This is a genomic window from Robertkochia marina (assembly GCF_004799345.1).
Classification (GTDB): domain Bacteria; phylum Bacteroidota; class Bacteroidia; order Flavobacteriales; family Flavobacteriaceae; genus Robertkochia; species Robertkochia marina.
The window spans coordinates 230,685-461,370 of sequence record NZ_SSMC01000001.1 but is presented as its reverse complement, the minus strand read 5'-3'; the positions used below and the strand labels follow the sequence as shown (position 1 = coordinate 461,370).

The window sequence follows — 230,686 nt, the reverse complement described above, 5'->3', positions numbered from 1 at the left end:
GACTATACTGTCGTCTATGATAACCAGGTTGTCTGAGGGTTTTACTGAACCGTAAGTAATGTCATATACGTGGGCAACCAGGTCGTCTCTGCTGCTGTCTTCTGTAATAAAGGTTCTCAGTTTAGCATCTTTAATGGCGACCTTTTCAATTCGGGGTCGCATATTGAGAATTTTATTCAGTTCTTCAGGTGTGAGCGTTTCTTTTCCGGCCAGAATTTTTTCTTCCTTTCTCTTATTGAGGTAGGTTTGAGCCTCCTGTACCATCCCGTAGAAAGACGTTTCTGCTGTATTTGGAATATAAGAGAATACCGTATTCTCAAGGTTCTGATCTACGCTTTCCAGGATCTTCGGGAAAAGTAATTTCCCCAGGTCTTTACGTTCCTGGTAGATCTCAGCATCTGACCCTCTTGAAAAATATATTCTTTCAAAAGAACAGGCCTTGCGCTCAAGAGGTTCAAGGATTCTCTTGGTTTTTACACTGCCGTCTTTTTTAATGATAATGGCCTTTCCGGGGTCCAATTCTTTAACGGTGTCAAATTCTACATCAAATACCGTTTGAATTACGGGTCGTTCTGATGCAACCACCACTACTTCTTCATCCTGGTAGTAATACGCCGGACGAATACCGGCTGGGTCTCTTAAAACAAAGGCATCTCCATGACCAATTAGTCCGGCCATGGCATAGCCGCCATCCCAGTTTTTCGCTGCTCTCCTTAAAATTTTCGCAACGTTCAGGCGGTCGGCAATGATAGGGGAGGCTTCCATTTTAGAATACCCTTCTTTTTTAACTTCCTTGTAAAGCTTGGCAACGGCATCGTCTAAAAAATGACCGATCTTCTCCATTACCGTGATGGTGTCAGCCTTTTCTTTTGGATGCTGCCCAAGTCTGATCAGGTTGTCGAAAAGCTCATTAACATTGGTCATGTTAAAGTTTCCGGCAACGATAAGATTACGGTGCATCCAATTGTTCTGTCTAAGGAATGGGTGAACGCTTTCAATGCTGTTTTTTCCAAAAGTACCGTACCTCACGTGTCCAAGCATCAATTCGCCCAGGTAAGGCATGTTTTTCTTTAAAACCTCCACATCGTCTTTGTATTCGGGATGCTCCAGTAAAACCTCATTGATTCTGGAGTTGATCTGCTGGAAAATGTCCTGGATGGGTTGGGCTTGATTAGAGCGTACACGGCTCATATAGCGCTCACCGGGAAGCATATTCATTTTGATGCTGGCAAAACCGGCACCGTCCTGACCACGATTGTGCTGTTTCTCCATCATCAGGTACATCTTATTGATGCCGTAAAATGCGGTTCCGTACTTTTCCTGGTAATACTCTAAAGGTTTACGTAATCTTACTAGTGCGATCCCGCATTCATGTTTAATAGCGTCACTCATGGGTTTCTTGTTAATTGAAGCCTTTGGCGTATGCCGATCAGGCTAGCTTTATATCGAATTGTGTAAGGTCTTTAAATTGCTGCAATCTGCGGTTGATCTCGGTTTTTTTAAGGGTCTCCATACGTTCAGTTCCAAATTTTTCTACCGAAAAAGAGGCCAGGTTAGAACCGTGAATAACTGCATTTTTCATGTTCTCGAAAGAATAATCTTTTGATGCAGCAAGATAGCCTGCAAAACCACCGGCAAAGGTGTCTCCTGCTCCGGTAGGGTCAAAGATCTCTTTTAACGGCAGAGCCGGAGCAAAAAATATGTTTTCATTGTGGAATAATAATGCCCCGTGTTCTCCTTTTTTGATCACCACATATTTAGGTCCCATTTCATGAATTTTTGCCGCGGCATTTACCAGAGAGTACTCTCCGGAAAGCTGTCTGGCTTCTTCATCATTAATGGTGATCACGTCAACCTTTCTGATTACCTCCTTCAACTCCTCCGGGGTATTATCCATCCAGAAGTTCATAGTGTCAAGTATGGTAAGAGCAGGTTTGGTTTCCATTTGATCAATCACGCCTAGTTGGACGTTGGGATGCAGGTTTCCTAACATAAGGATCTCCGATTCGGTGTATTGGGCAGGAACCACAGGTTTGAAATCTGCCAGTACATTGAGTTGTGTGTCCAGGGTCTCTCTTACATTAAGGTCGTTCATGTACTTCCCTTTCCAGAAAAAGGTCTTCCCTCCTTCAACAATTTCCACTGCAGAGATATCTATCTTGCGGTCTGTTAACAGTTTGAGGTGTTTGTCGGGAAAATCATCGCCCACTACAGACACTATGGCCGAATCAATTTCAAAATTTGAGGCGGCGAGCCCTATAAAAGTGGCTGCACCTCCCAGTATTTTATCGGTTTTTCCAAATGGTGTTTCAATAGCGTCAAAGGCAACGGTACCAACAATAAGTAATTTTCCCATGCATTAAATTTTTTGCAAATATAAGGCTAGTTTTCCAGTATTACTTTCAGATTTTCAAAAGAATGAAAGGGCACATTGGTGATGATGGAGTTCAGTAACCATGCGGGAATTATCCCGTTCGGATCGCCGTAAAGTTGCTGGGTAACCTCTACCATTCCGTTGCGCAGTGCACGTATTTTCCAATGTCCTTTAAACCTTGTGGTTCGAATAACATCTTCCGGGGTTTTTCTTAGGCTGTTATCTGCCGGGCTGATGTCAACATAGTAGTTCCCGGGGCGGGGTTCGCTGACTTTGATGAGGGAGAGATTTTCACGGTCCCTGAGTGGCCAGGGAAGATCGTTTAACATCCAGATCACAAAAGTGCTGTCATTGTACGACAACACCTCTTCGCTCTTAGCGGTTTTGTGATTCCACTCCCATAAACGGTCGCCATCACAGATCACTTTCAAGGCTTTTTCCGGGGTGGTTTTTGCGGTCAGTACAGCCTTGTATTCATTAAATTGTGTCGAGTCGAGTTGGCGGGTGTAGACCTTAATATGGTCTGATTTTTTTTGAAGCTGCCATTCCTGAGCCTGGAGCAGGCCGAAGGATAAAAGGCATATGCATAAAATCCGACGCTGTATCATATAAGGGCAATTTTTGCCAAAAATACAATATTGATCTGAAATCCAGGGTCTTGCTTTAGTCCTGGGAGTCGAACCCGGAGTCGGGAGGGAGGTTATCGCCCTGGGAAGCTTTTACGGCGAGGGCATCACAGCGCTCATTCTGGGGGTGGTCATTGTGGCCTTTTACCCACTGCATGGCAACCTTATGTTTGCGGTACTCTTTTAAAAATTTTATCCACAGATCAGGGTTTTTTTTGTCTTTAAACCCTTTACGTTCCCAGTTAAATACCCATCCTTTGTTTACAGCATCGACCACATATTTCGAGTCGCTGAAAACGGTAACCCGGGTATTGGGGTATTTCAATTTTTTTAAGGCTTCGATAACCGCTAAAAGCTCCATACGGTTGTTAGTGGTCTTTTTGAACCCTTCCGAAAATTCCTTTTTGTAAGGCTTTCCAACCCATTCCATCACAATGCCATAACCTCCTGGTCCGGGATTACCTCTTGAAGCTCCGTCTGTATATATATGTACCTGACTGTTATTTTTCATCCAATAGGTTTTCGATGATCCTGGGGTAATGGGTGTATTCGAGCTGATGTATCTTCCCGGCCAGGCACTCTGCATCATCCTTTGTTTCTATGGCAGTTCTGGCCTGGAAAATAATGCCGCCTTCATCGTAATGCTCATTGACGTAATGTATGGTGATACCACTCTCCTTCTGTCGATCCTCGATCACGGCCTTGTGAACGTTCATGCCATACATGCCCTTTCCTCCGTAAGCAGGTAAAAGGGCGGGGTGGATATTTATTATCCGACCCTCAAATTCATGGATCAGGCTTTCAGGGATCTTCCAGAGGTAACCGGCAAGAACGATCAGGTCAGGCTGCAGGGCGCTTAGTAAAGCCGTAACCACACCGTTGCTCATGGCCTCGCGGTTAAAGCTCATGGCACTAACATGAAGTTCTCTGGCGCGGTCAAGTACTTTTGCCTCCTTTTTATTAGATAACACCAGGCTAACCCGTGCTTTTTCAGAATCCTGGAAATAACGAATAATGTTTTCTGCATTGGTGCCTGAACCGGAGGCGAAGATGACGATACTTTTCATGAGAATTCGGTGGATATATGCTAAGGCAAAAAAAAGAATAATATTCCATAAAGAGAAGCTCAGGGTCCTAAATCATTGGTGTAAAAATTATTATCTTTAAAGGTAACTTTTATTGATAAAACCTTTTTTATAACCAAAGTTTTTTATTTTTGCCAACAATTAAATTTTAAAACAAACAAATTATGTCAGACATTGCATCAAGAGTAAAAGCGATCATCGTAGACAAATTAGGTGTTGATGAGAATGAAGTAGTTGCAGAAGCAAGCTTCACCAACGATCTCGGAGCAGATTCTCTGGATACTGTTGAGCTTATTATGGAATTTGAAAAGGAATTTGATATCCAGATTCCGGATGATCAGGCGGAAAACATTGCCACTGTTGGTCAAGCGATCAAATATATCGAAGAAGCAAAATAAGAACTACCTATAAGGCTTACTACCAAAAATTTATTCATGCTTTTTGCATGAATAAATTTTTTTGGTAGTTTTTCAATTGTTTTAGAACAATAAATTCTTTTCTATGGAACTTAAGCGAGTTGTTGTAACCGGATTAGGAGCATTAACCCCCATCGGTAATAATATTGAAGAATATTGGGAGGGATTAAAAAGCGGTAAAAGCGGGGCTGCCCCTGTTACCCACTTTGATGCTTCGAATTTTAAAACCCAATTCGCATGTGAGATCAAGAACTTTGACCCGACCGATTTTATAGATCGTAAAGAGGTTCGCAGAATGGATCGTTTCGCCCAGTATGCCATGGTTACGGCCAAAGAGGCTATGGATGATTCTCAGCTGGATCTTGAAAAGATCGATAAATATCGTGTAGGAGTGATCTGGGGAGCAGGGATCGGAGGTCTGGAGACCTTCCAGGAAGAGGTGATGAACTACGCCAAAGGCGATGGAACTCCTCGGTTTAATCCTTTCTTTATCCCAAAAATGATCGCTGATATAGCGCCGGGTCTGATCTCCATAAAGTACGGTTTCATGGGGCCAAACTATACGACTGTATCGGCATGTGCATCTTCGGCAAATGCCATTATCGATGCCCTTAATTCTATTCGCTTAGGGCATACCGATGTGGTGATCACCGGAGGTTCTGAAGCTGCAGTTACGGCTGCGGGAATGGGAGGTTTTAACGCCATGCATGCCATGAGTACCCGTAATGATGACCCTCAAACCGCCTCAAGACCTTTTGACGCCAACCGTGACGGATTTGTACTTGGTGAAGGGTCTGGAGCGCTGGTGCTTGAAGAATACGAGCACGCAAAGGCCAGGGGCGCCAAGATCTACGCAGAAGTTGTAGGCGGTGGGCTGTCTTCTGATGCCTACCATATGACCGCACCGCATCCTGAAGGGATCGGAGTGGTTGCTGTAATGCAGAACTGTTTGAGAAATGCCGGAATGAAGCCGGAAGACGTGGATGCTATTAATACCCACGGTACATCGACCCCTCTGGGAGATGTAGCTGAATTGAAAGCGATCGGAAAGGTGTTTGGTGATCATGCCAAAAACCTGAATATCAACTCTACCAAGTCAATGACCGGACACCTGCTGGGTGCGGCTGGTGCAGTTGAGGCTATTGCTTCCATTCTTTCTTTAGAGCACGGTGTTGTGCCTCCTACGATCAATCATGAGACCGTAGATGAGAACATCGATCCGGAACTCAATTTAACCCTGAATAAGGCTCAAAAACGCGATATGAAGGTTGCTATGAGTAATACGTTCGGGTTTGGAGGGCATAATGCTTGTGTCCTGTTTAAGAAATTGGACTAGTCGTCAATCCAACTGAATGAAATTCATTCGTAAAATATTAAATTCCCGGTCTACTCAAGGCGGGGATTTTTTTTTGGAACTCACAAATATCCTGGGATTTAAGCCCAGGGAGATTCGTTATTACAAAAAAGCATTCACCCATCGATCCATGAATCGTAAGGATGCTAAAGGTAATTCAGTGAATTATGAACGCTTGGAGTTTCTGGGCGACGCCATGTTGAGTTCTATCATTTCACATTTTCTATTTAATGAAGTGCCTTCAGGAGATGAAGGGTATCTAACCAAAATGCGTTCCAAGGTGGTTAGTCGTGAGCATCTGAACGAACTTGGAAAGGACCTCAGGCTATTGGATTTTGTAGAGAGCAAGATCAATAAAGATAACTTCGGCGATAATATTCATGGCAATGTTTTCGAAGCCCTGGTCGGGGCGATCTACCTGGACAGAGGGTATGAATTTTGCCAGCGTTTTATTGAAAGTCGGGTGATAGAGCCCTATGTGGATATCGAGCAACTGGAAGGTAAGATCATAAGTTATAAAAGTCTGATCATTGAGTATTGCCAGAAGGAAAAGAAGTCATTCCTCTTTGACGTCTTTGAAGATGATGGGAATGACGATCAGAAGCATTTCGGGGTAAAGCTCTTTATTGATAAGAAATTGGTAGCCAAAGGCCGGGCAACTTCTAAAAAGAAAGCCGAGGAAAGTGCGGCAAGAAGAGCTTACTACGCCTTGCAATCTAAGATCGATCGAGTGCTGTAACTCCAACGATTTCGTAGATTTTTCACCTCCCTTACAATATTAAAAGTTGCTAAGTAGTTGAAGTAGCAGTATCTTTATACGAGATTGTATGATCATTTATGACCGTCTACAAGTTAACGGATGATTTTTTTGACGACAGCTATGCCTTGATCGCCATCCACAGTTCCCTCGATTCTTATCGATTAGCCTATTTTTTAAATGGGTTGTTGGGTCTTCAGCTTCACAGGCCGAGAAAAGACCTGGTGTTGTATGATCGGGTGACTTTTGAGACGTATCAAGCCTATGAAAAAAGGTCCGATCTGCAATGGCACCTGGTGGCCAATAAGGCCAGTGTGGTGCAAAAAAGCCGGGAGGTGGTTCCGGATATGTTCGGAGGCCCTGTGGCTGAGAGAACCTATTACGTGCTGCCGGAATATCCCAAAGTAGATCATCTTCTAAAAATTGATGATGGCGAAGGAGGTATGCCGCCGGTTCTTGATATTTTAAAAAAGATAAAGCATTTGCCGGGACTGATCACGGCGTATGAGGTCGATACTGACCGATTGAAATCTAAGGATAATTTAATTTTTTTAGCGAATGCCTAAAAGGAAGAAAACGAAAATAGTAGCAACATTAGGGCCGTCAACCAGTACCAGGGAAACCCTGAAAGAAATGATGGAGGCCGGTGTAAATGTGTTTAGGATTAACTTTTCTCACGCCGATTACAGCGATGTGGAAGAAAGAATACGTCTTATTCGCGAATTAAATGAGGAATTCAATTTTAATACGGCGATTCTTGCCGACCTGCAGGGGCCGAAACTCCGTGTAGGGGTGATGAAGGAAGATGTGATCGTGAATCCCGGAGATGAGATCATTTTTGAAACAGGAGAGCCCTTTGAAGGTACAGCCGAAAGGGTGTATATGAACTACAAGGAGTTTCCGAGAGATGTGAACCCCGGTGAGCGTATTCTCCTTGATGACGGGAAGCTCATCTTTGAGGTTACCGGTACCGATAAGGTGAAACAAGTTAAGGCCAAAGTAATTCAGGGTGGCCCGCTCAGATCCAAAAAAGGGGTCAACCTGCCAAATACGAATATTTCTCTCCCTGCGCTTACAAAAAAGGATATTAAGGACGCTAAATTTGCCTGCGCTCAGGAGGTCGATTGGATCGCCCTTTCTTTTGTAAGGCATTCTGCAGATCTGATGGACCTGCAGAAGCTCATAGAGGAGCACTCCAAATACAAGATCCCTATTGTTGCAAAAATAGAAAAGCCCGAAGCCGTTGAGAATATAGATAAGATCGTTGCTTATTGCGATGGTCTTATGGTGGCTCGGGGTGATCTGGGGGTAGAGATCCCGGCACACGAAGTTCCTTTGGTACAAAAGCAATTAGTACTGCGTGCCAAAAAGGCCAGGATTCCTGTGATCATTGCCACACAGATGATGGAGACCATGATCTCCAGCCTGACACCTACCAGGGCCGAGGTGAATGATGTGGCTAATTCAGTAATGGATGGAGCCGATGCGGTGATGCTTTCAGGAGAGACTTCTGTGGGGTCGTATCCGGTACAGGTGATCGAGAAAATGTCAAGTATCATATCCAGCGTAGAGCATTCTCCCCTGATCAAAGTGCCTCAGGAACCGCCGCATATTAAGACCAAAAGATATATTACAAAAGCCATATGTTACCATGCTGCAACCATGGCTAATGAGATCAATGCTAAAGTGATTTCTACCCTGACCAATAGTGGGTACACAGCCTTTCAGATCTCGGCCTGGAGACCAAAATCGCATATTTTGGTGTTTACCTCTAATAAACGGATCTTAACCCAACTCAGTTTACTTTGGGGGGTGAATGCCTTTTATTACGATAAATTCGTAAGTACCGATCAGACCATTGAAGATGTGAACATTATGGCTAAAGATCGCGGATTTCTTGAGAAGGGCGATATGATCGTTAGTCTCGCAGCCATGCCGATCAAAGCGAAGGGGATGGTAAATACCCTGAGAGTTACTGAGATTTAAATAATTCTTATAAAGGATAAAAAAAGATCGGCACCGAAAGGTGCCGATCTTTTTATTTTAAAAGGGGATGTTACAATTCCCTTACCCAGATGTTTCGGTAACTCACCCCGCTGTTGTCATTGTGATCCTGCAGCATAAGAGGTGCTTTGCCGTGTGGGTTGTTTTTCGGCCAGCCTATATACTCCGTAGTGCCTTCTATGGTAACATGGTCTTGTATCAAGACTCCGTTGTGAAGTACGGTTACAGTTGCAGAACTCACCTTGTTGCCCTCTCCGTCCCACTCCGGCGCATGATAAATAATGTCATATACCTGCCATTGCCCCGATGGTTTGCTGGCATTTACAAGGGGAGGATGTTGTTTGTAAACAGCACCGGCTTGCCCGTTCACATAGGTGGGGTTGTCATAACTGTCTAAAACCTGAACCTCGTATAAGCTCTGTAAAAAGATCCCGCTGTTCCCGCGGTTTTGTCCGTCCGCTCTTGGGCTTTCCGGATTTTTCCATTCAATGTGCAATTGAATATCACCAAATTCCTGTTTGGTTCTTATATTTCCTGATCCATCAGCAACGGTCATGCTGCCGTCGGGATTCAGGGTCCATGCTACAGGAGTGTCCGGGTCGTCAGCGCTTTCCCAGGCATCCACATCCTCACCGTTAAAAAGAATAATGGCATCAGCCGGGGGTTCCGGATAACTTCCTGGGCTTACCTTTTCCGGAACAGGCTCCCAAATTTCGGTAGCTTCCGGTTCTGTAGGTTCTTGTTCAGTTGTTGTGGTCTGTTGCGTTTCGGGGGTGGTTGCTGTTTCCGAAGCCGCCTGTTCCTGTTTGCACGAAAACAGCAAAAGGGCACAGGCTATGATTGTTGGTGCTTTCAAAAAGTTATAGTTTTTTAATTTTAATATTTCGGTACGATACCTTATCAGAGTGATCCTGGAGGGCGATCTTTCCTTTTGGAAATTGGCCGAAGTCTTTCCAGTTTGCAAATTTAGAGTCTTTCACCATGGTGTTCCAGGCTTCCCCATGAACGGGAAATTCTGTTATGAGCACCCCATTGTGTATTACGCTACCCTGGTTAGCCTTATGGTCTATTCTGATCACAAAAGTATTCCATTCTCCAACCGGGGAGGTTACATCTTCTGAGGGCTCTACCATATCGTACAGTGCTCCTGCCTGATGGGTTTTACCTTTGATCTTGGCGTCAGGATGCCTGAGGTTGTCAAGTACCTGTATTTCAGGACCCGTAAAATAGGGTTCGTTGTACTGCTCCATTTCCTGTACCCCCCACATGATGCCACTGTTGCCACCTTCAGAGATCTTCCATTCAATATGGAGTTCAAAAGATTCAAATTCCTGGTCAGTAACTATATTATGCTTTTCCCCTTCTGCAGGGTAAAAGGTCAATGCGTTGTCTTCGATCTTCCAGCTTTCCGGAAAACTGTCCTTGTCTTTTCCGTATTCGTGCCAGGCATCTGTAGATGTTCCGTCAAAGAGAACGATCCAGTCCTCCTTCATTTGACTTTCCTTATGAGGGTTGACTTCCTCTGCGGCAGTTAGTTCAGGATTGGTGTCTTTTTTTTCTTCCTTGCAGGCATTAAGCAGGGTTAAGGCCATGAAGGTCAGGGCTAATTTTCTCATTTTAAGTTCAGAATTTTTTTGAGGTGTTCCTTGTCGATGTCGGCCCCGGCAAAATCGTCGAAGGCCTTTTGGGTAGCTTCTATAATATGGCTTTGAATAAAGGGGGCGCCTTCCCGGGCGCCTTGCTCCGGACTCTTTATGCAACACTCCCATTCCATAACCGCCCAGACATCACATCCGTACTGGGTGAGTTTAGAAAATATAGTCTTGAAATCAATTTGACCATCTCCCGGAGAACGATATCTTCCGGCTCTGTCGCCCCAGTTGTTATAGCCGCCAAAGGCACCTTTCTTACCGGTAGGGTTGAATTCAGAATCTTTTACATGGAATGATTTGATGAACTCGTGGTAGTGATCAATGTATTCTATATAATCTAGTTGCTGAAGTACAAAATGAGATGGATCGTAAAGGATATTAACCCTTTTATGGTTTCCGGTAGCTTCCAGAAACCGCTCAAAGGTATCTCCGTCATGAATATCCTCTCCCGGATGCACCTCGTAACACACATCAACACCTTGTTCATCAAAGGTGTTTAAGATGGGCATCCAGCGCTTGGCAAGTTCTTCAAACCCCATCTCCACCAAACCGGGTGGTCGCTGCGGCCATGGGTGCCAGGTGTGCCATAATAATGCTCCTGAAAAAGTAGCATGAACATCAAGGCCCAGGTTTCTCGAGGCCCTGGCTGCTTTTTTAACCGTTTCAACAGCCCATTCAGTTCTGGCTTTGGGATTATTCTTTAAATGATCGGGTGCGAAATTGTCGAACATAATATCATAGGCCGGATGCACTGCCACAAGCTGTCCCTGTAAATGGGTAGAGAGTTCTGTGATCTCAAGTCCGTAGCTGTTGATCTTTCCTTTGAGTTCGTCGCAATAGGTTTTGCTTTCTGCGGCCTTATCCAGGTCAATAAGAAACTTTTCCCAGGTGGGTATTTGTATCCCCTTATAACCGAGGTCAGCAGCCCATTTACACATCCCATCCAGGGAGTTGAACGGGGCTTTGCTGTCTACAAATTGCGCCAGGAATATGGCCGGTCCTTTAATCGTTTTCATATGATCTTTTCTTAAAGTTTGGTCCAGGCTGCATTGTTTTTATCACTCTCAACAGCCGCGTGAATAAATTTTACACCCCTTAGGCCGTCTTCCACTCTTGGATAGTCCTGTGCGGGCACGGTATTGCCTTCAAGTCGTGCCATGAGTTCCTTACCGAAGTTGCGGTAAACCGTTGCAAAGGCTTCCAGGTATCCCTCCGGGTGCCCTGAAGGTATACGAGAGCTGGAGGCGGCTGCTTCGTAAAGGCTGTTGCCCCCGGGGGTGAATACCTTAAATGGTTCATCCAGCCAACGGGTATACAGTTTGTTGGGTTCTTCCTGATGCCATTCCAGGCTGCCTTTTTCTCCATAGATCCTGATCGCGAGGTTGTTTTCTTCTCCGGTGGCGATCTGTGAAAAAGAGATAGTGCCTTTGGCGCCGTTGCTAAGACGTACTAACATATTACCATCGTCATCAAGAGTTCTTCCCTGACCGAATCTTCCCAGGTCTGCAGCCATTTCGCTGATCGATAACCCGGTAATGAATTCAAGAAGGTTTTCGGCATGAGTGCCAATGTCGCCAAGGGCTCCGCCAACCCCCGATTTACTGGGGTCGGTTCGCCAGGCGGCCTGTTTGTTGTCTGTTTTTTCTACCTCTGTAGCCAACCAGCCCTGTAAGTATTGTACCTGTACCTTTCTGATGGTTCCCAGATCTCCGTTAGCGATCATGTCTCGGGCCTGTTTTACCATGGGGTAGCCTGTGTAATTATGCGTCAGGGCAAAGAGAAGTCCGGTTTTTTTAACAAGGTTAACAAGGGTTTCAGACTCTTCTACAGTAAGGGTCATAGGTTTGTCGCATACCACATGAAATCCATTTTCGAGGGCCATTTTAGCAGGTTCAAAATGCATGTGGTTGGGGGTTACGATGGCCACAAAGTCCATCCGTTCTCCCTCGGGAAGTTGTTTTTCTTTTTCTATCATCTCCTGGAAACTTCCGTAACAACGTTCTTCCGGTAAAAACAAGGCTTTTCCTGATTTTTTCGAACGTTCGTCATTGCTGCTGAAAGCGCCGCAAACCAGGTCGATCATCCCGTCAATAGAAGATGCTTTTCGGTGAACATCACCTATAAAGGAGCCGATGCCCCCGCCGATCATTCCCATTCTTAATTTTCTCATAGCTTATTCTTTATATTCTACCTCTTCGTTCTTGAATAAAATAGCAAATAATAACAGGACTAAAAAGGCAAATCCTGCCGGATATATCCAGATGGTCTCCCAAACGTGGGTGTTGTCAGGTCTTGCGAATTCATCTGTGATCATTCCTGCTACCCAGAACCCAATGAGCATTCCCACACCGTAGGTAGCCAGGGTAATAAGTCCCTGGGCAGCACTTTTGTATTTAGCCCCGGCTTTTGAATCTGTATAGATCTGGCCTGATACAAAGAAAAAGTCATAACAGATTCCATGAAGGGCTATTCCGATGAGGAGCATAAATGCAAGTTCACCGGCATTACCGTAGGCAAAAAGAAGGTATCGAACGGTCCAGGCTAGCATGCCAAACAGAATTGTTCTTTTAAATCCGAATTTTTTAAAGAAAACAGGTAAGAGCAGCATAAATAACACTTCAGAAACCTGTCCTATGGTCATTTTAGCAGCCGGATTCGCTATACCTATCTCTCCGAGGAATTGGCCGGCATGTTGGTAGTAAAATGCCAGGGGAATACAAATAAGCACGGAGGCTGTAAAAAAGATGAAAAAGTTTCTGTCTTTCAATAATTTAAGAGCTTCCAGTCCAAGTACATCTGAGATGCGAACCTTTTCACTTTTATCAACCTTAGGCGGAGTTTTTGGCAGGGTAAAACTAAAGAGTCCCAGTAGTAAAGAGGCTCCCGAGGTCATCAGGAAGGTGTTTCGCAATAAACCGGAAGCAATTCCTTCTTCAGTATCCCATTGCAGAAAACTGATCAGAAGTCCTGCAACGATCCATCCTATGGTACCGAACACCCTTACAAAAGAGAATTGTTTGGCCGGATCGGTCATTTGATTAAAAGAAACTGAGTTCACCAGAGCCAGGGTAGGCATGTATAAGATCATATAACCCAGAACATAGGGGTAGAACTGGGAAAAATCGGTGCTTTGTGCCATTTGATACATAAGAACAGCGCCCACCAGATGCAGAAATCCAAGAATTCGCTCAGCATTAAAATAGCGGTCGGCGATCATCCCGATTATAAAAGGGGCAATGATAGCGCCCCAGGATTGGGTAGAATAGGCCAGGGCAGTTTCGGCTCCGGTCGTACTTAAGCTGTTTGGCAGGTAAATGCCCATGGTGACAAACCATCCTCCCCAGATGAAGAATTCGAGAAACATCATCAGGGAAAGTTGAAATTGTATCTTTTTAGTCATAATAATAGTAGTGTTAGATGGGTGAGTAAGGGATTTCACAGGGTTTTAACGGTATTCTCGATCAGGTTTTTGGTGGCAAGTATACCGGCTTCTTCGCTAATATCACCTTCGTATTCTACACCAATAAAGCCTGTATATCCGGATTCTTTTACGATTCGTAACATTTTTGCATAGTCAATGGTGGTTTCTTCTCCACGCTCATTAAAAGCATAAGCTTTTGCACTTACGCCCTTAGCGAAGGGCATCAATTCTTTGATTCCCTGATAGCGGTCGTATTCTTTGGTGCAAGCTCCGCCCCAGTTGCCTTCGCCGTCTCGTTCTATACAGAAATTTCCGAAATCAGGCAGGGTACCGCAATTATCCATATTAACCTGGGTCATTACCTCGGCCAGCAAGGCAGCATCTGAAGAAAGCCATCCGTGGTTTTCCACAATAACATTTACCTCTTGTGTTTTTGCATATTCACATAAAGAGGATAGTGATTCAATGGCATATTCTTTCCAGGGCTCCCGCTCTCTGGAGCCAAAAAGGTTGATCCTTGTTGAATGACAGCCCATTCCTGCTGCTGCATCGATCCATTTATGGTGGTTTTCTACCGCCGACTGTCTTACTTTTTGATCAGCATCGCAAAGTGATGCCGGCCCATTAACGATATCGACCATAAGAATGAGGTTTTCAAGGCCGTGCTTTTGGCTTTCCTCATTAGAACGTTTAACCATAGCTTCGATGCCGGCAAGTTCACTGTCATAGGTTGACAGGTAGTCTGTATAGAGTTGAGAAACATATTCGAGGCCTTCGAATCCCCATGATTTAGCCTTGGCTGCAAATTCAAACGGGTCCAGCTGTTCGTTCTGGATCATTTTATGTATAGACCACTGGGCCAGGGAGTATTTGAACAGGGGTGTGGCATTGTCAGTCATTATTTTCGACTCAGCTGATTTAGCTTCTTTATTATTTTCTTTACAGGAGGCTATTCCTAATAAAGCAAGTGCCAGGCTGGCCTTACTGCTGTTCTTTACAAAATGTCTTCTGTTCATGAGATGGGTCGTGTGCGTGTTTTTGTGTATTTAATAATTTTAATATGGTTTGAATGAAATATTGTCAGTATTTATGACCCCCTAATGTAGAAAATTAATTTCTATATTTGAAGAATTACGATTCAAACGGGAAAATATAGATGAGCATATTTTATTACAATAAACCTCAGGAATCTTACGATGCAATAGTTGTTGGAACCGGAATTTCAGGAGGTTGGGCTGCGAAAGAACTCTGCGAGAAAGGACTTAAGACCCTGGTGCTTGAACGGGGCCGAATGGTGAAACATATCGAAGATTACCCTACGGCAAACCTGGATCCCTGGGATCTGCCGAATGCAGGGCGACCTACGAAAGAAGTGAGAGAAAGGAAATTCAAGCAAATGCGAACCGGGTATACCACCAATATGGCTACCGAGCATTTCTTTGTAGATGATATTAAACACCCTTACAATGAAGACCGTCGATTTGACTGGATGAGGGGGTATCATGTTGGAGGGCGTTCCCTGATGTGGGGTCGGCAAAGTTATCGGATGGGAGATGTTGATTTTGAAGCCAATGCCAAGGACGGTATCGCCGTAGACTGGCCGGTGCGCTACGCCGAGTTAAAGCCCTGGTATGACTATGTAGAAAACTTTATAGGAGTAAGTGGCACCAACCTGGGATTGCCACAGTTGCCTGATGGTAATTTTCTGCCTCCGATGGAGCTGAACTGTGTGGAAAAGCATGTGCAGTCAACGCTCGAAGAGAAATTTAAAGACAGGGTGTTAACCATAGGTCGTACGGCCCATATCACTGAAGGAACGAAACCCGGAGCGGGAAGGAGTAATTGTCAGTACAGAAACCGCTGCGCCAGAGGTTGTCCTTTTGGGGCTTATTTCAGCAGTAACTCTTCAACCCTGCCGGTTGCAGAAGCTACGGGTAATATGACCTTGCGTCCTAATTCTATTGTGCATGAGGTTCTTTATGACGAGGAAACAAAAAGAGCTACCGGGGTTCGCGTGATCGATGCGGAAACCAAGGAGACCTTTGAGTTTAAAGCAAAAGTGATCTTCCTATGTGCTTCGGCTATTGCTTCTACCTCGATCCTGATGCAATCAAAATCTGATCGCTTTCCAAATGGTATGGGGAACGACAGTGGAGAATTGGGTCATAACCTGATGGATCACCACTTCAGGGTAGGAGCTTCCGGAACCTATGACGGATTCGAAGATATGTACTACCGAGGCCGAAGAGCAAACGGGATTTATATTCCTCGTTTCAGAAACATGGGAGGTGATACCGATAGTAAAGACTTTATCAGAGGGTATGGTTACCAGGGTGGAGGAAGCCGTGGATCAAACTGGACGGAAAATGTAAAAGAACTCGCCTTCGGTAAAGAGTTTAAAGATGAGATCCTAAAACCCGGTCCATGGAGTATGGGGCTTACAGGATTTGGTGAAACTCTTCCGGATCACAATAATCGCATGTATCTTGATTATGAGAAAAAGGATGCGTGGGGACTGCCAACAGTAACCTTCGATGCCGATTTTGGGGCCAATGAACTGGCAATGAGAGAGGATATGAAGAACCAGGCTGCCGAAATGCTTGAGGCTGCCGGATTCCGGGATGTTCATACTTACGACGATATTGGAGGTATGGGACTTGGTATCCATGAAATGGGTACGGCAAGAATGGGTAGAGATCCGAAAACCTCTGTCTTGAATAAGCACAATCAATTGCACGCAGTGCCTAATGTTTATGTGACAGATGGGTCGTTTATGACCTCGTCGGCCTGCCAGAATCCTTCCTTGAGCTATATGGCATTTACCGCAAGAGCGGCCAACCATGCCGTGGAAGAATTGAAAAAGATGAACCTCTAAAAATGTACTCATGGATAGAAGAAAAGCATTAAGAAATATTGGGTTGTCGGCCGGTTTTATGGCGGCGTCCCCGGGGTTGTTAAGTATACTGCAAAGTTGTACCACCGATCAGAATACATGGGTTCCTCAAACACTTACCCCTGAACAAGGAGCGGTGTTAAGAGGGGTTGTTGATGTGATCCTTCCGAAATCGGATACCCCTTCGGCCTCAGAGGTGAATGTGCCGGAGTTCATTGATAAGTTTGTGGGTAGTGCTATGACCATCGATGAACAGAAGTTGTTTATTTTTTCCTTAGATGGCCTGGTGGGCAATCTGAAAAGTGAATACGGCAACATAGAAAAGATAAGTTCTGAAGAGTACGAAGCCTATCTTACAAAACATTTACGGGAGGCGGCAAAAAATGAAGAAACGCATAATGCAGCTATAAACTCCTATTCGGAAGCTATTAAAAATGGTGAGCCTGTAGTGGGTGATCCTGCTGCCATTAGTTTTTCTTCCCTGGCAAAGATCCGGGAAATGGCAGTTTTTGCATACAAAAATAGCGAAATGGTAGGTGAGCAGGTGTTACCTTACTTGCCTGTTCCGGGTGGCTATACCGGGTGCGGTTCTTTGGAAGAACTCACCGGCGGTAAGGCCTGGTCGCTATAGTTTTATTAATAAATTTTGCACCATTACCTCTTACGCTCTTCAGGGTGTGCCCCGCAGATAGAAGTTCTGTCTCAGACCGCCCCGGGAACGTAAGGGGTTTTTTATGTTGAATTATCCAGCATCAGCTGCCGCGGAGTTTCAGCTCCCTGGTGGATTCTGAGCCCTTACTTCCGGGGTGGCTATGCGATGTGATCTACCTGACAATTTCACAATTCCGCACTTCCTCGATTTAGCATTAAAAAACATCAATTCCACATGTGCTCCATCGAATACTGCACGGGTTTTTACTTTTACCTTTCCCTCAATAAACGTATTTTTGCCCCATTATTAAAAGCAATGATAGCAAGGGTTTGCCCTGCATTAGAAATACGTATACAGAAGTAATGAAGTACAATTTTAACGAGATCGAAGCCAAATGGCAAAAGTACTGGGCCGATAACCGTACCTTTAAAGCGGCCAATCATTCTGATAAACCCAAATTTTATGCGCTTGACATGTTCCCCTATCCCTCCGGAGCAGGATTGCATGTGGGGCACCCCCTGGGTTATATCGCTTCTGACATCTATGCCCGCTATAAGCGTCATAAAGGGTTTAACGTATTGCACCCAATGGGGTATGATAGTTTTGGATTGCCTGCAGAACAGTATGCTATCCAAACCGGGCAGCATCCTGCCCTTACAACCGAAGCCAATATTTCAAGATACCGGGAGCAGTTAGATAAGATCGGTTTTTCTTTTGACTGGACCCGTGAGGTGAGAACCTCAGATCCTTCCTTCTATAAATGGACCCAATGGATATTCATTCAATTGTTCAATGCCTGGTACGATCTCGATGCCGATAAGAGCAGACCGGTGCAGGAGTTGATCAATATTTTCGAAAGTGAAGGTAATGTAAATGTCAATGCGGCATGTGATGATGATACTCAAGAATTCAGTGCTGACCAATGGAATAAATTCAGCAATAAGGAGCAACAGAAGATACTGTTAAAGTACAGGCTTACTTACCTGGCTGATACCGAGGTAAACTGGTGTCCGGCTTTGGGGACGGTACTGGCCAACGATGAGATCGTAAATGGTGTTTCTGAGCGTGGTGGTCACCCGGTGGTTCGCAAAAAAATGACCCAGTGGAGTATGCGCATCTCGGCCTTTGCCGAGCGCTTGCTTGAAGGTCTTGAAAGGGTAGATTGGCCGGAGGCTTTAAAAGATATACAACGTAACTGGATCGGTAAATCTGTCGGGGCACAGGTGAGCTTTAAAGTAAAGGGGCACGATGCGCAGATCGATGTGTTTACCACCAGGCCTGATACCATTTTTGGGGTGTCGTTCATGACCCTGGCTCCGGAGCATGAGCTGGTGGCAAGAATCACTACTGAAGAACAGAAAAAGGCTGTAGAAGATTATGTAGAAGCCACATCCCGAAGAAGTGAAAGGGAGCGTATGGCCGATGTAAAGAATATATCCGGGGTATTTACCGGAGCCTATGCAGAGCACCCGTTTACCGGAAAGGATGTTCCTGTCTGGATAGGAGATTATGTGCTTGCGGGGTATGGTACCGGGGCTGTTATGGCAGTGCCTTGCGGAGATCAAAGAGATCACGACTTTGCTAATCATTTTGGGTTGCCGATCCCTAACATTTTTGAAGGGGTTGACGTGAGCGTAGAGGCCTTTGCTGATAAAGAAAATACAGTGATTGCCAACTCAGATTTCATTAACGGAATGGGGTATAAAAAAGCTACCCAATGTGTTATCGAAGAACTGGAAAAGATCGGTCAGGGGTATGGTAAGATCAACTACCGCCTACGTGATGCTGTATTTTCCCGTCAACGATATTGGGGAGAACCATTCCCGGTGTACTATGTAGACGGCATGCCGCAAATGATCGCGACAGAACACCTGCCGATTGAGCTGCCGGAAGTAGAGAAATACCTGCCCACAGAAACAGGCGAGCCGCCTCTCGGAAATGCTTCCCAATGGGCCTGGGATACTGAGACGAATACCGTGGTTGAAAATGATAAGATCGACCATAAAAAGATATTTCCCCTCGAATTAAATACCATGCCCGGTTGGGCCGGAAGCTCCTGGTATTTTAACAGATATATGGACGCCGGAAATACAAAAGAGTTCGCTTCTAAAGAGGCGCTTAACTACTGGCAGGATGTTGATCTCTATATTGGAGGAAGTGAACATGCCACAGGTCACCTGCTTTACAGCAGATTCTGGCAAAAATTCCTATATGATCTCGGACTGATTAGCGTTGATGAGTACGCCCGAAAGCTGATCAATCAGGGTATGATACTGGGTACGAGTGCTTTTGTTTACCGATTGGAAAACTCAAACACTTTTGTTTCTGCTAACCTCAAAGGAGATCGGGAGGTGCAGCCTATTCATGTGGATGTGAATATGGTCAATGCCTCTGATGAATTGAACCTGGAAGCCTTTAAAGCCTGGAGACCTGAGTTTGCTGATGCCAAGTTTGAATTGGAGGAAGGGAAATACATCGTTGGACGAGAGGTTGAAAAAATGTCCAAGTCAAAATACAATGTGGTTAGTCCTGATGATATTTGCAGTGATTATGGTGCCGATACTTTGAGGATGTACGAAATGTTCCTGGGGCCTTTGGAGCAGGCAAAACCATGGAACACGGCCGGTATTACCGGAGTTCATAATTTTCTGAAGAAACTTTGGAAACTCTACTTTGATAAGGAAGCACTATGTGTTACCGATAACGAGCCAACAGCAGACAATTTAAAAACACTACATAAGACCATTAAAAAGGTAGAGGAGGATATTGAGAATTTCTCTTTCAATACCAGTGTGTCTACCTTTATGATCTGTGTAAACGAATTGAGTGCCCAGAAATGTCACAGTCGTGCTATTTTAGAGCCGCTTGTGGTTTTGATAGCGCCTTATGCCCCTCATATCGCAGAAGAATTATGGAGTCAATTAGGGCATCAGGAATCGGTAGCCTATGCTGCTTTCCCGGTTTTTGAAGAGAAGCATCTGGTAGAAAGTACTAAAGAGTACCCGGTATCTTTTAACGGTAAGATGAGGTTCACAAAAGAACTTTCGCTTGACCTAAGTAAAGATCAGATCGAAGAAGCCGTACTTTCAGATGAACGTACTATTAAGCAGCTTGATGGAAGAACGCCTAAAAAAGTTATTGTTGTGCCCGGGAAGATCGTAAATATTGTAGGATAGATGGAGTTTAACGGGATAGAAGTGATCGGTTTAGTAGCGGCTGTCCTCACAACCCTTTCCTTTGTGCCGCAATGTTGGCAGATTTTTAAAACCCGCAAGGTTGCTGATATCTCCCTGACCATGTATCTGATCTTCTTTATCGGGGTCATTCTTTGGTTGGTCTATGGTCTGATGATCGGGAGCCTGGCAGTTACCCTGGCAAATAGTGTTACTGCAATTCTGGTGGCTATTATTTTAGGGTTAAAAGTAAAATATAGCAACAAATAAAATATAACACCCCTAAAAAAATAGGGGTGTTATTGCTTAATCATCTAATTTTTTCGATTTACCCCTCTTTTATTTTTTTATTCAAACAGAAAGCAGGATTTTTAATTATAACTTTTAAATACTGCTATCATGGTTATAGGTGTACCCAAAGAAATTAAAAACAATGAAAGTCGGGTGGGGATGACCCCTGCCGGTGTTTTCGAATTGGTGAAGAACGGTCACCGGGTTTTTGTGCAATCAACTGCCGGGATCGGAAGCGGATTTTCTGATCAGGACTATAAAATGGTAGGAGCAGAAATTGCGGCCTCCCTGGAGGAGGTGTATCAGAAAGCTGAAATGATCGTGAAGGTTAAAGAACCGATCGAGCAGGAGTACCCCCTCGTAAAACCCAACCAGGTAGTATTTACATATTTCCATTTTGCCTCCAGTGAGGCTCTCACACGTGCCATGTTAGATAGCGGATCGGTTTGTATCGCCTATGAAACGGTTGAAGATAAAGACGGAAGCCTCCCTTTGCTGACCCCTATGTCTGAGGTGGCCGGAAGGATGGCTATTCAGCAAGGTGCCAAATACCTGGAAAAACCTATCAAGGGCCGGGGTGTGTTGCTTGGGGGTGTTCCCGGGGTGGCACCCGGAAAGGTCCTGGTGCTTGGTGCCGGTGTTGTGGGTGTTCAGGCGGCAAAAATGGCAGCAGGTTTAGGGGCACATGTTACTATTCTCGATGTTAATATGAAGCGATTACGCTATGTGAATGATGTGATGCCTCCGCATGTTGTTACAGAATATTCTAATGAATACAATATCAGGAAACATATAAAGACCCATGATCTGATTGTGGGCGGAGTGCTCATTAGGGGCGGTAAGGCACCCAACCTGATCACTCGTGATATGCTTAAAGATATGCATCCCGGAGCAGTGATCGTTGACGTGGCTGTTGATCAGGGAGGATGTGTTGAAACCTCCAGGCCGACAACCCATCAGGATCCGATCTATATTATAGACGATGTGGTGCATTACTGTGTAGCCAATATGCCGGGGGCTGTGCCCTATACATCAACGGTGGCGCTTACCAATGTGACCCTGCCTTATGTACTCAAGCTGGCTGATCAAGGTTGGGAAAAAGCCTGTGCAGAAGATGCCGGCCTGGCAAAAGGTCTTAATGTATTGCACGGAGAGCTTACTTATCAGGGTATCAGTGAGGCCTTTGGTTGGAATGAAACCATGGTATAACGGGTATCAGGAAGCTGTCAAAGCGACCTGTCAGTAAATATTGGCTGGATTTTTGCTGAGGTATTACTACTTTTAACGTCTAAAAATAGTTGATTATGACCTATTGGATCTTAATTGGAGTGATCTCTCTGGTTAGTATGCTGGTTAGCTCTACCCTGAAGAATAAGTTTAAGCATTACTCTAAAGTTCACCTTCAAAATGGAATGAGTGGCGCTGAAATAGCCAGAAAAATGCTAAGCGATCATGGTATTCATGATGTTCAGGTGGTGTCTACCCCGGGAATGCTTTCCGACCATTATAACCCTGCAAAGAAAACAGTTAATCTAAGTGAAGGCGTATATAGTCAGCGTAATGCTGCTGCTGCAGCTGTAGCGGCTCACGAATGCGGTCACGCGGTTCAGCATGCAAAAGGCTATGAGTGGTTGCAGATGAGGTCTAAACTGGTTCCTGTGGTTAGTGTAGCCTCCGGAATGTCTGTTTGGGTGATCTTTGGTGGGCTCGTTTTGGCAGCCTCCACTTCTTTAGGATATACCATTGCCGTTATTGGCCTTATAATGTTTGCCATGGGTACCCTGTTTAGTTTTATCACCCTTCCGGTGGAATACGATGCCAGTAACAGAGCCTTGGCATGGCTTAAGAACAGGAACATGGTAACTCAAACCGAATTGAAAGGAGCTGAAGACTCTCTTAAGTGGGCGGCGAGAACCTACGTGGTTGCTGCAGTAGGGTCGTTAGCCACCCTGGCTTATTTTGCCTTGCAGGTCTTTGGCGGAAGAGATTAAAGAAACACAGTGTAATAAAAAAGACAGCTTAGGCTGTCTTTTTTTCGTTATACGGTTATACAGTTTGAAACGGCCGGAACAGGAGATCGCCACTGACCTGCAAAGCAGGTCATCGCGAAGACGATTCGAACTCAAGCCTGTCTATCGAAAGGCAGGGTTGTTTGCTGCGAGTTAAGCTCGACGCTCAAACTCGCCCCTCAAACTAGTTCCTCAAACTCGTCCCTCAAACTCCCGACCTACATCCCTCATAAACTAATCTGCCGATCGATCTGTTGGTTCAACGAGATAAAGGTTTCCGTTCTGCTGACACCCTCAATGGCCTGGATTTCGGCATTCAGTAACTGCATTAAATGCTCGTTGTCCCGGCAAAGCAGTTTGATGAGTATCGACCAGTTTCCTGTGGTGTAATGACACTCCAGAACTTCGGGTATCTTTCGTAATTGATTGACGGCATCAGGATTTCTCATGGCTTTGTCAAGGTAAATGCCAACAAAGGCCATGGTGGTGTATCCCAGGATTCTCGGGTTGATCACAAATTTTGATCCTGTGATAAGTCCGCTGGCTTCCAACTTACGTAGTCGCTGATGGATGGCAGCTCCCGAAATGCCCAGTTTTCTCCCGATCTCCAGGATGGGCTTCCGGGCGTCCTCCATTAAATGCCTTAATATCTCCTTGTCTATACCATCTATAGCTACCTTGTCTTCATGTATTTTCATAAGTGCTGTTCACATGGTTTCTCTTTGGTAAATATAGGGTATAAAGGAGATTTTTATAAAAAAATGAAAACCTTATCCGGCTACAACATCCGGATTGTAACCTAAATAGGGCTTTTCTATTTCATTAAATAAGATATCGTATGATTCCAGTTCTTTTAGAATGGGGTCATAGATCTCCTTATGGATCGGAATGCGGACTCCGGTAAGTTTAAAGTTGCCTTTCAATATGTTTAAGGCTGCCATTCCCACCGGAAGTCCTACGGTTTTTGACATGGCTGTGTATCGTTGATCCTGTCCTGTAACCACCATATGGGCATCAAGTTGCTTTTTTACCCCGTTGAGTTCATAGCCGAATTTATGATACATGACGATCATATCCTTATCTTCAGGGCTCAGGGTCCAGGCCTCCTCCAGGATCTTTTGTAAGGCCTGGGCCGGAGTGGCATTGGGTATTCCGATCACTTTAGTGGCGCTGAACAGATCGAGGTCTACAACTTTCTCCCACATGATGTCATCCTGGTCGATCTTCAGGTAATGACGAAGTTTGAGCTCTATGCTGTCGGTAGGTGAGTAGGGTAGAAAGGCGTTGACGAACTCCCTGTAGGTCATGTTCTCAGATCCTTCAAGTATAAAGCTGTCGTCTGTCATTCCCAGTTGTACGAACATATTCCAGGCACGAGAAAAGCCTACACGACGCATGGTACCACGGTAAAGGGTGAGTACATCGTTCAGTCCGTAAGCATTTCTGTATTTAAGAGAATCCCGGTTGGCATAGCCTTCAAACCTACCGTAGTTCTCGATGTCCATGAATTCGGTTCTTCTGAAGAGTTTGTGGTAGGGTATGTACTTGTACTTGCCTTCCTGTATGAATTTAGCAACTCCCCCCTGCCCGGCTACTACTACGTTTCTGGGGTTCCAGGTAAACTTGTAATTCCAAAGGTTGTTGTCGCTTTCCGGGGCTACAAGACCTCCTGTAAATGATTCAAACATGAGTATTTTTCCACCCTGCTCCCGAATGCCGTCCAGCACTTGCATGGCGCTCATATGGTCAATGCCCGGGTCTACGCCAATTTCATTCATAAACAAGAGTCCTTTGTCTTTGACCTCCTGGTCCAGGGCCTCCATTTCATTGCTTACGTAAGAGGCGGTAACCATATGTTTACCCAGTGATAAGCAATCTCTGGCAATATTGATATGCATGCTGGCCGGAAGCATGGAAATGATCAGGTCATGCTTGCTGATGATGTCGGTTCGTTCTTCCTGCTTAAAAATATCTAATTTTACTGCGGTACATTTGTGGTGTCCTGAACAGGCTTGCTGAGCATTGTTGAGGTTGATGTCTGCAATAGTAATGTGCAGGTCAATATCGTTGCTCTTTTCAAGCAAGTAAGGGATAAGATAGGAGGTTGACTTTCCGGCGCCAACAATTAAGATTTTGCTCATGGTGTTTGGTTAATTTAACACGAATGTATTAAAATGTTAATTCTATAACAATTCAAAACACTATTTAATATGGTCAAAACAATGTTAATAACCGGAGCCTTATTTGGCGGTCTGGCTGTTATTCTGGGTGCCTTTGGGGCTCATGCGCTTAAAAACCTGTTGGAGGCAGAGGCCTTGAAAACATTTGAAACAGGGGTTAAATATCAGATCTATCACGCACTATTCTTAATGGTGGTGGCCAATCTTTCGCAATTGTCAATTTCGGCAAAAACAACCATTTTCTATCTGGTTCTTATTGGGGTGATATTGTTTTCAGGGTCGATTTACCTGCTGGCATCCAATAGTCTTACGGCTTTTGATTTTCGAAAGATCGGTTTTGTGACCCCTCTCGGAGGAACCCTTTTGATCGTTGCCTGGGGCTTACTTGTATTTTATCTTTTTAATTGGGAAAAATAACAGCCTCAAACGTTGTAGTACTGGAGATTTTCATATTTTTGACCCATCAATAATCCATTAAACTAATAGTACTATGGTTGACAAGGCCTTGGTTACGAAGACGATTTCCTTGAAGGAATACGGAATTAATAATGCGAAAGTGAATTACCAGTTGGATCCTGGTAAATTACATGAGATCACACTGGAAAAGAGGATGGGGAAGGAGGCTTCTTCAGGGGCGCTGGCTATAAATACCGGCGAGTTTACCGGACGATCTCCAAAAGACCGTTTTATTGTAAAAGATGAGATCACCAAAGACCGCGTATGGTGGGGTAATATTAATATCCCTTTTGAGGCTGATAAATTTGATGCCTTATATAACAAGGTGATTTCTTATTTAGATGATAAGGAGATCTATGTGCGTGACTGCTTTGCCTGTGCAGATGAAAATTATAAGACAGGGATCAGGGTGATCAATGAATACCCCTGGAGCAACCTGTTTGCTTACAATATGTTTATTCGACCTGAAGCTGATGAGCTTAAAGACTTTGCTCCCGACTGGACAGTGATCAACGCTCCGGGCTTTATGGCCGACCCTGAGATCGATGGGACACGACAGCACAATTTTGCCATCCTGAACTTTAAGAAAAAGATTGCCTTGGTGGGTGGTACCGGATATACCGGAGAGATTAAAAAAGGAATTTTTTCAGCTTTGAATTTTGAATTGCCGGTGTTTAAGGATGCGCTTCCAATGCACTGTAGTGCCAATGTAGGGGAAGAGGGTGATACTTCTATCTTTTTCGGGCTATCCGGTACGGGGAAAACCACCTTATCAGCAGATCCGAACAGAAAATTGATCGGTGATGATGAGCACGGGTGGACCAGTGAGAACACGGTCTTTAATTTTGAGGGCGGATGTTATGCCAAGGTAATTAATCTGAGTGCAGAAAGTGAGCCCGAGATCTTCGGAGCTATTAAGAAGGGGGCTATCCTCGAGAATGTGATCATGGATGAGGCGGGGAATGTAGACTTTTCCGATACCAGTATTACCCAGAATACAAGGGTGAGTTATCCGATCTATCATATTGATAACATTCAGCAGCCATCGATCGGGAAGAATCCTAAAAATATCTTCTTTTTGACAGCTGATGCTTTTGGTGTACTTCCTCCTATTTCCAAGTTGACTCCCGGACAGGCAGCCTATCATTTTATAAGTGGTTATACAGCCAAGGTAGCCGGAACAGAAGCCGGTGTTGATGAGCCATTGCCATCATTCTCTGCTTGTTTCGGTGCTCCGTTCATGCCATTGCACCCAACCCGTTATGCCGAAATGCTCAGCGCTAAAATGCGGGAGGCCGGTGTAAATGTCTGGTTGATCAATACAGGATGGACCGGCGGACCTTATGGTGTTGGAAGTCGTATGAAGCTGAAGTATACACGTGCAATGATCACAGCCGCTATGAAAGGTGCTCTTGGTAATGAGATTACCAAAGAAGAGTATCATATTCACTCTGTGTTCGGAGTGGCTCAGCCAAGAACCTGCCCCGGTGTTCCTACAGAAGTACTGAGTCCAAGGCAGACCTGGAATAATGATGAAGCTTATTATAAAAAAGCCCATGAATTGGCCAATGCCTTTAAAGAAAACTTTAAAAAGTTTGAGGAATTTGCCAACGATGAGATCAAAGCAGGAGGACCTTTGGTTTAAGTGTCGGACTGTGATAATACATGAAGGCGGGTAATATACCCGCCTTTTCTTTTTAATTAAGTTCATAAAAAAAATCCTCCGGAACATCTCCGGAGGATTTTTAGTTTTTATAGATCCTGATCTCTTATTTTCTGTTTGCCTTTTCGATATATTTTTCCAAAGCCATGGTCATGGAAGGAGACTCAGGGGTTGGAGCTTCTATATCAATACGGAGTCCGGCTTCGTTAGCTGCCTTTTGAGTGGTGTTTCCAAATACAGCGATCCGGGTGTCATTTTGTTCAAAATCAGGGAAATTCTTCAATAGTGATTCAATTCCTGAAGGACTGAAAAATACAAGAATATCATAATAAACATTGCGCAGATCAGACAGGTCGCTGATCACGGTCTTGTATAAGATAGCTCTTTTCCAGTTTACTTTCAGATCGTCCAGGGTGTCCGGAACGACAGGCTTTAGTACGTCTGATGAAGGAAGAAGGAACTTCTCATCCTTATACTTCTTAATGATCGGTGCCAGTTCCTGGAAAGTACGCTTACCTACATAGATCTTACGCTTACGGTATACCACATATTTTTGCAGGTAATAAGCAACAGCCTCTGACTGACAGAAGTACTTCATGGTGTCTGGTACCTTAAAACGCATCTCTTCAGCAATTCTGAAAAAATGGTCTACGGCATTTCTACTGGTTAGAATGATAGCCGTATAGTCGTTAAGGTCGATTTTTTGTTGGCGCACTTCCTTAGCCTGAACTCCTTCTACATGGATAAAGGGTCTGAAATCCACCTTTATCTTTTGCTTTTCTACAAGCCTTGAATAAGGAGAGTTTTCTACTTTAGGTTCGGGCTGGGAAACTAAGATCGTCTTAACTTTCATAGGTTTTAATTAGTTTAAGCCTTATCTAAGATCAAAAGGTTTGTCAGGATTAAATAAGGGGCTATTTCTAGCGCGCAAAGATACAAAATAAAATAAAACAAATGCCGGGCTATTGAATTTTGATGATTTATCAATGTAAGGGCCAAACACATAATATTCAGCAATATAAAGAGCCCGGTAATGACGATTATTAAAATATCCTGAGGGAGTCCTGAGAAAATATAATAGGCAACAAAAGGCAGTAAGATCATAGCGCTGTAATTGCGGTAAGTGAGCTTGTGAAACTGAAAGCTCTCTGTAAATTCAGTGATTTCAAAAATGGTTGAAATGATCTTCTCTACATAGTATTTGAACAGTATGAACAGGAATAAAAAGCAAATGATCACATAAATATTACTACCCGGAGCCAGATTGAAATAAATGGCTGCCTCCCTGATAATCAGAGAAAAAATAATGAGTTGGGGTATGAAAAGCACAATATTGAACCAGTGTTGGGTCTGATTCTTCTCCTTGCTGTAGAGTTTCAGGTAACGGTAGTTGAATATGATAGAGAGAAAGGACTGAAAACGTTGTTCATCAAAAACCTTGGCAAGGGTAATACACAGCAAGCCGGTAAATAGCAGAAGGGTTTCTGCAGTGAGAAGTTGGGTATTTCTAAGGATTTCGTTCAACGGGGCTAACATTTACCATATTTCCTTCAAAACCGGGCTGGAAACCATAGTGTCCAAGACCGATCTGAAAATAGGAAGCCTTCTTCTCGTTAATTTCCCGGGTTGAACGGAGTTGGAGTTCCACGATCTCTCCGGGAGGTAACATTAAGTCGGGATCCTCTGCCTTTAGCGCAAATGTATCTATAATTTTTCGGTTGTCATCATAAGTGATGCCTTCAATCCGCAATTTGTTAAGGGGTACCTGCTCCTGGTAAGGGTTGTGTAATCGGGTGGTGATTTTCTCCGGAAAATGGCCGTTAAATTGTTCCTTGTCTGTTTGAAATCGGAGTTTACTGTAGGTATTAAACGAATCCAGCACGACCCCATGCCAGGTTCGCTCATTGAATGGCCTGGTAACACTTATGGTTGCATTCGTAAGAGGGTGCTGACTTACAAGCACTACAGGCCTGTTCCTCAACCGGGCCTCAGACTGGTCTATGTCAAACTGATTTCTTCTAAAACTTACATCGTTGAGTGAATGTACTTCTGCGCCTGTGTAATAAGCATAGGTGGCAGCATCCCGGTAGGAATTATGAAAAACTACAGGAAGACCGTTGCTTTTTTCATAGAGTTCATGAGTCCATTGTCGGTTACCATGGGCCTCGTAGGTGATGGGCGATAATTCCGGAAAAACCAGGGCAAACCTCACATAGATCAAAAGAATTACGGCCACAGCACTTAACCGGTACAACCACTTTCTGAAATTCAGGTGGTCCAGGGCATAGCGGAATCCGAACAGGATAAAAGGGATATTGATAAGGTTGATCCATTGTATCTGGGTCTTTCTGTTAAAGCTTGAGAAAAGGAAGAAGATAAAAAAGCCATAGAATACCGTTTTTAAAGCACGGTCAAAAGGCGATTTGATCTCTGATCTTATCACAGCAAAATATAGAAGGGGAAATGCCAGTCCGCCAAGTGCCATGGCGTTCAGGAGATAGTGCAGGGTAAATTTAAGCTTGTAAGCACTGTTTGCACGCTCGATCAAATGGTAGGAAACAGAAACGAAATCATGTTCGTACAACCAGTATAAATGAGGGAGGTAGAACAGCAGCGCCAGGAGAATGGATCCCCAAATTTTCAGGTCTTTCAGGTTGGCGGGACGTGAAAGTATGACAAAGAGGATGAATAAAGCGCCCTGGTATTTACTGTACATAATGGCTGCCATACAAACAGCGAGGCCTACCACCGAAATTGCTCCCGGGGCTTTTAAATGATGCTTGTAGGCTTTCAGCATTAATACCGAAAAGAATAACAAGGGGGTGTCGGGTACCATAAAGAAACCAAAGGCCGCCATGAGCCCCAGGCTGCCGGTAAGCCAGAAAAACAGCCAGGGATGGTATTTTTTTAAAGGATGATCGGTCAGGTCCCATAGCGTGATCAGGGTAAGGGTGAATAATAACGGGGCAAAGAGACGCAAACCGGCCTCGCCTTCCAGAAGGTGTTGCCCTATATCTATCAAGAAAGCCACCATGGGAGGATGGTCAAAATAACCCCATTCAAGATCGCGTGCAAAATACCAGTAATAGGCCTCATCCATGATGAGTTCCGTAAAAACGATCTGCAGAAAATTGATGCCGGTAACGGCGATCATTAAAAGTAAAAGGATGTTCGAGCTCTTTCTAAAGGCGCTCATTGTGTGGTTGCTTTCTGATAAAATTAAACAAACCTTTCCTTGATAGGCACTTCCTTCAGGTTTAAAATCCGAAAAATTAGTCTATTTACCTTCTATAAATGTTATTTTTGTTCAAGAAAATTCCAATAGGATGCTTGCAAAAGGTCTGGTGATTATCCCGACATATAATGAGATCGAAAATGTGACTGCGATAACGTCGGCAGTTTTCGAGCTTTCAGAACCCTTCGATGTTCTTATTGTAGATGACAATTCTCCCGACGGGACAGCAGACAAGGTTCTGGAACTTCAGGAAAAGTACCCGGACCGGCTTCATCTCTTACTGCGAAAAGAAAAGCAAGGTTTGGGGAAGGCTTATATTAATGGTTTTCAATGGGCGCTCCAGAGGGATTATCCGTTTGTGTTTGAGATGGATGCCGATTTCTCTCATGACCCAAAAGACCTGGTCAGACTCTATAAAGCCTGCAAAAAACCCGGTGTTGATGTGGCTATCGGTTCACGCTATGTAACCGGGGTAAACGTAGTGAACTGGCCGCTTAAAAGGGTACTGCTCTCTTACGGAGCTTCCTTTTATGTAAAGTTCGTTACAGGGATGCGTATCCACGACCCCACAGCGGGGTTTATTTGTTACCGTAGAAAGGTCATCGAATCGATCAACCTGGAGGCCATACAATTTGTAGGCTATGCCTTCCAGATCGAAATGAAATTCAGGGCGCATACCAGGGGATTTAAATTGGTAGAGGTACCCATTATCTTTAAAGACCGGGAACTCGGGCAGTCTAAAATGAGTGGAGCCATCATTCATGAGGCCGTTTGGGGCGTGCTGAGTATGAAATGGAAAAGTCTTTTTAACAGAAAAAGAAAAACGTATGAGCAAAATACTTATCAAGAATGCGAACATCGTAAATGAGCAAAAGATCACCAAGGGTGATCTGCTTATTGAGAATGAATACATCGTTGAGATCGCCTCAGAGATCAGCGCAGATAAAGCCGATGAGGTTATTGATGCCGAAGGTAAATACCTGCTTCCCGGGATCATTGACGATCAGGTGCACTTTCGCGAACCCGGACTTACCCATAAGGGGAATATTGCTACCGAAAGCCGTGCAGCCATTGCCGGAGGGGTAACCACCTTTATAGAGCAACCCAATACCAACCCTCAGACCGTTAGTATTGAACGCCTGGAAGAGAAGATGGAGATCGCAAGAAATACCTCTTTTGCCAACTATTCGTTTATGTTCGGAGGTACCAACGATAACCTGGAAGAACTGAAGAAACTCGATCCTCGAGCCTGTGCCGGAATCAAACTGTTTCTTGGTTCCTCAACGGGAAATATGCTGGTTGATGATGAACAGGTTCTTGAGAACATCTTTAAGAGTACCGATCTGGTGATCTCGACCCACTGCGAAGATGAAGCAACCATTCGGGAAAATCTCCGGATATACCAAGAGCGGTTCGGCGATGATATCCCTATTGAAAATCATCCCCTGATCAGAAGCGAAGAGGCTTGTTACCTTTCTTCTTCCAGGGCTATAGCATTGGCGAAGAAAACCGGGGCCCGCCTGCATGTGTTCCACGTCTCTACCGGAAAAGAGACGGAGTTGTTCAGAAATGACATTCCGCTGGAAGAGAAAAAGATCACCGCCGAGGTATGTACACATCACCTCTGGTTCTCTGATGCCGATTACGCTAAAAAAGGAACTTTTATCAAGTGGAATCCGGCCGTAAAAACTGCTGCCGACCGGGATGCCCTTTGGGATGCCCTGCTTGATGATCGCATTGATATTATTGCTACCGATCACGCACCTCATACCTTAGAAGAAAAAGAAAATGTCTATACCCAGGCGCCCTCAGGTGGCCCCCTGGTACAGCATACCCTTGCCGCTTTGCTTGAAAAACATAAGGAAGGCAGGATAAGTATGGAGAAACTGGTGCAGAAAATGAGCCACAACCCGGCCATTCTCTTCGATATAGAGAAGCGCGGTTATATTCGGGAAGGGTATTTTGCCGATCTTATCCTGGTAGACCTCAATGAAAGCTGGACGGTAGATAAAAGCAATATTCTTTATAAATGTCAGTGGTCACCGTTTGAAGGAACCCGCTTTAGCAGCAGGGTTACCCATACCTTCCTTAATGGAAACCTGGCCTATAATAACGGTCAATTCTCAAAAGAACGACGCGTTAAGCGACTTACATTTAACCGATAATGATCCTGAAAATGAAATGTTTTTATCTGCTTTTATTGGTGATGATGGTATCAGGGTGTACCGAAAAGGTGATTGAAAAGCCGGAAAACCTGATCTCAGAGAAAGAAATGGTAGACATCTATTTTGATGTGGCCCTTTTCAATGCCTCTAAAAACTCAGGTTACGATAAATTTCGGGAACATGCTATTAATTCTCGCGACTATATATATACCAAATACGGGATAGACAGTTTGCAGCTTGCCAATAGCGGTACGTACTATGCGGCAAAACCCGTGGTGTATGAAAAGATCTATGAGAGGGTTGAAGAACGTCTGGATAGTTTGAAGCGGGTTTTTGATAAGGAGATCGGTGGCGAAGATGTACCCGATAGCAGGGAGGATATTCGTATTGACAGTCTAAACCTGGGGGATGAAGCCCGGGAACAAATTTCAGAGCAGGCTAAAGACAGTCTCTGATCAATGAAATCGGGAGATACGCTCAATAGTTTCCTCTAACGGCGTAAAGGTGAAGTCAAGTGTTTGCTTCACCTTTTTATTTTCATAAAAAGTAGTTTCTCCAGACGACCTTGCATTCGCTTTGGTAAGTTTTCTTGGTTGTCTGAAAAGGTTTGCAAAGAGCCAGTCAAGTCTCCAGAGCACCTCCAGGATCCAGGGATTCACTTCTTTCATTGGGGGCTTTTTACCGCGATAGGCTGCAATGATGCTAAAAAGGTCTTTAAAGGTTTTGTTTTCTCCCACCAGGATGAACTTCTCATTGACAATGTCTTTCTCCATTGCGGAGATCATAGCCTTCACCACATCCTTTACGTCAACAAATCCGGTAGTTCCTTTTGTGTAATAGCTGAGCCCGTTGTCGACAGCCTTAAAAAATTTTTCCGTGCTATGCTCCCATAACCCTTCTCCTAAAACGACCCCTGGATTCACAATGATACTGGGCAGCCCTTCCTGATTGCCTCTCCATACTTCCAATTCTGCCCCGTATTTGGTGATGGCGTATACATTATTGTTCTGTTGAGGATTCCAGGACTGTTCTTCAGTGACCCATTTGTTGTTTGAAGGTTTGCCGAGGGCTGCAATACTGCTCACATAACAGAGTTTTGATATACCGTGGTGCAGGCAGGTGTTTACGACATTGGCGGTACCTTCAATGTTTATTTTTCGTAATCGTTTATAATCTCTTGTGTCAAAAGAGATGAGGGCGGCGCAATGATATACCTCCTGAGTGCCTTCTACCGCCTTATTAAGTAAGGTTAGATCAAGAATATCACCCTTGATCCATTCTAAAGAAGACAGTCGGGAAGCAGAAATACCCTTTTGTTCGAGAAACCGAAGGGTCTGTTCTTTTTTGGCTTCGCTGCGGTATAGAATCCGAAGCGAGGATTTTTTCTCTAAAAGCTGTAAAATAAGATGAGAACCCACAAGGCCGGTTCCGCCGGTAATTAGAATCATGGCCGAAAAATACGAATTTAATACGGCTCTTTATCGTTTTGGAATTTGCAGTTTGCCTCAACATTCCAAATCGATGGAATCCTGTATCTTTGCCGGAGTAAAAAAATAAATAAATATGCCTGCGAATTTAGTAGAAGAATTGAAATGGCGCGGATTGGTACATGATATCATGCCCGGCACAGAAGAACATATGAGCAAAGGGATGACAACAGCCTATATTGGTTTTGACCCAACCTCAGACTCCTTGCATATCGGGAGCCTGGTTCCTATCATTCTCCTTGTTCATCTGTATCGTTCGGGGCATAAACCGGTTGCCTTAGTAGGAGGGGCCACCGGGATGATCGGAGATCCCAGCGGGAAGTCAGACGAAAGAAATCTTTTAGATGAGGCCACCCTTGCAGGTAATGTAAAAGGTATTAAGGCGGTATTGTCGCGTTTCCTGGATTTCGATGCATCAGAGGCGAATGCTCCTGTTTTGGTGAACAATTATGATTGGATGAAGGACTTCACCTTTATTGAATTTGCTCGTGATGTTGGAAAACGTATTACCGTAAACTATATGATGGCAAAAGACTCGGTTAAAAAGCGCCTTAGCTCTGATTCGGGGGTTGGTATGTCTTTTACAGAGTTTACCTATCAGCTTATTCAGGGGTACGATTTCTACCACCTGCATAAAACAATGGGCTGTACCCTTCAGATGGGAGGTAGCGACCAGTGGGGTAATATTACCACCGGTACCGAGCTTATCCGAAGAATGAACGTGGGTCAGGATGGCGAAGAGACAGCAAAGGCTTATGCCATGACCTGTCCGTTGATCACCAAGGCCGATGGTTCTAAATTTGGAAAAAGTGAAGGAGGAAATGTATGGCTGGATGCCGATAAAACCTCTGTATATAAATTTTACCAGTTTTGGCTCAATACCTCCGACGAGGATGCAGAAAAATATATCAGGATCTTCACCTTCCTCGATAAGGAAACGATAGAAAAACTCATAGAAGAGCATAGAGAGGCACCGCATCAGCGTATGCTTCAGAAGACCCTGGCCAAGGAAGTGACTTCGTTTGTGCATTCTGAAGAAGAATACGAAAAAGCCGTAAAGGCATCTTCCATTCTTTTTGGTACGTCTACTTCTGACGACCTTAAAGGTCTTGATGAAACTACCTTCCTTGAAGTATTTGACGGTGTTCCTCAGGCTGAGATCAGTTTTTCAGAAGTGGAAGAAGGTCTTGATATGATCGCGGCCCTTTCTGCAAAATCTGGATTTTTGAAATCAAATGGAGAAGCCAGAAGGGCACTTAAAGAGAATTCCATCTCTGTGAACCAGGAAAAAGTGAAGGAAGATTATACCATTGGAAAGGAAGACCTGATCAATGGGCAATTTGTCCTTTTACAAAGGGGTAAAAAGAATTATTTTATTCTGAAGGCCGTATAATTTCTGCTTACACAATACCCATTTTATCCAGGAGGAACGATGCATTCATGTTAGTGCATATTCCCGGTCGAAGGATGTAATCAAAGCGTAAAGCATTGTTTTCTATATAAGCGTCAAAAAAGTAATTTTTGACGCTTTTTATTTCTTCAGCAACCTCACACAGGCTCAGATCATGGGTGGCAATGATACCGGTGGATCCGGATCCTGCAAGCCGCTCTACAAATTTCCGGGAGCCCATGGCCTTATCCTTGCTGTTGGTGCCTTTGAGTATCTCATCAAGAATAATGAAATACTCTTTTTCTTTAAGCTCATCAACAATGAATCGAAGCCTTTTGAGTTCGGCATAAAAATAAGAGGCCTCCTCATTCAGCGAGTCAGCAGTTCGCATGCTGGTAATAAGACAGATGGGTTTGTATACCGCCTTATCTGCACACACAGGGAGTCCGCAGTTGCTCATAACAATGAACAGAGCGGTAGTGCGCAAAAACGTACTTTTACCGGCCATATTGGCACCGGTTACCACCATGAATTCCCGGGGTTCCATGGAGAAATTATTACGTATGAGCTTTTCTTCGGGAATTAACGGATGCCCAAGGGCGTTGGCTTGAATAACTCCTGCATCCTTTTTATCGGTGATCTCAGGAAAACAATAATCGGGGTGGTTAAAATGAAAGTTGGCTTTGGTGATCGTGGCGTCAAAAAAAGCGATCATTCTAAACCAGTTTGGAATGTCTTCCCTGTGTTCCAGAACCCATTTTTCTATACGCATACCATTGTACAGGTCTGCTAATCCTAAGGGATTAATAAGCACGGCCACCAACAGGTTATTTCGCTGATCGAGGGCATCGATCATCCTGGCAAGTTTCTTCAGATGGGCAGAAGGATTTTGCCCATTGCTAAAGGCACATTCTTTTTGTTCATTCAGAAATTCCGATTTGAATTCTGTTGCTTCAATAGCTTCCAGCAGTTTTTGGTATTGTTTGAAGGTGTCTTGCGATTTGCTTATAAACAGGCTTAATTTACTCACCTTCGCCAGGAAAATACCACTTAGTAAGAGTCCGGCAATAAACCAGTATACGAACAGATGAACAGGAAGGACCTCTGTGATGGTCATAATAAGTAGGGCAATACTGGAAAGGGTCCATGCCAACGGAAGCCATTTTAGCCGGTGGGGAAGGGCCGGAGAAAAATTATGGATCCAATGAAGGATATCATTCTCTGAAGTTTCTGTTTTTATAAGGGCGGCATTGGCCATGAATTCCTGTCGCCAATCCGGCAGCTTCGACAATTCTGCTGCAGCTTCTTGCTGGTGTACAATATGTTCGGTTTGGTTTGCTGTTAACTCATTGGCATAATACGAGCGCCCCATGGCGGTTACCGTTCTGTTGCTGTAATGAAAGAACGAACCCTCACCAAAAAGATCGATGTCATGACTGTAGGCATGGGTCGGGTCTTTAAAGTCGTCACCCGTGTCAAGACCATTTAGATCTCCCTTAAGAACATCGAGTTCTGTCTGGTTAATTCTTATGAGCTCCCGGAATTTATTTCGTTGGTATTTCAGGCGTGCCGTATAAGTAACCAGCAGAAGAAATAAGGTAGTGCCTGGCACAGATATTACAGCTACTTCGCCGAGAGAATCGTGATAGTAATAAAGTAAGAGGGTAACACATAAAAAAACAAGCAGTCTCAGTACACTGATCCGGGTCAGTTGTGCTTTGACTGCTTTGTGCTTTTCAAGGAATAATTTTAATTGTTCCCTGTAATATATGTTGGGCTGTGGCATGCATTGGTTCTTTAGCGTAAATCTAAAGAATTATTGGTTGCCATCAGAATAAGAAGATCAGGCTTTATTCTTCGAGATTTCTCAAATACTCTGCCTTATAGGCGGCTTTTTGCTTGATCATTCTACGCTCTTCAGAGGGTTTTGTGAACTGCTGTCGTTCTCTCAACTCCTTCAGCACCTTTGTTTTTTTGTACTTTCTTTTAAATCTTTTCAGGGCTCTTTCAATGCTTTCCCCTTCTTTTACTACTGTTTTTAACATAGATCTGTTTTATCGTTAACTTCTTAATTATAAAAAAAATCACGAATCAAACTGTTAAAAAAGAGTAAAATGGCTGAGCGTCATCATTGAGCCCATGTACTACATGCCCCTAATTAGTGCCCTGGGTCATGGTTGCTTTTGAAAGGTCGTGAATATAGGTGTAGAGCATATCCTTATGATGGCCCAGAAAGTATTTGCCCATTTTTTCGCCCATGGCCTTTCTTTGAGCCTCCTCGGGTAAGCCTTCGTTCCACAGTTCTTCCATGCGGTCACCGGCTTTCTCTACATCGGCCATGGAATCGTAGAGCCAGGCGTCAACCATCTCTCTGCGATCGGTACCCCAGGCATGGATATGCGGATAATAGGCTTTAGCGATCTCATTTTTGTTTACCATGTTTTCTATAAACCAGTTATACCCTTCCATGAATTCTTCCTGGCTTCCATCTTCCGGATAGGCCATATAGTTGATACGTACATAGAGCACCATATCTTTTTCTGCAGGTTGGGCCAGATATTTTGCCCCCGGCATCATGCGGTAGATCTGGTCAGAATGCCACTCGCTGTAATGTGAATTCAGCTTGTCAAAGAATGCATTTCGTTCGGCTTCATCAGGCCAGGACTCCTGTGCCAGTTCTCCGTTCCTTTCCTGAGCCTTTTCAATATCCTCCCAGGAGTCATAGACCTGTACAAATACAACTTCCCGGCTGTCTTCGGTGTACAGGTGGGTGTACACAGCTGTTCCTCTGATCAGGTCATTCTTGTTAATCACCTTTTCCCGGTACTCTTGTTCGGCAGCCTTCCAGGTGCCGTAGTTATTGCCTTCGTCGCTGAAGTCAAAATGCATGGTAGTAACAGTTACATAGGGTTGGTTTTCCATTTGTGCCGTAAGAAGGGTGGGGAATAACAGAAGAACGATGATCAGTCCTCCCATTGCAGATAAATAACGTTTCATTGTACTGTGGTTTTGGTTAGTATTACCGCAGGAACCTCATGAAAGACCAGGCCACATAGAATGAAGTTGTGAAGTTAAAGAGTGCTTTCGGGGGAAATATTGTAAGTCTTGTAAAGATACGAAATTAAAGGATGCGTTGATGAAGTTGGGGGTGAAGATGCAAAGGAGTAAAGGGGTAAAGGAGCAAAGTGGCGAAGGGGCAAAGAAGCAAAGGGGCAAAGAAGCAAAGGGGTAAAGGAGTGAAGAAGTAATTAGGCGACGATGCGAATTAGTCATCTTCACAGGACCGAACGTTAATAAAACAGCCAATGGCTGTTTTTAGTGAAGGGGCCAGCTGGCGCGCTAGCTGTTCGGGATGTGGTGATCTCCCGAATCTTCCTCAATGCCTTCCGGTGGAAATCTTTGAATTTCGGATTTCTTATTTGGAGGGGATGACCATTATAAATTATATTATTAATGGGCTCCTTCCCCTGGTCAGGGGAAGGTACTCTTGCTGCAAGCAAGAGGGGAAGGGGTTGTATGTGAAGATAACCCGAATCAACCCACCCCGTCTCGAGACTTTGTCTCGATCCACCCCTCCCTGACCAGGGTGGGGAGCCACATTTTATAAACATATTTAATGGAGAGTTTAAGTTCGTTGGTAGTATGAGCTCAATGTGCGATGAAGGGACCATTCCATCCAAACAAAAAAAGCCAGGCGCTGTAAATGACTTTACCATTTACAAAACCCGGCTTTGGTTGGTGATTAGAATATACTAGTTGCTAGCCTGAAGGTTCATCTTAGCCTTGTTAAGTTCAGGATGATGGGTGTAGATATAATCTGAGTGCCCCGGATTAAAATACTTCATCCACTTATCTTCTAATTCATTTAGTTCCTCTTCCGTTTTATTGGCTCTCATGATCTCATTCGTTCTTTTACCTGCCTTCCCCATGTCTTCCATAGAATCGTACACCCAGATCTCTAGATACTCTGTTCCTGACGATCCCCATGCATGGGAGAATGGGGTATACGCTTTTACGAACTCGTTCTCTGCGAGGATCTCTTGCGTATACCATTCGTTCAAGGCCATAAACTCTTCCATATTGGAGGCCGGGCCGAGAGGTCTTTTGGTATGGTGTACTCTCATATTGACCACCGTGGCATCATTAACAAGGTCTTTACTGACACCGGGCAACATATAATAGATCTCATCAGAATGTTCCCAAGTGTAAAAACTGTTCAATTCCCGAAAGAAAGCGCGGCGTTCTTCCTGGTCAGGCCAGGCTTTTCGTCTGAGCTCCCCTTCCACTTCCTGCATTTTCCTGATGTTGTCCCAGCCCTGAACCAGGAATAAATGAAGAACCTCGGAGCTGTCGTCGGTAAGGTTATGTGTATAGGTTCCAAAATTACGGATGTATTCGTTATTGTTAACGACCTTGGTTCGGTACTCTTTTTCAAGCTCCAGCCAGCGATTCATATCAAAATCTTCCTTCTCAAGATTGAAATTATTGTAAGATACGATCAGGTAATATTGGTTGTCTTCCTCCTGTACCTGTGCAAAGGAGAATCCAGTGAAGGTGAAGGCTGTTACTAAAAGTAACAAGGTGTTGATAGTTTTCATAGTTTCTGGTGTTTATATAAATGGTTAGCCTTTCAGGATGGAGGAACCAGAAACCGTCGAATCAGGAAGTTAAGTTGCTTTGAATTAAAAGTTTAGGAAGTATTAATTTAAGGGTTTTATTTAATACAATGTAAGTTTTTGTTGAATTAAAATTTCCGTCCCGGATCAAAAGGGGTCAGATCCATAGAGGTTTTTCGTCCGTCAATGAGCTCAGAAATGAGCTTGCCCGTGGCAGGGCCCAAACTCCATCCCATCATGGCATGACCGGTAGCTACTGCCATGTTTGAATAATTTCCAAGCCACCCGATGTAGGGGAGACCATCCGGGGATACCGGACGCAGACCGCATTGGGCTTCTGCTTTCGCTTTTTCTCCGATCTTCAGGTTACTGTAGTATTCCCTGGCCCTGGCGGCAATGGCTTCTACCCGTTCCTTCCTGATGTGTTGATTAATGCCCGAGAATTCCATAGTTCCCGCAAATCGGGTGAATCCACGCATGGGGGTTACAGCCACTTTGCCTTCGCAGAGTACAGCGGGGTAATTAATACCGGTAGGCTCTGCCACATTGATGCGGTATCCTTTTCCGGCCTGAAGCGACAAGGATACTCCCAACTCCTTTACAAGGTTTGAACTCCAGGATCCGGCACTCATTACAAAGAAATCTGCTTCCAGAGTCTCATTTCCACAGGCAATGCTTACCACTTTGTTGTTTTTCTTATGAATCCCGGTAACGGGGGTATTGGTAAGAATGGTTGCCCCATTTTTTTTCAGGTATTCGAGCATGAGCTTCATGACTTCTCCGGGTGTGGTGTGGGCATCGCATTCATAGTGCACCGCTCCCAGTACAGAGGCATCAACCCCGGGTTCGAGGGCATTCAATTCACTTTTATTAAGCACCTTCACTTCCAGGCCTTTTTCTGCTGCAATTCTAGCCGTTTCTTCTTCTCCCTTGGCGGCCTTTTCTGTTTTGTATAGCATCAGCAGTCCTCTTTTATCCAGCTGGAAATCTCCCAATATCCTGCTGTCATGCAGGTCGGTATACAGGTCCTTACTTAAGAGATTGATGTCCCGTATCACAGGAATGGCAGCCTTAACCTTTGCCGCAGTACTCGACCGGTTAAAATACCAGGCCCACTTTAAAAAGTCAGGGTCCAGTCGCGGTTTCATATAGAACGGACTGGAGCTGTTGAACATCCACTTAAGGCCTTTGGCCATCATACCCGGGGCAGCCAGAGGGATCACATGGCTGGGGGTGAGATACCCGGCATTTACAAAAGAAGCCCCACTGTTAATGTCTCCTTTGTCGACCACAATTACTTCATGCCCTTCTTTGAGAAGGTAATACGCTGTGCTGAGGCCTACGATGCCTCCCCCTATAACGATAATTTTTTTTCCCATACGATTAAATTACCTGGAACCCTTCCACATAGGGGTCCTCAGGATCGAGAATGATATGATTATAGCCATAAACTCTTGCCCATCCTTTAATTTCCGGATGGATGGCAGGGAATGATCCTACCCTGGTTTCTTCTGCAATAGTGCCTTCAAAAACAGAGCCTATGAAACTCTCATGGATAAATGTATCACCTTTTTTTAAAAATTCTTTTTGATGCCATTGGGCCATTCGTGCTGAAGTACCTGTACCGCAGGGAGAGCGGTCTATGGCCTTATCGCCATAGAACACGGCATTTCTGCCTGTAGCCTCTGGAGAGATGGTTTTTCCTGTCCACAGTAAATGGGAAACCTTGTTGATGGTGGGGTTCTCCGGATGAATAAACCGGTCAGGGTAACGCTCGTTGATCAGCGCTCTTAGTTCCTGGCTGTAGGCGATCAGTTCAGAGGCCGAATAATGTTCGATACCTTTAAAGTTTTTCTGGGGGTCGAATATGGCATAAAAATTCCCTCCGTAGGCAACATCAAAGTGCAGCTCTCCCAGTACTTGAGAAGTCACCGTAAGATTGGTCGCTATGACAAAGGAGGCTACATTTTTCAGGGCTACCCAGGTCACCTTTCCATCCACCATCTCATAGTCGATCTCTACCAGTCCGGCAGGAGCTTCCATACGAATCTTTCCAGGGGTCTTCGGTGTAACCAGACCTTCTTCAATGACGACCGTTATGGTACCAATAGTACCGTGGCCGCACATGGGCAAAGAACCGCTGGTTTCGATAAAGATGATGCTGAAATCATTTTCCGGGTCCAGGGGAGGATAGATGATACTTCCGCTCATCTGGTCGTGCCCACGAGGTTCATACATGAGCCCTTTCCGTATCCAGTCGTATTCCCTGATGAAGTGCTGTCTGCGTTCACTCATGGTATCTCCTTCCAATACAGGAGCTCCTGATGCGACTACCCTTACCGGATTCCCGCAGGTATGGGCGTCAATACAAAAGAATTTCTTTTTTGTGATCACTTTTATGGGGTGGTATTAGCAGATTTTTCCTGATGGATGTAGGCCTTTATACGTTCTTCCAGGATAGGCAGGGTAACCGTTCCCTGCTCCAGAATTCGTTCATGGAATTCCCGGATGTCAAAATTTTCACCCAATTCTTTTTCGGCCAGGGCACGTAGTTCCCTGATCTTTAACTCTCCCATTTTGTAAGAGATCGCCTGTCCGGGCCATGCGATATAACGGTCGGTTTCGGTATTGATCTCGTGAATGGAAAGGGCGGTGTTTTCAGTCATAAAATCAACGACTTCCTGACGGCTCCAACCAAAGGCATGGATCCCGGTATCGACCACCAGCCTGCAGGCACGCCACATCTCATAGGTGAGCTTGCCGAAACGTTCATAAGGAGTGGTGTATATACCCATCTCTCCGGCCAGGGTCTCGGTATACAAGGCCCAGCCTTCACCATAGGCCGATAAATAAAGGTTCTTTCTGAAGCCTGGGATGCTGTCGCCAAGCTCGCTGTTGAGAGCCATCTGAAGGTGGTGCCCAGGCACAGCCTCATGGGCCGTTAAGGAGGGCAGAACATATAGAGGGCGACTGTTAAGTTTATAGGTGTTCACCAAATAATACCCGGGTTGGGTAGGAGCAGATGGCGGATTATACCTTCCTCCCGTATAAATAGGAGCTATGGCATCAGGAACTTTTTTGACTCCGTAGGGTCTGCGAGGCAGCGTTTTAAAATAGGCAGGCAGTTGGGCGTCGATCCGTTTTGCAATATCCCTTGCTTCTTTAAGGAGTTCTTCTCCTGTGGTGGCATAAAACTGCGGGTCTGTTCGTAGAAATTCCATAAATTCAGCTAGGGAACCTTCAAACCCGGTTTCCTCAAGAATTTTCATCATTTCTGCTTTGATCCTTGCCACTTCCTCCATACCCAGTTCGTGAATGTCTTCTGCAGTATACTCCTCGGTAGTAGTGAAGAAATTGATGCGGTTCTGATAGTATTCTTTTCCCCCGGGAGTGTCAGACACCCCAATGGCATCACGGGTATTTGGTATGTATTCTTCTTCGAAGAACTTCTTTATCTTTTTAAAAGAAGGGATCACACTATCGCGAACCAGGATACGACCTGCAATTATGATCGAGTCTTTCAGCTCGTCCGGAATGACTCCGGGAAGTTGCGCCAGGGGCGAAAAGAAATCACTGGAATCAATCACCCCCACAATATGCTGATCGTAGGTGGAAGCGTAATTCTTAAAGATAACCTTGGGCTGTGAAATGCCTTCCTCCAGACCTTTTTGTAACAGCGCGATATGCTGGCGGGTGTACTCGGGGATGGCCCCCAGCATGTACAGGTATCTTCTGGCATCCTTTGCAGAACTGAGAGGTCGGATGCGGTAATTCAGGCTGAGGTGAAAACCCTGGTCGGCCTGTATAGGGTTGTGATGGGTTTTCAATCGGTAGGCATCAACATCATCCTGAAGGACGAACTTTAATAGTTCGAGTGAGATCCTTTCGGTTTCCGTAAGTCCGCTTTCATTGATGCTGTTCAGGGCACGTAGTCGGGAATCAGCAAATTCAGCTGATGCTTTAAAGCGCTCATCAGTAAAATTACCGAGAGGGTACTGCTTACGGTCGTAGGGTTCAAAGTTTTCTACTTCCTCTATCACCTGTTCCAGTTTTTTAGAGGCTTCTGTCGTTGTTTCCTGGCCATAAACAAAGGCAGAGGTGGTTGTCAGCAGGGTCAGGGTGAAGATCAATCGTTTCATGAATGTACAGGGTCTTTGGTTGGTGTTCCGTTCACGGTTCGAAGAATTCCCAACGGATTGTTACTTTTTAAGGCATCCGGTAAAATACTTTCCGGAAAATTCTGAAAGGCCACCGGTCGTACCCATCGGTGAATCGCTCCTGTGCCCACAGAAGTAAAACGGCTGTCGGTAGTAGCAGGCCACGGACCTCCATGATGCATACTGGTGCAGACCTCCACACCGGTAGGAACTCCGTTTATAACCAGGCGACCGGCCTTTTCTCTTGCAATGGCAACAAGGTTCTTTTCGGTATCTAATTCATCTGCTTCGCCAAGGATGCTGATAGTTAACTGTCCTTTCAGGCGTTTTATGATCTCATCTCTTTCAGTATTGTTCTTGCAGCGAACCAGGATGGAGAAGGGGCCGAATACCTCTTCCATAAGTTCTTCATCTTCCAAAAGATCTTTTGCCTGTACTGACGCCAGGGTAAGATTGCCGTAATTGGGTTGGCTGGCGCTTTCCTGTTCAGCAGCCAGAGATACCGAGGTCTTGTCGAGCAATCGCCTGAATCCGTTTTTAAAATTCTTGTAAATGTCGGGGTGCAGCATACACTGGGCGGGTTGTTGTACGGAGGCGTTTTTAAGGAGCTCGCAAAAATTGTCAAGGGCTTCTCCTTCGGTAGCGATCAGGATCCCGGGGTTGGTGCAGAATTGTCCGGCCCCGAGGTTGATAGAAGCAGCGATCTGATCTGCCCAAAATTCTCCTTTGTTTTTTAAGGCAGTTGGCAACAGGATCATTGGATTTACACTTCCCATTTCTGCAAACACCGGAATGGGTTCTTTCCGTTCCCTGGCCAGATTTTGGAGGGCTGAACCACCGCTAAAACTGCCTGTAAAACCAACAGCCTTGATACCCGGATGTTGTACCAGGGTTTCTCCAACCCTGTGGTCTTTGCTGTTGAGGTTGGCAAACACTCCTGACGGTATACCTTCTTTTTCCATGGCTTTTTTGATGGCCGTGGCCACCAATTCTCCGGTACCGGCATGCAGGGGGTGGCTCTTTACGATCACCGGGCAGCCGGCGGCCAGGGCACTGGCAGTATCGCCTCCGGCGGTAGAAAATGCCAACGGAAAGTTGCTGGCCCCAAATACCACTACCGGACCCAGGGGGACCTTCATTTTACGGATATCAGGTTTTGGCACAGGGCTTCGTTCGGGTAGGGCAGTGTCAATACTTGCCTCTACCCAGGAACCTTCCTTTACCAGGTTGGCAAACAGCAGCAACTGGTTAATGGTTCTGCCCAATTCGCCATTAGCGCGACCTTCAGGTAAACCCGATTCCAGGCAATAGGCATGAACGATCTCCTGGCGCAAAACCTCCAGTTCCTCTGCAATAGCCTCCAGGAAAGCCGATCGTTGAGCACCGGATGAATGCTTGTAGGTTTCAAAGGCCTCTGAAGCAGCCATAACTGCCTGCCCGATCTCTTCCGGGGTGGCTTCGTAGAAGATCCACTCATTGGCATCATTCATTCCCGGATTAAACGTTTTGAATACTGATTTGCCTGTTGCAGACCATTGCCCGTCCACAAGATTTTTGCCATGCATCATAGTGCCGCTGTTTTAAGTTTAAATTTAGACAAGTCAGGCCGGGTTTCAAGTCCCTTTTTAATAATATTTTCTACGCGTTGCCGTTCTTTCCCTTCCAAGGGCAAACGGGGAGCGCGAACAAACTCACTGCCAATGCCGGTGGCTTTTTCGGCCATTTTGATGTTTTGCACCAATTGCGGATTGATATCCAGTTCCAGTAGCGGAAGGAACCAGCGGTAGATCTCAATGGCCTCAGCAATACGACCCTGTTGCACCAGCTCGTAAATGGCAACGGTTTCTGCAGGAAAGGCACAGACCAGCCCGGCCACCCAGCCCTCAGCACCCATCACCATACTCTCTAAGGCCAGGGTGTCAACCCCCGATAAGATCTTCAATCGATCTCCGAAGCGATTCTTGATTCGGGTAATATTAGAGATGTCTCTTGTCGATTCTTTAACCGCCTGAATGTTGTCGAGCTTCAACAATTCTTCGAACATATCAAGGGTCACTTCGATCTGGTAGTCTACCGGGTTGTTGTAAACCATAATAGGGAGGGAGGTACTTTGGGCAACCGCCTTAAAGTACACCATGGTTTCTCTTGAGGTGGCCTTATAACGCATGGGGGGGAGCATCATGAGACCGGAGGCGCCGAGCGATTCAGCTTTTTTGGCACTCTCTATCGCCCCGGCAGTGCTTTGTTCTGCGATATTGATGATCACCGGAACCTTTTGATTGCAAATATCGATGGTTTCCCGGAGTAAGCATTCCTTTTCCTTAGAGGTTAAGGTGCTAGCCTCCCCGAGGGTGCCTCCCAGGATAATACCGTGAACCCCGGCTTCTAGTTGTGCATTGATATTGACTGCAAACAGATCCATGTCTAGTTGATCGTCGGCAGTGAACTTGGTGGTAACAGCGGGCATAACTCCCTTCCATTGAAAATTCATAATTCTTAGTTTTTGGTAACACAAAATTAAGGGGAGTCGCCATGATAGGTTTCTATCATTTTAGCCTATAATGACTGTATTTTAACCTATATAGTATAATTTAGTGTTTTAAAAGAATAAAATAAGATAGTTTTAAATGAAAGTATTCCCATTTAAAATACCCAAGCCCGCCAATGAAAATCTGGTGATACAGGTAGACCGGGAACGTATCTTCTACGATAAGCTTCACCAGCATGAGGAGATTCAGGTGAGTTATATGGTGGAGGGGTATGGGAAGCTCCTGGTGAATGATAATGTTTTCAGTTATCATCCGGGTGATCTTTTTATACTTGGTGGTGAAATGCCTCACCTGTTTCGCTCAGAACCCAGGGGTGAGGAGGTGTCTCATATGATCTCCTTTTTTCTCACCGAGGATGCTTTTGGAGAAGAATTCTTCAGGAAGAAAGAATTAAGTTCGTTGATGCCGTTTTTTAGAAAGAGCCAACAGGGGTTGTTGTTAAGGGCAGATCAGCATGACCTGTCTGCTCAATTTTTAAGACTCCCCGGGCAGGATCAGTTTGCCCGGTTCATGGAGGTTTTGAATATCATGCATGCTTTGTCGGGAATGCAGGGGGAGGTGCTAAGTAGTTTCCGCTACAATAAAGGCATCACAGATGCTGATGGAGAGCGGTTGCAGGTAGTTTTTGACCAGGTGATACGTAATTTCAGAGATCCTATTGCTCTCGAGGAGATCGCTGCTATGGTGCATATGACCCCTAATGCCTTTTGCAGGTATTTCAAAACCCGCACCAACAAAACCTTTTTCGAATATCTAATCGCAATACGTGTTGAGCATGCCTGTGAATTACTCAGTGCCCATCCGGATTTACAGGTAGCTGAGGTGGCCTATGCCTGCGGATTTAAAACCTTATCCCACTTTAATAAGAAATTCAAGGAATTGAAGGGAGTTTCACCACGAAGCTACAGACTGAATGTCCATTCAGCTTAGAGCATCGTAGGCTTCTTTAAGTTTTTTAGGAAACTTGGCTACAACAAGCTCGTAAGAGTGATCGGAGAGCTCCAGGATCAAGCTTGGAGGCACATCAACATCGCATCGTACCGTATTCCAGTGAAGCTTGTCCATATGAAACCCCGGACTTACCCCGGCATAGGTCTCGCGAAGCTCTATGCTTCGTTCGGGATCACATTTTAAGTTGACGCTTTGTTCTCCGGCCTCCCATTTTTCCAGGGGTATCAGGGCAAACATCTTTCCCATCACTTTAAATACCAGGGTGTGTTCATCAAACGGAAAAGATTCGGTAACCCCTTTTTTATTCAGGCAATGATCTCTGAGCTGGTCAATATACATGGGTCAGGATTTTACGGATGACTTTTTTGGTTTTGACCCTGAAAGTTTTAACTCCCGCGAATCCCCCTCGATCTCCAGGGCCGTATAATCCAGTTTCCAGCCGATGGCCTGCACCATGTTCTCGATCATTAAGACCGCATCAAGCGCTTCTTTTTTGGCGGCATCCAGCAACCCGCTTTCCGGAACCTTGCTGAGAATGTGTTCCCGGGCTTCCCGGTTTACCTTCGAGAGGTCTTCTGTTCTGAACCAATTAAACAGTCCTTCTTTGATATCGTAGTACCGTACATCGGGTTCGATACTTAAAACCTCAGGTTCTGGAAAGGCTTTCATGATGATCTTCTTCCCGGCCTCATCGGCTTTTAGTTCTATCTTTTTCAGGTCGAACCCTACCTGTACCTTGGCGTTGATCACCAACAATGCTTTTTTCTTGCTGGTAATGAGTCGCAGGAACCGCTCTTTGACATTCTCGTATTGGTAGATCTCAGCAAACTCCCCTTCAACAGTAACCAGTTTACACACATTGTGAATTTTTTCAAGCAGGACGATGCCCTGGGAATGGGTGATCTCCCTCGATTTTTTTGAACGGTAGATGGAAAAGAGCCAGAACATGCCGAGCCCGCCCAGGAAAAATCCGATGAGTATTTCGATAATATCGCTCATTTGTTACTTTGATTGATGGGTGTGCAAAGTCTTATAAACCTACGAAAAAATAGGGATATGGGGATGTAGGGATATGGGGAAGTAGGGTGTCTTCGCGAGGGAATAAAATGACTGAAGCGATCTTTTTATTTATTGCTAGGTTTCCAAGGAAGCAAAGGAGCTAAGAAGTAAAGGAGTAAAGTCGAGAAGGGGCAAATAGGCTAATAAGCGAATTGGTCGTCTTCGTGAGGATTTTGAAATCCAGCTTTCTTGTGGAGGATAATGACTAATTAGTTATATTAATATTGGGCTCCTTCCCCTGGTCAGGGGAAGGTACTCTTGCTGAAAGCAAGAGGGGAAGGGGTTGTATGTGAAGATTACCTGAATCAACCCGCCCCGTCTCAAGGTTTCACCTTGATCCACCCCGCCCTGTCCAGGGTGGGGAGCCACATTTTATAATTTTTTTCAACAGAGAATCTAAATCCTTCAGTGGTAGGACCGAACGTTAAAAAAACAGCCGGTGGCTGTTTTTAGTGAAGGGGCCAGATGGGGCCATGGCGATAAGGGTGAAATTCTGAGCCCTAGATATGATCGTAAATCTATCATTCATAATCCATAAATTCTCGTGACTCCGTACCCACGTACCTCCGTACCCTCGTCTCCTTCTACAACTCAAACTCGCTTGCCAAGCCGCAGGCATGGTCTCTCAAACTGATCCTCATCCTTTTTAAATAGTGGGCAGTTTACAGTCTGCAGTTATCCCGACCTTGTTTTCAGGAGATTGCCACGTCGGGCTTTGCCCTCCTCGCAATGACGTCATCAATTCCAACTCAAACTCGTTCCTCGAACTCTACCCTGTACAAAACGGGTTTGCTGGGCGAAGCATCATTTTCAAAAGAGGCGATCTGCAGGTTGAGCAGGTACAACCCGTCTTCAACCGAGTCAGGAACATAAATAAATTCGGTGATGGTGGTTTCCTTTCGTGGGGCCTCAGGATAGTTCCAAAATGCTTTATGTGCCAAAAGCTTTCCATCGTCTTTTTCCTTATCAACTGAGGGCAGGTCTATCAATAGGTGTTTGATACCCTTTTCAGCCATCCATTTGGCAGCTGCTTCTTCGAGATAGGGCGGATTGGTATGGGAGTACTGTTTTGTCTTTTTGGAGGTGTCATTCGGAAGGGTTCTGATAATAATGGCTTCGGCGAAGTCGTTGCCCCATGCTGCCGCCAGGTAATCTTTACTGATCACCAGGTCTTCTCCACGTGCTTCAGGTGCTACGGTGATTACCCTGCCAAGGAAGAAAAAGGTTTTTAATTCCCGGTTCACGGAATGGAATTCCTTACTGATATGGCCTACGCATTCGGTATGGGTGCCGTGGGCGTGCGGATTAAAAAAGACATTGTTGAAGTTGGTCGATGATCCTGCGGCCACACTCCCTGTAAAATCCCCGTCTTTTACCGGGCTGATCTCCGGAGGTGGAACATACCAGGCGTTCGGATTTTCAGCTCCGTTCTTTAGGGGCAGAGAAATATCAATGGGTTTAGACAGATCGGTCCTTAGATTTCCCTGGGGATGTTCAATAAGCGTTTTCAAAATGGAGAGATTTATTACTCTTGTAAATTTAGCAGAAAAAGGTCAGCTGCCAGTCCATCGGCCAGGAACTTTCCTTGGGTAGTCGTTTTCAACACCTGTTCCTCAGGTTGTTCTTCCAGGACCAGGAAACCGTCGCGGATATGGCCGGCGCTTTGTTCTAATAAATAACGACTGTATTGATCTCCAAACTCTTTTCGGATCCGGTCTACCGATACCCCCCAGATGGTACGCAGGCCGGTCATCAGGTATTCGTTATACCGGTCTTTAGTGGTCAGGGTTTCCCGTTCGAGGGGTAGTTGACCCTGTTGCAGCGACTTCATGTATTTGGGGTTGTTGGCAATGTTCCAGGAACGTTGCTCCCCGTCGTAACTATGAGCCGACGGACCAATACCCAGGTAGTGTTTTCCCAGCCAGTAGGCTGAATTATTGACACTGAAAAATCCTTTCTTCCCGAAATTGGATAATTCATAGTGGATGAAGCCTGCGTCTTCGAGAGTTTTCACCAGGATCTGAAATTGCTCGGCGGCCTGTTCATCACTGGGCGCTTCGATCACCCCTTTATGAATAAAATGTTCCAGGGCGGTTTTGGGCTCTACGGTAAGGGCGTAGCTGGAAATATGAGGTATGTCAAAAGACAGGGCAGTATGGATGTTCTGTTCCCAGGCTTCATGGCTGAGTCCAGGTATTCCATAGATCAGATCAACAGAGATATTGTCAAAATACTTTCGGGCCAGTTCCAGGCTTTTTAAGGCTTCTCCTGCATTATGCGCCCGGTTCATCAGTTTCAGGTCCTCCTCCCGGAATGATTGTATCCCCATACTCAGTCGGTTCACACCGATATCCCTGTAGGCTTTTAGTAAGAACTCGGTATCGGTTTCCACCAGGTCGTCGGGATTGACCTCTATGGTGAGCTCGATCTGTTCTGCCACTTTGAAATTCCGGTACACGCCACCGACCAGATATTTCAACTCTTCAGGCGTTAACCGGCTGGGGGTTCCCCCGCCGAAGTAGATGGTTTCTATAACCTCTTTACCCACCTCCTCTTTGCGCAACTTCATTTCGGTAAGCATGGCGGCCAGCATTTCATCCTTATGTTTCATGGAAGTCGAAAAGTGAAAGTCGCAATAGTGGCATGCCTGCTTACAGAAGGGGATATGGATATAGATTCCGGCCATGGATTGAGTTACGGGTTACGAGAATATTGTGATATACATGAATTATCCCCCCTCCTTCTTAAGGAGGGGTGCCTGTCCCGATAACTATCGGGAGGCGGGGTGGTTTTTACGAAGGTACGAAGATTGGGGTAGTTAATGGTTAGTCGTTAGTGGGGAGTAGTTTGATCCTGCTCTGCAGGAAGGATTATAGATGATAAATATGAATTATTGCCCTTATGAAGGTTTGAAACCCGGATTTCTTGTGGAGGATGATAACTGATTGAAAATTAAAACAAAAACGGGTACCTTCCCCTGGTTAGGCGGGGAGATACATTTTATATATTCATCTTAGTGTAATTATTAAATCTGTAGGTGATATTCCCGAAATTTCAAGATAAAGCAATCTATCTGTTTCCCTCAATAATTCAAAATCGCTGTACATAGTTTACTGTTGGTCCAACTTCCAAACTCGTACCTCAAGCTCGTTCCTTATTATCATCCGAAGCTTTAGCAAAGGATGACAAACTATATCCCGCTAATTCCCAGTCGGCAATACCTGTACCCGAACCTCTTCAGCATATCGTGTCCATTCGTTTAAAAGCTCCCGGTATTTTTCAGGGTGCTCAGTCTTCAGGTTGTGTTGCTCCTGCATGTCCTTGGACAGATCGAAGAGCTCGAAATTAGCGGTGTCTAGCGGACGGATGCTGTTTACCAGTTTCCAATTGCCTTTTCTTACCATGGCATTATTGATATGTTCCATGGAGAACACATAGTTCTCGTCATGGATCTGATCAGAATTACCCGAGATAAAAGGTAGAATAGAAGCCCCCCGAAGAGGATAGACCGGGTGACCGTTGTAAGTATCCGGATAGGTAACGCCTGCGATCTCGTAAAAAGTAGGAGCCAGGTCCTGCAGGGAAAGGAAATTGTGATGCAACTCGCCTTGTCGTTTTACGGATGGCCCTGAAATGATCATGGTGGTATTGATACCACCCTGGGTGGTAAAATCCTTGAAATATCTGAAGGGCGCAGAGCCGGCTTCTGCCCATTGTGGGCCGTAGGAGACATAGGAGTTCTCTTGGCCCATATGCTCATACTCTTCGTTGTAGTATTCCTGTAAAACCTTAGCAAGGGTCCCCCGGTTGTAAAAATCGCGATGGCCGGCGCCGTTGTCTGACATAAAAACGAATACGGTGTTGTCAAACGCTCCTGTTTCTTTTAAATACGAGATCAATCTGCCAATGTTGTGATCGAGGTTGTCTACCATTCCGGCATAGAGCTCCATTTTACGGGCCTCCTTTTTTTGAGCTGATGGAGAGAGCGAATCCCATGGAGTAATGAGCTTAGCAAACCGGGGGTGAATTTCAGGGAGCACGGCATCCTGCGGAATGATGCCTGCCTTCTTAAGCGATTGAAGCCTGCTTTTGGGTAATTGTTCATAACCCTCATCATAGCGGCCTTCATATTTTTTCCAATATTTCTCATCTACCTGCAGGGGCCAGTGGGGCGAGGTATAGGCGGCAAAGGCAAAAAAGGGCTTGCCATCTTCTTTATTGCTGCCAATATATTCGATAAGCTTATCGGTATAGAAATCTGTGGAATACTTTCCGTCGGTCCACCTTACCACCTCCCCATCTTCTGTGTAAGTTGAAAGCCCATCACTCAAAGCGCTTTGATTGGAATAATGATTTCCGGCGCCGGGCAGTAAAACGTAGGAGTGCTCAAATCCTTTTTGATGCGGATTGTCTTCCGGTTTCATGCCCAGATGCCACTTTCCGGCCATATAGGTGTGGTAGCCTGCATCTCCCAGTAATTGAGGGATGGTGGCCACCCGATTGGTTAAATGACCCTCATACCCGAATGTATCAAGCACTACGCCCTGAATCCCCATGCCGGCTATATGGTTGTCGTTCCCGGTTAGGAGCATGGCCCGGGTTGGGGCGCACATAGGAGCCGTGGTAAACTGGCTGAACCGAATCCCGGTTTTGGCCAGGGCATCAATATTGGGGGTTTCAATATCGCCCCCATAACATCCAATATCCCCGAAACCCAGGTCATCGGCCACGATGAGCACGATGTTTGGTTTTTGATTTACTACCTGTTTTGGTTGTGTTTGGCAGGAACTCAAAAAAATGAGCAGTACGATCAGAGATATTTTTGTTTTCATCTTTTGGATACTGTGGGGTTAATTGCTTTTATAAGCCATACACTCGATCTCTACCCGCGTTTCTATGGACTTGGCTTTTGAGGCGAGGTTGGAAGGAGGTTAATCTGCATCTAGAAATTCCTGCACCACGGGATGATCTTTTGAATCCATCTGCACCATCCAGCTGTCAATGAACCACCTGCCATTTTCAAAATGAAGTTGAACACTGTTCAAACCTCTGACCTCCGAAGGTTCTTCCGGGTTGGTCCGTACTTCAAAGGCGGTCCACACCAGGGCTAAATGGCCAAACTTGCTGACCTTGCGTTTTAATTCTATTTCGTACGCTGCCTTTCTCGGTTGTAGTAATAATGGAATGTAGAGTGATTCCAGGGAGTGGTTACTGGCATTCCCTTCCTCGTCGACATAGGTGATAAGGGCATTCTCTGAATGCAGGAATTTATCACGTTCATATTGCCAGGGGTCTTCAGCACCTCCTGAAAATGCGTCATACCAGGCATTGATGATCGCATCGATCGATTCAACATCCTTGCTGTATTTTTCTTCCGGAGATTGAGCAAAAACGGTCAATGAAATTAGTAGGCAAAAGCACGCAGACACTTTGTGTTTAAATGGGATCATAACTGTAAGCGGATATTGGTATTACTCTGTAATTCTTCTTAGGTCGAGGTCGTGAAAATCAAAACTGAAATCGATCTCAGGAGAGATGCCCTTCATAGAAATAGCCGAAGCTTTTCCGGTCTCATCCAACTGAAAGGTGGCAAAGGCATCACAATTCATATCGTGGTAATCCCATGCTATGGCGAAGGTATTTGCCTGGTAATAGCTCATCTTTCCGTGAAGTTTGGGTGAGCGCAGGGATCTGAACCACAGGATCCCATCTTTTTCATAGATCTCGACTTTTCCAAACCACGGGTCTTTGTAAGTTCCGGTAAATTTGGAGGGATCCAATTCAACAGACCCGGACTTTTCTACCTGTTCCCATACTGCGTTTACCACAGCTTCTGCCTCGGAGGAGGAGCGATTAAGTTGCTCCTCAGTAAATGCGATCCAATCCATTGTATCCACCCCCGTTAACTTTTCTATAATTTCAAAGGATAAGGTTCTGTAATTATACCCTCCCGGATCGCAATTGGTAAGTACGATGATCCCAGCATTGAGTTCCGGGAGCATTGTGACCATGGAGAGCATACCCGGCAATCCTCCGGTGTGATTGACCACTGTATATCCATTCATATCCTGGAGGAAGAATCCGAGGCCGTACCCTCTGTAATGTTGTTTAAACGGGTTATCTCCAAAAGGATCGTAAAAGATATTAGTATGTATTTTCCACAATTCCATCTGATTGACTTCGGAGATCAGCGTATCCATTTTTGACTCGCCATAAGCCCCCCTGTTCAAATGCATTTTAACCCAGTTACTCAGATCAGAAACGCTGGAATAAATACCTCCGGCAGCTCCTAGGCTCCCGTCATTTTTAGTATAGGTGGGAATTTCGATCACCTCACCATTTTCTGTTTTATGCGGATAGGCTATATTGGTATAACCAGAGATATTCTGAAAAATACCCACAGAGTGCGCCATCCCAAGATTGGCCATGATTTCGTCCTGCACAAATTGATCCCAGGGTTTCCCACTTACCCGGTGTACAACTTCCCCGGCCACCACATACAACAGGTTGTCGTAATCGTACTTGGTACGGAAGTCAGAAACCGGAGTTTGGTATTGAAAGCTTTTGATAACATCGTCTACGGTAAAATCCGCCCCGTCCGGAAAGAACATCAGGTCTCCGGCGCCAAGGCCTAATCCGCTTCGGTGGGTTAACAGGTCGACGAGGGTGAAATTAGCGGTCACATAAGGGGCATACATCCTGAACTCCGGAATGTGATCGGTCACCTTATCGGTCCACGAAAGTTCTCCTCGATCAACCAATATTCCCAGAGCAGTTGCTGTAAAAGCCTTGCTGTTGGAGGCGATAGCAAACAGGGTGTTTTCGTCTACCGGCGTGTTCTTGTTTTTGGAGGCCACTCCATAGCCTTTCAAATGGGTAACCTCCCCATTTTGTATGACCCCAATAGCTACTCCCGCCTGGGGAAATTTGGCCATGGATACTTCTGCCAGGGAGTCAATATAGGCTGAGGTTACCTTCTCCTGTGAAAAGCATAAGACCGGGAGGATTAGTAACAGGAGGAGCAATCGTTTAATAAGATTCATGATGTTGATTTAGGCATTAACAAATCATGTCCGGGGGAAGTAAGAAGTGGCATCATTTGAAAAGCAGGTTGATTAATTCGCTTGTTATCTGAAATATAGGAATTTATTTGTTAAAATATTTTAATGAGAACTGTCGCTCTTTTTATCAGCTGTATCGCGATTAAAAAGAAAGTCACTATACTTCAATGCAGGTAAATTGCAAACTGGTCCCTTGTTATCATCCTAGATGTACACCAAAGCTTTAGCGAAGGATGGCAAACTCTTCCCTTATAGTGATCCTCACCCTCGTCCCTGAAACTCGTCCCTCGAACTCTACTCTCCACTCACCAACAAAACTTCCTCCGGGGTCACAGCAAACACCTTATCCTCCTTAGTGGGGGTCATTACGTATTTCCCGGTGAATTCGCCAAAGGCAGGAAGGATGAGCTGGTGTTCTTTTTGGAAGAAACAGGGCAATTTCAGGGTTTGCTTTGCAGGGCCTTTCAATCGAATACCCGGATGAATATGACCGCAGAGATTGAATAATTCCGGGTGATCGGTGGGTTCATGGGTAAGCAGAAATTCTTCGAGCTCCCATTCATCTTTGATCTCGATATTCAGTTTTTCCAGCTTGTGTTCCGGAATGATGTCGTGGTTCCCTGTGATCAGTACAAGGTTGGTTTTGGCTGTACGCACCCACGACTGAAACAGCTTCCACTCATTATTGATATAACTGTGAAAGAGGTCGCCCAGAAAGCAGAGGGTTTCCGGCTCGTAGTGTGCACACAGCTCATCCAGTTTTTCATAAGCCTTGTACATGGCCTGCTCCGGTACGGCCATGCCATTTTTTCTGAAGTGGGCCGTTTTTCCCAAGTGAACATCCGCTACCAGCAACATCGACCGGTCTTTCCAGAACGCGGCACCATAGGGGTGAAGCTCAAAGGTGTGTTCGCGAAATACAGCCGTGGTGGGGGTCATCTCAGGAAATTTTATGGATACGGACTTTTACTGATTTACTGATCGGGGTATTGCTCTTATCAGCAAAATGATTATAGGGCACCAATACGTTGGTTTCCGGGAAATAGGAGGCTATATTGCCACGCGGGATATCATAGGGAACAACAATAAATTTTTCAGCCTTCCTCACTACCCCGTCATAAGTACTGCTGAGGTTCACCACCTCCTCTTTTTGCAATTGATGTGAACGCATATCTTCTTCATTCATCAGGATCACCCGGCGTTCGTTGTAGATACCCCGGTAGCGGTCATGGAGTCCGTAGATGGTGGTATTGAACTGGTCGTGAGACCGGATGGTCATCATCAGTAGTTCATCCTCCGCCAGGTCGTGTTCGGGCAAACCGCAGATACTGAGTTGGGCTTTGCCTTCCGGGAGCTTGCTGAAATCAAGGGTTCTCACATTGTTCGGAAGATAGTATCCACTTCCTTCACTGCGTTTGCCCAGCCCTTCAAAGCCTTTGACGACCTCGCCTAATTTGCCTCGGGTCAATTCGTAGTCATATCCCATCTCCAGCCATGGTACCTGATGGTCTTCTCCAAAATAGGCATGGGCGATACCGGTAACGATCTCGGGCTCACTCTTGAGGTTGTCTGAGGCAGGCGGCAGGAGTCCTTTGGTACGATGCACCTTCCCCATACTGTTCTCCACGGTCAGAAATCGCTGTTCGCCATCCTTCAGGTCCTTTTCCGAGCGCCCCAGGGTGGGCAGAATAAGAGCAGTCTTTCCTGTAACCAGGTGAGATCGGTTGAGCTTGGTACTGATCTGCACGGTAAGGTCGCAATTTTGAAGTGCCTCTGCCGTGTACCGGGTGTCGGAGGCTGCTGAGAGGAAATTACCTCCCAGGGCAATAAAGACCTTCGCTTTTTTGTCGTGCATGGCTTTTATGGCATGTACAGTATCGAGTCCTTCCTTGTCGGGCGGACTAAAACCAAATACAGCTTCGATGGCTTTGTTTAACCGGGGGCTTACATGATGCATAATACCCACGCTGCGATCGCCCTGTACATTACTGTGTCCTCGTACGGGACAGGTTCCTGCTCCGGGTTTTCCAAGGCTGCCTTTCAGCAAAAGGAGGTTCACACATTCTTTGATATTTTCTACGCCATTCTTATGTTGGGTAAGCCCCATGGCCCAGCAAATAATGATCTTTTTCTTAACGGCTAACAGGGAAACTACCTGGTCGATCAGGGTCTCACTTACCCCGCATCGTTCCAACAGGTCGGTCTCGTCGTATTTTTCCAGGTCCTGCATAAGAGGTACATACCCAGCCACGTATTTTTTAATAAAATCATGATCAAACACCTTTCCTTTTTCCCGGTCGAGCGCAGCAAGCTTTTTGAGGATGAGTTTCATCAGGGGTACGTCCTGGTTGATCTTGACGGGTAAATGAATGTCGGCAATGGGGGTGCCGTCAAGAAGCAAGCCTTTAATCTCCTGGGGGTTTTTAAATCGGACCAATCCAGGTTCTTTTAAGGGGTTGATGCTGATCACCTTACCTCCGTTCTTTTTGCATTTCTCAAGGGCCAGCAGCATGCGTGGATGATTGGTTCCCGGATTTTGCCCCATGACCAGGATAACCTCGGCCTCGTGAATGTCTTCGAGTTTTACCGAACCCTTACCGATACCTAAGGTCTCGCCCAGGGCTGCCCCACTCGATTCATGGCACATATTGGAGCAGTCGGGCATATTATTGGTTCCGAAAGCACGTACAAATAGGCCATAGAGAAAAGCTGCCTCATTGCTCGAGCGCCCGGAAGTATAAAATACAGCTTCGTCAGGGGTGCTTAGGTATCTCAGATGATCTGCAATAAGGTCAAAAGCACCTTCCCAACTGATTGGCTCATAGTTGACCTCTCCGGGTCTTAAAACCATAGGGTGTGTAAGTCGGCCGCTCTTACCGATACGGTAATCAGACCATAGAGACAGTTCTTCAACAGAATGTTTTTTAAAGAAATCGGGGTCTACCCGTTTATTAGTGGCTTCTTCAGCAAGAGCCTTGGCGCCATTTTCACAGTATTCTGCCACCTTGGAAGGTTCCTCCGGATCGGGCCATGCGCAGCCCGGACAATCAAAACCATCTTTTTGATTCATATGCAGAAGGGTGCTGAAGGCTTTCACAATGCCCATTTCCTTCATTCCGTGTTCCATGGCCACCTTCACTCCTGTGAATCCGGCAGCGGTATCTGCCGGTTTGGTCACCTTGAGTCCGGTAAATTCCAGGTCGCCTTCTACAGAGATCTTTCTCTTTTTGTTTTCTTCCATCATGATGTGTTGTGCTGCTCTTCCTGTCAAAAGAGGTGCATCTTTAAAATTAGCAAATTCCTCAGGAAACAAGCCTATTTCTCGAACTGTATTTGCATTTTTCGAATCCGGTCAGACAGCTTTTCCGAAGAGAGTTTTTCCCGCAACCGGTCGGTAATGATAGGGAAGGAAAAGGGGGTGGGCTTTTCGCAATTTTTCCAAATAACCTCCTGGGTGCGTATGCGCTCCAGGGCTTGTGCAAGCCGGCCTTCTTCCAAAGAGTGTTCGAAGGTTTCTCTGAAGGCCTGCAGGTACAACAGGTTATCCTGTTCGAAATCGCGAAACACGTTAAAAAATAGTTGCGAGCTGCTTTGCAGGTGTTTGCTTTTTAGCTGTTTATCGGGATAGCCCTGAAATACCAATCCTGAGATCACCCCGATATCCCGAAATTTTCTTCGGGCCATTTCGGTGGCATTCAAACTTTTCTCCAGGTCGCTGTGTAAGTAAGAAGGAGAGAAAAGATCGTTGTCGATCACCTGTTCAATATTGATCACCTGGTCAGAGAGGAGCTCGAACCCGTAATCGTTAAAGGCAATGGAGAAGCTGATTGGGTCGAGAAGGCTGATGCGGTAGGCCAGTAAACTCGCCATAGCCTCATGTACAAACCGTCCTTCAAAAGGATAAAAGATAGCGTGATACCCTTCCCGGGTCTTAAAGGTTTCAATGAGAAATTCTCCCGGCCCCGGTACGATAGATTCTCTCTGCTGTCGTTCAAATACCGGAGCCAGGGCTTTCAACTCCGGCGACAATTGAGATCCGGGATCGTTGGCCAGGTATAATTCACTTCTCAGTAGGTCGCTCATCTGTGAAGAGAAGCTCATCCGTCCACCCATCCAACTTGGTACCTTGGCGGTTTTCTTTTTAGATCGTTTTACCAGTACCTGCATTTGTTTGATACGAAACAGCTCGAGGTTTCTTCCTGCAAAGGTGAATACATCTCCCGGTTGGAGTTTAGAGATGAACCATTCTTCGATCTGCCCCAGGTAACCCCCCTTCATATATTTTACGGTAAGCATGGCATCGCTTACAATGGTCCCGATAGAGAGTCGGTGGCGCATGGCAACCCCCCTGTTGTTCACTTTAAAAAGTCCGTCCTCCATCACTTCCACCTTGCGATATTCGTCGTATTCCCGGAGCGATTGGCTTCCCATGGTTATAAAGTTCAAAACCCATTGCCATTCTTCCTCGGTAATGCCCTGGTAACAGAAGGTTGATCGGATCTCCCGGTAGATCTCTTCAGGGTAGAATCCGTCAGAAACAGCCAGGGTGGTCAGATATTGAATAAGCACATCGAAACAAAGCAGGTAGGGTGTTCGGTCTTCCACGGCCTTTTCTTTTACAGCCTTTTTCAGGGCCGAGGCCTCAATGAGTTCTATGGCGTGGGTGGGTAAAAACCAGATCTTACTCTCTTTTCCTGGTTGATGCCCACTGCGTCCAGCCCGTTGGAGAAAGCGGGCTACCCCTTTGGGGCCACCAATCTGAATAATGGTTTCTACCGGGGCGAAGTCCACACCGAGGTCGAGGCTGGAGGTGCAGACCACTGCCTTGAGACTGTCATTTCGAATGGCCTGTTCTACCCATAACCGGGTTTCTTTATTGATACTCCCGTGATGCATGGCGATCTCTCCGGCAAATTCAGGGTATTTAGAGAGGATGGCCTGGAACCAGATCTCACACTGGGCACGTGTATTGGTGAAAAGGAGGGTAGACCGGCTTGCTTTTAAAATAGGGATTACTTCATCCAGGAGATGAATTCCCAGGTGACCCCGCCAGGGGAATTTTTCCATGGCCTCCGGAATGATGGAAGAGACTTTGATCTTTTTTCGGAGTTCAGCCTTGATCATCACAGAATTTTCTAAGGCTGTCGACCCGGGACCCAGAAGCACTTCACGAGCCTGTTCGAGGTTGCCTATGGTGGCTGAGATACCCCAGATGCGAAGGTCTTTGCAAAGGGTCTTCAATCTCGAAAGCGCCAATTCTGTTTGCACCCCCCGCTTGCTGCCCAGCAGTTCGTGCCACTCGTCAGCCACAATGGCCCGGCAATTTCGAAATTGTTTTTCGTAGTTCTTTGAGGAAAGCAATAAATGCAGACTCTCGGGGGTGGTAATAAGCAGGTCGGGCATTTTTCTGCGTTGTGCGGCCCGCTCCTTTTGGGAGGTATCCCCGGTGCGGATGCCGACTTCAATATCCAGTTCAAGACCTTGAGCAAATTCCCGTGTAGCCTGGGCAATCTCCAAAGAAAGGGCCCGAAGGGGGGTGATCCAGATAGCCTTTACCCCGGTGTTTTCTGATCTGGTTTTCCCGGGATAGTGTTTTAACGAAAGGGCTATGGGCACCCAGAGGGCAAAGGTCTTTCCACTTCCCGTAGGGGCGTTTAATAAACCATGTTTGCCGTTAAGCCATGCGTTCCAGGTTTCTTTCTGAAAAGGAAAGGGTTTCCAACCGTGCTGCTTAAACCAGTTTTCGGCCTCGACGATGATCTTCTGATGTTTCATAGAAAGGCTTTAAGGTCGTTGAGGGTATTGGCTTCTTCCGGCTTTTTGTCTTTTCGCCATCTCAGCATTCTCGGAAACCGTACGGCCACCCCGCTTTTATGCCTGGAGCTGGGGGCGATACCTTCAAAAGCGATCTCAAATACGAGCTCAGGGGTAACCTGCCTTACCGGGCCAAAACGATCGGTAGTGTTCTTCTTTACAAAGCGGTCTACCTCCCTGAACTCGGCATCGCTGAGCCCTGAATAAGCTTTCGCAAAGGTGACCAGTTCTCCTTGATCCCATAGTGCAAAGGTGTAGTCGGTAAAAAGGTTGGTACGCCGGCCATGGCCACGCATGGCATAGGTGAGCACGGCATCGATGGTTAAAGGGTCAACCTTCCATTTCCACCAATCTCCTTTTTTTCGCCCTACCCCATAAGAGGCCTGCCTGGATTTGATCATGAGGCCTTCACTCTCTGCCTCCCTGGCGCCATCGCGTAGGGCAGAAAGTTCTTCCCAGGAATTAAAGGGTAATAATGGCGACAATGCTAACAGGTCCTGTTGGTCTGGTAGTTGCCTTAAAAGTTGCTCCAACAGGGAGCGTCTTTCCTTCTGCGATCGCTGTCGAATATCTTTGCCTTCCCATTCCAGGAGGTCGTACACCATCATGAAAACCGGATTTTCTTCCAGTAGTTTTTTACTGACGGTCTTTCGCCCCAGTCTTTTTTGAAGATCGTTAAAAGAACCCAGGGTATTTCCTTTTCTAACCAGGATCTCTCCATCGAGAACAACCCCATCTGGCAAAAAGGAAGATAACCCCTCCAGCTCCGGGAATTTATCGGTAACCAGTTCTTCCCCCCGGCTCCAAACAAAGATTTCTCCGTCTCTGTAAATCAGCTGTCCGCGAATCCCGTCCCATTTATATTCTGCCATCCATTCCGTAGGGTCTCCAAGTTGGTCCGGAGCGTCTTCAAGAGCATAGGCCAGGTAAAAAGGGTAAGGCCTGCTTTTTTGCGCTTCCTTTGAATCGCTGTATACCAGGTCGTGGAAGGTGGTGGTCTCAGGGGTCCAGTTGCCCATGAGCTTATAGGCCAGGATATCTTCTTCCTGCTCGGTGGCCCTGGCCAGGGCCCGGGTCATGAGTTTCTGACTGATCCCAATGCGAAACCCTCCGGTAAGGAGTTTGGTAAAGGCAAAACGCTCGTAATGGTCAAAGGTCATCCAGGTATTGCTGAGATATTCTTTTTGCTCTTCTTCCGGTAACGACCTCAGGGCGATCAATTCCTCCATGCGTTGATGAAGGGAGATGGTTTCTGCCTCAGGTTCTCCGGGAATGACCAGGGCGATGGTTTCGGCCAGGTCGCCTACAATATGATAGGATTCTTCAAAAAGCCAGAGCGGAATGGAAGCCAGTTCTGAGGCCCACTCTCTCAGCCTGGTTGTATTTACCGGGCGCTTCGGTCTTCGGTGAGACAGTAGGGCAATGGTCCATAGCCTGTCCTTCGGCTCGGCCGTAGAAAAATATTCGCTCAGGTATTTCACCTTTTTATTGGTGCTGTTGGTGCTGTCAAGATCTTTTATGAGGAGGGCAAAATCTTTCATTCAACAGTGGTATCTGAGGTAACTTTTTCCTGTTCTTCTGCGGTGTCGCCTTCGTATTCGGTAGACTCTGCCCGGGCATCCAGCCCCATCTCTTCCCTTAAATACCGCGAAAACACCTCTGTATATCCGTGGGTGGCGATCACCCTTTCACATCCTGTTTCTTTGACCGCCTGTAACAGTCCGGGCCAGTCGGCATGATCAGAAAGCACAAAGCCACGATCAACAGCCCTTCGTCGGCGGGCACCCCTGAAAGCCATCCACCCACTGGCAGAAGCCGTTACGAAAGGGGTGAATTTGCGAAGCCAGACGCTGCCATGGGTGCTTGGGGGTGCAATGATGAGGTTGCCGGCAATTTCAGCTTTCGGAGTGTCTTTGGTGATCTGTATAGTTGGAGGTAACTCCGTAAAGGAGCGCAGTATTTCGGTCATATTTTCAATAGCCCCATGAGTATAGATCTGACCGATGTCTGGATTTAAATGTTTTAGCAACCGCTGGGCCTTGCCGAGGGAATAAGCGAAAAGGACGGAGGTTCTTCCATCAGCTTTATTATGCATCCACCAGGTATTGATATCGTCAAATACTTCCTCCTGGGGTCTCCAGTTAAAGGCCGGAATACCAAAGGTGCATTCAGAAATGAAACCATGGCATTTAAGGGGCTCCCAGGGAGTGGAAATGCCGTCGTTTTCCAATTTGTAATCACCGGTAAATACCCATACCTCTCCCTTATGCTCCACCCTGATCTGGGAGGAGCCCGGAATATGTCCTGCCGGATGAAAACTGAATTTAACGTTATTGATGGTCAGGTCTTCGCCCCATGCAATGCCTTTCGCATTGATATTGCCCAAACGATGTTCAATGATTGGTTTGTTGTGGTGATGGGTTATGTATTGCTGATGCCCCCAACGGGAATGATCAGAATGACCATGGGTGATCAAGGCCTTTTCTACGGGCCTCCACGGGTCGAGATACACCCCGGCGGGCGGACAGTAGATGCCCTTTTTAGTGAATCGTAATAATTGACTTTTCATAGCGTACGGAAGTTACGAAAAAGCCATAAAAAACCCGGGCGTAATGCCCGGGCTGTCAAGCTTATTTATTTAAGATCAGGAAGCTACTTCTTCAAAGAGCTTCACCTTGTTCATTGTTCTTTTAATGGCCGCTCTGTGCTCGATCAAAAGTTCTGCTGTTGTTGGGGGTAAGGTGCGCTGATCTTCCAGTATTTCATTGTATTCTTCAATGATCCTGTTTTCTTCTTTTAAGCATTCCTCTAAGACCACCTCTACTTTATTCTGCGATAGCAGGGCTTTTAGGTTGGTCCAGAATTTTACGGTGTCTCCTCTGAAAGAACCACTGTCTTCCGGGATCTGTCCGTAGCTCAGGATCTCTCTGCGCAGGTCGCGGGCAAAATCGCCTCGTTGCTCTGCGGTTCGCTTAAAGAACATTTTAATTTCAGGTTCTTCGACCTTGTTCATTGCGTTTAAATATTCTTTTTCAGCGTCATATGCCTTCACAAGCAGAATATTTAAACGGTCTGACATTTGTTTAGTAAACTTCATGTGTATTCTGCTTTAATTGGTTCGTTAATTAATGTTGTTGACTATCAACAACGCATATTTAATATAATGGATAAGAGGCTTATTATCAAATATTTAAGAGGGTTTATCATTAATTTAACGACTAATGTTAAGAACTGTTAAGGGTTTTACGTGTTAAAAATACGTTACGAGTGACGGGTCACGGGTTACATTGTTGGAAGGAGCTGTTAGTAGGGCATTAAAATTATAACCCGTACCTCGTACCCCGTAAACTCGTAACCCCAAATAAATCCCTCACCCTGAATTTTTTAATGCATTTAAATAGAAGAATAATAACTTTTTAGTTTATATTTGCACCCTCAAAAAATTAATAATCGGGGTCGTGAACCCCACCAATTAATGTAATTATGCCTGTTAAAATCAGATTACAGAGACACGGTAGAAAAGGGAAGCCTTTTTACTGGATCGTTGCGGCTGACAGCCGTGCAAAAAGAGATGGTAAATTCCTTGAAAAACTTGGAACTTACAATCCAACTTCTAACCCGGCTCAGATCGAACTTGATGTAGACGGATCTGTTGAGTGGTTAAGAAACGGTGCTCAGCCTACTGACACTGCTAAAAGAATTCTTTCTTACAAAGGAGCTATGCTGAAGCATCACCTTCTTAAAGGTGTTGATAAAGGAGCTCTTACCGAAGAAGAGGCAAACAAGAAATTTGATGCCTGGTTGGAGGAGAAAGCAGCTAAAGTAACTTCTAAAGTTGAAGGTCTTGCTAAGGCTGAAGAAGAAGCGAAAGCGAAAGCTCTTGAAGCAGAGAAAGAAGTAAATGAGAAGCGTAAAGCTGCTGCTGCCGAAGCTGAGGCTGAAGCTAATGCTGCTGAAGAAGCTGCTACCGAGGAAACCGCTGCTGAAGGTGAAGAGCCTGCTGTAGAAGGTGAAGAGAACAAAGAAGCTGAAGCTTAAATTTTTTTATGAGAAAAGAAGACTGCTTCTATCTCGGTAAAATAGTTAGAAAATACAGCTTTAAGGGTGAGGTCTTAGCCAAATTGGATACAGACGAACCCGAACTCTACAAAGATTTGGAATCAGTGTTTGTTGCCATGGGCAACAACCTGGTTCCTTTTTTTATTGAAAGATCTGCCCTGCATAAAGGGACCCTCTTGCGAATGAAGCTCGAAGAGGTCGATACCGAAGCCGAGGCCGATAAATTACTCATGTCAGAGCTCTACCTGCCAATGGAAATGCTTCCGGAACTGGGCGATGATCAATTCTATTTTCACGAGATCACCGGGTTTGAAATGGAAGATGAGAACTTCGGACACGTAGGTATTATTGAAGGGGTGAACGATTCTACAGCACAGGCCCTTTTTGAGGTGAACCGGGAAGGAAAGCAAGTGCTTATTCCTATGAACGACGAGTTTATCGTGAAGGTAGACCGTAAGAAGAAAAAGATCATAGTGCGTACCCCTGAGGGACTCATTGATCTTTACCTTTAATCGTTTAATCAATTTACAGATGTCAGCCACACCTTTCAGGTTTAAGCAATTCGATATCCATCAGGACCGTTGCGCCATGAAGGTAGGTACCGATGGCGTCTTGCTGGGAGCATGGGTTTCTTTGGAACACCGTCCTCATGCCATTCTGGATATTGGAGCCGGCACCGGACTCATCGCCCTGATGCTGGCACAACGATCGGATGCTATGCTGATCGATGCCCTGGAAGTAGATGATGATGCCTTTGAGCAATGTGTTCAGAACTTTGAAGCCTCTGACTGGAACGACCGCCTGTTCTGCTACCACGCCGGATGGGATGAGTTCGTAGATGAGATGGATGACACCTACGACCTTATCGTTTCCAATCCGCCTTTCTATACGGCCGATTACAGGGCCGAAGAAGATAACAGGGCGATGGCACGCTCCAATTTCTCCCTTCCATTTGAAGAACTACTATCAGGAGTACCTAAATTCCTGAATCCGGGGGGTGTGTTAGCCATGGTGGCACCCTATGCTGAAGAAGATAAGATCATTAAGCTCGCAGCACAGGCCGGACTTTACCCGAAACGACTAACCCGTGTTAAAGGACATGCTGAGGCACCTTTTAAAAGAACTCTTTTTGAATTCAGTTCTGAGGAGTCAGCACCCGAAACCGGAGAATTGGTGATCGAGAAGGAACGACATGTGTATACAGAAGACTATATTACCCTTACCAAGGATTTCTACCTGAAAATGTAATTCCGATGCCCTCTCCAGATTTTTGAAATTCAGATTTCTCAGGAATGGGATATCGGAATAAATATTATAATAACAATGGGTGCCTTCCCCTGGTCAGGGGAAGGTGGCGCCGGCTATCGAGAGTCAGCGAGGAGTCGGGGACGGAAGGGGTTGTATAATTTATGCTTATTTCAACCCACCCCGGATCGAGACGAAGTCTCGCTCCACCCCTCCCTGTCCAGGGCGGGGAGCCTCCTTTTATTTCACAAATCATCCCTGTTATCCTGTCTCCCATGTTGCCCACATACTCTCAGATGTCACTGAGCGATTTTTCCTTAATTAGTTGTGCGAAACGAATAAAAATAGGATATTTTAGGCTGTCTTAATATGTAATAGCCTATGTCTTTTCAGATCAAGAAGAATGCCTCGGTTTATGATATTTGTATCGTAGGATCAGGGGCCGGAGGAGGAATGGCCGCTAAAGTGCTTTCTGAAGCCGGTTACAAGATCGCTCTCATGGAAGCGGGTCCACACTTCGATCCTGCCAATGCCGAACAACAAACCCAGTTAAAATGGTCGTATGAATCTCCCCGAAGAGGAGCAGGAAGTACCCGCGCCTTTGGCGATTTTGATATGGCCTACGGAGGATGGGAGATCGATGGAGAACCCTATACCCGAAAGGATGGCACCAAGTTCGATTGGTTCCGGTCACGCATGCTTGGCGGACGCACCAACCACTGGGGTAGAATATCCCTGCGATTCGGTCCGCTGGATTTTAAGCGAAAAGATTTCGATGGCAAAGGAGAGAACTGGCCTATAGGCTATGACGATATAAAACCCTGGTACGATAAAGTAGATAAGTTTATCGGGGTGTTCGGTACCAAAGAAGGATTGCCCAATGAGCCCGATGGTTATTTTCTGCCCCCACCAAAACCACGGCTTCACGAAATGTACCTGAAAAAATACGGGGAGCAAATGGGACTTCCGGTAATTCCTTCCCGACTTTCTATTTTGACAAAGAGAATAGATAACCGCAGGGGTGCCTGTTTTTTCTGTAATCAATGTTCCCGTTCCTGTACGATCTATGGAGACTTCTCATCTTCTTCGGTGTTGGTAAAACCTGCCCTGGAGTACGATAATGTAGACCTTTTTGTGAATGCCATGGTAAGGGAAGTGCTGACTGATGAGAATGGCAAGGCTACAGGGGTAAGCTTTATCAATAAGACCGATATGGAAGAATATCAGGTAAAGGCCAAGGTGGTTATTCTTGCCGCCAGTGCCTGTGGTTCGGCCCGTATCCTGCTGAACTCCCGATCAGAGAAATACCCTAACGGTTTGGGGAATTCCAGCGGACTCATCGGGCACTACCTTCACGATTCTACCGGTGCAGACAGGGCGGCACTGATCCCATCGCTCATGGACAGGAAACGCTATAATGAAGATGGTGTTGGAGGGATGCACCTTTATGTGCCCTGGTGGATGAAGGATGCGAGTAAACACGGATTTACCAGAGGTTACCATATCGAGTTCTGGGGAGGTATGGGTATGCCGTCTTACGGTACCGGATTTGGGATGGAAAATCTCAATGGCCTGGTACCCGGGAAAGATGGAAATATGAAGAAGGCAGGAGGCTATGGCGCCGGATTGAAGGATGATGTGAGACGTTTTTACGGAGCCGTTGTCGGGATGTCAGGAAGAGGCGAGAGTATTCCTCAAAAAGATAATTACTGTGAACTGGATCCCAATGTGGTAGACCAGTATGGAATTCCGGTATTGCGTTTCCATTACAAATGGACCGATGAAGAGCGCATGCAGGCCAAACATATGCACGATACCTTTGAAGAGCTCCTAACCAATATGGGGGGAATCTTACTGGGTGACAGACCCGGTGCTGATCGTGACTACGGATTGCACAACCCGGGAAGGATCATTCACGAGGTGGGAACCACCCGTATGGGCGATGATCCCAAATCATCAGTAGTAAACCGTTATAATCAATTGCATGATGTAGACAATGTCTTTGTGATGGATGGCGGACCCTTCGTGTCTCAGGCCGATAAGAATCCGACCTGGACCATTCTGGCCCTGGCCTGGAGGGCGTCGGAATACCTGGACCAGGAGATCAAAAAAATGAACGTTTAAAGAAAGCAGTATGGACAGAAGAAAAAGTATTAAAGCCATGTTTGCCGGGACCGTGACTTCCGGGTTCATGTTTTCAGGATGTCTTACCGATAAGGAAGCTGAAGTAACAGCCACCGATATTTCAGAAGGAGAGATCGTTGCCGGGGGAGGCTATGGTAGAACACCCGAAGAGCTGGCCAGAGATCAACGCCTGATGAGCGAAACCTTCTTTAACGATCACGAAATGGCTACCATAGGTGTATTGGCCGATCTGATCATTCCTGCCGATGAGACCTCAGGGTCGGCTACCGATGCAGGAGTGCCTGATTTTATCGAATTTATTGTAAAAGACATGCCCTGGCAGCAAACCCCGCTTCGGGGAGGCCTGATGTGGCTTGATTATGAGAGCAACAAGCGCTATGAGGCGGATTTTATAAAAGCTTCAGAAGAGCAGCAAAAAGATATTTTAGATGATATTGCCTATCCTGATGAGGTAAAACCCCAGTTTGAACATGGGGCAAGGTTCTTTTCTCGCATCAGAAACCTGGTCGCTTCCGGATTTTTCACCAGTAAGATGGGAATCGATGACCTGGGTTATATGGGTAACGTGCCCAATGTCTGGGATGGGGTGCCACAGGATGTACTGGAAAAACACGGACTGGAATACGACAAAAAGATCCTTGAGCAAAGCATTAAACCGGAGGAGCGCAACGAGATTGCCAACTGGGATAATTACGAGGTGTAGGTCTTCTAATATTAATGTTAAAAATGTAACATTATGCTATTGTAATGTTATATTTCATTGTATACCTTTGAAGACCTAAATTGTGAAGACTATGAAACCAGACCTATTTGAAGCGCCCGATTATTACCAGATCGATGACCTTTTGAGTGACGAACATAAATTGGTTCGCGATGCTACCCGTCAGTGGGTAAAACGCGAAGTATCTCCTATTATAGAAGATTTTGCCCAAAGGGCAGAATTCCCGAAACAGTTGTTAAGCGGACTCGCTGAAATAGGTGCCTTCGGACCTTATATCCCTGAAGAATACGGAGGAGCCGGGTTAGATCAGATTAGCTACGGACTCATTATGCAGGAAATTGAAAGAGGCGACAGCGGAATTCGTTCTACGGCTTCGGTACAATCATCCTTAGTGATGTACCCGATCTTCGCTTACGGATCTGAAGAACAAAAGAAAAAATACCTTCCTAAGCTGGCCACCGGTGAGATGATGGGATGTTTCGGATTGACCGAACCCAACCACGGTTCCAACCCCGGGGGAATGGAAACCCGTTTCAAGGATATGGGCGATCATTACCTGTTGAACGGAGCCAAGCTCTGGATCTCCAATTCTCCTTTTGCTGACATTGCAGTGGTATGGGCCAAGAATGAAGAAGGGCGAATTCATGGACTCATCGTAGAACGCGGTATGGACGGATTCTCTACTCCGGAAACCCATAACAAATGGTCGTTAAGAGCCTCGGCTACCGGGGAGCTTATCTTTTCGGATGTAAAAGTGCCCAAGGAGAACCTATTGCCAGGTAAGAACGGACTCGGAGCTCCGCTTGGATGTCTTGACTCTGCCCGTTACGGGATCGCCTGGGGCGCAATCGGAGCAGCCATGGATTGCTATGATACGGCTCTGAGATATGCCAAAGAAAGAACCCAGTTTGGCAAGCCTATTGCAGGCTTTCAGCTGCAGCAAAAGAAACTGGCCGAAATGATCACCGAGATCACCAAGGCTCAGCTCCTGGCGTTACGTTTAGGACAATTAAAGAATGAAGGTAAGGCTACTACGGCCCAAATCTCTATGGCCAAGCGAAACAATGTAGATATGGCCATCAAGATCGCCCGCGAAGCGCGACAGATGCTGGGCGGGATGGGCATCACCGGCGAATACAGCATTATGCGCCATATGATGAACCTCGAAAGTGTGATCACCTACGAAGGTACCCACGATATCCACCTGCTCATTACCGGTGCCGACATCACCGGGATACAGGCATTCAAATAAAAAATGCGGCTTACGGGCCGCATTTTTTATTTGAGTTATAAGGTTATGAAGTGAACGTCATTGCGAGGAGACCTTCAGGTCGACGTGGCAATCTTTTGATTTTAGCTTTCTGCTAATAAGCCCTCCCCTGCAAAACCAATGGTGTTGCTTTCCCCTCCCGAAGGGAGAGGAGTATGGGCTTCTCATGATCATGTTTATTTTGAAAACGAAATATTCCCCTCCTTTCCAAGGGGGCTGAGCGGTAAAAATGGTCCGGTGGACCATTTTCGCGATAGAGCCAGCCTGCGCGCTGGGGAAGGACGGGGTGGTTCTTCGTCTTTGCGAGCCACGCTATGCGTGGCGTGGCAACCTGCCTGGCATGCCACGGCAGACAGGTCTCCCGAATCGGGTACTACAGTCCAATTTATAGGCTAATACTCATTTCTGTATCCATAAAAAAGAAGATCCTGAGCCCTGTCTTGCAGGGTGAAGGACCTCATGAAGTTATCTCCGTGCTAAATGAAATCATCCTTTTCTAAAACTGAAGTGGTGTAATCGGGAGATTGCCACGCTTTATTTCATAAAGCTCGCAAAGACGATAGTATTCAAGATTTTTCTGTCTACCTACCGGTCTACCCGCTTACCCGTCTACCTATTTTAACAAATTTGACACCCCACCATATTGGAATAATTCCTAATTTTGGGAAAAATTCCATTCAAAATGAGCAGGACCATTCTTCATCTCGACCTCGATACCTTTTATGTGTCGGTAGAGCGCCTCATCGACAGCAGGTTGAAAAAGAGACCCTTACTGGTGGGTGGCACCAGCGATCGTGGGGTGGTGGCCGCCTGTTCGTATGAGACCCGGGCCTTTGGGGTGCACTCGGGTATGCCGATGAAAATGGCCAAGCAGCTGTGTCCGGAGGCCGTGGTCATCCGTGGAAATGCCGGGGTGTACAGTAAGCACTCTGATATGGTCACCGATATTATCAAGGAGCAGGTACCCCTCTTTGAAAAGTCGAGTATCGATGAGTTCTATGCCGACCTCTCGGGGATGGACCGGTTCTTTGGCTGTTATAAATATGCCTCCGAGCTGCGCCATACCATTATCAAGGAAACAGGTCTGCCGATCTCCTTCGGACTCTCGGTGAATAAGGTGGTCTCTAAGGTGGCCACCAACGAGGCCAAACCCAACAACCAGCTCAAGATCGACTACGGATTTGAAAAGCCCTTCCTCGCTCCGTTGTCGATCAGGAAGATCCCCATGGTGGGCGATAAGACCTATCAGACCCTGCGAAACCTGGGGCTCAAGCAGGTAAAGACCATACAGGAAATGCCGCGGGATATGATGCATTCGGTACTGGGCATGAACGGGGTGACTATCTGGGACCGGGCCAACGGGATCGATACCTCTCCTGTGATCCCTTTCAATGAACGCAAGTCCATTTCTACCGAGCGAACCTTTGATAAGGATACCATTGATGTGGCCAAACTCAGGGGTATCCTCACGGCTATGACCGAGAACCTGGCCTTTCAGCTGCGAAGAGGCAATAAGCTTACGGCCTGCGTGGCGGTCAAGGTGCGGTACTCTGACTTTAATACCTATACCAAACAGTTGCGTATCCCGTATACCAGTGCCGACCATGTTTTGATTCCGACCATCCTTGACCTTTTTGATAAGCTGTACAACAGGCGGCTGTTGGTGCGTCTTATCGGAGTGCGCTTTAGTCACCTGGTAGGGGGTAATTACCAGATCGACCTTTTTGATGATACCCAGGAACGTCTCAACCTCTATCACGCAATGGACAAGATCCGGGAACGCTTCGGCGAACGCAGTGTGCTCCGTGCCGCCGCCATGGATGCCCGAACTATCGGTCGTATGTATAATCCGTTTAACGGGCAGCCGCCACCCGTGCTGGCGCATCGGAAACAATAGTTAGTGGTGAGTCGGGAATCCCGCGCTGCGGGATTAATTATGAATGATGGATTATGAATTGTGGATGAGTAAAAGTGTGAAAAAATAAGGGGCTCCTTCCCCTAGACAGGGAGGGCCGAGCGTGAAGAAATGGTTTAGTGAACCATTTTAGCGAAGGAGCCAGATGGCGCATGGGATGCAGTGTCGAAGGCGATGACGGAAGGGGTGGATGGTTGTCGCATGTGTGTTCAACCCACCCTGCCCTGGACAGGGCGGGGAGCCCTTTAAGGTTAAATAATCAATGAAAATAATAGGTGTGAAAAACAGAAGGTTGCATAATCATAATCCCTCCAGAGACTTCAGGAGGTTTTTAAGGAGACGGATGACTCCTGCGGAGACATATTTATGGGGTTTTCTTAAAAGTAAAAAGCTGGAAGGACGGAAGTTTCGAAGGCAGCATGGAATAGGGAAATATGTGGTTGATTTCTATTGTCCGTCAGAGCGTTTGATAGTTGAACTAGATGGGGAGGTTCATTTTGGAGATGATCAAGTGACAAGCTATGATGAAAAAAGAGCCGCTTATTTTGAAAGGCTTGGAATACGGGTTCTTCGGTACGAGAACAAGTTTGTGTTTGATTATCCAACCTGGGTGTTGGAAGAGATAAAAGAAAATTTTAATAAAGATTAATAATAAAAGGGGGCTCCTTCCCCTAGACAGGGAGGGCCGAGCGTGAAGAAATGGTTTAGTGAACCATTTTAGCGAAGGAGCCAGATGGCGCATGGGATGCAGTGTCGAAGGCGATGACGGAAGGGGTGGATGGTTGCCACATGTATGTTCAACCCACCCCGTCTCAGGATTCTATCCTGAGACACCCCTCCCTGTCCAGGGCGGGGAGCCCATTTTTGTTATTTCAACTATGGACTACCCATAACCCCCTGCCTATCTACCTGGCATGCTTGGCAGACAGGCTTAACCCGTACCCCGTACCTCGTAACCGCATAACTGTATAACTGCATAACCGTGTATTTAAATTGCCACACCTATTACAGCCTGCGTTTCGGAACTTTCTCCGAGACCGACCTCCTGGCCCTGGCCCGGGAGATGGAGGCGGGCTGCATTGCCCTGACCGATATCAACAACACCTCGGCCTGCCTCAATTTTGTGCGCAAAGCCCCGGAATACGATATACGTCCCATACTGGGCATCGATTTCCGGAACGGGGTCAAACAGGAGTTTGTAGCCCTGGCAGCCAATAATCAGGGCTATTATGAGCTCAATAATTTTCTCTCAGACCACCTGCACAGGGAGGTGTCCTTCGGTAAAAAGGCTCCCGAATTCAGAGATGCCTTTGTGATCTATCCCTTTGAAAAAGTGCTGGAGGAGGAGATGACCCAATTCAATGACAGGGAGTTTATCGGGATCTCGGTGGCCGACCTGCGCAAGCTTCCCTTTTCCTGCTATATCAAAAACTATCGCGATAAGCTGGTGGTGCAGCAACCGGTGACCTTCAGGAACAAAAGGGATTTTAATGCCCACCGACTGCTTCGTGCCATCGGGAATAACATCCTTCTGAGCAAGCTTCCCAAAAGTGAAGAGGCCTCAGAAGACGAACGCATGTACCCGGTTTCTAACCTGGCCATGGCCTTCAGGGAGTACACCTTCATCCTCGAAAACACCCGCAGGCTGATGGAGGCCTGCAGTATCGATTTTGACTTTTCTGATACCAAGCCTATGCAGAATCAGCGCACTTATACAGACAGCGAAGAGGATGACTGGAAAATGTTACAGGAACTCACAGAAAAGGGTTTGCCCTACCGATACCCTGAGGCCGGGCCGGAGATCAGGGAGCGTATCGAGAAGGAACTTACGGTGATCCGTCAGATGAACTTCGTTTCCTATTTCCTCATTAACTGGGATATTGTGAGTTATGCCAAAAGCCGGGGATATTTTCATGTGGGGCGGGGTAGTGGGGCTAACAGCGTGGTGGCCTACCTGCTGGGTATTACCGATGTGGATCCAATGGAGCTCGACCTCTATTTTGAGCGCTTCATCAACCTCTACCGTACGAGTCCGCCCGATTTTGATATCGACTTCTCCTGGCGCGACCGCCAGGATGTGACCCGCTATATCTTTGAGCGTTTCCCGAATGTATCGCTTTTGGGTGCCTACGTTACCTTTCAGTACCGGGGGGTAGTGCGAGAGTTGGGTAAGGTGTTCGGACTGCCAAAAGAAGAGATCGACCGCCTGTGTGAAGAGCGTCTGGTGATGAAAGATCTCGATCAGACCGCCCAACTGGTGATGAAATACGGGAAGCTCATCCACGGCATGCCCAATTATGTAAGCATCCATTCCAGCGGCATCCTGATCAGTGAAAAACCCCTGCATTATTTCTCGGCCACCAATATGCCGCCTAAGGGATTTCCGACCGTGCAGTTCGACATGCATATCGCGGAGGATGTGGGCTTGTATAAATTTGATATCCTCGGCCAGCGCGGACTCGCCAAGATCAAGGAGGCCATTGCCATTATTGAAGACAACCGCCCCGATGCCCCTCTTTTTGATATTCACGATATCCGGAAGCTCAAGCAGGATAGCAAGATCAATACCATGGTAAGCCGGGCCCAGTGTATGGGGTGTTTTTATGTGGAATCACCCGCCATGAGAATGCTGCTAAAAAAACTGGAAGTGGATAATTATTTGAGCCTGGTGGCGGCCAGTTCCATCATCCGCCCCGGGGTGTCTAAAAGCGGGATGATGCGGGAGTATATTCTGCGCCACCGCAATCCGGAACGCCGTAAGGAGGCTCATCCTGTCATGCAGTCGATCATGCCCGATACCTATGGGGTCATGGTTTACCAGGAAGATGTGATCAAGGTGGCCCACCATTTTGCCGGACTCACCCTGGGGGAAGCCGATGTGCTGCGACGGGGGATGAGCGGAAAATACCGATCCCGGGAGGAGTTTAAGCGGGTGGAAGATAAGTTTGTAAGCAACTGCCGGGAGAAAGGGTATGATGAAAAACTGATACAGGAGGTGTGGCACCAGGTGGCCAGTTTTGCCGGCTATGCCTTTGCCAAGGGCCACTCGGCCTCTTATGCGGTGGAGAGTTACCAGAGCCTTTTTTTGAGGGCCTATTTTCCTCTGGAGTATATGGTGGCGGTGCTTAATAACGGGGGTGGTTTTTACCGTACGGAGATCTATGTACACGAAGCCCGGATGCTCGGCGGGATGATCCATGCTCCCTGTGTGAATCGCAGTTTGCCCCAGCATGTGATACGCGGCAAGGATATTTACCTGGGACTGCTGGCCCTGCAGGAACTGGAAGAACGTACGGCCGTAAGGATCGTTCGGGAACGCGAAAGTGATGGCGAGTATACCTCTCTTGATGATTTTGTAGACCGGGTATCTATAGGTATCGAGCAGCTCTCTATCCTGATTCGTATCAATGCCTTTAGGTTTACCGGGGTCGATAAGTACGAGCTCTTATGGCATGCCCACTTTAAACTGGGGGTCAGTAAGAAGCCCGAACTCCAGCAGCGCCTTTTTCGTCCGCCCCACCGAAATTTCGACATCCCGGTGCTCACCACTACCGATCTGGAAGCGGCCTTTGACCAGATCGAGCTGTTGGGGTTCTGCCTTTGCAGTCCGTTCGAACTGCTCAAAGAAGCTCCGCTGAATGACCACGGGGCCGCCCACCTCGAAGAATTTCTAGACAGGAATATTGATATCTACGGTTACCTGATTACGGTAAAACGCACCAGGACCCAGCACGGCAAGGAGATGAACTTCGCTACCTTTATCGATCAGGCCGGGGAGGTGTTTGACTGTACCCTCTTTCCGCAGGTGGCTGCCAAATATTATTTCCGGGGGAAGGGCATCTACCGCCTCTACGGCAAGGTGGTCAGCGAATTCGGGTTTCTCAGTATTGAAGTCATCAAATTGCGAAAGGAAGATTATGTGGAAGACCCGAGGTATAAATAGATGAAAGAATCAAGATGAAAGAGCAAAGACAGTCCTTCGTCTTCACGAGGGATTAATCATAAATGATCGTCTTTGCGAGTCCCGCCAAAGCGAGACGTGGCAATCTCCTGACAGCATGGGCGATTTTGAGTTTGGGTTCGAATCGTCTTTATGAAGGGGCCGGATGGCGCATGGGATGAAACACTTAGGCGTAGACGGAAGGGGTTGTTTTAACTAGACTTATTTCCACCCACCCCGTCTCGAGACTAGGTCTCGATCCACCCCGCCCTAACCAGGGCGAGGAGCCTTTAAAGTTGATAATTAATAGAACAAAAAAATGGAAAATAAGAAGGTTCATAATCCTGATCGTTCCAAAGATTTCAGGAAGTATTTAAGAAGTCGAATGACTCCAGCGGAAACTTACTTATGGGGGTTTCTCAAAAGAAAAAAAACTCGAAGGAAGAAAATTTCGAAGACAGCATGGAATAGGAAAGTATGTGGTTGATTTTTATTGTCCATCGGAATATTTAATCATTGAATTGGATGGACAGAATCATTTTGAAAATGATGATGTTGCAGATTATGATGAGGAAAGAACCACATATTTTAAAAGTTTAGGTATGACGGTTCTTAGATACGAGAACAAGTTTGTTTTTGATTATACGTTATGGGTTATAGAAGAGATAAAATAAAATTTCCGTAAATATTAATACTTAGGGAGGCTCCTTCCCCTGGTTAGGGGAAGGTGGCAGTGCCGAAGGCGCTGACGGAAGGGGTTGTTAGCCCTTAAACAATAATGAACCCGTACCTCGTACCCTGTAACTCATCACCCTCCAAAAGCGAATATCTCCCCCCTGTAAACCCACACCTTCCAGAGAAAGATCCCTAAAAAGACCACGGCGATCACAAACTTTAAAAAGGTTCCGGTAATAAATCCTATAAAAGATCCAAAGGCGGCCTTGAAGGCTTGCTTATGTCCGGCCTTGTTGAGTAGCTCGCCCACCAGGGCGCCAATAAAGGGCCAGATGATGATCCCGAACAATCCTAATACAGGAAAGATCAGCGCCACGATCAACCCGATGGTGGTACCCCAAATCCCGGCTTTGGTACCCCCGTAACGTTTGGTGCCTGCAATGGGGATAAAGTAATCTAACACTACGACCCCTATGGCAAAGAACAGGGTGATGCCCAGCATCCACCAGTCCATAGGGATGCTCCTGGTGAGATAGAGCAATAAGAGTCCGACCCAGCTCAGGGGCGGACCCGGAAGAGCGGGAAGAAAGCTCCCGAAGATCCCGATAATGACCAGCAGCAGGCCTGTGATCAGCAGAAAAATATCCATAGAGAGGTTTGTTACAGGACGAAATTAATCATTCTTTGTTACATTTTTTAACTAAAAGATTAGTTTAAACTAAATATTTAGTTATATTTGATTTTCATAAAGAGCAACTTAGCATACGAGGCATAAAAAAGTTATTGATCAATATTAAGCAGGAACTATGAAACAGTTAACCAAGGCAGAAGAAGAGGTGATGCAGATCCTCTGGAAACTAAAAAAGGCCAATGTCAAAGCGGTGATCAAAGAATTGCCGGAGCCCAAGCCGGCCTACAATACAGTATCGACCATAGTGCGTATCCTGGAAAGCAAAGGCTTTGTAGATCACGAGCAGAAGGGGAAAGGCTATCTCTACTTTCCAATAGTAGCTAAAGAAGAATACAGTAATCAATCGATCAATTCGGTAGTGGATAAATACTTTCAGGGCTCGTTTAAAAGTATGGTCTCCTTTTTCGTGAAGAAAAATGACCTGAGTCTGAAAGAAATGGAGGAGATCATGAAGGAGATCGAAAAAAATAAGGAGCTATGATACGTTACCTGATCATCATGCTAAGCTGCCAGCTTTTGTTTTTGCTGGTATACGACCTGTTCTTAAAGAAGGAGACCTTTTTTAACTGGAATCGGTTATATCTGTTGGTAACCCCACTGATCTCTATGGTGGTGCCCTTTATTCAGTTAGAAGCTTTGAAAACAACAGCTCCGGAACCCCTGACCAAGGCATTGCCGGTGATGTTTTTAGAACCCGCCACTCTGGCAGCTACGGCTGCTGCATCACAGCATCCCGGATGGAACCTGAATGCCTGGGAATGGCTGGCTATTTCGGGAAGTGCAATAGCCTTGTTGCTTTTTCTGTACAAGCTCGGGATGCTCTTCCGGCTTCGGCTGCATGCTACCGTAAGAAGATTCAGAGAATACCTTCAGGTGGAGGTGCCGGAAGGCGAGGTCGCCTTTTCCTTTTTCCGGCAGATCTTTTTGGGGAAGAAGGTGCTGGAGCGTAAACACGACCACATCATCGAACACGAGCTGGTGCATATTCGGGAAAATCATTCCTGGGATCTCCTGTATTTTGAAATCCTTCGCATCCTCTTTTGGTTTAATCCCCTGGTGTACATTTTCCAGGCCCGGATGACCGAATTGCACGAATACATTGCCGATGCTAAAATGGCCGGCAACCATAAAAAAGAAACCTATCAATACCTGCTGGAAGAGGTTTTTCAGACCCAAAATATTTCATTCATCAATTCATTTTTCAATCATTCATTAATCAAAAAACGAATCGTTATGTTACATCAATCCCGATCGAAAGCGATCAAAAAATTCAAGTATTTGCTTATGCTTCCTCTAGTGCTGGGGATGCTGGTGTACACCTCTTGTGAGCAGAAAAATGCTATGGAGGTTGCGACGGAAGATCTCATTGAAAACCCGAAGCTAAAAGCGTATTATCTCAAATTTAAAGATACTGGGATTTCTGATGATGTATTATTGGAAGATCCCTTGTTGCAGAGAGCAAAGGTGTTATTACATAAGGAGTCTTTAGAGGAAAATGAGTTTTATGAGCTTATTGCGATCAGGATTCTGCATGAAGAAAGTTCTAGAAAACAAAGTAATTATTCCTGGGAAGGGAAGGAGGCGTACTCAAAATGGTTGAAGGCCGACTATGCAGATTATAATGGTAGTGTAAAAGACCTTTTGAATCCACGACAGCCTGTACTTTTCTCAAGAACGGAGATTAATCCTAAGGCAAAGAAATATTATGTTGAGTATAAGGCTATGCTCGATGCAGGGGCAAATTTATCGGAGTTGACAGAACAATTACACAGTAAAACCCCCAATGGAGAGGTTATGTCTGAAGAGAATTTTTATCGTTCAGGAGCACTTTTCCTATTGAAAAAGGATGCTTATAAGCTAAGTAAAGATCTTGAAGAGGAATTGTCTCGTTTGGGTAATATGAGCTATGAGGAGTACTTGGCTTCCAGGAAAAAGCAAAAGGGTGATGTCTATACATTTATGACTATTGCTGAAAAGCCTTCATTTAATGTTCCCTGTGAGGAAGAACAGAGTGCATTTGCATGTTTTAAAGAAAGTCTTGATGCCCATGTCAGGAATACGTTTCGGTATCCGGCAGAAGCACAGGAAAAAGGCATTCAGGGTCGGGTGTTCCTGAATTTTAAGATCGATACCGATGGAAGTGTATCTGTACTTCAATCCAGGGCCCCGCATGAACTCCTGGATGCCGAGGCCCGTAGGATCATCGAAGCCTTGCCAAAACTGACCCCCGGGAAAAAGGCCGATGGTACCCCCGTGGCCATTACCTTTGCCTACCCCATCATTTTTAAATTGGGTACTGCCCCGGTTAATGAGGCCTCCGGTTCAAAGAATTATTTGTCAGGAGGTGAAGATGTTCCTTTTACAGTAATTCCTGTGAAACCAAGTTTTAAAACCCCTTGTGAAAACGGGCAATTGGCCTTCGAATGTTTCAAAGAAAAATTGGATGCCCATGTAATACAACACTTCAGGTATCCACAGGAAGCGCTCAACCAAGGAATAGAGGGAAGGGCTTATATCAATTTTCGGATCAATACGGATGGAAGTGTAACTATTTTGAATACCAGGGCCCCTCATCAACTTCTTGATCAGGAAGCAAGAAGAATCATTGAAGCTTTGCCGGAATTTAATCCGGGGGCAGATAAAGACGGAAACCCATTGCCGGTAACCTTCGCTTATCCCATTGTGTTTAAGCTGGGAGGGGCTGAAGGTGGAGAAACGGATGCTGATTCAAAATCGAATAATACTCTGGTGAATATCAAACTCTCAAATTCATCAGAAACCGGGAAAGTGTCAGGGACACTCACCTATGATGGAAGGGGCGTAGCAGGAGCCAATATATATCTTAAAGGGAAAAATAGTAACGGGGTATCTGATTTTGATGGTAACTTCGAAATAGCTGCCTCCGCAAACGATGTGATCATTGTGCAACATCTCGATTTTGGAGTACGGGAATTTAAGGTATTGCCATGAGGGTTTTACTATTCTTCTTTGGGTTCATTCTTTTTTTTACGAAAGCTTCGGCCCAGCAGCAGAATACAACGTTGGCCGACAGTCTGTTCCAGGCGAAAAATTATACTCGGGCGATCAATGCCTATGCGGGCATAAATAGTTTGGAAGCCCGGTATCAGATCGCTAAGGCCTATGTGGAATTGGGGAATTATCAGAAAGCCATTACCCAACTGGAGTACCTGTCTGAATCTTACCCCGAGCAACCGCAGGTGATCGCCGATCTGGGAGGGCTGCTCTTCCGGACAAGGCAGTTCGAAAGATCTGCTGAGGTTTACGGGGAGCTTATCGAAATTGATAGCCTCAATCCTGATCCCCGGTATCGTCTGGGGCGCACTTATGGTGAGCTTAAGAAAGATTCATTGGCACAGCTGCAATTCCAAAAAGCTTTTGAACTGGATAGCACCCATCTGAAAAGTTGTATAGAACTAGGAGAATTCTATTTGAAGCGTCGCCAGTTTGAAAAGGCCCATCAGTATGCCGAGAAAGGCCTGGCACTTGCTCCTGATCATGCTGAATTACTCAACATCAAAGCCCTGGCCTGGTTTAACGACTATCAGTTCGAACTGGCTAAACCTTATTTCGAGAAATTGGTGGAGTTGAATTACCGCGAAGACTTTTTGCTCCTGAGACTGGCCAGATGTTATGAAAAAACCTGGGAAAAAGATAAGGCGGTCCGGGTCTATAAGTTCATTGTAGCTGCCGATCCGGGAAATGCCGATGCCTACTATGAGCTGGGTGCACTCTACCGGGATAAGAATCAATTGGACTCTGCGCAGTATTTTTTTAATGAAGCATACCTGGACAAGAAGCCCGACCTGAGCCGGGAGCTGGTGGCCCTGGCCAGTATTCATCGTGAAAAGGGGGAGTTGGGCAAGGCTCTGGAGTTGTATAAGCAAGCCCATGAAGAGGCGCCTGAAAGCATGCATATTTATTTTAATGTTTGTGAACTGGCAGGAAAGTATTACAAGGACTCTGCGCGCGTAAGGCCATACCTGGAGAATTTTCGCAAGCTTTATGCCGAGGAAAAGTATGCCTACATTTACATGGACAAGATAGAGGGGTACCTGCGTGAGTTAGAAGAATGATATCGGGCAGTTTCTCTTTCTTGAAAAAATCGTATTTTTCTGCCATAAACGATCCTCATGCGTATACCTGTCCTGTTTCTTTGCATGTGCTTGCTGTTTTCCTGCGACTTTATCAATACCAAAAAAGTGTCGCCGGAAGAGATCGTGCGTGAGGAGATCAAAAACATCGATTGGAACGACGTAGACCAATATCCGTTGTTCGAAGCCTGTGATGAGACAGCCCCAAGAGAAGATCAAAAGACCTGTTTCCGGGAAGAATTCGTAAAGCATTTCTACAAAACGCTCAGCAATCATCAGTTGGTGGTGCGCAGAAACCTGATCGATACGGTTAGGGTGCAGTTGCTCATCGACAATACAGGAAAGATCTCTATTGTGTCTATTGATAAGAGCGAGCTTACGGAAGAGCTGTTGCCTGCTCTCGACGGACTTATGGAGCTTACCGTTAGCCGGTTGCCCAAGGTGTATCCGGCTCTGAAGCGTGATATTCCCGTGAACACCAGGGTGGTCATGCCGGTGGTCTTAATGGTGAACTAATTACAATTATTTAATACGCATGCCTTCTATATTACGTATTTTGCGTGCAGAAACTTCTTAAATCAACATCATTGAAGCAGGAACGGATCATTTTAGGGATCGACCCCGGAACCACTATTATGGGATTCGGGCTCATTAAATGTGTGGGACAGAAAATGACCCTGATCCAATTGGATGAACTTATTCTCAAAAAATACAGTGATCATTATTTAAAGCTTCAAAAGATCTTTGAGCATACCATAGGCCTTATCGATGCCTACCACCCTGATGAGATCGCCCTGGAGGCACCTTTCTTCGGGAAGAATGTGCAGTCGATGCTCAAATTAGGCCGTGCCCAGGGGGTGGCCATGGCGGCCGGACTCTCCCGCGACATTCCGGTAACTGAATATTCACCCAGAAAGATCAAGATGGCCATAACGGGTAAAGGGAGTGCCAGTAAGGAACAGGTGGCGAAAATGCTGCAGAGCCTGGTAGAACTGAAAACCCTGCCCAAGAACCTGGATGCCACCGATGGGTTAGCAGTGGCCGTTTGTCATTTTTACAACAGTGGCAAGGCAGTGTCTCAAAAGAGCTATTCGGGTTGGGAGGCCTTTGTAAAGCAAAATGAAACACGCGTAAAAAAATAAAACAATGGGAGAAGGTATGCAGCAGGTCGAGACGATACAGGAACTTCTTTCTTTGGCATCAGCCGAAGAGCTTTATGAAAAACTGGTACTTCAGCTCAACAAGGATCTGGCCTATGCCAATACAGAGCTTAGTTTTGAGTTGGATATAAAACCACAGAAATTAAAGAGAGACCTGCACGAGCTGGTTTATATTTTAGTGAACGAACGCTTCGCAGACTATCTCAACCTCCTTTATATTATCGACGTTTCTGAAAATAAAATAAAGCAGCTGGATGGTTCAGACCTCGTGGCCCTATCAGAGCAGGTAACCTTTCTGATCCTTAAAAGAGAGTGGCAAAAAGTGTGGTATAGAAACCGCTATTAGAAGTAAACCCGAACAAAAGGGATCCAGGCATTTCCGTAAATACTTTTATCCCGATCGTACAACACATCGTACCTTACCCCGAAGGTGACCGGCCCCGAGTTAAAACCGGCACCCAGAAACAGGGCCGGATACCAATAAGATCGATCAGTAAAGCCAAGACTGTTCTCAAAATTTCTCCTTACGTTTAATTCTTCGAACTCTGCAGACAGCTGAAGTTCCCTGATGGGAGTAAATAAAGCTATGAGACTTCCTCCGATAATGGTTGATTTATAAAAGTCTTTTTCTGAGGCATAACTGAAGTTCAATCCGACCCCTGTGGCAAAATACGGGTTCACCTGGTAGATAGCGCTTGGTGCAAGGGTGGCCGAGAAGAAATTATTGGCAAATCCAAGGCCTATGCTGCCTCCATAGCGAATACGATCGCCAAAGCCCGGAGATCCGGGTGGGCTATAGGTCTGAGCGTGAGTTGGTAAGTACAGGAACAGGCATAAAAGCAGGGGGGCTAAAGGTTTTATGAAAAAGTTTAAAGGTATTCTCATGTTTGCTTTGATTGTCCTATAAATATATTAAAATTGAATGCTGTTTTTCGCAATTATTGTACTTTTGTCTGTAAATTTTGCCCAAAATAAGGCGCTGAAAAGATAACATGGATAAATATTCCTTTTTAAATGCGGCTCACACCGCTTTTTTTGCGGAGTTATACGATCAATATTTAATAAATCCCGATAGTGTAGAACCAAGTTGGAGGGCCTTTTTTCAAGGCTTCGATTTCGGTATGGAAAATGCTTCCCCCGGGGAGATGCACTCCATGCAGGATGGAGAAACCTTTACGGTTGAAGTGCCTGCCCTTGGGGAGAAATACGAGGTCTCTCATGACGTCCACAAGGAGTTTCAGGTAGTGCGTCTCATCGACGCCTATCGCGGAAGAGGACACCTCTTTACCAAGACGAATCCTGTTCGTGAACGTAGGCAATACTCGCCAACCCTGGCCATAGAGAACTTTGGTCTGGCTAAGAGCGACCTGGAAACTGTTTTTAATGCAGGGAACATTCTCGGGATCGGACCTTCTACTCTTTCGAAAATTGTGGCCCACCTGGAATCGGTTTACTGTGATGCCATCGGGGTGGAGTATATGTATATAAGACACCCTGAAATTGTTAAATGGATACAAGATTGGGTACACGTCAATGAGAATCATCCGAAATTCTCGAATGACGAGAAAAAGCATATCCTGAGAAAACTCAGTGAAGCGGTAACTTTTGAGTCTTTTCTGCATACCAAATACGTAGGGCAGAAACGATTCTCTCTCGAAGGAAACGAATCGCTTATCCCTGCCCTGGATACTGTGGTTGAAAAAGCCTCAGATATGGGCGTGGAGCAATTCGTAATGGGGATGGCCCACCGTGGAAGGTTAAATGTGCTTACTAATATTTTTGGAAAAAGTGCCAAAGATATCTTTAGTGAGTTTGACGGAAAAGATTATGAGATCGAATCCTTTGACGGCGATGTAAAGTATCACCTGGGCTGGACCAGTGATCGTCATACAGACAAAGGGAATAAGATCAATATGAATATTGCGCCTAACCCGTCTCATCTGGAGACCGTGGGTGCTGTGGTTCAGGGTATCACCCGTGCCAAGCAGGATCATCATACTCCCGATGATCTCTCTAAGGTGCTGCCTATCGTAGTACATGGAGATGCAGCTATTGCCGGTCAGGGGCTGGTTTATGAAGTAGTACAGATGGCAGGTCTTGACGGTTACCGTACCGGAGGTACCATTCATATTGTGGTGAATAACCAGATCGGGTTTACCACCAACTACCTCGATGGGAGAACCTCTACCTATTGTACCGATGTGGGTAAAGTAACCCTGAGTCCGGTATTGCATGTTAATGCAGATGATGCAGAAGCAGTAGTGCACGCCGCTACCTTTGCTCTTGAATACCGCATGAAATTTGGCAGGGATGTCTTTATTGACCTGCTGGGATACAGAAAGTACGGGCATAATGAAGGAGATGAACCGAGGTTTACCCAGCCTAAGCTGTACAAAGCCATTTCCAAACACGATAATCCACGTGATATTTATGCTAAAAAGCTGATGGCAGAAGGGGTTATCAACGAAGATTATGTAAAAGAACTCGATAAAAAATACAAAGCCAGCCTGGAGGAAGAACTGGAAGATTCCAGAAAAGAAAGCCTGACGGTGATCAAACCCTTCATGGAAGACGAATGGAGTGGCTTTAACAGGGTGAAAAGAGAGCAGATGTGTGCTCCTATTGATACTTCTTACCCTAAGGAAAAATTAACGGAGATCGCCAAGGCGATAACCACCCTTCCGGAAAACAAGAAATTTATAAAGAAGATACAGCGCTTGGTGGGTGACCGTCATAAAATGTATTTTGAAACCGATAAGCTCGATTGGGCTATGGGTGAATTACTGGCCTATGGTTCTCTTTTGGAAGAGGGGTATGGGGTTCGTATCTCAGGGCAGGATGTAGAGCGGGGAACTTTCTCTCACCGTCATGCTGTTATTAAGGTAGAGGATTCTGAAGAAGAAGTGGTGTTACTCAATGAATTGGGAGACCATCAGAACGGAAAATTCGATATCTATAATTCCCTGCTTTCAGAGTATGGAGTGGTTGGATTTGATTACGGATATGCTATGGCTAATCCTAAAACACTGGCAATCTGGGAAGCACAGTTCGGAGACTTTAGTAACGGTGCTCAGATCATGATCGATCAGTATATCTCTTCTGCAGAAGATAAATGGAAGATGCAGAATGGTTTGGTGATGTTGTTGCCTCATGGATATGAGGGGCAGGGTGCTGAGCATTCCTCGGCCAGAATGGAGCGATATCTTCAGCTCTGTGCCAGAGACAATATGTACGTGGCCGATGTAACCACGCCCGCTAACTTTTTTCATTTACTGAGGCGACAAATGAAGGCCGATTTCAGAAAGCCGCTTGTTGTGTTTACACCAAAAAGTCTGTTGAGACATCCGAAGGTGGTTTCATCTGCTGATGAACTGGCCAATGGAAGTTTCCAGATGGTCATTGATGATCAGGAAGTAAAGGCAGAAAAAGTGAAGTCTGTTGTGCTTTGTACCGGGAAGTTTTATTACGACCTGATTGCGGCAAGAGAAGAAAAGAAAAGAGATGATATTGCCTTTGTTCGGGTAGAGCAATTGTTCCCGCTGCCTGAGAAGGAGATCAAAGAGGTGATCGCTAAGTATAAGAATGCTGATGAGGTGGTATGGGCCCAGGAAGAACCCAGAAATATGGGAGTTTGGTCTTACTTGTTGCTGCATATGCCTGAAGCAAAAGATTTCAGAGTGGCTTCCAGAAGGTTCTACTCGGCACCTGCTGCAGGTAGTTCCACCAGGTCAAAGATCCGTCATCAGCAAGTGATCGAATATGTGTTCGATGCCTCAAAAGATAATATGAGAGATTAATTAGAAGGAATATCTTTGCAAAGAGATTTCTTTCAACACCTAGAATAAAATTAGAATTTAAAGACTAAAACAGGATACAGATGATTTTAGAAATGAAAGTCCCTTCGCCGGGAGAATCTATTACCGAAGTTGAGATCGCCGAATGGTTGGTTGAAGATGGTGATTATGTAGAGAAAGACCAGGCGATCGCAGAGGTAGATTCTGATAAAGCAACCCTGGAGTTGCCTGCAGAAGCCAGCGGGACCATTACCCTTAAGGCTGAAGAAGGTGATGCTGTTGCTGTAGGGGAGGTAGTTTGTCTGATTGATACCAGTGCTGAAAAACCTTCAGGAGTTGCCGATAAAAAAGAGGCGCCTGCAAAAGAGGAGACTCCGGCTAAAGAAGAGGTTAAGTCTGCTCCCGAAGCGGCACCGGCTAAAGAAACATATGCCAGTGGTACGGCGAGCCCTGCTGCCAAAAAGATACTGGCAGAAAAGGAAATTGATCCTAAGGAGATCAAAGGTACCGGTAAGGATGGGCGAATTACCAAGGAGGATGCTGTAAAAGCGGTGCCTTCCATGGGGACTCCGGGTGGAGGAAACCGGGGTACAACCCGTTCTAAGTTATCAATGCTCAGGAGAAAAGTTGCTGAACGTTTGGTAGCTGCCAAGAATGAAACGGCCATGCTGACCACCTTTAACGAGGTGGATATGAGTCCGATCTTTGCCCTGAGAAATGAGCATAAGGAGGCGTTTAAGGCCAAGCACGGAGTGAGTCTCGGGTTTATGAGCTTCTTTACCAAGGCCGTGGTAAGAGCATTGCAAATGTATCCTGCTGTAAATTCCATGATCGATGGTAAAGAGATGATCAGCTATGATTTCTGCGATATCTCTGTAGCGGTATCCGGTCCTAAGGGCTTAATGGTGCCGGTAATGCGAAATGCTGAAAACCTTAGTTTCAGAGGGGTTGAGCAAGAGATCAAGAGATTAGCGATCAGAGCCCGGGAAGGGCAGATCACGGTTGATGAAATGACCGGAGGTACCTTTACTATTTCAAATGGTGGGGTGTTCGGTTCTATGTTATCTACTCCGATCATCAACCCACCACAATCCGGTATCCTCGGAATGCACAATATCGTTGAGCGTCCTGTAGCCGTTGATGGGAAGGTAGAGATCAGACCTATCATGTATGTAGCACTTTCATATGACCACCGTATTATTGACGGAAAAGAGTCTGTAGGATTCCTGGTAGCCGTAAAAGAAGCCCTGGAGAATCCGAAAGAATTATTGATGGATAATGATGTGAAAAAAGCTCTTGAGCTTTAAGCATTGAAGATATTTATGTGAAAAAAGCCTCCTGGAATTCAGGGGGCTTTTTTTTATGTGTTATATCAAGCTCCCGTATGAGCAGCCCTCCCCTCCCTGCTTGCCGCAGGGTATCCCCTCTCAGGGGGAGGGGAGTAAGTGTTTACTCGAAAAGAATCGAGATAGCTCTGTTGTGTTATAATCCTCCTCCTTGAACGAGGAGGTGATTCGGTGAAACCGAATCGGAGGAGGTCTTCTTCTCCTGTAGCCTTATAACTTCATAACCGCATAACCGCATAACCGCATAACGGCATAACGGTATAACGGTTTTTAAAATAAGTGCGCTGCTCTTATTTTAAAAACAAGGCCTTCTTATCATAATCGATGATCGCCTTTCCGCGTTTAAGAATATCGGCTCCGATGATGCCGTTCACGGGGGCTGCATCGTGGTTGATCAGAGCCTGGTTTACATGGGTGAGATCAAATAGCACAACTTTAATTCCTTTTCTGGTCCATTTTCCGATATGGAGCTCATTCTTCTTAGAGATCTCAGTTTCCATATTAGAGGCTCCGGCTCCGGCAGCCTTAATATCAGAGGCTTCAGAGATAAGTTTGAATTTACGGGCACTGTCCAGTCCGATACAGGTGCTGGAGGCGCCGGTATCCAGGATGAAATTTCCCTCTACACCATTAATACTCGCATGGATCTCAAAGTGATTGGTTTTAGTTCTCTTTAGTTTGATGCGGGTGTATTCTTTGTCTTCAAGGAACTTTTTAAGGCTGGTCATGATCTTCACTTAATTTTCGCAAATATAGATGATTAAACGCTTATTTTTGCGCCATGATTTTAACAGATACACATACACATTTATACAGTGAAGCCTTTGAGGAAGACCGTCCGGAAATGCTGCAAAGAGCATTAGACGCGGGGGTGGAGCGGTTCTTTATTCCTGCCATAGATGCTTCTTATATTCCCTCAATGTTAGCCCTGCAATCTCAGTACCCGGATCATATTTATTTAATGGCCGGCTTGCATCCTACCCATGTCAAGGAGAATTATTTGGAAGAATTAGCCGCCGCCGAAAAAATGATGAACGATTATAAGGTGTATGGTGTGGGTGAAACGGGGATTGATCTCTACTGGGACAAATCTTTTCTCAAAGAACAACAGGAGGCCTTTCGAATCCAGATCAATTGGGCAAAAGAACGGGGACTTCCTGTAATAATTCATTGCAGAGACGCGTTTGAGGAGGTGTTTGAAGTGCTTGAATCAGAAAAGGATGATCGGATGTTCGGTATATTCCATTGTTTTACGGGAACGGCAAAAGATGCTCAGCGTGCCATAGACTGTAATATGAAGTTAGGCATTGGAGGTGTTGTTACCTTTAAGAATGGGAAGATCGATCAATTTCTTGCAGATTTCCCCATAGAACATATGGTATTGGAGACCGATTCTCCTTATCTGTCACCTACACCCTACAGGGGAAAGCGGAATGAAAGCGCTTACCTGCTTAATGTTGCTAACAAAATGGCTGCCCTTTACGACCTGTCGCTTGACGAGGTGGCGCATATTACCACCGAGAATTCGCGAGCTGTTTTTGGCGTTTAACGCTGTTTGCCTGTAAACTCTTATTTTTGAACCAGAAAACACCAGCCAATTGACAACAATAGATACTATAAGACCCTATTACGATGAGGAGGTGAACGCGGCATTGAAAGAGTATGCCCGGCATCCTATGATCGGCGCCTTATTACAGTTTACCTTTCCTGATAAGTCGGTTTCAGAAATTAATGCTATCCTTGATAATTGCCACTCCATTCGCGATTTTCAATCTAAGGTAGTTTATCACAGTATACAGCAGGTATTGGAGCGAAGTTCAGAAGGATTTACCACCGAGGGTTTCGAGCAGTTAGATCCTGATACTTCCTACCTCTTCATTTCAAATCACCGGGATATTATTTTAGACACTTCCCTGCTCAATGTTGCCTTGTACGATCACGGGCTTATTATGACGGCTTCGGCTATTGGAGATAACCTGGTTAAAAAGTCTTTTTTATTAGCACTTTCAAAATTAAACCGGAATTTTCTTATCAGAAGAGGGTTGAGTGCCCGGGAGATGCTGCAAAGTTCGCGCCTGGTATCTGATTATATCAGAAGGTTGATCATCGAAGAGAACAGGTCGGTTTGGATCGCCCAGCGTGAAGGTAGAACCAAAGACGGGGATGATCGCACCCAGCAAGGAGTGTTGAAGATGATCGCGATGGCCAGGGAAAAGCAGGAGCTTATACCCTATATGAAGAAACTGAAGATAGTGCCTGTGTCTATCTCTTATGAGTTTGATCCTACCGATGTATTGAAGATGCCGGAGCTTATGGCTAAGCATTACGACCAGGAGTATGTGAAATCGGGTAATGAAGATTTTAATAGTATACTTAAAGGTGTTACCGGTCAAAAAAAACGCATTCATATAGCGGCATCAGCCCCTCTTGACGATGCTCTTGACCAGATCGCTGCCTGCGGGGAATCGGGTAACCGTCAATTTCAGCTCCTTACCGAACTGATTGATGCAGAAATACTGAAAACCTATAAACTTTGGCCTTCTAATTACATTGCATGGGACCTGCTGAACAAGAGTGACCGTTTTAAAGAGCAATACACCGATAAAGAGAAGCGGCAATTTGAGCGTAGGATTACCAGGAGGATTTGTGAGGATGACCCGGTGGAAGTAGAGAACTTTTTAAAAATGTATGCCAATCCTGTGATCAATAAATTATCGTCATGATGAAGCAAAAAAGCAGTATTCTACTTATTTATACAGGCGGAACCATTGGGATGATCAAAGACTTCGAAACCGGGGTGCTCAGAGCCTTTGATTTTGATAAGCTGCTGATGCGTATCCCGGAGTTGTCGCACCTTGATTGCGATATAGATACTTACTCCTTTGAGGAGCCACTTGATTCTTCTAATATGAATCCGGATCATTGGGTGAAAATAGCGACCCTTGTAGAAGATAATTACCAGGAGTATGATGGGTTTGTGGTATTACATGGCAGTGATACCATGAGTTATTCTGCCTCAGCCCTTAGCTTCATGCTCGAAAATTTGGCCAAACCGGTTATTTTTACCGGTTCGCAATTGCCAATTGGAGACTTGAGGACCGATGCCAAAGAAAACCTGATCACGGCCATAGAGATCGCTGCCTTAAAGAAGAATAACCGTTCTGTGATACGAGAGGTGGGGTTGTACTTTGAATTTAAGCTCTTACGTGGTAACCGCACCACCAAGATCAATGCAGAGCATTTCCAGGCATTCAATTCTTTGAATTTTCCGCCTTTGGCAGAGAGCGGGGTTCATTTAAAGGTGAACCATCAAAACCTGCTTAATCCGGGTCGTAGAAAGCTAAGGGTTCATAAAAAAATGGATAACCGTGTGGCGCTGATCAAATTATTCCCGGGGATCTCAGAGGCGGTCATCGCGCCTATCCTGTTCAATTCCGGGGTAAAGGCAGTAATTATTGAAACCTATGGTGCAGGTAATGCTCCGACAGAAAAATGGTTTACCGAGCTGATGGCCAGGGCCATTAAGGAAGGAGTACATATTGTTAATGTGACCCAGTGCTCAGGAGGCAGTGTTATGATGGGGCATTATGAGACTTCTGCCCATTTGAAAAAATTGGGGGTGATCAACGGAAAAGATATTACCACCGAGGCAGCAGTGGTTAAATTAATGTATTTATTGGGTAACGATGTGGGGCCCAAGGTCTTCAAGACTATCTTCGAAACCTCCCTCAGGGGGGAGATGATTTAATTTTAATTCTTTAAATTTTAGCAACTGAAAAAAAATTCGTTATTTGCCGCTCCAAAACGGTTAAATAACCTATAGAGAGGTGGCCGAGTGGTCGAAGGCGCACGCCTGGAAAGTGTGTATACGGCAAAACCGTATCGAGGGTTCGAATCCCTTCCTCTCTGCAGTAGATTTAATATTTAGTAACAATTTTTTTTTATCTTTAACCCTATTAACTAACAAATTTAAGTTTAGAAGAAATGAAAAGACTATTCTCTATCCTGGCAATTGCCGGATTATTGGCTTTTACTGCGACAACTGCCAACGCTAAGGACATGGTTCCTGCCGTATCTGAAGGTATTTCAGAAATAGTTGCACTTGATGACGCTGCTGTAGCTCTAGTACAAGATGAAGCTCCTGCTGAGGAGTCCAGAACCTTCCACCAAGAGCTTAAGAATCGTTTCATCGAGGGGGGTGCAGGATTCATGGGGATCGTACTTCTGTGTTTGATCCTTGGTCTAGCAGTAGCTATTGAAAGAATTATCTTCCTTAATATGGCAACTACCAACACGAAGAAACTTGCCCAAAAAGTAGAAGACGCTCTTGCATCTGGCGGAGTAGAAGCTGCTAAAGAAGTATGTAGAAATACAAAAGGGCCTGTTGCCTCTATCTATTATCAAGGTCTTGACCGTGTAGATGAAGGTGTTGAAGCTGCCGAGAAAGCTGTTGTAGCTTACGGAGGTGTTCAAATGGGACAACTTGAGAAAAACGTATCATGGTTATCGCTGTTTATCGCCATTGCTCCAATGCTTGGGTTCATGGGTACGGTAATCGGTATGATCCAGGCCTTCGATAAAATTAGTGCCGCTGGTGGACTTGATGCATCTCTTATCGCCGGTGATATTAAAGTAGCACTTCTTACTACTGTATTTGGTCTTATTGTGGCTATTATTCTTCAAATCTTCTACAACTACATCATCGCTAAGATCGATAGTATTGTAAATGAGATGGAAGATGCGTCTATCACTTTGGTAGATATGCTTGTAGATCACAAAAAGTAATTTTTTAACCGGACCAAACAAAAGAAGAATATGTATAGAATAGCTAAAATATTAGCGATCATATTAGGAGTTGTGGGACTCGTTATATGGGTAATGATTGCCCGTGACGAGAATCCGGCAGGATCTGGTATGGTCGATCTAATGATCAACCTGGGATACTACATGACCATTATTACTGCTGTAGTGACATTCGCTTTCGCAGTATGGCAATTGATTACGCATCCCGATAAATTGAAAAAAGCATTGATCTCACTGGGAGCTTTCGCAGTGGTGCTTGTTATCGCTTATGCGGTACTGGCTTCAGGGACCAACATTAACCTTGACAGCCTTGCACAGCGTGGGATCGTTGTAGATGAAGGAACCTCAAAAATGGTAGGTGCAGGTCTATGGGCATTTTATTTACTCGCCCTGATCGCCGTACTTTCCATGGTGTTTGCTGGAGTGAAAAAAATATTAAACAACTAATATGGCAAGAAGAGGTGGAGCACCGGAAGTAAATGCAGGGTCGATGGCCGATATTGCGTTCCTTCTCCTGATCTTTTTCCTGGTTACCACGACCATTGAGACTGATTCAGGGTTGGATCGAAAGCTGCCGCCCATTGATACTCCGGAAACAGACGTAATTATTAAACAAAAGAACATATTTACCGTTGAGGTGAATAAGAATAACCAACTATTGGTTGAAGAAGAACTGATGGAGCTTAAAGATCTTAGAGCTGCCGCAGTGAAATTCCTCGACAATGGTGGGGGTGTAGGAGAAACAGGAGAACAATGTGATTATTGTAGAGGGGATCGTGACCCTTCGTCTTCTGATCATCCTAACAAGGCGGTTATCTCTCTGAGAAATGACCGTATGACGAAGTACAGTACGTATATTGCTGTGCAGAACGAATTAGTAGCAGCTTATAACGAGTTGCGAAATCGTGAAGCTCAGCGTTTGTTTAACCGTCCTTTTACCGCTATGGAGGCTGAATACCTGGATCCTAAAACCTCTGACGGGGTAAAGGATGAGTTGAAGCCAAAGATCGAAAGGATTCAGGCCATGTATCCGCAGAAATTGTCGGAAGCAGAACCTAAGAGTAACTAAAATTCATTAAATACTATGTCAAGATTTAAAAAGAAAAAAGATGGAGCGGTACCTGCAGTGTCAACTGCATCCTTACCGGATATCGTGTTCATGCTTCTATTCTTCTTTATGACGGTTACAGTAATGAAGGACAGTTCGCTAATGGTTCAGAATGAATTGCCATATGCTTCAGAAATTCAAAAACTCGATAAGAAGGATAGGGTTATCTACATCTATGCAGGTAAGCCAAGCCAACGCTATCAGGACACCTATGGTACATCGGCTAAGATCCAGTTGAACGATAAGTTTGCTGATGTATCTGACGTTGCTGCCTATGTACTGGCTGAAAGAGCGAAGAAACGTGAAGAACTTCAAAATGTTCTGACCACTGCGCTTAAGGTTGATATGGAAACCAATATGGGACTTATCTCCGATATCAAACAGGAATTGCGTAAAGTAAATGCATTGAAGATCAACTATACTACGAGATCAGGAGATGCGTTCAGAAATATGCAATAATCCATTTCAAATAAACTTTTATTAGTTAGAAAGACGCTTCTGCCTGTTTAGGTTAGAAGCGTTTTTCTTTTTATCCTATCTTGTGCCTATGAAGAAGTTACTTTGGTGTTTGCTGTTCCTTACCGCCAGCTATGCTTCCCATGCTCAATTAGACAGCCTGGCAGCAGAGATAAATGACACCCGTTATTTTGAAGATCAGTTCTACCTTGGCATGTTTTATAATGCCCTTACGAACCAACCTGGAGAAACCGGGCAAAGTAAGCTGTCGTATGGTTTCCAGGGAGGGTTTATAAAGGACCTCCCGGTTAATAAAAGGCGGTCATTTGGTTTTGGACTTGGCATTGGTATGGCCTATCAGAGCATTAATAATGACCTGAGGGCACGCCAATTAAGTACAGGTCTTATCGTATACAACCAGGTGGCGCCCGGACTCAGTTACAGGCGTAACACTCTTTCTTTTGCCTCTGTAGAAATTCCCTTGGAAATTCGCTGGAGGGCCTCAACTGCTGTTAAGTATAAGTTTTGGAGAATTTACGGTGGTGTAAAGTTGAACTACAACCTGGGTGCCAGGTCTACTTTTGTTACTTCAGATACGAAAGAAAGTTTTTCTAATGATGATGTGAACGACTTGATGTATGGCACCTATCTTTCTTTTGGGTATAATACCTGGAACTTCTACCTCTATTATCAATTAAATCCGCTTTTTAAGGATAATGTCTTCACAGGGGAAGGAGAGGAAATAGCTTCTCGTTCACTAAACCTGGGCTTGATCTTCTATATCTTATAGCCAATGTCCGAAAGTGATCAATTGGGTCACGAATCCTACGAAGAGTCCTGTTACGATCTCATGGGTTGAATGAGCGCGCTGGTAGAGCCTGGCACTGGCCACAGCTCCGATACTCAATACCAGCAAGGAAAGCGCTACCACAATATTTTTCTCAAAATGAAATGACAATCCGATAAGAAAGGTTGTCAGGCCGCTGATGCCCATCATGTGCATACTGGCCTTGTACTTAAAGTAAACAAGGAACAGACAGGTAAGCAGTGCACCCAAAACCCCAACAAAGAAAAAGTATAGTTCGGTAGAATAGCTCGAGGGAATGATCTTGGCCGATACTACCCAGGTAAGAACGATGTAAATGGCCAGCGGGATGCGTCGTTCGGCAACCTCTTCCATCCCTGAAGATCGTATCCAGCCCACATTTCTGAGCAGGAAAAAGAAAAGAATGGGGATGGCTACTGTAATGATAAAAACCGCCGCCAGAATGGCTCTTATGTTTTCAGGAGGGCTGAATCTGGGTGTTACGAGAAAGTACGCCAGGGTGCCTCCAAAAGGCATAAAGAGGGGGTTAAATACGAAACTGATAAGCTTGGAGAAAAATTGCATTAGATTTCTTTTCTTAAACGGGCTACAGGTATGTTGAGTTGTTCTCGGTATTTTGCGATCGTGCGCCGGGCAATGGGGTAACCTTTTTCCTTTAAAAGGGCAGCCAGTTTATCATCGGTCAGAGGCTTTCTTTTATTCTCTTCCTCAATAAGGGTTTCCAGGATCTTTTTGATCTCACGGGTAGAGACATCTTCTCCTTCTTCATTCTTCATAGATTCAGAAAAAAGGTCTTTGATCAGTTTGGTGCCATAGGGAGTGTCTACATACTTGCTGTTGGCAACCCGTGATACGGTGGATACATCCATATTGATCTTATCGGCAATATCCTTCAAAATCATGGGTTTTAACTTACGCTCGTCTCCTGTGAGAAAAAATTCCTTTTGATGATGCATAATGGCATTCATGGTCACGTAAAGGGTTTCCTGCCGTTGTCGTACTGCCTCTATGAACCATTTGGCAGCATCCAGTTTTTGCTTGATGAACATAACGGCATCCTTCTGCGATCTTGATTTTTCCTTAGCATCTTTATACCCTTTGAGCATATTGTTATACTCTCTTGACACATGTAGTTCCGGAGCATTTCTTCCGTTGAGGCTCAATTCGAGTTCTCCGTCTGCAATACGAATGGTAAAATCGGGTACAACATGCTCAATGATGCGGTTATTCCCGGAATAGGAGCCTCCGGGTTTAGGGTTCAGCTTTTCGATCTCACCGATGGCATCACGCAGCTCATCTTCTGAGATATCGTGTCGCTGCAACAGTTTTTTATAATGCTTTTTGGTAAAGGCCTCAAAAGATCTTTCTAAAAGGTCTATGGCCAATTCAATAGCCGGAGTAGGGTCTTTTCTTTTGAGTTGGATCAACAGGCATTCCTGAAGGTGTAAAGCGCCAACCCCCGGAGGGTCTAACTGCTGAACAAGTTGTAATACCTTTTTAACTTCGGCTTCTTCTGTATAAATGTTCTGTGTAAAAGCAAGGTCGTCTACAATATCGGGAAGTTCTCGCCTGATGTAACCGCTTTCGTCAATACTACCCACAAGAAACTCTGCGATCTCAAACAGGTGGTCATCCAGCGGGAAGGTGTTCAGTTGGTTTAAAAGGTATTGATGAAAGGTGGTGCCGGCAGCATAAGGTACCTGCTTTTCCTCATCATCACTGCTGTAATTGTTGGCTTGCAGCCTGTATTCCGGAATTTCATCATCACTCAGGTATTCGTCTACATTGATATCATCAGCATTGATCTGTTCGCTGTCATTGTCGTAGCTATCTTCAAGCGTGTCCCGGTCCAGGTCGTTGACCTCCTCCTTGCCACTTTCCAGGGCAGGGTTCTCCTCCAATTCCTGTTTCATCCGCTGTTCAAAGGCCTGGGTAGGCAATTGAATCAGCTTCATTAACTGGATCTGCTGAGGAGATAGTTTTTGCGATAGCTTAAACTGGAGCTGTTGCTTTAACATGGGTTAGTTCGCTTTGTATAAAAATAAAAAAAAACTAGTCATTGCATTCCTGCAAACGACTAGTTTTTCTCTATAGAATTTCTTTAAGGTCAGGCCTAGAATTCTGCATTCTGAGGTGTTCTTGGAAAAGGGATCACGTCTCTGATGTTCGTCATTCCCGTGGCAAACAATACCAGTCGCTCGAATCCAAGTCCGAAACCACTGTGTACCGCTGTACCAAACTTACGCAGGTCGAGATACCACCAAAGCTCTTCTTCGTCAATTCCCATTTCTTTCACCTTCTCTAAGAGTACATCGAGGCGCTCTTCCCGTTGAGATCCGCCAACGATCTCACCGATACCCGGGAATAGAATATCCATGGCTCTAACAGTATTCCCGTCTTCATTCAAACGCATATAGAATGCCTTGATCTTGGCGGGATAATCAAACAGGATCACCGGAGCTTTAAAGTGCTTTTCCACCAAATAGCGCTCGTGCTCACTCTGAAGATCTGCACCCCATTCCTCGATCAGATATTGGAATTTTTTCTTCTTATTAGGTTTCGAGCTTTTAAGAATGTCGATTGCCTCTGTATAACTCACACGCTTGAAATTATTATCGAGAACGAATCTGATCTTCTCGCGGAGTGTCATTTCACTGCGCTCGCTTTGTGGCTTTGATTTTTCTTCCTGAAGCAGTCTGTTCTCCAGGAATTCAAGGTCATCTGCACAATGTTCAAGAATGTAGCCCAGAACATATTTTATGAAATCTTCAGCGAGATCCATATTCCCGTCCAGGTCCATGAATGCTACCTCAGGCTCTATCATCCAGAATTCAGCAAGGTGTCGGGATGTGTTGGAGTTTTCTGCCCGGAAGGTCGGACCAAAAGTATAAACCTTTCCTAATCCCATGGCATAGGTCTCTGCTTCCAGCTGGCCTGAAACCGTTAAGTTGGTTTCTTTACCAAAAAAGTCTTCTTTATAATTTACAGATCCTTCCTCTGTTAACGGAGGATTCTTGGCATCCAGGGTGCTTACGCGAAACATTTCTCCGGCACCTTCAGCATCAGAACCGGTAATTACCGGGGTGTTTACATAATAGAATCCATTTTGCTGAAAATACTGGTGAATGGCAAATGACAAGGCCGATCGTACACGCATCACCGCACTGAAGGTGTTGGTGCGTACTCTCAGGTGTGCCTTCTCTCTTAAAAATTCGAGAGAATGTTTTTTAGGTTGTATAGGGTAGGTTTCCGGATCAGAATCACCTAAAACTTCCAGATCTTTAACCTGGATCTCAAATTTCTGCCCTTTTCCCTGGCTTTCCACTAAAGTTCCTGTTACGGCGATAGCTGCACCTGTGGTAAGTCTTTTTAAGGTGCTTTCGGGAGTATTTTCAAAGTCTACCACACATTGAATATTGTGTATGGTAGATCCATCGTTCAGTGCAATAAAACGATTGGAGCGAAATGTTCGTATCCATCCCTTTGCCGTTACCTCCTGGAGTAAGGCTGTTCCCTTTAAAAGCTCTTTAATGCTGTATGTGTTTGTCGCCATTTCCTCTTGAAAATTTTAAGGCTCAAAGATAAAATATTTCCCTTGATCCCCGGCCTTATCTGATAAGAATTGCCTAAGGGTAATTACTCATAGTTCCAAGCGTTGTGAGCATATGGATTTGCATATTATTTTCGATATAATGAAGGCTATAGTCGATAATAACTCACATTTTTGTAAGTTTTAACTGAATAAATTGATATATTTGGATTGTTTTGCGTTACGATTTAACCAAATGAATCGTTTTATGTATCCTAAACCTATGTGATAAATGAAATATCCTGAAGGTCTGTTATCCGGACCTTCAGGATATTTTTATACGATATATACAAGGTAGGTTTGGGGGAACCTCGAAAGTCTGTTTGGGCACTTAGGTGTCCGGCAGGCTTTTTTTATGGAGTCACAGTGGTTTCCTCCTCCTCTTCATCTTCTGCCAATACATCTATATACGGCTTCTTAAGTACTTTCTTATTAGCAATGTTACGCTCCAGGGCGAGAAGAAGTGATGGCAGCAGGATCAGGTTAGCCAGCATGGCAAACAACAGTGTCATCGATACCAAGCCTCCCAGGGCCTTGGTACCACCAAAATTACTGATCATGAAAACAGAGAAGCCAAAGAACAGTACAATGGAGGTGTAGAACATACTGACCCCGGTTTCCCGAAGGGCCCGATATACCGACTTTCTGATATGCCAGTGATTGGCTGCCAGTTCTTGTCGGTACTTAGCCAGGAAGTGAATGGTATCATCAACAGAAATACCAAAGGCTATGCTGAATACAAGAATGGTGGAGGGTTTTATCGGTATTCCCAGGTAACCCATAACCCCTGCGGTAATGATCAGGGGCAAAATATTGGGAACAAGAGAAACGATGATCATTTTAAACGACCTGAACATATATGCCATGAACAGGGAAATGAGCACAATAGCCAGCGACAGAGACATGATCAGGTTGTTAACCAGGTACTTGGTACCCTTCATAAACACAAGGGCCTTTCCTGTAACCGTAACGTCATATCGTTCTTCAGGCAGTGCCTTTTTAATCTTTTTATCAAGGTCTTCCTGAATCCCTTCCATCTTATCCGTGCCTATGTCTTTCATGAAGGTGGTTATCCTGGCCACCTGTCCTGTAGAGTCTACAAAACTGCTCAGCATGTTAGCATTCGAAGAAGACTTTTTAGCATACGACAAAATAAAAGTGTTCTCCTGGCTGTTTGGAAGTTGATAATAGTCGGGGTTGCCGTTGTAGAAGGCTTGTTTTGAGTATTTGACCAGGTTGGTCACTGAAATGGGAGCTGATAGTTCCGGGATCTCTCTGATCAGCTCTTCCAGGTCATCCATACGCTTAAGCGTAGAAGGTTTCATGACCCCGTTTTTTCGTTTGGTGTCTATCATGATCTCTACCGGCATGATCCCGTCAAACTCCTCTTCGAAGAATCTTATGTCGTCAAAAAAGGCAGCGCCCTTAGGCATGTCTTCGATAAGAGATCCTGAAATCCTTATCTGATAGATACCAATGATACTGGCAATAAGTGCAATAAGAGAAACAATGAATACAGCAATTCTGTGGTTTCTTACAGTGTCTTCCATCCATCCCACGAAGGTGTTGATCCATCGCTTATTCAGGTGCTTCAGGTGTTTGGTCTTTGGAATAGACATGAAGCTGTAGATGATCGGGATGATAAGCAGCGAAAGAATAAAGATGAACACAATATTCAGCGATGCCACAATTCCGAATTCTGTAAGCAGTTTGCTGTTGGTAATGATAAAAGTGGCAAATCCGGCCGCAGTGGTCATATTGGTCATCAGGGTGGCATTACCTACCTTGGAGATGACCCGTTGTAATGATTTGGCCTGGTTGCCGTGTTTGTTAAACTCCTGCTGATATTTGTTGATGAGAAATATACAATTCGGAATTCCGATCACGATGATCAGTGGTGGAATGAGAGCAGTAAGCACAGTGATCTCGTACTTTAACAGTCCCAGGGTTCCAAAAGACCACATAACCCCTGTAATTACCACGACCATGGAAATGAGAGTGGCGCGGAATGAACGGAAAAAGAAAAAGAAGATGAGTGAGGTAACTAAAAGCGCTGCTGCAATGAACGTTCCTATCTCATCAATGATGTTCTGTGAGTTCAGAGTTCTAATGTATGGCATTCCTGAAACTCTGAGATCGATCCCGGTACTTTCTTCAAAATCTTCAATAAGAGGAATGAAGTCGTTAAATATAAAATGCTTACGCACCTTGGTGTTCACGATCTCCTTGTCAAGATATACGGCTGTTCTGATGGTTTGCGTCTCCTTGTTGAATAGTAAGCTCTCATAAAAGGGGAGACGGTTGAAGAGTTCATTCTTTAAGCTGTCTACCTCCCTGTCACTGCTTACTTCAGCAGAGTTAAAGTCCTGGAGTTCGAATTGCTGTTTTTCTACGTTCTTAACAAGTTTCTGCAGGTTATCTGTAGAAACGACCATAGAGACCTCGGGTTTTGCCTGCAGTTGTTTAGATAGTTTGTTCCAGGCGTTGAAGTTCTCCGGGGTGAACAAAGCGGAATCTTTGGCTGCGATCACGATCAGGTTACCTTCTTCTCCAAAGACTTCAAGAAATTCGTTGTAGGCTTGATTGACAGGATGATCGTCCGGAAGCAGGTTGGCTTCTGTGTATGTAAAGCGCATATGCTTCCATTGCATAGCCATTAGAACCGTAACGGCCACAAGGCATAGCAAAATGAAGATTCGGTTTCTTAAAATAAGTCGGGCTACATATTGCCAGAAAGTTCTTTTGATCCAGTCAGTCATCCGAAAAAATTTCGGAGCAAAAATAGCAAACTAAAGCCACTAACCCTAAATTCCCAGAGACAAATAGAAGGTGAATTTCAATGAGATATTGTCGGTAAACAGTGGCAGGTTATAGGGGCCGTAACGGTACATGGTGCTGAGACCGAATCCGGAGAATATGTTGTTGAATTCAAGTCCGCTCTCATAATATCCTTCTTTGAGTGATTGAAAGGGAATACCTATGTGGTTTTCAGGGTTTCTTATATCACCGATGGCGAAACGGGTTATAAAGCTTACCTGTGGGGTGATCTTATCAGAGATCTTAAAAGGCGGGGCCAGGTATTTGGCCTGAAGACTCAGGTAACGATCTGAAAAAAATTCGTCAAAGTACATGGTTTCAAAACTATCGCGCCCGGCAACAGAAAACCTTGATAGCAAGGCCTGAGCCTTGGGTTGATTGGGAGATGCGTGATACAGTTCTGTAATAGGGAGGTCTCCGAAAGCGAGGCCACCGGTCATGTTAAGGTCAATGGCTCCGGCTCCGAACGTATTTATCCGATGACGAATGCGTAGCTGTGTTTTGGTAAAACCAAAGTCGCTCCCCATAACTCCCTTTAATCCCTGGGTGAATTGCAGGTTGAATTGTGGAAATCCCGGACTGAGTAAGCTGTTGCTGTCTCTAAAGGTCAGATAGGTGTTGTTGGGAGCCCAATACAATGAGAATGTACCCGTATTGGTGGTGTAGTTGTCAAAAGACTGCTGGTTATACAGGTAGGTATAAGGGTAGGTGGGGTCTGTTTTTATATGCGACCATTGCAGTTGAATGCGTAATGCGGGGTTGATCTCATGCTGGAAATAAGTGCTCACCGCCTTATTGCGATGAAAGGAGGTTATATTAAACAGGCGCGGTTCAAAAACATAGAAGGTTCTGCCATCGGTTATGAATTTATCGCTTCCCGTTTCAACCAGGTCGTCCTTATAGTCTACCCCGATCCATGTTTCATTGGTAGGAAGAAGCTTATAACTTCCGGTAGCTCCGTATTTAAATTCGGCGTCTTTTGTACCGTATACCCCATAAGCTTTTAACCTGAAGCGCTTGGAGAAATTATCATTGGTAATGGCTCCCATACCCAGTCTGAAGGCCTCATAGTTGTTATATTTCAAGAGGTACTTCAGGTCAAAATCAATATACCTGGTTGAAAGATATCCGGTAAAGAGCTTGCTGAGAAAAGCAAAACGCTCGTTGATGCGCTGTGCTATAGCAATGCTGTCAAGTTCGTTATAGGTGCGGTATTCTCTAAGGGTAAGAGGTGCCGATCTTTGCAGGTTCCAAAAGGGATCTTGCCGGCTAAAAGCATTTGGGGCAACCCTGATATCCTTGGCTCTTTTTTCGATGGTTACCGGAATATTGAAGGCGATATCTGTATTGTATTGCTCGGCGGTATAGCGTATTTGTTTATCGGGAAAATCATTGTTGGTATGAATGAGTTTACTGTCTGATGAAGGCTCATTTACTTCAATGATCATGCGGTCAAAAAGATCAACGGGCTTGTCGCCGTCTCCCTTTTTGATATTTAGTTTAGCCTGTGTGGGGAACCAAATGTTTTCCTCTTCAAAATAGGTGTAGTCCTGCCGGGCGCTGATGTCAAGGCCGTTCCTGTGTTGAATATGCCCTTTTTGCAGTGCCAGTGAAACCGTGTCAATGTATAAGGCTCCTTTAAGCTGGGCCTTTTTGGAGGTTCTTTTCGGATAAAAATAAACCAAAAATGCGGGCCTCCCTTCGTTCAGTACGGTGTCAATAACCCTGTAGTTATAAGTCTTGAGCGCGTTTCCTGCCAGGGGACTCTTGTAGGTGGTTCCTAAAAGGGTGTAACTCTCTTTGTAAATGGAGAAGGATTGCAGTTGAAATTTCAACAACCGGTATAGCGGTTCCTCCAGGCCGGCCATTTGATTGGCTACTATGGTTTCTTTTCTTCCTTCTTTACTGCTGTAGTCTACTTTAACAGAAGTCTCTATCAGGTATAAATGAGTGCGCAGTAATTGTTGTTTCAGGAAATAATTACTGCTGTCAACCTTTCTCAATACCAGATTATTTTTTTGTTTCCTGAAGATGGAATCGATCCGGTCGTTAATAGAATCAGGATGGGCGGTGATCACAGATTTCTGGTAAGACCTGAATGTATAGCTGTCAAGAATGTTTTCGGGGTAGTTATCCTTTTTTTTGCGGATAACTTTTTCCATCAGTGAATTTGCGGCGGCAATATTGCTCTTTATTTGAGATTCAATGTTTGAGCTCGGGTGTTTCTGAAGAGTAATAGTAAGGATTTTTCCCTGAGCTACGGAAACTGTTTTAGGTAAATATCCCGGGTAAGTGACGGTAAATCGGGTTGCATTTTCAGGGATCTGCAGGGTGAAGTTTCCTGTCATATCGGTTACTCCCAGGTGGGCGTTCTCATGATTGACGGAGGCAAAGGGAAGGTGTTTCCCGGTGTTCATGTCGGTCACGATTCCTCTTACGGTCTGTTGTCCGTAGCTGAAGGCTACAGAAATAAAGAGCATACAGAAAAGAAAAGAGATTGACTTGATCACGTTCTTCAGGGGTGATTAGCGCAGTAGGTAGTTTAAAGAATAACAAAAAGCGATCCGTGAGGATCGCTTTTAAAGTATGCGGTTAGCATTAAACCGTCATAATTTCCTTCTCTTTGTTTGCCAGGATCACATCGACCTTTTTAACGTAGCTGTCGGTCAATTCCTGTACATCGACCTCGGCATTCGATTTCAGATCTTCAGAAGCATCAAGGTTTTTGATATCCTTATTAGCATCCTGTCTTGCATTACGGATAGAAACCTTAGCATCTTCAGCTTCACCTTTGGCTTGTTTTACGAGGTCTTTACGGCGCTCTTCGGTGAGCGGTGGCACATTGATGATCACCATTTCACCATTGTTCATAGGGTTAAAACCGATATTGGCGAGCATGATACCGCGTTCGATCTCCTGTAGCATTGACTTTTCCCACGGTTGGATAGAAATGGTACGTGCGTCAGGAGTATTCACATTAGCAACCTGCGACAAAGGTGTCTGAGACCCGTAATAATCGACCATAACACTGCCTACCATAGAAGGGCTGGCTTTACCTGCCCGAATGTTTACAAGTTCTTTTTCAAGATGTGCCAAGGCAGCATTCATTGATTCGCGGGCACTGTCAAGGATGAATTTAATTTCTTCGTTCATAATGATTTATGATTTAGATCGCTTAGGCTTTTTGATACGTTAATTTAGTTAAAGATTTACTTTAGTTCCAACTTTTTCTCCTGCGACCACCTTTCTCAGGTTCCCCGATTTGTTCATATCAAATACAATGATCGGTAATTCATTTTCCTGGCTAAGGGTGAAAGCCGTGGTGTCCATGACCTTCAGACCTTTTTTCAAAACGTCTTCGAAGGAGATAAAATCAAATTTTGTAGCGTCTTTATTTTTCTCCGGATCTGCGGTGTAAATACCATCAACCCGTGTACCTTTCAAAATAACATCTGCATCGATCTCAATAGCTCTGAGTACAGCAGCAGAATCGGTCGTAAAATAGGGGTTCCCGGTACCTCCGCCGAAGATAACCACGCGACCTTTTTCAAGGTGACGTACGGCGCGTCTTCTTATAAAAGGCTCTGCCACTTCATTGATCTTAATGGCCGATTGCAGGCGGGTTTCGATACCTTCATCCTCTAAAGCACTTTGCAGGGCCAGTCCGTTGATCACGGTGGCCAGCATGCCCATATGATCGCCTTGTACGCGATCCATGCCATTGCTGGCTCCTGCAAGGCCTCTGAAAATATTACCGCCCCCAATTACAATGGCTACCTGAACACCCTTGTCGGTGATCGATTTGATCTCCTCGGCATATTCCTTTAACCTGACAGGGTCAATTCCATATTGGCGCGTACCCATAAGCGCCTCTCCACTTAGTTTTAAAAGAATTCTCTTGTAATGCATGAATAGCTTGTTATAATGGGGATATAATAATTTTGATCGCAGCAAAAGTAAGCAAAATAATTGAGTGCAAATTGCCGGATTAGTCGTATAAAAAAGCCCCTCGATAAAAGGGGCTTTTCTGTAAATATGTTCCTGACGGATTAACCAAGTGCTACTCTTTCGAAAGCAGTAATGGTCAGGTCTCCGTTCACTGATTTTACGTAATCGGCAACACTCTGCTTGTTGTCTTTAATAAAATCCTGGTTCACAAGAGTATTGTCTTTAAAGAAACGCTTCAGTTTTCCTTTAGCGATATTGTCAAGCATAGCCTCAGGTTTTCCTTCTGCTCTCAGCTGATCTTTAGCGATCTCGATCTCTTTGTCGATCACTGACTGATCTACACCTTCTTCGTTAAGGGCAACAGGATTCATAGCGGCTGCCTGCATAGCTACGTCTTTAGCAGCAGTTTCGGCACCATCTACACTGGCAGAAAGTCCTACCAGGGTAGCGATCTTGTTTCCGGCGTGGATGTAAGAACCTACAAAAGGAGCATTGAGGGTACGGTAATCTCCGATCTCGATCTTCTCTCCGATAACTCCGGTTTGCTCGATAAGCTTCTCAGATACAGTCATTCCGTTAAAGTCGGCTGCAAGGAAAGCATCTTTAGAATCGTAGTTCAAAGCAAGAGTAGCAAGATCATTAGCCAGTTGAACGAAGGTATCGTTCTTGGCAACGAAATCAGTCTCGCAGTTCAGCGATACGATAACACCGGTGTTCTTGTCGTCATTTACCTTAGCGATAACAGCACCTTCAGAAGATTCCCTGTCGGCTCTTTTAGCTGCAACTTTCTGACCCTTCTTACGCAGGATCTCTACAGCTTTTTCGAAATCTCCCTCGGCTTCAACCAATGCTTTTTTACAATCCATCATACCGGCACCGGTAGATTTTCTAAGCTTATTTACTTCAGCGGCTGTGATTTTTGCCATTTCTCTTAAAGTTTTATGATTTAAAAATCGTTGACCGGCTTGTGTTGTGACCGGTCAACGACCTTAGGAAATATTATTTATTCGTTGTCTTCAGAGGTTGCAGCCTCAGCTTCCTTTGCGGGAGCTTCTGCCTTACCTTCACTTTCTTTTGCAGCTTTCTCTGCATCCTTATCGGACTTTCTTTCAGAAAGACCTTCAGCTACTGCAGCAGTTACGTGAGAAAGCACTTTTTCGATCGATTTTGAAGCATCGTCATTAGAAGGGATCACGTAGTCAACCTCTCTTGGGTCAGAGTTGGTGTCGACCATAGCGAAAATTGGAATGTTTAATTTTTGTGCTTCTTTAACCGCGATGTGCTCACGCATAGTGTCTACGATGAACAGGGCACCTGGAAGACGAGTCATGTCTGAGATAGAACCAAGGTTCTTTTCCAGTTTAGCTCTTAAACGATCAATTTGTAGTTTCTCTTTTTTAGAAAGGGTATCAAAAGTACCGTCTTTCTTCATTCTGTCAATCGCAGCCATTTTCTTTACCGCTTTACGGATGGTAACGAAGTTGGTAAGCATACCACCCGGCCATCTTTCAGTAATATAAGGCATGTTTACAGCACCTGCTTTATCAGCAACGATGTCTTTAGCCTGTTTTTTGGTAGCTACGAAAAGGATCTTTCTTCCTGAAGCAGCGATCTTTTTAAGGGCTTCGTTAGCCTCTTCGATCTTAGCTGCAGTCTTGTAAAGATTGATCACGTGAATTCCATTACGCTCCATGTAGATATAAGGAGCCATGTTTGGATTCCACTTTCTGGTAAGGTGTCCGAAATGTACACCTGCCTCTAGTAGGTCTTTTACTTCTATATTGTTTGCCATTTTCTTAATAGTTTACGTTCCGTTGTTTATTTAGCAATGCAAAAGTGGTCACCTTCTTCAGAAGGGTTGTGCCTCCTGCATTTGGATGCTAAACCAGTCTCCGCCGTAGCGGTTCAACGACATTGTTATTTTCAATAGTGTATGAACGATACCGTTCTCCTGAATAATATTAACGCTTAGAGAACTGGAATTTCTTACGGGCTTTCTTCTGACCGAATTTCTTACGCTCAACCATGCGTGGGTCTCTGGTAAGCAGTCCTTCAGGCTTCAGAACACCTCTGTTCTCTGCGTCTACTTCACACAGTGCTCTTGAGATAGCCAAACGTACAGCCTCAGCTTGTCCGGTGATACCACCACCGTATACATTTACCTTGATATCAAAAGCCTCGTTGTTCTCAGTTAAAGTAAGCGGCTGCTTCACTTTGTACTGAAGGGTAGGAGTTTTGAAGTAGTTTTCCAGGTCTTTTTTGTTGATGGTGATGTTTCCTTTCCCTTCAGAAACATACACACGAGCAACAGCAGTTTTTCTTCTGCCGATTTTGTGAATTACTTCCATTATTTAAGATCGTTTAAATTAATTGTAGCAGGTTTTTGAGCTTCCTGATCGTGCTCGGCTCCTGCATACACTTTAAGGTTTCTGAAAAGATCAGCTCCCAGCTTGTTCTTAGGAAGCATTCCTTTTACTGATTTCTCGATCAAACGTGCAGGATCTTTCTCAAAGATCTCGGTTGCAGTTTGTACGCGTTGACCTCCTGGGTAACCAGTGTAGCGAACGTATTCTTTCGCTTGCCATTTTTTCCCGGTCAGGTTGATCTTCTCGGCATTGATAATGATCACATTATCTCCACAATCAACGTGCGGGGTGTAATTGGGCTTGTACTTACCTCTTAGCAGCTTGGCTACCTTAGAAGAAAGACGTCCCAGCGTCTGTCCTTCAGCGTCAACAAGAACCCACTGCTTGTTTACAGTTGCCTTGTTCGCTGATACGGTTTTGTAGCTTAATGTATCCACACTAACTTATTTAAAATTAAACATTCCATTCCTGCCCGATTCAGTATTGATCGGATTTACAGGGGTGCAAATGTACATATTATTCTTATAATTGCAAACGTGTACTTGCTTATATTTGAAAGGAATACGAAATGTGGACTGGTTTCATGACTTAACGCCTCTTTATAGCTGTTACAGAGGGGTTTTCTTAGTGGATTGTCGGGGCGAAATCCAAATTCCAAATCTCAAATTCCAAAATTCAAAACCCTAGTTCTGAATTCCAGGTTCTCAATTGGTGAGATCATAATCAACCATATATAGAAAATTTACTATATTTGAAAGATGTTTGATAAAATGGGAAAAGAACAAAAGCCATACTCACTAGAGGAGCGCACCTATCAATTTGCTAAAAATTGCAGAACTTTAAATTCTGAGTTGCCTTCACTCGTTTGTAATATTGAGGACGGAAAGCAATTGATCAGGTCGTCAGGCTCTGTTGCTGCTAATTATATTGAAGCCAATGATTCTTTGGGAGCCCGGGATAAATTATTCCGGATGAAAATTTCCAGAAAAGAAGTGAAAGAGTCTGAGCTTTGGTTAAAATTACTTTCAGATACGAATCCTTCTCATCGCGATAACATATTTCTCCTTTTAAAAGAAGCGAGGGAGTTGCGACGTATTTTATCCCGCATAATAATAAAGTTATCATAGCTGTATATTCCAATAGGCCAAATACGGGCTTATGAGCTATTTCGGAAATGGGCGCTACAACATACCTGTAGGTTTGGAATTTGAATCTTTGGTCATTTCTCATTGACTTTGCAATGAGTTAATGAGCTTCCAACCAATTCTCTCCGGTACCCAGCTCTACATCAAGGGGCACTGCTAATTCGTAGGCGTGTTCCATTTCGTGTTTGATCATTTTGCTCACGGCTTCCAACTCTTCTTTATGGGCGTCAAACACCAGTTCATCGTGAACCTGCAGCAGCATTCTTGTTTTGTAGTTACCTTCCTTTAGCTTCTCCTGAATGCGTAACATGGCGATCTTGATCACATCGGCGGCACTACCCTGTATTGGGGCGTTTACCGCATTGCGCTCTGCGGCGCCTTTTACCACCTGGTTGCGGGAGTTAATATCTTTAAGGTAGCGACGTCTTCCAAGAATGGTCTCCACATACCCGTGTTCTCTTGCGAATTGTATCTGTTTAGAGATGTATTCCTTTAACTTGGGGTAGGTGCTGTAATAAGTGTCTATCAATTCTTTAGCCTCTGTCCTGTTCAGGCTCGTTTGATTGGATAGTCCGAAAGCCGATACACCATATATAATACCAAAGTTCACTGTTTTGGCGTTGCTTCTTTGTTCGCGGGTAACTTCTTCCAGGGGTACATTAAATACTCTGGCGGCGGTAGAGGCGTGAATATCCTGTCCGTCCTTAAATGCCTGTATCATGGTCTCCTCTTCGCTCAGGGCAGCAATAATACGCAACTCGATCTGAGAGTAATCGGCTGCCAGCAGAATGTGATTCTCATCACGCGGAATAAAGGCTTTTCGAACCTGTCTTCCTCTTTCGGTTCTGATGGGTATGTTTTGCAGGTTCGGGTTGTTCGAACTGAGTCTTCCGGTGGCGGCTACTGCCTGAGAATAGATCGTATGGATTCTTCCGGTATTAGGGTTGACTTCCTGTGGAAGGGAGTCAACGTAGGTGCTTTGAAGCTTCTTAAGTTGTCGCCATTCCAGGATATCCGCAACGATCTGATGGTCTCCGGCGAGACCTGATAATACGTCTTCGGCAGTTGAATATTGTCCTGTTTTAGTTTTTTTGGGTTTGTCAACCAATTTGAGTTTGTCAAACAGAATGGGCCCAAGCTGTTTCGGAGAGGACAGGTTAAAGCTTTCTCCGGCCTGTTCAAAAATAGACTTCTCCAGCTGATCGATCTCAACGGTCATCGCTTTTGAAAGTTCTTTAAGATAATCGCTGTTCAGGTTGATGCCTTCGATCTCCATCTCGGCCAATACCTTGACCAGGGGGGCTTCAATATTTTTAAACAGGTCTGCTGCGTTTCTGTTGGGCAGTTCTTTTTCAAAGAGATGTTTCAGCTGCAGGGTAATGTCGGCGTCTTCTACTGCATAAGAGGTTTGCTCTTCCAGCGGAACCGTTCGCATCGATCGTTGGTTTTTACCTTTTTTTCCGATCAGGGTCTCAATAGACACCGGGCTGTAATTCAGATAGGTTTCTGAAAGTACATCCATATTATGTCTCATATCAGGGTTGATCAGGTAGTGGGCGATCATGGTGTCAAATATGGGGCCCTTTACTTTGATGTCGTATCTCGAGAGTACTTTAATATCGTATTTCAGGTTTTGACCGATCTTTTCGATGTCCTCATTTTCAAAAAAGCTTCTGAATTCTTCCAGTAATTTTTTGGTTTCTTCCTGGTCTTCCGGAAAGGGCAGGTAGTACCCCTTACCGGGTTCCCATGAAAACGCACAACCTACCACTTCTGCTTCCAGTGATTTGAGGCTGGTGGTTTCCGTATCAAAACATACGCTCTTTTGTTTCAAGAGATTTTGAAGCAATAGCGACCTGCTCTTATCGGTATTCACCAATTGGTAAAAGTGAGGTACCTCTTCAATGGTCTTAAAACCCGTAGTTGCGGTTGTGGCAGAGGCGGTATCGGCATTGCTGCCAAAGAGGTCATACTGCACATCAAGACTGCTGTTAACTCCTGCCTCTTCCTTATTTTGAGAGGCCTCCGCAGGTTCTGCATTAAAGGTTTTAAGCAGGTTCTCTTCCATTCTTCTGAATTCGAGCTCCTGGAAGATCTCTCTCACCTTTGGGAAATCGGGTGTATTTAATTCAAAATCTTCTTCATGAAAAGTTACAGGTACATCGGTCATGATGGTGGCCAGTTTTTTAGAGAGCTTGCCCAGGTCGGCATTGGCGATCACCTTTTCTTTCATTTTGCCCTTCAGAGATTCGGCGTTCTCCAGAAGCCCTTCGAGACTCCCGAATTCTTTGATGAATTTTTTGGCTGTTTTATCGCCCACTCCGGGAAGCCCGGGGATGTTATCTACTGCATCACCCATCATCCCCAGATAGTCGATCACCTGTTCCGGTCTTTCTACTTCAAATTTTTGCTGTACTTCCGGAATGCCCCAGATCTCAATGCCATTACCCATTCTGGAGGGGCGGTACATAAAGATATTTTCGCTCACCAATTGTGCAAAATCCTTATCCGGGGTCACCATATAAGTTTTATAACCCGCCTGTTCTGCCTGTTTTGCCAGGGTTCCGATAATATCATCAGCTTCATATCCGGGCTTAACAATAACCGGTATGTGCATGGCTTTTAAGATATCCTGGATAATGGGAACCGCAATGCGAATAGCTTCGGGTGTTTCGTCACGATTGGCCTTGTATTCTTCAAACATCTCTAGGCGGTCTTTACTGCCCTCTTTGTCAAAGGCTACTGCAAGATGATCCGGGTGCTCCCGTTTGATCACGTCTAAGAGTGAGTTCATAAATCCCATTACGGCAGAGGTGTCCATCCCCTTAGAGTTGATTCTCGGGTTTTTAATGAAAGCGTAGTATCCTCTGAAAATCAAAGCGTAGGCATCTAAAAGAAAGAGACGTTTCTGTTCTGACATAATGGTAATTTGATGATTATTTCGGGTAAAAATAAGGAAGTTTTCATCGAATTTCGGCTATTTCCCGGTATTAAATTGGAACAGGATCTGTGAGCTTAAAGTCTGGGTGAGCCATTAGTTTTCCATGTGTTTATTAAGGATGGAAGGAGGTGCTGTAGAAGAATTTCGTTAAAGATTATTAAAACTTTGATATGGCATGTGTTATAGAGATATTTTTGTGTTAACATAAGTAGTTGTTAAGTATATGTCTCGATTTTTCATCTTCCTTGGAATTGTTTACCTCATTGGAGCTTTTTATGGCTTTCAGGCCTTTCGCACCCTGATCAAGAATCCCTGGTTACAGGGAGCTTATATTTTGATCTTTCTTTTGGTCCTCGGAAATATATATTTTCAGTTTACCGGCTATGAGCGTTCCCAGGGAATGTCTTCTGCCATGAGTTTGTCTGTGGGTGTTTTTCTGGCTTTTATGACCCTTGGTTTTGTTTCAGGTTCGGTCATGCTTATTGAAGATGTTATCCGTTTCTTTGGATGGGTCCTTAAAAAGATCGTTAATGCGGGGTCGGGCACAGGGATGCACTTTCCCGAAAGGAGAAAGTTTGTCAGCCAGGTTGCTTTGGTTTTGGCCTCCATTCCTTTTGCCTCCTTGCTGTACGGTATGTATAAAGGAAAGTATAACTACAGGGTGTTGCGATACGTGCTGGAGTTTGACGACCTTCCGGAAGCCTTTAACGGGTACCGTATCACCCAGATCTCTGATATTCACAGTGGTAGTTTTGATGATGCAGCAAAGGTGAAGTACGCAGTGAATTTGGTTAATGAGCAGCAGAGCGATGTGATCCTTTTTACCGGGGATATGGTCAATAATGTGGCTTCAGAAATGCACCCCTGGAAGGAGGTGTTTTCAGCGCTTCAGGCCAAAGACGGGGTGTTTTCTGTATTGGGTAATCACGATTATGGCGATTATGCCGAATGGGATACGGAAGATGATAAGGCTGCAAATCTTGAAGATTTAAAGCGTATACAGCGCGAAATGGGTTTTGATCTCTTACTCAATGAAAGCAGGTACCTGGAAAGAGACGGTCAAAAGATCGCCCTGGTGGGGGTGGAAAACTGGGGTGCCGGCGGATTTAAAAAAGCCGGTGATCTCGATCATGCCCTGAGCGGGGTGGCGGCAGATGATTTCAAGGTCTTGATGAGTCATGATCCGTCTCATTGGGAGAGTCAGGTGATCAATCATCCATGGCATGTGCATCTTACCCTTAGCGGGCATACCCATGGAATGCAATTCGGGGTGGAGATACCCGGATGGATAAAGTGGAGTCCGGTTAAATATCGCTATAAGTATTGGGCCGGTATCTATAAAGAGCTGGGGCAATATATCAATGTCAACCGCGGCTTCGGATATATAGGATATCCGGGCAGGGTGGGTATATGGCCGGAAATCAGCGTTATTGAGCTGCGTAAAAAGCGAGAAACTGTATAATACAGTACTTTCCCTATGTTTATTAGTTTTTTTATTACATTTGATCTATCAAGTGGTTAAATTTCAATAGCGTATGTCAAAATTTGGCGAATTAATTGATGTCAAAGTTCCGGTGCTTCTCGATTTCTATACCGAATGGAATGATCAATCGGTAAATATGCATCCGGTGTTGCGCGATGTGGCTGCCGCCATGGGAGACAAGGCGAAGGTCATTAAGATCGACGTGGAAAAGAACCGCGAATTATCTGAAGCCTTGCGTGTTAAAGGGCTGCCAACCCTTATGATCTATAAAAACGGCGAGATGGTATGGCGTCAGAGTGGCGAGCAGGATGCCAATACCCTGATCGGCCTTCTCCAGGAGTACATATAGCTTTTACAGACTACACATTTCCATTCCTTCTTTTTTTAAATAGTCCAGGTATTCGGGCAGGATATTTTTCAGGTTCTCAAATGCCTTCACACTGTCGTGAAACACGACAATGCTTCCCGGTCTTGTATGTTTCTTTAGTTTTCTTATGCTGAGCTCCCGGTCGAGTTTCCGGTCAAAATCAGCGCTCAGCAAGCTCCACATGACGATCCTGTAGTTTTCCGTTCTGACAGCTTTACTGATTCTCCGGTTTATGCGGCCGTAGGGTGGTCTGAACAAAGGGTTTTCAAAAAAACCGGAAGCCTCTTCAAATTGCCTGATGATAGCGGTGGTTTTTTGAATACTGTTAAGGTAGGTGGCTGCTTTGTGTTCACTTGCGTTGAGGTGATCATAGGTGTGGTTGCCAATAGAGTGGCCTCTTTGCAGCACCTCTTTAAAAATATCCGGATGCATTTCTATATTCTTCCCAATACAGAAAAAAGTGGCCCTGGCCCGGTATTGCTCCAGGACGTTCAACACATAGGTGGTTATTTCGGGGGTAGGACCGTCATCGAAGGTAAGGTATACCTTGTTGCTGTCTGTGTCACCCCGCCACAACAATTGTGGAGCGAACCACTTTACAATTCCTGGGGTTTTAAACAGATAGGGTTTCATAATGAAAAAAGAAGGCCGGTATTTTTACCGGCCTTCTGTGTGTTAATTGTTCATTGTACTGTCTGCCGGTGTCGGAGCTGAATCTGCTTCGATTTTAGCTTCTACAGGCTGGCCTTCAGGAACGTTTTTTTGTTCCCGGGCTCCTTGTTGCTGCGCTTCGCGATAAATAGCGAACATGGGCAGGTAATCATTAAATTTTTTAGCCTGGTCAAGACCGTATTCCTCTACGTCATTTCGAACCACGATGTCAAGGAGGCCTCGGTAACGTTCCATGTTATTGATGATCTCCTGGGTGTAGTTCAGTTGCTCATCATCGCTCATGTTACCGTAGTATTCCAGGTATTCCTGGTATTTCTCAGCAACCTGTTCGAAGAGCTCACGGGCCTTATCGGTCTCACCTACCTTGTAGTAGCCGTCAACGAATGGCTCGAGAAATACGTAATAGCCAAAGTAGCCAAATGGCATTTTCTCCATAGCCAGGTCGATCACTTCAAGGGCTTTATCCGTCTTGCCTTCGTTGAGAAGCTTTTCGGTAAGCCTGGCCAGGTTTCCTCTGAAAGAGATACTGTTCTTCCTCGTCTCCGGATCGTGATAGATATCGGTTGATCCTGAGTTACCCCACTTCCAGTCCATAACAATATCATACATAAGATCTTCATCGATCCTTCCCATTTCATAAGGGTTTTTAGGATCAATAGGTGTTTTGATGGGCACCAGTTTGTACACCAGTCCATCTAACTGAAGATAGTCTTTCATCCACATATATTCTGCCGGACTAAAACTTCCTCCGGTAAAATAAATAGGACGCTCCCAATCATTATTGGCGAGGATGTCGAGCATCAGGATACGGTTTTTGGTAAGTACTTGTCCCGGAATATCTATATCGATATGATCAACGATCAGGTGTTCGTCTTCCGGTTTTACCAGGCCGCTCTTAATTACATTTTCTTTATTGACGGGTACCCTGATCTTGTTAGTAGGGTAGATGAGAAGTTTACGGTAGCTGTCCGGATACTGGGCAGGATCCAGGCCTCTGCTTCTCATGACCTGTTCCATGGTATTCTTGTCATTTTCGATCCACTTCATGAAGCGTTTAATGTCCCATCGCTCGTCGGTCAGGTCCTGATAATAAATAGCTTCGCGTACGCCGTAGGCGTATTTGTCGTGGGTGAGCTGTGATGGTATGGGCGGACTTTGATAAGCGGCCCTTTTCATCTGATCGATATACCAGTCGGTAGCAAAAAGACTGGTATTGATGGTTCTTACATCGGTACGATACCCCTCTACTTCCTGGGCATACCAGAGCGAGAAGGTGTCGTTGTCTCCAATGGTGAACAGCATGGCGCCGGCATTTTCCTGTATGGATTCCAGGTAGGATTTGGCGATCGACTGTGCGGTGTAGCGGTCAGATCGGTCGTGATCATCCCAGTTTTCTGTGGCCATCAGGGTGGGTACTGCCAAAAGACAGGCAGCGGTGATGGTAGGAGCGAGGATTTTAGGGGTCAGGTATTTCTTGAATTCTTCAAAAAGGGCATAAACCCCCATCCCTATCCATATAGAGAATACATAGAATGATCCTACCAGGGCGTAATCCCGTTCCCTTGGTTCAAAGGGTCGTTCGTTCAGGTACACCTTCAATGCAAGTCCTGTAAACATGAATAGCACGAAGAGAACCCAGAACTTTTGTTTGCTGGTCTTAAGAAGGAAAAGGAAGCCTATAAGTCCTAATATCATCGGGAGGAAGTAATAGGTATTTCTTCCTTTATTGTTCAGCACGTCAGATGGCAGGTTGTCTTGTGAGCCAAGACGCCATTCATCAACAAATTTGATACCACTCAGCCAGTTTCCATGATCGTCCAGTCTACCTTGTATATCGTCCTGTCGTCCCACAAAATTCCAGAAAAAGTATCTCCAGTACATATACCCCATCTGGTAGTTGAAAAGGTAATACAGGTTTTGTCCGAAGGTGGGTTTTTCAACGATGATATAATCAGAGAACTGTTCGATGAAGCGCACATAGTCTTCCGTGTCGATAGCACCGGTTGCCAGTTCGGTATTCATCTGGGCTACGGTGTTGGCCAGTCTGGGCTCTGAACGGTACTCTCTCTTCAGGCTTATCTCAACCGGCCCTGCAATGTTCATATAATTAGCAGCGTGATCGGTGCTCCACATTCTTGGCAGCAGACCAACATGGTCGCCGTGAGGATTGGGTTCGGCATCTTTATAATCGTTTACGATCACGTATTTGCCTTGTTCGTAATCACGTTCGTATTTGGGTTTGTCATCTTGATAAGGGTCAACCGGGTCTTGTCCGGCCCATGCGTCGGTAAACATGGGGCCGTTGAAAAGGTGAGTCTCCGGGTACTGTTCCATATTGTAATAGGCCAGTAACTGACGAGCATCGGTTGGGCTGTTCTCGTTGATAACTGTTCCCGCATTGGCACGGATAGGGATCATCAACCAGGTGGAGAATCCGATCAATATAAAAAGGGTGCTCAGTACGATACTGTTGGCAATAGGGAACTGCTTGGTGCGTGTATATTTAAGTCCGTACCAAAAGCCTGCCACAACGATCAGTGCAGCGATGATGGTTCCGGAGTTAAACGGAAGGCCGATACTGTTTACGAAGAAAACTTCGAGGTACCCGAAAAATCGCATCACATTAGGCAGTAATAGTTTAAAAATAAACAGCAGCACGGTGATCGATATCAGGTTGGCAAGTATAAAGCCCTTGGTGGTGGGATTCTCGTAATTTCTGAAGTAATAGATCATTCCTATGGCCGGAATGGTAAGTAGGGCCATAAAGTGAACCCCAAAGGAAAGCCCGGTAACCAGTGCGATCAGGATGAGCCATCTGTTGGCTCTGGGGGTATGCATTTCATCAGACCATTTTAAGCCGAGATAAAACATTAAGGCCATTAAAAAGGTAGCCATCGCATATACTTCTGCTTCTACAGCATTAAACCAAAAACTGTCAGTAAAGGTGAAGGTCAGTGCGCCGGTAAGGCCGCTTCCTAATACGGCTATATATTTAGGAGTGTTCATCTCCCCTTGCATCCTGGCCAGTTTAAGGGTAATGTTGGTGATGGTCCAGAACATGAATAAAATGGTGAAGGCACTGGAGAAAACCGACATATGGTTTACGGTTACGGCTATGTTCTCAGGGCCGGAAGCGAAATTTCCGAAAAAGGCCCCGATCATTTGGAACAAGGGTGCTCCCGGGGGGTGACCCACCTGTAATTTAGATGCGGTGGCAATATACTCTCCGGCGTCCCAAAAGCTGGATGTAGGTTCAACAGTAAGGTGGTAAACGGTCAGGGCGATGGCGAAGACGATCCAGCCAAGGATCGTATCCCATTTTTTAAACTGTAGTGCAGTCATGAACTTATTTTCTATTGGTGGCGAATTTAAGAATAAATATAAGATAGGGTAGGGCTTTTAATCAACCTTAACAACAGAAATTGCAGTCGGTTTGAAATAAATTTTAAAAATGTTTGTGCATATCAAAGTTTGTACTAAATTTGCAACCGCTTTCGAGGATGAGCGCATTCAAAAAAGCATTTGGTGATGGCCTATGGTGTAATTGGTAACACAGCTGATTTTGGTTCAGTCGTTCAAGGTTCGAGTCCTTGTAGGCCAACAAAATAAAGCTTCTCAAATCGAGAGGCTTTTTTATTTCCCGCTGTTTGAGCAAATTACGATTAGACTCTTATTTAAGGTTTAAAAAAAGTTGTATATTTGCAGCGTTGAACGAGATGATATTGAATTCAGAGGGGACAGGTGTCCCCTCTTTTTATACCAACAACAAATGTTGAAAGATAGGGTAGAAGAGCTGCTGGCAGAAGCATTTGAAGAGCGAAAGGATCTTTTTTTGATCGACCTGAAAGTAACCCCGGATAATAAGATCATGGTGGTGATCGACGGCGATAAGGGAGTTTCACTCAACGATTGCATTGAAGTAAGTAGAAAAGTAGAGCATAATCTGGACCGGGAAGAACAGGACTTCTCTTTAGAGGTGGGTTCTCCGGGTGCTACCGAGCCTTTGGTGCATGCAAGACAATATCAGAAGAATATCGGGAGAAAGCTCAAGGTGAAACTGGAGGAAGAAACTCTGGAAGGAACACTGGAAAAAGCCGACAATAGTCATATATTGTTAAAGTGGAAGGCCAGGGAGCCTAAACCCGTAGGGAAAGGAAAAGTGACCGTTCAAAAAGAAAGAGAGGTTGCTTTAGAAGACATTGTAGAAGCTAAAGTGATGATAACGTTTAATTAGACAATTACCATGGAAAATCTGGCATTGATCGATTCATTTTCGGAGTTTAAAGATGATAAACTCATTGATCGTGTGACCTTAATGGCTATTTTGGAAGAAGTCTTCCGAAATGCTTTAAAGAAAAAATTCGGTTCTGATGATAACTTCGACATTATTATCAATCCCGACAAGGGTGACCTTGAGATCTGGAGAAACCGGGTGGTTGTTGCAGATGGTGAAGTGGAAGATGACAACCAGGAGATCTCCCTGACCGAGGCCCGAAAGATCGAGCCTGATTTTGAGGTGGGAGAGGATGTGTCTGAAGAGGTGAAACTGATCGACCTTGGCCGCAGATCCATTTTAGCTTTGAGACAGAATCTTATCTCTAAGATTCACGAACACGATAATACAACCATATATAAGCAGTTTAAAGACCTGATCGGAGAGATCTACACTGCAGAAGTACATCATATTCGTCATAAAGCTGTAATTTTACTAGATGATGAAGGTAATGAGATCATCCTGCCTAAGGAGAAGCAGATACCTTCTGACTTTTTCAGAAAGGGAGAGAATGTAAGAGGGATCATTGAAGGAGTAGAGCTGAAAGGTAATAAGCCGATGATCATCATGTCGAGAACAGCTCCTGAATTCCTTGAAAAACTTTTTGAACAGGAGATTCCTGAAGTATTCGACGGATTGATCACTGTGAAGAAAGTGGTGCGTATTCCCGGAGAAAAGGCAAAGGTGGCTGTTGACTCTTATGACGACCGCATTGATCCGGTAGGCGCCTGTGTAGGTATGAAAGGATCCAGAATTCACGGGATCGTTCGTGAACTGGGGAATGAGAATATCGATGTAATAAATTATACGAATAATCCTCAGTTGTTCATCAGCAGGGCGTTAAGCCCCGCTCGCGTGACCTCTGTATCGCTCAATGACGAGACCATGCATGCCGAGGTAACCCTGAAGCCTGAAGAGGTTTCTAAAGCTATCGGGAAAGGCGGATTTAATATCCGACTTGCCGGGAGACTTACCGGGTACGAGATCGATGTGTTGCGTGAAGGTATGGAAGAAGAGGATGTTGAATTAACGGAATTCTCTGACGAGATAGAACAGTGGGTTATAGACGAATTCAGAAGAATTGGTCTGGATACCGCCAAAAGTGTTCTTGAGCAGGATATCAAAGACCTGGTTAAGAGAACTGATCTTGAGGAGGAAACCATTTCTGAGGTAGTCCGAATTCTGAAAGAGGAATTTGAGGACTAATACTCGCAAACGAAAAAATTAGAGGATAACAAATATTTTATGGCTGAAAACGCAAAATTGAGGCTAAACAAGGTTCTTAGAGAATTCAATATCTCCCTGGACAGGGCGGTAGAGTTTCTTGCATCTAAAGGGATAGAAATAGAAGCAAGACCTACCACCAAGATCTCTGGTGAGGTATATGAAGTACTCCTGCAGGAATTTCAAACAGACAAGAGTAAAAAGGTGGCTTCAAAAGAGGTGGGCGAAGAAAAGCGCAAGGAAAAGGAAGCTATCCGTCAAGAGTTGGAAAAGGAACAGGAGCTGAGACGTCAAAAAGAACAGGAAGTGATCAAGGCACGAGCCAGCCTTAGTGGTCCGAAGACCGTAGGGAAGATCGACCTTGATGGTGGTAAGGAAGAAACTCCTGCCCCACCTGCTGAGAAGCCTGCAGCTGAAACTCCTGTAAAGGAGGAGGCTCCTGAAGTTAAGCCCCAGCCAGAGGAAAAGCCTAAAGAGGAGGTTGCGACTCCTGAAAAAGCTGAGAAGCCTGAAGCTAAGCCTGAAAAGGCTCCTGAAAAGAAGGCCGAACCGGCCAAGCCTGCAGCTCCGAAAGTGGAAGCTGAGAAAAAGGAAGAAAAGCCTGAGGCAGAAGAGAAAAAGGCTAAACCGGCAGGAAAGACCAAAGAGGTGGTTGTTGATGATGAGGTAGTGAAGAGCGAAAAGCTCGAGACCAATTATACCCGTCTCTCAGGTCCGAGTTTTACCGGGAAGAAGATCGACCTTTCTCAGTTCGATAAGCCTAAGAAGAAAAAAGAAGCCGCCAAACCTTCAGATAATAAGGGAGGCGCAGACGATAAAAGAAAACGTCGTAAACGTATCAGTAAGGATACCGGAAAAGGACCAGCTCAAGGAGGTGGACGTCGTTTCCAGAAAGATCAGAAAGGTCGCGGAAGAGGACGTAAGGCCCAGGTAGAAAAGGTAGAGCCTACTGAAGAAGAAGTACAAAAGCAGGTACGTGAAACCCTTGAGAAATTACAGGGTAAAGCCTCTAAATCAAGAGGAGCGAAGTACCGTAGAGAAAAAAGAGATATCCACCGCCAGAAAACCGAAGAGGAAATGGCGCAGGCAGAAGCCGAAAGCAAAGTGCTTAAGGTTACTGAGTTTGTTACCGTAAGTGAGGTGGCAACCCTGATGGATGTGTCGGTAACCCAGGTGATCTCTGCCTGTATGTCTCTGGGAATGATGGTGACCATGAATCAGCGTCTCGATGCCGAAACACTATCTATTATTGCAGAAGAATTTGGTTACCAGGTAGAATTTATAACTGCTGAGATCGAAGAATCTATTCCGGAAGAGGAAGACCTCCCGGAAGATTTGGAGGCCAGAGCGCCTATCGTTACCGTAATGGGTCACGTTGACCACGGTAAGACCTCTTTGCTGGATTATATTCGTGAAGAAAATGTGATCGCCGGTGAGAGCGGTGGTATTACCCAGCACATCGGTGCGTACGGAGTTACTCTGAAAAACGGTCAAAAGATCACCTTCCTGGATACTCCCGGTCACGAAGCCTTTACCGCGATGCGGGCAAGGGGTGCGCAGGTGACTGACCTTGCCATCATTGTGATCGCAGCAGATGATGACGTGATGCCTCAGACCAAAGAGGCGATCTCTCACGCTCAGGCGGCCGGAGTGCCAATTGTTTTCGCTATAAATAAGGTGGATAAGCCTACAGCGAATCCTGATAAAGTAAAAGAAAGCCTTGCCAATATGGATCTTCTGGTAGAAGACTGGGGCGGTAAGATCCAGTCGCACGATATCTCTGCCAAAACCGGTCAGGGAGTTCAGGAATTACTGGAGAAAGTATTGTTAGAAGCTGAGCTTCTTGAATTGAAAGCCAATCCTGATAAACTGGCTAACGGTACCGTAGTAGAAGCCTTCCTTGATAAAGGACGTGGATATGTAGCTACTGTACTGGTACAGGCCGGAACAATGAGGGTAGGTGATTATATGCTAGCCGGAACCCATAGTGGTAAGGTAAAAGCCATGCATGATGAACGTGGAAAGGCTATTGTTGCTGCCGGGCCGTCAACTCCAATCTCTGTATTGGGTCTTGATGGGGCACCTCAGGCCGGTGATAAATTCCACGTATTTGAAGATGAGAAGGAAGCGAAATCAATCGCTGCCAAGCGTACTCAACTGCAAAGAGAGCAGTCTGTAAGAACACAGCGTCATATTACTCTTGATGAGATCGGAAGACGTATTGCTCTTGGCGACTTTAAAGAGCTGAATATTATCCTGAAAGGGGATGTGGATGGATCTGTAGAGGCCTTGACCGACTCGTTCCAGAAACTGAGTACCGAGGAGATTCATATCAATATAATTCATAAGGCTGTTGGTCCGATCACAGAATCTGACGTATTGCTTGCAACTGCTTCAGATGCGATCATTATCGGATTTAATGTGAGACCAATGGGTAATGCGCGATCAATTGCCGATAAGGAAGAGATCGATATCAGAACCTATTCCATCATCTATGATGCGATCAATGATCTGAGGGATGCGATGGAAGGAATGTTGTCTCCTGAAATGAAGGAGGAGATCACCGGTACGGCCGAGATCAGAGAAACCTTCAAGATCTCTAAAGTTGGTACCATTGCAGGTTGTATGGTGACTGATGGTAAGATTTTCAGAAACGCCGGTATTCGTCTTATCCGCGACGGGGTGGTTATCTATACAGGTGAACTGGCCTCTTTGAAGCGATTCAAGGACGATGTGAAGGAAGTTTCCAAGGGATACGACTGCGGTATGCAGGTTAAAGGCTACAACGACATTAAGGAGGGTGATATTATAGAATCCTTCCAGGAAGTAGCTGTTAAGAAGAAGCTCAAGTAAGATTACGAGTGATAAATAAAAAGCCCCGCAATTACGGGGCTTTTTTTGTTGTAAGGTTATACCCCCTTTGTCTTCGCGAGGCCATATAATGGCCGTGGCGATCTCCTGAATCTTGCTCAATGGCTTTTATAGAGCTTCCGAGTAATAAGCCCCCTTCCGCCTGCAGTAATACTGCAGACACCTACCACCGGTGGGGGCAGGATTCTTATTTTTAATAGCATTGAATTGTGATAATTCCCCTCCTTTAGGGAGGGGGTTCCGCGCTTTGCGCGGAGGGGAGGGTTTTTTCATGAAGAGTTGCTTAGAAGTAATAGTCCCAGCCGGAAGGAGGTGTCCAATTCTTTACATCCTATTATTCTTTATATGAATTCCGGGATCTGTAGTGATAGTTTCAGGAGATCGCCGCAACCTGCTTTAGCCAGCGCGCCATCTGGCTCCATCGCTAAAATGGTTCCCCGAACCATTTCTAAACGCTCGGCCCCGCGAAGACAATAAGTTTTCATAATCTCGCATAACCGCATAACCGCATAACCGCATAACCGCATAACCGCATAACCGCATAACCGCATAACCGCATAACCGCATAACCGCATAACCGCATAACCGCATAACCGCATAACTAAAAAAAGCGACCCTCAGGGTCGCTTTTTTCTATCTCGGTTCCAGCAAAAAGGCGCTGGGATGTGTCTTCTTTACTTCCATGAGCCTTCGGTCGGCTTCGAGTCTTGTTCTGAACTTGCCGACTCTGACCTTGTAGTTGGGAAGTTCAAAGCTGATGTCGGCCTTCCAGTCGGGGTATTCTTTTCTGAATTCTTTCAGGGCGTCCTGTGCCCCTTCAAGGGTTCCGTTATACACCTGTATTCTGTAAAGGGTAGCCTCATTGCGTTTAAACATGTCTTTTTGCGCCGCCAGCAGCTGGTCAATTCGGGCGTCCTGAACAATGTTGATATTTCCCTTGGCAACAGGGGTGTTTTTGATTTCCTGTGCATAAGAAAATGCCGTAAAAGTTAAACAGCAAAAAGCGCTGAGGATAATGTCATTTTTCGGTAAAAATCTCATAATGAATGGGGTTTTGTGCAAAAGTAAACCTTATTGTTTTATGGGCCTTCAAAACTAATTTAGAATAATTATAAATTAATAATTAACGCTTCTCTAAGATTTCCCAAATAAAGTCAATGTCGTATTTTTGTGCCTGATTTTGAAATAACGTTTTTTCACGGTTTAACGGTGAAAAAATCGTGCCAATTAAGATAGAAAATTTAGGTTTCAATATGAAAAAGGTGACTCACCGTAATTCTGCTTTGAGAATTTTAGGTATTGGATTTGCGTTAATCTTCTCATTTTCAACTTCCCTTATGGCTCAGGAGGCCGACCCGGCCGCCGGGAAAAGCCTCTTCAATACGTACTGTGCAGCTTGTCATAATCTTGACAGGAACATGACAGGACCTGCTTTGAGAGGTGTTGGTGATAAGTATGAGCAAGAATGGTTGTATGAATGGATCAAAAACAGTCAGGCACTTATCAAGTCCGGAGACGCGCAGGCGGTAGCCATCTGGGAAGAGTACCAGCCGTCAGTAATGACTGCCTTCCCTCAGCTTTCTAACGAAGATATCGACAATATTATTGCGTACACCATGCAGCCGAAAGAAGAGCCTAAGGTTGCTGAAGTTCCTGCCGGAGCTGCGCCTCAAGGTGGAGGCGGAGGTCTCGGTAACGAGGTGATCCTTGCTGCTTTGGCCTTGGTGTTTGGTATGCTCGTGGTAATGTTGTTCCTGGTTAATAAGACCCTTAGAAGAATCGCTGAAGCTAATGGAGTGGAATTTGCTCAGGCTGAAGATGAGAAGAGATTGCCGTTGTGGAAAGCCTTTGCTCAAAACCAGTTCCTGGTATTGGTGACGTCTATCTTTCTGCTTCTTGGAGGTGCTTATTTTGCTTATGGATACCTGATGCAGGTAGGGGTTGATCAAGGGTATATGCCTGTGCAGCCTATTCATTATTCTCACAGAATTCACGCTGGTGAGAATCAGATCGAGTGTAAGTACTGTCACTCTTCTGCGCGTGTTTCCAAACATTCGGGAATACCTTCTTTGAATATCTGTATGAACTGTCATAAGAATATCGTAGAAGTTGCTCCAGAAACTGCAACTGCCGAGTATTCAAAAGAGTTCTACGACGGAGAGATCCAGAAGCTTTACAAGGCTGTGGGGTGGGATATGAATACGCAGTCATATACAGGAGAAACGCAGCCGGTAAAATGGGTGAGAATTCACAACCTTCCAGATTTTGCTTACTTCAATCACTCACAACACGTAACCGTTGCCGGAATTGAGTGTCAGAAATGTCACGGACCGGTAGAGGAGATGGAGGTAATGTATCAGCATGCTCCCTTAACCATGGGTTGGTGTATCAACTGTCACCGAGAGACCAATGTTAAAATGGAAGGAAACGAGTATTACGAAAAGATACACGAGGAATTATCTAAGAAATATGGTGTAGATAAGCTCACAGCTGCTCAGATGGGTGGACTTGAGTGTGGTAAGTGTCACTATTAAAAATATACGGATCCTGCGGTCGGATATCCGGTTGCAGGATTTTTGGAGTTTTGCACTCCGTTATTAATTAAGAATATTTTTCAGCCCGATAAGGGTTATTTAAATCAGTAATATCATAACATGGCATCAAACAAAAAATACTGGAAAAGTGTTGAGGAGCTTAACCCTGACAGCTCTGTTGTAGAAACGCTTAAACAGAATGAGTTTGTTGAAGAGATCCCGGTAGATGAATTTTTAGGGGATAAGGAGTCGTTGGCTTCGTCTTCTACCACAAGAAGGGATTTCCTTAAGTACGTTGGTTTTAGTACAGCTGCAGCTTCTTTGGCTGCGTGTGAAGGACCGGTGAAAAAGTCTATTCCTTATGTAGTGCAGCCCGAAGAGATCGTTCCGGGGGTTGCCAATTACTACGCAACGCATATTGCGGACGGATTTGATTTCGCGTCGGTATTGATCAAAACCCGTGAAGGACGTCCGATCAAGGTAGAGAACAATGAGGAGGCGAAAGCCGGAGCCGGAGCTAATGCCCGTGTTCATGCGTCTGTTTTAGGACTTTATGACAGTAAGCGTGTGCAAGGACCTAAGGCAAATGGTTCTTATATAGAATGGGATGAGCTTGATGCCAAAACTGCGGAGGCTATCAATGCGGCCCAGGCTGCCGGAAAGCAGATCGTGCTGCTGACGCAAACCTTTGCCAGTCCGTCTACCTCTAAACTTATTGAGGAGTTTAAGGCGGCTTACAGCAACACTCGTCATGTAGTATACGATGCCATTTCTGAAGAAGAGGCTGTTAAAGCCTTCCAGGCTAAGTACGGATCACGTGCTATGGCCGATTATGATTTTTCAAAAGCGGAAGTGATCGTTTCCTTTGGTGCTGATTTCCTTGGAGATTGGCAGGGAGGCGGATATGATAGCGGGTACGCTAAAGGACGTGTACCACAGGATGGAAAGATGTCGCGTCACGTACAGTTCGAGTCTAATATGACCCTCAGTGGTGCTAATGCAGATAAGCGTGTTCCTGTGACACCTGCCCAGGCTAAAGTAGCTATGGCTAAGTTTTACGGATACCTGAGTGGTAGTTCTGTAAGCGGTGAGCTGCCTGAATTGGTTGATGCTGCAGTTAAAAATGCTGCCGAACAGGTGAAGAAGGCTGGTGCAAAAGCTGTAGTGGTTACAGGTATTAAAGATGTGAATGCTCAGAGCCTGGCCCTCGAGATCAATGAGATGCTTGGTAGTGAGGCTTTCGATACTGCTCAGCCGAAAATGACCCGTCAGGGTAATGCAGCCCAGGTAGCTTCTCTTGTAGATGATATGGCTGCCGGAAGGGTTGGAGTGTTAATTACCGCCGGAGTAAATCCAGCGTATACGCTTCCAAATGCTGCTGCTTTTGCAGAGGCTATGAAGAGTGTAGATCACAGTGTTGTGTTCTCACAAAAAGAAGATGAAACTGCCGTATTGGCAAATTATATAGCTGCGGCTCCTCACTACCTCGAATCATGGGGTGATGTGGAGATCAAAAAGGGTCACTTTGGACTTATGCAGCCAACCATTCGTCCGTTGTTCAATACCCGTCAGTTCCAGGATTCGCTTCTGAAATGGACCGGGAATTCAATGGACTTCTATGGATATGTAAAAAATAACTGGGAGACTTCTGTTCTAGGTGGCTCTGCATGGAACCAGGCCCTGCATGATGGGGTGTTCATGGCTTCAGAAGAGGTGACTGATGAAGTGGTAGCTGAAGAAGAGAGTGCAGAAGGTGTTGAGGCTGCAGCTGTAGGCGGAGGAATGTCTGCTGCAAGAGCTTTAGCCGGTGCCGCCCAGGAAGGAATGTCATTGGTTTTATATTCTAAAACAGGTATGGGAGACGGTCAGCAGGCCAATAACCCATGGCTGCAGGAATTCCCTGATCCGATTACCCGTGTTTCATGGGATAACTACCTTACCGTTTCTCAGGCCGATGCCAATGAAATGGGACTTGAGAATAGTAATGTTGCCAATGGCGGACTTAACGGAAGCTATGCTAAGGTAACTGTGAACGGGGTTAGTATTGACAGGGTACCTGTGATCATTCAACCCGGACAGGCTAAAGGTACTGTAGGTTTATCATTTGGTTACGGACGTACAGAAAGTCTTAAGACTGAAATGAGAACCGGAGTTAATGCCTTTACACTTTATAATAACTTTAATGATGTGCAGTCGGTTACCGTAGAAAAGGTTGCCGGAGAACACGAATTTGCTTGTGTTCAGCTTCACAATACTTTAATGGGTAGAGGAGATATCGTAAAAGAGACGACTCTTGAGATCTTCAATACCAAAGATGCCAGAGACTGGAATCCTCAACCTCAGGTGTCGCTGAATCACGAAGAAGTTGATGCAGTAAGCGTTGACCTTTGGGATGAATTTGACAGATCTATCGGTCACCACTTTAACCTTTCTATCGATCTGAATGCATGTACCGGATGTGGTGCCTGTGTGATCGCTTGTCATGCGGAGAATAACGTTCCTGTGGTTGGTAAGGCAGAGGTGAGAAAGTCAAGAGATATGCACTGGCTGCGTATTGACCGTTACTATTCATCTGAAGAAACCTTTGAAGGTGATAATCAGACCAAGGATAATATGAGCGGACTTGGTGATTCCCTGAGTACATTCGGAGAGATGGAGCTTGCTTCTGAGAACCCTCAGGTGGCGTTCCAGCCGGTAATGTGTCAGCACTGTAACCATGCGCCTTGTGAGACTGTATGTCCGGTGGCTGCAACCTCCCATGGTCGTCAGGGTCAAAACCATATGGCGTATAACCGTTGTGTAGGTACTCGTTACTGTGCGAACAACTGTCCGTATAAAGTACGTCGCTTTAACTGGTTCCTTTACAATAACAATGACGAGTTTGATTTCTATATGAACGACGATCTTGGTAAGATGGTGTTGAATCCTGATGTTACTGTAAGATCTCGTGGGGTAATGGAGAAGTGTTCTATGTGTATCCAGAAAACCCAGAAGACCATCCTTGACGCAAAACGTGAAGGTAGAGAGATCAAAGACGGTGAATTCCAGACAGCTTGTTCTGCCGCATGTAGCAGTGGAGCCATGGTGTTCGGAGATATCAATGATAAGGAGAGCAAAGTTGCCGAATTGAAGGAGAGTGACCGTATGTACCACTTGTTGGAGCATGTGGGTACAAAACCAAACGTATTCTATCACGTGAAGGTTCGTAACACTCAGGAAGCATAAATAATAAATAACACAAGAAACAATTATATAAGGATATGGCGTCGCATTACGAAGCACCTATACGTAAACCCCTTGTAACCGGGGAGAAGTCTTACCACGATGTATCTGTGGAGGTAGCTGCTCCGGTAGAGGGAAGAGCTAATAAGCAATGGTGGATTGTATTCTCTATTGCATTAGTAGCCTTTCTTTGGGGGCTGGGTTGTATAATTTATACAGTATCAACCGGTATCGGAACCTGGGGACTTAACAAGACTGTTGGATGGGCCTGGGATATTACCAACTTCGTTTGGTGGGTAGGTATCGGTCACGCCGGGACACTGATCTCGGCCGTACTTCTGTTATTCCGTCAGAAATGGAGAATGGCTATTAACCGATCTGCTGAGGCGATGACCATCTTCTCGGTAGTACAGGCCGGACTTTTCCCGATTATTCACATGGGACGTCCATGGCTTGGGTATTGGGTACTTCCTATTCCTAACCAATTCGGATCGCTGTGGGTGAATTTTAACTCTCCACTGTTGTGGGACGTATTTGCGATCTCAACCTATCTTTCGGTATCCCTGGTGTTCTGGTGGACAGGATTGTTACCTGACTTTGCCATGATCCGTGATCGTGCTGTGAGACCATTCCAGAAAAAGATCTACAGCCTGGTAAGTTTTGGTTGGAGCGGACGCGCCAAAGACTGGCAGCGTTTTGAAGAGGTATCTCTGGTACTTGCGGGTCTTGCAACACCACTGGTACTTTCGGTACACACCATTGTATCTTTTGACTTTGCTACTTCGGTAATTCCCGGATGGCACACCACCATCTTCCCTCCTTACTTCGTTGCGGGAGCGATCTTCTCAGGATTTGCCATGGTAAACACCCTTCTGATTATTATGCGTAAGGTGTGTAACCTTGAAGATTATATTACTGTACAACATATTGAATTAATGAATATCGTGATCATGATCACCGGGTCGATCGTAGGTTGTGCCTATATTACCGAGTTGTTCATTGCATGGTATTCAGGAGTAGAGTACGAACAGTACGCCTTCCTTAACAGGGCTACAGGACCTTACTGGTGGGCTTACTGGAGTATGATGACCTGTAACGTGTTCTCACCACAGTTCATGTGGTTCAAGAAACTGCGTACCAGTATCATGTTCTCGTTCTTTATCTCTATCGTCGTGAACATCGGAATGTGGTTTGAGCGTTTTGTGATCATCGTTACATCGCTGCACAGAGACTACCTACCATCTTCATGGACCATGTTCTCACCTACTTTTGTAGACATCGGGATCTTTGTTGGAACCATCGGATTCTTCTTTGTGTTGTTCCTGCTTTATGCCCGTACCTTCCCTGTGATCGCACAGGCAGAGGTGAAAACCATTCTGAAATCTTCAGGAGAGCGTTACAAGAGCATCAGAGAGTCTGGTAAGAGCTTAAGCGGTACCGGAGCTGATAAAAGAACTGCCGTTTATGCGGTAACGGTTATTGACGATACCAAAAAAGATGATGTGGCCGGTGAGGCTGAAAATTAAATAAGATATTCTATGGCTTCTAAAGTTATTCAAGCACTGTACAATGATGACGACGTATTGATGTCTGCGGTTAAACGCGTCAAGGCTGAACGTCACCACATCGAAGAAATATACACTCCGTTTCCGGTCCATGGTCTGGATAAGGCTATGGGGCTGGCGCCAACCAGAATTGCTATCACCTCATTCCTTTACGGGTGTGTTGGGCTTACCGTAGCGATCACCATGATGAACTTTATCATGATCGAAGACTGGCCACAGAATATCGGAGGGAAACCAAGTTTCAGCTACCTGGAGAATATGCCTGCATTTGTGCCAATTATGTTCGAATTAACGGTATTCTTCGCTGCCCACCTTATGGTAATTACCTTTTACCTGAGAAGTAAAATGTGGCCATTTAAGGAGGCTGAGAACCCGGATGTAAGAACCACCGATGATCACTTTTTGATGGAAGTGGCCTTGCATGATAATGAAGAAGAATTAAAAGCACTCCTGGCTGATACCGGAGCCGTGGAACTAAAAATTACTGAAAAGCATTAATTAGTCGTAATGAAAGTAATAAGCAAAATAGCAATTGTTTTAAGTGCGGTAGTTTTGGCCTCTTGTCAGAACAAATCCCAGCCTAACTATCAATTCATGCCCAATATGTACGAGTCTGTAGGTTATGAGACCTACCAGGAAACAGGGGCTTTCAGAAATGGTAAAGAAGGGCAATTGCCGGCAGAAGGAAGTATTCCCAGAGGGTTTGAAGTATACGAATACGAAAACACCCTTGAAGATTACGCTCTTGCGAAGGCTAACCTTAAAAGTCCGCTGGATTCACTCAGCAAAGAAGATAACCTGAAAACCGGGAAAGAACTTTACAATATCTATTGTGCAGTATGTCACGGTACAAAAGGTAACGGACAAGGGATCCTGGTTGAGAGAGAAAAGATTCTTGGGGTACCAAGTTATGATGATGCCGGAAGGGCCATTACAGTAGGTAGTGTATACCACGTGATCCATTACGGTCTGAACTCTATGGGGTCTTATGCCAATCAGCTGAATCAAAAGGAACGCTGGCAGGTGGCAGAGTATGTAATGCAGCTTAAACAAGACTTAGAAAAATAATAGCAACTATCAATAAGAAGATTCAGGATATGTATACGTTTTCAAACAGATTAAGAACAGCAGCTTTCGTTTTAATGATAGTTGGTGCTCTTGGATTGGTGTACGGATTTTTTTCAGCTCCTTCTACAGAGGCAGAAGCCATGGCGATGGTAGCCGATGCACACCATGGAGATGATCACGGTGCCGCTACTCATGATGCCGGAGCTGCCGCAGAACACGGACAGGACGCTCATGAAGAAGCAGGACATGGTGAGGAGGCTCACGGTGAGGGAACTCACGCTGAAGAAGAGCATGGAACGAGCCATGGAGAACACCTTTTGCATCAATTGCAAAATAAACCATGGGCCGCCCTTTATGTAAGTGCATTTTTCTTTATGATGATCTCCTTAGGGGTGCTTGCTTTCTACGCGATCCAAAGAGCCGCACAGGCAGGATGGTCACCCGTACTGTTTCGCGTTATGGAAGGGATCACCGCATATTTATTACCGGGTGCCTTGATCGTTTTTGTGATCCTTGCACTTTCCGGATTCCATATGAATCACCTTTTTGTTTGGATGGACCCTGAAGTAGTTGCTCACGATGAGCTTATTCAGGGTAAAGCCGGGTACCTTAATGTACCTTTCTTCCTGATCAGAGCGTTGATCTATATTGGTGGATGGGCTGCTTACCAGTACTTCTCTCGTAAGTTCTCTATTGCCCAGGATACCGCCTCTGATGATAGTAACTTCAAAAAGAATTTCCGTATCTCTGCAGGATTCCTGGTATTCTTCCTGGTATCAGAATCAATGATGTCATGGGATTGGATCATGAGCGTAGATCCACACTGGTTCTCTACCCTGTTTGGATGGTACGTATTCGCCAGTATGTTCGTATCGGGTATTACCGTGATCGCAATGATCACTATTTACCTGAAATCAAAAGGATACCTGGAGTTCGTAAATGACAGCCATATTCATGACCTTGCCAAGTTCATGTTCGGGGTGAGTATCTTCTGGACCTACCTTTGGTTCTCTCAATTCATGCTGATCTGGTATTCGAACATTCCGGAAGAGGTTACTTATTTCGTGACCAGAATAGAGGACTATAAGCTTCCTTTCTTCGGAATGCTGGTTATGAATTTCATTTTCCCATTACTGATCCTTATGAACAGCGATTACAAACGTCTGAACTGGTTTGTGATCATGGCTGGAATTGTGATCCTTCTGGGGCACTATATTGATATCTTCAATATGATCATGCCTGCTACTGTTGGAGACCAATGGTTTATTGGTATCGCAGAGATCAGTGGTATATTGTTCTTTGCAGGCTTGTTTATCTTTGTGGTATTCAATGCCCTGACAAAGGCGCCTTTATTAGCGAAGAGAAACCCATATATAGAAGAAAGTAAGCACTTTCACTATTAATTAATAAATAAAACGAAAACGGGATATTTAAGATGACGGCTTTATTGATAATTATAGTACTAGTACTTGTAGCCATTGCGATCTGGCAGATGACGAAGATTTTCGAACTCTCTCAGGTCAAATCGGAAAAAAGTGAAGTAGCCAATGATCAGGATAACAAACTGAATGGTTACCTGATGTTTGGGTTCCTGGTATTTATTTACCTGCTTACTATTTTCTCATTCTGGAAATGGGGTGACAAAGTTTTAGGGACTCCGGCCTCTGCGCACGGATCAGAATACGACAACCTGATGTTCATATCTTTTGCCCTGATCTTTTTTGTGCAGATCATTACCCAGGCCCTGTTGCATTATTTTGCTTTTAAATATCGTGGCGAAAAAGGTAAAAAAGCCTTATTTTATGCAGACAACGATAAATTGGAATTCATCTGGACCATTATTCCTGTGATTACCCTGGCCGGTCTGATCCTTTACGGACTGTATACCTGGACAAATCTTATGGATATTGATGAAGAAGAAGGTGATCCGATTATTATCGAGTTGTACGCTCAGCAATTTAACTGGAAAGCCCGTTATGCCGGAGAGGATAATGTATTAGGAGGTGCTAACGTTCGTCTTATCGAAATTGATAAGAACAATGTGCTGGGAGTTGATGAATCAGATCCTTATGCCAAGGATGATATCATTTCTCAAACAGAACTTCACTTACCGGTAGGACGTAAGGTGATCTTTAAAATGCGTTCGCAGGACGTGCTTCACTCGGCTTATATGCCGCACTTCAGAGCGCAAATGAACTGTGTTCCCGGAATGATCACCCAGTTCTCGTTTACCCCAACGATTACTACTCAGGAAATGAGAGCAGATAAGGGTATTCAAGACAAGGTGCAGAACATAAACAAGCTAAGAGCAGATAGAAGAGCGAATGGAGAGGACGTAGATTCATGGGAGTTTGATTACGTATTGTTATGTAACAAGATCTGTGGATCATCGCACTACAATATGCAAATGAAGATTGTAGTGGAAGAGGAGGAAGAATTTAATGCGTGGCTGGAAGCTCAACAGACTTTTGGAGAGCAAATGGCCGCAGCTCAGTAATTAGCTATTTAAAAGAAAAAAATTAAACGATTTAAAGATTATGTCAGCAACAGCAGTAAACGCACAAGCAGAAGATCACGCGCACGATCACGGGCATCATCATAAGGAGACATTCATTACCAAGTATATCTTTAGCCAGGATCACAAGATGATCTCTAAGCAATACCTGATCACCGGTTTGATCATGGGAGCTATCGGGATCGCGATGTCTTTGCTTTTCAGAATGCAATTAGCCTGGCCGGGAGAGTCTTTCAAGGTTTTTGAAGTACTTCTTGGAGATTGGGCCCCTGAAGGGGTTATGGACCCGAATATCTACCTTGCACTGGTAACCATTCACGGTACCATCATGGTGTTCTTCGTGTTAACAGCAGGTTTAAGTGGTACTTTCAGTAACCTGTTAATTCCATTACAGATCGGAGCAAGAGATATGGCCTCCGGATTCCTGAACATGGTATCTTACTGGCTATTCTTCCTGTCTTCTATCATCATGGTTATCTCATTGTTCGTGGAAGCTGGTCCTGCCGCTGCAGGTTGGACGATCTATCCTCCATTGAGTGCCTTGCCACAGGCCCAGGGCGGATCAGGTATGGGAATGACCCTTTGGTTGGTGTCTATGGCGATCTTTATTGCTTCTTCCCTGCTTGGATCACTGAACTATATCGTAACTGTATTGAACCTTAGAACCAAGGGAATGACAATGACTCGTCTTCCTTTAACTATCTGGGCGTTCTTTATCACGGCAATCATCGGGGTTGTTTCTTTCCCTGTGCTGCTTTCAGCTGCCTTATTGTTGATCATGGACCGTAGTTTCGGAACTTCTTTCTTCCTGTCTGATATCTTTATTCAGGGAGAGGCGCTGCACTACCAGGGGGGATCTCCGGTATTGTTCGAGCACCTGTTCTGGTTCCTTGGTCACCCTGAGGTATACATCGTATTACTTCCTGCCCTTGGAATCACCTCAGAAGTGATCGCAACGAATGCCAGAAAGCCGATCTTTGGTTACCGCGCAATGGTAGCTTCGATCCTTGCTATCGCATTCCTTTCAACCATCGTATGGGGTCACCATATGTTCGTGTCAGGTATGAACCCATTCCTTGGATCAGTATTTACCTTTACAACCCTGCTTATCGCGATTCCTTCTGCGGTAAAAGCATTTAACTATATCACCACCCTGTGGAAGGGTAACCTGCAGATGAACCCTGCCATGTTATTCTCTATCGGTCTGGTATCTACCTTCATCACCGGAGGTCTTACAGGGATCATTCTTGGAGACAGTGCTCTTGATATTAACGTACACGATACGTATTTCGTAGTAGCACACTTCCACCTGGTAATGGGTATTTCTGCACTTTACGGACTTTTTGCCGGGGTATACCACTGGTTCCCTAAGATGTTTGGTAGAATGTTGAACAAAAATCTTGGTTATGCACACTTCTGGATCACAGCGATCTGTGCTTACGGGGTATTCTTCCCAATGCACTTTGTAGGTATGGCCGGGGTACCAAGACGTTATTACACCAATACGGCTTTCCCAATGTTTGACGACCTTACAGACGTACAGGTAGTAATGACCGTATTTGCGATCATCGCCGGTTTTGCTCAGCTGCTTTTCGTATACAACTTCGTAAGAAGTATGTTCTACGGACAGAAAGCTCCTCAGAACCCATGGAACTCTACCACCCTTGAATGGACTACTCCTGTAGAGCATATGCACGGTAACTGGCCTGGAGAGATTCCACACGTACACCGTTGGGCTTATGATTACTCTAAGACCAGAGAAGATGGGGAATATGTTATCCCTGGACAGGATTTCGTGCCTCAGGTAGTTCCGCTTCAGGAAAACGAAGAAGAATTGAATCACTAAAAAGTGAATCAGATATAATAAAAAAAGGGCCTCCAGACGGAGGCCTTTTTTTGTTATGAGGTTACGAGGTAATGAAGTTATGTGATGGAGCCTTCCAGTAATTAATCCGTTTCGAAAACGTAATAATCCCCTCCTTTCTAAGGAGGGGTGGCAGCGCCTCGGCGCTGACGGGGTGGTTCTTAAGGGAGAGGAGATGTTACTTCTGTAAAACTTCGGCGAAGAAGCCCTCCCCTCCGCGCAAAGCGCGGTATCCCCTCCCAAGGGGAGGGGAATTCGATTCCAAAATGGCTGTTTTTAGCGAACCTGCCTGGCGGCAGCCAGGGGGGCCAGCCGGCGCGCTGGGTAGACGGGGTGGTTTTGAGGGGGAGGGCTTCTTATTCAGCAGTAAATTTAGTGCTCAAATACGGGAGATCGCCACGTTGGCCCAAAGGGCGGCCTCGCGAAGACATCAGCATTATAACCGCATAACGGCATAACTGTATAACCCTATAACTAAAAAAAGCCCCGCACTAGCGGGGCTTTTACTTCTATACTGATCGTTCTCTAGTAACGATAATATTCCGGTTTGAAAGGTCCTTCAACCTCTACCCCGATATACTCAGCCTGGTCCTGACGAAGTTCGGTAAGTTCTACACCGATCTTTTCCAGGTGAAGTTTCGCTACCTTCTCATCAAGGTGTTTCGGAAGCATATAAACCTCGTTCTTATACTTTTCTGAGTAATTCCAGAGTTCGATCTGAGCCAGGGTCTGGTTCGTAAATGAGTTACTCATCACAAAACTTGGGTGTCCTGTGGCACATCCAAGGTTCACCAGGCGCCCTTCTGCAAGCAGAATGATGTCATTACCATTCACGGTATATTTATCAACCTGAGGCTTTATATTTACATGTGTATTACCATGGTTTTCTTTTAACCATGCAACGTCGATCTCATTATCAAAGTGCCCTATATTACAAACGATGGTCTTGTCTTTCATCGCTTCGAAGTGCTCTCCTCTTACGATATCCTTGTTTCCTGTGGTGGTGATTACAATATCAGCCTTGCCTATAACTGTTTCCAGGCGTTTTACCTCGTACCCGTCCATAGCGGCCTGAAGGGCACAAATCGGATCGATCTCAGTTACGGTTACAATAGAACCGGCGCCACGGAAGGAAGCGGCAGTACCTTTTCCAACATCACCATAACCGCATACCACAACACGTTTTCCGGCAAGCATAACATCGGTTGCTCTTCTGATGGCATCAACAGCACTCTCGCGACATCCGTATTTGTTGTCAAATTTTGACTTGGTCACAGAATCGTTCACATTGATAGCCGGCATAGGCAGGGTACCTTTTTTCATGCGCTCATAAAGTCTGTGAACCCCTGTAGTGGTTTCTTCTGAAAGTCCTTTGATTCCGGCCGTTAATTCCGGGTATTGATCCAATACCATATTGGTCAGGTCGCCTCCGTCATCAAGGATCATATTTAAAGGTCTGCGATCTTCACCAAAGAAAAGGGTTTGCTCTATACACCAGTCAAACTCTTCTTCGGTCATGTTCTTCCAGGCGTACACAGGGATACCGGCTGCTGCAATAGCGGCCGCTGCGTGATCCTGGGTAGAGAATATATTACAGGAACTCCAGGTTACCTCCGCTCCAAGAGCTACAAGGGTCTCGATAAGAACCGCAGTTTGGATGGTCATATGTAAACACCCTGCAATTCGTGCTCCTTTAAGGGGTTGTGCGTCTTTGTATTCCTCTCGCAAGGACATTAATCCCGGCATTTCAGCTTCAGCAAGCTCGATCTCTTTTCGACCATATTCGGCAAGACTGATGTCTTTTACTTTGTACGGCACGTAAGGAATAGTTTTGGTACTCATATTACTTTGTTATTTTTACGTTCATTTACAGGGCAGTGAAGTGCAGAAAATGCAAGGCTTCCCCTAAAATTTTACCCGGGCAAAGGTACACAATAACTTTAAGAATTTAATGCCTCTTTATAAAACAATAACAGTAAACGAGCACACTAAGGTCCTGATTTGGAAGATAGAAGAGGAGGTGGAAACTCTTGAAAAAGATGTCGTGCTGACCTCCAATTGCAGAGAGCGTCTCTCGCACATGAAGTCAGAGATCCATCAACGTGGGTTCCTCAGTGTACGTCATCTGCTTAAGGCGGCCGGCTATGATGCCCGTCAGTTGTATTATAACGACCTGGGCAGACCCCATCTCACCGACGGCCGTCATATATCGATCACCCATTCTTTTATTTTCTCCGGCATTATTGTCAGCGATGAACCTGTAGGTATTGATATAGAAAAACAACGAGAAAAGATTGGGCGTATTGCCGATAAGTTTGTTGATTATGAATATGCCTTTCTCGATAAAACACAGGTAAGAGACCTCACCGTAGTATGGTGTATAAAAGAAAGCCTGTACAAGCTTTTTGCCACCGAAGGATTGAGCTTTAAAGACCATACCCGTGTAATTCCGTTTGCCTTGAAACAAGGAAAGGCAAAAGCCTGGGTGAAATATCGTTCCCGTTCAGAAAAATACCGTCTTGAATTTATGGAATTCGACGGCTTTACAGCTGCCTGGGCCCTGGAGGACAAATAAAAAACGTAGTTAACATATGAAGATCTCTGTTGAATTAACCCTGACGCCTATACAGGACGATTATGAGCCTGCTATCATTAACCTGATCAAAAAATTGCGGGAATCAGGGCTCACCGTTATGGAAAATCCATTGAGTACACAGGTTTATGGAAACTATGACGAGGTTATGAGCGTTCTCAACCGGGAAATTAAAGAAGCTTTTGAAATGACAGAAAGGGGGCTTCTGTATATGAAGATCGTGAAATCGGACCGCAGTACCTATGAACCACATTTTTAATTTGCTCTTTGAGCCCTACCTCGAAGTTCCTGTTCACCTGGTTGTGCTGGAGGCCATTGCCGTCATTTTCGGATTTCTCAGCGTGATATATTCCAAAAGAGAGAACATTTTGGTATACCCAACAGGGATCATCTCGACGGCCATATTCGTCTATATTTTATGGTATTGGGGACTGCTGGGGGATATGCTGATAAACGGGTATTACTTTGTCATGAGCATCTATGGCTGGTATGTGTGGACAAGGAAAGTAGATCCTGATCATTTTACTCCTGTAACGGTAACCTCTCCCAAAGAACAGTTATGGTCGGTCTTCCTGTTTGTGGCAACCATGGGACTGGTGAGCCTGGTTTATGAATTGTTCGATAAATGGGATGGGTGGGTCTCTTATGTAGATGTGGTAACTACAGCTGTGTTTTTTGTCGGCATGTGGTTAATGGCCAGGAAAAAACTGGAAAACTGGATCTATTGGATCATTGGTGACCTGATCTCTGTGCCCCTGTATCTTTACAAAGGATTAACACTAACCAGCATTCAATATTTTATATTTACCATCATAGCGGTATATGGATACTTAGCATGGAGACAAAACTTGAACAAAAGCCCGGAGACCTTGTTAAGGTAGTATTGTACGGACCGGAATCGACCGGAAAGACAACGCTGGCCAGAAAATTGGCGGCCCATTACAGCACGGAATGGGTTCCTGAATATGCCAGAGAATATCTCCAGGAAAAATGGAACCGGGAACAAGAGGTTTGTCAGCCGGAAGACATTTTGCCCATCGCCAGGGGGCAAATGCAATTAGAGAACACCTTGGCCGAAACAGCCAATAAAGTTCTGATTCTCGATACCAATCTTTTAGTTACCAAGGTCTACTCTGAGGCTTATTACGATGGGTATGTAGACCCTTTGCTCGAAAAATATGCTGTAGAAAATAAATACCATTTATATTTGTTAACCTACATCGATACCCCCTGGGTAGCGGATGACCTTCGGGATCGTCCGGAGCAGCGGGAAGAGATGTTTCATCTTTTTAAGCAGGCGCTTAAGAAATACAAGAAACCCTTTGTAACGCTTGCGGGTGCAGAAGATGAACGATTTAATGAAGCTATCAACCTAATCGATAAACTAATAGAACATGATCAACTTACTGGAAGCCGACCTGCGACAAATAACAAGCCGGGGAATAAAACCTGAAAAGATCAAAGAGCAAATCGAGGTTTTTAAAAGGGGCATCCCTTTTGTGAATCTTGTAGCTGCCGCCACCATTGATCATGGTATTGAATTGGTTACCGCAGATCGCAAGGAACATTATATAAACCGGTATGAAAAGGAAAGAGATCAGTTGGATCTTTTAAAATTTGTTCCCGCTTCCGGAGCTGCAACGAGAATGTTTAAGGCCCTGTTTGAGTTTCTGAATGATTACAACCCGGAATCGGAAACCGTAAATGCCTATGTGAACAGGACCAATGCTCAGATCATTCGTACTTTTTTTGTGGGAGTAGAGAAGTTTCCTTTTTACCACGAATTGATGGAGGAAATGGAAAAGCGCTATCCCGATTATGTGAAGTTGTCTTATGACCATCAAAAGCATTTATTTGTCAAATTACTGCTTTCTGAAGATGGGTTCGATTTTGGTTCCTTTCCTAAAGGATTACTCCCTTTTCATCGCTATAAGACCAGGGCTTCCACCGCCTTTGAAGAGCACCTGTACGAGGCTGCCCTGTACAGTAGTGCGAAGGGTAAGGCAAGACTGCATTTTACCATTTCAGAGGAACACCTGAAGAAGTTTGAAAAAGAATTCAAAGACATCAGGAAAAGCGTGGAAGAAAAAACCGGGGTGAGTTTTGAGATCTCGTTCTCCTTCCAGAAGACCTCTACGGATACCATTGCGGTAACCCCCGATGACGACCCCTTCAGATTACAGAACGGCGATCTTTTATTTCGGCCCGGAGGGCATGGTGCCCTGATCGAAAACCTCAATGAACAAGATGCCGATCTGATCTTTATAAAGAACATTGACAATGTAGTGGTTTACAAGTTTAAACACGAAATGGCCGACTTCAAGAAAATGCTTGCCGGTAAACTTTTGGAGCTCAGAGAACAGGTGTACGCCTATTCTAAATTGCTGGATGAAACGGTTCCGGATGAAGCCACTATTGAAGAGATCAAAACATTTCTGTCTGAAAAGCTCAACGTTCGCATAAAACCAGATGTAAATAAATACAAGGAGATCTACCAGATAGAGTTTTTAAAAGAGAAGCTCGATGCTCCTATTCGCGTCTGTGGTATGGTACAGAATGAGGGTGAACCCGGAGGAGGACCATTCTGGACAAAGGACGAAAATGGGAATATCTCTCTGCAGATCATAGAATCGGCACAGATAGATGATAAAAGTAAATTCCAGCAAAAGATCTTTAAAGAGTCTACTCATTTTAACCCGGTTGATATTGTTTGCAGTATCCGAAATTATAAGGGAGAGAAATATGACCTCTTGAAATACATTGACCACAACCAGGCCTTTATAACCAATAAGACCAAAGAGGGGAAGGATCTGAAAGCCCTCGAGCTACCAGGACTATGGAATGGGGCCATGGCCCATTGGAACACCATATTTGTAGAGGTGCCTCTCATTACTTTTAATCCTGCCAAGACCGTGGTTGACCTTTTAAAACAACCGCATCAGGTAAGGGCACTCTAGGTTTGATGCTTCAGGTATACAGAAAACTGTGTAATTATTACACACTGTTCCCGCAAATTACACAGTGATCCTTTAGATCACATTTTTTGACAAAATTTCTAAAACCCTTGTAAAATAAGGCCTTTACAAGGGTTTTTTATGTTTTGGCATCAGTGTTTTTTCAAATGGTACGATAGTGGCAACATACTAATCAAACACGTTTAACTTAAAATAAAACAATCATGAAAAACCTAGTATTAGTTTCAGCTTTAGCTTTAGGAAGTTTTACTTCATTCGCGGCAACTCCCGTAATTTTCCACGATGGTATCTCTGAAGATATCTATATGGAAGTAGTACAGGAAGAATTTACTGAGATTGCCCACGATGAGGTACCTCAGGCAGTAAAAGATGCACTTGCCAATGACTATCCGGGAGCTGAGATCTCAAAAGCCTATGTAAACGAGGCTAATGAGTACAAGCTGGAAGTTACCATGGGTGAAGAAACAGCCACCCTCTATGCAAATGAAAATGGAGAGTGGATCCAAATGTAAAGTCTGCATATAGTAAGTTAGTTAGTTTGATTTAGAAAAAGGATGGGTTTGCCCATCCTTTTTTTTGTGTAATCACTTAAATAACAGATATTTACATGTATATTTTTATAGAGGCAAGCCATCATATATGCAAAGACTGCTGCTTATTGAAGATGATATCAATTTCTCCAGGATGTTTAAACAATTCCTGGAAAGACACGGTTATGCAGTAGATGCATGTACGAATGCTGAGGCGGCGTTTGAACACCTTACCTCAGAGTCTTACGACCTGGTATTTACTGATCTCAGACTGCCGGATGAAGACGGTATTCATATTCTGAGTCGTATAAAGGATCATCATCCGCACCTCCCGGTCATTTTAATGACCGGTTATGCCCAGGTGGCCTCGGCTGTTGAGGCCATGAAGAAAGGAGCTTTTGATTACATCTCGAAACCCTTCAATAAGGAAGAAGTCCTGGAAGTTCTTGGCAATGCCCTTAAAAAAGTGCCCGATACCGTGCCTGAAGTGCCAAACAAACAGTCTAATACTCCGGCTGCAGCAATTTTGGAAGACGCGGGTGAAAAGGTAAGAGGGATAAGCCAGGCATCAGAAAAGCTTAATGAATATGTTTCTCTGGTAGCTCCTACAGATATGTCGGTGCTGATCACCGGGGAAAGTGGTACCGGGAAGGAGGTGGTGGCGCAGCGTATTCACAATCTAAGTAAACGAAGAAATAAGCCCTTTGTACCGGTAGATTGCGGAGCCATTCCGAGAGAAATTGCGGGAAGCGAATTCTTCGGGCATTTAAAAGGATCGTTTACCGGTGCCGTCCAGGATAAAAAAGGTCATTTTGAAGAAGCTAATGGGGGTACCCTGTTTTTAGATGAGGTGGGTAATCTGCCCTATGAGGTGCAGGTACAACTACTGAGGGCCCTTCAGGAACGAAGGGTGAAGCCCATAGGTAGCAGTAAGGAACTTGAGGTGGATATCCGGGTGATCTCGGCCACCAATGAAGATCTTCAGGAGGCTGTAAAAGACGGCCGGTTCAGAGAAGACCTTTTTCACCGCCTTAATGAGTTCTCCGTCAGGGTGCCTTCTCTAATGGAGCGAAAAGAAGATATGATGATCTTTGCAGATCACTTCCTTCAACACTCCAATGCTCAATTAGAGAAATCAGTGGTTGGCTTCTCTGATGAGGTGATCAGGATCTTTCAGGAATACCATTGGCCTGGAAACCTCAGAGAACTTTTTAATATTGTCAAAAGAGCGGTCTTGCTATGCAGAAATGGCATCATTGGTAAAAAGGACCTTCCACAAGAGTTCATACAAATGGCCCTTGCCGACCATCAACCCGCCAGGTCTGCTTCCTTTTCGACAAAAGACCATGAACGCTCCCTTATTCTCAATGCGCTGAAAGAGGCTGATAACAATAAGACCAGAGCCGCAAAGATGCTTCAGATCACCCGAAAAACGCTCTACAACAAGATCAAGGAATACGATATAGATTCTTAGTGCTGTTTCAAAATTCCTGCCTTTAGTTCCAGGTATGCAGTCCTAAGCCCTTTTAATAAGACACCCATGCTTTCAGGATCTGAGGCCGTCTGCAGCTCGGCTTGTTCTAAGATCGCTACAATAGGTGTGGCATGGATCTGCCGGAACATGGTCTTCATTCGGTGAGCAAGATCAGCGATACCTTCATAATCTTCTTCTTCCAGCATTCTGTCTAATTTTTCCAGGTCATTTTCGGTTGTTTGCAAAAGGTTGTCCAACAACTCCCTGATGGCTTCCATATCATGATCAAGAAAGGTTTGGAGGTCATCGAGACGGTATAAGGCATTGTGCAATTCTTTCTTTTCTCTTTTAGGTTTTTTTAATACCTGAGGCTGCTTCCCTGAATAGATGCCCGCGATCACTTTCAGCAAGTGTGAGGGGGTGTAGGGTTTCAGAAGAAAGGCAGAAAAGCCGTTCGAGAGATATTTATCCGGATCCAGATCTTTTCGGCCTGACACTGCGATCACCGGTTGATCCTTATACCCGTATTCCTGTCCTGACCTCAGTAATTCAAGAAACCTGAACCCGTTCATACCCGGCAATTGAATGTCAGTGATAATCAGGTCGTAATCCAGCTCGGCGATCTTGTTCAATGCCAAGCTGGCTGAGGTAAACCGATGTACACCGGCCTTTTTAGAAACCAACCAGTCTTCCAGCATTTGCAGCAGTAAGGTATCATCATCAATAATGAGAACATTTTTGTTGGTGAGAACCTTTGCAGAATCAGCGCGATCACCCATTTTGGCTGTAAGGTTGCCGAATCTTGCCGGTAAGCAGAGAGTGAAGCGGCTGCCTTTTCCTTTTTCAGAATCCAGGGTGAGTTGACCGTCCAGTAATTGAGCTAGCTTCCAGGAGATGAATAATCCTAATCCGCTGCCTCCGAATCTCTTTTCATGTGAATCTTCTGCCTGGGTAAATTCCTGAAAGATCAATGGTTGCTTTTCCTTGGGAATCCCCATTCCGGTATCAGTCACCGAAATGGTTACCCTGTTGTTCTTTTCGTCATAACTGGTTTCAATACTGATACTTCCCTGATCGGTAAACTTATAGGCATTGCCCAGCAGGTTACTCAGTATTTGTTTGACCCTGAATGGATCACTGATCAGTTGCCCGGGTAAGGTTTCGTTAATCTTGTAGTTGAGGGTAATGGGCTTTTCCTTGTAAATGGCTTTTATACCTTCCGCAGTCTCCTCGATCACCCTGCCAAGATCAAAAGGAACCGGCTCTATGGTAACCTTGTCGGCTTCCAATTTGGTGTAATCCAACAGGTCATCAACCAATTTGGTGACGTAGGAAGAGGCGGTTTTTATTTTACCGGCGTAATAGGCTTCCCTGGGAGATTTCGTGTTTTCAGTCATGAGTTCGGTATAGCCCTGAATGGTATTCAAGGGGGTCCGCAGGTCATGACTCACCATAGAAATAAGTTGTTCCCGTCCTTTGAGTAAAGACTGGGTAGTTTGATTGGCCTTCTCCAGTCGTTCGCGGTATTGTTGATTCTTAAAGAAATCATTGAGGATGATCAAAGAGAACAGGATAACCAGGAGTATGCCGATTATGGCCGCCCAGGTTAAAACCCTGATACTTCGGTTGAGAACAGCCTGTCGCTGTGCGTTTGCATTACGGATATTTTCAAGCAACTCTGTTTCCAGGGTAGAAAGTATCTGCCGCAGCTGTTGAGATGTGGTCAGATCATTCTGTAGCAAAGCATTTTCTTTAACTGCAGCCGATAAACGCCTGCGGGCAGTTTCCTGCCTGATCTTTTCTAACAGACCCCTGGAGGCAATGACCATAGAATCGAGCACCTTTTCATCTACGGTGTTGGAGGAATCCCTTGGGATATATTCGTTATAGATATTGATCTGCTCTAAAAGAAGATTGCGCTTCTCCGGATCAAGGTTTGCCGGGTTCGGCACAAAGTCTTCGAGAGAGAGTCGTCCGAGGGTTTGTTCAATATTGGAAAATTTCTGGATGGCACGGTCAAGAGCAATGTCTGATGCCTTATCATTCCTGATCTGCCTCAGTTCAGCTATGTTGGTTACTTTTTGCTCCAAAAGTAATTTCACACTATCCAGCAAGGAACGTTGGATCTCATTTAAGGTGGAAGCTTTTAAGGAATCAATACCAATATTAATGGAATCATTTTTCTTTAGGTACGAAATGTATGGTTCTTCTTTATTAGATTGAATGGCTGAGCGGGCATAACTTTCACTCTCATACATCAGGGTAAGAAGTCCGCCTATTCGAAATACAATATTGTTCTCTGTATTATTACCCTCCTGGGCCCTGCTGAAAGAGTTGATCTCTGAATAGATGATCCACCCCACAGAAACGGTCAGTATCAGCAATATCAGGTAGCTGATCAGTACTTTTGCGGTAATATCTCTTTTAAGCCTGGCCATAAAACAAAGATAATCAGAGTATTAGCGCGTGATGTTATATTTTGTGAAAATTGTCTTTCCAATTGTGTTTTAGTTCTTAATTTTGCGTTGTCTCAAAAGGGGTGCCTCGAAAGTTTCCGAAGAGTATCGGAGGCCTAAAGGCTGAGATCATACCCATAGAACCTGGAACAGGTAATGCTGTTTAGGGAATCAAAGTGAAGATTCGCGGCCGGAATTTGATCTTTTGAAAATCAATTTTAAATATTAATAGTAAGAATAATGACCCCTTTTTATTCGTAAAATAATTACGAATGAAAATCATATTCTATTTTTTAGGGCTTTTTCTGGGAGTCCTTAGTTTAGTAAATGCCCAGGAATACCGTGTTTATGGTACCTTCAAGGATCAACTGGGCGAGCCGGTACCCGGAGTTACAGTAAAGGTGAGAAATACATCTTCGGGAACCACTACCGATACAGAGGGCGCCTGGGAGTTGTTTTTGGACAACGGAAATTATGAACTGGTGTTTTATTACTCTGCTCCAAAGCCTCTTTACAGGTCAATTACCGTAAACGAAACCACAAAGGTAGATGTACAGCTGGATGAAAAAGATGTGCTCCTCGATGAGGTCCTGGTTTCTGCCGTACGTGTAGATACAGAATCTCCGGTGAGTTATTCTGATCTCAGTGCAGAGGAATTTGCACCGAGAAACCTCGGACAGGACATCCCCATCTTAATGAATTATCTTCCAGGGGTGGTGACCACCTCTGATGCCGGGGCCGGGGTAGGTTATACCGGGATCCGCGTGAGGGGGAGCGATGCCACCAGGGTAAACGTGACCATTAACGGGATACCCTATAACGATGCAGAATCACAGGGTACCTTTTGGGTGAATCTTCCCGACTTTGCCTCGTCGGTAGAAAGTTTGCAGCTGCAACGGGGTGTAGGTACCTCAACCAATGGTGCCGGAGCCTTTGGGGCCAGTTTGAACCTGCTTACCGATGCCGTTAAGGAAGAGGCCTATGCCGAGGTATCGGCTACCGGAGGTAGTTTTAATACCTTGAGTACCAACCTGCGTTTTGGAACAGGCCTGATGAACGATCATGTGGAAATTTCAGGGCGTCTTTCACGTATACAATCAGACGGGTATATAGACCGGGCGAGTTCCGATCTGGAATCGTACTTTCTGCAAGGAGCCTATGTTGACGATAATACCCTTGTCAAAGCCCTGCTTTTCGGCGGACAGGAGGTAACCTACCAGGCATGGTACGGGATCGAAGACCCGGATATTCTTGAGAATAACAGAACCTTCAATATAGCCGGAGCTATTTATAATGACCAGGGCGAGATCGTTGATTTTTATGATAATGAGGTTGATAATTACAAGCAGGATCACGCCCAATTGCATTGGAGTGAGCAGTGGAGCCCCAACTTTAGTTCTAACCTGGCCCTGCATTATACCTACGGACGAGGATTTTTTGAGCAATACCGCCAGGATGATGATTTTGCCACCTATGGTTTTGACCCCCTGCAGGTAAACGGGGAGACGGTGAATACCACAGACCTGATAAGAAGAAGATGGCTTGACAACGACTTCTACGGGGCTACCTATTCTTTTCAATATAATAAAGATCGCCTTAGGGTGATCCTCGGTGGTGCCTGGAATAAATACGAAGGAGACCATTTCGGAGAGGTGATCTGGGCACAGTTTGCTTCTCAAAGCCAATACAAAGACCGCTATTATGACGATACCTCCCTGAAAACAGATTTTAACGTTTATGGAAAGATAAACTACCGCTTTGATAACGGGTTCGGGGTCTTCGGAGATCTGCAGTACCGAACGGTTAACTATCAGGCTAATGGAAATGAGACGGGATTGGTTGATGATACCTTTAACTTCTTCAACCCCAAGGTCGGACTTACCTACAGGCTGAATGAGGCCAATCAACTCTATGCTTCCTTTGCCAGGGCCAACCGGGAACCTAATCGAAACGACTATGAAAGCGGTAATCCGAAACCGGAACGGCTCAATGATTTCGAACTCGGATGGCGATACCGTTCAGATAAGTTCGAACTCAATTCCAATGTTTATTATATGAGGTATCAGGATCAGCTGGTACTTACCGGAGAGCTTAATGATGTAGGTGCTCCCCTTAGAAGAAATGTTGGCGATAGTTATCGACTCGGATTGGAGCTGGATGCAACAGTGCATTTTGGTGACCATTGGGCCATGCGTCCGAACCTTGCGATCAGTGATAACCGCAACCTGGATTACTTTTTCGAGAGAGATGGAGTGCTTCAGGATCTGGGCAATACCAATATTGCATACTCTCCAAACCTGATCGCCGGAAATATGCTGGGCTGGTATCCAGCAAAAGGACTTCAGGTTAATTTCCTTTCTAAATATGTGTCAGAACAATACCTGGGGAATATTGATGCAGAAAGTTCAAAACTGGATGATTATTTCATTAATGACCTTAACCTTCAGTATACCCTAAGCTCTGCAGGATTCTTTAAAGAGATCGTTTTTAGCGGTCTGGTGAACAATATTTTTGATGTAGAATACATCTCCAACGGGTATTTCTACACCTTTGATATTGATAACCCTGATGGTTCAGTAAGTACCCTTAGCGGTACAGGATATTACCCCCAGGCCGGGATCAATTTCCTGGTGGGGATGAATGTCAGATTTTGATCTAAAGTATCCCCAAGTAAAATAAAGGCCCTTTATCTTTTGGATAAGGGGCTTAATTGAATACGGTAACCACCGAACCCTGTACAGAGGCCCTGTAGTTCAAGAGGGGGTAAGGTCGCTGGTTTTCGGGAAATTCAGAAAGCAAAGCCCCGTTTACCAGGCTGTAAAGATAGTCGTCGCAATTGCAAACCGCCGTAATACCGTCAACCACCTTAAGCGTAGAGCAGCTGTTTGGAATATGGTTGGGGCAACTCGCTTCCCAGGCTAGATAGGTGCCGAAGCCCTGGTTGTAAACAATAATTCCTCTGATACCAATATTGCCACCTTCAATTAAAAGAGCACTGCCCGGGGTGTTAAGACTTCCGTATTGCGGAAGGTTGAGGTTGATGTCTATGCTGAATTGCGGTTCCGGTAAATACGGATTGCGCTCAGACGTATTGTTGCTGCACCCTGTACTAAGCAGAACAGTGAAGAATATTGCAATGATGAGGAGTCGTGACATGGGCGATTATTTGCGCCAAGTTACAAAAATATACGATGGGTAAAATTTTTGTATATTTGTGTAAATCCTCTTAGAGAAAAGGGGATTTTTTGTATTTATAAACCATGAAGCTATGAGTAACGTATCTTATTATACTGAAGAAGGCATAAAGAAATTAAGAGCAGAACTGGATCATCTCAAGAGCATTGAACGCCCTAAAGCTTCTCAGGCAATTGCCGAGGCAAGAGATAAAGGAGATCTTTCTGAAAATGCAGAATACGATGCAGCAAAAGAAGCCCAGGGACTATTGGAGATGCGTATAGCCAAGCTGGAAGAAACCCTGTCTAATGCCAGGGTGATCGATGAGTCTCAGTTAGATACTTCTAAAGTACTGGTACTGTCTAAAGTTAAAATTAAAAACCAGGCCAATGGCATGGAAATGACCTATACCCTGGTTGCAGAAAGTGAAGCCAACCTGAAAACCGGTAAGATTTCAGTGAATTCTCCTATCGGGAAAGGACTGCTGGGTAAATCGGTAGGTGATGTGGCCGAGATCAAGGTACCAAACGGAACCTTGAACTTTGAGATCCTTGAGATCAGCCGATGATCAGATAACATTTTAAGTATGATGAAAAAACCTCCATTATTCAGTGGAGGTTTTTTTATGGAGAGCAGCTGATGTCCTGGTATTAAGATATAGATGGCCCGTCTTATCGATGACTTATTTCATAATTATAATAAGATGGATATATAAAATGTGGCTCCCAGCCCTAGTCAGGGCGGGGTGGCAGCGATAAAATCGCTGACGGGGTGGGTGGTCAGGAAAAGCCATCTGGCAAACAACCCCTTCCCCTCTTACTTACAGCGGCGCTTCACTCCCGCCAGCTGGCTCTATCGCTAAAAATGTCCTCAGGACATTTTCTTCACGCTCAGCCCTCCCTGACCAGGGGAAGGAGCCAGTTGTTGTTATATTTTTCAATTCGTCATCATCCTCCACAAGAAAGCCGGATTTCAAAAACCTCGCGATAACCGAGCGTGAAAAAATGGTTCGTTGAATCATTTTAGTGAACTTGCCTGCCATTACCGAAAGGCAGGCAGGGGAGCCAGCCTGGGCGCTGGCAAAAGTAGGGTGTGGCGACCTGCCTGGCATCCCACGATAGACAGGTCTCCCAAATAGTTCATCTTTTCACTCTTTTTGAAAACTATTGTCCCATTCATCTATTTATCGTAATATTGCAATGAATCAATCACAATATATTTTTAGTATGAAATTATCAGAAGTTAAAGCAGCTTTAGCACATATAGATGCCTTGTATTTTGAATTGCCTGATGGCAGTAAGGTGCCCTCGCATTTTCATGTAACCGAGATCGGGGAGGTAACCCGTCGTTTTGTTGATTGCGGAGGTACCCTTAGAAAACAAACAGTGATCAATTTCCAGCTTTTTACGGCCACCGATTACGATCATCGCCTGCAGGCCTCCAAGTTGAAAGATATTATTACCCTTTCGGAAAAGTACCTGCTTTTAGATGACCACGAGGTTGAGGTGGAATACCAGGGAGTTACCATAGAAAAATACGGGCTCGAATTTAATGGAGAACATTTTGTGTTGACCTCTAAACAAACTGATTGTCTGGCTAAGGAGGCCTGCGGTATTCCTGCGGAAAAACCAAGAGTGAGATTGTCAGAACTTCAGGCACAGGCAAACGCTTGTGAGCCGGGGTCGGGGTGTTGTTAATCGGACACTTAAGAACTGAGAAAGCTTTCTTTTAAAGAAGCCCTCCCCTCCACGCCAAGGCGTGGTATCCCTGCCTACCTGTCGGATGGCAGGCAGGCCCTCCCAAAGGGCGGGGAATAACAAGTTTCAATCAACCCTGGAAGCCATTAAAAAGTTTGATCCTTCCCCCTTTGGGGGAAGGTGCTTCGTTTTAACGAAGCGGATGGAGGCTTCCATACATGAGGACTTTTAAGGAGTAGCTATTAGAACAAAACTTTCTGATATTTCCATAATTTCCGAATATGTCTAATAATCTCAAAAGTCAACCCATACTTGGGTTAAAAGAGAACTGGAAACAATTCTTCCTGCTGGTCCTGATCAATGCCTTCGTAGGAGGTATGGTCGGTCTCGAACGGACGATCCTGCCTGAGATCGCCGAACAGGAATTCGGGATGGTGGTAAAAACGGCCATCCTGTCTTTTATTGTCGTTTTCGGCCTTACCAAGGCCGCTGCGAATTATTATGCCGGTGCCTGGGCCAATAGGGTTGGACGGAAAAACCTGTTGATCATAGGGTGGTTGTTCGCGCTTCCGATTCCGTTTATTCTCATGTATGCCCCCAATTGGAGTTGGGTGGTTTTTGCAAACATCCTGCTCGGAATTAACCAGGGACTTGCCTGGTCAAGTACCGTGGTTATGAAGATCGACCTGGTGGGCGAGAAGGACCGGGGGTTGGCCATGGGACTCAATGAATCGGCGGGTTATCTCGCAGTGGGAGGGGTGGCATTTCTCACCGGGTATATTGCTGCTGAATATGGGTTGCGCCCGTATCCATTTTACCTCGGTATTTTATTTACCATTCTCGGATTGATGGGCTCCTGGTTTCTTGTAAAAGACACCATTCATCATGTGGCAGCAGAAACCAAAACCAGCAGCGTTAGAAAACTGCGATCTGTTTTTAAGGAAACCACCTGGACCGATGTCAACCTGGGGTCTATCACCCAGGCCGGGTTTGTCAATAATTTAAATGACGGGATGGTATGGGGGCTCCTGCCTATATTGTTGACTTCAAGAAACTTTTCTTTAGATCAGATCGGGGTGATCGTGGCCACCTATCCTGCAGTTTGGGGAGTGGGCCAATTGATCACGGGTAAAATGGCCGACCATTTTTCGAAAAAAAAGTTGTTATTCCTGGGGATGTTTTTCCAGGCTGTGGCACTTTTCCTGATGCTGTGGGCGGAAACCTACCTGCAGTTCATTCTGCTTTGTATCGTTCTCGGAGCGGGCACGGCCCTGGTATACCCCACCTTCCTGGCCGGGATCGCCCAATACACCCATCCGGAACAACGGGCAAAAAGTATTGGGGTGTTTCGGTTGTGGCGTGACTCCGGCTACGCCGCAGGAGCCATTTTAACCGGTATCATCGCAGATGTCTGGGGGGTGTTGCCTTCTATAGGAGTGATCGCCTTCTTGACCCTAATTTCTGCTGTGATCATCCGGGTCAGGATGCAGCCTGTCTGAAAGATGTTCGGTATTTTCTTTTTCAGGTACTCCTTCAAACCAGCCTGTTTCCTTAAAGCCTCACCTTTAAACTGAGGGCATAAAAGGTCTGATCCTGGAAATTCTTTGCGGGATTCTCACCAGTGGTATAGTCGATCCCCAGTTTGACGATCCTTTTGCCATCGCTGGCCCGGTAAAGTATGTAGTTAAGGGAGATATTGAAGTAGCGGTAATCATTCTGGGTGATAGTGGTTACATTCTCACCCAAAATATAGCGATATTGCCAATCCAGATCGATCTCCAGACGATCTTTTAAGACCTCATGGTCAGGGAAAAATACGATTGATGAACTGATGCTGAAATACCCCCGGTAAATACTTCCGGAGGCATCCGAATTATCGGTTTGTATTCGGTTTTCCGTCTCCACACCCAGGTAAGGGGTGTAGATGAACCGAAAGGCTTTACCCAATTTAACTGCCGTATTGGGTAACCAGAAATATTCAGCCTTCATTCCTTTGCCTCTGAATAAAGGGGTGAAGTAGAGGTTCGACATCAATGACTGTACCCCACCTATGCGGTCATCATTGTATCGTACGGCACCGATGAGTACCGGCGACCATTTCCTTGTAAAGATGTCCTGGGTTTGCCACTCGGCAAAAACCCCGGTCTCCCAATTGTACTGTTCTTTATCCACCAGCGAATTTCGGTGGTATTCTATATATGGATTGATAATGATGATCTCTTCAGAGTCCGGAGTAAGGTCATAGCCCAGGGCAATATTGACCAGCCAGGATTCATCGCCATCATCCGGGTTGGTGTAGGTAATATTGGCCGGCTTGGCCTTGTCGGTTTTGGAGTCAAAAGACTGACGAAGCGAGATCTTTTTATACCATGGGGTGGTGTTTTGTGCCTGTACCTGAAGGGTGTAACAGCCTATAAAAATGACAATGAAAAGTAAGAACCTCATGACTCGAGTATTAGTTTGATGCAATCATCAACCGTAGCCAGGTTTTCGCATGCGGCCACCGTGATCTCTTCGGAACTGCCGCTTTTTTCTGCGATCTTCTGAAAGGCAGCTTTCAGAGCTCTGCGGTGGTATTTGGTCATGCCCAGGTCATTCTTCAGGTGGGTAGCCCGATTGATCTGCTCCGGTTCAAATCCGCTGATCTCGGCAATGACCTCCGTGACCCTTTTTTGAACCAGCTTTTTTTGATCCTGCTGTGCAAGCACCCGCTCTAAAACAGTTTTTAATTCGCTTGAAGGCGATTGTTGTAACAGGTCTTCCAGGGCTTTGAGTTCTCCGTCTTCCAGGTGTAGTGTGATCTTATGTTTCATCTTATCCTCTTAAGAAAGAAGGTTAATTGCAATAAGATCGGAAGGCGGTCTTTAGAAAAGAAGGTTTTTAGAAGATTTAAAGTTAGGTATATTTTACCGTCTGTGAAAGCATGTCTTTTTGATGAATCAAGATCGAACAGAGGGGTATTAATGATCCTTATTTTCTTTAATTCTGTATTGATAAGGATTACGCCCCCGCGTTTCCTTTTGCAGCTTAGGCAGCCTTTCGAAAAACCCTGTAGCCAGCATTTGTTTTTGAAATCGGCTGCGGTCAAGGTCTTTGTTTAAAATGACCTGGTGCAGCTGGTGAAGTTGAGGCATGGTGAAATGCCGGGGTAATAAATGATGGGTAACCAAATCTTTTCTGATGTCGCTGCGAAGTTTGTGTCTTGCCATAAGTGCTATATCCCTATGGTCCATCCACATAGGAGGGAGTTCGTCCAGATCAAACCATCCGAAGGCTTCATCTAACGGGCCGGTAACGGGATGGGTGTCAGGAATATTAACAAGTGAATAATAAGCCAGCGAAACAAATCGTTTATTGATCCAAAGGTCTTGCTTCCAGGATACCCCAAATTTTTCCAAATGCTCCTTCCATTCTTCAGCAAAATTTCGTTCGCTTTTTCCAAATACAGAAAGAAATTTAAGATGAGGGTCATTTAATCCCGTACGCTCGGTAAGGATTCTTGAAGCTGCCTCCTCTACAGACTCGTCAAGTTTTATAAAGCCGCCCGGTAATAACCACCGGGCACCTATACGAAGTAACAGGCATTTTAATTTCTCCTCTGCGTACCCTATGACCACTACATCAGACGATAGGTGCGGCAGGTATTCCTCATGACCGTATTCAAAAAAACTCCTGATATCCATAAAACAAAGATAAGGCATTTCGTGGCGTATCGACACAAAATATTATATTTGTGTCGTAAAGCCACAATTAAGCCATATGAAAAAAGCATTAAAGATCACCTTATGGGTCTTAGGGTCGATACTCGTAATCCTGGTCATTGCAGGTGTTTCCGGATGGATCTACCTAAGCTCTTCCCTTCTGAATTTTGAGAAGGCATATACCGAAAAGAGAGAATTTGAAGAACTGACAGTAGAGGGATACACATTTTTAGACAGGAATTCGAATGGAAAGCTTGATGTCTATGAAGATACAAGAGCCCCTATGTCTGAACGTGTCGAAGATGTGATGAGGCAGATGACGATGGAAGAGAAGATTCATCTTTTAAAAGGTTCCGGTCTTCGTTCGGCTGTGGGTCTTGAAAAAGAAGGTATTCCCGGTGCTGTGGGTACCATTGTGCCAACTCCAAGGCTCGGGCTGCCCACCATTTATTTGTCTGATGGGCCGGCCGGACTTCGAATAGAACCTGTTCGTGACGGAGAGGATCGCACCTACTATTGTACGGCATTTCCTATTGCTACCTTACTGGCATCAACCTGGAATACCTCCTTAGTATCACAGGTTGGTTCGGCCATGGGTCGGGAAGCCCTTGACTATGGTATTGATGTGATCCTGGCGCCGGGGGCCAACATTCACCGCCACCCGTTCTGTGGCCGGAATTTTGAATACTTTTCAGAAGATCCGGTACTCACCGGGTTTATAGGGGCTGCCATTGTTAATGGGATAGAATCGAATGGGGTTGGTACCTCTGTGAAACACTTTGTAGTCAATAACCAGGAGACCAATCGAAAGTATAATGATGCAAGGGTATCTGAACGAGCGTTGAGGGAGATCTATTTAAAAGGTTTTGAGATCATTGTTAAAGAGGCCCAACCCTGGACTTTGATGTCTTCCTATAACAAGGTGAATGGTACTTATGTGGCAGAGAACAGGGAATTACTGACCGGGGTACTCCGGGAAGACTGGGGATTTGAAGGTTTGGTGATGTCTGATTGGTTTGGCGGGGAGCATGCCCCTGCCATGATCATTGCCGGAAATGACCTCCTGGAACCGGGGACTAAAAAGCAATGGGATGCCTTGACCGAAGCCTATGAAGACGGAAGCCTGGATAGCCAAAATATCGACGATTCGGTCAGAAGGATTTTAAAGCTGATCCTCAATTCCCGAAAAATGCAAAACTATCAGTTCGGGAATGCCCCTGATCTTGAGGAACACGCCCGTATTACCCGTCAGTCGGCTTCTGAGGGGATGGTTTTGTTGAAGAATCAGGGGGTATTGCCGATAACGAATGCTAAGAATATAGCTTTATTGGGAGTCACTTCCTACGAATTTATCGCAGGAGGTACAGGCTCCGGGGATGTGAATGAAGCCTATACCGTTTCTTTGGAAGAAGGACTGATCAGAGCAGGGTTTGAGGTGAATGAAGCAGCAAAGAACCTTTTTGAATCACACAAAAAGGCCTATCCGGAAAAATTTATAAAACCGGAAGGGTTTAAGGCTATGTTCGAACCCTATAATCCACCCCAGGTAAGTTACACCACCCAACAGCTGGAAGCCATCGCACAAAGCGCTGATATGGCTATCATTACTATAGGTAGAAATGCCGGGGAAGGTGGCGATCGAGTAGAAGCCGATGATTTCCTTCTCACCACCAAGGAACAGGAGATGATAGAGCAGGCCTGTAGGGTTTTTCATAGTGCGGGTAAGCAGGTGGTAGTCGTATTGAATGTTGGTGGTGTTATTGAAACGGCTTCCTGGAAAAGCATACCCGATGGCATCCTGCTGGCGTGGCAGGGTGGGCAGGAAGGTGGTAATTCGGTTGCAGATATTCTAAGCGGCCGTATCAACCCCAGCGGGAAGCTGCCAATGACCTTTCCTGTCAGCGTTAGTGATCATGAAGCTCATAAGAACTTTCCCCTGGAAGGAGGGCATATGAAATTAACCGATCTGATCTTTCAGGACGGTCCTGCCCCCGAGGCAGAATGGGTTCGCAATATTGATTATACGAACTATGAGGAGGGTATTTATGTGGGGTATCGTCATTTTGATAAGGCCGGTTTAAAAGTGTCATACCCTTTCGGTTATGGCCTTAGTTATACAGATTTTGAGTATAATGCTATGGAGTTAACTTCTTCTGAAGATACGATTACGGCTTCACTAACCATAAAGAATACCGGAGATGTTGCCGGTAAAGAGGTCGTACAGCTTTACGTTGCCAAACCTGAGGCAGCTGTTGACAGGCCGGTTAGGGAATTAAAGGCATTTATTAAAACGGCGAGTCTTGAGCCCGGAGAAGAGCAGGAAGTGGTATTACAAATTCCTGTTTCGGAGTTGAGGTACTGGGATGAAGACAAGGATGAATGGGTATTGGAGAGCGGTATTTACGAAATAGCAGTAGGTGCTTCTTCCCGGGATCTGCGAGCTGTTGTTGAGGTGGAACTTTAAGGTGCTTCCATTGGAATAAAGTTTTCTCACCACCGGCAGGAGTAGTATACGGGTTTTTCTAATTGCAGGCGATCGGTTTATTTGATCAAGAGCTGTTTGTCGGTTATGCATTGGGGGGTTGTATTTGTCGGCCCCCTTTCACAAGAAGCCATACAGCCAGCGACATTTCACCAAGGACACTCGGAACAGCAACCAGCATCAGGAAGGTATCGGCGTATTGATCGTAGTCTTCCATTAAAAAATGGGCATTGGTGTCTGCGATATACATGATGCCGGCCACGATCAAGAGTCCGGCGATAAGGCGTGGCGATTTCATAATGATACCTAACAGGATGAGGTGAAAGCCGAAAAAGAATAATCCTATAAGCCAGATGGCATTGAACATCTCTACTTGGTAAAGAATTTCAGTCTCGGTATTTACATAAAAAACCATGACCAGGGCAAATACCCCGCCACCCATTAAGACCGCGTGTATAATTCTTAACCACGTACTCAGAGGGGTGAGCGAATGAGACCTGAAAAGCTCGTTCAGGGTCCAGGCCACCACCACATCCAGTACAGCCGTGAGCAGGAAGGCAATGATACCGGAACGCACAAGTACCTGGTGATGCTCAAGGGTTTGCAGTGGATAGGCTTTGAGTGATTCCAGCATAAAGAAATTCGCATAGATGGCAGCAAGGAAAATGAGGATATAACTCCATCCTGCAATAAGACTTAAAACCCTGTTGCTTAATCTGTTTTCGGTAACATCCATTGATTCAGTGTGTTTTTTGCCTGAGAGCTAAGAGGAAGGCCCTGGCCGTTCTTTACCTGTACAATAACCGTTTCTGCGGTAGCCACACAGATTTCCTCCTGATATATCTGTTGGTAGAGGGTGATGGAGCTGTTTCCGATCTTTAGAATACCCGTACCTATTGATACACTGCCAGGCCAGGTGATCTCGGCAATAAAATTCAGATGCAATCCGGCGATCACAAAACTCGCATCGTTTTCCAGGATGTTGTGATCTCCGGTGAGGAGAAACTCTACCCTTGCCGTTTCCAGGAAGGTGGCAAATACGGCATTATTCACATGACCCTGCCGGTCGGTATCGGAATACCTGATCTTGTCGGTGGCGATTAGGGGGAAATCTTTAAGTAATAGGTGGTTCATAAGGTGTTCAGTGTTCTCCGGGGGTTCGTTTCAGCATATGTTTAGCCTCCTCCAGACTGTAGTTCTCATATTCAATATTCATGGCTTGAGCATACTCTTCTACCGTTGTGGTAAACCCGACTTCCTTTCTGCGTTCATTCACAAGATGAGGGTCTTTTATGGGCCAGATGATGAAGACCATTTCTTCTTTTCGATCGGGTCTGTTCTTTAAAGGAGCTCCCCAGGCCTGGGTACCATATATTTGTTCTTTCCCCTGGTGCATTAGGTAGCGGTCTTCCATCATAGCCACGTCAGTAGCGGCAATTTCCCCCTCTTTTCCTGCTTCCTTTATTATCGGGAGATATTTAGCTATAGCATCTGAATGCTGAATGACCAGCCAGGCTGCCATATGGGTTGGGGTGCCTACCAAAGTTTTTCCGGGGTAGCCATAATGATCCAGAATCTCGTATACTCTTTTTTGATTGAGTGAATCGTGTTTTAGGGTAATTCCCCAGGGATCGGCATCATATTCGCTTTGGGTGTAGCCTAACTTATTGAGAATTTTAGCTCTGGTTTCCGGGTCAGTGTTTGGGTCCATTAACTGTCGGGTGCCCTGATCAATGGTCATGATCGAATCGAGCTCTGCCTTTAGTTCATAGTTGAGCTCCTGGGCTGAGAGTCCGGAAAGGAAAAAGCATGCCAGGACGAACAGATAAATAGTTTTCATGTTATGTATTGAATTTTGATTGAGGATACACTGAAGCTCAGTACGATTCTTTACATTTCTAATATAAGAGTATTATAAGTATCAGGCTACCTAAAAGGGAATATACGTATAGATCCTAAATGTTTTAAATGGCAACAACCTCGCCATCGATGGGTATGTGAGCCCTGTCGTCATGGCCTCTGTCAGCAACCTCCTTAGCGAGTTCTTCCCTGGTGGTCGGACAATGATTCACGGCCTCCAGGTGGTTGGCAATAACCTTGCCCGGGGCATTTTCAATGAATTTCAGGATGTCTTCCATGGTCATCAGCAAAGGCTGTAAAAGATCCATTTGAGCAGAACCTGCAGCCACCACACTGATATCAGGTTGGTATTCGGTAAGCACCTTGTGAACATCCTCCGTATAAATCGTATCGGAGCTGAGGTAGATGGATTTTCCGGAGGTTGTTTTCAGGTAAAAGCCCATAACATTTCGCATTAGTTTGGCTACGTACCCATAGCCGTGCAGGGCGGGGATTCCTTCAATGCTTCCTCCGGGAAAGTCAACGGGCGACCAATAATTGATTGCCTGAAAAACGTTAAGCCCTCTTTTACGAAGCACCTTTTCATCGTTTACACTGCAGATCACAGGGATATTTTTCTCCTTAAGAAATGTTTCCCCTTTTTTATCAAGGTGATCAGGATGCAGGTGGGTGATCAGGCAGAGGGTGGTTTTATTGATCAATGCCATGGCGTTTTCAGGAAGGCCAACAACGGGATTACGCCTTGGCTTAAAGCGAAACAGGGTAAAGGGTGGTCCCGTTTCTCCTTTGTCAGACAGCATGGGGTCTACCAGGATCACATGGTGGTCATACTCAATAACCATGGTGGCATTTCTTATATGGGTGATCTTCATTTTTTGAGATGAATAAATTTTTGAAAGGGCATTCTTATTTTATACTCTTTATAAAATCGATCAGCCCTGTAAAATAGGTTTCCGAATCATCGTACATGGCGCAATGACTACCCTTCGGACAATACAAATAGCGTCCGGCCGGAAACTCCCCTGCCATCCATTCCATATGTTTAGGATCCATGGTGTCGTATTCGGCTCCTATGACCAGGGTAGGCACTTGGATCTGGCCCAGGTCCCGGCTGCGATCCCAGTCTTTTAAGGAAGCATCACCAACAATCCCGAATTCGCTTGGCCCCTGCATGGCCAGGTAGATATCATAATTTAAATTTTCAAACCCCCGGATAATCGGTTCCGGCCATTCTTCCAGCGGCATTCTAAGCACATGCTCCGTATAATAATGTTCGTAGAGCAATTCTTCATATCTGGGATTGGAAAAATCCCCCTTTGCCTCCATATCCCTGATCTCTGCCAACACATCTTCCGGCAGCTGTTTGGCCAATACCTCGTTGGCGTATTTGTTGTACTCGGGAATAGAAGATACCATATTTGAGATAATGAGCCCTTTTAGATGATGCTGATATTTGAAGGCATATTCCATGGCCAGGATGCCACCCCAGGATTGGCCATAGAGAAAAAAGTTGGAGCTGTCAAGTCCCAGTGCCTGCCTTACCTGTTCTACTTCTTCCACAAAATGCTCTATAGTCCACAGGTCAGGATCATCGGGGTGGTCACTTCTACCGGATTCCAGTTGGTCGTAGTAATAGTATTCTATTTGAGCATTGGGAAAATAAGAGTCGAAGATCTCAAAGAAATCGTGTGTCCCGCCGGGTCCGCCGTGTAATAGTAATACTTTCATATCGGGATTGTTGCCGATCCTTTTGGTCCATACCCGGAAATCTCCCTTAGTGGTAGTGATCGGGATCATTTTCACCCCCCCGCTAAGAATGTCGTCACGCCCCGAATAATCGAGGTAATCTGTAGTGGTTATGGCTTCAGTTTCTTGCTGAGGTGGTTTTTGTTGGGTGTTGCAGCTTGTAAAGGCTATTATCCAAACCATTAATATGAATACGTTTTTCATTTTATGAGAAGTTGGTTGCTGACTTTTAGTTTTTAACCGAAGAGGTCATTTCGTCCGTACTCTGATCCTTGTACTTGTTGAACCATGCCAGTACAGCGGTGATCTTAGCCACCAGGTTACTGGGCTTGCTGGCAATGCCGTGGGAGGCATTCGGGATTCTGACCATGGCGGTTTCCACCCCTTCGATCTTCAGGGCTGCATAGAGCTGCTCTGATTCTGAAATCGGGGTTCTGAAATCCTGTTCTCCGGTTAATAACATGGTTGGGGTGGTAATATTACCTACATAGCTCAGGGGCGATCGCTTAAAATAATTCTCCGGATCTTCCCAGGGTTTTTTACCGAACCAGTATTTGTAAAAGAAAGCGGGATTATCGGCATGGAGTACAAAGCTGGTCCAGTTAATAACGGGTTTAGCCACCACGGCGGCCTTGAATCGATCGGTTTTCCCAACGATCCACGCGGTAAGTACACCCCCGCCGCTGCCCCCGGTAACAAAGAGGTTGTCAGTATCAATAAATCCTTTTTCGATCACAGCATCTATCCCCGACATCAGGTCGTCATAGTCGTTATTAGGGTAGTTATGGTGAATCAGGTTCCCGAATTCTTTGCCGTAGCCGGAGCTTCCTCGCGGATTGCTGTAAAGCACCACATAGCCTGCAGCGGCATAGGCCTGTACCTCTGCAGAGAATACAGAACCGTAACTGGCAAAGGGGCCTCCGTGAATTTCGAGGATCATCGGGTATTTTTTGTTAGGGTCAAAATCCGGGGGAGTCACCACCCATCCCTGAATGTCAGTTTGATCATGACTTGATTTCCACCAGATCTCTTCTACATTTCCCTTTTTCTTAAAGGTGAACAGGTCATCGTTCAGGTAGGTAAGTCTTGCTTGCTTTTTACCATCGCCGGCACCAAGGTCGGCAGGATTTTTCGGGGTGCCATAGGTATAGGCATAGCGCCCGTTCTTGGAAACGCTGAACCCGGCTGCATTGTAGGGTCTTCCCAGGGAGAGTCCGCCCATTTCTCCAGTCAGTTGGGTGGTTTTTCCGTTTAGGTTAACCAAGGCCAATTTGGTTTCTCCTCTGTCGGTGTATTGAACATAGATCTCCTTATCGCCCTTCCAGGCGATATCTTCAATACTTCTGTTAATACCTGTGGGAAGCTCCTTCGGATTACTGCCGTCTGCGTTCATGATGTAGAGTTTGGAGGGTTGATACCCCAGTAATTCGTCATCGTAACCCAGGTAGGCAATTTTCTGACCATCCTTTGACATTATAGGATTGCTGTCCGGGCCATAGCGGTTAGTGAGCTTCTGTAAAGCGCCATTGGCCAGGGAGACCTTATAGATGTCTGTGTCATCGGGTTCCAGATCCTCTTCCTTGTGTCCATTAGCACTGAAAAACAGGGAGGCTCCGTCTGCAGCCCATACCGGGCTACTATGGTTAAAAGGGTTGAATGTAAGTTGGCGGGGGGTGCCTCCTTCAACGGGCAGGGTAAAGATCTGGGTGTTTCCCGGCTTGATATAGCCGCGGCCGTCAGACCTGTATCTCATATCGTCTATATAGATGGGGGGTGCATTCCACTCGGCTCCTTCAGGTTTGGCCGGCATTTTAATGAGGGATTCTTTTTTCTCAGGAACAAACATGGTAAAGGCCAGCATGCGGTCGTCGGGAGACCAGGTGGCTGTTCCAGGAGCTGTTGGGGTATTGGTCAGGGCAAAGGTTTCTTTGGTGTCTAACCACATGAGGTACAATTTGGTCTTATCGTCATCCTTATCCGATCGGAAAACGATCTTTTTTCCATCATGCGACCATCGGGGGGAGGTGTCATTCTGGTTCCCGGTGGTTAAAGGCCGGTTGTTGGTGCCGTCAAAATTTACCATCCACAGGTTCGACAGGTTGCGGTCGGTCATGATGTCTTTAAAGTTGCGAACATAAATGATCCTGGACCCGTCGGGTGATATCTGCGGATCAGACACGTATTCCATATCAAAGATATCGATGGGTTCCAGGTTGGATTTTACCTGGGCATGGGTTGATAAGAATGTAATCAGAGACAAACAAATAAAATAATGAAGTACTCTCATTTGTAGCGTATTAGTTAGAGATTAAAATCGATTTAAGTTACGAATATTTCTTGGCAGTTCTCAAAGCTTAGTTCCCAGTTCTCCGTTATCAGTTCTCGGTTTGCAGTGAGCAGTTTGTGGAGAGTAGTTAGAAAATGTGGTGTTGACAATTGGCCGGCTTGTTTGGGGTTCAAGTTGGAATGAGTTTTGGCAGGCAGGTTACCCATATCATCTCGCCGTTGAGATCCCTGCTTGGCTTTAAAAAGTCTCTCCATAATAGGATGGAGGAATTTCTTGTTTAAAGCTTAGGTATTGAATGGAAGAAAATTTTACTTTACCCTCGTACCCTCGTACCCTCGTACCCTCGTACCCTCGTAACCCAAAAAAACCTATATTGTAAAACCCTAACCAACCTAACACCTGCTACCTATGTATTCAGAACTTGTGAGCATTATTACTTCCTATTCCCGCATGCGTCAACTGGCCCACGAATTTGAGTTTGGTTTTGAAGACGAGCTCGAGATCAAAGAAATGTTATCTTCTGTAGATAAAGGCATTGATCGGTTTACCGGTGTCCTGCAGCAAGACTGTATGTATACTGCTAAAGTGGAGTGTTTGCAGTTACAGCTCAAGTTGATTCGTCTGGGTGCTTTGATGGAGGAGAAGGTAAGGGCGTATTTTTAAGGGCCAGACCAATACGATAAATTTGAACATAAAAAGCCACGCCCCTTCGGGCCGTCCTTTTTTGTTCCCATCCGCTCCCTGAAAGCAAGCCTGTCTGACGCCAGTCAGGCTTTCGGGAGCTCCTGGAAACAAAAAAGCCAGGACAATTGTCCTGGCTTTTTATGCATCTGTACTCGAGGCGGGACTTGAACCCGCACGAACATTGCTGTTCATTGGATTTTAAGTCCAACGTGTCTACCAATTCCACCACTCGAGCTGCTTTCGCATCGGTAAAAAAAATACGTGGTCGATGCAACCCCGTATTTTATAAGAACATGCCTCTGTGGGCCTTTGAGCGAAAAACGGGATTCGAACCCGCGACCTCAACCTTGGCAAGGTTGCGCTCTACCAACTGAGCTATTTTCGCATATTACTTACTGAACGTTGCAATACCTGTGTTTAGTGGGGTAATGCGGACGCAAATTTAATACAATTCTCCTTATTGCAAAGATTTTTTAAAAATAATTTTTCCTGTTGCAGAGCAACACGGGCGCCGAGATAGAGTTAACCGCTACACCGGAATTTTAGATTGCAAAAACATCCTTTAAAGACTTTACTCAAACTCTTTTCTCAAACTCCTAGCTCGAACTTGTCTGCTGACAGGGAAGCTCGTTCATGATGCTCGTTCCTGAAACTCGTCCCTGAAACTCGTCCCTCAAACGTGCCTGCCGATAGGCAGGCTCCTCCCTCAAACAACATATTACCTGTCACCTGTCACCTGTTACTTGTCACTTGTCACCTCCCTACGCCTGCTTCTTCTTCACCAGCATCCTTTTGATCTCATTGAGCTTCATCAAAGCCTCTACCGGGGTCAGGGTGTCAATATCGGTATGAAGGATCTCGTTTTTGATCTCTTCAAGAAGGGGGTCATCCAGGTTGAAAAAGCTCAACTGCATTTCGTCTCTGGCATCCTGTAATTTACTGGTGAGCTCTTCGCTGCTGTGCGATTTCTCCAGTTTGGCCAGGATCTTGTTGGCTCTGTTGATCACCTGGTTGGGCATTCCGGCCATACGTGCCACATGGATCCCGAAGCTGTGCTCACTGCCGCCGGCAACAAGTTTTCTCAGGAAGAGCACGTTGTCTTTCAGTTCCTTTACCGAAACATTGAAGTTCTTAATGCGTTCAAAGGTTTCGCTCATCTCGTTGAGCTCGTGGTAGTGGGTGGCGAACAGGGTTTTTGCCTTGGCCGGATGTTCGTGTAAATATTCGGCAATGGCCCATGCAATAGAGATCCCGTCATAGGTGCTGGTACCTCTTCCGATCTCATCGAGAAGGACCAGGCTGCGATCACTGATGTTATTAAGGATGGAAGCGGTTTCATTCATTTCCACCATAAAGGTCGACTCACCCATAGAGATGTTGTCGCTGGCTCCGACCCTCGTAAAGATCTTGTCTACGATGCCGATCTCTGCCTCGGCTGCGGGAACAAAGCTTCCCATCTGCGCCAATAAAACAATAAGAGCTGTTTGTCTGAGAATAGCCGACTTACCACTCATATTAGGCCCGGTGATCATGATGATCTGCTGATCGTCGCGGTTAAGCACTACGTCATTGGCAATATAAGGTTCACCCGGGGGTAGTTGCTTTTCGATCACGGGGTGTCGCCCGTCTTTAATATGAAGGTTGCAGCTCTCATTGATCTCCGGTTTTGAATAGTTGTTCTCCCTCGCCAGGATTGCAAAACCTGCCAGACAGTCCATCTGGGCTACCAGGTGGGCGTTCTGCTTTACAACGTTGATATATTCATGCATCCAGACCACCAGCTGTGTAAACAATTGTTGTTCTAATGCGGCGATCTTCTCTTCGGCTCCAAGAATCTTGGCTTCGTATTCCTTGAGTTCTTCTGTAATATAACGTTCTGCACTTACCAGGGTCTGCTTCCTGATCCAGCCTTCCGGCACCTTGTCTTTATGGGTGTTTCGAACTTCTATATAATAGCCGAATACGTTATTACTGGAGATTTTGAGAGAAGGAATGCCAGTGGCCTTCATTTCACGGTCCAGCATGGCGTCGAGATAGTCTTTGCCGGAAAAAGCGATACTGCGGAGTTCATCGAGTTCTTTCGAATAGCCTTCGGCAATGACCTGACCCTTGGAAGGATTTACCGGGGCTTCTTCATTGAGAATCTCCTTTATGCGTTGACGGAGCGCTTCACATTCGTTAATGCGTTCTCCTATAGTTTTCAGTGCCGGATTTTTGCTGTTTTCGGCTATTTGCTTCAACGGGATGATGGCTTCAAGCGAATTTTTAAGTTGAATCACCTCCCGTGGATTGATCTTGCCGGTAGCTACTTTCGAGATTAGCCGTTCGACATCGCTCAGCTGTTTGATGTAGTGGGTGATCTTCTCAAGGGTAATCTCTTCTGATTTCAGGTACCCTACGACCTCCTGTCGCTTTTTTATATCCTCACTGTTTTTGAGCGGTAAGGCCATCCATCGTTTCATCAGGCGACCTCCCATGGGGGAGATGGTCTTGTCGACCACATCGAGCAGGGTAACCCCTTGCTGTTCGTTGGTTTGGTATAGCTCCAGGTTTCTGATGGTAAAGCGATCCATCCAGACATAAGACTCCTGGGCAATTCGGTTGATGGTATTGATGTGCTTCAGCTGGTTGTGCTGGGTTTCACTGAGGTAGTGCAAGGCAGCTCCCGCTGCAATAATGCCACTGTACAGGTGATCAACCCCGAAGCCTTTAAGAGAACTGGTATGAAAATGCTTGTTCAGGGTTTCGTGGGCGTAATCTTCCTGAAAAACCCAGTCTTCCATGAAAAAACTGTGGTATTCCCGCTGGTAGGTCTCTAAAAACTCTTTCTTATGCTTTTTAGAGATCAGGACCTCACTGGGGTTGAAGTTTTGCAGTAGTTTATCAATATGCTCTTCATCGCCCTGTGCCGTGAGAAACTCACCTGTGGATACGTCCAGGAAGGCAATACCCATATCTTTCCTGTCATAGTGTATGGCACAGAGAAAGTTATTTGATTTTGAACGGAGAATATCATCATTCAGGGCCACCCCGGGAGTAACCAATTCAGTGACTCCTCTCTTTACAATGGTCTTGGTTTGTTTCGGGTCTTCCAGCTGGTCGCAGATAGCCACCCGCTCTCCGGCTTTTACCAGTTTGGGAAGGTAGGTGTGCAGGGAATGATGCGGAAAACCGGCCAGTTCAGTGCGGTCACCGCCGTTGTTTCGCTGGGTTAGTACAATGCCCAGAATTTTAGCTGCCCTTACAGCATCCTCTCCGAAGGTTTCATAAAAATCGCCTACTCTGAACAGTAATAAAGCATCAGGGTATTTCGCTTTAATACTGTTGTACTGCTTCATTAACGGTGTCGCTTTCTTTCCCGATTTTGCCAAAACTTTTTCTTTTTTGGTGAACCTCAAATTTACGGTTTTTTCACCTGGTTTCAGGGGTGGGTTCCATTCTTTATAAACACCTGATGTTGATTATTTTTTTGGGGATGAGCCCCGTTGCAAGGTGTTGTTTTTTCTTCCCGAAGAAGAAGCCTATTTTTGCAGTATCAAAGAAAGACCATGCGTAAGTTAAAGAACAGCGAGCTTGACAGGCTTGACGTAGAAGCCTTTAAAAAGGCAGGGAAAACGCCCGTAATTGTGGTGCTCGATAATATTAGAAGCCTGAATAATATCGGTTCTGTTTTTCGCAGTGCAGATGCCTTTCGTATCGAAAAGATCATCTTGTGCGGTATCACCGCCCGCCCGCCTCACAAGGATATTCATAAAACAGCTTTGGGGGCTACCGAAAGTGTAGATTGGGCCTATGAAAAAGATTGTAAAAAGGTGGTGGAAGAACTTAAAGCTGCCGGGGTGGTTACCATTGCCGTGGAGCAGGCAGAGGGCGCCCATATGCTCAACGAGTTTTCGCCCAAAGCCGATGAAACCTATGCCCTTGTTTTTGGGAATGAGGTAAAAGGGGTGCAGCAGGAGGTGGTAAGTGCCTGCGATATGGTGGTCGAAATTCCTCAATATGGCACCAAACATTCATTGAATATCTCTGTAAGTGCCGGAATAGTGCTTTGGGATCTCTTTTCAAAAATTGAAGCCTTGAAGTAGGGGGTCTGAAAAGAAAAAAGCCCGAAAGATCGGGCTTCAAGGTTTAATTATAAGTAAAGTTAGCTAGTTTTCCAGGTCGTTAATGTTGCGCCTAAATAATGCAACCTTTGCCGTAAAACCAAAAAAAATGTCAAAAAAAACGGCAACCTTACCTTTTATCCCTAAAACCGTGTATTTCATCGATTATATATTGGTAATCCTGGGTGTTTTTAACAAAGTCCAGGTCGGTAATGTCAATAATTAAAGCATTTAATTGCGGCTGGGTTTTGATAAAATCCAGGTAAGCCTTGTTGATGTTCCTGAGGTATTCAGGGTCGATCTGTTGTTCATAGCTCCGACCTCTTTTTTTGATGTTTTCCAGCAGGCGTTCCGTGCTTTGGTAGAGGTAAATATAGATGTCGGGTTTGGTCACATCTTTATACATGAGGCTGAACAAGCGTCTGTAGAGCTTGAACTCCTCATCCTGTAAGGTCACCCTTGCAAATATCAAAGATTTATAGATGTCGTAATCGCTCACCATGAATGTTTTAAACAGGTCTTTTTGATTACTGTCATTCAGGAATTGCTGATACCGTTCGGCCAGGAAAGACATTTCCAGTGGGAAGGCATAACGGTCTTTGTCTTCGTAAAACCGCGGTAAAAATGGATTGTCTGCGAACTGTTCCAGCAGGAGTTTGCCATTAAAATCAGTAGACAGCATATTGGCCAGGGTGGTTTTGCCTGCCCCGATATTTCCTTCAATAGCTATATAGTTAAAGCCACTGAAATCGTTTAGTGTGCAAGTAAGACTTTTTGTGGTCTTGGTGAGGGTGCTGGTGTCAGCACATTCGTCTAATAGAGAGATGATATCCTTTTTAAAGACCGGGTGCTCTAATTCGGGAGCAATATCTGCAAGAGGCTGCAGGATAAATTTCCTGTCTTTAATGTGAGGATGAGGGATCTTTAATTCCGGTTCATCTATGATGGCACCATCGTAAAACAGAATATCAAGATCAATACTTCTTGGCTGGTACCCGGCTTCCGTTGTGCGAATCCTTCCCAGTGCTGTCTCAGCAGAGAGGAGTACTTCCAGGAGTTCCTGCGGGTGCAGTTCGGTGTCGAGGGTAAGGCAGGCATTTAAAAAATCATCTCCTTCAAAACCCCATGCCGGGGTTTCATAGACCGGAGAAACCTTTAAAACTTTTCCGGCTCGCTGCTTGATAAGACTTACTGCTTTCTTCAGATTTTCCAGCCGGTCCCCGGTGTTGCTGCCTAACGATATATGTGCCCTCTTGAACTGCTTCATCTTCGGGGCAAAGTAACTAAAAGAAATCTACAAAAGTTTATCTTTGTTAAGCTTGTTAATAAAAAAAAACGGGGGAGTGCCGGCTTATTTTACGGTCTGTAATTTGGTGTGGACTCCTTAATTAATTGATTGCTATGAATTTCCTTAGAAACCTCCTTGCTTCTATTCTCGGAACGATACTCGCTATCGGTATCCTTTTTATGTTCTTCCTTTTGATCATGGTTGGTGCAGCTGCCGGATCAGAGCCCGTGGTAAGAGTCAAGGATAACTCTATATTGCAAATATCACTTCAACGTCCTATTCCTGATTATGGAGGTCAGTTTCGTATAAACGATCTCGATTATGAATTTGAAGAATACATGGGGCTCAATCATATCATACGAGCAATAGATCACGCCGCAGAAGATAGCAAGATCAAGGGTATCAGTATTGTGAATCCAATGATCCAGTCGGGAAGCGCTACCACCCAGGCCATCCGAAAGGCCCTTGATCGTTTTAAGGAGTCAGGAAAGTTTGTCTATGCCTATGCCGAATTGTATTCTCAAAAGGATTACTGGCTGGCATCCGTGGCCGATTCAGTATACCTGAATCCGCAGGGGATATTTGATTTTCGGGGCTTGTCTTCCGAAGTTTTGTTCTTTGGAGATTTTCAGGACAAAAGCGGACTCCGTATGGAGGTGATACGTCACGGAAAATACAAAAGTGCCGTTGAGCCTTTTTTAGGCAATACTATGAGTGAAGAGAACAGGCAGCAGATCAGTGAGCTGCTTCACGGGTTATGGGGTGAGTATCTGAAAGATATTTCGGTAAGCAGGGATATTCCTGTAGAAACCCTTGAAACCTATGCTGATGAGTTGGCCGCAAGGACGCCCGAAATGGCGGTTCAAAACGGATTTGCAGACAGACTTCTTTACGTTGATGAGTACAGGGGTATTTTGAAGGAAGCACTTGGTGCCGATCCTTCTGATGATATAGAGACCATTGGGATGGAAGATTATGCAGAATACGCCGCCCGTAAGCGTTCAAGGGACAGCAATCGTATTGCGGTGGTGTATGCCCAGGGGGATATAGGATACGGAGAAGGGTCGCAAGACATGATAGCCCAGGGCATTATGTATAAGTCGTTGAAGGACGCACGGGATGACGACCGGGTAAAAGCCATCGTGCTAAGAATAAATTCTCCGGGCGGATTGGCCCTGACCTCCGATCTGATCTGGCGAGAAGTAGCCATCACCTCAGAACAAAAGCCGGTGATCATTTCCATGGGTAATTATGCAGCCTCCGGAGGCTATTATATTGCAGCAGGCGGAGATCGAATATTTGCTGAGCCAACCACTATTACAGGGTCTATCGGGGTCTTTGTGACCATTCCCAATGTAAGGGATCTCGCCGAAAAATGGGGTATTAACGCAGAACAGGTAACCACCAATCGTTATTCAACGGGGTACAGTTTGTTCGAAGAACCTTCAGAGGCATTCAGAACCTATTCTAAAGAGTCTATAGAAAGAGATTATGAGCACTTTTTAGAGATCGTTGCAGAGGCGCGTGATATGTCTGTTGGAGAGGTTGACGAGGTGGCCCAGGGGAGGGTGTGGACCGGTACTCAGGCCCTGGAAAAAGGTCTCGTTGATGAGTTGGGGTCTTTGCAGGATGCTGTTGCTTATGCCGCAGACCAAGCCGGTGTTTCTTCTTACACTACGGTAGATTATCCGGTGTATGAGTCTAATTTTCTTGATGCCCTGAATGATATAGGTATCGGATTCTTTAATACCCGCGAAGAGGTATTGAAACAGGAACTGGGCGCTGAGGTGTATGATCTGATGATGCGTATTAAACATCTGGCTTCCATGAAGGGAGTGCAGGCCAGAATGCCTTATGAATTGAAAATACAATAGCCTTTATGGATATTAGAAAGAAACGCCTTGCGTTTAAGGTCTATCTCTACCTGGGAGCCCTGTTCATTACCTCTCTTGTAGTTTCTAATTTGATCTTCCAAAAATTCTTTTTTTGGTACCCCTTTGCAGAAGATGCTCAACTATTCGGAGCCCCTTTGTTTGAATTGTCGGTGGGTATTCTTCCTTACCCTCTAACCTTTCTTATTACAGACCTGATCTCAGAGATCTACGGTCAAAAAAAGGCAAACCAGGTGGTTACTGCCGGTATCTTTGCTTCCTTGTTCTCCATGCTTATTATTTTTATTGCCGATGTGGCTCCGGCCAATTCCTGGTCTCCTGTGGGCGATGAATTGTTTAGCACTGTCTTTGCACTTTCGCCCGTGGCGGTTCTGGCTTCCATGCTGGCCTACCTGTTTGCGCAATATATTGATATAGGTATTTATCACTTCTGGAAACGACTCACCAAGGGAAAGTATCTCTGGCTTCGAAATAATTTCTCAACCTTCAGTTCGCAATTCGTAGACACCTTTACCGTTATATTTTTACTGTGTGTGTTTGGAGTGCTTCCGTGGAATAGTTTTTACGGACTGGTGGTTAGCGGATTTATCTTTAAGGTGATAATCGCAGCCCTGGATACCCCTCTTTTGTATCTTTTTGTTTACCTTTTGAGGAGGTGGTTCGGTCTTGGGTTTAATGAGGAGGTCGATCTCGGATTCCAGCTCATTGAACCGGTGAATACAAAAATTGAGAATTATTAAACATAGCCCCTTATGAAAAAGATATTCAAAATAATGGCAATTGCCAGTTTGGCACTGCTGCTGCTGGTAATAGCGGTGCCCTTCCTGTTTAAGGATAAGCTGGCCGATTCGGTGCGGCGTCAGATCAATAACAGGGTCAATGCTACGGTGAACTTTAGTGATGCAGATCTTCTTTTGCTGCGTAACTTTCCGTCCTTGTCCCTGGAGGTTGATGATCTCAGTATCGTGAATAAAGCCCCATTTGAAGGAGATACGCTTTTAACGGCAAAACGACTATTTGTAGATCTTCCCTGGAAAACGATCTTTTCCGGCGGGGTAGATGCTTTTACGGTGTCTCATTTTGAAGTTGAAGAGGCGGGAGTGTACCTGGTTTCTGATGAAGAAGGTCGGGTAAATTATGATATTGCAAAAGAGGATGAAGCCGGAAGCGATCGTGTTGAAGAGGAATCCTCATCTCCTGTTTTGAGTCTTGAGCGTTACGAGCTCAATAATGTGAACCTGGTCTATAAGGACCTTAAGGAGAACTATTATGTAAAACTTGATAGTGTTTATCATAAAGGTTCAGGAGATCTTTCTTCTGCCAACTCAGTGCTCAGTACCGAAACCAGTGCCTTATTTACATTCGTATCTGAAGAGACCGCCTATCTCAACAGGAACCCGGTAGACTGGAAGGCGGATATAGAAATGGACCTCGACAATATGGAGTTTACCTTCAAAGACAACACGGCGCATATTAACCGGCTGCCGTTGGTTTTTGAAGGAGGTATTGCCATGCCCGATGAAGGGATAGATATGGACCTCAGGTTTAGTACACCTTCCACAGATTTCACGCAATTCCTGTCTTTAATACCTGAGAAATATTCAGGAGATCTTGAAGGTATTGATGCAAGGGGAGAATTTGCCCTTGCAGGTGAGGTGAAAGGGATGCTTACCGACGATCGTATTCCTTATTTCGATATTGATATGAAGGCGTCTGATGCTTACTTTAAGTATGCAGACATGCCCCTTGCCATGGAAGAGATCACTCTGAGAAGTAAACTGGCAAATACCACGGCCAACCCCAAAGACACCTATATGCAAATGGATACCCTTCACTTTAAGCTCGCAGGAGATAGGCTGGATATGCATATGATGGCTGAAGAATTGGGAGGTAATCCAAGGGTGGATATGAATGCCGTAGGAGTGCTGAACCTTGAGAACTTTTCAAGACTCATGCCGGCAGGTACCCTGGAGAAATTACAGGGGGTATTGAAGGTTGATATGCGTTCAAGATTTGATATGAAGTCTGTAGAGGAGGAAGCTTACGACAAGATCAATAATCAGGGAAGCCTTGAGGTGCGTAATATGAAATTCACAACCGAATACCTTCCGAAGGAGGTGCTGGTGGAAAATGCTCAAATGAAGCTTAACAGTAAATCCATGATGCTCACTTCTTCCAGCCTTCGCACCGGGAAATCAGATCTTAAGCTGTCGGGTAGAATTGATGACTATTTGCATGCGCTTTCTGATGAAGGTGTCATCAAGGGACAACTTACCATGAATTCTTCCCATTTGGAGGTGGCAGATTTGATGGCATCAGAAGACGAAGGAATTGAGGAGGGTGACGGAGGGATTTCCGCCGAAGGCAAGTCGCAAAAAGATACTGAACCTTTGTTGCCGGCCAACCTCGACCTGATCATAGCCGGAACGGCCAACGAGGTGGTTTATGATGATATTGAGCTGAGTAATGCCAGGGCAAGAATGCACCTGGCAGATCAGACCCTTGAGATAGAAGAGCTCAGCTCTGCTGTGTTTGGAGGGCGTGTAAAATTGAATGGAAAACTGGGTGGAGCAACAGCGGCTCCCGATTATCAAATGAACCTCCAGGCTTCTGAATTTGATATTGCTTCCTCCTTTGCTCATATGGACCTGTTGAAGGCTTTGATGCCGCTGGCCAGAGCTTTGGAGGGTGAATTGAATGGGAACATCAGTCTCTCGGGACTTCTCAGTTCAGACCTGACCCCGGTTTTAAATTCCCTGAACGGGAGTATGCAGGGTGGATTATCTGTTGAGGAGGTTAAGAAAGATCAGATAGGATATGTTCAATCGCTGAATAATACCTTTTCGCTGGTAGACCTGACCAAGCTCAGTGGAAAGGAGCTTGCGGGTAAATTGGATTTTAACGATGGCAAAGTGGCTCTTAAGCCTGTGAAGATGTCTTTTAATGGGATGGATGCTGCCCTAAGCGGCACCCATCAATTTGACGGGAGGATGGACTATACCCTCACCCTTCAGGTGCCTGCATCCTATCTGGGGAGTGATGTGACCAAGTTGGCGTCCTCTCTCAATATCAAGGATCTTGATAAACGCACCGTGCCTGTAGATATCCTGATCGGAGGGGCCATCAAGCAGCCTACATTTACCACCAACCTCGACAAGGCTACGGCTAATTTTGTGGCCCAACTTACCAAAGAACAAAAGGAGCAGCTTGTAGAGAAAGGAAAGGGCGAGTTAAGCAACCTGGTGAACCAGGCACTGGGGACTAAAAAAGACAGTACTGCCAAAGAGGATGGGAAAAATGATGCGGTTAAAAACGCAGCGAATGATATCCTGAATAACCTGTTTAAAAAGAAGAAGGATACGACAAAAACCAAGCAGTAATATTTCTGGGATTCAGGGGGTGAATGCACCCCCTGTCTTTTCCAGGTCGATTATTGCAGATCAGGCACCCTCTTCAGAGTTTTCCGTTTGAAAAATGATATTTTTGGCTTCTGTGAGGTAGCTTCTGCCAATGGTGTACCGTTTGCCACAAATTTCAAGGCTGTTTCCCTCTACCACATCGATCTTATCCAGGGAAACAGTTACCGACCGGTGAATGCGAATAAACTGGTCAGAAGGGAGCTCATCTGTGAAATTACTTAGGGTCTGATGTACTATATAGCGGCCTTTTTCGGTAATGATCCGGATATAGTCTTTAAGACTTTCAACCACAATGATCTCATCCAGGTATATTTTCTGTAGTTTTTTCTTGTCGATCTTTATGAACTTGAAAGGCCGGTTAGCGCTGCTTTGCTGGCTGGCGAGCGGCAGTTCATTCCCGATCCGGGTTCTGGCTTTTTCAACAGCCTTTACAAATCGGGGGAAGGCTACCGGTTTGAGAAGGTAATCTACTACCTCGAGTTCGTAGCCCTCCAGGGCATATTGGTCATAGGCCGTGATCAGGATCACCTTAGGACTAAAATCAAAGTTCTTTAAAAAGCTAAGCCCGTCTAACATGGGCATATTAATGTCCAGAAATACCAGGTCAACCTCGTGATCCCTGAGATAGTCAGCGGCCTTTATGGCGCTGTTAAATGTGGCGCTCACCTCCAGGGAGTCCATTTCAGAAATGTATTGACGGATCACATTGATCGCCAGGGGTTCATCATCAATAATTACACAGGTTAAATGCATTAGGCCGGTATTTTTAAGGTTACAATATATTCCTGATTTTCTATATAATTCTTTAATTCATACGACCCTTTCGGGTATCCAAGTTCCAGTCTTTTTTTAACGTTGCTCAAACCGATGCCTCCCCCTATTGGCGGTGGTGTGCTGTTTGCATCTCCGGCCAACGTGTTCGTAGCCTTGAAATGAATTTCATCGTCCTTAACCCTGAAGAGAATATTAATGAAGGTTTTTTCAAGATTTTTTGATGCCCCATGCTTGAAGCAATTCTCTATAAAGGAGATCATGAGCATTGGAGGAACTTTTTTGTCGTCCGGGTTGCCTTCTATCTCCAGGTTAACCGAAACCTGTTCATCATACCTGATCTTTTCCAACTCCAGGTAGTTTTGAATACATTCGATCTCTTTTCTCAAACAGTGTTTCCTCCCTTTGGTCTGGTAGAGAAGATAACGCATCAGGTTCGAGAGCCGGAGGATGATCTCAGGGGCTTTATCTGATTTGCTTATGGTAAGGGCGTAGATGTTGTTCAGGGTATTAAAAAAGAAGTGGGGAGAGATCTGTGCTCTCAGAAAGCGCAATTCCGTTTCGAGCTGTTCCTTTTCCAGGCTGGTAGCTCTCTGATTTTCCCTTAACCATTCTATAGTGATTTTTATCGCCGTTACGAACGATACCACATACACCTCGCCTAAGATCATGGTGATCATGTAGTTTGGAGTGAGGCTGTCTGTGTATTCCGGGCCCTCGGGCCAAACGTTATTGCTGATAAAATGATAAGTAATTTGAAATTTCAGATACATCATCCCCCAGATCACGCCCAGTAAAATGATAAAGAAGCTCCAGTATTTTTTCTTTGGGATAAGTACAGGAATGAGGTAATACAGGGTCAGGTAACAAATGATGACATGGATGGGAAATTCTACCAGGTTCCCCTTGAGCGAAAAAAGGAGGTCGTCATAATAAAAGCCCCACCTTATGGTATTGAACAGAAAATAGGCCACCCAGAAAAGAATGTGGTGCCAGACCGGCGAGCTGTGTCTGAAGTATTGGTTGTTTAGCAGTTTGGGTTTAGAGATTTTCATGCAGACTTTGGGGGATGTGTCAGCTCTGCAGCAATATTGGTGTTTAGCTTTTCAGAGTAGTTGTTGGTCTAAATTTTGGTTGCGTTGTGTTTAAAAATATGAATATTTATAACAAACAGACAAATATTTTGAACATGCCTCAAAAATTTGAGTGCCGGCATTGCGAATTTGCTAATATTTTAAGGTCGTCGGGAAACTTGAGAGCAAATATCTTCCTGAATTTGCTTATGCTCTTTTTGTTTCATTCCATACAGAACCTGGGGTTTGCGCAGGATGGAGTGCTCATGGAACCGCGTTCTTACGTGGCGGAGTATACCGCAGAGGCTCTTAACATTGACGGGGTGGCAGAAGAGGTTGCCTGGAAAATGGCTTCGTTTTCAGAACCATTTATAGATATTGAAGGATATGAGGTTCCCCCCTATCAAACCAGGGTGAAAATGCTCTGGGATAACCGCTACCTGTATATCTATGCGCAAATGGAGGAACCCCACGTTTGGGGCACTCTGAAACTTCGTGATACCGTGATCTTTTACAACAATGATTTCGAAGTATTTATTGATCCCGATGGAGATACCCATGAGTATTATGAGTTGGAGGTGAATGCACTGAACACCCTTTGGGACCTGCTTTTGGTTAAACCCTACCGCAATGGAGGGAGTGTTATTGACAACTGGGATATAAAGGGTATTCAAAGCGCTGTGGCGATCGATGGCACCCTGAATGATTCCGGTGATAAAGATACCGGTTGGAGTGTTGAAATGGCGCTTCCCTGGGATGTGCTTGAGGAGGCTGCCCACGGACCGGTACCTCCCGAAGGTCGGTTTTGGAGAATGAATTTCTCGAGGGTTAATTGGGATTTTCAGCTTTCTGATGGAAGGTATTCCAGAAAGAAAGATGAGCAGGGAAAGTATCTTCCTGAGTACAACTGGGTATGGTCTCCCCAGCAAGTGATCAATATGCACGAGCCTGAGCGCTGGGGCTATGTATATTTTAATCCGGAGAACGAAACAACGGTATACTCCATTCCGGGAGAAGAGCGCCTGAAATGGGAATTGTACGCTGTTTACAGGGATCTGCTTGACAAGGATGGAAAGGACGGCATCTCCGGAGATCTTGATTTAAATGAAGTTGGAGCGATCACCTTCAGGGAGGCAAACCTGCCCGTAGTATTACACTATAATGATGCCGGTTGGTACATCAGTTGCAAAAGTCCCATTAGTGGAAATTTGCTCATGATCGGCCGCGACGGTAAATTCACTATCAATACACCTACAGATCAATGATAAAAAAAGCATTACTACTTACCATTTCTCTATGGTGCCTCTGGGCTTGTTCCGAGAATAAAAAAATAGCTGTTAACTCCATGGAAGACTCCGGAGAGTCTTTTAAGTTTTGGGCCTGGATGGGGGCGTCTCCGGAAAAACCTGATTCTGCATATGTTTCAGAATTCAGGAAATTCAGTAAGTCCGGTATCGACGCTGTACTCATAAATACGAATACGGATACGACCCTGCTGTCCAGGCTCACTCCCCTGGCTATAAAGGAAGGCCTGGAAGTACACGCATGGTTTATGGCCATGAATCGTCCAGGAGATTCAATTGCCCTGCAGCACCCGGAATGGTATGCAGTGAGTCGCGAGGGTAATTCCTGTTTTGATACCCGTCCCTATGTAGATTACTATCAGTGGTTATGTCCGTCAAGGAAAGAGGCCCGCGAACATGTATTACGTCTTGCCGAAAATCTTGCCAGGGTGCAGGGTATTACCAGCGTTCACCTGGATTATATAAGGTATTCAGATATTTTTCTTCCGGTTGGACTCTTGCCGAAATATGATCTTGAGCAGGAAGAAGAGCTTCCCGAATTTGATTTTTGCTATTGCGATACCTGTATAGAAATGTTTAAGGAAGAACATCACAAAGATGTCAGGGCATTAAACAACCCTGCTATAGATATGGAGTGGAAGCAATTTCGCCTGAACCGGATCAAGAAGGTGGTAGATGAAGCCTACGATCGCGTTCATGCTCATGGTAAGAAATTAACGGCCGCTGTATTTCCATACCCTGAAATGGCAGATCTTATGGTGCGTCAGCGATGGGATAAATGGAAGATCGATATGGTATTGCCCATGGTGTATCACAACTTCTACAATGAAGAGATCGATTGGATAGGCTATGCCACCGGCCAGGGTGTTGAAGATTTGAGGGGGAATAATACCGAGTTGCATACAGGAGTGTTTCTTCCCGAACTCACCCCGGATGAATTGAGACAGGCCATCACGGAAGCACGGGATAACGGTGCAAAAGGTGTTGCCTTGTTCGATGCCGGTGCCTTGAAACCCGGGCACCTGGAAGTACTGAAGGCCTATGATAAAAATGAACAAGTAAAGTCTCGAAACCACTAACCATGAAAAGAAGGAATTTTATTCAAAATGCTGCACTGGGGGCTATCGGCCTTAGTGCTTTACAGTCTCGTGGCAATTCCTTGACAGAAAGTGCAGGGAATCCTGCTGCCGGGAGTCTTCAGGAGTCTCAACCAACATCTCCTGTAGTGATCTCTACTTGGAATCATGGTTTGCCGGCCAATGAAGCAGCCTGGAACATATTGGGGGAAGGAGGGAAGGCTCTTGATGCGGTGGAGGCAGGCGTGAGAACTGCCGAGGCAGATCCTGAAGTGAGTAGTGTTGGGTATGGAGGATGGCCTGACCGGGATGGGGTGGTTACCCTGGATGCCTGTATTATGGATCACAACAGCAACGCCGGGTCTGTGGCTTTTCTGCAACATATAAAGCACCCGATATCTGTGGCCAGGAAGGTGATGGAGAAAACTCCTCATGTAATGCTTGCAGGAGAGGGGGCCTTGCAGTTTGCCCTGCAGGAAGGCTTCCATAAAGAAGAATTACTCACTGAGAAAGCTCTTGAAGCCTATAATAAATGGCGGAAAACATCGAACTATAAGCCGGTGATCAATATTGAAAACCACGATACCATTAGCATGCTCGCCCTCGATAAGGAAGGCAACCTTGCCGGTGCCTGTACCACTAGTGGGGCGGCATGGAAAATGCACGGCAGGATCGGCGATTCTCCCCTGATAGGATCCGGACTTTTTCTCGACAACGAAGTCGGTGCTGCTGCAGCCACGGGCCTGGGAGAGGCCATCATTAAAACTGCCGGAAGCGCTATGGTGGTAGAATTGATGCGTTCGGGAGCAAGCCCTGAAGAGGCGTGTAAAACCATCACCAACAGGATCGCTCATATCTATAAAGGCTCTCCTGAAATGGAATACCTGCAGGTAGGATTTATTGCCATGAGTAAGGATGGAACCTACGGCTCTTTTTGTCTGCGTTCCGGGTTTAACTATGCCGTCAGATCTTCTGAGATCTCCAATTCGCTCATCGATGCTTCCTATAAGATAAAATGACCTTAACCAACTCACTTTAATGAAATATTTACTGCTATTATTTGTGCTGCTCAGTATGGGCTGCCGGGAACGCTCTGCCCGATCTGAAGAAAACGCCCTCCTGGTTGAATGGGAACTTCGCGAAAATCGTATGGATGATGAAGATAAATGGTTGTCGGTATTCAGGCTTGTAAACAGGACTCCACAACCCCTGAGCTCCTCCTGGGAATTGTTCTTTAACCATTCTCCCGGAAGGCTGGTCGATACCCTCGCTTCTGAGGAGTACGGGTATGAGATGAGGCACTGGGCCGGAGATCTCTACAGCATAACTCCCATAGATAAAAGTCTGAGGCTTGAGGTTGGGGATACCCTTGATATTCCTCTTATTGCCAATGGAACCATCATTAAGAACAGCGATGCTCCTGCCGGAATTTACCTGGTGATTGACGGGAATGATGAAAGGGTGATCTACCCGGAGTATCATCCCATTCCTATAGGTAAGGATGTTACATTATTTAAGGGTCGTACTCAGGTTATTCCGGATACTCCCGAAGAGCGGTATCGTACCTATGCTTCCTTAGAAGTATTACAAAAAGATGAGTTGAGTCCAATTACCCCGGAGCCTGTATCATGGAAGCTCAGAAAAGAGTCCATGGTTCTGAATGACGAAGTAAAGATCTGGGGTGCATTTGCCCTTAAGAATGAAATTGATCACCTCAAGGAATTCTTTCAAAATTCTTTCCGGCTAAAAGTAAATGAGATTACAGAAGAAGGTCAAAAGACAGATGGGATCGGACTTTTTCTGGATCCTTCGTTGGGAGAGGAAGAATACCACCTGGACATCGGGAAAAGCGGTGGCAAAATATCCGGTGGAAGCAGGGCTGCCGTTTTTTATGGGATTACCTCCCTGAAATCCCTAATCCTTAAAAAAGACGGCTATCTGGAATTACAAGGCGCCCTTATTCATGATTTTCCTGCTCATAATTACCGGGGGATGCATCTTGATGTGGCAAGGAACTTTTCTGAAGAGGAGGCTGTTCTGGAACTGCTGGATCAGATGGGGAGGCTAAAATTGAACACCTTTCATTTTCACCTGACCGATGACGAAGGGTGGCGTATAGAGATTCCCGGCCTGGAGGAACTTACACGGGTGGGAGCGGTTCGCCAACATACCCGGGATGAGATTAACGGACTTCACCACCAGTACGGATCGGCAACAACCACTTCGGGAAGTGGTTATTATTCGAGAGAAGCCTACATCAGAATATTAAAATACGCCGCCGAACGGCATATTGAGGTCATTCCTGAGATCGATCTTCCCGGACATGCCAGGGCGGCCATTGTGGCTATGAAGGCCAGAGAGAAAACCCTGCTTTCTTTAGGGGAGGAAGAAAAAGCCCGGGAATTTCTCCTCCATGACCCCGAGGATAACTCTTCATATTTATCCGTTCAAAATTATGACGATAACGTGGTCAATGTTTGTATGCCCTCCCTTTACACCTTTGTCGAAAAAGTGGTGTCCGAGCTGGAAGCAATGCATCGGGAATCAGGGACTCCCTTAAAGACCCTTCATATCGGAGGAGATGAAGTTCCTGTGGGCGTATGGGAGCAGAGTGCAGCCTGTTTGAATTTATTCCCCGGTCAAGAGGATGTGGTAAACCTGGCTAAGTTGTATTTCATTAATAACGTGAGCAAGATCCTGGAGCGTAAAAATATTCGAATGGCGGGTTGGGAAGAGATCGGACTACTTCATGAAGAAGGAGTTAAGAAGATCAATACAGCTCTGGCCACTCTAAACCCACCCCTGCTGTATCATTGGCATAATGCATCTACAGAAGGAAGCAGATTGGGGGAAGAACTGGCAGAGGCGGGTTACCCGGTAATTTTGAGTCATGTAACCCATCTGTATTTTGATATGGCTTATTCTTCCCATCCTGAAGACCGCGGTTTTTACTGGGGAGGATTTGTAGATACGAGAAGAGTCTTCAATTTCGAATTCCTCCCCTCATTTCATAAGGTGGAAGGTATCCAGGGGCAGCTTTGGTCTGAATTGATACACGACAAGGCAGCATTGCAATATGCGATATACCCGAAACTTTTCGCTCTGGGAGAACGCGCCTGGAAAGGTAATCCAAGAGCAGAAAAAGATGTAGCCTGGAACAGGTTTGCCAATCGCCTTGTACAATGGGAGCTCCCGCGTTTGGATGAGGATGAGATTGCCTACCGGATTCCTCCGCCAGGAGGCTTTATTAAAAACGACTCCCTGTATTTGAATACCGCATTTCCCGGGATGGATATAAGATACCTTGAAGCAGATAAAACCGACATGGCAGCAACCTATTCAGGTCCGGTTCCGGTAAAAGGAAAGGTCAGGGCCATAACCGTGAATCGCTTCGGGAGAAGCAGCAGGCCTGTCGTTATTGAGGAAGTTTCCAAAGGTTTCAAAGATTAAACCACCGGGGAGTTTCTTTTAACGATTTGTCTTAAGATGAGCACACTATGAATTTTTTATGGAGTAAACTTCAAGTTGTTCAGAACTTACGGTAAGTTGTTGGTCGAAAAAACTTTCAATTTTATCTATGTATAATCACATTTAGGTTCCATAACAACCAGCTAACGAGTAATCAGAACTTTAAATTTAAATCAATTCTATGTCACGAACTTTTCAAAGCTTAATGTTTTGTGCAGTCCTCTGTCTTTCGCAATGGGCCGCAGCACAATCTCAGGCGATTACCGGAACGGTGGTCAGTGAGGGAGATGGTGTGCCATTACCCGGTGTGACTGTTTCCCTAAAGGGATCCGCCTCCGGGACGTCTACTGATTTTAATGGTAATTATACCATTGAAGCCGGCCGGGATGCCGTCCTGGTATTTTCATATGTGGGCTTTACTACCCGGGAAATACCTGTGGAAGGGCAGTCGGTTATTAATGTAAGTTTACAGGAAGATACCCAGCAATTAGATGAGGTGGTAGTAACTGCTCTTGGGGTATCACGCGAAAAAAAGGCCCTGGGATATGCAGTTTCTGAATTGCAGAACGAGGACCTGACCACCGCTAAAGAACCCAACGTGGTGAATTCATTATCCGGTAAGGTTGCCGGGGTAGTGGTCACCCAATCTACTTCCGGTCCTGCCGGGGGAGCCAGGGTGGTGATCAGGGGTAACAACTCGATCACAGGAAATAACCAACCCTTGTATGTGGTAGATGGTATTCCGATCGATAACTCCGGATTCGGATCTGCTGCAGGCGCCAATACTTCAGAATTTAGCAGGGCCGATTACGGTACCGGTATTTCTGATATCAACCCCGAAGATATTGAAACCATGACCATTCTTAAAGGGCCGAACGCCGCTGCACTTTACGGTTCGAGGGCGAGTAACGGGGTTATTCTTATCACCACCAAAAAAGGAACCGCCGGACGAGGGATCGGGGTTACGATTAATTCTTCAGCCACGGTTGATACACCACTGCTTTTACCCGAGTTTCAAAACCAGTACGGTCGGGGTAGCCAGGGGAATTTCCCGCAGATCCCAGCAGGAGGTACCTTCGAAGAACAGGTAAATGCCGTAAAGAGTAATAGTTCATGGGGGCCTGCCTTTGATGGTTCTTCCCAGTTTTATTACACAGGAGAGGACAGGCCGTATGAGGCACAACCTGATAATGTGGAGGACTTTTTCAGAACGGGAACAACCTTCATAAATGCGGTTACTCTTACCGGAGGAAATCAGGACTCTAATGTGCTGTTCTCTTATACCCACACTGATGCCAATTCCATTCTCCCTAACTCTGAGGTGGTAAGACACAACTTTAATTTGCGTGGATTTACCAAGTTATCTGAGAAGTTCACCCTTGATTCTAAAGTGACCTATTTTGAGCAGGATGCGCAGAACAGGGCTACTCAGGGTACCGAAGGAGTGCTTGCCTATGTGTATACCATGCCGAGAAATGTAGTGCTCAATGATGTAAAGCGTTTCCAGGATCTTGAGAATCCGGTAAACCCGGCTGCACCGTACAATGTGATCTCCTGGGGAACTTCTGGAAACCCTTACTGGATCCTGGAGAATGATATCAACCAGGATACCAGGAAGAGGATCACGGGGTTTGCTAAAATTGATTATCAGTTCACCGATTGGCTTTCGGCTTTTGCCAGGATCGGTACCGATATGGTGAAGCAGGATATATTTACGGCCAACCAGTTCGGACATCACTTCAACCAGGAAGGAGCGCTCTTCATTAACGAAAATACCGTGGGAGAGACCAACGCTGATTTCCTGATCACGGCCAATAAAAATATCACAGAGAAACTGAATCTTAATGCCAGTTTCGGAGGTAACCACTCGTACAGAACCTATAAGGGTATCGGGATCAACGGACGAGGGTTTAAGATACCTACCCGAATCACGGTATCGAACCTGCAGGACCCTATGCAATCCTATGTACCCCTGCAGGAAAAGAAGGTAAACTCCCTCTATGGAGCTGCTTCTTTTGCCTGGGATAACTTCCTGTATCTTGACCTTACCGGTAGAAATGACTGGTCTTCCACCTTATCAGAAGATAACCGCTCCTATTTCTATCCATCAGCGAGTTTTAGTTTTATTCCTTCAACAGCCTTTGATTTCCAGGGTACAGCCATCGACTTTCTTAAGTTAAGAGCGAGTTGGGCACAGGTAGGTAACGATACCGGGGTTTATCAGCTTACAGAAACCTTTAACCTTGCCGCCAACGGGTATCTCGGGCTTACACAGATTTCAAGACCGGATGTAAGAGCTAATGAAAACCTGCGTCCGGAAGAAGTGACCTCCATCGAATTTGGGGTAGAGTTCAGGATGTTCGAAAACAGACTCTTCCTGGATGCTTCTTACTACGATATTCGATCGCGTGACCTGATCTTTGATGTGCCGGTTCCGCAGTCTACAGGATATAGTTTCTTCCGTGAGAATGTAGGGGAGCTTACCAATAAAGGATTTGAACTCCTGATGGGAGGAACTCCCGTTCGAACAGAAGATTTCAGCTGGGAGATCTCAGCCAATATCGCAAAGAATGAAAACAAGCTGACAGAGCTTATCGAAGACCTGGATAATTTCTCCTTTACCGGAAACAACGCCGGTACCGTTAAGGTACAAGCCACCGTAGGGGGAGGTTTCGGAGAGATCTGGGGTACAGATTATAAGCGAGTTCAAGACGGGCCTAATGCCGGAGCCCTTATTTTAGATAATGCCGGGAGGCCACAGGGCTCAGATGAGTTGGTAAAGCTCGGAAATTACCAGCCGGATATGATAGGAGGTATCACCAATTCTTTTGATTACAGGAATTTCGGATTCCGTTTCCTTGTCGATTACCGAATCGGAGGAGAGGTGTTCTCGGGTACAGATGCCGCTCTTGACGCTTCGGGAGTTTCAGAAAGAACCCTGCAGTATCGTGAAGATGGAGTGGTGCTGGACGGGTTTGTAGATGATGGAGCCGGAAACCTGACTCCCAATGCTACCTCGATTACAGCACAACAATACTGGGGCAGCGTTAGCGGGATCGCTTCCAATTACGTGTATTCTCAGACCAATGTGAGGCTGCGCGAAGTAGCCCTGACCTATAATTTCCCGGCCAAGATGCTAGAGCGCACCTTCCTAAGTGGTGCCTCGGTTAGCCTTACAGGAAGAAACCTCTTCTTTATATACAAGGAGATGGATAATTTTGATCCGGAATCCAGCTTTTCTACCAGCAACTTTGCCCAGGGGGTATTGTATAACAACCTGCCCACTACCAGAAGTGTAGGTATGAATGTTAATCTTAAATTTTAAGCCATTATGAAAAGAATATTATATACAGCAGGAATGATCACTGGGTTGTTACTTTCCTCTTGTACTTCCGACTTTAATGAGATTAACCAGGATCCTAATGGTTTTCTTCCGGAAGAGGTGAGTGCAAAGTATTTCCTTACCGAACCCCTTTTTAAATTGTTTGGTCCCGACCGTTTTCCTTACTGGAGAGCACATCTGATCCATGCCGATCGCTATGCCGGACATTTCACCTTTGGACATCACGGCTCCTGGTGGAGCGACGGACTGAGCTATGCCTACAATGCCGGATATACCGATGCATCATGGGGATGGCTGGAAGGAGCTTTCGGAGGGATCGATAATTTTCTGAAACTCACCAACGAAGGTGGGCAGTTCGAGAATGAATATATGTATGCCATTGGTTTGGTTACCAAATCTCTCTTTTACCAAATGTACACCGATACCTTCGGGATGATCCCTTTTAGTGAGGCGGGGGTAGACGGAATCGTTACCCCGAAGTTTGATTCTCAGGCAGAGATCTATAAAGGGGCAATAGCCGACCTTGATCTGGCCATGCAGATTATTGGTGATACAGAACGAACCGGGGTGGGGATTGATGATGTGGCAGAAAATGATGTGTACTGCCAGGGTGATCTTCAAAAATGGAAAAGACTTGCCAACACCCTGAAGTTGAGAATGGCCCTTCGGGCCAATGGGGCTGCAGGAGATGACTTTTCTGCAAACGCCATTAATCAAGCGCTGGCAGCACCTCTTTTAGATGACGCCAGTGGTAGTGTACTCATGCCAAAAGATACCGAGATCACACAATGGTCAAGTGCTGCCTATGGCGACATCTGGCACAACTTCGGTGGTTTAGGGTCAAAATGGACCATTGGGAAGGTACTTATAGATTACCTGAGAGATAATAATGATCCGCGGCTGGCTGTTTACGCCAAGCCTGCAGCCGGAGGTGATGTAACCTTTACCCGCCCAGCCGAAGGAGAGGCTGCAACCAATTTTGAGGCAAGAGTGAACTATATCATCAGCCTGCTCGACGATGCCGGGGCAGATTATTCGGCTACCGGCGTGGGTACCGATGAGGTTACCATAAGTCTTGCCTCGGGACAGTATATCGGGCAGCCTTCAAGACTGAATGGTCAAACTGCACCTTATGCCAATTACAACTTGTTCAGTACCCCTTCTGATATGGTGATTCAGCCAAAGATGTCAGGAAATATGTATCCTGAAATTGTAATGACATCTGCAGAGGCTTATTTCCTAAGGGCAGAGGCAGCGGTGAAAGGACTGGGCTCTGATGATGCCCAGCTGATGATGGAAAAAGGTATAGTGGAAGCTATGAAGGTATGGGGAATTGGAGAAGGCGACGCCCAAACCTATATCGCCTCTGCACCCCTGGCCGATATTACCGCGGGAACGGTGGAGGAGAAACTGGAAAAAATAGCCGTTCAGAGATGGATCGCGAACTATACGGATGGATTTGAAGCCTGGGCCGTAGTGAGAGATACAGGATATCCTGCCGAACTGGCCCAGGGTGTTTCAGACCTTGTATTGTTTGAGCCGGGTACTCTCAATGGCGCTTATCCGCAACGCATGCGATACGGAACGAATGTACAGACCAGTAATGGTAGTAACTACCAGACAGCTGTGTCTGCACAAGGACCCGATACCCAGGCCACCAAACTTTGGTGGGCAAACTAGAAAATAATTGTTTTTTATTAGTTACTATTAGCTTGTTGAGCTCCAAAAAGGAGGGGAAGATTCCCCTCCTTTTTTTGTTGGTTCATAGGATAGGGTTTGTCGTTTCATACAAGTTTTAGCCCTGTGTTGTTGGGGGTCAGGCAGCCGTTGTTAGTCGAATAAATACCTGTAAGATCATCGGTTTTCCGAACTTGTTAATGGATAGCGGCACTCATACAATCGCAATTATTTGCAGTTTTACGCTGTAAATTATGCAGTATAATGCCATAATATTTTGTATTTTAGTTCTAATAGTTGCAGGAATCTATTCTGGCGATGGATCTTTAAGGCGGCTGTTAGATAACAAAAACATTAAATTATAAAGCCATGATAGCTGAAGAGCAATTAAGAAATTTAACAGATATCAGTTACCAGGAGGCGGGGATCTATGAGAATACCCGTTTCGAGAAAATTCATAATGTGGTCTATGATGATGCCCATTATGCCTCTTCAGTGGTGGCTGCCGAAATAGCTCAACTCATACGCGAGAGGGAGCAGGAAGGGCGACCATGTGTTCTTGGTTTGGCCACCGGATCTTCCCCGATACGGGTGTATGAGGAGTTGGTGCGATTGCATCGGGAAGAAGGCCTGAGCTTCAAAAATGTGGTTACCTTCAATCTTGATGAATACTATCCGATGTCAAACCAAAATGTACAGAGTTACCATTATTTCATGCAGGAATACCTTTTTAAGCATATTGATATTCCTGAAGAGAATATCAATATCCCCAAGGGTGACCTGGAACCGGAAGAGGTGCTGGAGTTTTGTGTGTCTTATGAGAAGAAGATCAAATCATATGGCGGTTTGGATTTTCAGTTATTGGGAATTGGAAGAACAGGGCATATCGGATTCAACGAGCCGGGGTCTCATTTTAATTCACGTACGAGATTGATAACCCTCGATCACCTGACACGTTCTGATGCGGCTCCTGCCTTCCTGGGTATTGAAAACGTGCCCAAAAAGGCCATAACCATGGGTATACGCACGGTGCTTGATGCCCGTCGCGTGGTACTTCTGGCCTGGGGGCAGAATAAGGCAGAGATCGTGCAAAAAGCCGTTGAAGGGGAGATAACCTCCCAGGTGCCTTCCACCTATTTACAGGAACACGATAATACTACTTTTATTCTCGATAAAGGTGCTGCTTCAGAGTTAACGCGAATTAAGACTCCATGGTTAGTGGGGCCTTGCGAATGGACAACTGAGCTCACGAGAAAAGCAGTGGTGTGGTTATGCGATAAAGCCCAGAAGTCTATTCTCAGGCTCACCGATAAGGATTATAATGATAACGGGATGGAAGGCCTGCTTACCAAAGAAGGTTCTTCATACAACCTGAACATTAAAATGTTCAATGTGTTACAACATACTATTACGGGGTGGCCCGGAGGGAAGCCCCATGCCGACGATTCCAATAGGCCTGAGCGTTCAGAGCCTGCGAAGAAGAGGGTGATCATCTTTAGTCCGCATCCCGATGACGACGTTATTTCCATGGGGGGCACCTTTGATCGTCTTATAGAGCAGGGGCATGAGGTGCATGTGGCCTACCAGACTTCCGGGAATATAGCTGTATCTAATCACGAGGCCATCAAGTTTGCCGAGGTAGCCGGGCAATTGAGTCCGAAGGAAACCATTTACAAGCAGATCCTGGAAAGTATCAGGGCTAACAATGAAAGGGGTATTGATGCTCCGGAGGTTAGAGCCTTGAAAGGTTTGATCCGTCAAAAGGAATCACTTGGTGCCACCAGGTACCTCGGGTTGCCTGATGAGCAGGTTCACTTCCTTAAACTTCCGTTCTACGAAACCGGAGCTATCAAGAAGAATCCTCTTGGCCGGGAAGATATAAATATTATGTGCAGCATTATTGAGGCGGTTAAGCCTCATCAGATCTACGCTGCAGGTGATCTGGCAGATCCGCATGGCACTCATAAGGTGTGTCTTGACGCCTTGTTCGGGGCTGTTGATGTGCTTAAGGAAAAAGAGTTTATGAAAGATTGCTGGGTATGGCTGTACCGGGGGGCATGGCACGAGTGGGATATGCACGAGATCGAAATGGCGGTGCCTATGAGTCCGGACCAGGTGTTAAAAAAACGAAATGCGATCTTCTTTCACCAGTCTCAAAAAGACGGGGTGATGTTCCAGGGCGACGATTCCAGGGAATTCTGGGTACGTGCCGAAGAACGCAACAAGGAAACCGCTGCCAAATACCATAAACTCGGACTGGCCGATTATGCCGCTATAGAGGCGTTTAAGAGATACTATTTTTAATCGAATACTATGATAGTTATTGCCGACGGTGGCTCTACAAAATGCGATTGGATACTTTTTGATGCCAATGGTTCAACCCGGTTTAAGGTGCGAACCAAAGGGTTGAATCCGAGTATGCTGAAACGCAAAGAGATCGAGGAGCGGCTATACGAATCTCAGGACCTTGCCGATTTCCGTCGCATGGTCACCGGAGTGTATTTTTACGGGGCCGGTTGTGGGACTCCAAAGTATGCGGCTTTGTTGGAAAAAGGGCTGGCGGCCTTTTTTGAGAATGCCATGCCTGTCAGGGTAAGAGAAGATCTGGCCGGCGCCGTGTACAGTTGTACTGCAGAACCTGCGGTGGTAGCCATTCTTGGTACAGGATCTAACTGTTGTTATTTTAATGGAACCGATATCGAAGTTCGTATGCCGTCTCTGGGGTATACACTGATGGATGATGCCAGCGGAAATCACCTGGGTAAGTTATTGCTCAGGGCGTTTTACTTTAAGCAGATGCCGGCAGACCTCGAAGGTCTGTTCAGGGCCGAATTCAAGTTAAAGCCCGCGAAGGTCAAAAAACATCTTTACAAGAAAACATATCCCAATGCCTACCTCGCTTCCTTTGCTCCCTTCGCCCTGGGGCATCAGGAGCATCCGTTCATGCAAGGCCTGTTGAGGTCGGCTTTTACATCTTTTATTGAAACCCATCTGGGCTTTTATACGGAGGAGTGCCGGGAAGTTCCGGTGCATTTCGTGGGATCAGTAGCCTACCACGCCCGAAAGTTGATCTCGGCGATGTTGGAGGAAAAGGGAATGATTCCCGGAAAATTCATTCGCAGGCCTATAGACGGCCTTCTGGAATACCACCGGGATCATCATGAACCATTTTCAGGAGATTCACCCCTGAAGTAAAGGGATCACTGATGCGTGATTCTGCTCTTTGGCATGGTCAAGGGCGGTCTGGCCGGCACTGTCGGTAACGGTCTTGTCTGCCCCGTACTCGAGGAGTAATTTAACGATATCGGCCTTGCCAAAGGTGGCGGCGAAAATTAAGGCCGTTGATTTGTTGCCGTTGGTAATGTTCGGATCGGCCCCGGCCTCCAGAAGCATTTGAGCAATATTGGTGAAACCCTTAAATGCCACCCCCATCAATGCCGTATTGCCCGAAGGGTCCTTGGCATCGATCTCCGGTTTGAATTCCAGTAACAAACGGGTCATTTCCATTAACCCGAAATAGGTGGAAAGCAACAACGGACTCGATCCTCGTTGGTCTGTAGCGTTGATCATTTCCGGGTTTTCGGTGAGGATGGTCTTTACCTTGTTCAGGTGATTCTCACGTATAGCAGTAAATAGTGTTGTGGTATCCATGTTGTAAATATAAGAAATACGATGCTCCCGCTTCGCGTGATCAATTATAGATTATAAATGATGAATTATAAATTTTTTTGTTTCGTCTACACGACGACCTATCTGGAGGACAGGCATGTTGATTCGTCATGGCTTCGACCTTCCCGCCTTCCGGCCCCTTCACTAAAAAGGTCCACAGGACCTTTTCTAAACGTTCGGTCCTCCGTCTACCCGCCTACCTATCTGCATAACCGCATAACGGTATAACTGCGCAACCTTGTAACTCCCCTCCATATTCCTTATTTTGCATAGTATAAAATCGCTTTAAATGGGAAAGAAATTAGACAGTGTATTTTTTGAAGGGGCTATTCCGGCTGAATTTTTAGCAGAGGTGATCGGGACATATCGGGTTAAGTCAGGTACCGGGGGGCATACTGTTTTTATGGGACAGGTCAGGGCCGATGAGGTCGAAGGGAAAACGGTAAGCGCTATCGAGTTCAGTACCTATGCTTCCATGGCTCATGAAAAACTTAAGGAAATTCGCAAAGAGGCCTTTGAAAAGTACCCGTTACATGATTTGCATGTTTTTCACAGTACCGGTAGAGTGGAAGTCGGAGAGATCTGTTTTGTGGTTTTTGTCTCTGCAGAAAGACGAAAGTTCATCTATAAAGCCACCGAAGAGATCGTTGAGCGTATTAAATCGGAAGTGCCAATTTTCGGTAAAGAGATCTTTGAAGATGAATCCCACCAGTGGAAGGTGAATACCGATGGGTAAGATTCTGCGATGCAGCATCTTAATTATAGATGGTAAATTATAAATTGTTTATTACCATAACCTCCTAACCGTATCATCCACCGAAGCTTTAGCGTAGGTGGGCATACCTTCTCTCCGAATGAAAAAAATACTCCTACTTATCCTGCTCTTATCATTTAGTTCCTGCCTGTTGATTCAGGATGGTATCCGCATACAGGTTGAGAATAATTCAGATGATGTAATTACTGAAGTTAAATTTTTCACTTCAGATTCAGCAAGGTCGACCGGTAAACTGCAATTAGGGCCTGGAGATTATTTTATGGATTTTCACGACATGAGTCATGATCAGTCAGACGGTAATTACAAGCTACAATTTAAACGAATTGATGGTGAGGTTATAAATATACCTCATGGTTATTATACCAATGGAGGCGCTTTAGAAAGTCGTCTGATTTTCGATATCAAAAATGATACTGTTATCGTTGAGAGTAAGGAATATTTTTAATGATTAAACCGATTTACTTATGCTTTTAATGGATTTTTCATCCATCATTCATAATCCATCATTCATAATCCATAATCCATAATCCACTATCACCGCGTTACCCCATAACTTCTATAGAAACCACATACCCCTCATTACTTCTCACGTTAAACACGGTCTGGTCTTCAAAGATCAGGTACTGTCCTTTAATACCTTTTAAAATGCCTTCGTATTCAGGAGTTTTATCGAGATTGAGGCTCTTTGGTTTTTGAGGGTACTGCAAGACGGGGAATTCTATATTGGTTTCCTTATTGCTGGCTATAAAATAATCTTTAGCCTCCTCGGGAATGTACTGTTTGAGGTCGTCCCGGTATTTTACCAGGTCTTCATCATCCACATCATTTTTCAGCATCTTCCTCCAATTGGTCTTATCGGCAATATGCTCTTTCAGGGCTACTTCTGTGATCCCGGCCAGGTAACGGTTAGGTACCTCAACGATCTCTATGGCCTCATGAGCCCCCTGGTCGATCCAACGGGTAGGCACCTGGGTTTTCCTGGTTACCCCCACTTTTATATTACTGGAATTGGCCAGGTATACTATATGGGGTTGTAGTTGCACCCGCTTTTCGTATTCCAGGTCCCGGTCTTCTTCACCGGTATGCGCCTTTGAAAGCTCGGGCTTCATGATCCATTCTGCGGCCTGGGGTACTTCAAAAAAACAGCTCTGACAGAAACCTTGTCGGTAAATGGGTTTGTTGAGTCCGCAATTCAGACATTGGTGTTTGACGAAGCGAATCTTCACTGTTTTGTCCAGTAATTGATTGAGATTCAGAAAATCATTTTCAAAGACCAGGTAATAGTTGACCGGACTGGTGAATTCGGTTTCCATTTTAGTGAGAACGCCTTCGTACATGTGTAAAGTTTTTTGCTATTTTTATCCAAATATAATTCAAAAAAATGCCAATCCCCTTATTTCATTCTGTGGCCTCCTGGCTTTTAAAAAAGCGATTTCATCAGATCGAACTTTTCTTAAAATACCCGGCGGAAGTGCAGACAGAAGTATTGCATCAGCTGCTTTCGGTGTCTTATGACACAGAGGTGGGAAAAACCTTTGGTTACAGTTCTGTGAAGGGCTATGAAGACTTTGCAAGAAGGGTTCCTGTAAGTCGGTACGAAGATTTGGAGCCTATGATAGAAAGGGCAAGAAAAGGGGAGTCTAATATTTTCTGGCCAACTCCGATCAAGTGGTTTGCCAAAAGCAGTGGTACGACCAATGCGAAGAGCAAGTTCATTCCTGTAAGCAATGAGTCTTTAGAAGATTGTCATTTTAAGGCGGGCAAAGATATGCTGTCGCTCTATTTTAACAACAATGAGAATTCCAAGCTTTTTAACGGGAAGAGTCTTCGGTTGGGAGGAAGCAAGGAAATTCACCAGGATCGTAATACCTTCTTCGGAGATCTTTCGGCCATTATTATAGACAACCTGCCTTTTTGGGCTGAGATGAGCAGCACTCCCAGTAATAAGGTCTCGCTAATGACCGAGTGGGAGACGAAGCTGGAAGCTATCGTTGCCGAGACCATACAGGAAGATGTGACCAGTTTTGCCGGGGTACCCTCTTGGATGCTCGTACTCTTGAACCGGGTATTGGAGCGAACCGGGAAAGAAAACCTTTTTGAGGTTTGGGAAAACCTGGAGGTTTATTTTCACGGAGGGGTTAGCTTTAATCCGTACCGGGAGCAATACGAAAAGATCCTCCCCAGGGAGAATTTTCAGTATTATGAGATCTATAATGCCTCGGAAGGATTTTTCGCCATCCAGGATCGGAATGATTCAGATGAGCTTCTGTTGATGCTTGATTATGGTATTTTTTATGAGTTTATCCCGATGGATACCTATGGAACCCCTGATGAAAAGATAATACCGCTGTGGGAGGTTGAAAAAGGAAAGAACTATGCCTTGGTTATTACTACCAATGCCGGGTTATGGCGTTACCTGATCGGTGATACCGTCCGCTTTACCTCAGTAGCTCCCTACCGCATTAAAGTAACCGGCCGTACCAAGCATCATATCAATGTTTTTGGTGAAGAGCTGATCATAGAGAATGCTGAAGAAGCATTAAAACGTACCTGCAAGGAAACAGGAGCAGAGATCATAGATTATACTGTTGCCCCTGTATTTATGGTAGGTAAAGAAAAAGGAGCCCACGAATGGTTGATCGAATTTCGTAAACACCCGGAAAACACGGGTGATTTCCTGGATCTCCTGGACGATCACCTGCAATCGCTGAATTCTGATTATGAGGCCAAACGCTACAACAATATGACGCTTAACAGGCCATTGCTCAATGTGGCCCGGGAGAACTTGTTTTACGACTGGCTAAAAAAGCACGATAAGCTCGGGGGCCAGCATAAGGTGCCTAGATTATCAAACTCCAGAAAATATCTTGAGGAACTTCTTAAGATGAACTAGGGTATGTTTGCCACTTCTGAAGGATTAAAAACGATATAGGTTCTTAAAAATGTTCCGCGAAGTCTGTGACTTCGTGGAAATACTTTTCTGCTCTCCTTCCACGGATCAAATTGAATTGACAGGTCTATAGACCTGACTTACAGGGTAGATAATCTTAGGTTTACATGATACTCCGAAGTCACAGACTTTGGAGAGCTTTAGCTTGAATACTTAATTTACGTCACTGTTGATCAATCGATAAATAAGCAATGCCGTTCTTTTGGTAAGGGCTTCAAAAGTATTCAGATCTACCGTTTCTTCTATGGTGTGCGCTCCCCTTCCCATGGTGCCCAGGCCGTCCAGGCCGTCAACATAAGAAGCAATAAACGAAATGTCTGCTGCACCTCTTCTGCCCGGGTCGTAGGCTATAACCTCGCCCTGATCCAGATCCCGGCTTACCTGATCCAGAACTTTTAATAAAGCCATATTTCCTTCAGTAGGAGGCATGGCCGGGTAACTGTCGGTAAATGATATCTCTGCTGAGGTTTGAGGGAGGTTTTCGTTTACAATACGCTGCATAACAGCCCTGGCACTATCTTTCTGAGATTCGGTAATAAACCGGAGACCGCCGCTTACCATCGCAGTTTGCGAAACAACATTGCTTTTTCCGAAGGCGGTGCCTTTGGTGGGGTCATCTGATTCGATCTTGGTGCCTCCGAGGATCACTCCGGGATTAAACGTCAGGTATTTTACATCGTGTAATTCTTCATAAAAACTGTTCAGGATCCTGGAGGTTTCAAAGATGGCTCCGGCACCGGTTCTGTCGCTGAAGATTCCTGAAGAGTGAGCACGTTTACCTGACACCTTTAGCTGCCATCCTGAAGAACCTCTTCGGGCTACCGTGGCATATTCAAACCCACTGGACGTTTCAAAGCCCAGAGCTATGTCGCTTTTTTTAGCTGCCTCAATAAGATCTTTCCTGCTGATGGAAAGTGGTTTTCCGGTGCTTTCTTCGTCTCCGGTCAACGCCACAATGATCTGGGTGTTCTCAAGGGCTCCATGCTCATAGAGTGCTTTTAAGGCGTAAATGATAATGGCATTTCCCCCTTTCATGTCATTAGCACCCGGCCCGGCCGCTGTAGAGTCGTTGAGTACTGTGAATTCCTGGAACGGACTATCTTCTTCAAACACCGTATCTAAATGTCCTATGAGTAAAAGCTTTTTTCCCTTAGTGCCTTGCCGTTCGGCAAACAAGTGACCGGCACGTTTCATTTCTTCCGGCATGGCGATCCATCTTGTATTGAATCCAAGGGCGTCGAGTTCTTCCTGGTACAGCCCAGATACTTCTTTTACACCTTCGATGTTCAGGGTGCCGCTATTGGTGTTTACAGTATGCTTTAAAAATTCTACCGCCTCAGCATGGTTGGCAGTTACCGAGTTTACAATAGCTTGCTCGATAGCGGTTAGGGTCTGCGCAAAGACAGTACATGTTGAGAATAGTAGCGCGATTGTAGGTAAAAGTCGTTGAAACATCGGAAAAATATTTCTTTAAAAATAGTCATTCCGTAGTTTCTAAAACAAAAAAATCCGAACCCTTTTGAAGGGTTCGGATCTATAACTTGAAAAACAGTGGTATTAAGAAACTGCTTTTAACTTGCTTATCTGAGATTTTGTGAGCTTCTCCTGAGCATAGGATTTGTCCACTAAAAATTCGCTTTCGTCACCGCTCGGCAGTTCAAACATTGCATCGGTAAGAATGGTTTCACAAAGCGATCGTAATCCTCGTGCTCCGAGATTGTATTCAATGGCTTTCTCTACGATGAAATCCAATGCTTCATCCTTGATCTCGAACTTGATATTGTCCATTTCAAACAGTTTCTCATACTGTTTGATGATGGCATTTTTTGGTTCTGTAAGGATAGAGCGCAAGGTCTTCGCGTCCAGCGGATCCATATGGGTTAATACCGGAAGTCGTCCGATGATCTCCGGAATAAGGCCGAAATCCTTCAGGTCTTTAGGGATGATGTACTGAAGCAGATTTTCTTTATCCAGTAATTCTTCCTCTTTGGCAGTGTTGTATCCAACGGCCTGCATATTTAAACGCTTCGAAATATTTCTTTCGATCCCGTCGAATGCACCTCCGGCAACAAAAAGAATATTTTCAGTATTGACCTCAATGAATTTCTGATCGGGGTGTTTACGACCTCCTTTAGGCGGCACATTTACAGTAGTACCCTCCAGGAGTTTCAACAGGGCCTGTTGAACGCCCTCGCCGGAAACATCTCTGGTAATGGAAGGGTTGTCGCTTTTACGGGCGATCTTGTCGATCTCGTCTATAAATACAATACCGCGCTCTGCTTTTTCCAGGTTGTAATCTGCGGCCTGTAACAGGCGCGTCAGGATGCTTTCCACATCTTCACCTACATATCCGGCCTCGGTAAGCACGGTTGCGTCTACAATGGCTAAAGGCACATTGAGCATCTTGGCGATGGTCTTTGCCATAAGGGTTTTACCGGTACCGGTTTGCCCCACCATGATAATATTACTCTTTTGAATTTCGATATCTTCCTTAGAGGCGGGCTGGAGTAATCTTTTGTAGTGATTATAAACGGCAACAGACATAACTTTTTTAGTCGCGTCCTGACCGATTATAAATTGATCAAGAAACTCCTTGATCTCTCTGGGTTTCTTAAGTACCAGTTCTGCCGAAAGTTCGTTTGACTTCGACTGACTGGTTTCTTCAAGTACGATCCCGTGAGCCTGCTCTATACAACGGTCACAAATATGAGCGTCCAATCCCGCAATAAGCAGGTTGGTCTCAGGTTTTTTACGACCGCAAAAAGAACATTCCAGGTTTTCTTTTGTCATCTTAAAATCGCTTTCCAAAACTGACCCGTTTCACGGATCAATTTTTATTTACACATCATTTTGTGTTGCAGGGCGATGTTACTCACGCTCCAACACTTCATCTATCATTCCGTAATCTTTGGCCTCTCTGGCTCCCATCCAGTAATCGCGATCACTGTCTTCATTGACTTTTTCTACACTTTGTCCGGAGTGTTTCGCAATGATCTGGTAGAGTTCATCTTTTATTTTCAGGATCTCTCTTGCTGTGATCTCTATGTCACTGGCCTGACCCTGTGCGCCACCAAGGGGTTGATGTATCATGACCCTTGAATGGGGTAGTGCTGAACGTTTTCCTTTTTCTCCTGCACAAAGAAGTACAGCCCCCATAGATGCGGCCATTCCTGTACAGATGGTAGCTACGTCCGGTCTGATGTATTGCATGGTATCATAGATACCGAGGCCTGCGTATACACTTCCTCCCGGAGAGTTAATATAGATCTGAATATCTTTTGAAGCATCGGTGCTCTCCAGGAACAATAACTGGGCCTGAACAATATTTGCCACCTGGTCATTGATGCCGGTACCTAAAAAGATAATGCGGTCCATCATCAACCTTGAAAATACATCCATAGCAACAGCGTTCATCTGGCGCTCTTCAATAATATTCGGGGTGAGCCCAACCGGGGTCATGGAACTAACGATACTATCGTAATACGTACTGCTGATTCCCTGATCTTTGGTTGCAAATGCTCTGAATTCTCTTTCTATGTTCATAGGGTTTTGATTGACTAAAGGTTTGTATAAAAAAGGCGTTAAACCTTACGCTCTAACGCCTTAAATATACTTATTTATTTTTTACAGATTACCCATAAACTTCTTTAACAAAGTCATCATAAGTAATCTCTTTAGTCTTCAGATTTGCTTTCTCTTTATAGAGTTTTGTAAGCTTCTGGCTCATGAGCTGTTCAGACAATCTCCTAACCTCGTCCTGATTGGTAAGAACTCTTCCGGCAATGTCTTCCAAAACGTTTTCATCCGGATCGGTCTGACCAAACTGAGCCATCTGTGCTCTAACGAATTCCTTAGCGTAGTCTTTCAGGTCTTCGTATTTGGTTTCGATATTGTTATCCTTGATCAGTTTTCCTTCGATCAACTGATAACGCAGACCTTGTTCAGACTTTTCGTATTCTTCTTTTGCCTGCTCATCGCTTAATTCCTGTTCGCCGGTAGTCTGGATCCATTTCTGAAGGAATTCTGCAGGTAGGTCGAACTTGGTGTTTTCTACCAGGTACTCAGTGATGTCATTCAGCAATTTCTGATCTGATTGCTGCTGAAATTGTTTCTCAGCATCTTCCTTGATCTTGGCTCGCATTTCCTCTTCAGACTTCACTACCTCAGGTCCGAATAGTTTATCGAACAATTCCTGATTCAGTTCGGCAGCTTCTCTCTTATTGATCTCTTCAATGCTGAAAGTAAGGGCGATATCCAGGTCGTGTACCTCGTCATGACTCACCTGAAGTGCCTGCATAAGCTGGTGATCATCTTCAAAAAGGTTCTTTGATTTCAACTCAAGAACGTCTCCTGCCTTAGCCCCGGTGAATTTTTTAGCATTGGTTTTACCTTTGATCTTGTCAAGGGTAAAGGTGTATCTGTTTTCGATCTCCTTCTCTTCGTTTTTGAAGGTACCGGTGATCTCACTATCGTCATTTACTTCCTCCTGAGAGATAAGTTTCCCGTATTGCTTTGCGATGCGGTCAACCTGATCATCGATCATTTTGTCATCAGCAATGATGTTGTAGTGGGTGATCGGCTTTTTGGTGTTCAGGTCTACTTCAAAATCAGGTGCCAATCCGAGCTCAAATTCAAAATTGAACTCTTCAGCATCCCAATCAAGGTTGTCCTGAGCCTTAGGAAGCGGGTTCCCAAGAACATCCAGCTTTTCTTCCGTAAGGTATTTGTTAAGGGAGTCTTGAAGAAGCTTGTTAACTTCGTCAACCAATACGGCTTTTCCGTATTGCTTCTTTACCAATCCCATAGGTACATGCCCTTTTCTGAATCCGGGTATGTTCGCATTTTTGCGGTAATCGGTAAGGATCTTATCTACTCGGTCACTGTAATCTTCTTTAGTGATTGCAACTTTTACAATTGCGTTCAGCTCATCAATTTGCTCTCTTGTAATATTCATTCGTACTAAAATATATTATAAACCCCTTAAATTCGGCTTGCAAAAATAGTACAAAATACCAACTCCCCAAACTTTTTAAGTTGCTGAAATACAAATTATTAAAATTTTAATATTCCGTTAGGAGGCTACAATGCTGAAATAGTGCTATGTGTGCGTAAAAAGAGACCTTTTGTGAATGAATGCTAGTTTCGGGGTTTTTCTTTTTCTTCCTTAGTAAGTGACTGAAGAAAGGACTGTAATACCGAAAGAAGTAAACTGAATAAGAGCGCCCACCAAAAACTGTTCACGTGAAATCCGTCGATCAGACCGTCGGCCATTTGAATAATAAAGGCGTTGATGCATAAGAGAAACAGCCCCAGGGTCAGGATGGTTACAGGCAGGGTGAAAAGGATAAGAAGCGGTTTTACAAAAAGATTGAGCAGGCTCAGAGCAAAGGCCACCCAAATGGCAGTTCCAAAACTGTCTACACTTACCCCGGGAAGGATGTTTTCCAGGATGAAAACCGCTAAAGCGGTCAGGAGAAGGTTGAAAATATACTTCATAAGATGGCTTTATTGTCTAAATATAAAGAATTTTCCAACATTCTCCTGAGGCTTTTATAAGTGCTTATTGCACAAATATGGTGGGGTAATTGCCGGGATCTACTCCCGGAATATTGGCATCGTAGCTTTCGTTTATCGCTCTGATGATCTCATCGGCTACCACGGCGTAACCTCTTGGAGTAAGGTGTATGCCGTCAAGAGAAAATGCTCCTCCTGTACCAAAGGTGGTGGTGATCTCTCCGCCATTGTACTGGTAACCGGAGAGGACGATCTCTTCATAAAGGCTTTCAAAATCTAAAAGAATAAGATCGTTTTGCTGGGCAAGTCCGCTTAGGGTGGTGTTGTAAGCACTTCTAGCTGTATTAATGGCATTGATCTCTTCGTTGTCAAGAGCATCTTTGTCGTCAATGCCGTTGATGGCTGCAAGTACAAGCCCTGCTTCTGCCTCGGTAATTGTGGCTCCTGCTTGAAGTTTACCCAGTACCTGCAGTACTTCGTTGCTAATGGCAACACTACCATAGCCGGCAGTACGCAAAGCTGTTTGGTCGATGGTAAGTACAATTCGTTCTTCTTCTGTCATTTGTCTGAAACCAAGCGGATTGGTTTGACTAGCCGGGGTATCAATGAGCCATCTGTTGGGTCCTTCGTTAAAAGTGATAGCGTATTGAGAAGCTATCTGCTGTGCCTGGGCTGCGGGAACCCCCTGGTCGATAAGGCCTTGAGTAGTAATACCTGCTACGGCCTGGAAAAACAGGGTTAGTTGTTGTGCTTGTTCGGCATTAAGAACCAAAGCGTTATTGGGAACCGTGGTAAAGAAGGGTATTTTGGTAACGTCAGGTATATTGATCACTACCCCTTTGGCTCCGTTGGCAGTCATTGCACTTACCACTTGCGAGGTAGTGGCTGCAAAAACATTCGGGTCGGTAATATCATTATTGGCATATGAAGCAGGATTCAGGTTCCCGGTTTGATCAACACCGGTACCTCCTGATATGGCGTAGGTAAGAACGTCGTTATTACCGATCCATATCGAAAAGAAGGTAGGATTCTGAGCTGCAGCATCAGCCAAAACAGTGGTTTCTGAAGAACTGGCCATTCTTGCGAAATACGGATTGGCACTGGTCCCGATTCCGGCAATATTTCCATACCCCGGCGCTACCAGATGATAACTCTTTGCTCCGGGTACTGCCATGTTGTTGAAGGGGCCCTCCAGGGTATTCGTTACCTCCGTGGTGGGAGTTCCTTCAAGATTAACCGGAAGCGGGTTTCCGTTTTGATCAAAATTCAATACCAATCGGGTTGCTGCGATGGGTGTTCCGTTGAGTAACAGCCCTCCGATATTGTCATTCATCAAGGGCTGGGTGAAATCACCGCCCCCTGCCAGGGCAAATTTTGATGCCAGGATATTTGGGTAAGAACTTTGCTGCGCGTCCAGGTATAACGCACCATCAGCATAGCCTGATGTCAGCGAATTTCCAAGGGCAACATAATTGGTCAGATCGACCTCTCCCTGGTCGTAAAAACCTACCTCGTCTACCGGTTCATTAAATTCAGGTTCACAACTGCTGAATAAAGCCAGGGCAGCTGATATATATAGTAACTTTCTCATGTGTGTCGGTTTTAAATATTAGGGTTATAGTTTGTAGGTGATTCCCAGTCCGGGTACAAAAACATTGTTTTTATAGGTACCTCCGAAAGGAGCGGTTTGGCCGTTCTCCTGGTAAAAATCATAAGAGGCGTCGATCTCGTTGAAATGAACATACAGGAAAGACGCATCGATGGCAAAGCGGTCGCTGATATTTACGCTTAGACCGGCTGTAAAATTATTGGAATTGTTTCTCGGAGTTTCAGGTGCAAAATAACCTTCCTGAACAGGAGATTCATCAAAGTAATACCCTCCTCTGAATGTAAACAGCTCGCTTGCTATGTATTGAAATCCGAATCGATACACTGAAGAATCCTGGTAATTCCTGGGGTTAATAGATTCCAGTCCATTAGAGAAGCTTACATTAAGTGCGTCGTAAGCATTCCAGAATACGCGGTTGTAGTCTAAGGCTACCAGCCATTGGTCATTAAAACGATAGGAAGCCCCAACGCTCAGCTCTGCCGGAAGGGGCAGGTCGGCATCAAAAGTACCGTCTGCAAACTGTCCCTGAAGATTTTCGGGAATATTTTGAAAATCGGCGTTTCCGCCACGGGCCTCTACGTTGATCTCAGATCGGTAGTTGATACCCATGGTGAGTTTTTCTGTGGGTTTAAACATCATGCCGGCAGTATAACCCCAGGCGCCAATACCGCTCTGATCAATGGTTACGGCAAGGCGCTCGCCATTTACATCGGTGGTTGATCGGTCGAGGTTCCTGGTGAAATTAACACTACCACTGGCATAGATCGGTCCACCACCAATACTGATCTTATCAGTGATCTTGTACGAGATGGTGGGCTGAAAAAATATGGCCCGCAGTGCAATGTCGTTAATCAGGTGAGACCCTTCCCAGTTCTTAGGGTAGGTTACCTGTGAGCCAAAGGGGGTGTACACGGCGATACCCAGGCTTAGTTTTTCATTGATCTTATAAGTTCCGTAAAGGTTAAATGGTGTAGAGGTTGGGTTTTCGGCTCTGGTATTGTATCCGAACTCTTCGTTCTGGAAGGCGATGTTGGTAAAAACAGCACTCGCACCAAAACTGACGGAAAGCTTTTCTTCCAGGAAACTCATTCCCGCAGGGTTAAAAAAGGCTACTTCTGCATTGTTTACAACAGCCACTCCTGTGTGGCCCATCGCTAGTGCTCGCTGCCCTTGTAGTGCCACCCGGAATCCACCGGCATAGGTAATTCCCAGGGCCATCAAGGCTAAAATCGTCATTAATCTGGTTCTCATAGATTGCATAATTAGTAGGAAGCATCCTTCCGGGTAAGCTTCCTTGGTTTAAAAAAATGTAGATTTAGTTGTTTTTAATTTTGAAGAAAATCCAGGCTTTCCGCCAGGAATGCTTTCGGATTTTCAGCATGAAGCCAATGCCCGGCATTGGGTATGGCTTTGATCGTTGCTTTGGGGAAATGACGGCGTATAAGCTGCTCGTCATCTTGTTTTATGTAGTCGGACTTGTCGCCTTTCAAAAATAGTGTATCTCCTGCGTAGGTATTTTCAGGAGACAGCGCTGCGCCGATCTCTTCCATGCGGTTGGCTAAAACCTCGAGATTAAAGCGAAAGCCGAAATTATCTCCTCCTTTTCGATGCAGGTTCTTCAGTAAAAACTGGCGTATTCCGGGATGATCTATATATTTTGACAACATTTGATCTGCATCTCCTCTTGATGTTACCCGGTCAAGATCTACAGCCTGCAGCCCTTTGATGATCTGTTGATGATGAGGGGGGTATCTCTTTGGGGAGATGTCGGCTACCAGAAGTTTAGAAACCCTTTCCGGATAAGCCGTGGCAAAGGTCATGGCTGTTTTGCCACCCATGGAGTGTCCGATGATATTTATTTTTTCAAGCCGATGATCGTCGGCATATCTTAAGAGGTCTTCACTTAGGATTTGGTAATCAAAAGCAGGGTTGTGAAAACTGCGTCCGTGATTTCTCTGGTCGATCAGGTGTGTTGCAAACCCATTTTCTGCATAGGCAGCACCAAGAGTTTTCCAATTGTCAGACATGCCTAGAAAACCATGGAGAATTAAGAGGGGGGCTCCGTCGTTTCCCAGTATTTTGCTGTATAGTTGTTCGGTCATTTTTTACTTCAGTCTTTCCAAATACATTTGAACTACGTTCTCAAGTCCCAGGTATAATGATTCTGAGATCAAAGCGTGTCCGATAGACACTTCCAGCAGGGTAGGTAATTGTTCTTTAAAGTAACGCAGGTTTTCAAGGTTGAGATCGTGCCCAGCATTGACCCCGAGTCCTAGTTTTGTGGCCAGTCGGGCTGCTTCTGCATATGGTCTGACCCCGTTCAGGTTGCCTTTTGCAAAGTGAACAGCATATGATTCTGTGTAGAGTTCAATCCTGTCGGTTCCGGTAGCCACCGCTCCTTCAATCATTACGGGATCCGGATCCACAAAAATAGAAGTGCGTATACCGTGATTTTTGAATTCGGTGATCACCTCACTTAGAAATTCCTTGTGTTTGATCGTGTTCCAGCCTGCATTAGAGGTGATGGCGTCTTCTGCATCAGGAACCAGGGTTACCTGTGTAGGTTCTACCTCCAGGACCAGGTCCATGAATTTTTTGATCGGATTCCCTTCGATGTTGTATTCTGTGTGCACTACAGATTTCAGGTCTCTGGCATCCTGGTAACGAATGTGTCGTTCATCAGGTCTTGGGTGTATGGTAATGCCTTCAGCACCGAAATTCTGAATGTCTTTTGCTGCCTGCACTACATTTGGGATGTCTCCTCCGCGGGAATTTCGGAGCGTGGCGATCTTGTTTATATTGACGCTTAATTTTGTCATAATTGTATGGAATTGCGCAAAAGCGGGACAAAAATACAAAGCTTTGTCTGCTTTTTTATTATATAAAATGATTAATTTGCTAAAGAAACAGCGGAGATGAATTTACACACCCACATAATGAATGACTATATGCCTCTGTTGCCTGATTATACAGTGGCGATGGCATCCGGGATGTTTGCTCAGTCAACCTGTACCCATATACCGGTGGTTGAAGACGACAGGCTTCTCGGGTTGCTTTCTGAAGAAGATGTAGCAGGATTTGATGGAGAAAAAAAGATCAGCGATTATCTCTATCTCCTCGATCATTTTTATGTGCGTAAAAGAACGGTATGGCTCGATGTTCTGGAGGCTTTTGCCAGGAGCAATTCGAATATCATGCCGGTCCTGGATGCTGCTGGAGAATATCAGGGATATTATGAGCTGCTTGATCTTATAGGGTTATTCAAGGAAACCCCGTTTCTCAGTGAGCAGGGTGGCGTGGTGATCGTAGAGAAAGGTAAAAATGACTATTCTTTCAGTGAGATATCTCAGATCGTGGAAAGTAACAATGGCAGGCTGCTGGGGGCATTTATATCGGATATTCATGAAGATGTGGCCCAGGTAACCGTTAAGGTCAGTTCATCGGGTCTTAATGAGATCATTCAGACCTTTCGCCGGTATAGTTATAATGTGATTGCCGGAAATGAAGATGATGCTTATGTGGAAGAGCTGAAAAAAAGGTCGAAATACCTGGATAAATATTTGAATATTTAGGATCAAACTGAAGGGAGGAGGTGCTCCTCTGATCCCCCCTACCCAATAAAAATCACACTATTGAAAATCGGAATCTACGGTCAGTATTATCAGGAAGACGCTGCTGCTTATGTGAGTGATCTTCTTGACCTGCTGCACGAACATCCTACGGAGGTATTTATTGAAAGTAAATATTATAAGGACCTGGAAAGTCATGGGGTCTTAAAGCGTTCTTACCCTGTATTTTCTTCATTTTTTGACCTTGATGAAAGTTATGAGCTTTTGATCAGTGTCGGCGGAGACGGTACCATGTTAAGGTCTGTCTTGCTGGTTCGTGATCTTGATATTCCAATAATGGGTGTGAATACCGGGAGACTTGGTTTTTTGGCCACCGTTCAGAAAGGTGCTATGAAGCAGGCGGTTCTGGCTGTGCTCAAAGGCGATTACGAGGTGCGAAGACGTTCGCTTTTACAGGTGACCACCAACCCGGGAGTAGAGGCTCAGACCGAAGTGAATTTTGCGTTGAACGAGGTGGCGGTAAGTCGAAAAAATACCACTTCCATGATCACGGTTAATACCTGGCTTGATGATGAATACCTGACCGCCTATTGGGCAGATGGACTTATCATTGCTACGCCAACGGGTTCTACCGGATACTCTCTGAGTTGCAACGGCCCTGTGATAACTCCTGCTACCAATGCCTTTGTGTTAACGCCTATAGCACCGCATAATCTCAATGCCCGTCCCTTGGTTATTCCCGATAAAACCAAGATTCGCCTGAAGGTGTCCGGTAGGGAAGAATATTTCTTGGTATCCCTTGATTCCCGCATCGCTACCCTGCATAACGAAACGGAGATCTTTATTGAAAAAGCACCTTTTACGATCGGGATGGTCTATCTTAAGGAAGAGAGTTTTTTAAATACGCTTCGACAAAAATTGCTTTGGGGTGAGGACAAGCGAAATTGAGCCCGCCCGGGGTAATAACAATAAAATCCGTAATTTTTTGTTTTAAAAGCACATTCATTCATATGATATTACCTTTGGTATGTCATAATGTATATATTTGCAAACCTTGAACTATATGAGAACCTATCTTTTTGCCATACTGCTGTGTTCTATCGGCTTAGCTAATGCTCAAACTTATGAAGTTGGAGCGTTTTTAGGAGGGTCGAACTACATCGGAGATGTTGGGTCTGAAGCCTATATCAATCCGAATCAGTTGGCAATTGGAGGTTTGGGGAAATGGAACCTGAGTTCGCGTTATTCTTACAGGGTCAGTTTGATCTATTCTGAGCTGGTGGGCGATGACGCTCAATCTTCCAGCAATGCGCGTAAGGCAAGAGGACTTAGTTTCAGTAACAAGATGCTGGAGGTTTCAGCGGGGATGGAATTTAATTTTACAGAATTCGATCTTCACGATTTCAGCAAGCCTTTTACCCCTTATCTCTACGGAGGTGTCTCGGTTCTTATGCATGACAACCTGTACTACGATTCCGCATCAAATGTGGCTCAGGCTGATGGCAATAAAAATGCCATTGCCATTCCAATGGCCGTAGGCGCCAAGGGTAAGATCGGCCAGCATTGGGTGTTGGGAGCAGAAGTAGGGGCCAGGTATGCCATAACCGATAACCTGGATGGCAGCAACCCGACCGCACAGATTAGTGATGCGCAGAGATTTGGAAATGTATACAGTGACGATTGGTACGTATTTACAGGTATAACCCTAACCTATACCTTTATACGAAAGCCATGTTACGTATGTTTTGATTGACGTGTGATGAATGAACAGCTTATCAAAAAAGGTAATCTGCCTAAACATATTGCCATTATCATGGATGGCAATGGCAGATGGGCAAAACAGCAAGGAAAACTCCGTGTTTTTGGTCATGAAAATGGCACAAAGTCCGTGCGTAAGACCGTAGAGGCTTGTGCCCGCCTTGGTATTGAAAATCTCACGCTTTACGCTTTCTCCACAGAAAACTGGAACCGCCCGAAGATCGAAGTGGAAACATTGATGAAACTGCTGGTTTCGTCTCTGAGAAAAGAACTTTCTACCCTTCAGGAAAACAAGATCAAACTCAATGCGATCGGCACCCTTGATGCCCTTCCGGCCAAGGCCCGAAAAGAACTTCTGGAAGTCATTGAAAAAACATCTGATAATGATGGGATGACCCTTACCCTGGCGTTGAGCTATGGGTCAAGAGAAGAGTTGAAGACCGCCTTCAGAGAGATCGCAGATAAAGTTAAAAATAATATAATTTCAACTGATGATATTGATGAAAAGCTCATTAATAATCATCTTTATACGCATAACCTGCCCGATGTAGACTTGCTTATCCGTACCAGTGGAGAGTGCCGGATAAGTAATTTTCTTTTATGGCAGATCGCCTATGCCGAACTGTACTTCACCAGTACCTTATGGCCCGATTTTACCGAAGAACACTTGTTCGAAGCAATTTTAAATTATCAAAACCGAGAACGCAGATTTGGAAAGACTAGCGAACAACTTAACTAAGAATATCATGCTTAAACGATATTTGGGTGTATTTTTTGTGATCCTGTTTATGACTATGACCGAGGCAGCCCAGGCCCAGGATGTCGATTTTGATAAGGGGAAAACCTATACCCTTGGCGGATTGGAAGTAACCGGACTTAAAAGTTTTAATGAACAAACCGTAATTACCTTTACCGGCCTGAGAGTAGGGCAGGAGATCACTATTCCCGGTGAACAGCTCAGTGAAGTAATTAACCGCCTTTGGGATCTGAGACTCTTCAGTGACATTAATTTTTACCAGACCGGTGTTGAAGGAGATAAGATCTTCCTGGAATTGGAGATCGTAGAACTTCCTACTCTGACCGATGCCAAGATCGTGGGTGTGAAAGAGCGTAAGGCCGAAGGGGTTCTTGAAGAAGCCGATGTTAAAAAAGGAGAAAAGGTCACCGAAGGATTTCTGGCCAATACCCGAAACTACCTGGTTAATAAATATAAAAAGGAAGGGTACCTCAATACGAAAGTCTATATCAATACCATTCCCGATACCACCCAGGCTAACGGGGTTAAAATGGTGATCAATGTTGATAAGGGTGAAAAGGTAAAGATTCGCGATATCAATATTGAAGGAAATGAGAAGTTGAGCGATGGCCGAATCAGAAAGGCTATGAAGAACACCAAGCAAAAAGTGTTCGGACGTTTTTGGAAAAAGTCTAAGTTCATTCCTGAAGATTACCAGGAAGACCTCAAGTCTATCGTAAATAAATATAAGGAGAGCGGGTATAGAGATGCAAGGGTGCTTAGCGACTCCATTATATATAATGATGATAACAGTATTTCTATAGATCTTGAAGTAGAAGAAGGAAACCGATACTATTTTGGTAAGATTGATTTTGTAGGTAATGCAGCCTATACCGATGAATACCTTCAAAACCTTCTGGGTATAGATGAAGGTGATGTGTATAACGGCGTACTGCTGGCCGAACAGATCAGCGATCCGAATCCGGATGCCAATACGATAGAAAACCTGTATCAAAATACCGGGTACCTGTTTTCGAGCATCAATACCGTTGAGGTTGCAGCCGTAAATGATACGATCGATTTCGAGATTCGTGTAAACGAAGGTAAACAAGCCTACCTGAACCGTGTTGAAGTAGTTGGAAACGATAAAACCAATGATCACGTTATTTACAGAGAGCTTAGAACGCGTCCGGGACAGTTGTATTCAAAAGACAGGGTGGTAAGAACCATCAGGGAGATCGGACAAATGGGATTCTTTGATCCTGAGACCATCGATATCCAGGTGTTGAACCCGAATCCTCAGAATGGTACCGTAGATCTTCAGTACGGGGTGCAGGAGAAGGGCTCATCCCAGATTGAGCTTCAGGGTGGATACGGTGGAGGAGGTTTCATCGGAACCCTTGGACTTTCCTTCAGTAATTTTGCCATCAAGGACCTGTTCAATAAGGAAGCGTATAAGCCTATACCTATGGGAGATGGTCAACGCCTTTCCCTTCGTTTGCAGGCAAGCCGCTTCTTCCAGACCTATAGCTTTTCGTTCTCTGAACCATGGATGGGAGGAAAAAAGCCGGTACAATTTTCGGTTTCTCTTTCAAGAACACTACAGTTCCAGTTTAATCCTTTGACAAGGGATGTTGACAGAGATCAACGTTTTGTGATCAATGGTATTACCCTGGGACTTGCTAAAAGACTTAGATGGCCTGATGATAGTTTTCAGCTTTCTCACGCCCTGAGTTATCAGTCGTATGAATTGCAGAATTACTTCGGATTCCAGTCGATCTTCCCATTCCCTGACGGAAACGGAACATCGAACAACCTGGCATATACAGTGGCACTTACCAGGAATAATACCTCGGTAAACCCTATATTCCCTATGAGAGGGTCGTTGTTTAACCTGAGCTTGAAATTTACACCTCCATATTCATTGTTCAATAATGTTGACTATGCCAACCTGGGAGACGATCCTGAGTTCCAAACCCTGAATCCACAAGGAGAGGTTGTTCCTGATGAAGGAAAGATCTCCCAGGAAAAGTTAAGATGGCTGGAGTTCTATAAGGTCAAATTTACCGGAGCCTGGTATACCAATATCGTTGATGACCTGGTGTTGAAGTCCGGATTTGAGTTTGGTTTCCTTGGCGCCTATAACCAGGACAGGGGGGTGATCCCGTTCGAAAGATTCTTCCTTGGTGGAGATGGTCTTGGTAACTTTACCCTTGATGGACGGGAGAATATCCAGCTGAGAGGTTATCCTAACCAGCAGTTATCAAGTAACGTTGGGTCTACCATTTACAACAAGTTCTCTCTTGAGCTGCGTTACCCTATCACGCTTAAGCCTTCAGCCTCGATCTATGCGTTGAGTTTTGCCGAAGGAGGAGCAGGTTTTGATGGGTATGAAGAATACAATCCTTTTGAATTGAAGCGTTCGGCCGGTTTAGGTGTGAGAATTTTTATGCCTGCTTTCGGACTTCTGGGAATCGATTTCGGATACGGATTTGACCGTGTTCCGGGAGCAACGGAGATCAGCGGATGGCAGACACACTTTATCATTGGGCAGCAATTCTAATTTTTGGCACGATATTTTCTTAATGTAAATCGCTGTTAATATATTTGGGCTGCTTCGATGTGGTAATTAATGCTTATTTTAAGCGCAGATTACCGGGAAACCAAAACAGGAAGAACCATGAATACTAAAGTTCTTTTTTTATTGTTAACCGCTGTAACCCTTCAGGTGGTTTCGGCTCAAAGAGGGGTGCGCATTGGTTATGTTGACATGGATTATATCCTTGAAAATGTCAGCGAATACCAGATGGCAAATGAACTTCTTGAAAAGAAGGTAGCAAAATGGAAACAGGAGATCGAGCAACAGCAATTGGCCATTGCTCAAATGAAGGAAGACCTGGATAATGAGCGTATTCTGTTGACCAACGAGCTTATTGAAGAACGGGAAGTTGAAATACAGGCTCTTGAGTCTGAGGTGTTGGATTATCAGCAGGATCGTTTTGGTCCGCAAGGAGACCTTGTAAGACAAAGAAGCCAGTTGGTACAGCCCATACAGGATCAGGTATTTAATGCAGTACAGGAACTTGCAGCCGGCAGGAAGTACGATTTTATTTTTGATCGCTCAGCAGATGTGGTCATGTTGTTTGCCGATAAGCGCTACGATATCAGTGAACAGATCCTTAGAACGATCGATATCACTCGTAAAAAAGACCAGCGCGAAGGAAAGCCCTCTGCCCTGGATGCCTTCCAGGAGATAGACCCTGAACTTAAGGCCAGGCAGGATGCTTATGATGATAAGAAGTCTGAAAGAGACTCCATTATTGAATCTAAACGCGAGGCCAAGCTAAAGGAGATCGAAGAACGTAAAAAAGCCTACGAAGAACGACGCCGTAAAATGCTTGAAGAGCGGGAGGCAAAAAGAAAGGCAGCAGAAGAAAAAAAGAAAAAAGAGAACGGAGAAGAAAACTCTGAAGAAAGTGCCGAAACCGGCACTGAAGAAAATCAATAAATAAAGTAACACTAAATCTATTTTTGAAATTTTTTAAACCATGAAACACTTAAAGACGTTAGTAATTGCAGTTGTTATTGCAGTAGGATCTATGAGTTTTGCAAATGCTCAGACCAAAGTGGCACATATCTTTGTTGACCAACTAATGGCTGAAATGCCCGAAATGAAAGCTGCTGAGGCAGAGATCCAAAAATTGGGAAAAAGCTACGAGTCTGATATAAGATCTACTTTCCAGGAATTACAAAATAAAGCTAAGCTTTATGAGAACGAAGCTGCGGCTAAGACTGATGAGGAGAACGCAAAAAGAGCTCAGGAAATTCAGGGAATGCAGGCTAATATTCAGCAGGCTCAGCAGGTAGCTGCCCAGGAGATCGAGAAGAAAAAGATGGAGCTCCTTGAGCCTATCCTGAAAAAGGTAAATGATGCCATTCAGAAAGTAGGTAAAGAAAAAGGTTTTGACTATGTAATGGATGCCTCTGCAGGTTCAGGGATCATCCTTGCAAACGGAACAGATATTACCGCAGACGTAAAGTCGTCTCTTGGGTTCTAATTCAGGAAAATCCAAAATATTTTAAGAACTGCCCGCAAAGTTGCGGGCAGTTTTTTTATTTTTAACTATCATGAACCTGCAACCTATAGGGATATTTGACTCCGGTGTGGGAGGTACTTCCATCTGGAAAGAGTTGAGGAGGACCTTGCCCGATGAATCAATGGTCTATCTGGCCGACAGTGCCAATGCTCCTTATGGAGAACGTTCACCCCACGAAATATTAAAGCTTTGTATCAAGAATACCGAGCTCTTACTTGAAAAAGACTGCAAGCTAATTGTGGTAGCCTGCAATACGGCCACTACCAACGCTATAGCGTACCTTCGCGATAACTACTCCCTTCCGTTTATCGGTATAGAACCGGCCATTAAACCCGCGGCTTTAAATACCAGTTCAGGGGTTATTGGTGTGCTGGCTACCAGGGGAACCCTGAGTAGTGAACTTTTTGCCAGGACTTCAGGTAATTTTGCTGCAGGTATACGTGTTATAGAGCAGTTTGGTGATGGGTTGGTACCCTTGATAGAAGCAGGGAAGATCCATTCGGAAGAAATGACCATTTTACTTCATCAATACCTGGACCCGATGATCGAAAAAGGAATTGATCATCTCGTGCTTGGTTGTACCCACTATCCTTACCTGATTGACAGAATGAAAAGTATACTGCCGGAAGATGTGAAGATCATTGACAGCGGGCAGGCCGTTGCGCGCCAAACCAAAAGGGTGCTTGAAGCTCAGAATGCCCTTGCTCCTGCAAATGATAACCAGGTTTCTCTGAAGTTTTATACCAATGCAGATAAGGAATTACTCAGATCCTTTTTAAACGATGTGAACGATCCTTTTGAGATCATCGAACTCGATTTCTAAGTCGTACGTCTTTTTCCCGGTACCTTCATTAATCTCTTCGCTCCTTAGCTTCTTTACCTCTTAGCTTCTTTGGCCTAGCCCCTTAACCCCTTCGCTTCTTTGCTCCTTTGCTTCTTAACTCCTTAGTCCTTAGCCTGTTGATAAGAAATTCCAATCCGCAAAATGGCATGCCTATCAGAGATACTTCTTCATGATCTGTACACATCTGGAATAGTATCCCGATCCGAATATGTTGAGATGTACCAGCATATAATACAACTGCCACAGGGGTATTCTTGATTCCCAGCCGGCAGTCAGGGGGTAGACTTCATTATAAGCAGCAATGTAATTGGAAGGAAACCCACCGAAAAGTGCCATCATGGCGTGATCCATCTCCCGATGCGCAAAGCAGGTTGCCGGATCTATAAGGCATGGTTCGCCTTTGTGGCTTACCATATAATTGCCGCCCCATAGATCGCCGTGAATTAAGGAGGGCTTTTCTTCCGGAATCAGGTTTTCCAACTGCTTTAAAAAAACTTCCAGGTTTTTAAACCGATATCCCTTGTTGAGGGCTGCTTCAAATTGTGGCAGCAGTCTTTCTTCCCGGTAAAAGTCAGCTCCATGATCATGATTGCCGTTGCTTTGAGGCAGGCTCCCTATATAGTTATTCGTAGTAAAGCCAAAGGTTTTCTGCTGGTTGAGATGAAGCCCGGCGAGGCTTCGGCCATAAGTTTCAGCGCTCACAAGTTGCTTTTGACCTTCAGGAATATATTCCAGTAGCAGATATTCCTCAGAAACCTGTAAAACCTCCGGAATCCTGAAGGCGTTTGCAATTCTAAGGGCTTCCAAACCCCTGGCCTCGGCAGGAAACATGCCGGGGTACACTTTGTGATTGGTTTTCAAAACGGTCTGTATACTTGGAGATGTTACAAGATATACCGAATTGATATCTCCTCCGTGCAGCGGGGTTATTCCCGGTTGGGGGTCATTGGTAACAGGGATTAAGGCTTCAATAATATCCCTTGAAGGCAACATTGGTGAAATTTATTTGCGTTCGTAAGTGAGGTAGGTGAAGGCGTATTCGTGTCTGTCATCGGCCGGGTGAAATTCTTCTGCAGTCAATTTCCAGTCTTCTTCAGGGATCTCAGGAAAAAAGGTGTCGGCCTCAAAGGTTCCGTGCACACGCGTAAGCTCTATGCGGTCGGCTACTTCCATCCCAAGTTTATAGATCTCTCCTCCACCAATAATAAAAGGCTGCTCATCCTGGCCGGAAAGTGCAATGGCCTTTTTCAGCGAATCTGCCACCAGGGTCCCTTCCGGGTGGTAATCATCCTGACGGGTTACGATCACGTGGGTACGGTTCGGTAATAATTTCGGGAAACTCTCAAAGGTTTTTCTGCCCATGATGATATGGTGACCTGTTGTCAGGGCTTTAAACCTTTTAAAATCGTCAGGAAGGTGCCATACCAGGTCATTATCTTTACCCAGGGCATTGTTCTCGGCCGCGGCCGCGATCATGGTAATCATGTATTGTCTTTTTTAATTTGATTTTCAGGGAGGGGGTGGGCTTTCTCTACCTCCTTTTTAATACGGTCGATCTTGTCTTTTTGAAGGCGGACGAGTTTTTCCCGTTGCTCTCTTTCCCAGTCTTTCCCCAGGAAGGGTGAAGTGATATATACATTGATAACATGTATAATGAACAGAAAACACCATGCTACAATGGCCCATACAAACCAATCATATTGTTCGCCGTATTTAAGGACTTTGTTCAATACGATCATGGCAACACTGCCCAGCAGGAAAAACACAAAGTGATAATACAATCTTTTCTTTTGTCGAATCCTTCGTTGAGCATTCTCAAGCATCTCGTGATGTTCCGGATCGATCTCTTTAAGGTTGCGCTTTTTTGAGAACATAATCATTACCTTTAAGGTGAATACACAAAGTTAAGCAATGCGTTTCAAAATAATGGAGTACTCAATTTAAATGATCCTTCTATGTATCAATTGGATAAGATTTCTTCACAGTTTCCATACAGCACCCAAAATACCTACCTGAATACGCCGGCCTATGGCCTGCTTAGCGAATCATTGCTGGAATGGAGGCAGGAGCATGATCTTGATCATTTAGTTGGGGGCAGCCGGTTTAAGGAAAGGTTTTTTGAGGTGATAGCATCTTTAAGGTCTTCGGTGGCAACTTTTACCTCGTCTGCGACAGACGAGGTCTTTTTGGTGCCAAATTTTTCGTTTGGATGGAAGGTATTGATCGGTGGATTGCCAAAGGATAAGCATGTGTTGCTGCTTAATGGTGATTATCCTTCCTTGAACTGGCCGGTGATCACCGCAAATTTTGAAAAGCTGGAAAAGATCGATGTGTCCTTCAGTATGGAGGATGAGATAGAAGAATATTTTTCAAGGCATGCTCCCGATATTTTTGCCTTCAGTATTGTTCAGTATCTCAATGGGGTAAAAATAAATCTTGATCTTATAAAAAGATTAAAGGCCAGGTACCCGAATACACTTTTCATGGCCGATGCCACCCAATACCTGGGTACTGAAACCTTTCAGTTTTTCGATTCAGGAATAGATGTGTTGGGGGTAAGTGGATATAAATGGTTACTGGCAGGAACCGGAAATGGTTTTTTTCTGGTAAAAAAGGAGGTGCAGTCTGTTTTTTACAGCAGTACTGTTAAATGGGAGCCTCGTATGGAGCCTTGGCTGAAGCACAATACTCATTTGCAAAATCATCTGGAACCCGGCCATCTTGATAGTATGAGCATGGGGAGTTTACATCATGCTATCGGGCTTTTAGAACAAACAGGAATGCCCCTGATCGAAGAGAAGATTAAAAAGGTATGTGACTATGCCCGGGAGCATCTTTTAGGTCTTGGATTTCTTGAAGAGGAGCTATGCGGCAGGTCTGCTCATGGCACCTTTTATGCTATAAAGGTTACTGATAAACAGCTTTCGGTCTTAAGTGAACGTCGGGTGGATTTTGCCATCAGGGGAGGACGCTTACGTATAGGTTTTCATTTCTACAATTCCCTGAAGGATGTAGATGCTGTTGTTAATGTGTTAAAGCATACCTGAGTCCGTTAGTGATATCTCGAACGAAACGGATAATATTATCAAAATGGAATTTTAAGTCTCCTAATTTTAAGAAATTGGTAATTATTTGTAAAGCAGTTGTTTGGGACGTTCGAAGTGCTAAATTTGTTCCCTCAAACAATTAAATTCAATACCATGGCAATCACTAAACAGTATCTTAAATCAAAACCGGTTTGCAAAGTTACATTTACCGTTCCTGCTGCTGAGGCAAAGAAAGTTGAAGTAGTCGGAGATTTTAATGAGTGGAACCCTAAAGGAGCTACCTTAAAAAAACTAAAGAACGGAAACTTTAAAACAACCCTTGACCTTCCTGTAGAGCAATCATATGAGTTTCGTTATATCATCGACGGAGCTTACGTAAATGAGCAAGAGGCTGACGATTATCGTTGGAACGATTACGCCGGTGCAGAAAATGCAGTACTGAGCGTTTAATTCAGGTTATATTGTTCATTACAGAGATATATTCCCTGTAGAAACGGGTGATCACCTGCAGATCCAGGGCCCGGTCTACAGGGATTTTTGCTCCCTTCCATGATTCCCTATGCCAGAACCCATGCTTCAGGGCCGGCATTTCTTTGTTGGTCAGCAGGTCTTCGGGCCAGTGAGAGGCATAAAAGTAGGGTACATCAGATACCTCGTCGGCAGGGGCATAGCCTAAGCTGTATCCCTGGTCTTTTTTCTCGTTTTTATAAAGCAGCATGCCGGTATCAAAATGATGCGGCCAGACAGCGATCTCAGATGAGGCCATCTCTGAGTTGGTTTTAATTGCTTCCAGGGCTTTTTGTGCTATGTTGCGTTCTTCGGTTAATTGCAGCAAGATCTTTTCATCATCAGTGTCAAGGCTGATAAAGCTGTCTTCGGGAGTACTGATGGTAAACCCGAGGTCAAGTGAATATTTACCGGGGTCCATCCCGATAGAAGAAAGTGTTTCCCTGACCCAGCTTTCAATATCGCCCCTTGCAGCACCGAGCGGGTCAAAAGCATGGCGCTCATTATCGTGAATAATGTATAACATAAGTTGAGGATATTCCAGGCTGATACGGGTGTTGTCTACCTTTTGAGATTGCAGGGCACTTTCGGCAATATTCCATGACATGCTTTGCTCGCTATGATCTTCTTGCGGCACCAAATAGCTCGCTCCGAAGGCAGCGACAAATTGTGCGAGGTGATGCAGCTTGCCTTGATGACTGTTAAGAAGTGTATTCTGTTCCATGATGACCTTGGTTACTTATGCCCGCTTTTTGAAGACATAATTTTTATAGCCCTTATTATCGAGAGCAAATATTTTCTCTATCCTTAGGGCTGCCTGTTCTGCAAGCCAGGCAACGGTGTTATCATCGTATTTTTGAGAGATCTCAGTGTGTATGGTCTCCCATTGTTCAAACTCAACTGTAAGCCTTATCTTTTTAAGAACAACTTTCATAGCTTCGGTAGCTACCAGGAAGCTTTTAGCGGTACCTGTTTCAGGGTCATAGGATTCCCAATGGGTGAATTTCTCAGGTTGGAAGTTGCCATCCAATTCCCTGTTTATTCGGTATAACAGATTCTTATTGAAATCGGCCGTAACACCCTGGGAGTCGTTGTATGCATTAAGAATGGTTTGTGGGTCTTTCTTCTGGTCAAACCCCATAAAGAGCATGTCAGAGGCCGACATACTTTGTTCAATATTTTTTAAGAAGGAAATGGCTTTTGGGTGTAAAAGATTCCCGATGTTGGAGCCAAGTACCATGATCACCTTCTTCCTTCGGTTATAAGAAGACAATTTCTCTAATACTTCAAAATACATGCCTTGTTGCGGGAGAACCTTCAGGTCACTGAACTCATTTTTAAGGTTTTTAACCAATTCATCAAGGGAATTCTGGCTGATATCAATGGGAATGTAGCTAAAGGCTGCTGAGCGTTCAAGAAGCTCTCTCAGAATGATCCTTGTTTTTTTACCGTCACCTGCCCCAAGCTCGATAAGGTCAAAACCCAGTGGATGCTCAAAGATATCGGCGATCTCAGCAGTATTGTTTTTCAGGATACTGAATTCTGCACGGGTAAGGTAGTATTCCGGTAACTCCATGATCTTTTGGAAGAGTTCGTCTCCGGTCTTGTCATAAATGTATTTGGAATACAAGAATTTCGGAAAAGTTGTCAACCCTTCATATACGTCCTTTTCAAAGGCAGTTACCAGCTCAATGGGTGATTCTTGTGTGCTCATGGAGTTGCATTATTCAACAAGTCTGATGCCGGTATATTGCCATCTTAAATGCGGTTGAAAAAAGTTTCTGTACGTGTTTCGGCTATGTGCTTTTGAGGTGGCTACAGAGGCTCCTCTGAGTACCTTTTGGTTGACCATGAATTTTCCGTTGTACTCGCCCAGGGGGCCTTCAGCTTTTTCAAAGTTTGGATAAGGCAAATAGGCGCTTTCAGTCCATTCCCAGCGTTTGCCCCAGTCAAAATATTCCTGGGCAATCTCCCATTCAAATTCAGTGGGAAGGCGTTTTCCTTTCCATTGTGCAAAGGCAAAGGCTTCGTAATAAGAAATATGGGTTACCGGAGTTTCCGGGTCAATTTCCTTAAATCCTTTTAGGGTGTAATGTTTCCATCGGTTCTTATGCCAGTACCAGTACAGCGGAGCTTTTATTTTGTTGCTTTTTTTCCATTCCCAACCGTCAGAATGCCAAAGGGTAACTGTGTCATAGCCTCCTGAATTCATAAACTCCAGGTATTCTGCATTGGTCACCAGCTTGTTGCTTATTCGGTAAGGGTGGAGATATACCTTGTGAGCCCCTTTTTCATTGTCAAAACAAAATGTATCGCCTTTATGACCTATTTCGTACACACCCTTATCAATACGATACCATTTCTCCTTCTGTTTTTCAGCTTGATGCTCCTCAAAAGTTTGGGAATACCTGGGCAATAACGGATTGTGTCCGAGTATGTATTTGATATCAGATATTAGCAGTTCCTGGTGCTGTTGCTCATGATGCATGCCCAGGGTAACCATCCGGTGAATCTCCTCGGTGAGTTGGTCTTCCAGGAATTCGGCCAGTTGTTGGGTTACAAAATCCCTGTAGGCATATACTTCTTCAACCGTAGGGCGGGTTAGATTACCTCTCTTGGTGCGCAGAATATGATCTCCGGCTGTTTCGTAATAGCTGTTGAAGATATACTTATAACGGTTGTCATAGGGTTCGTAGCCCGGCTTGAACTTTACCAGGATAAACTCTTCAAAGAACCATGTGGTATGACCTAAATGCCATTTAGGAGGAGAAACGTCAACCACGGGTTGTACTACATAGTCTTCAATTTTCAGGGGGGCGCAGATCTCATCGGTGGCCTGTCTGATCTGCAGAAATTCGGTGATGATTTTGCTTGTTATAATCATGGCTCTATTGCTGGTCTTAGCTAAAAATAACAATAATGTGTTAATAATGAGGAGCCTGTGGTTGAAATATCTGTGGAGTGGACATAAAAAAACCGGAATTTGATCCGGTTTTTTAATTAATTGTTTCTGTTGTTCTTCTTTTGTTGCCCGGGGGCATAGGCCTTGGCTGATTTTGCTCCCGTTACTTTTTTGACCTGTCCGGGAGGTGCTTTGGCATTATTAGCCGGTACAATGATCGTTCTGCAACTCGTACTGAGAAACAGGAGCGCCATAAGAAGGGATAAATAAGTTTTCATAAGATTAAGGGTTTTACTATAACGAATATAGGCAATTTATTCTTCTTGAGGCATTGACATGGGTAAGGGCACCTCACTCACGGGTGCATCCCATACGATCTTCCATTCATCATTTTGTTTTTCCCATAATACCACGTAATGCCCATGATCGTCGAAACCGGGCATGGGGGCATTTTCATTGGGTTCAAATTTCAGGGTGTAGGTTCCCAGTTCTACGGCCATCGGACCGCTTCGTCTTACTTCCTGTGCTTCGAGGTTAAAAAGCCATTTACCCATGGAAATACTTTTTTTCCACTCCTCTTTATAAGCTTGAATACCTTTCATAGCCGGGGCGTTCGGAGGCATTTGAATAACATTATCTGCAAAATAGGTGGCCGCAGAATCGATATCTCCATCGGCATAGAGTTGTTCAAGGGTGTTGTTCTTTTGGTTAATGAGAGTACGAAGGTCTTCATCTGTAACGATCTCCGGTTCTTTTGGTGCTTCCGGTTGTTGGCACGAAACAATGATCAGGGCTGCAAAAAGAATAGATAGAAAAGTTTTCATATGGCTGGATTATTATCATTGCGTTAAGTTACCTAAAATCAATGACATACATGTGTATTTGTCCTGGTTGATCAGGCTTGGTTTTACGAATACTTTGTGTGCTGATTCAGGAGTTTGTATCTTTATAAGTAACTGAAAACCAATAAATAATGAAGTCGATCTGTTTGGTGTTCTTGCCGATCATATTGTTGTTGGCTTCCCCTGTAATAGCACAGGAAGAACACCTGGGTATAGCGCCCTCATTTGAATTAGAAGATCTGAACGGTAACAGGGTGAGTTTTGAGGATTATCGTGGTAAATACCTGGTGATTCATTTCGCCGCTACCTGGTGCCCCTTTTGTAATGCTGAAGCACCATTCCTTGAAGAACTCTACAGGAACTACAAAGGACGTAACGTAGAGGTTCTTATTATTGATGTCAAAGAATGCAGGGACCTGGTTACCGAAAAGCTGCAGGAACGTTTTAATTTCTCTTTTCCTGTTCTTCTTGATCTTGATGGTAAGGTAGCCGCCTCCTTTGCTCCGGAAGATGTACTCCCTGATCTGGCGCGTGATGAAGTGATGCTGGCTTCGAATGTTTTGATAGGGCCTGATGGGAATATACTTTTCTTATCGCTTCTTGACTCCAGGAATTTTGACGCCAAGTTAGTAGATCTCAGGGAAGTGCTTGATGCCAGCTTAGCGATGCGGTAATGTTTGTAAGAGTGTTCATGGTTGTATTAATAACTGCATTGTTTCAACAAAAACAATGGGTCGCTGTTCAGTCTGTCCAAACAACGCTGGAAAATGACAGATTGATGATTGAGATCGATCTTGATGTTATGGAGGGGTATCATATTCAGGCCACAGATCCTGAAGACCCTTACCTTGTTGCGACCCGTTTGTATTTAGACCTTCCTGAAGCCTTGAGTTTGCAACAAATTGATTTTCCTCCTGCCAAAGCGTTTCAATTAGAAGGCAGTGAAGATGTAATGCGCGTGTATAGCGGAATCGTTTCTGTTAAGTTGTTGGTTGAAATAAAAGGAGGCCTCCCCGAAAATCAGATCCTTTCCGGAACGCTGGAATACCAGGCCTGCGATACCGCTAAATGCTACTACCCAAGGCGACTGGATTTTGAAATACCTTTGAAATAATCTTATAAAGGTAGCTGATAGCTCTTCTGAGAAATTATTTTACAGACCACTGCAAACCGCTAACTGCAAACTGCAAACCGACCTACACTGCTACAACCCCCTTGATATGAGGGTGCGGGTCGTAGTTTTCAAGGGTAAAATCTTCAAACTTAAAGTCCAGAATATCTTTAACCTCAGGATTTATTTTCATTTGTGGCAGCGGTCTTGGTTCGCGGCTTAATTGGAGTTCCACCTGTTCCATGTGGTTGTTGTAGATATGGGCGTCGCCAAAGGTGTGAATAAATTCACCGGCTTCGTAACCACATACCTGTGCCATCATCATGGTGAAGAGGGCGTAAGAGGCTATATTGAAAGGTACCCCAAGAAAGATATCTGCACTGCGTTGGTAAAGCTGGCAGGAGAGTTTGCCTTCTGCTACGTAAAACTGAAAAAATGCATGGCACGGAGGAAGGGCTGCCTTGTTGTTGGCAACATTTTCGGAGAACGACTTCGAGGTATCGGGTAATACACTTGGGTTCCAGGCAGAGACTAGCATACGTCTGCTGTCAGGGTTGTGCTTTAAGGTGTTGATCACCTCCTGGATCTGGTCGATCTCTTCAGAGTTCCAGTTGCGCCATTGATGGCCGTATACCGGTCCGAGGTTGCCGTTTTCATCGGCCCATTCATTCCATATCCTTACCCCGTTATCCTGGAGGTATTTAATATTGGTGTCGCCATTGATAAACCAAAGCAACTCATGAATGATAGATCTGAGGTGTAATTTTTTAGTAGTTACCAAAGGAAATCCTTCCGACAGATCAAACCTCATTTGATATCCAAAAACACTTTTTGTTCCGGTGCCTGTGCGGTCTTGCTTCTCTGTTCCGTTTTCCAATACATGTTTTAGCAGGTCGTGGTACTGTTTCATGGGTTCTTTCTGTTTGAAATGGATGTTGGCAAATGGAATTTCCTCTACAGAAGGAATCTGTTTGCAGGGGGCAATTTAAAGATTCTTCCTTTTGTTTGGAGGAAGTAATGGGCGGTATTTATTAAAAAATTATCAACTGTTTTTATCCGATGATCATTCCGGCAATGGTGGCCGACATCAGGGAGGCTAAAGAGCCTCCAACAACTGCCTTCATTCCGAATTCTGACAAGGTTTGCCTTTGTCCTGGTGCGAGCGACCCTATTCCCCCTATTTGAATACCTATGGAGGCAAAATTTGCGAAGCCACATAACATGTAAGTGGCCATTATCACAGACTTGTTATAGGTAAAACTAAGTGGTGTAGACAGGTCCTTAAGGTCGGCCAATTGTACATACCCGACAAATTCACTGGCCGCCAGCTTGATGCCCAGCAGCTGCCCCATGAGCATCATATCTTCACGGGCAACACCAATGGCCCACATAAGCGGTGCAAAAACAGTACCCAGAATACTTTCAAGGGAAAAGCTTTTGTAAGGTGTATTCTCTGCAAGCAGGGAGTTCAGGGAGGTAAAATCGCCTACCCAAGTTAAAAAGTAATTGATCATCGCGATAAAGGCTATAAACACTAAAAGCATGGCCCCCACATTGGCTGCCAGTTTTAATCCTTCGGTAGTTCCGTTTGCAATGGCATCCAGAATATTGCTTCCTATTTTTTCTGAAGAGACCTCTACGTTGGTGTCTACCTTTTCTTGTTGCGGATAGAGGATCTTAGAGATCACAATGGCTCCCGGAGCCGCCATAACAGAGGCTGCCAGGAGGTGTTTTGCAAACTGAAGTCGCAATTCGGGGTCATCACCCCCTAAAAAGCCGATATAAGCGGCAAGTACACCGCCTGCTACAGTAGCCATTCCTCCCACCATAACCAGGAGGATCTCTGAGCGGGTCATCCGTTCTAAATAAGCTTTGATCATCAGGGGAGCCTCTGTTTGTCCCAGGAAAATATTTCCCGCAACCGAAAGGCTTTCTGCTCCTGAAATACCCAGTCCCTTAGAGAGAAGCATAGCTAGTCCTTTAACGATGACCTGGATAACGCCCAGGTAAAAAAGCACTGAGGTCAGGGCCGAGAAAAAGATGATGGTGGGTAATATCTGGAACAGGAAAATAAAGCCATAACTGCTTACATCCATCATGCCGCCTAACAGAAATTCGCTCCCGGCCTTGGTGAAATCAAGAATGAGTACGAATATGCCGCCAACCCATTCAAACGCCCTTTGAACAAAAGGGATTAAAAGAACACCAATAGCCAGTATGAGCTGAGATGCCAGACCGATACCGACCGTTTTCCAGTTGATAGCCTTCCGGTTGCTGCTAAATAACCAGGCTATAAGTAATAGGATGAACATGCCGAGAAACCCTCGTATGAGGCTGGTGGTAGTGATGCCGGAGCTCGGCACGAGTTCCGGGTGTTTTACAAGTTCGGTAATAGGCTTTATAGAACCCGGACGGTAGCGATAACTGTAATCTGATTTGTACAGGGTAAGGGTAGTATCAGTGAGACTGATGATCTTATACCTGGAAGTACTATCTGAGGGGGTGTTAAAAAATAGAAACAGATTGTTATTCTGAATTAAATAATTACCCTCATCGGTAATTTCTTGATTTTCGTTTTGGATCTTAAAGTCGCCCTCGTTAAGTTCGAGTATGGCGGGGGCATTCTTATTCGTGCTGTCTTCCAGGATCCAGGATCTTTCCAGTTCCTGGGATAACAGCGTTATGCTGTTAAGAAAAACCAGTAAGGCTACCAGTAGAGTTCTCAAAGAATCTTTTTTTATCGTCGTTTATAATTAATAAGGGGCTTGCCGTTTAAGGGTAAGGTTACTTTTGTTCCCGACGAGAGATCTCGTCTCTGATCTTCGCGGCTTTTTCGTAATCTTCGTTTGCTACGGCGCCATCAAGTAAGGTGTAAAGTTCCTGAAGAGAATAGGTGCGATAATCTTCGCCGGAAGGTGCTTTGCTTTTTTCTTCTCCGCTTAATACTTCATCAACAATGATACTTTCTTCATTCTCCTCATTTTCTTCCTTAGGGGTAAATTTAAGGTAGATCCCGGCCTTGTCCAGAATGTTTTTATAGGTAAAAATAGGTGCATTGAACCTAAGAGCCAGGGCAATGGCATCACTGGTTCTGGCATCTATGATCTCTTCAATTTTATCCCGTTCACAAATAATGCTGGAATAAAAGACTCCGTCAACCAGTTTATGTATGATAACCTGCTTTACCACGATCTCAAAACGATCTGCAAAGTTCTTAAAAAGGTCATGGGTGAGCGGTCTGGGAGGTTTGATCTCTTTTTCCAGGGCAATAGCTATGGATTGAGCTTCAAAGGCGCCAATTACGATAGGCAGTTTTCGTTCGCCGTCTACCTCGTTCAGAATAAGGGCGTAGGCCCCGTTCTGGGTTTGACTGTAAGAGATTCCTTTAATATTTAGTTTCACTAAGCTCATGTCAACGTCAAATAAAAAAGAGGCTGTCTGATACGGACGTATCCGCTTTCAGACAGCCCCTTAAGGGCACAATTTAACAAAAATTATGCGTTATTCGATTTAAAAGCCTTCAATTTTTCGATAAGTTGTGGCACTACTTCGAAGGCATCACCAACAACCCCGTAATCGGCAGCTTTAAAGAAAGGTGCTTCCGGATCATTGTTGATAACTACTTTGGTTTTAGAGGCATTAATACCTGCTAAATGCTGGATGGCACCTGAGATCCCGATGGCGATATACAGGTTAGAAGCAACAGGCTTTCCTGTCTGTCCAACGTGCTCACTGTGAGGTCTCCATCCCAGGTCTGAAACCGGTTTAGAGCATGCTGTTGCAGCCCCCAGAACTTCGGCCAGTTCTTCTACCATTCCCCAGTTCTCGGGTCCTTTTAATCCTCTTCCTCCTGAAACAACCACCTCTGCATCGGCAATAGTTACAGCTCCGGTAACCTTGTCAACAGAAGCTACTTCAACGCCATTGGCGTTATCTGGTATGGCAGCGTCAAATGAAGCTACCGCCCCTGCACCTGAAGTTTCCTTTAGTCCGAATGAATTTTTTGAAAGCCCTAAAAGTTTCACCTCGGTGTTGATCTCTGTAAGATTAAAAGCTTTATTGGTAAATGCGGTACGCTTTACTTTAAAGGGTTCAGTGCTTTCGGGAAGGGCAACAACGTTAGAAGCATATCCTGCCTTCAGGTTGATAGCCAGTTCAGGGGCCAGATATTTAGCGTTAGCACTGGAACTAATAATAACCACCTTACTGCCTTCTTGCTCGGCTGCACTGCTTATGGTGTGAGCGTAGGCTTTTGCATTGAAATTTTTCAGCTCGTCAGAAGTAACCATAAGGGTCTTGTCAACACCATAATTGGCCAATTCTTCTGCATTTTCAGCATTTACGGCAACAGCTGTCAGGGTAGTACCCATCATATTGGCAATCTCTTTACCGTAAGATGCAAGCTCAAATGCGGTTTTTTTGAATTTTCCGTTCTCCGATTCGGTATATATTAATACAGACATGTTTTTTCTTTTTTTTGGTTTAGAAGCTAAAAGGTCTGTTTAAATGACCTTGGCTTCATTGTGTAAAAGATCGATAAGCTCGTCGAGATTTTCAGGAGAAACCAGCTTAACATCTCCCTTAGGAGCAGGCTTCTCAAATGCAACGGCCTGGGTTCTTGCCTGGGTGTCGTCCGGGTCAAGTACCGTAAGCGCCTTTTTTCTGGCCATCATAATTCCACGCATGTTCGGAATACGCAGATCTTTCTCTTCAACCAATCCTTTTTGCCCGCCGATCACTAAAGGAAGACTGGTTTTAACCGTTTCTTTCCCTCCATCGATCTCTCTTACGGCTGTAGCATCAGTGCCTTCAACCTCTAAAGAAATACAGGTATTTACGAAATTGGCATCTATTAATGAGGCCAGCATGCCCGGAACCATACCTCCGTTGTAGTCAATAGACTCTCTTCCGGCAATGATCAGGTCATAATTTCCTTCTTTTGCTACTTTTGCAAGCTGCTGGGCTACAAAAAATCCGTCGCTTGGATGTGCGTTGATCCGGATGGCTTCGTCAGCTCCTATGGCAAGCGCCTTTCTTAAAGTCGGCTCGGTATCAGCTTCCCCTACATTAACAACGGTTACCGTTGCTCCTTGCTTCTCTTTAAACCACATTGCTCTGGTAAGACCAAACTCGTCGTTGGGGTTGATCACAAACTGTACACCATTGGTGTCAAACTTAGTATCGCCTTCAGTAAAGTTGATCTTTGAGGTAGTGTCAGGCACGTGGCTTATACACACTAGTATCTTCATATTTTGATCTTAAATGTTTGTTTTAAAAAATGCGTTGCCAATATACTGATAATTTCACAAAAATACTATGCGTGCATAATATATTTTTCTTTTGGCCACATTGAGTTAGTTGATGGAGAATTACTATTTTTGTTAATCTTTTTAGAAGAGGCTAATTGATTAATTTTTCAATAAAAGAATAGATGAGAACAATTCAGTTTAGAGAGGCTGTATGCGAAGCCATGAGCGAAGAAATGCGCAGGGATGACACGATTTACCTGATGGGTGAAGAAGTGGCAGAATACAATGGTGCGTACAAGGCCTCTAAAGGGATGTTGGATGAATTTGGTCCGGATCGTGTTTTAGATACCCCTATTTCAGAGCTCGGATTCGCCGGTATTGGTGTGGGTTCGGCTATGAACGGTAACCGTCCTATCATCGAGTTTATGACCTTCAACTTCTCGTTGGTGGCCATAGACCAGATCATCAGCAATGCCGCCAAGATGCGTCAGATGTCTGGCGGACAATTTAATATCCCGATTGTTTTCCGTGGGCCTACGGCCTCTGCCGGTCAGCTGGCAGCTACCCACTCTCAGGCTTTTGAGAGCTGGTATGCCAATTGTCCCGGGTTAAAGGTGGTGGTGCCTTGTAACCCTTATGATGCCAAAGGACTTTTAAAGGCGGCTATCAGAGATGATGACCCCGTTATTTTTATGGAGTCAGAGCAAATGTATGGAGACAAGGGTGAGGTGCCTGAAGATGAGTACATTCTTCCATTAGGGGTTGCAGACATTAAAAGAGAGGGTACAGATGTTACCATTGTTTCTTTCGGTAAGATCATAAAAGAGGCGTTGAAGGCTGCTGAAGAACTTAACGAAAAAGGAATCAGCTGTGAGGTGATCGACCTTAGAACAGTAAGACCAATGGATCATAAGACGATCTTCGAGTCTGTAAAGAAAACCAACAGACTTGTTATCCTTGAAGAGGCATGGCCTTTTGGAAGTGTGGCTTCTGAGATCACCTACCAGGTACAGGAGAATGTGTTTGATTATCTCGATGCACCTATCCAACGTATTACTACAGCAGATACCCCGGCACCATACTCTCCGGTTCTTCTTGAGAAATGGCTGCCCAACGCACAAGATGTCGTTGATGCGGTAAATAAAGTACTATATAAATAAAACCGGTTTTATACCGTTATACAACTTCACTGTCTTAATTTAGCCAGTGAAGTTTTTTGTTTTTATGAGAATCCTTCTAAGTCTTTGCTTTTTGTTGATTTGTTCACTTGCCTGGTCGCAATCTAAGGTGAGTGGAAAGGTTTTTGATGAAAATGGTGCCCCAATTCCATACGCCAATGTATTGTTTAAAGGAACTTTTGAGGGAACCATTACTGATGAGAACGGAACCTTTTACCTGGAAAGTGATAATACCCAGTCGATCCTTGAAGTAAGCCTGCTGGGATATACCACCCAGGAGATCCCGCTGGAAAAGAGGGTGACCTATAATATGCGGGTAGTACTCGTGGAAGGCGAGGTATTGGAAGAGGTTGTGGTGTACGTAGGAAATCAGCCCAAAAAGAATAATCCTGCCATTGATATCCTGCGCAAGATCTGGGAAAAGAAGCGGGTTAATGGTCTGAATAAGTTTGATCAGTATCACTACGATAAATATGAAAAGATAGAATTTGATCTCAATACCATTGACAGTGTTTTAATGGAGAATAAGATCTTTAACGGAATGGAGTTTATCTTCGAACAGGTAGATACCTCTAATGTTACCGGAAAGACCTACCTCCCTATATTTATCAATGAATCTTCGAGTGAGGTTTACGGCGATAATAAGCTCAATGCAGAAAAAGAAATTCAGAAAGGTAATAAAACCTCCGGCTTCGATGCCAATCAGGCGGTGCTGAGCTTTATTCAGGACCTCTATGCCGAATACAATGTATACAATAATTATATCAAGCTTTTTGATAAGAGCTTTGTGAGTCCGTTGTCAAAGACCGGGATAGATGTCTATAACTATGTGCTTTCCGACAGTACCTTTAGAGATAACAAATGGTGTTATAATATAGTGTACTATCCGAGACGGTCTAATGAGCTTACTTTTAAGGGTGATTTCTGGGTGAATGACACCACCTATGCCGTGAAGGAGATCAATATGCAGGCTTCAAAAAGTGCCAATGTAAACTGGGTTAAAGATCTTTATATAGAACAGGAATTCGATGTGCTTAACGATTCTGTTTTTGTGCTGAAGAGAGATTATGTAATGAGCGATTTCAGCCTGCGTAAAAAAGAAGAGTCCAGGGGTATCTACGGCAAGCGTACAACCATCTATGCTAATTATGAATTTGATAAGGAGAAGGCCAAAAGCTTTTATGAGCAAAGAGTTGATCCTTATAATGAAGCTGTGTTTAACCGAAGCGATGAGTTTTGGGCGACCAACAGGCTTGAAGAATTAAACGAAGATGAAAAGGGAATCTACACCATGCTTGATACCTTAAGAACGGTGCCTAAGTTCAAGATGTTGTACAATGCCGGTTCGGTACTGTCTTCGGGTTATTATGAGTTTGATAAGCTCAACCTTGATTACGGGCCTATTTTCTCTACTTTCGGGTATAATGAGGTGGAGGGTATTCGTGTTCGTGGCGGTGGACGTACCTATTTCAGTCAGAATGATCAATGGCGACTGGAAGGGTATTTGGCCTACGGTCTTCGTGATCGCAGGGTTAAATACGGACTGTCGGCCCGTTGGATGCTCGACCGAAAGAAAAGATTGATCATTTCTGCAGGAACCCGACGCGATATCGAACAATTGGGGGTTAGTCTGAGCGCTACTAATGATGTTTTAGGGCGTAGTTTTGCCTCGTCAGCCCTGTTTACAGCCGGGTCTAACAATACCCTTACGAATATCAGGCTTACCACGGCAGCCATTCAATATGACTTCTTTAAGAACTTTACCTTCAGGTGGGGTATGGATTACCGAAGAATGCGTTCTGCCTTGCCGGACGTCTTTAGCTTGAGCTATGTTGATCCTGAGGCTCCCGGTGGAGTGAATGACGAGACCAATCAGTTCTCCCTGATCACCCAATTGCAGTATACTCCCGGAAGAAGAGTTCTGGGGTATGGAGTGGATCAATACGATGTAAATGATGATTATTCGCGAATTATTTTGCGGTATACGGCCGGTAGAAAAGGGTTCTTTAAAAGTGACTTTGATTTTGAAAAACTGCAATTCTATTATAATCAACCTCTGCAGATCGGTGGCTTCGGCAGAATGACAACGAACCTGGAAGCAGGTAAGATCTTTGGGGCGGTGCCTTTGAGTTTGCTGAGCCCTATTCCCGGAAATCAAACCTACTTTTCGATATTTAATACTTTTCCGAACCTTGATTTTTATGAGTTCGTGACCGATACCTACCTCAGTGTGCAAATGGAGCATAATTTTAATGGTCGTCTGTTTGGAAGAATACCCTTTCTGAAGAAATTGAACCTGAGAGAGATCGTTGGCCTGAGGGGGGTGTGGGGTAGTCTGTCACAGGAGAACATTGAGTTGAGTGCTCCTGCCGGGATGATGCTGCAGGCCCCTGAAGATGAGCCCTATTATGAATACTCGTTTGGGGTGGGAAATATCTTTAAAGTTTTTCGTATTGACTTCAGTTTCAGGGGGAATTATCTTGATTCTCCGGGGGCCAGACCTTTCGCAGTTACCGGGGCTTTTGAGCTGGCATTTTAACGCTTTGGTTAACTGAAGGTTAACGAAAGTAAATTACCTTTGTGATTCATTGTAAATTAAGGTTTGCTTCCTTACTTTTGCAGCCTTTTTAAATGCAGAAAATATGAGTCCAGTTAAAATTAATTCTTTCGACGTTTTGATCGAGATCCCTAAGGGGAGTAGAAATAAATATGAGTATGATTTCGAATTAAAGAAGATTCGATATGACCGAATGATCTTTTCTTCGATGATGTATCCGGCCGACTACGGTTTTATTCCGGAAACCCTTGCCCTGGACGGAGATCCACTGGATGTTCTTGTATTGGTAACAGAACCTACCTTCCCTGGTTGTGTAATGGAGGTGAAGCCTATTGGAGTTTTCCATATGGAAGATGAAAAGGGGCCTGATGAGAAAGTGATCTGTGTGCCTGTTTCAGATCCTATCTGGAATAAACTCAATAATCTTGATGAGGTGAATCCACACCTTATTAGTGAGATCGAGCACTTTTTCCAGGTAT

The 230,686-nt window shown here is 45.1% G+C and carries 199 protein-coding genes and 4 tRNA genes (2 of these 203 only partly in view); 103 read left to right on the top strand and 100 right to left on the bottom strand.

What is annotated here, in order from left to right; genetic code table 11:
* The 5 genes in view from E7Z59_RS01920 to purN are tightly spaced (at most 55 nt apart) and all read right to left on the bottom strand, a layout consistent with a single transcriptional unit that may run on beyond the window.
* Positions 1-1,392: the 5' portion of an amidophosphoribosyltransferase gene (locus tag E7Z59_RS01920; protein ID WP_136334601.1), read on the bottom strand. It extends 507 nt beyond the left edge of the window; 1,392 of the gene's 1,899 nt are visible here — the first part of the coding sequence; it begins with the start codon at positions 1,390-1,392; its stop codon lies off the left edge, out of view.
* Positions 1,393-1,429: 37 nt separating this feature from the next.
* Positions 1,430-2,356: a PfkB family carbohydrate kinase gene (locus tag E7Z59_RS01915; RefSeq protein ID WP_136334600.1), complete on the bottom strand. Its 927-nt coding sequence runs from the start codon at positions 2,354-2,356 to the stop codon at positions 1,430-1,432.
* A gap of 26 nt (positions 2,357-2,382) precedes the next feature.
* Positions 2,383-2,982, bottom strand: coding sequence for an START domain-containing protein (locus E7Z59_RS01910; protein ID WP_136334599.1), 600 nt, complete (start codon positions 2,980-2,982; stop codon positions 2,383-2,385).
* 55 nt (positions 2,983-3,037) lie between these two features.
* Complete coding sequence (gene rnhA, locus E7Z59_RS01905; protein WP_136334598.1) at positions 3,038-3,511, bottom strand: ribonuclease HI; 474 nt, start codon at positions 3,509-3,511, stop codon at positions 3,038-3,040.
* On the bottom strand, positions 3,501-4,067 hold the full coding sequence (purN, locus tag E7Z59_RS01900; protein WP_136334597.1) for a phosphoribosylglycinamide formyltransferase: 567 nt from the start codon (positions 4,065-4,067) through the stop codon (positions 3,501-3,503). Before purN ends, rnhA begins: the two co-directional genes overlap by 11 nt.
* Positions 4,068-4,249: 182 nt before the next feature.
* Between purN and E7Z59_RS01895 the strand changes: the two genes are divergently transcribed.
* The 5 genes from E7Z59_RS01895 to pyk all read left to right on the top strand — a co-directional run bounded on the left by E7Z59_RS01895 (position 4,250) and on the right by pyk (position 8,598).
* Positions 4,250-4,483, top strand: a complete 234-nt coding sequence (locus tag E7Z59_RS01895; RefSeq protein WP_136334596.1) for an acyl carrier protein — start codon at positions 4,250-4,252, stop codon at positions 4,481-4,483.
* Positions 4,484-4,586: 103 nt separating this feature from the next.
* Positions 4,587-5,837: a beta-ketoacyl-ACP synthase II gene (fabF, locus tag E7Z59_RS01890; protein WP_136334595.1), complete on the top strand. Its 1,251-nt coding sequence runs from the start codon at positions 4,587-4,589 to the stop codon at positions 5,835-5,837.
* A gap of 16 nt (positions 5,838-5,853) precedes the next feature.
* Positions 5,854-6,594, top strand: a complete 741-nt coding sequence (gene rnc, locus E7Z59_RS01885) for a ribonuclease III (protein ID WP_136334594.1) — start codon at positions 5,854-5,856, stop codon at positions 6,592-6,594.
* 98 nt (positions 6,595-6,692) lie between these two features.
* Positions 6,693-7,178: an IPExxxVDY family protein gene (locus E7Z59_RS01880; RefSeq protein WP_136334593.1), complete on the top strand. Its 486-nt coding sequence runs from the start codon at positions 6,693-6,695 to the stop codon at positions 7,176-7,178.
* Positions 7,171-8,598 (top strand): pyruvate kinase, encoded by a 1,428-nt coding sequence (gene pyk / locus E7Z59_RS01875; RefSeq protein WP_136334592.1) that lies wholly within the window; start codon positions 7,171-7,173, stop codon positions 8,596-8,598. The genes E7Z59_RS01880 and pyk overlap by 8 nt, the downstream gene beginning before the upstream one ends.
* 70 nt (positions 8,599-8,668) lie before the next feature.
* On the opposite strand, the gene E7Z59_RS01870 is transcribed toward pyk, so the two are convergent.
* From E7Z59_RS01870 to E7Z59_RS01845, 6 genes are read right to left on the bottom strand one after another with little or no spacing between them, the layout of a single operon-like run.
* A complete protein-coding gene (locus tag E7Z59_RS01870; RefSeq protein ID WP_136334591.1) occupies positions 8,669-9,472 on the bottom strand; it encodes a 3-keto-disaccharide hydrolase in 804 nt (267 codons plus the stop codon).
* Between the two features lie 4 nt (positions 9,473-9,476).
* Positions 9,477-10,232: a 3-keto-disaccharide hydrolase gene (locus E7Z59_RS01865; RefSeq protein ID WP_136334590.1), complete on the bottom strand. Its 756-nt coding sequence runs from the start codon at positions 10,230-10,232 to the stop codon at positions 9,477-9,479.
* A complete protein-coding gene (locus E7Z59_RS01860; RefSeq protein WP_136334589.1) occupies positions 10,229-11,284 on the bottom strand; it encodes a sugar phosphate isomerase/epimerase family protein in 1,056 nt (351 codons plus the stop codon). Before E7Z59_RS01860 ends, E7Z59_RS01865 begins: the two co-directional genes overlap by 4 nt.
* A gap of 11 nt (positions 11,285-11,295) precedes the next feature.
* A complete protein-coding gene (locus E7Z59_RS01855) occupies positions 11,296-12,438 on the bottom strand; it encodes a Gfo/Idh/MocA family protein (protein ID WP_136334588.1) in 1,143 nt (380 codons plus the stop codon).
* Positions 12,439-12,441: 3 nt separating this feature from the next.
* Positions 12,442-13,668: a nucleoside permease gene (locus E7Z59_RS01850; protein ID WP_136334587.1), complete on the bottom strand. Its 1,227-nt coding sequence runs from the start codon at positions 13,666-13,668 to the stop codon at positions 12,442-12,444.
* 35 nt (positions 13,669-13,703) lie between these two features.
* Positions 13,704-14,705, bottom strand: coding sequence for a sugar phosphate isomerase/epimerase family protein (locus tag E7Z59_RS01845; RefSeq protein WP_136334586.1), 1,002 nt, complete (start codon positions 14,703-14,705; stop codon positions 13,704-13,706).
* A 140-nt stretch (positions 14,706-14,845) separates the two neighbouring features.
* On the opposite strand from E7Z59_RS01845, the gene E7Z59_RS01840 reads away from it, so the two are divergent.
* The 6 genes from E7Z59_RS01840 to E7Z59_RS01815 all read left to right on the top strand — a co-directional run bounded on the left by E7Z59_RS01840 (position 14,846) and on the right by E7Z59_RS01815 (position 22,689).
* A complete protein-coding gene (locus E7Z59_RS01840) occupies positions 14,846-16,564 on the top strand; it encodes a GMC oxidoreductase (protein WP_136334585.1) in 1,719 nt (572 codons plus the stop codon).
* Positions 16,565-16,574: 10 nt separating this feature from the next.
* A complete protein-coding gene (locus E7Z59_RS01835; protein WP_136334584.1) occupies positions 16,575-17,213 on the top strand; it encodes a gluconate 2-dehydrogenase subunit 3 family protein in 639 nt (212 codons plus the stop codon).
* 383 nt (positions 17,214-17,596) lie between these two features.
* Complete coding sequence (gene leuS, locus E7Z59_RS01830; RefSeq protein ID WP_136334583.1) at positions 17,597-20,410, top strand: leucine--tRNA ligase; 2,814 nt, start codon at positions 17,597-17,599, stop codon at positions 20,408-20,410.
* Positions 20,411-20,677 (top strand): SemiSWEET family sugar transporter, encoded by a 267-nt coding sequence (locus tag E7Z59_RS01825; RefSeq protein WP_136334582.1) that lies wholly within the window; start codon positions 20,411-20,413, stop codon positions 20,675-20,677.
* Between the two features lie 129 nt (positions 20,678-20,806).
* Positions 20,807-21,907: an alanine dehydrogenase gene (ald, locus tag E7Z59_RS01820; protein WP_136334581.1), complete on the top strand. Its 1,101-nt coding sequence runs from the start codon at positions 20,807-20,809 to the stop codon at positions 21,905-21,907.
* Positions 21,908-22,002: 95 nt separating this feature from the next.
* Complete coding sequence (locus E7Z59_RS01815; protein WP_199287178.1) at positions 22,003-22,689, top strand: zinc metallopeptidase; 687 nt, start codon at positions 22,003-22,005, stop codon at positions 22,687-22,689.
* Positions 22,690-22,934: 245 nt separating this feature from the next.
* On the opposite strand, the gene E7Z59_RS01810 is transcribed toward E7Z59_RS01815, so the two are convergent.
* Both E7Z59_RS01810 and E7Z59_RS01805 read right to left on the bottom strand, forming a co-directional pair.
* On the bottom strand, positions 22,935-23,405 hold the full coding sequence (locus E7Z59_RS01810; protein WP_136334579.1) for an Lrp/AsnC ligand binding domain-containing protein: 471 nt from the start codon (positions 23,403-23,405) through the stop codon (positions 22,935-22,937).
* Between the two features lie 72 nt (positions 23,406-23,477).
* Positions 23,478-24,848 carry a saccharopine dehydrogenase family protein gene (locus E7Z59_RS01805; RefSeq protein WP_136334578.1) on the bottom strand — a complete coding sequence of 457 codons (1,371 nt, stop codon included), beginning with the start codon at positions 24,846-24,848 and terminating at the stop codon, positions 23,478-23,480.
* A gap of 69 nt (positions 24,849-24,917) precedes the next feature.
* Between E7Z59_RS01805 and E7Z59_RS01800 the strand changes: the two genes are divergently transcribed.
* Together E7Z59_RS01800 and pckA are read left to right on the top strand one after the other, a co-directional pair.
* Positions 24,918-25,304: a DUF423 domain-containing protein gene (locus E7Z59_RS01800; protein ID WP_136334577.1), complete on the top strand. Its 387-nt coding sequence runs from the start codon at positions 24,918-24,920 to the stop codon at positions 25,302-25,304.
* A gap of 73 nt (positions 25,305-25,377) precedes the next feature.
* A complete protein-coding gene (gene pckA, locus E7Z59_RS01795) occupies positions 25,378-26,988 on the top strand; it encodes a phosphoenolpyruvate carboxykinase (ATP) (RefSeq protein WP_136334576.1) in 1,611 nt (536 codons plus the stop codon).
* 124 nt (positions 26,989-27,112) lie between these two features.
* Here pckA and E7Z59_RS01790 read toward each other — a convergent pair whose 3' ends face one another.
* From E7Z59_RS01790 to E7Z59_RS01780, 3 genes are read right to left on the bottom strand one after another with little or no spacing between them, the layout of a single operon-like run.
* Positions 27,113-27,859 carry a uroporphyrinogen-III synthase gene (locus E7Z59_RS01790; protein WP_136334575.1) on the bottom strand — a complete coding sequence of 249 codons (747 nt, stop codon included), beginning with the start codon at positions 27,857-27,859 and terminating at the stop codon, positions 27,113-27,115.
* A 14-nt stretch (positions 27,860-27,873) separates the two neighbouring features.
* Positions 27,874-28,530: a DUF4271 domain-containing protein gene (locus E7Z59_RS01785; RefSeq protein WP_136334574.1), complete on the bottom strand. Its 657-nt coding sequence runs from the start codon at positions 28,528-28,530 to the stop codon at positions 27,874-27,876.
* A complete protein-coding gene (locus E7Z59_RS01780) occupies positions 28,514-30,202 on the bottom strand; it encodes an ArnT family glycosyltransferase (RefSeq protein WP_136334573.1) in 1,689 nt (562 codons plus the stop codon). The genes E7Z59_RS01785 and E7Z59_RS01780 overlap by 17 nt, the downstream gene beginning before the upstream one ends.
* A gap of 130 nt (positions 30,203-30,332) precedes the next feature.
* On the opposite strand from E7Z59_RS01780, the gene E7Z59_RS01775 reads away from it, so the two are divergent.
* From E7Z59_RS01775 to E7Z59_RS01765, 3 genes are read left to right on the top strand one after another with little or no spacing between them, the layout of a single operon-like run.
* Positions 30,333-31,109, top strand: a complete 777-nt coding sequence (locus E7Z59_RS01775) for a polyprenol monophosphomannose synthase (protein ID WP_136334572.1) — start codon at positions 30,333-30,335, stop codon at positions 31,107-31,109.
* Positions 31,069-32,406 (top strand): dihydroorotase, encoded by a 1,338-nt coding sequence (locus E7Z59_RS01770; protein ID WP_136334571.1) that lies wholly within the window; start codon positions 31,069-31,071, stop codon positions 32,404-32,406. Before E7Z59_RS01775 ends, E7Z59_RS01770 begins: the two co-directional genes overlap by 41 nt.
* Positions 32,407-32,417: 11 nt before the next feature.
* Entirely contained in the window at positions 32,418-32,861 is a 444-nt protein-coding gene (locus E7Z59_RS01765) for a DUF4296 domain-containing protein (RefSeq protein WP_168731218.1), read from the top strand.
* Here the strand turns inward: E7Z59_RS01765 and E7Z59_RS01760 are convergent, their stop codons facing one another.
* A complete protein-coding gene (locus tag E7Z59_RS01760; RefSeq protein WP_136334569.1) occupies positions 32,862-33,854 on the bottom strand; it encodes an NAD-dependent epimerase/dehydratase family protein in 993 nt (330 codons plus the stop codon).
* A 115-nt stretch (positions 33,855-33,969) separates the two neighbouring features.
* Between E7Z59_RS01760 and tyrS the strand changes: the two genes are divergently transcribed.
* Positions 33,970-35,286: a tyrosine--tRNA ligase gene (gene tyrS, locus E7Z59_RS01755; RefSeq protein ID WP_136334568.1), complete on the top strand. Its 1,317-nt coding sequence runs from the start codon at positions 33,970-33,972 to the stop codon at positions 35,284-35,286.
* Positions 35,287-35,293: 7 nt separating this feature from the next.
* Here the strand turns inward: tyrS and E7Z59_RS01750 are convergent, their stop codons facing one another.
* The 9 genes from E7Z59_RS01750 to E7Z59_RS01710 all read right to left on the bottom strand — a co-directional run bounded on the left by E7Z59_RS01750 (position 35,294) and on the right by E7Z59_RS01710 (position 46,547).
* Positions 35,294-37,069: a MutS-related protein gene (locus E7Z59_RS01750; protein ID WP_136334567.1), complete on the bottom strand. Its 1,776-nt coding sequence runs from the start codon at positions 37,067-37,069 to the stop codon at positions 35,294-35,296.
* A gap of 64 nt (positions 37,070-37,133) precedes the next feature.
* Entirely contained in the window at positions 37,134-37,328 is a 195-nt protein-coding gene (gene rpsU / locus E7Z59_RS01745; RefSeq protein ID WP_136334566.1) for a 30S ribosomal protein S21, read from the bottom strand.
* Between the two features lie 109 nt (positions 37,329-37,437).
* Positions 37,438-38,280 (bottom strand): hypothetical protein, encoded by an 843-nt coding sequence (locus tag E7Z59_RS01740; protein ID WP_136334565.1) that lies wholly within the window; start codon positions 38,278-38,280, stop codon positions 37,438-37,440.
* A gap of 755 nt (positions 38,281-39,035) precedes the next feature.
* A complete protein-coding gene (locus E7Z59_RS01735; RefSeq protein ID WP_136334564.1) occupies positions 39,036-39,881 on the bottom strand; it encodes a hypothetical protein in 846 nt (281 codons plus the stop codon).
* 146 nt (positions 39,882-40,027) lie between these two features.
* Positions 40,028-41,278, bottom strand: a complete 1,251-nt coding sequence (locus E7Z59_RS01730) for an NAD(P)/FAD-dependent oxidoreductase (protein WP_136334563.1) — start codon at positions 41,276-41,278, stop codon at positions 40,028-40,030.
* A gap of 4 nt (positions 41,279-41,282) precedes the next feature.
* Entirely contained in the window at positions 41,283-42,290 is a 1,008-nt protein-coding gene (locus E7Z59_RS01725) for a 4-hydroxyproline epimerase (RefSeq protein ID WP_136335485.1), read from the bottom strand.
* Positions 42,291-42,295: 5 nt separating this feature from the next.
* On the bottom strand, positions 42,296-44,038 hold the full coding sequence (locus E7Z59_RS01720) for a DUF885 domain-containing protein (RefSeq protein ID WP_136334562.1): 1,743 nt from the start codon (positions 44,036-44,038) through the stop codon (positions 42,296-42,298).
* Complete coding sequence (locus tag E7Z59_RS01715; protein WP_136334561.1) at positions 44,035-45,624, bottom strand: aldehyde dehydrogenase (NADP(+)); 1,590 nt, start codon at positions 45,622-45,624, stop codon at positions 44,035-44,037. Before E7Z59_RS01715 ends, E7Z59_RS01720 begins: the two co-directional genes overlap by 4 nt.
* Positions 45,621-46,547: a dihydrodipicolinate synthase family protein gene (locus E7Z59_RS01710; RefSeq protein ID WP_136334560.1), complete on the bottom strand. Its 927-nt coding sequence runs from the start codon at positions 46,545-46,547 to the stop codon at positions 45,621-45,623. Before E7Z59_RS01710 ends, E7Z59_RS01715 begins: the two co-directional genes overlap by 4 nt.
* Positions 46,548-46,683: 136 nt before the next feature.
* Between E7Z59_RS01710 and E7Z59_RS01705 the strand changes: the two genes are divergently transcribed.
* Positions 46,684-47,535: a helix-turn-helix transcriptional regulator gene (locus tag E7Z59_RS01705; protein WP_136334559.1), complete on the top strand. Its 852-nt coding sequence runs from the start codon at positions 46,684-46,686 to the stop codon at positions 47,533-47,535.
* Here E7Z59_RS01705 and E7Z59_RS01700 read toward each other — a convergent pair.
* The 13 genes from E7Z59_RS01700 to E7Z59_RS01640 form a co-directional block, all read right to left on the bottom strand.
* Entirely contained in the window at positions 47,527-47,895 is a 369-nt protein-coding gene (locus E7Z59_RS01700) for an MmcQ/YjbR family DNA-binding protein (protein WP_136334558.1), read from the bottom strand. The two genes, E7Z59_RS01705 and E7Z59_RS01700, sit on opposite strands and share 9 nt — an antisense overlap.
* 3 nt (positions 47,896-47,898) lie before the next feature.
* The gene (locus E7Z59_RS01695) at positions 47,899-48,555 is read right to left on the bottom strand and encodes a DUF4230 domain-containing protein (protein WP_136334557.1); all 657 of its coding nucleotides are present in this window, start codon (positions 48,553-48,555) and stop codon (positions 47,899-47,901) included.
* Between the two features lie 809 nt (positions 48,556-49,364).
* Positions 49,365-50,126, bottom strand: a complete 762-nt coding sequence (locus E7Z59_RS01690; RefSeq protein WP_136334556.1) for a cyclase family protein — start codon at positions 50,124-50,126, stop codon at positions 49,365-49,367.
* A 14-nt stretch (positions 50,127-50,140) separates the two neighbouring features.
* The gene (gene hemW / locus E7Z59_RS01685) at positions 50,141-51,301 is read right to left on the bottom strand and encodes a radical SAM family heme chaperone HemW (protein WP_136334555.1); all 1,161 of its coding nucleotides are present in this window, start codon (positions 51,299-51,301) and stop codon (positions 50,141-50,143) included.
* A gap of 514 nt (positions 51,302-51,815) precedes the next feature.
* A complete protein-coding gene (locus E7Z59_RS01680) occupies positions 51,816-53,447 on the bottom strand; it encodes an arylsulfatase (protein ID WP_136334554.1) in 1,632 nt (543 codons plus the stop codon).
* A gap of 99 nt (positions 53,448-53,546) precedes the next feature.
* Positions 53,547-54,014: a hypothetical protein gene (locus tag E7Z59_RS01675; protein WP_242015633.1), complete on the bottom strand. Its 468-nt coding sequence runs from the start codon at positions 54,012-54,014 to the stop codon at positions 53,547-53,549.
* Between the two features lie 72 nt (positions 54,015-54,086).
* Entirely contained in the window at positions 54,087-55,658 is a 1,572-nt protein-coding gene (locus tag E7Z59_RS01670) for a serine hydrolase (RefSeq protein WP_136334552.1), read from the bottom strand.
* A gap of 312 nt (positions 55,659-55,970) precedes the next feature.
* The gene (gene pdeM / locus E7Z59_RS01665; RefSeq protein ID WP_136334551.1) at positions 55,971-56,615 is read right to left on the bottom strand and encodes a ligase-associated DNA damage response endonuclease PdeM; all 645 of its coding nucleotides are present in this window, start codon (positions 56,613-56,615) and stop codon (positions 55,971-55,973) included.
* Position 56,616: 1 nt separating this feature from the next.
* Positions 56,617-58,917, bottom strand: coding sequence for an FdhF/YdeP family oxidoreductase (locus E7Z59_RS01660; protein ID WP_136335484.1), 2,301 nt, complete (start codon positions 58,915-58,917; stop codon positions 56,617-56,619).
* A gap of 74 nt (positions 58,918-58,991) precedes the next feature.
* Positions 58,992-61,451 (bottom strand): ligase-associated DNA damage response DEXH box helicase, encoded by a 2,460-nt coding sequence (locus tag E7Z59_RS01655; protein WP_136334550.1) that lies wholly within the window; start codon positions 61,449-61,451, stop codon positions 58,992-58,994.
* A complete protein-coding gene (locus E7Z59_RS01650; protein ID WP_136334549.1) occupies positions 61,448-63,031 on the bottom strand; it encodes an ATP-dependent DNA ligase in 1,584 nt (527 codons plus the stop codon). Before E7Z59_RS01650 ends, E7Z59_RS01655 begins: the two co-directional genes overlap by 4 nt.
* A complete protein-coding gene (locus E7Z59_RS01645; protein WP_136334548.1) occupies positions 63,028-64,059 on the bottom strand; it encodes a ligase-associated DNA damage response exonuclease in 1,032 nt (343 codons plus the stop codon). Before E7Z59_RS01645 ends, E7Z59_RS01650 begins: the two co-directional genes overlap by 4 nt.
* 75 nt (positions 64,060-64,134) lie before the next feature.
* The gene (locus E7Z59_RS01640; protein WP_136334547.1) at positions 64,135-64,587 is read right to left on the bottom strand and encodes a ferritin-like domain-containing protein; all 453 of its coding nucleotides are present in this window, start codon (positions 64,585-64,587) and stop codon (positions 64,135-64,137) included.
* A 386-nt stretch (positions 64,588-64,973) separates the two neighbouring features.
* Here E7Z59_RS01640 and E7Z59_RS01635 point away from each other — a divergent pair, with 386 nt between their 5' ends.
* The 10 genes from E7Z59_RS01635 (at position 64,974) to E7Z59_RS15390 (ending at position 77,459) form a co-directional block, all read left to right on the top strand.
* Positions 64,974-65,528 carry a 30S ribosomal protein S16 gene (locus E7Z59_RS01635; RefSeq protein ID WP_136334546.1) on the top strand — a complete coding sequence of 185 codons (555 nt, stop codon included), beginning with the start codon at positions 64,974-64,976 and terminating at the stop codon, positions 65,526-65,528.
* Between the two features lie 8 nt (positions 65,529-65,536).
* On the top strand, positions 65,537-66,061 hold the full coding sequence (rimM, locus tag E7Z59_RS01630; protein ID WP_136334545.1) for a ribosome maturation factor RimM: 525 nt from the start codon (positions 65,537-65,539) through the stop codon (positions 66,059-66,061).
* 19 nt (positions 66,062-66,080) lie between these two features.
* Positions 66,081-66,797, top strand: coding sequence for a tRNA1(Val) (adenine(37)-N6)-methyltransferase (locus E7Z59_RS01625; protein WP_136334544.1), 717 nt, complete (start codon positions 66,081-66,083; stop codon positions 66,795-66,797).
* Between the two features lie 378 nt (positions 66,798-67,175).
* A complete protein-coding gene (locus E7Z59_RS01620; RefSeq protein WP_136334543.1) occupies positions 67,176-68,918 on the top strand; it encodes a GMC oxidoreductase in 1,743 nt (580 codons plus the stop codon).
* Between the two features lie 10 nt (positions 68,919-68,928).
* The gene (locus tag E7Z59_RS01615) at positions 68,929-69,642 is read left to right on the top strand and encodes a gluconate 2-dehydrogenase subunit 3 family protein (protein WP_136334542.1); all 714 of its coding nucleotides are present in this window, start codon (positions 68,929-68,931) and stop codon (positions 69,640-69,642) included.
* 91 nt (positions 69,643-69,733) lie between these two features.
* Positions 69,734-70,912, top strand: a complete 1,179-nt coding sequence (locus E7Z59_RS01610; RefSeq protein WP_136334541.1) for an acyl-CoA dehydrogenase family protein — start codon at positions 69,734-69,736, stop codon at positions 70,910-70,912.
* A 700-nt stretch (positions 70,913-71,612) separates the two neighbouring features.
* Positions 71,613-72,827, top strand: coding sequence for a DNA polymerase IV (dinB, locus tag E7Z59_RS01605; RefSeq protein ID WP_136334540.1), 1,215 nt, complete (start codon positions 71,613-71,615; stop codon positions 72,825-72,827).
* 280 nt (positions 72,828-73,107) lie between these two features.
* The gene (locus tag E7Z59_RS01600; RefSeq protein ID WP_136334539.1) at positions 73,108-73,494 is read left to right on the top strand and encodes an endonuclease domain-containing protein; all 387 of its coding nucleotides are present in this window, start codon (positions 73,108-73,110) and stop codon (positions 73,492-73,494) included.
* A 333-nt stretch (positions 73,495-73,827) separates the two neighbouring features.
* A complete protein-coding gene (locus tag E7Z59_RS01595; protein ID WP_136334538.1) occupies positions 73,828-76,788 on the top strand; it encodes a DNA polymerase III subunit alpha in 2,961 nt (986 codons plus the stop codon).
* A 476-nt stretch (positions 76,789-77,264) separates the two neighbouring features.
* Positions 77,265-77,459 carry an endonuclease domain-containing protein gene (locus E7Z59_RS15390; protein ID WP_242015632.1) on the top strand — a complete coding sequence of 65 codons (195 nt, stop codon included), beginning with the start codon at positions 77,265-77,267 and terminating at the stop codon, positions 77,457-77,459.
* 134 nt (positions 77,460-77,593) lie between these two features.
* On the opposite strand, the gene E7Z59_RS01585 is transcribed toward E7Z59_RS15390, so the two are convergent.
* The gene (locus E7Z59_RS01585; protein ID WP_136334537.1) at positions 77,594-78,109 is read right to left on the bottom strand and encodes a DUF456 domain-containing protein; all 516 of its coding nucleotides are present in this window, start codon (positions 78,107-78,109) and stop codon (positions 77,594-77,596) included.
* 157 nt (positions 78,110-78,266) lie between these two features.
* Here E7Z59_RS01585 and E7Z59_RS01580 point away from each other — a divergent pair, with 157 nt between their 5' ends.
* From E7Z59_RS01580 to E7Z59_RS01555, 6 genes are all read left to right on the top strand, one after another.
* Entirely contained in the window at positions 78,267-78,632 is a 366-nt protein-coding gene (locus E7Z59_RS01580) for a BlaI/MecI/CopY family transcriptional regulator (RefSeq protein ID WP_136334536.1), read from the top strand.
* Complete coding sequence (locus E7Z59_RS01575; protein WP_136334535.1) at positions 78,629-81,121, top strand: M56 family metallopeptidase; 2,493 nt, start codon at positions 78,629-78,631, stop codon at positions 81,119-81,121. Before E7Z59_RS01580 ends, E7Z59_RS01575 begins: the two co-directional genes overlap by 4 nt.
* Positions 81,118-82,245, top strand: a complete 1,128-nt coding sequence (locus E7Z59_RS01570) for a tetratricopeptide repeat protein (RefSeq protein ID WP_136334534.1) — start codon at positions 81,118-81,120, stop codon at positions 82,243-82,245. Before E7Z59_RS01575 ends, E7Z59_RS01570 begins: the two co-directional genes overlap by 4 nt.
* A 57-nt stretch (positions 82,246-82,302) precedes the next feature.
* Entirely contained in the window at positions 82,303-82,779 is a 477-nt protein-coding gene (locus E7Z59_RS01565) for a hypothetical protein (RefSeq protein WP_136334533.1), read from the top strand.
* Positions 82,780-82,850: 71 nt separating this feature from the next.
* Positions 82,851-83,405 carry a crossover junction endodeoxyribonuclease RuvC gene (gene ruvC / locus E7Z59_RS01560; protein ID WP_136334532.1) on the top strand — a complete coding sequence of 185 codons (555 nt, stop codon included), beginning with the start codon at positions 82,851-82,853 and terminating at the stop codon, positions 83,403-83,405.
* Between the two features lie 4 nt (positions 83,406-83,409).
* Positions 83,410-83,769 carry a hypothetical protein gene (locus E7Z59_RS01555; RefSeq protein ID WP_242015631.1) on the top strand — a complete coding sequence of 120 codons (360 nt, stop codon included), beginning with the start codon at positions 83,410-83,412 and terminating at the stop codon, positions 83,767-83,769.
* Here E7Z59_RS01555 and E7Z59_RS01550 read toward each other — a convergent pair.
* Entirely contained in the window at positions 83,766-84,308 is a 543-nt protein-coding gene (locus tag E7Z59_RS01550) for an alpha-ketoglutarate decarboxylase (RefSeq protein WP_136334531.1), read from the bottom strand. The genes E7Z59_RS01555 and E7Z59_RS01550 overlap by 4 nt on opposite strands.
* 107 nt (positions 84,309-84,415) lie before the next feature.
* On the opposite strand from E7Z59_RS01550, the gene E7Z59_RS01545 reads away from it, so the two are divergent.
* Together E7Z59_RS01545 and odhB are read left to right on the top strand one after the other, a co-directional pair.
* Complete coding sequence (locus E7Z59_RS01545) at positions 84,416-87,220, top strand: 2-oxoglutarate dehydrogenase E1 component (protein WP_136334530.1); 2,805 nt, start codon at positions 84,416-84,418, stop codon at positions 87,218-87,220.
* Between the two features lie 80 nt (positions 87,221-87,300).
* A complete protein-coding gene (gene odhB, locus E7Z59_RS01540) occupies positions 87,301-88,524 on the top strand; it encodes a 2-oxoglutarate dehydrogenase complex dihydrolipoyllysine-residue succinyltransferase (protein ID WP_136334529.1) in 1,224 nt (407 codons plus the stop codon).
* Positions 88,525-88,853: 329 nt separating this feature from the next.
* Here the strand turns inward: odhB and E7Z59_RS01535 are convergent, their stop codons facing one another.
* Positions 88,854-89,291 (bottom strand): retropepsin-like aspartic protease family protein, encoded by a 438-nt coding sequence (locus E7Z59_RS01535; RefSeq protein WP_136334528.1) that lies wholly within the window; start codon positions 89,289-89,291, stop codon positions 88,854-88,856.
* A 53-nt stretch (positions 89,292-89,344) separates the two neighbouring features.
* On the opposite strand from E7Z59_RS01535, the gene E7Z59_RS01530 reads away from it, so the two are divergent.
* The 9 genes from E7Z59_RS01530 (at position 89,345) to E7Z59_RS01490 (ending at position 95,720) form a co-directional block, all read left to right on the top strand.
* Positions 89,345-90,112 (top strand): TatD family hydrolase, encoded by a 768-nt coding sequence (locus tag E7Z59_RS01530; RefSeq protein ID WP_136334527.1) that lies wholly within the window; start codon positions 89,345-89,347, stop codon positions 90,110-90,112.
* Positions 90,113-90,161: 49 nt separating this feature from the next.
* Complete coding sequence (locus tag E7Z59_RS01525; RefSeq protein ID WP_136334526.1) at positions 90,162-91,286, top strand: 1-acyl-sn-glycerol-3-phosphate acyltransferase; 1,125 nt, start codon at positions 90,162-90,164, stop codon at positions 91,284-91,286.
* Complete coding sequence (locus E7Z59_RS01520; RefSeq protein WP_136335482.1) at positions 91,286-92,311, top strand: asparaginase; 1,026 nt, start codon at positions 91,286-91,288, stop codon at positions 92,309-92,311. Before E7Z59_RS01525 ends, E7Z59_RS01520 begins: the two co-directional genes overlap by 1 nt.
* Positions 92,312-92,384: 73 nt before the next feature.
* Positions 92,385-92,472 (top strand) — tRNA-Ser (locus tag E7Z59_RS01515).
* A 75-nt stretch (positions 92,473-92,547) separates the two neighbouring features.
* On the top strand, positions 92,548-93,348 hold the full coding sequence (locus E7Z59_RS01510; protein WP_136334525.1) for a MotA/TolQ/ExbB proton channel family protein: 801 nt from the start codon (positions 92,548-92,550) through the stop codon (positions 93,346-93,348).
* Positions 93,349-93,378: 30 nt separating this feature from the next.
* Entirely contained in the window at positions 93,379-93,813 is a 435-nt protein-coding gene (locus E7Z59_RS01505; protein ID WP_136334524.1) for a hypothetical protein, read from the top strand.
* Position 93,814: 1 nt separating this feature from the next.
* Positions 93,815-94,435, top strand: coding sequence for an ExbD/TolR family protein (locus E7Z59_RS01500; protein ID WP_136334523.1), 621 nt, complete (start codon positions 93,815-93,817; stop codon positions 94,433-94,435).
* A gap of 15 nt (positions 94,436-94,450) precedes the next feature.
* Positions 94,451-94,933, top strand: coding sequence for an ExbD/TolR family protein (locus tag E7Z59_RS01495; RefSeq protein ID WP_136334522.1), 483 nt, complete (start codon positions 94,451-94,453; stop codon positions 94,931-94,933).
* Positions 94,934-95,021: 88 nt separating this feature from the next.
* On the top strand, positions 95,022-95,720 hold the full coding sequence (locus E7Z59_RS01490) for a porin family protein (protein WP_136334521.1): 699 nt from the start codon (positions 95,022-95,024) through the stop codon (positions 95,718-95,720).
* On the opposite strand, the gene E7Z59_RS01485 is transcribed toward E7Z59_RS01490, so the two are convergent.
* The 11 genes from E7Z59_RS01485 to rplM all read right to left on the bottom strand — a co-directional run bounded on the left by E7Z59_RS01485 (position 95,715) and on the right by rplM (position 108,913).
* Entirely contained in the window at positions 95,715-96,320 is a 606-nt protein-coding gene (locus tag E7Z59_RS01485; protein WP_136334520.1) for a hypothetical protein, read from the bottom strand. The two genes, E7Z59_RS01490 and E7Z59_RS01485, sit on opposite strands and share 6 nt — an antisense overlap.
* The gene (gene rpoN / locus E7Z59_RS01480; RefSeq protein WP_136334519.1) at positions 96,320-97,774 is read right to left on the bottom strand and encodes an RNA polymerase factor sigma-54; all 1,455 of its coding nucleotides are present in this window, start codon (positions 97,772-97,774) and stop codon (positions 96,320-96,322) included. The genes E7Z59_RS01485 and rpoN overlap by 1 nt, the downstream gene beginning before the upstream one ends.
* 95 nt (positions 97,775-97,869) lie before the next feature.
* A complete protein-coding gene (gene asnS / locus E7Z59_RS01475) occupies positions 97,870-99,309 on the bottom strand; it encodes an asparagine--tRNA ligase (protein WP_136334518.1) in 1,440 nt (479 codons plus the stop codon).
* 389 nt (positions 99,310-99,698) lie between these two features.
* Positions 99,699-102,104, bottom strand: a complete 2,406-nt coding sequence (locus E7Z59_RS01470) for an efflux RND transporter permease subunit (protein WP_136334517.1) — start codon at positions 102,102-102,104, stop codon at positions 99,699-99,701.
* Between the two features lie 45 nt (positions 102,105-102,149).
* Complete coding sequence (locus E7Z59_RS01465) at positions 102,150-104,672, bottom strand: DUF5686 family protein (protein WP_136334516.1); 2,523 nt, start codon at positions 104,670-104,672, stop codon at positions 102,150-102,152.
* Between the two features lie 88 nt (positions 104,673-104,760).
* Entirely contained in the window at positions 104,761-105,315 is a 555-nt protein-coding gene (gene frr / locus E7Z59_RS01460; protein WP_136334515.1) for a ribosome recycling factor, read from the bottom strand.
* A 48-nt stretch (positions 105,316-105,363) separates the two neighbouring features.
* The gene (gene pyrH, locus E7Z59_RS01455) at positions 105,364-106,071 is read right to left on the bottom strand and encodes a UMP kinase (protein WP_136334514.1); all 708 of its coding nucleotides are present in this window, start codon (positions 106,069-106,071) and stop codon (positions 105,364-105,366) included.
* A 140-nt stretch (positions 106,072-106,211) separates the two neighbouring features.
* Complete coding sequence (tsf, locus tag E7Z59_RS01450) at positions 106,212-107,036, bottom strand: translation elongation factor Ts (RefSeq protein WP_136334513.1); 825 nt, start codon at positions 107,034-107,036, stop codon at positions 106,212-106,214.
* 77 nt (positions 107,037-107,113) lie between these two features.
* A complete protein-coding gene (rpsB, locus tag E7Z59_RS01445; RefSeq protein WP_136334512.1) occupies positions 107,114-107,902 on the bottom strand; it encodes a 30S ribosomal protein S2 in 789 nt (262 codons plus the stop codon).
* A 169-nt stretch (positions 107,903-108,071) separates the two neighbouring features.
* On the bottom strand, positions 108,072-108,458 hold the full coding sequence (rpsI, locus tag E7Z59_RS01440) for a 30S ribosomal protein S9 (RefSeq protein WP_136334511.1): 387 nt from the start codon (positions 108,456-108,458) through the stop codon (positions 108,072-108,074).
* A complete protein-coding gene (rplM, locus tag E7Z59_RS01435; protein WP_136334510.1) occupies positions 108,458-108,913 on the bottom strand; it encodes a 50S ribosomal protein L13 in 456 nt (151 codons plus the stop codon). The genes rpsI and rplM overlap by 1 nt, the downstream gene beginning before the upstream one ends.
* Positions 108,914-109,234: 321 nt before the next feature.
* Between rplM and E7Z59_RS01430 the strand changes: the two genes are divergently transcribed.
* Positions 109,235-109,603, top strand: coding sequence for a four helix bundle protein (locus tag E7Z59_RS01430; RefSeq protein WP_242015630.1), 369 nt, complete (start codon positions 109,235-109,237; stop codon positions 109,601-109,603).
* 118 nt (positions 109,604-109,721) lie between these two features.
* Here the strand turns inward: E7Z59_RS01430 and polA are convergent, their stop codons facing one another.
* Entirely contained in the window at positions 109,722-112,541 is a 2,820-nt protein-coding gene (gene polA, locus E7Z59_RS01425) for a DNA polymerase I (protein ID WP_136334509.1), read from the bottom strand.
* A gap of 244 nt (positions 112,542-112,785) precedes the next feature.
* Between polA and E7Z59_RS01420 the strand changes: the two genes are divergently transcribed.
* A complete protein-coding gene (locus E7Z59_RS01420) occupies positions 112,786-114,024 on the top strand; it encodes a metallophosphoesterase (protein ID WP_136334508.1) in 1,239 nt (412 codons plus the stop codon).
* A 73-nt stretch (positions 114,025-114,097) separates the two neighbouring features.
* Entirely contained in the window at positions 114,098-114,394 is a 297-nt protein-coding gene (locus E7Z59_RS01415) for a thioredoxin family protein (RefSeq protein WP_136334507.1), read from the top strand.
* Positions 114,395-114,397: 3 nt separating this feature from the next.
* Here E7Z59_RS01415 and E7Z59_RS01410 read toward each other — a convergent pair whose 3' ends face one another.
* Together E7Z59_RS01410 and E7Z59_RS01405 are read right to left on the bottom strand one after the other, a co-directional pair.
* Entirely contained in the window at positions 114,398-115,045 is a 648-nt protein-coding gene (locus E7Z59_RS01410) for a polysaccharide deacetylase family protein (RefSeq protein ID WP_136334506.1), read from the bottom strand.
* A 42-nt stretch (positions 115,046-115,087) separates the two neighbouring features.
* Entirely contained in the window at positions 115,088-118,426 is a 3,339-nt protein-coding gene (locus E7Z59_RS01405) for a glycosyltransferase family 117 protein (RefSeq protein WP_136334505.1), read from the bottom strand.
* A gap of 187 nt (positions 118,427-118,613) precedes the next feature.
* Here E7Z59_RS01405 and E7Z59_RS01400 point away from each other — a divergent pair.
* The 4 genes from E7Z59_RS01400 to infB all read left to right on the top strand — a co-directional run bounded on the left by E7Z59_RS01400 (position 118,614) and on the right by infB (position 123,434).
* Positions 118,614-118,685 (top strand) — tRNA-Gln (locus E7Z59_RS01400).
* A gap of 168 nt (positions 118,686-118,853) precedes the next feature.
* On the top strand, positions 118,854-119,318 hold the full coding sequence (rimP, locus tag E7Z59_RS01395) for a ribosome assembly cofactor RimP (protein ID WP_136334504.1): 465 nt from the start codon (positions 118,854-118,856) through the stop codon (positions 119,316-119,318).
* A gap of 9 nt (positions 119,319-119,327) precedes the next feature.
* Complete coding sequence (nusA, locus tag E7Z59_RS01390; RefSeq protein WP_136334503.1) at positions 119,328-120,563, top strand: transcription termination factor NusA; 1,236 nt, start codon at positions 119,328-119,330, stop codon at positions 120,561-120,563.
* A 39-nt stretch (positions 120,564-120,602) separates the two neighbouring features.
* On the top strand, positions 120,603-123,434 hold the full coding sequence (infB, locus tag E7Z59_RS01385; protein WP_136334502.1) for a translation initiation factor IF-2: 2,832 nt from the start codon (positions 120,603-120,605) through the stop codon (positions 123,432-123,434).
* 359 nt (positions 123,435-123,793) lie between these two features.
* Here the strand turns inward: infB and E7Z59_RS15195 are convergent, their stop codons facing one another.
* Together E7Z59_RS15195 and E7Z59_RS01380 are read right to left on the bottom strand one after the other, a co-directional pair.
* Positions 123,794-123,937 carry a hypothetical protein gene (locus E7Z59_RS15195; protein ID WP_168731217.1) on the bottom strand — a complete coding sequence of 48 codons (144 nt, stop codon included), beginning with the start codon at positions 123,935-123,937 and terminating at the stop codon, positions 123,794-123,796.
* 148 nt (positions 123,938-124,085) lie between these two features.
* Positions 124,086-124,493, bottom strand: coding sequence for an SPOR domain-containing protein (locus E7Z59_RS01380; RefSeq protein WP_136334501.1), 408 nt, complete (start codon positions 124,491-124,493; stop codon positions 124,086-124,088).
* 212 nt (positions 124,494-124,705) lie between these two features.
* Between E7Z59_RS01380 and E7Z59_RS01375 the strand changes: the two genes are divergently transcribed.
* From E7Z59_RS01375 to E7Z59_RS01340, 8 genes are all read left to right on the top strand, one after another.
* Entirely contained in the window at positions 124,706-125,986 is a 1,281-nt protein-coding gene (locus E7Z59_RS01375; protein ID WP_136334500.1) for a c-type cytochrome, read from the top strand.
* Positions 125,987-126,106: 120 nt separating this feature from the next.
* Complete coding sequence (locus E7Z59_RS01370; protein ID WP_136334499.1) at positions 126,107-129,211, top strand: TAT-variant-translocated molybdopterin oxidoreductase; 3,105 nt, start codon at positions 126,107-126,109, stop codon at positions 129,209-129,211.
* Positions 129,212-129,246: 35 nt separating this feature from the next.
* Positions 129,247-130,734 (top strand): NrfD/PsrC family molybdoenzyme membrane anchor subunit, encoded by a 1,488-nt coding sequence (nrfD, locus tag E7Z59_RS01365; RefSeq protein ID WP_136334498.1) that lies wholly within the window; start codon positions 129,247-129,249, stop codon positions 130,732-130,734.
* Between the two features lie 12 nt (positions 130,735-130,746).
* Positions 130,747-131,271, top strand: a complete 525-nt coding sequence (locus E7Z59_RS01360) for a DUF3341 domain-containing protein (RefSeq protein WP_136334497.1) — start codon at positions 130,747-130,749, stop codon at positions 131,269-131,271.
* 9 nt (positions 131,272-131,280) lie between these two features.
* Positions 131,281-131,841, top strand: a complete 561-nt coding sequence (locus E7Z59_RS01355; protein ID WP_136334496.1) for a c-type cytochrome — start codon at positions 131,281-131,283, stop codon at positions 131,839-131,841.
* Positions 131,842-131,870: 29 nt separating this feature from the next.
* The gene (locus tag E7Z59_RS01350) at positions 131,871-133,244 is read left to right on the top strand and encodes a quinol:cytochrome C oxidoreductase (protein WP_136334495.1); all 1,374 of its coding nucleotides are present in this window, start codon (positions 131,871-131,873) and stop codon (positions 133,242-133,244) included.
* A 32-nt stretch (positions 133,245-133,276) separates the two neighbouring features.
* Positions 133,277-134,338, top strand: coding sequence for a cytochrome c oxidase subunit II (locus E7Z59_RS01345; protein ID WP_136334494.1), 1,062 nt, complete (start codon positions 133,277-133,279; stop codon positions 134,336-134,338).
* A gap of 40 nt (positions 134,339-134,378) precedes the next feature.
* Complete coding sequence (locus tag E7Z59_RS01340; RefSeq protein ID WP_136334493.1) at positions 134,379-136,202, top strand: cytochrome c oxidase subunit I; 1,824 nt, start codon at positions 134,379-134,381, stop codon at positions 136,200-136,202.
* Positions 136,203-136,745: 543 nt separating this feature from the next.
* Here the strand turns inward: E7Z59_RS01340 and ahcY are convergent.
* Positions 136,746-138,062, bottom strand: coding sequence for an adenosylhomocysteinase (gene ahcY / locus E7Z59_RS01335; RefSeq protein ID WP_136334492.1), 1,317 nt, complete (start codon positions 138,060-138,062; stop codon positions 136,746-136,748).
* Positions 138,063-138,171: 109 nt separating this feature from the next.
* Here ahcY and E7Z59_RS01330 point away from each other — a divergent pair, with 109 nt between their 5' ends.
* The 7 genes from E7Z59_RS01330 to E7Z59_RS01300 all read left to right on the top strand — a co-directional run bounded on the left by E7Z59_RS01330 (position 138,172) and on the right by E7Z59_RS01300 (position 143,792).
* Positions 138,172-138,795 carry a 4'-phosphopantetheinyl transferase family protein gene (locus E7Z59_RS01330; RefSeq protein ID WP_136334491.1) on the top strand — a complete coding sequence of 208 codons (624 nt, stop codon included), beginning with the start codon at positions 138,172-138,174 and terminating at the stop codon, positions 138,793-138,795.
* Between the two features lie 16 nt (positions 138,796-138,811).
* Complete coding sequence (locus E7Z59_RS01325) at positions 138,812-139,072, top strand: YkoF family thiamine/hydroxymethylpyrimidine-binding protein (protein ID WP_136334490.1); 261 nt, start codon at positions 138,812-138,814, stop codon at positions 139,070-139,072.
* Positions 139,056-139,694 carry a nicotinamide riboside transporter PnuC gene (pnuC, locus tag E7Z59_RS01320; RefSeq protein WP_136334489.1) on the top strand — a complete coding sequence of 213 codons (639 nt, stop codon included), beginning with the start codon at positions 139,056-139,058 and terminating at the stop codon, positions 139,692-139,694. Before E7Z59_RS01325 ends, pnuC begins: the two co-directional genes overlap by 17 nt.
* The gene (locus E7Z59_RS01315) at positions 139,649-140,266 is read left to right on the top strand and encodes an AAA family ATPase (protein WP_136334488.1); all 618 of its coding nucleotides are present in this window, start codon (positions 139,649-139,651) and stop codon (positions 140,264-140,266) included. The genes pnuC and E7Z59_RS01315 overlap by 46 nt, the downstream gene beginning before the upstream one ends.
* Positions 140,208-141,770 (top strand): DUF4301 family protein, encoded by a 1,563-nt coding sequence (locus E7Z59_RS01310; RefSeq protein ID WP_136334487.1) that lies wholly within the window; start codon positions 140,208-140,210, stop codon positions 141,768-141,770. The genes E7Z59_RS01315 and E7Z59_RS01310 overlap by 59 nt, the downstream gene beginning before the upstream one ends.
* Before the next feature lie 221 nt (positions 141,771-141,991).
* Entirely contained in the window at positions 141,992-142,300 is a 309-nt protein-coding gene (locus E7Z59_RS01305; protein ID WP_136334486.1) for a hypothetical protein, read from the top strand.
* Positions 142,301-142,427: 127 nt separating this feature from the next.
* Positions 142,428-143,792: a sigma-54-dependent transcriptional regulator gene (locus E7Z59_RS01300; protein WP_136334485.1), complete on the top strand. Its 1,365-nt coding sequence runs from the start codon at positions 142,428-142,430 to the stop codon at positions 143,790-143,792.
* On the opposite strand, the gene E7Z59_RS01295 is transcribed toward E7Z59_RS01300, so the two are convergent.
* A complete protein-coding gene (locus E7Z59_RS01295) occupies positions 143,789-146,230 on the bottom strand; it encodes a hybrid sensor histidine kinase/response regulator (protein WP_136334484.1) in 2,442 nt (813 codons plus the stop codon). The two genes, E7Z59_RS01300 and E7Z59_RS01295, sit on opposite strands and share 4 nt — an antisense overlap.
* A 290-nt stretch (positions 146,231-146,520) precedes the next feature.
* Between E7Z59_RS01295 and E7Z59_RS01290 the strand changes: the two genes are divergently transcribed.
* A complete protein-coding gene (locus tag E7Z59_RS01290) occupies positions 146,521-148,902 on the top strand; it encodes a TonB-dependent receptor (RefSeq protein ID WP_136334483.1) in 2,382 nt (793 codons plus the stop codon).
* A gap of 52 nt (positions 148,903-148,954) precedes the next feature.
* Here the strand turns inward: E7Z59_RS01290 and E7Z59_RS01285 are convergent, their stop codons facing one another.
* A complete protein-coding gene (locus E7Z59_RS01285; protein WP_136334482.1) occupies positions 148,955-149,404 on the bottom strand; it encodes a hypothetical protein in 450 nt (149 codons plus the stop codon).
* A gap of 112 nt (positions 149,405-149,516) precedes the next feature.
* Here E7Z59_RS01285 and greA point away from each other — a divergent pair, with 112 nt between their 5' ends.
* The 3 genes from greA (at position 149,517) to E7Z59_RS01270 (ending at position 152,618) form a co-directional block, all read left to right on the top strand.
* On the top strand, positions 149,517-149,990 hold the full coding sequence (greA, locus tag E7Z59_RS01280) for a transcription elongation factor GreA (RefSeq protein WP_136334481.1): 474 nt from the start codon (positions 149,517-149,519) through the stop codon (positions 149,988-149,990).
* Positions 149,991-150,648: 658 nt separating this feature from the next.
* On the top strand, positions 150,649-151,119 hold the full coding sequence (locus E7Z59_RS01275) for a DUF6428 family protein (RefSeq protein ID WP_136334480.1): 471 nt from the start codon (positions 150,649-150,651) through the stop codon (positions 151,117-151,119).
* Positions 151,120-151,400: 281 nt separating this feature from the next.
* Positions 151,401-152,618: an MFS transporter gene (locus E7Z59_RS01270; protein ID WP_136334479.1), complete on the top strand. Its 1,218-nt coding sequence runs from the start codon at positions 151,401-151,403 to the stop codon at positions 152,616-152,618.
* 52 nt (positions 152,619-152,670) lie between these two features.
* On the opposite strand, the gene E7Z59_RS01265 is transcribed toward E7Z59_RS01270, so the two are convergent.
* The 3 genes from E7Z59_RS01265 to E7Z59_RS01255 form a co-directional block, all read right to left on the bottom strand.
* A complete protein-coding gene (locus E7Z59_RS01265; protein ID WP_136334478.1) occupies positions 152,671-153,564 on the bottom strand; it encodes a hypothetical protein in 894 nt (297 codons plus the stop codon).
* Positions 153,561-153,932, bottom strand: a complete 372-nt coding sequence (locus E7Z59_RS01260; protein ID WP_136334477.1) for a hypothetical protein — start codon at positions 153,930-153,932, stop codon at positions 153,561-153,563. Before E7Z59_RS01260 ends, E7Z59_RS01265 begins: the two co-directional genes overlap by 4 nt.
* 147 nt (positions 153,933-154,079) lie before the next feature.
* The gene (locus E7Z59_RS01255; RefSeq protein WP_168731216.1) at positions 154,080-154,802 is read right to left on the bottom strand and encodes an NUDIX hydrolase; all 723 of its coding nucleotides are present in this window, start codon (positions 154,800-154,802) and stop codon (positions 154,080-154,082) included.
* Between the two features lie 76 nt (positions 154,803-154,878).
* Here E7Z59_RS01255 and E7Z59_RS01250 point away from each other — a divergent pair, with 76 nt between their 5' ends.
* The gene (locus E7Z59_RS01250; RefSeq protein ID WP_136334475.1) at positions 154,879-157,284 is read left to right on the top strand and encodes a glycoside hydrolase family 3 C-terminal domain-containing protein; all 2,406 of its coding nucleotides are present in this window, start codon (positions 154,879-154,881) and stop codon (positions 157,282-157,284) included.
* A gap of 103 nt (positions 157,285-157,387) precedes the next feature.
* On the opposite strand, the gene E7Z59_RS01245 is transcribed toward E7Z59_RS01250, so the two are convergent.
* The 6 genes from E7Z59_RS01245 to E7Z59_RS01220 all read right to left on the bottom strand — a co-directional run bounded on the left by E7Z59_RS01245 (position 157,388) and on the right by E7Z59_RS01220 (position 163,195).
* Positions 157,388-158,038, bottom strand: a complete 651-nt coding sequence (locus tag E7Z59_RS01245) for a DUF4386 domain-containing protein (RefSeq protein ID WP_136334474.1) — start codon at positions 158,036-158,038, stop codon at positions 157,388-157,390.
* Positions 158,014-158,436: an acyl-CoA thioesterase gene (locus E7Z59_RS01240; RefSeq protein ID WP_136334473.1), complete on the bottom strand. Its 423-nt coding sequence runs from the start codon at positions 158,434-158,436 to the stop codon at positions 158,014-158,016. The genes E7Z59_RS01245 and E7Z59_RS01240 overlap by 25 nt, the downstream gene beginning before the upstream one ends.
* 7 nt (positions 158,437-158,443) lie before the next feature.
* On the bottom strand, positions 158,444-159,142 hold the full coding sequence (locus E7Z59_RS01235) for a DUF6624 domain-containing protein (protein WP_136334472.1): 699 nt from the start codon (positions 159,140-159,142) through the stop codon (positions 158,444-158,446).
* A gap of 124 nt (positions 159,143-159,266) precedes the next feature.
* Positions 159,267-160,034, bottom strand: coding sequence for an MBL fold metallo-hydrolase (locus E7Z59_RS01230; RefSeq protein ID WP_136334471.1), 768 nt, complete (start codon positions 160,032-160,034; stop codon positions 159,267-159,269).
* A gap of 34 nt (positions 160,035-160,068) precedes the next feature.
* Positions 160,069-161,112, bottom strand: coding sequence for a proline iminopeptidase-family hydrolase (locus E7Z59_RS01225; protein ID WP_136334470.1), 1,044 nt, complete (start codon positions 161,110-161,112; stop codon positions 160,069-160,071).
* A 25-nt stretch (positions 161,113-161,137) separates the two neighbouring features.
* Positions 161,138-163,195: a S9 family peptidase gene (locus E7Z59_RS01220; protein ID WP_136334469.1), complete on the bottom strand. Its 2,058-nt coding sequence runs from the start codon at positions 163,193-163,195 to the stop codon at positions 161,138-161,140.
* 408 nt (positions 163,196-163,603) lie between these two features.
* On the opposite strand from E7Z59_RS01220, the gene E7Z59_RS01215 reads away from it, so the two are divergent.
* Entirely contained in the window at positions 163,604-163,858 is a 255-nt protein-coding gene (locus E7Z59_RS01215; protein ID WP_136334468.1) for a hypothetical protein, read from the top strand.
* Between the two features lie 170 nt (positions 163,859-164,028).
* Here E7Z59_RS01215 and E7Z59_RS01210 read toward each other — a convergent pair.
* The 3 genes from E7Z59_RS01210 to mutS form a co-directional block, all read right to left on the bottom strand.
* A tRNA-Leu gene (locus E7Z59_RS01210) sits at positions 164,029-164,114 on the bottom strand.
* Positions 164,115-164,191: 77 nt separating this feature from the next.
* Positions 164,192-164,264, bottom strand: a tRNA-Gly gene (locus E7Z59_RS01205).
* 376 nt (positions 164,265-164,640) lie between these two features.
* Positions 164,641-167,250, bottom strand: a complete 2,610-nt coding sequence (gene mutS, locus E7Z59_RS01200) for a DNA mismatch repair protein MutS (RefSeq protein ID WP_136335480.1) — start codon at positions 167,248-167,250, stop codon at positions 164,641-164,643.
* Between the two features lie 177 nt (positions 167,251-167,427).
* Here mutS and E7Z59_RS01195 point away from each other — a divergent pair, with 177 nt between their 5' ends.
* Complete coding sequence (locus E7Z59_RS01195; RefSeq protein ID WP_136334467.1) at positions 167,428-167,964, top strand: RNA methyltransferase; 537 nt, start codon at positions 167,428-167,430, stop codon at positions 167,962-167,964.
* A gap of 148 nt (positions 167,965-168,112) precedes the next feature.
* Here E7Z59_RS01195 and folK read toward each other — a convergent pair whose 3' ends face one another.
* Positions 168,113-169,249: a 2-amino-4-hydroxy-6-hydroxymethyldihydropteridine diphosphokinase gene (gene folK, locus E7Z59_RS01190; protein WP_136334466.1), complete on the bottom strand. Its 1,137-nt coding sequence runs from the start codon at positions 169,247-169,249 to the stop codon at positions 168,113-168,115.
* Positions 169,250-169,383: 134 nt separating this feature from the next.
* Here folK and sppA point away from each other — a divergent pair, with 134 nt between their 5' ends.
* The 3 genes from sppA to E7Z59_RS01175 are packed head-to-tail and all read left to right on the top strand — an operon-like array spanning position 169,384 to position 174,542.
* On the top strand, positions 169,384-171,144 hold the full coding sequence (sppA, locus tag E7Z59_RS01185) for a signal peptide peptidase SppA (protein ID WP_136334465.1): 1,761 nt from the start codon (positions 169,384-169,386) through the stop codon (positions 171,142-171,144).
* A 5-nt stretch (positions 171,145-171,149) separates the two neighbouring features.
* Positions 171,150-171,902, top strand: a complete 753-nt coding sequence (locus E7Z59_RS01180) for a queuosine precursor transporter (protein ID WP_136334464.1) — start codon at positions 171,150-171,152, stop codon at positions 171,900-171,902.
* A 12-nt stretch (positions 171,903-171,914) separates the two neighbouring features.
* A complete protein-coding gene (locus E7Z59_RS01175; RefSeq protein ID WP_136334463.1) occupies positions 171,915-174,542 on the top strand; it encodes an AsmA-like C-terminal region-containing protein in 2,628 nt (875 codons plus the stop codon).
* Positions 174,543-174,602: 60 nt separating this feature from the next.
* On the opposite strand, the gene E7Z59_RS01170 is transcribed toward E7Z59_RS01175, so the two are convergent.
* Together E7Z59_RS01170 and E7Z59_RS01165 are read right to left on the bottom strand one after the other, a co-directional pair.
* The gene (locus E7Z59_RS01170; protein ID WP_136334462.1) at positions 174,603-175,334 is read right to left on the bottom strand and encodes a LytR/AlgR family response regulator transcription factor; all 732 of its coding nucleotides are present in this window, start codon (positions 175,332-175,334) and stop codon (positions 174,603-174,605) included.
* Entirely contained in the window at positions 175,334-176,407 is a 1,074-nt protein-coding gene (locus E7Z59_RS01165) for a sensor histidine kinase (RefSeq protein ID WP_136334461.1), read from the bottom strand. The genes E7Z59_RS01170 and E7Z59_RS01165 overlap by 1 nt, the downstream gene beginning before the upstream one ends.
* Before the next feature lie 227 nt (positions 176,408-176,634).
* Here E7Z59_RS01165 and E7Z59_RS01160 point away from each other — a divergent pair, with 227 nt between their 5' ends.
* From E7Z59_RS01160 to E7Z59_RS01125, 8 genes are all read left to right on the top strand, one after another.
* Positions 176,635-177,690: a carbohydrate-binding family 9-like protein gene (locus E7Z59_RS01160; protein ID WP_136335479.1), complete on the top strand. Its 1,056-nt coding sequence runs from the start codon at positions 176,635-176,637 to the stop codon at positions 177,688-177,690.
* Positions 177,687-178,808 (top strand): putative glycoside hydrolase, encoded by a 1,122-nt coding sequence (locus E7Z59_RS01155; protein WP_136334460.1) that lies wholly within the window; start codon positions 177,687-177,689, stop codon positions 178,806-178,808. The genes E7Z59_RS01160 and E7Z59_RS01155 overlap by 4 nt, the downstream gene beginning before the upstream one ends.
* Before the next feature lie 2 nt (positions 178,809-178,810).
* On the top strand, positions 178,811-179,824 hold the full coding sequence (locus E7Z59_RS01150; protein WP_136334459.1) for a N(4)-(beta-N-acetylglucosaminyl)-L-asparaginase: 1,014 nt from the start codon (positions 178,811-178,813) through the stop codon (positions 179,822-179,824).
* Between the two features lie 19 nt (positions 179,825-179,843).
* On the top strand, positions 179,844-182,255 hold the full coding sequence (locus E7Z59_RS01145) for a family 20 glycosylhydrolase (protein WP_136334458.1): 2,412 nt from the start codon (positions 179,844-179,846) through the stop codon (positions 182,253-182,255).
* 199 nt (positions 182,256-182,454) lie between these two features.
* Complete coding sequence (locus tag E7Z59_RS01140; RefSeq protein ID WP_242015628.1) at positions 182,455-185,598, top strand: SusC/RagA family TonB-linked outer membrane protein; 3,144 nt, start codon at positions 182,455-182,457, stop codon at positions 185,596-185,598.
* Between the two features lie 6 nt (positions 185,599-185,604).
* On the top strand, positions 185,605-187,296 hold the full coding sequence (locus E7Z59_RS01135; protein WP_136334457.1) for a SusD/RagB family nutrient-binding outer membrane lipoprotein: 1,692 nt from the start codon (positions 185,605-185,607) through the stop codon (positions 187,294-187,296).
* A 366-nt stretch (positions 187,297-187,662) separates the two neighbouring features.
* Entirely contained in the window at positions 187,663-189,597 is a 1,935-nt protein-coding gene (nagB, locus tag E7Z59_RS01130; RefSeq protein ID WP_136334456.1) for a glucosamine-6-phosphate deaminase, read from the top strand.
* Positions 189,598-189,606: 9 nt separating this feature from the next.
* Entirely contained in the window at positions 189,607-190,488 is an 882-nt protein-coding gene (locus E7Z59_RS01125; RefSeq protein ID WP_136334455.1) for an N-acetylglucosamine kinase, read from the top strand.
* Here the strand turns inward: E7Z59_RS01125 and E7Z59_RS01120 are convergent.
* The gene (locus E7Z59_RS01120; RefSeq protein ID WP_136334454.1) at positions 190,474-190,944 is read right to left on the bottom strand and encodes an ankyrin repeat domain-containing protein; all 471 of its coding nucleotides are present in this window, start codon (positions 190,942-190,944) and stop codon (positions 190,474-190,476) included. The two genes, E7Z59_RS01125 and E7Z59_RS01120, sit on opposite strands and share 15 nt — an antisense overlap.
* A gap of 307 nt (positions 190,945-191,251) precedes the next feature.
* On the opposite strand from E7Z59_RS01120, the gene E7Z59_RS01115 reads away from it, so the two are divergent.
* Positions 191,252-191,698, top strand: a complete 447-nt coding sequence (locus tag E7Z59_RS01115; protein WP_136334453.1) for a molybdenum cofactor biosynthesis protein MoaE — start codon at positions 191,252-191,254, stop codon at positions 191,696-191,698.
* A gap of 118 nt (positions 191,699-191,816) precedes the next feature.
* Positions 191,817-192,182 (top strand): hypothetical protein, encoded by a 366-nt coding sequence (locus tag E7Z59_RS01110; RefSeq protein ID WP_136334452.1) that lies wholly within the window; start codon positions 191,817-191,819, stop codon positions 192,180-192,182.
* A 97-nt stretch (positions 192,183-192,279) separates the two neighbouring features.
* Here E7Z59_RS01110 and E7Z59_RS01105 read toward each other — a convergent pair whose 3' ends face one another.
* Positions 192,280-193,074, bottom strand: coding sequence for a DUF2797 domain-containing protein (locus E7Z59_RS01105; RefSeq protein WP_136334451.1), 795 nt, complete (start codon positions 193,072-193,074; stop codon positions 192,280-192,282).
* Between the two features lie 44 nt (positions 193,075-193,118).
* Here E7Z59_RS01105 and E7Z59_RS01100 point away from each other — a divergent pair, with 44 nt between their 5' ends.
* Positions 193,119-194,630 carry a GH3 auxin-responsive promoter family protein gene (locus tag E7Z59_RS01100; RefSeq protein WP_136334450.1) on the top strand — a complete coding sequence of 504 codons (1,512 nt, stop codon included), beginning with the start codon at positions 193,119-193,121 and terminating at the stop codon, positions 194,628-194,630.
* A gap of 210 nt (positions 194,631-194,840) precedes the next feature.
* Here the strand turns inward: E7Z59_RS01100 and E7Z59_RS01095 are convergent, their stop codons facing one another.
* From E7Z59_RS01095 to E7Z59_RS01055, 9 genes are all read right to left on the bottom strand, one after another.
* Positions 194,841-196,142: a M20/M25/M40 family metallo-hydrolase gene (locus E7Z59_RS01095; RefSeq protein WP_136334449.1), complete on the bottom strand. Its 1,302-nt coding sequence runs from the start codon at positions 196,140-196,142 to the stop codon at positions 194,841-194,843.
* 102 nt (positions 196,143-196,244) lie between these two features.
* Positions 196,245-197,477 (bottom strand): ATP-dependent Clp protease ATP-binding subunit ClpX, encoded by a 1,233-nt coding sequence (gene clpX, locus E7Z59_RS01090; protein ID WP_136334448.1) that lies wholly within the window; start codon positions 197,475-197,477, stop codon positions 196,245-196,247.
* Between the two features lie 78 nt (positions 197,478-197,555).
* Complete coding sequence (clpP, locus tag E7Z59_RS01085; RefSeq protein WP_136334447.1) at positions 197,556-198,230, bottom strand: ATP-dependent Clp endopeptidase proteolytic subunit ClpP; 675 nt, start codon at positions 198,228-198,230, stop codon at positions 197,556-197,558.
* An 88-nt stretch (positions 198,231-198,318) separates the two neighbouring features.
* A complete protein-coding gene (tig, locus tag E7Z59_RS01080; protein WP_136334446.1) occupies positions 198,319-199,641 on the bottom strand; it encodes a trigger factor in 1,323 nt (440 codons plus the stop codon).
* A gap of 182 nt (positions 199,642-199,823) precedes the next feature.
* Positions 199,824-200,183 (bottom strand): phage holin family protein, encoded by a 360-nt coding sequence (locus E7Z59_RS01075; protein WP_136334445.1) that lies wholly within the window; start codon positions 200,181-200,183, stop codon positions 199,824-199,826.
* Between the two features lie 64 nt (positions 200,184-200,247).
* Positions 200,248-201,792 (bottom strand): SGNH/GDSL hydrolase family protein, encoded by a 1,545-nt coding sequence (locus E7Z59_RS01070; RefSeq protein ID WP_136334444.1) that lies wholly within the window; start codon positions 201,790-201,792, stop codon positions 200,248-200,250.
* 24 nt (positions 201,793-201,816) lie between these two features.
* Positions 201,817-203,061: an OmpP1/FadL family transporter gene (locus E7Z59_RS01065; protein WP_136334443.1), complete on the bottom strand. Its 1,245-nt coding sequence runs from the start codon at positions 203,059-203,061 to the stop codon at positions 201,817-201,819.
* Positions 203,062-203,135: 74 nt separating this feature from the next.
* On the bottom strand, positions 203,136-203,912 hold the full coding sequence (locus E7Z59_RS01060) for an alpha/beta fold hydrolase (protein ID WP_136334442.1): 777 nt from the start codon (positions 203,910-203,912) through the stop codon (positions 203,136-203,138).
* 3 nt (positions 203,913-203,915) lie between these two features.
* Complete coding sequence (locus tag E7Z59_RS01055) at positions 203,916-204,629, bottom strand: pyridoxine 5'-phosphate synthase (RefSeq protein WP_136334441.1); 714 nt, start codon at positions 204,627-204,629, stop codon at positions 203,916-203,918.
* Between the two features lie 96 nt (positions 204,630-204,725).
* Between E7Z59_RS01055 and E7Z59_RS01050 the strand changes: the two genes are divergently transcribed.
* The 8 genes from E7Z59_RS01050 to murI all read left to right on the top strand — a co-directional run bounded on the left by E7Z59_RS01050 (position 204,726) and on the right by murI (position 212,793).
* On the top strand, positions 204,726-205,382 hold the full coding sequence (locus tag E7Z59_RS01050) for a CBS domain-containing protein (RefSeq protein ID WP_136334440.1): 657 nt from the start codon (positions 204,726-204,728) through the stop codon (positions 205,380-205,382).
* Positions 205,383-205,442: 60 nt separating this feature from the next.
* On the top strand, positions 205,443-206,327 hold the full coding sequence (locus E7Z59_RS01045; protein ID WP_136334439.1) for an NAD kinase: 885 nt from the start codon (positions 205,443-205,445) through the stop codon (positions 206,325-206,327).
* 115 nt (positions 206,328-206,442) lie between these two features.
* Entirely contained in the window at positions 206,443-207,132 is a 690-nt protein-coding gene (porG, locus tag E7Z59_RS01040) for a type IX secretion system protein PorG (protein ID WP_136334438.1), read from the top strand.
* A 6-nt stretch (positions 207,133-207,138) separates the two neighbouring features.
* A complete protein-coding gene (locus E7Z59_RS01035; protein WP_136334437.1) occupies positions 207,139-207,876 on the top strand; it encodes an isoprenyl transferase in 738 nt (245 codons plus the stop codon).
* Positions 207,877-207,883: 7 nt separating this feature from the next.
* The gene (gene bamA, locus E7Z59_RS01030; protein WP_199287176.1) at positions 207,884-210,436 is read left to right on the top strand and encodes an outer membrane protein assembly factor BamA; all 2,553 of its coding nucleotides are present in this window, start codon (positions 207,884-207,886) and stop codon (positions 210,434-210,436) included.
* 117 nt (positions 210,437-210,553) lie between these two features.
* Positions 210,554-211,381 (top strand): OmpH family outer membrane protein, encoded by an 828-nt coding sequence (locus tag E7Z59_RS01025; RefSeq protein WP_136334435.1) that lies wholly within the window; start codon positions 210,554-210,556, stop codon positions 211,379-211,381.
* A gap of 40 nt (positions 211,382-211,421) precedes the next feature.
* Positions 211,422-211,931, top strand: coding sequence for an OmpH family outer membrane protein (locus E7Z59_RS01020; protein WP_136334434.1), 510 nt, complete (start codon positions 211,422-211,424; stop codon positions 211,929-211,931).
* Positions 211,932-212,001: 70 nt separating this feature from the next.
* Positions 212,002-212,793, top strand: coding sequence for a glutamate racemase (gene murI, locus E7Z59_RS01015; RefSeq protein WP_136334433.1), 792 nt, complete (start codon positions 212,002-212,004; stop codon positions 212,791-212,793).
* 174 nt (positions 212,794-212,967) lie between these two features.
* Here the strand turns inward: murI and E7Z59_RS01010 are convergent, their stop codons facing one another.
* From E7Z59_RS01010 to E7Z59_RS01000, 3 genes are read right to left on the bottom strand one after another with little or no spacing between them, the layout of a single operon-like run.
* Positions 212,968-213,807 carry a fructosamine kinase family protein gene (locus E7Z59_RS01010; protein ID WP_136334432.1) on the bottom strand — a complete coding sequence of 280 codons (840 nt, stop codon included), beginning with the start codon at positions 213,805-213,807 and terminating at the stop codon, positions 212,968-212,970.
* Between the two features lie 9 nt (positions 213,808-213,816).
* Entirely contained in the window at positions 213,817-214,299 is a 483-nt protein-coding gene (locus E7Z59_RS01005; RefSeq protein ID WP_136334431.1) for a dihydrofolate reductase, read from the bottom strand.
* Positions 214,296-214,688, bottom strand: a complete 393-nt coding sequence (locus tag E7Z59_RS01000; protein ID WP_136334430.1) for a 2TM domain-containing protein — start codon at positions 214,686-214,688, stop codon at positions 214,296-214,298. Before E7Z59_RS01000 ends, E7Z59_RS01005 begins: the two co-directional genes overlap by 4 nt.
* Before the next feature lie 81 nt (positions 214,689-214,769).
* On the opposite strand from E7Z59_RS01000, the gene E7Z59_RS00995 reads away from it, so the two are divergent.
* Complete coding sequence (locus E7Z59_RS00995) at positions 214,770-215,861, top strand: aminotransferase class V-fold PLP-dependent enzyme (RefSeq protein WP_136334429.1); 1,092 nt, start codon at positions 214,770-214,772, stop codon at positions 215,859-215,861.
* Between the two features lie 153 nt (positions 215,862-216,014).
* The gene (locus E7Z59_RS00990) at positions 216,015-216,311 is read left to right on the top strand and encodes an isoamylase early set domain-containing protein (RefSeq protein ID WP_136334428.1); all 297 of its coding nucleotides are present in this window, start codon (positions 216,015-216,017) and stop codon (positions 216,309-216,311) included.
* Between the two features lies 1 nt (position 216,312).
* On the opposite strand, the gene E7Z59_RS00985 is transcribed toward E7Z59_RS00990, so the two are convergent.
* The 5 genes from E7Z59_RS00985 to E7Z59_RS00965 all read right to left on the bottom strand — a co-directional run bounded on the left by E7Z59_RS00985 (position 216,313) and on the right by E7Z59_RS00965 (position 220,094).
* Positions 216,313-217,092, bottom strand: a complete 780-nt coding sequence (locus E7Z59_RS00985; RefSeq protein ID WP_136334427.1) for a hypothetical protein — start codon at positions 217,090-217,092, stop codon at positions 216,313-216,315.
* 15 nt (positions 217,093-217,107) lie between these two features.
* Positions 217,108-218,082: an L-histidine N(alpha)-methyltransferase gene (locus E7Z59_RS00980; RefSeq protein ID WP_136334426.1), complete on the bottom strand. Its 975-nt coding sequence runs from the start codon at positions 218,080-218,082 to the stop codon at positions 217,108-217,110.
* A 9-nt stretch (positions 218,083-218,091) separates the two neighbouring features.
* Positions 218,092-219,252, bottom strand: a complete 1,161-nt coding sequence (gene egtB, locus E7Z59_RS00975) for an ergothioneine biosynthesis protein EgtB (protein WP_136334425.1) — start codon at positions 219,250-219,252, stop codon at positions 218,092-218,094.
* Between the two features lie 116 nt (positions 219,253-219,368).
* Positions 219,369-219,548, bottom strand: a complete 180-nt coding sequence (locus tag E7Z59_RS00970; RefSeq protein ID WP_136334424.1) for a hypothetical protein — start codon at positions 219,546-219,548, stop codon at positions 219,369-219,371.
* A gap of 36 nt (positions 219,549-219,584) precedes the next feature.
* On the bottom strand, positions 219,585-220,094 hold the full coding sequence (locus E7Z59_RS00965; RefSeq protein WP_136334423.1) for a YybH family protein: 510 nt from the start codon (positions 220,092-220,094) through the stop codon (positions 219,585-219,587).
* 149 nt (positions 220,095-220,243) lie between these two features.
* Between E7Z59_RS00965 and E7Z59_RS00960 the strand changes: the two genes are divergently transcribed.
* Together E7Z59_RS00960 and E7Z59_RS00955 are read left to right on the top strand one after the other, a co-directional pair.
* Positions 220,244-220,786 carry a peroxiredoxin family protein gene (locus tag E7Z59_RS00960; protein WP_136334422.1) on the top strand — a complete coding sequence of 181 codons (543 nt, stop codon included), beginning with the start codon at positions 220,244-220,246 and terminating at the stop codon, positions 220,784-220,786.
* Positions 220,786-221,226 carry a protein-disulfide reductase DsbD domain-containing protein gene (locus E7Z59_RS00955; protein ID WP_136334421.1) on the top strand — a complete coding sequence of 147 codons (441 nt, stop codon included), beginning with the start codon at positions 220,786-220,788 and terminating at the stop codon, positions 221,224-221,226. Before E7Z59_RS00960 ends, E7Z59_RS00955 begins: the two co-directional genes overlap by 1 nt.
* 82 nt (positions 221,227-221,308) lie before the next feature.
* Here E7Z59_RS00955 and E7Z59_RS00950 read toward each other — a convergent pair whose 3' ends face one another.
* The 5 genes from E7Z59_RS00950 to E7Z59_RS00930 form a co-directional block, all read right to left on the bottom strand.
* Positions 221,309-222,133 (bottom strand): thymidylate synthase, encoded by an 825-nt coding sequence (locus E7Z59_RS00950; RefSeq protein ID WP_136334420.1) that lies wholly within the window; start codon positions 222,131-222,133, stop codon positions 221,309-221,311.
* 142 nt (positions 222,134-222,275) lie between these two features.
* Positions 222,276-223,949, bottom strand: a complete 1,674-nt coding sequence (locus E7Z59_RS00945) for a NupC/NupG family nucleoside CNT transporter (RefSeq protein WP_136334419.1) — start codon at positions 223,947-223,949, stop codon at positions 222,276-222,278.
* A gap of 58 nt (positions 223,950-224,007) precedes the next feature.
* Positions 224,008-224,634, bottom strand: coding sequence for a bifunctional nuclease family protein (locus E7Z59_RS00940; protein ID WP_136334418.1), 627 nt, complete (start codon positions 224,632-224,634; stop codon positions 224,008-224,010).
* 83 nt (positions 224,635-224,717) lie between these two features.
* Entirely contained in the window at positions 224,718-225,686 is a 969-nt protein-coding gene (locus E7Z59_RS00935; RefSeq protein ID WP_136334417.1) for an electron transfer flavoprotein subunit alpha/FixB family protein, read from the bottom strand.
* Between the two features lie 39 nt (positions 225,687-225,725).
* Positions 225,726-226,472 carry an electron transfer flavoprotein subunit beta/FixA family protein gene (locus tag E7Z59_RS00930; RefSeq protein WP_136334416.1) on the bottom strand — a complete coding sequence of 249 codons (747 nt, stop codon included), beginning with the start codon at positions 226,470-226,472 and terminating at the stop codon, positions 225,726-225,728.
* A gap of 182 nt (positions 226,473-226,654) precedes the next feature.
* Here E7Z59_RS00930 and E7Z59_RS00925 point away from each other — a divergent pair, with 182 nt between their 5' ends.
* From E7Z59_RS00925 to E7Z59_RS00915, 3 genes are all read left to right on the top strand, one after another.
* Positions 226,655-227,632, top strand: a complete 978-nt coding sequence (locus E7Z59_RS00925; RefSeq protein ID WP_136334415.1) for a pyruvate dehydrogenase complex E1 component subunit beta — start codon at positions 226,655-226,657, stop codon at positions 227,630-227,632.
* 64 nt (positions 227,633-227,696) lie between these two features.
* Complete coding sequence (locus E7Z59_RS00920; RefSeq protein WP_136334414.1) at positions 227,697-230,189, top strand: DUF5686 and carboxypeptidase-like regulatory domain-containing protein; 2,493 nt, start codon at positions 227,697-227,699, stop codon at positions 230,187-230,189.
* Positions 230,190-230,292: 103 nt separating this feature from the next.
* A protein-coding gene (locus tag E7Z59_RS00915; RefSeq protein WP_136334413.1) for an inorganic diphosphatase crosses the window boundary here: on the top strand, positions 230,293-230,686 show its 5' portion. The gene runs 134 nt beyond the window's last position; the window shows 394 of its 528 coding nt (coding positions 1-394); its start codon is at positions 230,293-230,295; its stop codon lies beyond the right edge, outside the window.

What these genes read in the sequence shown, in the direction of transcription:
- E7Z59_RS01915 (WP_136334600.1), bottom strand. Translation starts at nt 2,356, where the DNA reads ATGGGAAAATTACTTATTGTTGGTACCGTTGCCTTTGACGCTATTGAA.
- E7Z59_RS01910 (WP_136334599.1), bottom strand. Translation starts at nt 2,982, where the DNA reads ATGATACAGCGTCGGATTTTATGCATATGCCTTTTATCCTTCGGCCTG.
- rnhA (WP_136334598.1), bottom strand. Translation starts at nt 3,511, where the DNA reads ATGAAAAATAACAGTCAGGTACATATATATACAGACGGAGCTTCAAGA.
- purN (WP_136334597.1), bottom strand. Translation starts at nt 4,067, where the DNA reads ATGAAAAGTATCGTCATCTTCGCCTCCGGTTCAGGCACCAATGCAGAA.
- E7Z59_RS01895 (WP_136334596.1), top strand. Translation starts at nt 4,250, where the DNA reads ATGTCAGACATTGCATCAAGAGTAAAAGCGATCATCGTAGACAAATTA.
- fabF (WP_136334595.1), top strand. Translation starts at nt 4,587, where the DNA reads ATGGAACTTAAGCGAGTTGTTGTAACCGGATTAGGAGCATTAACCCCC.
- rnc (WP_136334594.1), top strand. Translation starts at nt 5,854, where the DNA reads ATGAAATTCATTCGTAAAATATTAAATTCCCGGTCTACTCAAGGCGGG.
- E7Z59_RS01880 (WP_136334593.1), top strand. Translation starts at nt 6,693, where the DNA reads ATGACCGTCTACAAGTTAACGGATGATTTTTTTGACGACAGCTATGCC.
- pyk (WP_136334592.1), top strand. Translation starts at nt 7,171, where the DNA reads ATGCCTAAAAGGAAGAAAACGAAAATAGTAGCAACATTAGGGCCGTCA.
- E7Z59_RS01865 (WP_136334590.1), bottom strand. Translation starts at nt 10,232, where the DNA reads ATGAGAAAATTAGCCCTGACCTTCATGGCCTTAACCCTGCTTAATGCC.
- E7Z59_RS01860 (WP_136334589.1), bottom strand. Translation starts at nt 11,284, where the DNA reads ATGAAAACGATTAAAGGACCGGCCATATTCCTGGCGCAATTTGTAGAC.
- E7Z59_RS01855 (WP_136334588.1), bottom strand. Translation starts at nt 12,438, where the DNA reads ATGAGAAAATTAAGAATGGGAATGATCGGCGGGGGCATCGGCTCCTTT.
- E7Z59_RS01850 (WP_136334587.1), bottom strand. Translation starts at nt 13,668, where the DNA reads ATGACTAAAAAGATACAATTTCAACTTTCCCTGATGATGTTTCTCGAA.
- E7Z59_RS01845 (WP_136334586.1), bottom strand. Translation starts at nt 14,705, where the DNA reads ATGAACAGAAGACATTTTGTAAAGAACAGCAGTAAGGCCAGCCTGGCA.
- E7Z59_RS01840 (WP_136334585.1), top strand. Translation starts at nt 14,846, where the DNA reads ATGAGCATATTTTATTACAATAAACCTCAGGAATCTTACGATGCAATA.
- E7Z59_RS01835 (WP_136334584.1), top strand. Translation starts at nt 16,575, where the DNA reads ATGGATAGAAGAAAAGCATTAAGAAATATTGGGTTGTCGGCCGGTTTT.
- leuS (WP_136334583.1), top strand. Translation starts at nt 17,597, where the DNA reads ATGAAGTACAATTTTAACGAGATCGAAGCCAAATGGCAAAAGTACTGG.
- E7Z59_RS01825 (WP_136334582.1), top strand. Translation starts at nt 20,411, where the DNA reads ATGGAGTTTAACGGGATAGAAGTGATCGGTTTAGTAGCGGCTGTCCTC.
- ald (WP_136334581.1), top strand. Translation starts at nt 20,807, where the DNA reads ATGGTTATAGGTGTACCCAAAGAAATTAAAAACAATGAAAGTCGGGTG.
- E7Z59_RS01815 (WP_199287178.1), top strand. Translation starts at nt 22,003, where the DNA reads ATGACCTATTGGATCTTAATTGGAGTGATCTCTCTGGTTAGTATGCTG.
- E7Z59_RS01810 (WP_136334579.1), bottom strand. Translation starts at nt 23,405, where the DNA reads ATGAAAATACATGAAGACAAGGTAGCTATAGATGGTATAGACAAGGAG.
- E7Z59_RS01805 (WP_136334578.1), bottom strand. Translation starts at nt 24,848, where the DNA reads ATGAGCAAAATCTTAATTGTTGGCGCCGGAAAGTCAACCTCCTATCTT.
- E7Z59_RS01800 (WP_136334577.1), top strand. Translation starts at nt 24,918, where the DNA reads ATGGTCAAAACAATGTTAATAACCGGAGCCTTATTTGGCGGTCTGGCT.
- pckA (WP_136334576.1), top strand. Translation starts at nt 25,378, where the DNA reads ATGGTTGACAAGGCCTTGGTTACGAAGACGATTTCCTTGAAGGAATAC.
- E7Z59_RS01790 (WP_136334575.1), bottom strand. Translation starts at nt 27,859, where the DNA reads ATGAAAGTTAAGACGATCTTAGTTTCCCAGCCCGAACCTAAAGTAGAA.
- E7Z59_RS01780 (WP_136334573.1), bottom strand. Translation starts at nt 30,202, where the DNA reads ATGAGCGCCTTTAGAAAGAGCTCGAACATCCTTTTACTTTTAATGATC.
- E7Z59_RS01775 (WP_136334572.1), top strand. Translation starts at nt 30,333, where the DNA reads ATGCTTGCAAAAGGTCTGGTGATTATCCCGACATATAATGAGATCGAA.
- E7Z59_RS01770 (WP_136334571.1), top strand. Translation starts at nt 31,069, where the DNA reads ATGAGCAAAATACTTATCAAGAATGCGAACATCGTAAATGAGCAAAAG.
- E7Z59_RS01765 (WP_168731218.1), top strand. Translation starts at nt 32,418, where the DNA reads ATGAAATGTTTTTATCTGCTTTTATTGGTGATGATGGTATCAGGGTGT.
- E7Z59_RS01760 (WP_136334569.1), bottom strand. Translation starts at nt 33,854, where the DNA reads ATGATTCTAATTACCGGCGGAACCGGCCTTGTGGGTTCTCATCTTATT.
- tyrS (WP_136334568.1), top strand. Translation starts at nt 33,970, where the DNA reads ATGCCTGCGAATTTAGTAGAAGAATTGAAATGGCGCGGATTGGTACAT.
- E7Z59_RS01750 (WP_136334567.1), bottom strand. Translation starts at nt 37,069, where the DNA reads ATGCCACAGCCCAACATATATTACAGGGAACAATTAAAATTATTCCTT.
- rpsU (WP_136334566.1), bottom strand. Translation starts at nt 37,328, where the DNA reads ATGTTAAAAACAGTAGTAAAAGAAGGGGAAAGCATTGAAAGAGCCCTG.
- E7Z59_RS01740 (WP_136334565.1), bottom strand. Translation starts at nt 38,280, where the DNA reads ATGAAACGTTATTTATCTGCAATGGGAGGACTGATCATCGTTCTTCTG.
- E7Z59_RS01735 (WP_136334564.1), bottom strand. Translation starts at nt 39,881, where the DNA reads ATGAAAACTATCAACACCTTGTTACTTTTAGTAACAGCCTTCACCTTC.
- E7Z59_RS01730 (WP_136334563.1), bottom strand. Translation starts at nt 41,278, where the DNA reads ATGGGAAAAAAAATTATCGTTATAGGGGGAGGCATCGTAGGCCTCAGC.
- E7Z59_RS01720 (WP_136334562.1), bottom strand. Translation starts at nt 44,038, where the DNA reads ATGAAACGATTGATCTTCACCCTGACCCTGCTGACAACCACCTCTGCC.
- E7Z59_RS01715 (WP_136334561.1), bottom strand. Translation starts at nt 45,624, where the DNA reads ATGATGCATGGCAAAAATCTTGTGGACGGGCAATGGTCTGCAACAGGC.
- E7Z59_RS01710 (WP_136334560.1), bottom strand. Translation starts at nt 46,547, where the DNA reads ATGAATTTTCAATGGAAGGGAGTTATGCCCGCTGTTACCACCAAGTTC.
- E7Z59_RS01705 (WP_136334559.1), top strand. Translation starts at nt 46,684, where the DNA reads ATGAAAGTATTCCCATTTAAAATACCCAAGCCCGCCAATGAAAATCTG.
- E7Z59_RS01700 (WP_136334558.1), bottom strand. Translation starts at nt 47,895, where the DNA reads ATGTATATTGACCAGCTCAGAGATCATTGCCTGAATAAAAAAGGGGTT.
- E7Z59_RS01695 (WP_136334557.1), bottom strand. Translation starts at nt 48,555, where the DNA reads ATGAGCGATATTATCGAAATACTCATCGGATTTTTCCTGGGCGGGCTC.
- hemW (WP_136334555.1), bottom strand. Translation starts at nt 51,301, where the DNA reads ATGGCCGGAATCTATATCCATATCCCCTTCTGTAAGCAGGCATGCCAC.
- E7Z59_RS01680 (WP_136334554.1), bottom strand. Translation starts at nt 53,447, where the DNA reads ATGAAAACAAAAATATCTCTGATCGTACTGCTCATTTTTTTGAGTTCC.
- E7Z59_RS01670 (WP_136334552.1), bottom strand. Translation starts at nt 55,658, where the DNA reads ATGAATCTTATTAAACGATTGCTCCTCCTGTTACTAATCCTCCCGGTC.
- pdeM (WP_136334551.1), bottom strand. Translation starts at nt 56,615, where the DNA reads ATGACCCCCACCACGGCTGTATTTCGCGAACACACCTTTGAGCTTCAC.
- E7Z59_RS01660 (WP_136335484.1), bottom strand. Translation starts at nt 58,917, where the DNA reads ATGGAAGAAAACAAAAAGAGAAAGATCTCTGTAGAAGGCGACCTGGAA.
- E7Z59_RS01655 (WP_136334550.1), bottom strand. Translation starts at nt 61,451, where the DNA reads ATGAAACATCAGAAGATCATCGTCGAGGCCGAAAACTGGTTTAAGCAG.
- E7Z59_RS01650 (WP_136334549.1), bottom strand. Translation starts at nt 63,031, where the DNA reads ATGAAAGATTTTGCCCTCCTCATAAAAGATCTTGACAGCACCAACAGC.
- E7Z59_RS01645 (WP_136334548.1), bottom strand. Translation starts at nt 64,059, where the DNA reads ATGAAAAGTCAATTATTACGATTCACTAAAAAGGGCATCTACTGTCCG.
- E7Z59_RS01640 (WP_136334547.1), bottom strand. Translation starts at nt 64,587, where the DNA reads ATGAAGTTTACTAAACAAATGTCAGACCGTTTAAATATTCTGCTTGTG.
- E7Z59_RS01635 (WP_136334546.1), top strand. Translation starts at nt 64,974, where the DNA reads ATGCCTGTTAAAATCAGATTACAGAGACACGGTAGAAAAGGGAAGCCT.
- rimM (WP_136334545.1), top strand. Translation starts at nt 65,537, where the DNA reads ATGAGAAAAGAAGACTGCTTCTATCTCGGTAAAATAGTTAGAAAATAC.
- E7Z59_RS01625 (WP_136334544.1), top strand. Translation starts at nt 66,081, where the DNA reads ATGTCAGCCACACCTTTCAGGTTTAAGCAATTCGATATCCATCAGGAC.
- E7Z59_RS01620 (WP_136334543.1), top strand. Translation starts at nt 67,176, where the DNA reads ATGTCTTTTCAGATCAAGAAGAATGCCTCGGTTTATGATATTTGTATC.
- E7Z59_RS01615 (WP_136334542.1), top strand. Translation starts at nt 68,929, where the DNA reads ATGGACAGAAGAAAAAGTATTAAAGCCATGTTTGCCGGGACCGTGACT.
- E7Z59_RS01610 (WP_136334541.1), top strand. Translation starts at nt 69,734, where the DNA reads ATGAAACCAGACCTATTTGAAGCGCCCGATTATTACCAGATCGATGAC.
- dinB (WP_136334540.1), top strand. Translation starts at nt 71,613, where the DNA reads ATGAGCAGGACCATTCTTCATCTCGACCTCGATACCTTTTATGTGTCG.
- E7Z59_RS01600 (WP_136334539.1), top strand. Translation starts at nt 73,108, where the DNA reads ATGAAAATAATAGGTGTGAAAAACAGAAGGTTGCATAATCATAATCCC.
- E7Z59_RS01585 (WP_136334537.1), bottom strand. Translation starts at nt 78,109, where the DNA reads ATGGATATTTTTCTGCTGATCACAGGCCTGCTGCTGGTCATTATCGGG.
- E7Z59_RS01580 (WP_136334536.1), top strand. Translation starts at nt 78,267, where the DNA reads ATGAAACAGTTAACCAAGGCAGAAGAAGAGGTGATGCAGATCCTCTGG.
- E7Z59_RS01575 (WP_136334535.1), top strand. Translation starts at nt 78,629, where the DNA reads ATGATACGTTACCTGATCATCATGCTAAGCTGCCAGCTTTTGTTTTTG.
- E7Z59_RS01570 (WP_136334534.1), top strand. Translation starts at nt 81,118, where the DNA reads ATGAGGGTTTTACTATTCTTCTTTGGGTTCATTCTTTTTTTTACGAAA.
- E7Z59_RS01565 (WP_136334533.1), top strand. Translation starts at nt 82,303, where the DNA reads ATGCGTATACCTGTCCTGTTTCTTTGCATGTGCTTGCTGTTTTCCTGC.
- E7Z59_RS01555 (WP_242015631.1), top strand. Translation starts at nt 83,410, where the DNA reads ATGGGAGAAGGTATGCAGCAGGTCGAGACGATACAGGAACTTCTTTCT.
- E7Z59_RS01550 (WP_136334531.1), bottom strand. Translation starts at nt 84,308, where the DNA reads ATGAGAATACCTTTAAACTTTTTCATAAAACCTTTAGCCCCCCTGCTT.
- E7Z59_RS01545 (WP_136334530.1), top strand. Translation starts at nt 84,416, where the DNA reads ATGGATAAATATTCCTTTTTAAATGCGGCTCACACCGCTTTTTTTGCG.
- odhB (WP_136334529.1), top strand. Translation starts at nt 87,301, where the DNA reads ATGATTTTAGAAATGAAAGTCCCTTCGCCGGGAGAATCTATTACCGAA.
- E7Z59_RS01535 (WP_136334528.1), bottom strand. Translation starts at nt 89,291, where the DNA reads ATGACCAGCCTTAAAAAGTTCCTTGAAGACAAAGAATACACCCGCATC.
- E7Z59_RS01530 (WP_136334527.1), top strand. Translation starts at nt 89,345, where the DNA reads ATGATTTTAACAGATACACATACACATTTATACAGTGAAGCCTTTGAG.
- E7Z59_RS01520 (WP_136335482.1), top strand. Translation starts at nt 91,286, where the DNA reads ATGAAGCAAAAAAGCAGTATTCTACTTATTTATACAGGCGGAACCATT.
- E7Z59_RS01510 (WP_136334525.1), top strand. Translation starts at nt 92,548, where the DNA reads ATGAAAAGACTATTCTCTATCCTGGCAATTGCCGGATTATTGGCTTTT.
- E7Z59_RS01505 (WP_136334524.1), top strand. Translation starts at nt 93,379, where the DNA reads ATGTATAGAATAGCTAAAATATTAGCGATCATATTAGGAGTTGTGGGA.
- E7Z59_RS01500 (WP_136334523.1), top strand. Translation starts at nt 93,815, where the DNA reads ATGGCAAGAAGAGGTGGAGCACCGGAAGTAAATGCAGGGTCGATGGCC.
- E7Z59_RS01495 (WP_136334522.1), top strand. Translation starts at nt 94,451, where the DNA reads ATGTCAAGATTTAAAAAGAAAAAAGATGGAGCGGTACCTGCAGTGTCA.
- E7Z59_RS01490 (WP_136334521.1), top strand. Translation starts at nt 95,022, where the DNA reads ATGAAGAAGTTACTTTGGTGTTTGCTGTTCCTTACCGCCAGCTATGCT.
- E7Z59_RS01485 (WP_136334520.1), bottom strand. Translation starts at nt 96,320, where the DNA reads ATGCAATTTTTCTCCAAGCTTATCAGTTTCGTATTTAACCCCCTCTTT.
- rpoN (WP_136334519.1), bottom strand. Translation starts at nt 97,774, where the DNA reads ATGTTAAAGCAACAGCTCCAGTTTAAGCTATCGCAAAAACTATCTCCT.
- asnS (WP_136334518.1), bottom strand. Translation starts at nt 99,309, where the DNA reads ATGGCGACAAACACATACAGCATTAAAGAGCTTTTAAAGGGAACAGCC.
- E7Z59_RS01470 (WP_136334517.1), bottom strand. Translation starts at nt 102,104, where the DNA reads ATGACTGACTGGATCAAAAGAACTTTCTGGCAATATGTAGCCCGACTT.
- frr (WP_136334515.1), bottom strand. Translation starts at nt 105,315, where the DNA reads ATGAACGAAGAAATTAAATTCATCCTTGACAGTGCCCGCGAATCAATG.
- pyrH (WP_136334514.1), bottom strand. Translation starts at nt 106,071, where the DNA reads ATGCATTACAAGAGAATTCTTTTAAAACTAAGTGGAGAGGCGCTTATG.
- tsf (WP_136334513.1), bottom strand. Translation starts at nt 107,036, where the DNA reads ATGGCAAAAATCACAGCCGCTGAAGTAAATAAGCTTAGAAAATCTACC.
- rpsB (WP_136334512.1), bottom strand. Translation starts at nt 107,902, where the DNA reads ATGGCAAACAATATAGAAGTAAAAGACCTACTAGAGGCAGGTGTACAT.
- rpsI (WP_136334511.1), bottom strand. Translation starts at nt 108,458, where the DNA reads ATGGAAGTAATTCACAAAATCGGCAGAAGAAAAACTGCTGTTGCTCGT.
- E7Z59_RS01430 (WP_242015630.1), top strand. Translation starts at nt 109,235, where the DNA reads ATGTTTGATAAAATGGGAAAAGAACAAAAGCCATACTCACTAGAGGAG.
- polA (WP_136334509.1), bottom strand. Translation starts at nt 112,541, where the DNA reads ATGTCAGAACAGAAACGTCTCTTTCTTTTAGATGCCTACGCTTTGATT.
- E7Z59_RS01420 (WP_136334508.1), top strand. Translation starts at nt 112,786, where the DNA reads ATGTCTCGATTTTTCATCTTCCTTGGAATTGTTTACCTCATTGGAGCT.
- E7Z59_RS01415 (WP_136334507.1), top strand. Translation starts at nt 114,098, where the DNA reads ATGTCAAAATTTGGCGAATTAATTGATGTCAAAGTTCCGGTGCTTCTC.
- E7Z59_RS01410 (WP_136334506.1), bottom strand. Translation starts at nt 115,045, where the DNA reads ATGAAACCCTATCTGTTTAAAACCCCAGGAATTGTAAAGTGGTTCGCT.
- E7Z59_RS01405 (WP_136334505.1), bottom strand. Translation starts at nt 118,426, where the DNA reads ATGACTGCACTACAGTTTAAAAAATGGGATACGATCCTTGGCTGGATC.
- rimP (WP_136334504.1), top strand. Translation starts at nt 118,854, where the DNA reads ATGTTGAAAGATAGGGTAGAAGAGCTGCTGGCAGAAGCATTTGAAGAG.
- nusA (WP_136334503.1), top strand. Translation starts at nt 119,328, where the DNA reads ATGGAAAATCTGGCATTGATCGATTCATTTTCGGAGTTTAAAGATGAT.
- infB (WP_136334502.1), top strand. Translation starts at nt 120,603, where the DNA reads ATGGCTGAAAACGCAAAATTGAGGCTAAACAAGGTTCTTAGAGAATTC.
- E7Z59_RS15195 (WP_168731217.1), bottom strand. Translation starts at nt 123,937, where the DNA reads ATGAAAACTTATTGTCTTCGCGGGGCCGAGCGTTTAGAAATGGTTCGG.
- E7Z59_RS01380 (WP_136334501.1), bottom strand. Translation starts at nt 124,493, where the DNA reads ATGAGATTTTTACCGAAAAATGACATTATCCTCAGCGCTTTTTGCTGT.
- E7Z59_RS01375 (WP_136334500.1), top strand. Translation starts at nt 124,706, where the DNA reads ATGAAAAAGGTGACTCACCGTAATTCTGCTTTGAGAATTTTAGGTATT.
- E7Z59_RS01370 (WP_136334499.1), top strand. Translation starts at nt 126,107, where the DNA reads ATGGCATCAAACAAAAAATACTGGAAAAGTGTTGAGGAGCTTAACCCT.
- nrfD (WP_136334498.1), top strand. Translation starts at nt 129,247, where the DNA reads ATGGCGTCGCATTACGAAGCACCTATACGTAAACCCCTTGTAACCGGG.
- E7Z59_RS01360 (WP_136334497.1), top strand. Translation starts at nt 130,747, where the DNA reads ATGGCTTCTAAAGTTATTCAAGCACTGTACAATGATGACGACGTATTG.
- E7Z59_RS01355 (WP_136334496.1), top strand. Translation starts at nt 131,281, where the DNA reads ATGAAAGTAATAAGCAAAATAGCAATTGTTTTAAGTGCGGTAGTTTTG.
- E7Z59_RS01350 (WP_136334495.1), top strand. Translation starts at nt 131,871, where the DNA reads ATGTATACGTTTTCAAACAGATTAAGAACAGCAGCTTTCGTTTTAATG.
- E7Z59_RS01345 (WP_136334494.1), top strand. Translation starts at nt 133,277, where the DNA reads ATGACGGCTTTATTGATAATTATAGTACTAGTACTTGTAGCCATTGCG.
- E7Z59_RS01340 (WP_136334493.1), top strand. Translation starts at nt 134,379, where the DNA reads ATGTCAGCAACAGCAGTAAACGCACAAGCAGAAGATCACGCGCACGAT.
- ahcY (WP_136334492.1), bottom strand. Translation starts at nt 138,062, where the DNA reads ATGAGTACCAAAACTATTCCTTACGTGCCGTACAAAGTAAAAGACATC.
- E7Z59_RS01330 (WP_136334491.1), top strand. Translation starts at nt 138,172, where the DNA reads ATGCCTCTTTATAAAACAATAACAGTAAACGAGCACACTAAGGTCCTG.
- E7Z59_RS01325 (WP_136334490.1), top strand. Translation starts at nt 138,812, where the DNA reads ATGAAGATCTCTGTTGAATTAACCCTGACGCCTATACAGGACGATTAT.
- pnuC (WP_136334489.1), top strand. Translation starts at nt 139,056, where the DNA reads ATGAACCACATTTTTAATTTGCTCTTTGAGCCCTACCTCGAAGTTCCT.
- E7Z59_RS01315 (WP_136334488.1), top strand. Translation starts at nt 139,649, where the DNA reads ATGGAGACAAAACTTGAACAAAAGCCCGGAGACCTTGTTAAGGTAGTA.
- E7Z59_RS01310 (WP_136334487.1), top strand. Translation starts at nt 140,208, where the DNA reads ATGATCAACTTACTGGAAGCCGACCTGCGACAAATAACAAGCCGGGGA.
- E7Z59_RS01305 (WP_136334486.1), top strand. Translation starts at nt 141,992, where the DNA reads ATGAAAAACCTAGTATTAGTTTCAGCTTTAGCTTTAGGAAGTTTTACT.
- E7Z59_RS01300 (WP_136334485.1), top strand. Translation starts at nt 142,428, where the DNA reads ATGCAAAGACTGCTGCTTATTGAAGATGATATCAATTTCTCCAGGATG.
- E7Z59_RS01295 (WP_136334484.1), bottom strand. Translation starts at nt 146,230, where the DNA reads ATGGCCAGGCTTAAAAGAGATATTACCGCAAAAGTACTGATCAGCTAC.
- E7Z59_RS01290 (WP_136334483.1), top strand. Translation starts at nt 146,521, where the DNA reads ATGAAAATCATATTCTATTTTTTAGGGCTTTTTCTGGGAGTCCTTAGT.
- E7Z59_RS01285 (WP_136334482.1), bottom strand. Translation starts at nt 149,404, where the DNA reads ATGTCACGACTCCTCATCATTGCAATATTCTTCACTGTTCTGCTTAGT.
- greA (WP_136334481.1), top strand. Translation starts at nt 149,517, where the DNA reads ATGAGTAACGTATCTTATTATACTGAAGAAGGCATAAAGAAATTAAGA.
- E7Z59_RS01275 (WP_136334480.1), top strand. Translation starts at nt 150,649, where the DNA reads ATGAAATTATCAGAAGTTAAAGCAGCTTTAGCACATATAGATGCCTTG.
- E7Z59_RS01270 (WP_136334479.1), top strand. Translation starts at nt 151,401, where the DNA reads ATGTCTAATAATCTCAAAAGTCAACCCATACTTGGGTTAAAAGAGAAC.
- E7Z59_RS01265 (WP_136334478.1), bottom strand. Translation starts at nt 153,564, where the DNA reads ATGAGGTTCTTACTTTTCATTGTCATTTTTATAGGCTGTTACACCCTT.
- E7Z59_RS01260 (WP_136334477.1), bottom strand. Translation starts at nt 153,932, where the DNA reads ATGAAACATAAGATCACACTACACCTGGAAGACGGAGAACTCAAAGCC.
- E7Z59_RS01255 (WP_168731216.1), bottom strand. Translation starts at nt 154,802, where the DNA reads ATGGATATCAGGAGTTTTTTTGAATACGGTCATGAGGAATACCTGCCG.
- E7Z59_RS01250 (WP_136334475.1), top strand. Translation starts at nt 154,879, where the DNA reads ATGAAAAAAGCATTAAAGATCACCTTATGGGTCTTAGGGTCGATACTC.
- E7Z59_RS01245 (WP_136334474.1), bottom strand. Translation starts at nt 158,038, where the DNA reads ATGGATGTTACCGAAAACAGATTAAGCAACAGGGTTTTAAGTCTTATT.
- E7Z59_RS01240 (WP_136334473.1), bottom strand. Translation starts at nt 158,436, where the DNA reads ATGAACCACCTATTACTTAAAGATTTCCCCCTAATCGCCACCGACAAG.
- E7Z59_RS01235 (WP_136334472.1), bottom strand. Translation starts at nt 159,142, where the DNA reads ATGAAAACTATTTATCTGTTCGTCCTGGCATGCTTTTTCCTTTCCGGA.
- E7Z59_RS01230 (WP_136334471.1), bottom strand. Translation starts at nt 160,034, where the DNA reads ATGAAGATCACCCATATAAGAAATGCCACCATGGTTATTGAGTATGAC.
- E7Z59_RS01225 (WP_136334470.1), bottom strand. Translation starts at nt 161,112, where the DNA reads ATGAAAAACGTATTCATATTAATGGTTTGGATAATAGCCTTTACAAGC.
- E7Z59_RS01220 (WP_136334469.1), bottom strand. Translation starts at nt 163,195, where the DNA reads ATGAGAGTACTTCATTATTTTATTTGTTTGTCTCTGATTACATTCTTA.
- E7Z59_RS01215 (WP_136334468.1), top strand. Translation starts at nt 163,604, where the DNA reads ATGTATTCAGAACTTGTGAGCATTATTACTTCCTATTCCCGCATGCGT.
- E7Z59_RS01195 (WP_136334467.1), top strand. Translation starts at nt 167,428, where the DNA reads ATGCGTAAGTTAAAGAACAGCGAGCTTGACAGGCTTGACGTAGAAGCC.
- folK (WP_136334466.1), bottom strand. Translation starts at nt 169,249, where the DNA reads ATGAAGCAGTTCAAGAGGGCACATATATCGTTAGGCAGCAACACCGGG.
- sppA (WP_136334465.1), top strand. Translation starts at nt 169,384, where the DNA reads ATGAATTTCCTTAGAAACCTCCTTGCTTCTATTCTCGGAACGATACTC.
- E7Z59_RS01180 (WP_136334464.1), top strand. Translation starts at nt 171,150, where the DNA reads ATGGATATTAGAAAGAAACGCCTTGCGTTTAAGGTCTATCTCTACCTG.
- E7Z59_RS01175 (WP_136334463.1), top strand. Translation starts at nt 171,915, where the DNA reads ATGAAAAAGATATTCAAAATAATGGCAATTGCCAGTTTGGCACTGCTG.
- E7Z59_RS01170 (WP_136334462.1), bottom strand. Translation starts at nt 175,334, where the DNA reads ATGCATTTAACCTGTGTAATTATTGATGATGAACCCCTGGCGATCAAT.
- E7Z59_RS01165 (WP_136334461.1), bottom strand. Translation starts at nt 176,407, where the DNA reads ATGAAAATCTCTAAACCCAAACTGCTAAACAACCAATACTTCAGACAC.
- E7Z59_RS01160 (WP_136335479.1), top strand. Translation starts at nt 176,635, where the DNA reads ATGCTCTTTTTGTTTCATTCCATACAGAACCTGGGGTTTGCGCAGGAT.
- E7Z59_RS01155 (WP_136334460.1), top strand. Translation starts at nt 177,687, where the DNA reads ATGATAAAAAAAGCATTACTACTTACCATTTCTCTATGGTGCCTCTGG.
- E7Z59_RS01150 (WP_136334459.1), top strand. Translation starts at nt 178,811, where the DNA reads ATGAAAAGAAGGAATTTTATTCAAAATGCTGCACTGGGGGCTATCGGC.
- E7Z59_RS01145 (WP_136334458.1), top strand. Translation starts at nt 179,844, where the DNA reads ATGAAATATTTACTGCTATTATTTGTGCTGCTCAGTATGGGCTGCCGG.
- E7Z59_RS01140 (WP_242015628.1), top strand. Translation starts at nt 182,455, where the DNA reads ATGTCACGAACTTTTCAAAGCTTAATGTTTTGTGCAGTCCTCTGTCTT.
- E7Z59_RS01135 (WP_136334457.1), top strand. Translation starts at nt 185,605, where the DNA reads ATGAAAAGAATATTATATACAGCAGGAATGATCACTGGGTTGTTACTT.
- nagB (WP_136334456.1), top strand. Translation starts at nt 187,663, where the DNA reads ATGATAGCTGAAGAGCAATTAAGAAATTTAACAGATATCAGTTACCAG.
- E7Z59_RS01125 (WP_136334455.1), top strand. Translation starts at nt 189,607, where the DNA reads ATGATAGTTATTGCCGACGGTGGCTCTACAAAATGCGATTGGATACTT.
- E7Z59_RS01120 (WP_136334454.1), bottom strand. Translation starts at nt 190,944, where the DNA reads ATGGATACCACAACACTATTTACTGCTATACGTGAGAATCACCTGAAC.
- E7Z59_RS01115 (WP_136334453.1), top strand. Translation starts at nt 191,252, where the DNA reads ATGGGAAAGAAATTAGACAGTGTATTTTTTGAAGGGGCTATTCCGGCT.
- E7Z59_RS01110 (WP_136334452.1), top strand. Translation starts at nt 191,817, where the DNA reads ATGAAAAAAATACTCCTACTTATCCTGCTCTTATCATTTAGTTCCTGC.
- E7Z59_RS01105 (WP_136334451.1), bottom strand. Translation starts at nt 193,074, where the DNA reads ATGTACGAAGGCGTTCTCACTAAAATGGAAACCGAATTCACCAGTCCG.
- E7Z59_RS01100 (WP_136334450.1), top strand. Translation starts at nt 193,119, where the DNA reads ATGCCAATCCCCTTATTTCATTCTGTGGCCTCCTGGCTTTTAAAAAAG.
- E7Z59_RS01095 (WP_136334449.1), bottom strand. Translation starts at nt 196,142, where the DNA reads ATGTTTCAACGACTTTTACCTACAATCGCGCTACTATTCTCAACATGT.
- clpX (WP_136334448.1), bottom strand. Translation starts at nt 197,477, where the DNA reads ATGACAAAAGAAAACCTGGAATGTTCTTTTTGCGGTCGTAAAAAACCT.
- clpP (WP_136334447.1), bottom strand. Translation starts at nt 198,230, where the DNA reads ATGAACATAGAAAGAGAATTCAGAGCATTTGCAACCAAAGATCAGGGA.
- tig (WP_136334446.1), bottom strand. Translation starts at nt 199,641, where the DNA reads ATGAATATTACAAGAGAGCAAATTGATGAGCTGAACGCAATTGTAAAA.
- E7Z59_RS01075 (WP_136334445.1), bottom strand. Translation starts at nt 200,183, where the DNA reads ATGAAGTATATTTTCAACCTTCTCCTGACCGCTTTAGCGGTTTTCATC.
- E7Z59_RS01070 (WP_136334444.1), bottom strand. Translation starts at nt 201,792, where the DNA reads ATGAGAAAGTTACTATATATATCAGCTGCCCTGGCTTTATTCAGCAGT.
- E7Z59_RS01065 (WP_136334443.1), bottom strand. Translation starts at nt 203,061, where the DNA reads ATGAGAACCAGATTAATGACGATTTTAGCCTTGATGGCCCTGGGAATT.
- E7Z59_RS01060 (WP_136334442.1), bottom strand. Translation starts at nt 203,912, where the DNA reads ATGACCGAACAACTATACAGCAAAATACTGGGAAACGACGGAGCCCCC.
- E7Z59_RS01055 (WP_136334441.1), bottom strand. Translation starts at nt 204,629, where the DNA reads ATGACAAAATTAAGCGTCAATATAAACAAGATCGCCACGCTCCGAAAT.
- E7Z59_RS01050 (WP_136334440.1), top strand. Translation starts at nt 204,726, where the DNA reads ATGAATTTACACACCCACATAATGAATGACTATATGCCTCTGTTGCCT.
- porG (WP_136334438.1), top strand. Translation starts at nt 206,443, where the DNA reads ATGAGAACCTATCTTTTTGCCATACTGCTGTGTTCTATCGGCTTAGCT.
- E7Z59_RS01035 (WP_136334437.1), top strand. Translation starts at nt 207,139, where the DNA reads ATGAATGAACAGCTTATCAAAAAAGGTAATCTGCCTAAACATATTGCC.
- bamA (WP_199287176.1), top strand. Translation starts at nt 207,884, where the DNA reads ATGCTTAAACGATATTTGGGTGTATTTTTTGTGATCCTGTTTATGACT.
- E7Z59_RS01025 (WP_136334435.1), top strand. Translation starts at nt 210,554, where the DNA reads ATGAATACTAAAGTTCTTTTTTTATTGTTAACCGCTGTAACCCTTCAG.
- E7Z59_RS01020 (WP_136334434.1), top strand. Translation starts at nt 211,422, where the DNA reads ATGAAACACTTAAAGACGTTAGTAATTGCAGTTGTTATTGCAGTAGGA.
- murI (WP_136334433.1), top strand. Translation starts at nt 212,002, where the DNA reads ATGAACCTGCAACCTATAGGGATATTTGACTCCGGTGTGGGAGGTACT.
- E7Z59_RS01010 (WP_136334432.1), bottom strand. Translation starts at nt 213,807, where the DNA reads ATGTTGCCTTCAAGGGATATTATTGAAGCCTTAATCCCTGTTACCAAT.
- E7Z59_RS01005 (WP_136334431.1), bottom strand. Translation starts at nt 214,299, where the DNA reads ATGATTACCATGATCGCGGCCGCGGCCGAGAACAATGCCCTGGGTAAA.
- E7Z59_RS01000 (WP_136334430.1), bottom strand. Translation starts at nt 214,688, where the DNA reads ATGTTCTCAAAAAAGCGCAACCTTAAAGAGATCGATCCGGAACATCAC.
- E7Z59_RS00995 (WP_136334429.1), top strand. Translation starts at nt 214,770, where the DNA reads ATGTATCAATTGGATAAGATTTCTTCACAGTTTCCATACAGCACCCAA.
- E7Z59_RS00990 (WP_136334428.1), top strand. Translation starts at nt 216,015, where the DNA reads ATGGCAATCACTAAACAGTATCTTAAATCAAAACCGGTTTGCAAAGTT.
- E7Z59_RS00985 (WP_136334427.1), bottom strand. Translation starts at nt 217,092, where the DNA reads ATGGAACAGAATACACTTCTTAACAGTCATCAAGGCAAGCTGCATCAC.
- E7Z59_RS00980 (WP_136334426.1), bottom strand. Translation starts at nt 218,082, where the DNA reads ATGAGCACACAAGAATCACCCATTGAGCTGGTAACTGCCTTTGAAAAG.
- egtB (WP_136334425.1), bottom strand. Translation starts at nt 219,252, where the DNA reads ATGATTATAACAAGCAAAATCATCACCGAATTTCTGCAGATCAGACAG.
- E7Z59_RS00970 (WP_136334424.1), bottom strand. Translation starts at nt 219,548, where the DNA reads ATGAAAACTTATTTATCCCTTCTTATGGCGCTCCTGTTTCTCAGTACG.
- E7Z59_RS00965 (WP_136334423.1), bottom strand. Translation starts at nt 220,094, where the DNA reads ATGAAAACTTTTCTATCTATTCTTTTTGCAGCCCTGATCATTGTTTCG.
- E7Z59_RS00960 (WP_136334422.1), top strand. Translation starts at nt 220,244, where the DNA reads ATGAAGTCGATCTGTTTGGTGTTCTTGCCGATCATATTGTTGTTGGCT.
- E7Z59_RS00955 (WP_136334421.1), top strand. Translation starts at nt 220,786, where the DNA reads ATGTTTGTAAGAGTGTTCATGGTTGTATTAATAACTGCATTGTTTCAA.
- E7Z59_RS00950 (WP_136334420.1), bottom strand. Translation starts at nt 222,133, where the DNA reads ATGAAACAGTACCACGACCTGCTAAAACATGTATTGGAAAACGGAACA.
- E7Z59_RS00940 (WP_136334418.1), bottom strand. Translation starts at nt 224,634, where the DNA reads ATGAGCTTAGTGAAACTAAATATTAAAGGAATCTCTTACAGTCAAACC.
- E7Z59_RS00935 (WP_136334417.1), bottom strand. Translation starts at nt 225,686, where the DNA reads ATGTCTGTATTAATATATACCGAATCGGAGAACGGAAAATTCAAAAAA.
- E7Z59_RS00930 (WP_136334416.1), bottom strand. Translation starts at nt 226,472, where the DNA reads ATGAAGATACTAGTGTGTATAAGCCACGTGCCTGACACTACCTCAAAG.
- E7Z59_RS00925 (WP_136334415.1), top strand. Translation starts at nt 226,655, where the DNA reads ATGAGAACAATTCAGTTTAGAGAGGCTGTATGCGAAGCCATGAGCGAA.
- E7Z59_RS00920 (WP_136334414.1), top strand. Translation starts at nt 227,697, where the DNA reads ATGAGAATCCTTCTAAGTCTTTGCTTTTTGTTGATTTGTTCACTTGCC.